Here is a 230,686-nt window from a genome sequence, read left to right as displayed (position 1 = left end):
TACACCAAGGTATTTGGAGAAAGTGCTGGCGCGTTTTGAACCACCTACGTCCGGTGTAGCAATCACCAGGTCTTCCAGTTTCAATGACTGGATATAGGGGAGGAATACGGCTGATGCATACAGGTGATCTACGGGGATATTGAAGAATCCCTGAATCTGGTCTGCATGCAAATCCATGGTAATCAGTCGGTCGATACCTGCTACTGAAAGCAGGTCGGCTACCAATTTAGCTCCGATAGATACACGAGGTTTGTCTTTTCTGTCCTGACGTGCCCATCCGAAATAGGGGATAACAGCTACGACGCTCTTTGCAGATGCACGTTTGGCGGCGTCGATCATCAGGAGAAGTTCCATTAAGTTGTCTGAGTTAGGGAAAGTAGACTGCACAAGGAATACATGTGCGCCACGAATTGATTCTTCGTAAGAAACGGCAAACTCACCATCTGCAAAGTGGGTGATGTTCATGTTTCCCAGAGGACAATTGAGACTTGCGCAGATTTTCTCTGCAAGATATCTCGAGTTAGTTCCCGAGAATACCATAAAGGGTGCTTTTTCGCTCATTTTGTAATAGATGTTACCTATTTGTTAATTTGCCTGCAAAGGTAGGAATTTCTCTTATTATTTAGAAAGACTTATTGTAGAAAAAATAATTTTCTCTCCAACTTATCGGAAATATTTGTAGATTTGCAAGTAAGAACGAAGAACTGAGAATGAAGAATGAAGAATTATGGACGAAAAACAGAAAATGAAGAGCGAAGAATGAAAGATAGTTATCGCCTGTCTTTTTATTCTCCATTTTCCATTTTCCATTCTCCATTATATATAATAGGAGTATTGTTGCTTTCCTCCCTTTTTTCGTGTACCGACATGGTGCCCACAAAAGAAGTGAGGCTTATCGACTCGCTGAATGGAAAAGCGTATGCTTATCGTTACCGTAATCTGGACTCTTCCTACAAATACGCCTATAAAGCATATCGGCAAGTAAACCTGTATAAGTCGGGGAAAGCGGAAGCTTCCAATAATCTGGGGTTCTGTGCTTTCATGAATATGGATTTCGACCGTGCCGAGGCGTATCATAAAGAGGTATACAAGCTGACTAAAAATGAGCTTGAACTGTTGATAGCAGACATCGGACTGATGAAAATCTGCCAGCGGACAGCGCTCAACAAAGAATTTTATGATTACCGGAACAGTGCCCTCCGACGGATGAAGCGTATCCGTGAAGAGAGCGACCTCTTTGCCGACCGTCACGAAGCGCTTCGGCTGGATTACGCATTTACCGAATTTTTTCTCGTTTCCTCCATTTACTATTACTATCTCCAGCAACGGCAGGAAGCGATAACCTCTATCGATAATATTCAGGAAGACGAAGCGTTGAGCGATACCAATCAGCTTCTTTATTATCATTATCTCAAAGGATCGGCTTCTTTGGTCGCAGCGAATACTCCGGAAGAACGGAAACTCCGCGAGTTTGACGAACTTTATTTCACTTGGCGGACAGCCGTGAAGAGCAAGCATCCGTATTTTGAGGGGAATGGAATGCAGGGACTTGCCAATCTGATGGCATCCCCGTCTAATTTTGAGTTTTTCAAGACAAGGCGTACACATGCGTTGGATCAGTTTGATTTTCCGGTAGATTCTTTGTTCCCTTTGCGTTTGGCCCAACTGGCACTGGAGAAATTTCGCGAATATAATGACTTGTATCAGATTGCCGGAGCTTATGTATCTATCGGCAAATACCTGAATGCGCATGGACGTTATCAGGAAGCTTTGGATACATTATCAAAAGCATTGAACTGCGTAAACCATCATCACATGCTTTATTATCATAATGAAGTGGATACGCTTGATAAATTATATACGTTTGCCGAGGGAGATACTACTTATACCGGAGTTCCATGGATTGGACAGGAGAAGGTGAAGACCGTTCCCGAATGGATCTCACGGATAAGGGAGCAGTTAAGCGTTTCATATGCCGGGCTGGGGATGAAGGATGCTTCTGATTATAACCGGAATATCTATCTGGATATTTTGAACTTTACCCGTCAGGATAAGGAGTTGGAAAGCCGTTATTTGTCTTTGGAAGCAGGTTCGCGACAGATGACGGTCGTTCTTTTTTTGGTTATTGTCGGCTTGGTACTGGTGATTATCCTTTGGTGGTTCTTCAACAAACGTTCCAAAATTAGGAATCAGGTGGATGTGGAACGTCTGCAACGGATTCTCTCTCTTTGTCGGGATATCACTTCTTCCATACCGATGAACGTACCTCTGATTCAGCAAGGCATTGACCAGTTGTTCGGGAAAGGACGTCTGACGCTGGAAATTCCGGAAGAAGGAAAAGCTGCACTGGTACCTACTTCCCATCGACTGAACCGGGACGAGAAGGCATTGGTGCATGTAGTGGAACCTTATATCGTATGGGCTGCTGAAAATGAACAAATGGTGGCTACCTTGAGTGACGAGCGAAATCAGCTGGAGAAACAGCGGTATATCTACGAGCAGCATATTGCAGGAAACAAACGTCAGAATCTGATAAAGAAGGCTTGTATGGCCATCGTGAACGGGATTAATCCTTATATCGACCGGATTCTGAACGAAGTACATAAGCTGACGGAAAAAGGTTATATTGATGACGCCAGGATAAAGAAAGAGAAGTACCAGTACATTGATGAACTGGTGACTACCATCAACGAATACAATGATATTCTGGCACTTTGGATCAAGATGAAGCAAGGTACGCTTAGTCTGAACATCGAGACATTCAGTCTGAATGAACTGTTTGATTTGCTGGGAAAAGGACGGCGTGCTTTTGAAATGAAAAAGCAAAAGCTGGAAATCGGACCGACTACCCTGATGGTAAAGGCCGATCGCGCATTGACCTTGTTTATGATTAATACACTGGCTGAAAATGCCCGTAAGTATACGCCCGAGGGAGGAACGGTAAAAGTATATGCACATGCTACCGACGCATATGTGGAAATCTCCGTAGAAGATAATGGGAGAGGGCTTTCAGCAGAAGATATCGCGCATATCATTGGTGAAAAGGTATATGATTCGCGTGCTATCGGCATGAAAGACGCGGCAGATCCGGAAGAACTGAAAGAGAATAAAGGAAGCGGTTTTGGCTTGATGAACTGCAAGGGAATCATAGAGAAATATAAGAAAACGAATGAACTGTTCCGAGTATGCGTATTCGATATAGAAAGCGAACCGGGAAAGGGAAGCCGTTTTTATTTCCGCTTGCCTTCAGGAGTACGTAAAGTGATTGGCGTGTTGCTCTGCCTGTTGCTTCCGTTGGGAATGGCTTCTTGTCTGCATGAACCCCTTCCGTCGATATTGCAGGATAGTGACTCCATTGCGATTACTACAGACTCTACTTATGAAGATCTGCTTGATGCAGCCTCTGATTATGCCAATGCCGCTTATTTTGCCAATGTGGATGAGAACTACGAAATAGCCTTGCAGTATATAGATTCGGCAATGATGTCGCTGAATGAGCATTATAAGAAATATACGCGTACCCCGAAGCCGCATCGATACATGAAACTGGTGGGAAAAGGAACCCCTGCCGAACTGTTTTGGTGGAATGAACTTTTTGATTCAGACTATCATGTGATTTTGGATATCAGAAATGAAGCGGCGGTAGCATTCCTTGCTTTGAAACAAATTGATGCCTACAGTTATAATAATTCTGCTTTTACAGATTTATATAAAGTACAGGGAGAAGACCAGACTTTGGAAGGGTATTGCAGGCAGTTGGAACGATCCAACACGAATAAGACAGTGGGAATCATCCTCTGTTTCGTCTTGCTGATCGTTTCTCTGATCGGCTATTATCTCTTGTATATGAGGAAGATGTTGCAGAACCGTCTGAACCTGGAACAGGTGCTTGAGATAAATCAGAAAGTTTTTGCCGCCTCTTTGGTCAGACCTCAGACTCAGGAGAACGAGGAAGCGCTTCAGAGGGAGGAAAATACACTTAAAGAGATTCCGCAGCGCATCGTGAATGAGGCTTTTGGCTCAGTAAATGAGTTGCTGACAATCAGCCTGATGGGCATTGCAGTTTATAACGAAACTACGCATCGGCTGGAATATGCTTCCTGTCCCGGACAGGAAATGCCGGAGATGGTGCAGCAATGTTTTGAAACGGGGGAATATCTCTCAGAACAGAATTTGCAGGCGATTCCGTTGATGGTGGAAGCCGGAGGTGAGCATCAATGTGTAGGTGTGCTTTATCTGGAACGGAGGGAAGGGACGCAACAGGAAACGGATCATCTTCTTTTTGAACTGGTAGCACGTTATGTATCGATTGTGGTATTTAATGCAGTGGTAAAACTTGCCACGCAATACCGGGATATCGAGTCGGCACACGAGGAAACACGCCGTGCTTCGTGGGAAGACAGTATGCTCCATGTGCAGAATATGGTGCTCGATAACTGCCTTTCGACGATTAAGCATGAGACAATTTATTATCCGAACAAGATCAAACAGATTATCGGTCGGTTGAATACGCAGAACCTTCCGGAAAAGGATGAACGGGAAGCTGTGGAGACGATTACGGAACTGATAGAATATTATAAAGGGATCTTTACGATTCTGAGTTCATGCGCTGCCCGACAGCTGGAGGAGGTTACTTTCCGCCGGAATACGATTCCGGTACAGGAGCTTTTTGATGCTGCCGGAAAATACTTCAGGAAGGTCATGAAAAACCGGACGGAAAAGGTAGAACTAATCATAGAACCGATGGAAGCCAAAGTGATCGGCGACGTGAATCAGTTGCGTTTCCTGTTTGAGAATCTGATTGATGAAGCATTGGCGGTTCGTGAAGAAGGAGTGATACGCTTGCAGGCTCGTAAGGACAACGAATATATCCGTTTCCTCTTTACGGATACCAGGCGCGAGAAGAGTGTGACGGAGCTGAACCAGTTGTTCTATCCGAACTTGGCTCGTATGACTTCCGGCGAAAAAGGGGAGTTGAGGGGAACGGAATATCTGATATGCAAGCAGATTATTCGTGACCATGATGAATTTGCGGGGCGCAGAGGATGCCGTATCAATGCCGAACCGGCAGAAGGGGGAGGATTTACGGTTTACTTCACCATCCCGCGCAGATAAGAAAGAAGACACATAAAAGTTATTAGATAAATAAAATGGAAGAACAGAAGTTTAAAGTTATTATTGTAGAGGACGTAAAACTGGAATTGAAAGGCACAGAAGAAATTTTCCGTCATGAGATACCCAACGCAGAAGTGATCGGCACGGCAATGACAGAAAGCGAGTTCTGGCCGTTGATGGAAGCACAGCTTCCCGATCTGGTTTTGCTGGATTTGGGACTGGGAGGTTCTACGACGATTGGCGTTGATATCTGCCGGAATATTTTCAAACGTTATAAGGGGGTTCGTGTATTGATCTTTACGGGGGAAATACTTAATGAAAAACTATGGGTGGATGTGCTGAATGCAGGAGCGGACGGCATTATTCTGAAAACAGGAGAATTGCTGACCAAGACAGACGTACAAGCTGTGATGGACGGCAAGAAGCTGGTATTCAACTATCCGATTCTGGAGAAGATCGTAGATCGTTTCAAGAAGTCGGTAGCGAATGACGCCAAGCGTCAGGAAGCGGTAATCAACTATGATATTGATGAATATGACGAGCGTTTTCTTCGCCATCTGGCATTAGGCTACACCAAAGATATGATTGCCAACCTGAAAGGAATGCCATTCGGCGTGAAATCATTGGAGAAACGACAGAATGACCTGATCGGACGTCTCTTCCCGAATGGAGAACGGGTGGGAGTGAACGCGACCCGTCTGGCTGTCCGTGCATTGGAATTACGCATTATCGATCTGGATAATCTGGAAGCTGATGAAGAGTAAATGGCGTATGCCGCATCCCGCTACGATGTTCCTGCTGCTGACAATGGCGGTGGTCTTTCTTTCGTGGATATGTGATATCTACGGACTGAAAGTAACGCTGCCGCAATCAGGGGAGGATATTCGGGTGCAAAGCCTGCTGAGTCCTGAGGGAATCCGTTGGTGGTTGCGGAATGCTATCAAGAACTTTACCGGTTTTGCTCCGCTGGGTATGGTGATTATCGCCATGTTCGGACTGGGGGTGGCCCAACATTCCGGATTTATCGATGCGTGCATCCGTCTGGGAGTGGGAAACCGGAAAGAGAAAAGAAAAGTTATCCTGTGGGTGATTGTTCTCGGATTGCTGTCGAACGTCATTGGTGACGGCGGTTATATTATTCTGCTTCCCATTGCCGCCATGCTGTTTCAGTGGGTGGGACTTCATCCGATAGCGGGGATTGTGACGGCTTACGTTTCCGTGGCCTGCGGATATAGTGCCAATATCGTATTGAGTACGATGGACCCGCTCTTGGCGCATACCACTCAGGAAGCCGCGCTCACACTGATGGGATATCAGGGAAACACGGAGCCGCTATGCAACTACTTCTTTATGAGCGCTTCGACAGTGGTAATTACAGGGATCGTTTATTGGGTGACTCAGAAATGGCTTCTCCCGAACTTAGGAAAATATGAGGGAAGTGTGAAAGTCGAAGCCTACCGCCCTTTGTCACGGAAAGAACGTCGTGCGCTGATGGTGGCTGTCACAGTGGCAGGGATATACGTTGCCCTTATTTTGTGGCTTACTTTCTCTTCCTATGGTATCCTGCGTGGCGTTAACGGAGGTTTGATGCACTCGCCCTTCATAGCTGGTATCCTGTTTCTGCTATCTCTGGGCGCAGGCTTTACGGGGATGGCCTATGGATTCAGCTCCGGTCGTTATCGCAGCGATAATGATGTGATCGAAGGACTTACCCAGCCGATCAAACTGCTGGGGGTATATTTCGTTATTGCTTTCTTCGCTGCCCAGATGTTTGCCTGTTTCGAGTATTCTCATCTGGACAAGTGTCTTGCGATTATGGGAGCGGACCTGCTTTCTTCTTTTGAGCCGGCTCCTTTGTCCGCACTCATCTTGTTTATCCTGTTTACGGCGTTTATCAATCTGATTATGGTATCCGCCACTTCCAAATGGGCATTTATGTCTTTCATCTTCATTCCGATGTTTGCGCAGATGGGGATTTCGCCGGACGTCACGCAGTGTGCTTTCCGTATCGGAGACAGTTCGACAAATGCCATTACTCCTTTCTTATTCTATATGCCGCTGGTGTTGACGTATATGCGGCAATATGACAAACAGATCACATATGGATCGTTGCTGAAATATACATGGAGGTACTCCTTGTGCATTCTGGCAGCATGGACATTGCTGTTTATCGTATGGTATCTGTTGAAGATACCGATGGGGTTATAATTCACGATTCAAAGTTCCGGTTTTAATAACCGGAATTTTGAGTTTCTGAATTAATCGCTATATTTGCACCCGTCCCTTAAAGAAAAAGAACGAATGAATTTACCAGAAGTCTCTGAAAAACTAATCGAACAACTGAATCACGGTAGCACCAAAGCATTTGATAAAATTTATCATACGTACTATTTATACCTGTGTGCGATAGCTGTTTACTATGTACATGACAAGAGAGTCGCCGGTGAAATAGTCAATGATGTCTTCGTCTCTTTCTGGCAGAATCGCCACCATATCACTTATCCTGCCCTTCCGTATCTTCGTCGGGCTATACAGAATGCAAGTATCAGTTATTTGCGGTCTTCCGCTTTTAATGAGCGCATAATGACCGAACAGATGGAGGAAATATGGGCTTTTCTAGAAAATCATATTCTTTCTTCCGACAATCCATTGCAGGCATTGGAAAGCAGTGAAATGAACGAGATCATTCTGCGGAAAGTAGAGGAACTCCCTGCCAAATGCCGTGCTGTTTTTAAGGCGAGCCTGTATGAAGGCAAATCGTACAGCGAAATTGCGGAAGAGCAGAATATTAATGTCGCCACCGTCAGGGTGCAGATGAAAATTGCGCTGACTAAATTGCGCGAATCCCTTGGTACTCCCTATATGATAGCTATTTTGATGTTTCTTTAAAAAAAATCGGTTTTCTTTTAAACGTTTCTTTTTTTATTGCGTATCTAGTTATATACACCATAGAAAAAGAACGGTTTATGATAGAATATTACGATAAAGAAGAACTGGAATTACAGATTAGTAATTATTTGTCGGGCAATAGTACCGATGAAGAAAAAGAAACGTTGCTTGCCTTTCTGGCTTCCAATGAAGCAGCTGCCCGGACTTTCCGGGAAATGTCTGCCGTATGGGCACTTTCTTCCGTACCGTCGTTTGCAGAAATAGAAAACTCCAATTTAGTGCGGATAAAGGAGAGAATGACTGCTCCTGCCTCTTCGAAGCCTGTCCGGAAACTGATACCTGTCTGGCTGAAAGTGGCTGCCGCCGTTATTCTGCTGATCGGCTGCAACTATTTCTGGTATACGTATACGGAAAATCTGACGGAAGTATATACCAACGCCGATTCTCCTTACGAAATCAAGGTTCCTGCCGGATCAAGAACGAATATCGTTCTTCCTGACGGGACGGAGGTTTCTCTGAATGCAGGTTCTGTATTGCGCTATCACCGTGGGTTTGGTATCCGCGAACGTAATGTGACGTTGGATGGCGAAGGATACTTTAAAGTTGCGAAAAATGCAGAGGTTCCCTTCTTCGTGAAGACGAACGATGTGCAGGTGCAGGTAGTCGGCACGGTATTCAATGTCCGTGCTTATGATGACGATAATTATGTGATGGTGTCTCTGCTGGAAGGCAGGGTGAATTTATCGGCGTCTGCTAATTCTGTGATGAAATTATTCCCGAATGAGCAGGCACTGTATAACAAGAACACCGGACGAATGGAAAAGCTGAAGACCAATGCAAGTAAAGCCTGCGATTGGCTGGATGGCGGGTTGACCTTCGAGAATGCTTCATTCGCTGATATTGCCCATCGTCTGGAACGTAAATTCCAGGTGAAGATCAGCATAGAAAGCGAACGCCTGAAGGCCGAACACTTCTCCGGTTCTTTTGACAGCAATCAGAATATTTATGATATATTACACGAAATCAACGTTGAGAAACAATACACGTGGAAAGTCAGTGGTGACACCATCTTTATTACCGATAAAAGAAAGGGGGTAAGATAAAAGGAAGGAGAAAGAAAATGGACACAGCCGATAGATATATCGGCAGTCCGCAGCTACGATAAATAACTATATGTTAACCTTTAATAGTGATAAAAATGAGATTGATAATAAGAAAAACATTATTGATGTTTCTGCTTTTGTCCCTAAGTAATGTCCTGACAGGTTTTCAACTTTCAGCGCAGGAACAAAACAAGAAGTTCAGTGTCAAAGCAGATAACGTTACTTTGAAAGAAGCCATTGAAGTAGTCAGGAAGCAGGGAAATTATTCTTTTCTGATTCGCAATAACGACATTGACCTGAATAAGAAAGTCTCTGTGAACGTGGACAAGGGTACAATTAATGACGTGATGGCCCAACTGCTGACTGGTACGGGGATCAGTTATGAAGTGAATGGAAACCGAGTGGTCATATTCCATGCCGCAGTGCCTGAAAAGGAACAGGGAAAAGCGTTTGTCCTGAAAGGCAAAGTGACCGATCCTTCGGGTGAAGGAGTGATTGGTGCCAATGTGAAAGTGCTGAATTCTACGGAAGGCACGATTACGGATATGGATGGAAACTTTTCTCTGTCGGTGACTCCGAATGCACGATTATCCGTGTCTTATATCGGATATGCTACGCAGGAAGTCGTTGTCAAAAATCAGACTCCTTTGCACATTGCTCTGAAAGAAGACAGCCGTCTGATTGACGAAGTGGTGGTAGTAGGCTACGGTGTACAGAAGAAAGCGAATCTGACCGGTGCGGTAAGCAGTGTGAAGATGGATGAAGTATTGGGAGACCGTCCGGTAGTGTCGGTCAGCGATGCCTTGAAAGGTGCGATGCCCGGTTTGCAGATTACGGGTAACTCCGGTAGACCAGGAGAGGAAATGAGTTTCAATATCCGTGGTGTCAACAGTCTGGATAAGAATGGCAAACCGTTGGTTCTGGTGGATAACGTAGAAATGGATATCAATATGCTCGATCCGAATGATATTGAATCAGTAACGGTCTTGAAAGATGCTGCTTCTTCGGCTATCTACGGGGCACGTGCCGCATTTGGCGTCATTCTGATTACGACAAAGAAAGGATCGGATTCAACCAGGCTTTCTATTAATTATTCTAACAATTTCTCATTTAGCAGACCTGCCAATATGCCTCGTAAGGCAACACCGCTTCAGACGGTGCAGGCTTATAAAGACATGGGAACCATCAACTATCAGAGTGGACAGAATGTGGATACGTGGCTGGATTTATTGAAAGAATACAATGCCAATCCTTCGGCTTATCCCGATGGGTATGCAATGGTGGACGGATTGCGCTATAGTCTGGCAGAAACCAATCTGTTTGATGATATGATGGAGACCGGTTTCCAGCAGACGCACAATCTTTCTGTAGGTGGCGGCACGAAAGATATATCTTATCGTTTCTCTTTCGGTATGGTCGATGAGAATGGAGTGCTGGCCTCGGACAAGGATGCGTATAAACGTTACAATGTGTCTTCTTATATCCGTTCGGACGTATTCTCATGGATTACTCCGGAACTGGATATCAAATACACGAACTCGAAATCAGAATTGCCGGAGACTTCGGGAGGATATGGAATCTGGGGAGCAGCCGTTGCCTTCCCGTCTTATTTCCCTACCGGAACAATGAATATCGACGGAGAAGAACTACCGATTAATACTCCCCGGAATCTGATTAATCTTGCTTATCCGACGACTATCCAGAAAAACAATATCCGTATCTTCGGAAAGGTGACGATTACTCCTTTGAAGAACGTCAAACTGGTGGGTGAATATACATACAACCATCTGAGTAATGAAAAGACCAAGTTTGAAAAGAAGTTCTATTATGCCCACGGAGGTAACTTTGTGAAAGAGACTTCGACGGCAAACTCTAAGTATGAAAACTCCAACGGCATTACCGATTATAATGCCTTGAACTTCTACGGAAACTACAATAACACATGGGGCAAGCATGAAGTCACCGTGATGGGAGGTTTCAATCAGGAGAGCAGTGACTATCGCTATGCGGAAATGTCGCGTATGAACATGATTAACGAGGACCTTCCTTCTATATCGCAGGCTACGGGAGATTATTTCGCTAAAGATAAATTCGAACGCTATACGGTAAGAGGATTATTCTATCGTATCAACTACTCCTTTGCCGGCAAATATCTGATTGAAACGAACGGACGCTATGACGGCTCTTCCAAATTTCCGAAAGACAGTCGCTTCGGTTTCTTTCCTTCTGTCTCTGCCGGATGGCGTGTGAGCGAAGAAGCGTTTATGAAACCGTTGACATCCGTATTGTCTAACTTAAAATTGCGTGCTTCGTGGGGTAATATCGGCAATCAGAGTATCACTCCTTACGCTTATATTCCGGGCATGGATGCCGAGCAGGCTTACTGGACCGTTTCGGGTATCAAGGTAACTACCCTTAAACCAGCTGCATTGGTCAGTAACAGTTTTACCTGGGAGAAAGTGACGACTGTCGATGTCGGTTTTGATCTGGGTTTATTGAACAACAGGCTGAATCTTGTATTCGACTGGTATCGTCGTGATACGAAAGGTATGCTCGCTCCGGGAGCGGAATTACCGGCTGTACTGGGTGCAAGTGCTCCTTTGCAGAATACTGCCGATCTTCGTTCCAAAGGATGGGAGATCACTGTAGACTGGAATGATCAGATCGGAAAAGTGAAATACAATCTGGGCTTCAACCTTTATGATGCTAAAACCAAGATTACCAAGTATAATAACGAGACAGGTCTCTTCGGCAAGGATAAGAACGATAAAGATACTTACCGTGTAGGTATGGAACTGGGTGAAATCTGGGGGTATGTTACCGACCGCCTGTATACTGTTGATGATTTTGATGCCGATGGCAAGCTGAAAGCAGGCATTCCAAAAGTGGAAGGCTACAATCCGAATCCGGGTGATATCCTGTATAAAGATCTGGATGACAACGATATTATCAACGGAGGTACAAGTACGACGAAAGATCCGGGCGACCGTAAGATCATCGGTAATAGTACCCGTCGTTATCAGTATGGCATCCACGGTGGTGCAAACTGGAAGGGGGTCTCTTTATCTTTCCTGTTGCAGGGAGTAGGCAAACGTGATTTGTGGATTATGAATGACTTGTTCTATCCGCACTATGACGCATGGACGACGGTATATGACACACAACTGAATTACTGGACGCCGGAACGCACAGACAGCTATTTCCCCCGTCTGTATGAGAAAGCTGCCGGAAATACAGCTGCCAATACACGTATTCAGACCCGTTATCTGCAGGATGGTTCCTACCTGAGTATCCGGAACATCACCTTATCTTATAATTTCCCGTCCAAGTGGATGACTAAGATCGGTGTCAATAATCTGGCTGTCTTCTTTAGCGGTGAGAATCTTTATACATTCGATCATTTGCCGAAAGGACTCGATCCGGAACGTTCGGTAACGGATGACTTGGGACAACGCGGTTTTACCTATCCGTATATGCGGCAGTATTCGTTTGGTATCAACCTTTCATTCTGATTGTTTCACTATTTAAAAGAGTAATTGTTATGAAGAAATATATACTGGGTACGGGCATTAGTCTCTGTTTGCTGATGTCGTCTTGTTTGAATGACTCTTTTCTGGAAGTTTATCCGAAAGGACAACAGACGGAAGCGACAGTCTTTACTACCTATGATAACTTCAAAACGTATGCATGGGGATTATATAATGTATTCTTCGGATATACGTATGATACGGGGCAGACGGACGAAATATTCCGCGGAGATTTTGAGTCGGACAATATGATCAAAGGTTTGTCCGGATATGAAGGGCAGTGGGCATACCAGAAGGCGAAGGCAACAGATGAAGTCAAGGAATGGGATTACGACTATATCCGCCGGGTAAATCTGATGCTGGACAATATCGATGGTTCGCAGATGAATGATACGGAGAAGGAGCACTGGCGCAGTGTCGGCTATTTCTTCCGTTCATATAAATACTTTCAGATGCTTTCCCGCTTTGGAGATATCCCTTGGGTGGAGAATGCGTTGAAAGAAGACAGTCCGGAACTGTACGGCAAACGGGATAGTCGCGATCTGGTGGCTTCGAATATCCTGTCCAACCTGAAATATGCGGAGACACATATCGGTGCGGACGATGGCAAAAACACCATTGGTATATCTGTGGTGCAGGCACTTATTTCCCGTTTTGCCTTGTTCGAGGGTACTTGGCGGAAATATCATGGATTGTCTGATGCCGAGACTTACTTGAAAGAATGTGTACGTGCGTCGGAAGAAGTCTTGAAGGTTTATCCGAATGTGCATCCACAGTATGACGAGCTTTTCAATTCGGAATCTTTGGATGGGGTAACGGGCATTATCTTGTATAAAGCCTATGAAACCGGTCAGTTGATGCATGGCCTGACACGCATGGTGCGTACCGGTGAATCTTATATTGAGGCGACAAAGGATGCGGTAGACAGTTATCTGTGTACGGATGGTCGTCCGGTAAGTACTACCACCAGTCGGTATGGCGGTGATAAGGAGATTTATGGACAGTTCCGCAACCGTGATTACCGGTTGTATCTGACGATATGTCCTCCCTATATGGTAAAGAAAGAAAATGGTCCGAGCACGGCCGACTGGAAATATACGGATGATGCGCAGGACAGAGAGTTTATAGATCTTCTTGCTACAATCTCCGGTGAGACTTATCATCGTTTGCCGTCTTCCAACTTCAAAGGATTCACGGTGCAGGGGCAGCCGCACTTCAAGAATCAGAACTGGGGACAGGGCTGGAATGCTTCTCAAATGGGATTCTGGGTATGGAAGTACTATAATACGCATACCGTAGCTACCAATGCCAATGGAGTGAATACGACAGATGCGCCTTTGTTCCGTGTAGGAGAGGTGATGGTGAATTATGCCGAAGCCATGTGCGAATTAGGTAAGTTTGATCAGACGGCTGCCGATAAATCCATTAATAAACTTCGTGCACGCGGACATGTAGCGAAAATGACGGTCGAAGACATTACAGATGATTTTGATACGGCCCGTGATCCTTCCGTTCCTGCTCTTCTGTGGGAGGTACGCAGGGAGAGACGTGTGGAACTGATGGGGGAAGGATTCCGTCTGGATGACCTTCGCAGATGGAAAAAAGGAGACTATGTCAATAAACGCCCGTTGGGAGTATATGTGACGGGAGCTTCGGCTAAAAATCTGAAAGTAACCGGCGGACCGAGTAATGACGAAGGGTATGTTTACTTCTTTGACGCTCCGCTCGGATGGCAGGAACATTATTACCTGTATCCGCTGCCTCTGAAGCAACTGGCACTGAATACGAATCTGGAACAGAATCCGGTATGGACTAAATAATTTTTTGAGTAAAAACAGAGGCAAGACCTGTAATATTTTGTATATTGCAGGTCTTGAAAATTTAAACTATAAAATGAAGAACGCTATTTCGGTAAAATATACCCTTCTTTGCGGGACAGCTTGCTGTATGGCCTCTGCTGTGCAGGCGCAGCACAATGTCTCCGATGTTTCCAGAATGAATGTTCTTTTTCTGATGGCTGACGATATGCGTCCCGAACTGGGTTGTTACGGAGTGGAGGCGGTTAAGACTCCGAATATGGATCGTCTGGCATCGAGCGGAGTCTTGTTTCAGAACGCTTATTGCAATGTTCCGGTGAGTGGCGCTTCCCGTGCCAGCCTTCTGACAGGCGTATATCCTCACTATCCCGATCGTTTTGTGAATTTCTCGGCTTATGCCAGCAAGGATTGTCCGGAGGCTATACCTCTTTCCGGATGGTTCACAAAGAATGGTTATCATACAGTTTCGGATGGCAAAGTTTTTCACCACATGAGCGATCATGCCGCATCGTGGAGCGAACCTCCCTACCGGAATCATCCGGATGGATACGATGTCTATTGGGCGGAATATAATAAATGGGAACTTTGGATGAACTCAGAATCGGGCAAGACGATCAATCCCAAGACTATGCGCGGACCGTTTTGCGAGTCAGCGGATGTTCCGGATACGGCATACGATGACGGAAAATTGGCGGAACGTGCCATTCGTGACCTGCGGCGTATAAAAGAAATGAACAAGCCGTTTTTCCTGGCTTGCGGATTTTGGAAACCTCATTTGCCGTTTAATGCTCCGAAGAAATATTGGGATTTGTATAAGCGGGAAGAGATACCTTTGGCTTCCAACCGTTTCAGACCGGAAGGCTTACCGGAACAAGTCCGTAATTCGAGTGAGATATATGCTTATGCACGGGTGGCTGATACGGGGGATACCGATTTTCAGCGGGAAGTGAAGCATGGATATTATGCTTGCCTGAGCTACGTGGATGCACAAATCGGAAAAGTGCTGGATGCTCTGGATGAGTTAGGCCTGGCGGAGAATACGATTGTGGTACTGTTGGGAGATCATGGCTGGAATCTGGGCGAACATGATTTTGTGGGTAAACATAATCTGATGGACCGTTCTACTCATGTGCCGTTGATTATCCGTGTGCCCGGAATGAAAAAAGGAAAGACCCGGTCGATGGTTGAGTTTGTAGATTTGTATCCTACTTTGTGCGAGTTATGCCAGATACCACAACCAGCAGAACAGTTGGATGGACAGAGCTTTGCAAAAGTTTTCAGCAATCTGAAGGCTAAGACGAAGGATGAAGTCTATATTCAGTGGGAAGGGGGAGACAATGCGGTTGATCAACGTTTTAGTTATGCCGAATGGATGAAAGGTGACGTGAAGAAAGCAAGTATGCTGTTCGATCATCGGATAGATAAAGAAGAAAACAAAAATAGAGTCAATGAGAAAAAATATAAGAGTAAAGTTGAATCACTCTCTTCTTTTATCAAAGTGAAGAAATCATCATTAAAAAAATAATATGAGAACACCAATTATGTCATGCTGCCGTTTGATGGCAGTTGCTTTATTTCTGTTTTGCAGTATGCCGCTATTTGCTCAGCGGCAGGATATTTTATTAAACGACAACTGGAAGTTCCGATTCTCGCATCAGGTGCAGAAAGGGTCGGAAATAAGAGTAGATCTGCCCCATACCTGGAATACACAGGATGCTTTGTCCGGAAAGATCGACTATAAACGGGGAATCGGTAATTATGAAAAGAAACTGTTCATTCGTCCCGAATGGCAAGGCAAGCGTCTTTTCCTTCGTTTCGAAGGGGCGAACAGTATAGCAGATGTATTTATCAATCGCCGTCATATCGGTGAACATCGTGGAGGATACGGAGCTTTTGTCTTTGAAATAACCGGAGAGGTGAATTATGGAAAAGAGAACTCTATATTAGTGCGGGTGAATAATGGAGAACAACTGGACGTGATGCCTTTGGTGGGTGACTTTAATTTTTATGGCGGTATTTACAGGGATGTGCATCTGCTGATCACTGATGAGGCATGTATTTCTCCTTTGAATTATGCATCTCCGGGAGTTCGTCTGATACAGGATAGTGTCAGTCATCAATATGCGAAAATAAGGGCGGTCGTTGATTTGGCAAATGGTAATAATGCCGGTCAGGAAGTAGAACTGGGTGTCCGTTTGCTGGATGGTCAGAAAGTGGTGGCGCAACAGAAACAGACACTTACTCTTGCCGGGAATGCAGCTTTGCAGCAGGAACTTACATTTGAGATAAATAATCCTCATCTGTGGAATGGCCGTCAGGACCCGTTCCTTTATCAGGCGGAGGTTTCTCTGTCGAGAGGAGGGCAGCTGGTAGATTGTGTGACGCAGCCTTTAGGACTTCGTTATTATCGGATTGATCCGGATAAGGGATTCTTTTTGAATGGCAAGCATCTGCCTCTTCACGGTGTTTGCCGGCATCAGGACAGGAGTGAGGTGGGTAATGCTTTACGTCCTCAGCATCATGAAGAAGATGCAGCCCTGATGCTGGAAATGGGAGTGAATGCGGTTCGGCTGGCACATTATCCGCAAGCTACCTATTTCTATGATCTGATGGATAAGAATGGGATTATTGTCTGGGCAGAAATACCTTTTATCGGTCCCGGAGGATATGATGATAAAGGATTTGTTAATCTGCCTTCTTTCCGTGCCAATGGGAAAGAACAGCTGAAGGAGCTGATCCGCCAACATTTTAATCATCCTTCCATCTGTGTATGGGGGCTGTTCAATGAACTGCTTGAATCCGGTGATAATCCGGTGGAATATATCAAGGAATTAAATGAGCTGGCGCATCAGGAAGATACTACGCGTCCTACCACTTCGGCAAGTAATCAAATGGGTGACTTGAATTTCATAACGGATGCCATCGCATGGAATCGGTACGACGGATGGTATGGAGGCACCCCGGCCGATTTAGGACGCTGGCTGGACGGTATGCATAGAGATTATCCGGAAATTCGTATTGCCATCAGTGAGTATGGTGCCGGTGCCAGCATTTATCATCAGCAGGATTCGTTGGTAAAATCCGTGCCAAACAGTTGGTGGCATCCGGAGAATTGGCAGACCTATTATCATATCGAGAACTGGAAAGCGATTTCTTCCCGTCCTTATATATGGGGTAGCTTTGTATGGAATATGTTTGATTTCGGTGCGGCTCACCGTACGGAAGGCGATCGTCCGGGAATTAATGATAAGGGGCTGGTTACCTTTGACCGGAAAGTACGTAAGGACGCGTTCTACTTTTATAAGGCTAACTGGAACAAGGAAGAACCTGTGCTTTATCTGGCCGGAAAACGTAACACCGTACGTTCCCGATGTCTGCAAACGATTACTGCATTCACTAATCAGCCCGGGGCGGAACTGTTTGTCAATGGAAAAAGCTATGGTAAGGCAATGCCGGATCAGTATGCTATTTTGGAATGGAAAAATGTGGAGTTGCAGCCGGGAGAGAATGAAATAAAAGTAGTTTCTATCAATAAAAAAGTAAAATTGATGGATAGTTTTCGCTGCAAACTATAGCATAATGCAATAGAAAGCATTACCTTTGCGGTCTATGTGTAAAGCTAAGAAGGAGTCCGTGAAGTAAATAACCTTTGGCAGTCTGTCAAGGTTATCCCTTAATTCATACTCTGGCATATTCTTGCCAGAGTTATTTTCATATTCTATATAATAAGTATAATCGCATGTCTATAAGACGGATAATAACTATCTGCAAGATATACATGCTCAAAAAAACAATGAAATGATAAATTCAATTAATATACAAATTAGAGAGACCAATACAGATGATTTCGACAGCATAATGACTGTTGAAAAACAAGCGTTTGGCTATGACAAAGAAGCACAGTTGGTAGCCGACCTGCTGGCTGACAAAACCGCAGAACCAATGGTTTCGTTGCTCGCTTTCTACAAAGGTGAGGCTGTCGGACACATTCTCTTCACCAGAGCCTATTTTGATGGTCAGGGAGCACTACAGATGATGCACATTCTTGCACCTTTAGCTGTCAAGCCGGAATATCAACGGCAGGGTATAGGCGGAATGCTGATACGGGCAGGCATAGAGAGGTTACAGGAAAAAGGTTCGTGCCTTGTGTTTGTATTGGGGCATAAAGAATATTATCCAGAATATGGTTTTATACCGGATGCAGCCAGGCTGGGTTATCCTGCTCCTTACCCGATACTGGAACAGTTCTCGGATTATTGGATGGTTCAGGCAATCAGTCCGAAGGGATTTGATGTGGATAAAGGAAAGATCAGGTGTTCGGATGAGTTGAACAAACCTGAACATTGGAGAGATGATGAATCGGACAGATAGTTCTCTGGTAGTAGTTTATTAAAATAGAGGAAATATATAAAGATTTAGGTAGCTTTATTAGTGCAGCCTAAATATAAGACTTATTTTTATGTGGGGCTGTCCAAAATCGGACAGCCCCTTTTTTAGATGTATTAGTATTTTCTATTATCTTTCATCGCCTTCCTCCACCTCTTAAAAGCCCTCATCAGGCTATCTTCCTTCACTGTACCTTCCATATTATAATGTTCCACAAAAAGCTCTATTGAGCGTTTGAACATGATTCCGTTTTTGAATTTATTCTCCAGCAGAAATTCATAGAGTTCCGCTCTCATTTCCACTTCGATTTCCTTTTCTATGGTTAATGCGGCGGATATAGGTGGATGAAGAGATATGCAATAAGCATTGATTGATGAACTATATTAAAATCGAAAGTTATATATGGAGATGAGAAAAAAGATCGTAGTCCGGAGGAACGATTCAGCTATATTATTCGTTGTGCCAATGAGCAGTCTGGTTGCGGAGTAGTGGTATTGGTGGATGAATACGATAAACCTCTGTTGCAGGCTTTGGGTAATTTTATTTATAGAATATCGGGTGGATGCCAACAATCCGCTTCCATTGATTTATCAGAGAGGTTAGCTGATTATCAAGGACTATGACAAAGAATTTCAACTTTATCGTTTGGCTTTCCCTAATGAAGAGGTTCGTTATGGTTTCCTTAATTTTTGGGTTCCTTATTACACACCGGTCAATGAAGATGAGAATTTCTATATAGGCAAATTCGTTCAGGAATAGCGTGTCGGAAAGGTACCTGAGCCCGATAAAAAGAAGTTTGGTTGATTGCGTCAACAATTCTTCTATCGGTCTCAGGTTGTTTTATTTAAAACTGCTTTTCAATATAAATACTTCAAACGTTTTTAATAGTATCAACTGGTGTCTTTCCGAAATACTTCTTATATTTTTCGCGGAAGTTATCCATATCTTTCATTCCGATTTTCTCTGGGACTTCGTTTACGCGATATTTTCCACTCTTTAACATTTCATGCGCTTTTTCCATGCGGATTTTGAGAATGAATTTGTTAAGTGCTTCGCCTGTTAATTGCGTCCACTTGTTGTAAAGACTTGTCCGGCTAATTCCAAGCTCTTTGGCAATGGAGTCTATGGTTAGTTTTTCATTATTCAGATTCTCCAGAATGATTTTAGTAACTTTACTTATCAAAGGGTGTTTACCATCCTGCAATATTTCTGACGCTTTTGTCTCCAAAAACTCTTCTCCAAATAATCGTTGTAAGAATGATTTTCGAAGAAAACGAGTGTTTTTGATAAGGATTGACATTTCAAGCTTTAAATCTGTTACACTAAAGGGCTGTTGCAAGAATGTATCGGCTAAAGAAGTCTTTCTTCTATTGTGCTGGTTAATATCTATATGCGAACTATAAAGTATGATAGGTATGATTGATGTTTCGCAAGATGTTTTCAATCTTGATGAGAGTTCGACACCATCCATGTTTTGAAGTTCTGTATCACAAATCACTAAATCAGGATATTCATTTTTTATGTAAGCCATCGCTTCGATGCCATCTCTAAAACTTTTAATAGTAAACTCTTCCGTTAAACAACTTGTCAGATAGGATCGGAAATCATCATTACTGTCGGCAAGTACGACTGTCGGCTTGTGAGAACTTCTTTTACAGGGAGCCTTTGAAAGCAAACGATCTATCTTTTCAATCTCAGTATGATTGGTGATACTCAATGCCGAATGATTTAATTGGTTTTTACAAGAGCATTTTACTGGAAACTTTAATGTGACAGTATGATATGTACTGTTTACTATGATTTTTCCATTACACAAATTCGTTAGTTTCTTATATAATATGCTTTTTGCAAAATCGCATTCAAATTCTGTTGTCTGTCTCATCAACCGATGTTTATTTTGATTATAAAGCTTTGTCAGTTTACCATCTCCTGAATCGGGTACACTTATTTCCCAATGTTCCTGACTGATAGAAATCAGTAATGTAATGTTTGTTTTTGGTTTGGAACAGTCGATTGCATTAGTTATGAATTTATCGATAATTGGTGAGACTTTGCTTTTGTCAAACCATACACTGGCATAGGTGAAGTTTGTATTGATGATTAGTTTTATGTGTTTATTCGTTGCATAGCCTTGTAGGGATTGAATTCTGCTTCTTACATAGCTTCCTAATTCATGTTCGGTAATGTCCATGGCTTCGGGATGATTATGCAAATATTTCAATCCGGACAATCTGTCCAGATTCTCATTTAAGCATTCTATATTCCGAATAGCTAGTAATAAATCATTCTTCATATTCTCGGGACAGGTGTCACTACAGATCGTTCGTAAAGGAACATGGACTAAGGTAATTGGATTTCGAATACTTTGGAAAGAATCTATAAAATACTGGTTCTCTTCTTTGAGGAAATTTCTTTCTTTTTGTATGGAAAGATAATGAAATAAATGCCAGTAGAGATAGAAACTTATTACAATCAACAATAAAACTAAGTATGATTGATTCTCAAATATTGTTGCTATTAAGAAAGATGCAGCAATAGATATTGTCTTTAAATACATCATGTTGTTATATTTTAAATGACGTCACTCCTAAAGAGTTTGCTTTTTCTTTCTAATTCAAAAGACATAGTAGATTATATGCCAACTATGATTTCATAATTGTGCACATCTATAAACTCAAATAATATGATCTCAAATTTGTTTGTTTTTTGGGAGGTCAATATTGATCATGAGTTATGTTTATTGAAAATTCAATTTCTAAATGTCTTGAACTATCAATAAAAAAGCAAAGTCCCCCAAGTAACAATAATTATTTTCATTTATTTGTATTAGGCATAATAAACTAGCCTCAGGTGAATAATCAGGGGAGGAGGCGATCTTATATTATGTATGCTATCGGACCATGATGTCTCAATAGCTGTTTGTTTGTGCTCAATCATGAATTAATATCAAATAAAATACATTTGTTCCCTTCTGATAAAGCAGGAAATTGTATTTACGAAGTAAATGTAACTTGTAATAACATGAAAACAATCATTTTGTTTGCTTTATTTGGTAGATTGTTGTAAAATTATTTATTTTGTTTATTAATTAACTGAAAGTTGTATAATTGCCTTAGGTTAACACAAAGTATATTGTAAATGAAATTTTGGAATTTATAGATGTAAGATAGAATGATGAATTTGTGTTTTAAAATAAAAATATAAATATGTGATATAATAATGTACTTATATGTATTAAAAGGTGATGAATATACACTAATAGTATGCAAGTTGGTTATTTTAGTTTTCTACTTTTTTTTCTTGTCCCTTTTTTGTTTTAAGCAGATGTCTTTGTTTAAAAAACTTTATTCCAATTCATCTGCGCACGATTTTATCTTATCCTTTCATTCCCTAAGAAGATGGAGTAGTTGTGATCTGTGGCGGATATAGGTGGATGAGAAGATTTAAAGTATAAACCGACCTATGAATTTCATCTTCCATCTTTTTTTTAGTAATTTTGCCCAATCAACTCAATAACAAATAAATAATGGATGAATTAAACAATGGGGAACAAGGGCAATATGTCGAACCCGGGAAAAATGAGAAGAAAAATAATACACGAAAAATTGTAAAAAGAACTTTGATTACGGCAGGACTAGCTTTGGCTGTATACATGGTATACTCCATCGTTTATCTGTTTATTTCGCCCGACCGTAATATTCAGCAGATCTATCTGGTGCCAGAGGATGCAGCGTTTATCATTCAGTCATCTGCTCCGATAGAAGACTGGGAAAAGTTTAGTGGAAGCGAAACCTGGCAATGTCTGAGAAAAGCGAAATCATTTGAAGAAGTTGCGAAGAGCGTGGAAAAGCTTGACTCGGTTGTCAAAAGCAATAAAGTACTGTTATCACTGGTCGGTCAGCGGGATCTGCTTATCTCACTTCATAAGACCCGCGCTACCGATTGGGATTTTCTGCTTATAGTAGATATGCAGAAAGCTTCTAAAATGGATTTATTGAAGGATCAGGTCGAAACAGTGCTGGCAATGTCCGGCTTTACTGTCACTAATCGAATGCATAATGGAATTAACATTCTTGAAATGCGTGATCCGGATACCCGTGATGTCTTTTATACTGCTTTTGTGGATAATCACCTGGTAGGCTCTTATACTTCCGGCCTTGTTGAATCTGCCATCAACTCCCGTAATAAGCCTAAGATCGGACTTGACCAGTCTTTTATTGAAACGGAAAAATTAGTTTCCGGTAAAGGGCTTGTCAGGGTATTTATCAACTATGCCCGTATTCCTCAGTTTATGTCCATTTATCTGGGAGCGAGAAATGAATATGTCGATCTGTTCAGTAATTCTATGAATTTTGCGGGCCTTTACCTGAATATGGATAAGGACCGGATGGAAGTGAAAGGTTATACGTTGAAGAAAGATTCGGTGGATCCTTATATCACTGCCTTGCTGAATTCGGGAAAGCATAAAATGAAAGCTCACGAGATTTTGTCCGGGCGAACGGCTCTTTATACAAATATCGGCTTCGATAGTCCGGTAACTTTCGTGAAGGAACTAGAGAACGCTCTGTCTGTTCATGATAAACTGTTGTATGACTCTTATCAGAGTTCGCGGAAAAAGATAGAAAGCCTGTTTGGTATTTCTCTGGAAGAGAACTTCCTGAGCTGGATGTCCGGAGAGTTTGCCATAACGCAATCCGAACCGGGCTTATTAGGACATGATCCTGAAGTGATTCTGGCTATTCGGGCAAAAAGCATCAAAGACGCCCGTAAGAATATGGAGTTTATTGAAAAGAAGATCAAACGCCGGTCTCCGGTTAAGATAAAGTCTGTTAATTATAAGGACTTTGAAATCAATTATGTTGAAATGAAAGGTTTCTTCCGTCTGTTCTTCGGAAAGCTGTTTGATAAATTTGAGAAGCCATATTATACTTATGTGGATGATTATGTCGTTTTCAGCAATAAACCGGCTTCCTTGCTTTCCTTTGTAGAAGATTACGAACAGAAGAATTTACTGAAGAATAATGCAGGATTTAAGGATGCTTATTCGTATATGAAATCAAGTTCCACAATCTTCTTGTATACAGATATGCACAAGTTCTACTCACAATTGAAACCTATGATGAATCCCGCTACATGGAATGAAATACAATCGAATAAAGATATCTTGTATTCATTTCCTTACTGGACGATGCAGGTAATCGGAGATAACAACCAAGCTTCTCTGCAGTATGTGATGGATTACCGTCCGTACGAGCCGGAAGAGGTGGTGGCCGTTGTCAGCGATGAGGAAGATCAGGATATGGATGAAGAAGCTGTGACCGAAAAGGAGCAGATGAGTGAGTTAAAGCGTTTCTATATTGAGAAGTTTGAAGGAAATGTTCTGCGTGAGTTCTATCCGGAAGGAGCATTGAAAAGCGAAGCGGAAGTGAAAGAGGGAAAACGTCACGGACGTTACCGTGAATATCACGAAAATGGAAAGCTCAAGCTTCGTGGGAAATATTCAAATAATCAGCCTAAAGGCACATGGAAGTATTACACCGAAGAAGGTGAATTTGAACGGAAGGAGAAGTTTTAAATGAACTTCTCCTGATTGGATATATATCTTATTTAATATTTTCTTCTGTGCTGGGACAAGAAGTTATCTATAAAGCGGACGATATAAACGACAGCAACTCCGGCTATGACCAATACGATAATACGACTCAACATAGTTTTTGATTTTATATTTGACAGGCACAAAGATAAATAAGATATATGATATATGGGATATCGGGATAAGAAAAAATAATTCTATGGGAGATATAAAGTCATATATTCAGTTATTGCGGAAATTTAGCCAATTGCCGCATGAGAAAAATGAAATTACTTTTATGGAGATTTGTAAGTATCCATATAGTAGGTTTGAAGAAATCTGTAGTCGTGTTTTACAATTTTATTTTAATCCGGTTGCAGAGCACAAATTGCATGATTTACTGTTACATTCGCTTTTGGAACTAGTACAGCAGGCTAATTCTTTATATGATAAGCAACAGATTCGTATCCGAACGGAAGAAGATGCGGACGGAAAACGTATGGATTTACTTATTGAAACTCCAGATTTTATAGTCTGTATTGAAAATAAAATAATGGCTGCTGTATATAATCCTTTGAATATCTATAAAAAGAACTGTATGTACAGATATGGTAATAAGAAATGTATTTTTATAGTCCTCTCTGCACGACGTATCACTGATATTAATGAATTGAAATACATTCATCAAAATGGCTTCAGAGTCATAACTTATGCGGATTTCTTTAGAGTAGTGAAGCTTAATATGGGAAGCTATTTGACTACTTGTAATCAGAAATATCTAACTTATTTATTAGACTTTATTAAAACGATTGAGAATATGACACATCGTATAGAACAGAATCCAGAGAATGAGTTTTTCTTTGAAAATCAGGAAGAAATTAAAGAACTGATTATTCGTTATCAGAACTATCAGAATAATATACTTTCTATTCAAAAGGAACAAATCAGTATGTTGAAAACTAAAATAATAGAGTCTACAAAAGCTGAATGGTGGGTTTGGGAAGGTTGGGATTTAGGTATCTCCTTCAATGATAAAGGACCTAGAATTGGAATTGAATCAAGCTATCATGCAACCAAGGATAATCCAATTGGAGAGTTTAAGATTTATATTACAACTTGGAGAAAAAAAGATTGGTATCCTTATAAACAGCAATTACTTGAGAAATATCCAAAACGGTATTTAGATGAGGATGCGGACGGACGCGTATATTTTCATGTAGATGTTATAAAAGACAATAATGTGGATTTAATTCTGAATAGGCTTACAGAGTATTATCAGGTGGTAAATAATTTAGCAGCAGAAATAAAATAATCTTTAATAGAATAACATTTATAATACATATTTTATAAATGGCTGATTTCTAGTAATAAAGAAAAATGTGAATAAAAAAGTATCGAAAAGTTTTTGAGTTCTCGTAAAAAACACTACCTTTGCATCCGCAAATAAGGATGGTTCCGTAGCTCAGCTGGATAGAGCAACGCCCTTCTAAGGCGTGGGTCAAGCGTTCGAATCGCTTCGGAATCACTGGTGAAGACTGATTATAAAATATATAATCAGTCTTTTATCTTTTATAATAAAAGCCTGAGTGCTATAAAAAAGATACAATTTCCCATTTGCAGGTCACTAACAGTGGAAAAACAGTCTCTTAAACTTATGGCCTATGTCTTTCTAATTTTCTAAGAGATGTTGATCACGATCTTTTTTTCAAATTCACAGATATCCTATTCTGTAATCCTATAGGTAGGTTTAACGATTGAGCCCACATCTCTAATGTTGCATTATCTAACTGAGAATAACTTAAATGCTCTTTTTTCGCATTTGCTTCACCCATATTAAGACTCACAATGCCTCCCTTATAATCTCTTACTTCATGAATATAGCTATCCGAACATACGTCAGTGTAGAAAGGCTTGAGGAGAGCTTATGACTGCAACACTGCAATTGGCACATTAAAACCGTTTCAACATTTTGGAAATGATAAAGAATAGATTTACTCTTCATTTAATGAAGCCATAGAACCGGCATACAAACTCATCGTTAGTAATCGAGTGACGAGCGCTTTGAATTCATTTAAAGCCTCATCACTAATTGTAAATACCTGCTTCTGATTCTTAGTAAATAGCTTTAGCGCATCTATAGAAAAATCACCTCCCAGTCCTATAGCAAATTTGTTGGATTTTTTAAAAAAGTGATTGTTCCAAAGTTTTGCCATATGTGGAAGGTATTCATCAGTTGGTTCTCCATCAGTTATCAAGAAAAGTACTGGAGGTATGATACCAGCAGGACAATTATCTAAAGAAAATAATATTTTTTTAGACATTACGTTGTCTAACTCGTGACACGCGTATCCTAAATCAGTTAATCCCCTCGCATCAATTAATTTCCATCTAAAAAACTCTATATTAATTGGCTCTGCATACATCCATTGACAACCTGAACTAAATTGAAGTATATTTATTTTTATATCAATATCAGGATTAATTATGCTGAAATTCTCAAATACAGATGCTAAAGATGCATTTAAAGCTTCCATTCGTTCTCCGTACATACTCCCTGAACTATCTATCAGAAACATTAGGTAAAGTACCTTTTTTTGTCCTGATTCATCTAAAAATAGTGAAGGAAATGACTTTTCTAAATTTTGGTTAGAACTCCAAGATTTTATATTACTATAAAACTTTTCTAGTTGTTCGTGAACATTTACATCTATAACATCCACTTCTCCAAAATTAAATAAGAACCATCCTTTTGGTGTACATCTATCAATGTTAAGAGGAATGAGTTTCTTTCCTACCTTATCTGCGTATGTGATTTCTTTTTGAGCATATTTAGATGCCATAGAATTATCTGAAAGGAGAAAGATAACGTATTTAGAGTTATCGATGGCTGAAACTATAACATCAACGAATTGTTCTCCACTTTCAATTCCTTCCATATCCATCCAGCATTTCTTTCCCGTAATGCTCTCAATGTTGTTTTTAATCTGCTTTGCTACGCCAAGATCTTTACGACTATAGCTAATAAACGCAAAATATTTATTCTCCTCCATGGTTTCTATCAGTTAAACTTGCAAATGATAATCAATCCTTCACAAAGATAGAACTTTTCTTTCATATCACATCTTGCAAGCTCTAATCAAATTGAAATACTATTTAGAATTTCCAGAAGGATTTAAAATTTGGGAAAGAGAAAACTATAAATTTCTTTTTCAGGAATATAAAAAATATCGAGGATCTATTTTGATGCGGAAAAACAATTTGGACTCTTTTATTGCTTTTACATTTTTGGGCGACTTTTGTGGCGATGAAGCTATTATGGATAGTCGTAAAATTAATGATAAATGGATCATTGAAAAGTATATATTGCTGGGAGTATTGTAAGAGTCTGTTTGCGGTTGGCTCTTTTATTATCTATTGATGATGCAGGTAATTTCTGTTATTCCGAATATTAGTTTATCCCCTATAAAACAGTAAATGTCCCCCTATATACCCCTTGCTATATACTATATTCATTTGATAAACAGGCAAATATTTAGTTTTGTCAAGAATCTATTTATACCCCCATTTTATAAAGGAACTCCCATTATTATTCCTACATTTGCATTCAGAGATTCGTCTCTTTAGTTGGGAAACATAAACCTTTTGTTCATGAAGCATTTACGACAAACTTTACTTTTTATATTGTTAGGATTCTTATTGACTGCTTGTCATCATACAGCCGACCGATTGTTATCTATCGAACAATTGATCAAGCTGAAACCGGACAGCGCTCTTTCTTTACTTCGCCAAATTCAGTATCCGGAGAAACTGTCGGATTCAAATAGGGCTTTGTATGCATTGCTAATGACTCAGGTGATCAATCAGTCATCTGATGAGGAACATAAAAGTGATTCACTTATATCTGTTGCAATCGATTATTATAAAGGAACCACGGACTCTGTTCATGCGGCACTGGCTTATTATAATGCCGGTCTGGTAGCAATGGATAATGAAGATTCGGAAGCTTCCCTGCATAATTTCCTAAAGACAATCGATTGGTTGGGAGAGAATGATAACGATGAACTTCAATTCATGGTCAGGTATAAAATGAGTCGTCTTTTCAACTTGCGACTGATTCCTGATGAGGAACTACGGTTGGGGAAGGCAGCGTTACCTTATGCCGAACGGACAGGCAGCCCTTTGTATATCTGTGCACTGTTGCCGTATATCACTCACGGATTTATGCAGACAAATCAACTGGATAGCGCCTATAAATATTCTGTGCAAGCGATACAACTGGCTGAGAAAGAGAACTTGGTCCGAACATTATCACATATTTATTCACAGCATGCCCATCTTTGCATGGCGATGAAGGACTATAAACAGGCGTTGATGTATCGCGATAAAGATTTGGCTATTCTATTTGAACTTTTCGGAGAGGAAAATGAATATATCTATGATCATTATATAAATAAGGCAAACACACTGACTGAACTGCATCAGTATGATTCTGCTTTCTACTACATTAATAAAGCGGTGGAAGATACAACAGATATACAATATACAACTCGAAGGTCTTTGGCTAAGGCTGAGATTTATGCCGCTACCGGGCAGATGGATTCGGCATATTATTATATGAACCGACATGCTGACTTGCGGGATAGGCTCATAGAGGAGAGAGATAAGGAAGGCTTACTGACTTTGCACCGGAATTATCACAATGATGAATTGAAAAAAGCCAATACCTGTCTCTGGCAACAGGCGGTAGAAAGGAAGCTGCAACTGTACGTTGTGACTATTGTTTGTTGCCTGGCGATTTTGTTAGGGGGGGGAATCTACTTCTTTTTATATAAAAGGAAACAACAGGAAGTATTGCGTCAGAAAGGACAGATTGCCCATCAGCAGGAGTTGCTGAAGTACCGTGAAATAGAAAAACTACAGGCAGAAAAAGACTTGTCGGAAGCTAAGGAAAGGGAAGCGCAGATTCGGGAGAAAGAGGCTTTACTAAAGGTTGAGTTCTTTAAGCGCCTGAATGAAACTTGTATTCCTGTGATTGAAAATCCGAAGACCCAGCAGAATATAATGCTCAAGAATGAGGACTGGAAAGTAATATTCAAGAATGCCAATAGTATCTTCCTGAATTTTACAGAACGTCTGAAGAATCAGTATCCTGCACTGAATGAGGAGGATTTGCGGTATTGCTGTATGGTGAAAATGCAGTTTTCGCAGACTGATATTGCTAAGATCATGCATCTGGAGAAAGATTCGGTGAAGAAAAGACTGAAAAGAATTCGTACCGAAAAGATGGGGATAGCGCAGGAAACGACATTGGAGGCTGTGCTTCGGGACTTTTAAATGATTAAGAATGAGAATGAAATAATTTGTTAAACCAAACATTAGAATTATGAAACAAACACTGAGTTTTCATAGTCCGATCATTGCTTCTACACAGAGCAAGGTGGATGTAGAAGCTTTTGAGAAGAGTACAGATGCTTTTGAAAAGGGAGAGCACTTACAGTCTTTTTATCTGTTGCTGGATTATATTGATCCGGAGTTACGCAGCAAATTTGGTAATGCGGAAGGAACGGAGTTTGCTGTGCCTCATGGTTCCATTATGGTCTATCTGAAGCTGGAGGGTGACCAACTGAATATTACAGCTCCGTTTCTGTTGCTGCCGGAAAAGGGAAGGATACCTTTACTGCGGCAGGTGGCAGCTTTGAATCTGACAGAACTGACATTAGCATGTATCTCTTTGCAGAATGATAAGTTGTTCTTTGACTTTCATTGTCCGGTGGCTTTATGCAATCCTTACAAGATGTACTATGTGCTTGAGGAAATTTGCCGGATAGGAGATAAATATGATGATGAATTTGTGACTAAGTTCAAGGCCGAGCGTATTTATGAACCCAAAATTACTCCATACGACGATGAAACGGTAGATAAGGTATACGAAGCTCTTCAGCAGACCTGCAAGGAATGTATGGACGCTGTAAAATACTTTGAGACAGAACGAAAGTATGGTTATGCCTGGAATATATTATCCAGTACGCTTCTTAAAATATGCTATTTTGTCTGTCCGCAGGGGCAACTGCTGAATGATCTTGATAAGGCGATTACAGATCACGGACGCGAGGATATGCCATTGCCGGAGATCGTATCCCGTACCAAATCTGTTGTCACACGCCTTCAGGAAATGACGAAGGAGCAACTGGCTACCGATCTTTACTTTGTTGAAACTTTCATTTCGGACAGACGCCGTTCCGTACTGAAAAACATTCAGGATAACTTTGAAGATACATACGAGAAAGCCGGCTCGGCATTGGAATCAGGTGACTTCATCGTTTGCTGCTTGCTTATTATTAATAAGTTCTATGAATTGTACTATTATAATAATGTGCAGAATGATGTGAATGCGGTAGTTGCGAAAGCTATGAAGGCTACCTCTGCCATGTCATGGGAAGAAGCTGCTCCGATATTATATGAAGCGATGGACAATATCATGGAAGGAGAACTGGATGTAGATGATGACGAAGAAGGTGGTGACGAAGACGGAGAAACAATGAGCTTCGACATGTCACAACTACAACAGATGCAACAGGAAATGATGCAGCAGGCGATGCAGAATATCGATATGGAGCAAATACAGAAGATGCAGCAACTTGCTATGGAGAATATGCAAAAGATGATGGCCGGTATGTATGGCAACAATAACAATACGGGAGAGGACACTAACAAATAAAGAACAAGACTATGGAACAGAATATATACAATGCCATTTATAAAGTGAATCATGCCGGTGGCTGCGGCAGTTGTTTTTATCTGAAACAATATGATCTGTTTGTTACCAATTATCATGTAGTAGAGGGATTCCGTCAGGTAGCGATCCAGGATAATGATAAGAATTCGTTTCTGGCCAGGGTCGTTATGGTAAATTCCGTATTGGATATTGCTTTGCTGTCTGTGGAAGGGGATTTTTCTGCTCTTCCGGATATCCGGTTATCGGAGTTGAAAGAAGTCGCGATCGGACAGAAGATAAATGTGGCCGGCTATCCGTTTGGTATGCCGTTCACCGTGACTGAAGGTACGGTTTCTTCTCCCAGACAGCTGATTAACAACAGTTATTATATTCAGACAGATGCTGCGGTCAATCCGGGAAATAGCGGAGGTCCCATGTTCAATGAACGTGGGGAACTGATCGCCATTACCGCCAGTAAGATCACCGATGCGGATAATATGGGATTTGGTATTCCTGTGGATACACTGAAAAAGGTACTGGAGAATATAGAAAGTCTGGATCGCTCTGTTTTCAATGTGCAGTGTAACAGTTGCGATGAATTCATTTCCGAAGAAGATGAATATTGCCCTTGTTGCGGTGACAAACTGCCGGAAGAAATCTTTAAGGAGAGGGGACTGACTGATCTGGCTGTATTCTGCGAAGAAGCCATTGAAGCGATGGGAATCAATCCGGTATTGGCACGTGTGGGATACGAAGGCTGGAAATTCTATAAGGGAAGTTCGGAGATACGTATGTTTGTATACGACCGTTCTTATCTGTTTACCACCTCCCCGCTGAATATTTTGCCAAAGAAGAACCTGGAACCTGTGCTGACCTATTTACTTCAGACAGAGATTGCTCCTTATCGTTTCGGACTGGATGGAAATCAGATTTATCTTTCTTATCGTGTGCATATTTCTGATATATTCTCGGATTATTCGGAAGATGTTAAGACGAATCTGACCCATCTTGCTTTCAAGGCAGACGATCTGGATAATTATCTGGTAGATACTTTTGGCTGTGAGTTTTCCGAATATGCTAATAAAAACGCTATCTGACCAATAACTAAACTATTTGAATATCACTCCTTTCGCTGAATTATTGAGGCGGAAGGAGTGTCTTTTTTCCTCCCTGCCGGATACTCGCAAATCTATTTTTACGAAGAATAACGAACGTTATATAGGTTTCAAAAAGCTCAAAAAAGGTAAAATGATGTTGCGATTCTCTGTTATTACTTATACTTTTGGACGATTAACAACTAAAAAACACAATAAAGTTATGAAGAAATTGATTTTTTTATTTGCATTTTGCCTTACTGTGACTAACATTTTCGCTCAAACTGACCCTAGCCAATTGAAAAAAGAAGGAAGCGACGCTTTTAATGCCAAGAACTATCCCGTAGCTTATGCTAAATTCAGCGAGTATCTGAAACAAACGAATAACCAGGATTCTGCAATCGCTTATTACTGTGGTATGGCTGCAGATGAAGTGAAAAAGTATGCAGAAGCTGTGACTTTCTTTGATATTGCTATTCAAAAGAAATTCAATATAGGTAATGCTTATGCCCGTAAAGCGCTGGCACTGGATGCTATGAAGAAGACTGACGAGTATGTTGCTACCTTGGAAGAAGGTCTGAAAGTAGACCCGGACAATAAAACAATGATTAAGAACTATGGTCTCCACTACCTGAAAGCAGGTATTGCTGCGCAGAAAGCCGGAAAAGCTGAAGAAGCAGAAGAATGCTTTAAGAAAGTGATTCCTTTGGATCATAAAACATATAAAACCAATGCTTTGTATAGCCTGGGCGTTTTATGCTATAACGACGGTGCGAATATCCTGAAAAAGGCTGCTCCTCTGGCAAACTCTGATGCAGACAAATATGCTGCAGAAAAGGAAAAGGCGGATGGCAGATTTAAAGAAGCTATAGGTTACTTGGAAGAAGCTACCAAAGTTTCTCCGGAAGATACAAAGTCTAAAACTATGCTTTCTCAAGTGCAAGCAGCTATGAAGTAAACTACCAATTCCAGATAGAAAGGGTTGCCGGGGAACATTTTGGCAACCCTTTTTTATTGCTTCTTTTTTTGAATGATCTACTTTTTGCGTACTTTTGCTCTCCCAAAAAGAAAGACTTTATGCAATTATATACAAGAGAAGAAACGATTCGGAGAATGAACCATTTAGGGCAATCCTGCCGGCCTTTTATTTTTATCATTAATTATTTGCAGGATGCCTCTTATGTAGAAGAAGTTGCTTCTGTTGACCCTTCTGAAGTAGTATATAACCTAAATGGATTTACCAACCAATCTTCATTGAATGATGTGCTTTCTTGTTCTGAAGAGCCTGTCCGCTGGAATTCTTATCCCGAATCTTTCGATAGTTACCGTCGGTCATTTGATATTGTCCAACGGAATATATTTGCCGGAAACAGCTTTCTGACCAATCTGACATGCCGCACGCCGATAGAGACGAACCTTAGTCTGAAAGATATTTTCTTCCGTTCAAAAGCAATGTATAAATTGTGGGTCAGGGATCAGTTCACTGTTTTCTCTCCCGAGATATTTGTCAGAATCCAACAGGGAAAAATCAGTTCTTATCCGATGAAAGGTACTCTTGATGCATCATTGCCTTCGGCTGTCCGGCAGCTGATGGATGATCCGAAAGAGGCAGCCGAACATGCTACTATCGTAGATTTGATCCGCAATGATTTAAGTATAGTGGCCGATCGGGTATCTGTGTCCCGATACAGGTATATCGATAAGTTGCAGACGAATCGCGGAACTATTCTTCAGACGAGTTCTGAAATACAGGGAACCTTGCCGGATAATTATCGGGAAAGTCTGGGACACATTCTTTTCAAACTCTTGCCTGCCGGTTCTATCACCGGTGCTCCCAAGAAAAAGACGATGCAGATTATCAGTGAAGCCGAGACGTATGAGAGAGGATTCTATACGGGTGTGATGGGGTATTTCGACGGAAGTAGCCTTGATAGTGCCGTTATGATACGTTTTGTGGAGCAGGAAGGCGACAGAATGTATTTTAAGAGCGGAGGCGGAATAACCTGCCGTAGTGAAGTGGAAAGTGAATATCATGAAATGAAACAAAAAGTATATGTGCCAATTTATTGAAACGATTCGCATAGAAGACGGACAGGTTTATAATCTGTCGTATCACACAGCGCGCATGAACCGGACTCGTGCCGCCTTTTGGAAAGAAGCGGCTCCCATTGATTTGTCCGGCTTTATATCTCCTCCGTCTCTGTCCGGTATCTGGAAGTGCCGGATTGTGTACGATAAGGAAATCGAAGAGGTCGGATACACTCCTTATCAAATGAGAATGGTTTCTTCCTTGCGTCCGGTTGCTTCGGACACTATTGATTATAGTTACAAGAGTACCAATCGGGAAGAATTGAATGATCTGTTTGCCCGGAGAGGGAAGGCAGACGATATTCTGATAGTGAAAGACGGATATCTGACTGATACCTCCATTGCCAACATAGCGCTGTATGACGGACATACATGGTATACTCCGGCTCATCCCTTGCTTCAGGGGACGAAGCGTGCGGAACTGTTGGATAATCGGTTCATAGTGGAGAAAGATATCCGGCAGGCGCAATTGGGCGATTACTCCCATATCATGTTGTTCAATGCGATGATAGACTGGAAACGGCTCATCATACCTGTCAATGAAAAATATTTATTCTATAACTAAAATTAACGGAAATATATACAGAACCGTTGAACAAAGCCTCTTTTTAATCTGTTATATTTATGTGTTTTTCATAGTATTAGATAAAGATTAATTAAAAGAGATTGTACTTCACTTGTGAAAGCTTAGAGTACATCAGAAGCAGAAGAGTCTGTTTTTTTGATAAATGTGTTAGAGCATCGGTTTTACCAGGCCGATGCTTTTTTTATGTCCTTTTGTTGCGTTTTGTAGTTTATATGAAATAAAATTTGTACGTTTGTAGGGTAATAATAGAAAATGATGAAGATGAACATACCCGTTATCTTTCAGTTTTTAAAAGATCTTTCTGCGAATAATAATCGTGAGTGGTTCAATGAGCACCGGTCAGAATATGAAGTAGCCCGTGCCGAGTTTGATAACTTTCTGGCAACAGTAATCGCCCGCATTTCTTTGTTCGATGAAACAATCCGGGGAATCCAGCCCAAAGATTGTACCTATCGTATTTATCGGGATACCCGCTTCTCTGCGGATAAGACACCCTATAAGATACATTTTGGCGGTTATATCAATGCCAAAGGCAAGAAGTCCGATCATTGCGGATACTATGTGCATCTGCAGCCTGACGGAAGTATGCTTGCCGGAGGAAGCTTGTGTTTGCCTCCCAATGTACTGAAAGCTGTCCGCCAAGCCATTTATGACAATGTGGAAGAGTATATCTCCATTGTAGAAGACCCCGAATTCAAAAAATATTTTCCTGTAGTGGGAGAGGACTTCATGAAAACAGCTCCCAAGGGATTCCCGAAAGATTTTAAATATATTGATTATCTGAAGTGCAGACAGTTTGTCTGTTCTTATCTTGTTCCCGATGATTTTTTCACTCGGGCAGACACGATGGAGCAGATAGAGAAAGCATTCCGACAGTTCAAGAGATTTGCCGATTTCATCAATTACACAATTGATGATTTTGAATAAAATAATACCTAAAAATAATACCTAAAAATATAAACTTAAAAATTAAACTCATATGGTAGTAGATACTTTAGAAAATCTGGAAAAATACGCGTCTTTGAATCCTTTGTTTGCACAAGCTATTGAGTTCTTGAAATCTCATGACCTCCAAGCCATGGAAATAGGCAAGACTGAACTGAAAGGAAAAGATCTGCTAGTGAATATCGCACAGACAAAGCCTAAGACTAAGGAAGAGGCGAAATTGGAAACGCATAATGAATTTATTGATATTCAGATCCCATTGTCGGGAACAGAAGTGATGGGGTATACTGCTGCCAAAGATTGTGTGCCTGCCGACGCTCCTTATAATGTCGAAAAAGATATTACTTTCTTCGAAGGACTGGCAGAGACATATGTAGCTGTGAAACCGGGAATGTTTGCCATCTTCTTCCCGCAAGACGGACATGCTCCCGGCATTACTCCTGATGGAGTGAAGAAAGTGATCGTAAAAGTAAAAGCATAAACCTAATTCAATTCTGATATGAAAGAGACACTCAACATTATCAAAAACGATCCCTGGCTGGAACCTTTCGCAGATGCCATTACCGGTCGTCACCAGTATGCACTGAACAAGGAAGCCGAGTTGACCAATAAAGGAAAACAAACTCTTTCGGACTTTGCATCAGGCTATCTTTATTTTGGTCTGCACCGTACTCCCAAAGGATGGACGTTCCGCGAATGGGCACCGAATGCTACTCATATTTATATGGTAGGTACATTCAACAACTGGGAAGAGAAAGCTGCTTATAAGCTGAAAAAACTGAAAAACGGTAATTGGGAAATCAATCTTCCGGCAGATGCCATTCAGCACGGAGACTTATATAAGTTGAATGTGTATTGGGATGGCGGACAAGGTGAACGCATTCCTGCATGGGCTACACGTGTGGTGCAGGACGAGCAGACCAAGATATTCAGCGCACAAGTCTGGGCACCGGAAAAGCCATATAAATTCAAGAAAAAGACATTTAAGCCTACTACGAATCCTTTGTTGATCTATGAATGTCATATTGGAATGGCACAACAGGAGGAAAAAGTAGGCACATACAATGAATTCCGCGAAAAAACACTTCCACGCATAGCACAGGAAGGCTATAACTGTATTCAGATTATGGCCATTCAGGAGCATCCTTATTATGGTAGTTTTGGCTATCATGTATCCAGTTTCTTTGCTGCTTCCTCCCGCTTTGGTACGCCTGACGAACTGAAAGCGCTGATTGATGCTGCTCATGAGATGGGGATTGCCGTTATTATGGATATTGTCCATTCTCATGCGGTGAAAAACGAAGTGGAAGGTTTGGGCAACTTTGCCGGTGATCCGAACCAGTATTTCTATCCGGCTCCTCGTCGTGAGCATCCGGCATGGGATTCACTATGCTTTGATTATGGTAAAAATGAAGTGATCCATTTCTTATTGTCCAACTGTAAATACTGGCTGGAAGAATATAAGTTTGACGGATTCCGTTTTGACGGTGTGACCTCTATGTTGTATTATAGCCACGGGTTGGGAGAAGCATTCTGTAATTATGGAGATTACTTCAATGGTCATCAGGACGGCAATGCCATTTGCTACCTGACATTGGCGAATGAGTTGATTCATCAGGTCAATCCGAAGGCTATCTCTATTGCTGAAGAAGTTTCCGGTATGCCGGGACTTGCGGCCAAAGTAGAAGATGGCGGTTACGGATTTGATTACCGTATGGCTATGAACATCCCTGATTACTGGATCAAGACTATCAAGGAAAAGATTGACGAGGACTGGAAGCCTTCCAGTATGTTCTGGGAAGTAACCAACCGTCGACAGGATGAAAAGACGATCTCTTATGCGGAAAGTCATGATCAGGCATTGGTAGGAGACAAGACTATTATTTTCCGTCTGATTGATGCAGATATGTATTGGCATATGCAGAAAGGCGATGAGAATTATGTAGTCAATCGCGGAATCGCTTTACATAAGATGATCCGCTTGCTGACATCTTCGACGATCAATGGCGGTTATCTGAACTTTATGGGTAATGAGTTCGGGCATCCCGAATGGATCGATTTTCCGCGTGAAGGTAATGGATGGTCTTGTAAATATGCCCGTCGTCAGTGGGATCTGGTAGATAACAAGAATCTGGCTTATCACTATATGGGGGACTTTGATGCTGAGATGCTGAAAGTGATCAAGAGTGTGAAAGATTTCCAGGCGACTCCGGTTCAGGAGATCTGGCATAATGATGGTGATCAGGTATTGGCTTATGGACGTAAGGATCTGATATTTGTATTTAACTTCAATCCGAAACAGTCTTTTGTAGATTATGGTTTCCTCGTTAGTCCGGGAGCTTATGAAGTAATCTTGAATACGGATAATGTTGCATTTGGCGGAAATGGTCTTGCAGATGATTCAGTAGTTCATTTCACGATTGCCGATCCGTTGTATAAGAAGGAAAAGAAAGAGTGGCTGAAACTCTATATTCCTGCACGTACAGCTGTTGTTTTGAGAAAGAAGAAATAACTCAGGGAATAAAAAATAAGAAAGCCCTTGCCGAGCATTTAATGTTTGGCAAGGGCTTTTTTTATAAGAATGTTCCCGGACCGAGAATGTCGTACATATAACTGACATTGCGGGTTTTTAACAACATTCCTTGCGGGGAATAAAAGAGCTGGTATTTGATATCTACATTATCTTGTCCTACCTTAATGACGATGATTGCCTGCCATTTAGGAAACTCCACCATGGTTACATCATTTACTACCCAACTGGCATAAGGACCGGATACAAAGGCATTGTATACGGTAGGTGTCACCCGGTCGAGACTGACAAGGTCCGTCTGTGTCATTTGCCATTGAGCCTGCGTATTGAACCAGACGTTTTTAGTGAATCCATTCATGACAAAGTTAGCGCAATAATAGCCATCATCCTGCGACCATGCTATACCGTTGGCTTTGGGGTACATCTTTTTGAAGGCAGCCTGTATATTGCCGGGAGGTAAGATTGCGAAGGCAGATACAGACAATAATAATATGACTGCCAAAAAACTAATTTTCTTCATAAGGTTCTGGTTTAGGAAATTATTTATCTAACTAAACAGCCTTTGAGAATTTTTGTTTTCAGTTGGGGGGAATAAATCAGTAGTATCTCCATTGGGGCTGCCTAAAAAGTCAATAGTATCATCAATTCCCCTCTCTTCGGGAAGGAGGGGTGCCCATAGGGCGGGGTGGTAGGTAAAATAAGGTTGGCTCTAATTTGTTGTGAATAAAATAATTGCGTGTTTACCTACCACCTCCCCCTACGGGTACTCCTCCTTCCCGAAGGAGGAGATTTTGAGATACTACCGATTTTTTGGTTACTTCTATTCAAGATACTATTGATTTATCATTTGCCTTCATTCGGAGCAGGCATCAGAATGTAATCTTCAGAATCTTCCCGTTATAGGCCCCTACGGAAACCTCAGTGGCTTTATAAGGCAATAAACAGATTTCCTCTTTGGCACCGGTCAATAAGTCTGTAGCCTGATATTTTTCCATTTGTGGTATCTGTAAGAAATCAAACGCGTGAGAAGGTACGTTGATTGCTACATCAACCAGTTGGCTATCGAAATTGACGATGATGAACAGCAATTCATTCTTATACTTTCGCATAAAAGTATATTGCTTATGTTCGTCGAAACGCCATCCGTTTTTATTGGCGTACATCAGGTCGAAGAATACTCCTTTGGCGATGGATGTCTCTTCATTACATAGCGTAAGTACTCTTTGGTAAATGCTGTACAGGCGTTTATGCTCTTCGGTCAGCATTTTGCCGTCAAACTTACCGCCATTGCGCCAGCGACGAATAGTATCCACGCTCCAGTAATCGAATATCGTAGTCCGTCCGTCTCTTCCGCTGAAACCTTCGCTGTCCATTCCCAGTTCTCCAAACTCCTGACCAAAATAAATCATCATAGGATTGGTGTTCATACAAGCAGAAACGATCAGAGCAGGGATTCCTTTACGTGGATCTCCTGCAAAGAAATCGGAAGCGATGCGCTGTTCGTCATGGTTTTCCAGGAAGTTCAGCATTTGTTTTTCTATTCCGTTCAGACTTTGCCAACAGTGGGTGATGGATGCCGCGGATTCATAGCCGCAAGCTACATTGCGGAGTGTATCGTATAAACCGACCTTATCATATAGATAGTCAAATTTCCCACGGAAGAGGTAATTGCGGTATTCGTTGGGATTATAGACCTCGGCAATGAAAAGGATTTCCGGATGTGCTTCCTTTACTTGTGGAATAGCCCATTCCCAAAATTCTACAGGAACCATTTCCGCCATATCGCAGCGGAAACCGTCGATACCTTTTGAGGCCCAGAATAAAAGAATGTCCAGCATCTTTATCCAGGTATCCGGAGTCGGGGAGAAATGGCAAGTGCCGCCATTCAGATAATCTACTCCATAGTTCAGCTTGATGGTTTCGTACCAGTCGTTGATGTTCGGTGTAGCGTCAAAACGGTTGTTACCTGTCGCTTTGGCCGGATATTCATGGTAAGGCTCTGCTGCACCTTCTTTCATATCGAACTGGGCACGCAACTCGGATTGCGGTATATAGTAGAAATTGTTGTACGGGCTGAAAGCGTAGTTCGGGTCATCGTTTGCTCCCAGTTCGGTAGTGCCGTCCGGTTGTGCATCCGAGTGATACTGGCGTGCTACATGGTTGGGGACAAAATCTATAATAACTTTCAGTCCGGAACGGTGAGTGCGATGTACCAGATTCTCGAACTCCTTCATTCGTTCCGGCACATCGGTTGCCAAGTCCGGATCTACATCATAATAATCCTTGATGGCGTAGGGAGAGCCCGCTTTGCCTTTCACGATGGCGGGGTGGTCGGGACGTATGTTGAAGCGACGGTAATCCGTCTCAGTTGCATGCTCGATAATGCCTGTATACCAGATATGGGTAGCACCCAGTTTCCTGATTTCTCCAAGTGCCTTGAGGGTGAAGTCGGCCATTTTACCACATCCGTTGGCGGTAATGTCTCCATTATAGACACAATGGTTGTTATTGTTTCCGAACAGGCGTGTAAACACCTGATAGATAATCATTTTATTTTCGTTGTTCATATAGAGTAGATTTTATTTCATATTATAAATATTTTCGGGAAAAGTAAGGAGTTACTTCCATATTTTCCCTTTTTCCGCCAGTGTCTGGTCAAGTAAGTCATTGGCTATCTTATAACCTTGCTCGAAGATTTCTTCTGCTTTTTCCAGTTCGGTGTTGCTGTATCCATAGAGGTTGTATGGCTCGATCAGCAAGTCACATTTTTCTCTTTCGGGGAAAGTATTGGCACGGAACATAAAGTGGAAGGAGCGCATGGCAATGCTTACGATATTCATTTTATAGTCTTGCGCCATGATGGGACTTACGTTGACGGCTACCACCTTGTCGCATATTCTGCGAAGGGTGGAGACCGGAAGGTTCATCATTAATCCGCCATCTACGTAATTGGTTCCGTCGATATTGACCGGAGCAAACATGACAGGCATACAGCAGGAAGCAGCCACACGTTCGGCTATGGAACCACGGTGGAAATGAACCATACGTCCGTGGTCCAGATCGGTAGCCGTGATGATTAAGGGGATTTGCAACTCTTCCAGATTCTTGGCTTTCAGATTGGTATGGAGAAAGTCAATAAATTCACAGAGGTCAAATAGTCCTTTCTTGGGGATGACTAACTTTGTCAGGTCCTGAAACTTATGGCCGGAGAAGTATTCAATCACTTGGTGAGGTTCATTTCCGTCGGCATAAAAAACTCCGGCAAGCGCACCGGCACTTACTCCGGAGATAATGTCCGGTTTGATATCATGCTCCAGCAGAGCCTGCATCACCCCCAAATGCGCAAATCCTTTAATAAATCCTCCGCTTAAAGCATAGCCTATCTGATATTTACGGCTATTCCAGTTATTTGTGAATACCTCCATGAGTTACTTTCTTTTTTTAGTTCGCCACGAATTTAGTGAATTTATTGAAAGTAGGAGGAATATAATGGATAGTTTTTTTGAATTGTATACAATCCTCTGAAAGCTATCCATATTTGGGGCTGATGCTGCTAGAATCCGAAATCGTCTATCTCAACTTTATGTTCTTCTGATTCTTTGAAAGGTTTCGCTTCTTTCTGCACAGGGTTTCCTTCGATATATACGGCACGGAACGGGCGGGCAGGGCAGACGTATTCGCAGCCGCCACATCCGACGCAGATCTCTGTATTGACGTGGGGAAGAGTCAGTCCGTCTTTGTAGGGTACCATAGCAATGGCTTGCGTAGGACAATGCTCTGAACAGGCTCCGCAACTGGTTCCGTCAGTGAGGACAATGCAATTTTCTTCTATAAAGACGACATAGCCCATCTGAGTGAGATGTTTCTGTTCTACCGTCAACGGAGGGATGGCACCGTTGGGACAGACATCGCTGCATACGGTACAGTCGAAATTACAGAATCCTTTTTCGAAACTGACCGTTGGCTGCATCACACCTCCCAGACCGTATTCCATGAAAGCGGGTTTCAGTACATGCGACGGGCATTTGCTGACACAAAGATGGCATGATGTACAATGTTGCTGGAAACGCTTCTGGCTGACAGATCCCGGAGGAGTAATCGGATTTTCTTTTTTGTATGCCTTTTTGCCTTCCATCGTCGCAATGGATTCTTGCGCCTTTGTAAGAAGCGTGGGAGCTGCTCCGGCAGTAGCCAGTCCGGCAAGCAGAAAACGACGTTTGGAAGAATCTGCAGCAACGGAAGATGATTCTGTTGCCACCGGTTGTTTTTCTGTAGCGGAAGAACGTTGTTGTCCCTTTGAAGCAGGGGCGTAAACCAGCGCTTTCTGTTTGCAGGCACCGAGACAGTCGAAACAGTCTACACAGCGGCTATAGTCAATAGCGTGTTCTTTGCTGTGGATGCAGGCAGCTTTGCATTTGGTAGCGCAAAGTCCGCAACCATTACATTTTGCGGTATCGATACGGACTTTGAACAAAGAGTAACGGCTCAAAAATCCTAATACCGTACCTACCGGACAAATGGTATTACACCACGTGCGTCCATGTTTCCATGCTAATATAAGAATGGCGGCAAAGGTCAGTATCGCTATAAGAAGGGAAGAAAGGCTTAATACCGAGGTGTCTACCTGATAAAACGTGTAGTTGTCGAATCTGGAAAATACGGATTCCAGCAGGTTGTTTCCCAGCATATACACCGGTTTGAAGATATGTACTACAATGCGTCCGTATGCGCTATACGGGTCCAGCAATCCCAATACCACTGAGAAGCCGCATACGGAGGCAATTACAGTCACTCCGAGCACGGTCCATCTCAGCATATTCTTTGCAGGACTGTACCGATATCTTTTTTTCTTCTTTCCCACAGACTTTGAAATGCGTGCTATAACATCCTGCCATATTCCCATCGGACAGATGGTAGAGCAATAGATACGTCCGAACAACAGGGTTAACGCAATCAGCACAATCAGTATGCCTATGCTGAGAGATAGCACGGCAGGGACAAACTGTATATGTGCCAATCGATGAAAACTGTTCGGCAGAATATTAGCAAAATCGAGAAAATAAAAAGTAATCAGTGCAAAAAGGACGACTGATATTCCGATACGTATCTTTCTTAACATGGTGGTTTACATCTTAATTCGCTTGACATTCAGTTTGTCGATGTCCATCGTTCCTACTTTCAGTGCTTCTCCTTTGGCAAGGTGACCTACGGTGTCCAGCGGCATTTCGCGTATCTGATTGAAGAATTTGGCTGCGGCTGTATCTACGGCTACAATATCCGGTGAAATAAAGAGACCTTTTGCCAGCACCACGTCCGAAGCGGAACGACCTCGCGGTCCGTTGGTCTTCATGATACGGTAGGCGTCTACGACGTTAAGCACTGCTTTCTTTTCCAGTGTGCAGATGTCCGCAATGCATTGCTGCAAGTCATTCTGGTGGAAAAAGCCGCGGTCCCAGACGATACCCATATGGTTTTTCATGGAGATAGTCAGGTTGGCGCCTCCGTGATTCTTCAGGATAGGGACGTTAATCCATACATCACAATTCAGGATGGCTTCATGTATTTTCGCCTTCTTCATCTTTTGTCCCTTTGGCAGATCAACGGGTTTGTAGTAAGATTCCAGGTGGGCCGGCATAACTTTGGCTCCGGCTTCTTTCGCGGCCGCTTCGATACCGCTGTTTTTGTAGCACTTCTGCCAATCGTCGCAGGTATGGTCGAATACGGTGACCTCTTTGGCTCCGGCGGCAAAACATTGTTTGATGATTTCCGTGATCAGTTTCGGATTCGTGTTTCCTGCCAGTTCGGGTACTTTATCCCATCCGATATTGGGCTTTACCACTACTTTCTGTCCGGGTTTGATGAATTGCTTCATACCGCCCAGCTCGCTGATAGCACGACGGAACATGGCTTCCGGTTCACCGCCCATGACGGCCACCAGGTCCGGTTTGTCACCATTTGCTTTATTGATTGTCTGAGTCAGTATTTCCATCGCCTCTGAACGCTGTATAGTCATGGCGGCACCAGTAATAGCTACTGTCTTAAAAAAATCCCTTCTGTCCATCTTTCTTTTTTAGTTTAGAGTTTTGCAATTGCCTTTAGCAGGGCGTATCCGCCAAACCATTGAATGAGCATACCCGGAATGCCGATACGGAAGTCTTGTACTGCGATATAGAAATCTCCCTCGATCATCCATTCAAAAGCGGTTCCTATGAGTTGATAGGAGAGAATTACTCCAAGGACGGCTAACAAAGAAACGGTTTTCACGGTACGCGCAGCAAGGGCGGAAGCACCGGCAAGCAAGGTTGATTTTATCAGTATAATCGGGAGAACGGCTTCGGATGGCATGGCAAACAAGACATGATTGATGACAGGAGAAAGAACAGCTGTCAGCAATCCTACCCGAAAGCCGTATTTATAAGCGGCAATTAAGGTAAAAAAGTAAATTGGTAATAAAGTCGGTCCACCGTAAGGAACGAGGTGGCACAGTTGTGGAAGTGCGATGTTGCCTGCTACGAATAACAGGGCGAACAGGTAAGTTTTCACATTGCTGTAATTCAGCGAATAGAGTTTGGCGGATGTTTCCATTTTCATTGATGACTTTAATGTTTAGATTGATGATATCTTAAAGATTAGACTATTCTCGTTTGAAAAAGTTTAATCGGTCTCATAATTTCTTGGCCGGTCAAATCATGATTGGGCTTTGATGTTTACAAAAGTAGTACAAATTTTCAATGAAACGTATTATTTTATCGCTTTTTGTTTATTCATTGAAGTGCGTGAACCGGAACAGTGGATTTCTCCTTCCGGTGACAATGAAAAAAATGTATGATTTATGAATCATCGGTGTTTGTGTTTATAATAAACTTTGTGATAGTTTTAGTAAAACGGTATCTGAGTTTATTATAAACGATGTAATCCCGTTTATGGCTTTCTGTGCTGAAATTTGGCAACAAAAAAGGCTGCGATTTCCATTGGAAGTCGCAGCCTTCAGCTTGTATACTGATGACTCATATCTTATTTGTTATAGGGAAATAGATATGTCTTGTTGTAATATTGTACTTTCCTTACGGACTGATCAATCTTGACTGTATGTTACCGTTCATGTGATACATTACAGCAGGTATGTTGAAAGACAGACTTCTTTTCATTGGTTACGGTTTTATAGGTTTATTATTGTTCTGCTTACAAATATACAACATTAAAAGGGCTTTGTCAAGTCCTGACAGAAATAACCCGTTAAACTCTGAGAAAGTATCCTGTTTAGAAATTAATATCGGATACGTTTTTCTTGCATTCTTCAAGTCTTTCCAGCGCCTCCTTGGATAACTGTGGATAATGTAAGTCCAGTTTTTCCATGCGTTCACAGATAATTTGCCCGACGGCATATCGCATGAACCATTTGTTGTCTGCCGGAATCACATACCACGGGGCAATCTCTGTTGAAGTTTCTGTCAGTACATCCGAGTAGGCTTTCATGTAGTCGTCCCAGTATTGCCGTTCCTTGACGTCGGCAGAAGAGAATTTCCAGTTCTTTGATTCATCGTTCAGCCTCTCCATGAATCGTTTCTTTTGTTCGGCTTTTGAAACGTTCAGGAAGAATTTGATGATGACCGTCCCGTTTTCAGTCAGATAACGTTCGAAATCATTAATCTGCCGGTAGCGGCGTTTCCAAAATTCGTTGTCTATATCTTTCGCTTTTAGTATTCCGGGTAGCTTGTTGGATAACAGGATTTCGGGATGCACTTTGGCTATCAGTACATCTTCATATTGGGAACGGTTGAAGATTCCGATTCGTCCCCGTTCGGGGAGCGAACGATTAATTCTCCATAAGTAGTCATGATCCAGTTCTTCGGCAGAAGGTTGCTTAAAGGAGTACACCTGACACCCTTGCGGATTGATGCCGGACATTACATGCTTGATCGTTCCGTCTTTTCCGGCAGCATCCATTGCCTGAAAAATAACCAGAACCGAGTAGCGGTCTTGTGCATAAAGCATACTTTGCAGTTCTGACAGCTTTTCGATATTTTGGGCTAACTGTTCTTTGGCATCCTGTTTGGACATATCAGCAGTAAATGAGGGATTGAAATCGGATACATGATGTTCCTTCCCCGGTTTGGCTGTAAGCTCTTTTAAGACTTCTTTTTTCATTGTTGTATAATTAGGTTGTTATAGGTATATAACAGTTGAATAAAGAAATCAGTTCTTGCCAAATTAAGAGCGTTGAATAGTAATTCCCCAATTATGTATCAACAGATTCTACATAATTCCACACTAATTCCACAATTATATTTATATTGTCTGCTGTTTATATGTTTGATTATCAGTTATATATGGCGGAGTGAAACGTTTGGCATCTGCTTTGCTATATATTAAGTACAAGAAACAATAAAAACAATAGTTCTATTATTTACACTTAAAAAATTACGATTATGAAAAAGTTATTAGTAGCAGTAGCATTGGTATTGGGATTAGGTAGTTCTGTAGCATTCGCACAGGAAGTAAGTAACACTCCGGCAGTGGAAACTCAGACACAAGCTCCACAGGATGAGTATACAAAGATTGAAGTGAAAGATTTGCCGGAAGCAGTGACACAGGCAATAGCGAAAAGCTATGAAGATGCTACCATCAAGGAAGCGTATGTTGCCGAAAAAGAAACCGGTAAGGTTTATAAAGTAATTCTTACTACAAAAGACGCTCAGGAAGTAACCGTACTTCTGAATGAAAAAGGAGAAGAAGTTAAAGAGATAAAGTAAAACTTCGAAAGTAATAACTCATAGAGAGGTTCCGGTTCGTGATGAATCGGGACCTTTCGTTCGATGTATTAGGTTCTGTATAAATATAGTCGGTAGTAATATATATGGTAACAAAGCAAGGAGGCTTACGACTTATTTTTAAGTAATTCATAATAATGTGCATCAATGAACTGGCCATTCTTGAAGCAAGCTTTATGATGTATTCCTGTTTTCTGAAATCCTGCTTTCTCCAGCACACGCATTGATGCGGCATTGTGTTCATAGACCGTAGCATATAGGCGTATTACGTCTGTACGCTGAAAATAATGTTCTATGGCTCTTTTCAAAGCAGCTGTTGCAAGGCCCTTGTTCCAGTATGTTTCCGAAATCCAGTAACCGACTTCTGCATTGAAGCGTTCGACATCCGTTCCGCGGACGAATCCGATATTGCCGATTGCCTCATGATTCGCCTCGATGCAATATTCATTCTGTTCCACTTGTTCCGAAGCGTATTTAATGAAGGTATCAGCATCTGTTTCTGTATATGGAAAAGGCAGCCCATCACGGCAGTTATCCCATATCTTCTTATTATTCAGATGCCTTGCTAAGGTTTTGGTATCCGATTCTTTCCATGGACGAAGTATAAAATCCATATTCTTATTCTTTGTAGCTATTATGGTTTCTTTCCCGAATCTTTCCCCATGCGTGTGTGTCAAACAGGCAACTGCTGCGCATAGTCTCATACATCACCTTAAATCTCGACATCGGAATGGTATAACTCAGTATATCAGCCTCAAAATAAGGGCGTACAGAAGGATCAAAGAATCCGATGAATGTTCTGTATCCGCCTTTACGATTCTCCAGAATCGTCTGTGTGACCACAGAACTGCATCCCGACCCGAAAGTGGAAATCACTGTATCCTCCTTATTATTATCGAAGAAAGCCCAGGTAGTCAATCCGGACAATATATCGGGATTGACCAGAAAAAGGATTCCTTCCAAATGATCGAACGTTTCCACTTTATCTATACGGGCAAAATGCAGATATTCCTTTTCTGCCCTTGGTACTCCCAGTTGCTCAATAAAGCTTTTTACCATCTCCGGCGTCTGCTTATATCGTTCCTTTAGAGATACGAACGTCGGCACGTGCTCGGGCATATCGGTGAATCCGGTATAAAACTTACCGCCGCCGCAACCAATTGTTTCCGCATTCAGGCTGATGGTATTACCTTCTCTGACTTTACTCATGCTTTTAAAGAAGCATCCGTTCACTTTCGCCGTTTCATTTTCAAGAATGTCCGAGTACCAGAATACGATAGGCAATTCAGCATATTCGCCAAAAGCTTCCCGATAGTTTTCGATGAATTTTTTTATTTCCATAATTGGTTATTTTATCTACGTACAAAGTTAAACTAAAAAAGCAAGGAGCAAAGAATAAAGTCCGAAAATATACGTTTGGTATACGGAGCAATGGAGTTGGTCTATTATTTCTTATTCTCATGGTATAAAGGCATAATTTTGCGTCATTCAAATTAAAAAATAAGAAAGAATGAAGTATGTTATAGTGTCTATGTTTGTTTTGCTCGTGTGGGTGCCAAAGATTGTGAGGGCACAAGTGATAGTCAAAACCGGATATATCTCATCTTCCTCCTACAAAGGTGAGAACGGACGGCAGACAGGAGGGAAGGGGGATCTGAAATTTGTAGAAGGAAGCGTGAATATTCCCGTGTCACAGAAACTGAATGAACGAAAATAGCCTACTATTTGGGTAGTCTCGGCAGGGGGAGGCTATACTTCCATGAATAATCAGAACCTGCAGTCTTGTATAGACACAGATTTTATCCGGCAGTTCAAACCGAACCTGTCTCTTGGAGCTGGACTGGCAATAAATAAAAGTAGTCACTTTATCGCCTTATGTCAGTGAAACGAACATTATATTCAGCATTAAAAGTCATAGGGGTATTTCTGATCATATCCTTGATATTCAGGTGCCCGGTATCATCGGGATAGAGTTTGCGCAAAGCATTCAATATGGTTTCTGACTTTATTACAGACTTTTGCAGGAACGCTCATACGTTAAGTTTTGGTCTTATTTCATAAAAAAGGGTATTTTGCAAAAGAAAAAGGAGGGAAGATAGTGTATTATTCCCGCAAAATGCCGTTATTTGCATCATTAAACAATAAAAGGTTTATTTCGATTTGATTATTTCACATGAATCTTCTCATTTATTGAGCATATCCATCTCTGATTAAGAACTTCCAAAGAACTTTGTTATTGAAATTATTAATTTTTTATATTTGTATTTTATGAATTTGTACATTGGAAATCTTAACTATAACGTTAAGGAATCAGACTTGAGAAACGTAATGGAAGAGTATGGAGCAGTTGCTTCAGTTAAATTAATCACAGATCGTGAAACAAGAAGATCAAAAGGCTTTGCTTTTATTGAAATGCCGGATGATACAGAAGCAGCTAACGCTATCAAAGAATTGAACGGTGCTGAATATGTAGGCCGTCCGATGGTAGTTAAAGAGGCTTTGCCGAAGAACTAATTGACTGAATAACAATCAGTATATAAAAAGAAGGTGTGTTGGTGATCCCAACACACCTTCTTTCGTTTCTGAAAATCCTGCCGGACTATTTCTTAAAGCCCGAAGAATTTATCTCTCTTTTTATTGTCTGCGGTTATTTTTTTCTTACCTTTGGTTCACTAACAACAAACCGATAGAAGATGAATCAAGAACTTTTAATGAATCCTAACTGTCTGGTGGCTGCTTTGGAAAAGCCTGCCGCCGAGTTTACTAAGGCAGATATTATTTCTTTTATTCAGAAGAATAATATCCGTATGGTCAATTTCATGTATCCTGCTGCTGACGGGCGACTGAAAACATTGAATTTTGTAATTAATAATGCGGCTTATCTGGATGCGATCCTTACTTGTGGAGAGCGGGTGGACGGTTCCAGCCTGTTTCCTTTTATAGAGGCGGGGAGTAGCGACTTGTATGTAGTGCCTCGTTTCCGTACCGCTTTTGTCGATCCGTTTGCAGAAATACCGACACTTTCGATGCTTTGTTCTTTCTTCAATAAAGACGGAGAGCCATTGGAAAGTTCTCCGGAACATACTTTGCATAAAGCGTGTAAAGCATTTACTGATGTCACAGGTATGGAGTTTCAGGCGATGGGTGAGCTGGAATACTATGTTATTTCGCCGGATACAGGAATGTTTCAGGCTACAGATCAACGTGGTTATCATGAATCTGCTCCGTATGCTAAGTTTAACGATTTCCGTACACAGTGTATGTCGTATATAGCTCAGACGGGTGGACAGATAAAATATGGTCATTCCGAGGTTGGGAATTTTACATTGGATGGCATGATTTATGAACAGAATGAAATAGAGTTCCTGCCTGTTCGTGCCGAAGATGCGGCAGATCAATTGATGATTGCCAAATGGGTGATTCGTAACTTGGGATACAGATATGGGTATAATGTGACATTCGCGCCTAAGATTACGGCTGGAAAAGCCGGGTCAGGTCTACATGTTCACATGCGTATTGTAAAGGACGGACAAAATCAGATGCTGAAAGACGGTGTATTGTCGGAAACAGCCTGTAAGGCAATCGCCGGAATGATGGAACTTGCTCCTTCTATTACAGCCTTCGGAAATACCAATCCTACTTCTTACTTCCGTTTGGTTCCTCATCAGGAAGCACCGACCAATGTTTGCTGGGGAGATCGCAACCGTTCTGTATTAGTGCGTGTGCCGTTGGGCTGGGCTGCCAAGACCGATATGTGTACTTTGGCAAATCCATTGGAAAGCGAAAGTCATTTTGATACCAGCCAGAAACAAACGGTAGAAATGCGTTCTCCGGATGGTTCGGCAGATTTGTATCAGCTGCTTGCGGGACTGGCTGTTGCCTGCCGTCATGGTTTTGAGATAGAACAGGCATTGGACATTGCAAAGAGAACGTATGTAAATGTAAACATCCATCAGAAAGAGAATGAGGATAAGCTGAAAGCATTGGCTCAATTGCCGGATAGTTGTGCGGCATCTGCCGAATGTTTGCAAAAACAACGTGCTGTCTTCGAGCAATATAATGTATTTAGTCCGGCTATGATTGACGGTATTATACGCAAGCTCCGTAGTTATGAGGACAAAACATTACGTGCCGACCTGGAAGGCAAACCGGAAGAAATGCTGGAACTGGTACATAAGTATTTTCACTGTGGATAAGCAATAAAAGCATTCTGCTTATAAAAATACTACAAATAAAAGAGGGTGCACTCACACGGTGGCACCCTCTTTTATTTAATCTTCATTGTTATCTTCTTCATCATCTACCAGGTTATTGAGTTCAAGTTCCAAGTCTACCAAGTCTTGTTCCCATAACTTTATGATATCTTTCGGTGTATCTTTGGCTGCCTTCTTGATTCTTTCCTGAGCAACAGATACTTCATGCTCTAATTGACTACGTCTGCTCATACAATTCAATATTTAATTAATAAAATTGTAAACAAACAGCCAGGAGAATAGTTCAATAGGATAAATTTAAAAATGGACGGGATGAACTATTTATAAATAAGGGCTGTTGTAGTCTAAAATCTTTTTAAATATACAATTATGCTCAATTTATTAGCCGTGTTTTTAGTCTGTTCAGGTATCGGAATTGCAGTTCACATAGCAATCGATCTGACACATCGTCCACAATCAATGAAGATAATGAATGCAGTATGGATATTAACTGCATTGTGGGGAAGTTACTTAGCTTTATGGGCTTATAATAAGTTCGGACAAGGTGCTCCCATGAAGATGGGAGGTGGTGAAATGAAAATGGATATGTCCGGTATGAAAGACATGAATATGGATATGTCGATGGGAGATATGTCTATGAAACGTCCTCATTGGCAGTCTGTGGCTTTATCGGCTTTACATTGTGGAGCAGGCTGCACATTGGCCGATATAATAGGAGAGTGGTTCACTAATTATATCCCGGTAACCGTTGCAGGAAGTCAGCTTATAGGAAACTGGGTACTTGATTTTATTTTGGCGTTGATCATCGGAGTTTATTTTCAATTCTATGCTATACGGGAGATGGAAAGGATATCGGCGGGAAAGGCACTGTCCCGTGCTTTTAAAGCAGATTTCTTTTCTCTGTTGTCTTGGCAAATCGGAATGTATGGCTGGATGGCAATCGTTTATTTTGTTTTATTTGTCAATGAGCCTTTGCCTAAAGACACATGGATATTCTGGTTTATGATGCAGCTGGCTATGCTTTTTGGATTTTTCTATGCTTATCCGATGAATGCTTTGTTAATAAAGTTAGGCGTGAAAAAGGGAATGTAAATTTCAGATATTACTTTATCATCGCGGGGATATGTTGGTACATAAAATAGAACCACACGGAGAAATAGAGTTTTAGGCTTTTATTTCTCCGTGTGGTTCTGTTTATCTTTTCAGTAACTTAGGAATATCCGAAGGTTCTTGTGCAACTCGTATACCGGCAGCTTCTAAAGCCTCTATTTTGTCTTTTGCCGAGCCGGAACCTCCCGAAACAATGGCTCCTGCGTGGCCCATCTGTTTTCCCGGAGGAGCAGACTGTCCGGCAATAAATGCTACTACAGGCTTATTTACATGACTGCGAATATATTCTGCGGCCTGTTCTTCCGCGTTTCCTCCGATTTCTCCGATTAACACAATTGCTTTCGTTTCAGGATCATTCTGGAACATTTCCAGTAGCTTAAGGAAATGCAGACCTACCACAGGATCTCCTCCGATGCCGATTGCAGTAGACTGTCCCATACCATTGGCCGTTAAGTGATACACTATTTCATAAGTGAGTGTTCCGCTACGGCTGATGACACCGACATTTCCTTTCTGAAAGACTTGTCCCGGAAGGATTCCTACCATACTTTCTCCGGGAGAAATAAGTCCCGGACAGTTGGGGCCAACCAACATTGCTCCTCTTTGTTCGGCAAACCGATATGCTTTGATGACATCCAGAGTCGGAATACCTTCTGCGATACAGACTATTAGCCGGATGCCTGCATCCGCAGCCTCCATAATGGCATCTGCTGCAAAACGGGCCGGCACAAAGATGATGGAAGTATTAGCCTGTGTCTGTTCTACAGCTTCATACATCGTATTGAAAACCGGAATGCCGTCTACTTCCGTACCTCCTTTGCCCGGAGAAGTGCCGCCAACGACATTCGTTCCATATTCATTCATCTTCTTGGCATGAAAAAGCCCGTCTCTACCGGTGATACCTTGTACAATCAAACGGGTGGATTTATCTATTAATATACTCATCGTTCCTTCAATTTTTATGTGATTTCATCTTAAGATTTGATAGCCATTAAAGCGGCTTCCTGCATAGTTGTAGCTATTTGAAAACGGCTATGGTTGCGTAAAAGATCACGTCCGATATGCTCATTGGTTCCTGTGAGCCGGACAATGACAGGTATATCGCTCTTAATTTGATCGAATGCCTGAATAAGACCGATGGCTACATCATCACAACGGGTGATTCCTCCGAAAATGTTTATCAGGACGACCTTTACTTTCTCGTCCTGTAATAGAAGTTTCATAGCTTCAACCACCTTGACAGGGTTCGAACTACCGCCAATATCAAGGAAGTTGGCAGGGTTTCCCCCATGAAGTTTTATCATATCCATTGTTGCCATAGCGAGTCCGGCGCCATTTACCATACAGCCTATATTTCCATCCATGTGAACGTAGCTGAATCCTTTGTTTTTAGCATCCGCTTCTACTTTTTCTTCTTCTGTAGGATCAAACAAACTCAGTACATCCGGATGGCGGTAAAGAGCATTATCGTCAAAAACAATTTTGGCGTCAATAGCCATCAATATGCCTTTGGCGGTAAGAGCCAATGGGTTTACTTCAACCAGTGATGCGTCATTCTCCATGAAAATATTGTAGAGTGCTTGCAGAATAGCGGCCATTCTGCCGGCTTGTTCCATGTGAGGGAAGAGCGAGAATGCGAAACGGCGTGCCAGATAATCCGGCAAACCGATGAATGGGTCAATAGCATAGCGAATGATTTTTTCCGGTGATTGCCGGGCCACTTCTTCGATATCCATACCACCGGACGCACTCATCATAAGGATGACCGAGCGTGTGTTTCTGTCAATGGTAAAGCTGACATAGTACTCTGCGGCAATATCAACCGCCTCGCTGACCAGTAGCTGATTGACAGGAAGCCCTTTAATACTCATACCCAGAATGTTTCTAGCTTCCTGATAGGTATCTTCTGTATTATCTACCAGTTTAACACCTCCGGCTTTTCCCCGTCCGCCGGTCAGCACTTGTGCTTTAATAACCACTTTGTCCGAGCCCATTCTCCTGTATGCGGCAACTGCACCGGCAGCCGTTCGACATAGGGTATGCCTTTCAACAGGGATCCCATACTTGGAGAAAATTTCTTTTGCTTGATATTCATGTATTTTCATGGTCCGCGAATTTGAATAAATGATTCCTATAATGAAAACAAATGATAGATTCAGAATGTTTGCTCGTAGAGAATACTAATGGTGTGTTTTACAGCATATTAATTGTCTCATGTTTTACTAATAAGCATAAAAAAACGTGTCGGCAAATTAGCCGACACGCTCTATCGTTGAGAAATGGTAAAGTATATCTACGGATGCTTATGCAATGCTGTGAGCGTTTACTGTACCATCTATTTTCTTGATCAAACCCTGCAATACTGCACCTGGTCCACATTCTGTAAAATCAGTAGCACCATCGGCAACCATATTCTTAACAGACTGAGTCCAACGTACGGAAGCAGTCAGCTGGGCAACCAGATTCTTTTTGATTTCTGCGGGATCAGTATGAGGAAGTGCATCCACATTCTGATATATCGGACATTTGGGAGTATGAATTTCTGTTGCGTTGATAGCAGCTTCCAGTTCAACTTTAGCCGGGTCCATCAACGGAGAGTGGAAAGCACCACCTACTTTTAATGGGAGAGCACGTTTTGCGCCGGCAGCTTTCATCAGTTCACAGGCTTTTTCGATGCCTGGTACAGAACCGGAGATTACGATTTGTCCCGGGCAGTTATAGTTGGCAGGTACGCAAACTTCACCTTCTGCATTAACAGATGCACAGATTTCTTCTACTTTTTCATCCGGTAATGCAATGATAGCGGCCATCGTAGAAGGAGTTGCTTCGCAAGCTTTCTGCATAGCCATCGCACGGGCATAAACCAGTTTCAATCCGTCTTCAAAGCTCAGGGCACCGGCAGCCACCAATGCAGAGAACTCACCAAGTGAGTGTCCGGCTGTCATTTCCGGTTTGAAATCATCGCCCATACAAAGAGCAGAGATAACAGAGTGAAGGAATACGGCAGGTTGAGTAACCTTTGTCTGACGAAGATCTTCGTCTGTACCATTGAACATGATATCTGTAATGCGATATCCGAGGATATCATTTGCTTTTTCAAACAATTCTTTTGCTAAAGCTGAGTTTTCATACAGGTCTTTACCCATTCCTACGAACTGAGCACCTTGACCGGGAAATACAAATGCTTTCATATCTTTATTATTTAATTGATTTTTAAATGCGGGTGCAAAGTTACAGATTTTTATGATACGACCGCACAAAATGTACACATTTGTGCAATGGAGTCGGGAAAATGCCACAGAGGTCCGTTGCCATGACCTATATTCAGGTTTTTGCCTGCAATGATGGCATGAGTAATGTATTCTTTAGCGTGACAGATGGAGTCTTTCATCGAGTATCCCTTTGCCAGATAGCTTGCAATAGCGGAGGAGAGGGTACACCCGGTCCCATGCAGGTTTTTACTTTCTATCTTTTTCTCTTCATATATATAATAGGTGTGATCCGGAGAATATAAGAGGTCGCACATTTGATCGCCTTCCAGATGTCCGCCTTTGATCAGGATATGGGTCTGATAACTGTCGGAGAGTTGTTTGGCAGCTTCCAGCATATCCTGTGTATTTTGGATGCTCTTGCCTGTCAGCACCTTTGCTTCATCGATATTGGGGGTGACTAATGTGACAAGCGGCAAAAGTTTTTTCTTAATCTCTTCGATGGCTTCATCTGTCATCAGCTTCCGGCCGCTGGTAGATACCATCACCGGGTCGTAAATGATATGCTCTGGTGAATATTTCCGTATACAGTCGGCGATGACATGAACGATCTGAATATCGTTAACCATACCTATTTTTACAGCGACAGGTTGCAAGTCCTCCATGACCGCTTCGATTTGTCCGCAAACAATTTCGGGTGGTATTGCATGGACGGCGCGTACCCCTAGAGTGTTTTGCACAGTGACAGCGGTGATAGCAGATGCAGCATAGCCTCCTAATGCCGAGATTGTTTTGATATCTGCCTGAATGCCCGCTCCTCCCGAACAATCGGAACCGGCAATGGATAAAATGACGGGATGACGTTCCATTTTAGATTTTTTAATATTTATCCGGCAAAGATAGAATAAAAATGGCAAGATACAAAATGGGATATCGTTTGAAATACAATAAGTCCGTTGCCGGAGAAGACAAAGAGTGAATATGAAAAGTGCTGATAATAAAGAGTCATTCCGCTTTTTGTACTTTATACAATTACTCGTTGCCGGAACGGGTAAAATACATATTGTAATTCAGAAGATAACACTAAGTATTCATATTGTAGATTGTATGATATGTATATATATGAAAAACAATGTTTTATAGCATGTTGTTTGTTCTTGTTTGAATCATAAAGCGCCTCTATATTTGCACCGTATTAAAGAAAAGGATATGCAAAGTATACAGAAAAAAGCACCCTTGGCAAACAATCACATATCAGTAGACTGTGTAGTGATTGGTTTTGACGGAGAACAACTCAAAGTGTTACTTGTAAAACGTGCGGGCGAAGATAATGGTGAAGTGTATCACGATATGAAACTTCCCGGTAGCCTTATCTATATGGATGAAGATTTGGATGAAGCAGCACAACGTGTACTGTATGAATTGACGGGGCTCAGAAATGTAAACCTGATGCAATTCAAGGCATTCGGCTCTAAAAACAGAACCAGTAATCCAAAGGATGTACGTTGGCTGGAACGGGCTATGCAGTCAAAAGTTGAACGTATCGTGACAATTGCTTATCTGTCGATGGTGAAAATAGATCGGGCACTGGACAAGAATCTGGATGATCATCAGGCCTGTTGGATTGCCTTGAAAGATGTGATGACGTTGGCTTTCGACCATAATCTGATTATTAAAGAGGCAATGACCTATATCCGTCAGTTTGTGGAGTTCAATCCTTCCATGCTGTTTGAGTTGCTTCCACGTAAATTTACCGCTGCTCAGTTGAGGACTCTTTTTGAGTTGGTATATGACAAGCCTGTGGATGTACGCAATTTCCATAAGAAAATAGCGATGATGGAATATGTAGTTCCTTTGGAAGAAAAACAGCAGGGGGTAGCTCATCGTGCAGCACGTTATTATAAATTTGATAAGAAGATATATAATAAGGTGAGACGGTAGTAGGTAATAAGTAATAAGTGAACAGGCTGTCTGTTCAAATATATAATTCAAAATTTTAAAAATCATCATGTTTCTATTAGGTTATGATATAGGTAGCTCGTCCGTTAAAGCAAGTCTGGTCAATGCTGAAACAGGTAAATGTGTATCGTCAGCGTTTTTTCCGAAAACAGAAGCGAAAATAATCGCAGTTAATCCCGGATGGGCAGAACAAGATCCTGAGAGTTGGTGGGAAAATCTGAAGTTGTCCACGCAAGTTATTATGGCGGAGTCAGGAGTGAGTGCTGCTGAGATTAAAGCTATCGGTATTTCCTATCAAATGCACGGACTGGTATGTGTAGATAAGAATCAGCAAGTATTACGTCCTGCTATTATCTGGTGTGATTCTCGTGCGGTACCTTTTGGGCAGCAAGCATTTGAAACAATCGGAGAGGAGAGATGCCTTTCTCATTTGCTGAACTCGCCCGGTAACTTTACAGCGTCTAAACTGGCTTGGATCAAACAAAATGAACCGGCTGCCTATGAGCAGATATATAAGATCATGCTTCCAGGGGATTATATTGCCATGAAGTTAAGCGGAGATATCTGCACAACTGTTTCCGGTCTTTCGGAAGGAATGTTCTGGGACTTCAAAAATAATCGTATAGCCGATTTCCTGATGGATTACTATGGTTTCGACTCTTCACTTATTGCGGATATCAAACCGACTTTTGCAGAACAAGGGCATGTGAATGCAGTTGCTGCGAAAGAACTGGGATTGAAGGAAGGAACACCGATTACTTACCGTGCCGGTGACCAGCCAAACAATGCGCTTTCTTTGAATGTGTTTAATCCGGGGGAGATCGCTTCTACGGCAGGAACATCGGGAGTTGTCTATGGTGTGAATGGTGAAGTGAATTATGATCCTCAATCCCGTGTCAACACCTTTGCGCACGTGAATCATACGGCGGAACAGACGCGTCTGGGAGTGTTACTTTGCATCAACGGAACAGGGATTCTCAATTCATGGGTAAAAAGAAATATAGCTCCCGAAGGTATCTCGTACAATGAAATGAATGTGTTGGCTTCCAAGGCGCCGATCGGGAGCGCAGGTATCAGCATCCTGCCTTTTGGTAATGGTGCGGAACGTATGCTGAATAATAAGGAGATAGGTTGCAGCATTCGGGGGATAGACTTCAATGTACATGGCAAACATCATATTATTCGTGCTGCACAGGAAGGAATTGTATTTTCTTTTAAATACGGTATCGACATCATGGAACAAATGGGAATTCCGGTCAAAAAGATTCATGCCGGACATGCAAATATGTTCCTTAGCTCCATCTTCCGTGATACATTGGCAGGAGTGACCGGAGCTACTATCGAACTTTATGATACGGACGGTTCTGTAGGAGCAGCGAAGGGCGCGGGTATCGGTGCAGGCATTTATAAAGATCATAATGAGGCATTTGCAACTCTTGATAAACTGGATGTTATCGAACCGAATATAGCTAAACGTCAGGAATACGCTGACGCATACGCCAGATGGAAATATAATATAAATAACGATATAATAACTTTTTAAATAACAAGAATTATGGCAACAAAAGAATTTTTTCCGGGAATTGAAAAGATTAAATTTGAAGGTAAAGATAGTAAGAACCCGATGGCATTCCGTTATTACGATGCAGAGAAGGTGATTAATGGTAAAAAGATGAAGGATTGGCTGAGATTCGCAATGGCATGGTGGCACACATTGTGCGCTGAAGGTGGTGACCAGTTCGGTGGCGGAACAAAGCAATTCCCATGGAATAGTAATGCAGATGCTATACAGGCGGCAAAAGATAAGATGGATGCAGGATTTGAATTCATGCAGAAGATGGGTATCGAATACTATTGCTTCCATGATGTAGACTTGGTTTCGGAAGGTGCCAGCGTAGAAGAGTACGAAGCTAACCTGAAAGAAATCGTAGCTTATGCAAAACAGAAACAGGCAGAAACCGGTATCAAACTACTGTGGGGTACTGCTAATGTATTCGGTCATGCCCGTTATATGAATGGTGCAGCTACCAATCCTGACTTCGATGTAGTAGCTCGTGCTGCTGTTCAGATTAAGAATGCGATTGATGCAACGATTGAGCTTGGCGGAGAGAATTATGTATTCTGGGGTGGTCGTGAAGGCTATATGTCTCTTCTGAACACAGATCAGAAACGTGAAAAAGAACACCTTGCACAGATGTTGACGATTGCTCGTGACTATGCCCGTGCCCGTGGTTTCAAAGGTACTTTCCTGATCGAACCGAAACCGATGGAACCGACTAAACATCAATATGACGTAGATACGGAAACTGTAATCGGCTTCCTCAAAGCTCATGGTCTGGATAAGGATTTCAAAGTAAATATCGAAGTGAATCATGCAACTTTGGCGGGTCACACTTTCGAACACGAATTGGCTGTTGCTGTGGACAATGGTATGTTGGGCTCAATTGACGCCAATCGTGGTGACTATCAGAATGGCTGGGATACAGACCAATTCCCGATCGACAATTATGAACTGACTCAGGCTATGATGCAGATTATCCGTAATGGTGGTCTCGGTACCGGTGGTACGAACTTTGATGCTAAAACCCGTCGTAATTCTACTGATCTGGAAGATATCTTTATCGCTCACATTGCAGGTATGGACGCTATGGCCCGTGCACTCGAAAGTGCAGCGGCTCTGCTTAACGAATCTCCCTATAAGAAGATGCTGGCTGACCGTTATGCTTCATTCGATGGCGGCAAAGGTAAAGAATTTGAAGACGGCAAGCTGACTCTGGAGGATGTGGTTGCTTATGCAAAAACAAAAGGCGAACCGAAACAGACTAGCGGCAAGCAAGAACTTTATGAGGCAATTCTGAATATGTATTGCTAATTAATATTTAAAACAGGCGGTAAAGCAGCGGTAGTGCTGCTGCTTTATCGCCTGACTTTTTCTAATCCAACTACTACACTACTTTATCCACTTTTTAAAACTATGAATAATACAACGAACGAAGGAAGTAAACTCTACTTGTATTCGATTACTTCTGTTGCTATTTTGGGCGGTTTGCTCTTCGGTTATGATACGGCGGTTATATCCGGCGCGGAAAAAGGGCTCGAAGCCTTCTTTCTGTCCGCTTCCGATTTTCAGTATAATAAAGTAATGCATGGCATTACTTCTTCCAGTGCATTAATTGGCTGTGTACTTGGCGGTGCTCTGTCCGGTATCTTTGCTTCGCGTTTGGGACGTCGTAACTCATTGCGGCTTGCTGCTGTGTTATTTTTCCTCTCGGCACTCGGCTCTTATTATCCGGAAGTTCTTTTCTTCGAATACGGAAAACCGAATATGGATTTGTTGATAGCATTCAATCTGTATCGTGTTCTGGGAGGTATCGGAGTAGGACTGGCTTCAGCGGTATGTCCGATGTATATTGCTGAAATTGCTCCTTCCAATATTCGTGGAACCCTTGTTTCGTGCAACCAGTTTGCCATTATCTTTGGTATGTTGGTTGTGTACTTTGTGAATTATCTGATTATGGGTGACCATCAGAATCCGATTATTCTGAAAGATGCTGCTGGTGTACTGTCAGTAAGTGCTGAGTCCGATATGTGGACAGTTCAGGAAGGGTGGCGTTATATGTTTGGTTCGGAAGCTTTCCCGGCTGCTTTGTTTGGTATGCTTTTGTTCTTTGTACCTAAGACTCCCCGTTATCTGGTTCTTGTACAGCAGGAAGAAAAGGCTTACTCTATTTTAGAGAAAATCAATGGTAAGAATAAAGCTAAGGAAATTCTTAATGATATTAAGGCTACTGCACAGGAAAAAACAGAAAAACTCTTTACTTATGGAGTAACAGTGATTGTGATCGGTATTCTACTGTCCGTATTCCAGCAGGCGATCGGTATTAATGCAGTACTTTACTATGCTCCGCGTATTTTCGAAAATGCAGGTGCCGAAGGTGGTGGTATGATGCAGACAGTGATTATGGGTATTGTAAACATTATCTTTACGCTGGTTGCTATCTTTACGGTAGACCGCTTTGGTCGTAAACCATTGCTGATTATCGGATCTATTGGTATGGCTGTAGGAGCATTTGCAGTGGCAATGTGTGATAGTATGGCAATCAAAGGTGTTCTTCCGGTACTTTCCATCATCGTATACGCTGCTTTCTTCATGATGTCATGGGGACCGATTTGCTGGGTATTGATTTCAGAAATCTTCCCGAATACTATTCGTGGTAAAGCAGTTGCTATTGCAGTGGCTTTCCAATGGATATTCAACTACATCGTATCTTCTACTTTCCCGGCATTGTATGACTTCAGTCCGATGTTTGCGTATAGCTTATACGGAATAATCTGTGTCGCTGCCGCTATCTTTGTCTGGCGTTGGGTACCCGAGACTAAAGGGAAGACGCTGGAGGACATGAGTAAGCTCTGGAAGAAAAACAAATAAGATATATTAGGTTAGTGATTGTTTGATTAAGGAAGGTGGCCCTTTGAGATCAGTTTCTCAGAAAGGTCACCTTTTTTATGTGGAAAAAATAGTGTCACTATCCTATGCATATAGTGTCACTATGTGTATGATATAGTGACACCATCCTCACTGGATAGTGACACTATTTTAAAAGTGCCTTTTTCTTGCGATGAAAGTACAATGTACGAGGATTAGCTGTACCTTTGCACTGTCTTTTTATAAAACATGTATTGTTATGGAACAACATCCAATTAAAATTAATAAAGTACAGATACGTAATCTTCAAATTGAAGACTATGCACAGTTATCCCAATCGTTTACCCGTGTTTATTCTGATGGTAGCGATGTATTTTGGACTCATGCCCAGATAAAGAAATTAATAAGTATTTTTCCGGAGGGGCAGATTGTTACAGTTGTTGACGACAAGATCGTAGGTTGTGCTCTTTCTATTATCGTTGACTATGACAAGGTAAAGAACGACCATACGTATGCACAAGTTACGGGTAAGGAAACATTCAATACTCATAATCCGGAAGGAAACATCCTGTACGGTATTGAGGTGTTTATTCATCCGGGATACCGTGGTTTACGTTTGGCTCGTCGTATGTATGAATATCGCAAGGAGCTCTGCGAAACATTGAATTTGAAAGCTATCATGTTCGGTGGTCGTATTCCGAATTATCATAAATATGCCGACAAGATGCGCCCGAAAGAATATATCGCACGGGTACGCCAGCGTGAAATTTATGATCCGGTTCTTACCTTCCAATTATCGAATGATTTCCATGTTCGCAAGGTAATGACCAATTATTTGCCGAATGATGAGGAATCCAAGCATTATGCCTGTTTGTTGCAGTGGGATAATATTTATTATCAGCCGCCTACACAGGAATATATCAACCCAAAGACGACTGTCCGTGTGGGACTGGTACAGTGGCAGATGCGTAGTTACAAGACATTGGACGACCTCTTCGAACAAGTGGAGTTTTTTGTAGATGCTGTATCAGATTATAAAAGTGATTTTGTTCTTTTTCCGGAATATTTCAACGCTCCTTTGATGTCGAAGTTTAATGATAAAGGAGAATCACAGGCTATTCGTGGATTGGCAAAGTATACCGATGAGATCAGAGACCGTTTTATAAATCTGGCAATCAGTTATAATATCAATATTATCACAGGAAGTATGCCGTATGTAAAGGAAGATGGTTTACTGTATAATGTAGGCTTCCTTTGCAGACGTGACGGAACTTATGAGATGTATGAAAAAATGCACGTTACTCCGGATGAAATCAAGAGTTGGGGATTGAGTGGTGGCAAACTGTTGCAAACTTTCGATACAGATTGTGCGAAGGTCGGAGTGCTGATTTGTTATGATGTGGAATTTCCGGAACTTTCCCGTTTGATGGCGGATCAGGGAATGCAAATCTTATTTGTACCTTTCCTGACTGATACACAGAATGCTTACTCCCGTGTTCGTGTCTGTGCCCAGGCACGTGCGATTGAAAATGAATGCTTTGTAGTCATAGCAGGCTGTGTAGGAAATCTTCCCCGTGTTCATAATATGGATATTCAATATGCACAGTCGGGAGTATTCACTCCATGTGATTTTGCTTTTCCGACTGATGGAAAACGGGCGGAAGCCACTCCGAATACGGAAATGATTCTGGTTTCGGATGTCGATCTGGATTTATTGAATGCACTCCATACTTACGGTAGTGTGCGCAATCTGAAGGATCGTAGAAATGATGTATATGAAGTGCGGCTGAAGAAGTAAAAGGAGACTGTTTAGTTGGTTTCAAATCAAGACCCCGTTGGTTTAAAACCAACGAGGCTTTCCTTTTAAACCAAGAGGGCTTTGGTTTAAAACCAATAAAAGGAATGTTTTTTAACCCTTTCCGGAAGTACCGCTTTCGAGGATGCTGACGATAGAAAACAGTGTGAAGCAAATAGCTCCCAATCCTACTAAAACCCGTGCCGGAATAAAATAATCAGTGTTTATGGTAGCAAGCTCGAATACAAAGGCAGCCAGAAATAGACATGTTAATGCTGTCAGTACCGGAATCATAGGGATTCGGTTGGCCAGCTTGAACTCTCGTCTCCATATCTTAGCGAGCAGAATCACCTTGCTGGAAATACTGTAACATACCAGACCAAGGCCAAGCATGATGTATCCGGTAGTGCCGTTTGCACTTCCCGAGTCGGCAAGGATGACGAATATGCCCCATACAAAAGAGATCGATCCCATGAGTAAAACCAGTTTCGGCCATTTGTTACGTTCTCTTTCCGAATAGTCGTTCCGGACCTGACGGGCTATGGTTGCTACTAATGCAATCAGACTGGTACAAATACATGCGAGCCCTACCATCACATGCCCTGCTACAAAATAAGCAGGATGGGAATGACTGTTACTTAACAGGATGAACGCCCATATCCATGCGATACAGGAAATGACGATTGCGAGAAAGATCATTGCCCGTCTTTGGCCAATAGAGAACGCTCCCTCCGGCACTTCATTTCCGGTAGCTTTGGCATTGGCCGGAATCAAAGAAAATCGGGTGGAAGAGGTAGCGGCGGTAGCTACACAAGCTGTGATAAATCCTACACCGGTTATGACATGCCCTGCGACGAAGGCTGAAGTAGTGGTAGCACTATTGAAAATGCATATACCTCCGATAATTGTTATGATAGCTGCCAGATAGCCCACAACAGGTAAAACGTATTTTGTCGCTTCATTATAGGTATGTATGATTTGCCGGATTATTGTGGCTGCCGTACAGAACAGCGCAATGCATATCATACCTAGTGAAAATACAACAGGACCTGCCACCAGACGGTTTCCCGCATCACCATAACCGTAAATGAATGCTCCGTATCCGAAGCAAAAGACCGCCATCGCCAAAGGGATTGCTCTGAATAAAATACTAATACCGTAATTCATAACTTAAGTGCTTTTTATTTTCCCACTAAAACAAGGAGATATCGGTTTTGTTTAATGCAACATCCATTTATAAACGATAACTTCACATGATTCCAATTAAAAGTCCTTGCTTTTTGCTCAACTAAACAAATGTTTTTGTAAATTTGCACCCTTAAAAATGGGGATACCCCTCAAATTGTAAATTGTAAATTGTAAATAGTAAAATCGTAGATATAGCTATGGGTAAGAGATTTACTGAATATTCGCAGTTTGACCTTTCACAGGTGAACAAAGATGTGTTGAAGAAGTGGGACGAAAACCAGGTTTTCGCCAAGAGTATGACAGAACGTGATGGCTGCCCTTCGTTTGTGTTTTTCGAAGGACCTCCCTCGGCTAATGGTATGCCGGGCATTCACCATGTAATGGCTCGTACCATTAAGGACATTTTCTGTCGTTACAAAACAATGAAAGGTTACCAGGTAAAGCGTAAAGCCGGATGGGATACCCACGGACTGCCTGTGGAACTAAGTGTAGAAAAAGCATTAGGTATCACAAAAGAGGATATTGGTAAGAAAATCTCTGTAGCAGATTATAACGCTGCTTGCCGTAAGGACGTGATGAAATATACCAAGGAATGGGAAGACCTGACTCATCAGATGGGATATTGGGTGGATATGAAGCATCCTTATATCACGTATGACAATCGTTATATCGAAACATTGTGGTGGCTGCTGAAGCAACTGCATAAGAAAGGTTTGCTGTATAAAGGATACACAATCCAGCCATATTCTCCGGCTGCCGGAACAGGACTGAGTTCTCATGAACTGAACCAGCCGGGCTGTTATCGTGACGTAAAGGATACGACAGCTGTTGCCCAGTTTAAGATGAAGAATCCGAAACCGGAAATGGCGGAGTGGGGAACTCCTTACTTCCTTGCTTGGACAACAACTCCCTGGACATTGCCTTCAAACACAGCGCTTTGTGTAGGACCAAAGATTGATTATGTTGCAGTTCAGACATATAATGCTTATACAGGAGAACCTATTACAGTTGTTCTGGCTAAAGCTTTATTAAATACACATTTCAATCCGAAAGCTGCTGATCTGAAACTGGAAGATTATAAGGCAGGAGATAAGCTCGTACCATTCAAAGTAATCGCCGAATACAAAGGTGCTGACCTTATTGGTATGGAATATGAGCAACTGATTCCCTGGGTGAAACCGGTTGAAGTATCGGAAGACGGTAGCTGGAAAGTAAGTGATAAAGGCTTCCGTGTTATCCCGGGTGATTATGTAACGACAGAAGACGGTACAGGTATCGTTCATATTGCACCGACATTTGGTGCGGATGATGCGAACGTGGCTCGTGTGGCAGGTATACCATCACTTTTCATGATTAACAAGAAGGGCGAAACCCGTCCGATGGTAGACCTTACCGGTAAGTTCTATATACTGGACGAACTGGATGAAAACTTCGTGAAAGAATGTGTGGAGGTAGACAAATACAAAGAATATCAGGGTGCATGGGTAAAGAATGCCTATGATCCGCAGTTTATGGTAGACGGCAAATATGATGAGAAAGCAGCACAGGCTGCCGAATCTTTGGACGTCGCTCTTTGTATGATGATGAAAGCAAACAATCAGGCTTTCAAAATCGAAAAGCATGTACACAACTACCCTCATTGCTGGCGTACAGACAAGCCGGTGCTTTATTATCCATTGGATAGCTGGTTTATCCGCTCTACAGCCTGCAAGGAACGTATGATGGAGCTGAACAAGACGATCAACTGGAAACCGGAGTCTACCGGAACGGGTCGTTTCGGCAAATGGCTGGAAAATCTGAATGACTGGAACTTAAGCCGTTCCCGTTATTGGGGTACTCCACTGCCTATCTGGCGTACAGAAGATGGAACGAGCGAAATATGTATCGAATCTGTAGAAGAACTTTATAATGAAATCGAGAAATCGGTAGCTGCCGGATTTATGAAATCCAATCCGTACAAGGATAAAGGTTTTGTACCTGGTGAATATACCGAAGAAAATTATGATAAGATAGACCTTCATCGTCCGTATGTAGACGATGTCATTCTGGTATCGGAAGACGGCCAGCCGATGAAGCGTGAATCTGACCTGATTGATGTCTGGTTTGATTCCGGCGCTATGCCTTATGCGCAGATTCATTATCCGTTCGAGAATAAAGACATTCTGGATAACCGTGAAGTATATCCGGCTGACTTTATCGCGGAAGGTGTGGATCAGACACGCGGATGGTTCTTTACACTGCATGCTATCGCTACTATGGTATTTGATAGTGTGTCGTATAAAGCCGTGATCTCTAATGGACTGGTACTTGACAAGAACGGTAATAAGATGTCCAAGCGTCTTAACAATGCTGTCGATCCGTTTACTACGATTGAGAAGTATGGTTCTGATCCGTTGCGTTGGTACATGATTACTAACTCATCTCCATGGGATAATTTGAAATTCGACGTTGAAGGAATCGAAGAAGTTCGCCGTAAGTTCTTCGGTACCTTATATAATACATATTCGTTCTTTGCGCTGTATGCCAATGTAGACGGATTCGAATATAAAGAAGCAGATGTTCCGATGGCAGAGCGTCCGGAAATTGACCGTTGGATTTTGTCAGTATTGAACACCTTAATCAAGGAAGTAGATACTTGCTATAATGAATATGAACCGACTAAGGCAGGACGTTTGATCTCCGACTTTGTCAATGACAATCTGTCTAACTGGTATGTTCGTCTGAACCGTAAACGTTTCTGGGGCGGTGAATTTACTCAGGATAAACTGTCTGCTTATCAGACATTGTATACTTGCCTTGAAACAGTTGCGAAGCTGATGGCGCCTATTTCTCCGTTCTATGCCGATCGTCTGTATACGGATTTGATCACTGCTACAGGACGTGATAATGTGGTTTCCATTCATTTGGCTGAATTCCCGAAGTATCAGGAAGAAATGATAGACAAGGAACTGGAAGCCCGTATGCAAATGGCACAGGACGTAACTTCTATGGTATTGGCATTGCGTCGTAAAGTGAACATCAAAGTTCGCCAGCCGCTTCAGTGTATCATGATTCCTGTAGTGGATGAAGAACAGAAAGCTCACATCGAAGCAGTGAAAGCATTGATCATGAACGAGGTGAATGTAAAAGATATCAAGTTTGTGGATGGTGATGCCGGTGTATTGGTGAAGAAGGTGAAATGTGACTTTAAGAAGTTAGGCCCGAAATTCGGCAAACAGATGAAGGCAGTGGCTGCTGCTGTAGCGGAAATGTCTCAGGAAGCGATAGCTGAACTCGAAAAGAACGGAAAGTATACATTGAATCTGGATGGCGCGGAAGCTGTGATCGAAGCTGCGGATGTCGAAATCTTCAGCGAAGACATTCCGGGATGGCTGGTTGCCAATGAAGGTAAACTGACTGTTGCTCTTGAAGTTACTGTTACCGAAGAACTGCGTCGTGAGGGTATAGCCCGCGAATTGGTGAATCGTATTCAAAATATACGTAAGTCCAGCGGTTTCGAGATTACGGACAAAATAAAGATCACAATCTCCAAAAATACGCAAACAGATGATGCGGTGAACGAATATAATACTTATATTTGTAACCAGGTTTTAGGAACATCCCTTGATTTGGCAGATGAAGTGAAAGACGGCACAGAACTTAATTTTGACGATTTCTCATTGTTTGTCAATGTGATAAAAGACTAATACTAATATTGATTAACCTTTTAAACTAGTAAAGTTATGGCAGAAAAGACTAGATATTCGGATGCGGAACTCGAGGAATTCCGTGCCATTATTATGGAGAAGTTGGAGTTGGCTCAACGTGATTACGATCAGTTGAAGATGAGCTTGATGGGATTGGATGGTAATGATACCGACGATACATCTCCTACTTATAAAGTGTTGGAAGAAGGAGCTAATACGCTTTCAAAGGAAGAAACGACACGTCTGGCACAGCGCCAGCTGAAGTTTATCCAAGGATTGCAGGCAGCTTTGGTACGTATTGAGAATAAAACGTATGGCATTTGCCGTGAGACTGGAAAGTTGATTCCGGCAGAACGCTTGCGTGCTGTTCCTCATGCTACACTCAGCATCGAGGCTAAGAACAGTGGTAAAAAATAATAGATAGCTACAAGCTACGGATGACGAGCTACAAGTAGCTGCGCAATGTTTACGCACGGCAACTTGTAGCTCGTTATGTTTAATTTATGATGAACAAATGAAGAAACTATTCACGAAGGGTAGAATTGCCCTGCTTGTTATCTTTTCCGTACTGATTATTGACCAGATCATTAAAATCTGGATTAAGACTCACATGTATTGGCATGAAAGCATACGTGTGACGGACTGGTTTTATATCTATTTCACCGAAAACAACGGTATGGCTTTCGGTATGGAAATATTTGGAAAGTTGTTTCTGACCACTTTCCGTATTGTAGCAGTAGGGCTGATAGGCTACTATCTTTATAAGATTATAAAAAAAGGCTTCAAGACCGGATATATCGTCTGTGTGGCCCTCATCCTGACCGGAGCTTTGGGGAATATTATAGACAGTGTATTCTATGGCGTCTTTTTCAATGAAAGTACTCATTCACAGATTGCCAGTTTTATGCCCGAAGGCGGTGGATATTCTACCTGGTTCTATGGCAAAGTAGTGGATATGTTCTATTTCCCGATTATCGACACAAACTGGCCCACATGGATGCCTTTCGTAGGTGGAGAACATTTTATATTCTTCAGTCCGATCTTTAACTTTGCAGATGCTGCCATCAGTTGTGGTATCATTGCTTTGCTACTTTTCTATAGCAAGTATCTGAATGAATCTTACCATTCACTGGATAAAAATAAAAAGGAAAGTTTAGGTCATGAAGAGTAGGTTTCGGTTTCATCTGTGTTGTGTTTGCATGTTGGCGCTTGCGATAGTAGGCTGTAAAGTCAAAAGACCTGACGATGTAATCTCAGAATCGAAGATGGAGAATTTGCTGTATGATTATCATCTGGCAAAGTCTATGGGAGATAATCTGCCTTATAGTGAGAATTATAAGAAGGCTTTGTATCTCGATGCCGTTTTCAAGAAATATGGTACGACAGAAGCCGTATTCGATTCGTCTTTGGTGTGGTACACACGCAACACGGAGGTATTATCGAAAATTTATGAAAAGGTGAGCAAACGCCTGAAAGCTCAGCAGAATGAAATTAATCATCTGATAGCTTTGCGTGACAATAAACCGAAGATGTCGGAATCGGGTGATAGTATTGATGTCTGGCCCTGGAAACGTCTGATACGTCTGACGGGTGAGATGATGAATGACCAGTATGCCTTTGTATTACCTGCCGATACTAATTATAAAGATCGTGATACATTAGTTTGGGAAGTACGTTATCATTTCCTCGAACCGATGCTTGCCGATTCTTTGAGAGCTGTTACGATGGCCATGCAGGTTATTTATGAAAAGGATACATTAAATCGCCTGGAAACAATCACTGATCCGGGTGTTCACCAGTTACGTTTGTATGCAGATACATTGGGTGTGATGAAGGAAATAAAAGGTTTTATCTATTACCCGGGAGTACAGGGAGAGAAAGCCGGTGCATTACTGGCTGATCGTTTTTCTTTAACCCGTTATCATTGCTCAGACTCGCTTTCTGTAGCCGAACGTGATTCGATTAATCAGCTGGAAGCTCTGAAGACAGATTCTTTAAAGAAAGTATCTGATCAAAAAGATACTAAGATTTCGAAAGACTCTTTGCGAAAAGTCGATGATCTGAAGGATAATCAACGTATATCACCGGAAGAAATGAATCGCCGTCGTACGGTGACTCCTGAAAAGAAGCCGGAACAGATTGAAGTAGAGCAACATATCCAGCAGGAGAAGATTGAGCAAAGAAGGGAACGGCAATTGAATCAGCGTAGAAATCAGCAAAGACGTCAGTCACCTTCCCGTTAATATTATGAAACGCTTTGCCGCTCATTATTTGCTTCTGCCTGATGTAGGCTTTATCAGACAACAAGTAGTAGAGATTGCTGATGAAGGATATGTACGGGATGTTTTTCCGTTGACAGAAGAAATAGAGTCTGTTGAATGGATGCCCGGGCTGATAGCATTACTCCCCGTGAATGAAATAAAAAACACTGAGATGTTCAGCAAAAACATCTCAGTGTTTCAGTTTAATTTTCCTATAGTTTCGGATCAAACTTCCCAATGTTTTAAAGAGGCTCTTGCGGCGTCTGAAAAGAGGGGAGAAGTACTGTTTCCTTATTTATTTTATCCTTTTGATTTTACTTCCATGCAGCCTGTCGCCGGAACTCGGCACAGATTACTGCGGTAGCGATAGCCACGTTGAGAGATTCCGAGGTTTCCTTTCCTTGTGGATAATTGGGGATATAAAGTTTTCGATTGATGAGTGCTTCCACTTCTTTTCCTATTCCGTTGCCTTCATTCCCCATTACAATCAGTCCGTTGGTGGATAATGGTTGTTCGTACATGTTTTCTCCATCCAAAAATGTTCCGAATACGGGAGTATCACCAAGTGAATGAATAAATTCGGGAAGAGAGGTATAATGAACCTTAACACGGGCAATTCCTCCCATAGTGGCTTGTATGGTCTTGGGATTGTATACGTCTACCGTATTCTGAGAGCAGATAATATGTTCGATACCGAACCAGTCCGCCAGTCGGATAATCGTACCCAGGTTCCCCGGGTCCTGAATATCATCCAGTGCCAGGCAAAGAGACTGGCGTGCGAACTCCGGACTTAACGTATATTGCGGTTGCTCGAAAACAGCAAGTACTTGCTGTGGCGTTTTCAGTAGACTGGCACGTGATAGTTCTTCTTGAGAGACTTCTGCAATTTCATTTGCTTGAATGTCGGGATGCGCTTGTAGCCAGGAAGAAGTCGCAGCCAGAAAACGGCAAGGGAAACGTCCTAGTAAATCGCCTGTTAATTTAGGCCCTTCGGCTAGGAATACTTGTTCTTCTTTACGTGTTTTCTTTAGTTCCAGCGAATGGATATACTTTATTTTATTTTTGCTTAGCATTATTCTTTTACTTCTTTATTTACCGCAAAGCTATAAATATATTTTTAATAAATCGGCTGTTGAACAAGTTTTTTGAAAATAATTCTTTCTCATATTAACAATATTTGTATGAATAAAAATTGATTATCTACTTAATTTTAGTAGATTTGCTTAAAATTAGTAGTTTGATATTCAGTATAAAAGATGACGATATGGAAAGATTGACACAACAAGAGGAAGAAGTGATGATTTACTTTTGGAAAATGGGACCGAGTTTTATCCGGGAGATTGTGAATGAAATGCCGGAACCAAAACCGCCATATACAAGTGTTGCCTCTGTAGTCCGTAATCTGGAGAAAAAGAAATTCTTGTCTCCTTTCAAGTTAGGGAATTCTATTCAGTATCATGTGCTGGTGAAAGAAAGCGACTATAAGCGTAGCTTTATGAATGGAGTAGTAAGTAACTATTTTACAGGTTCGTACAAAGAAATGGTTTCCTTTTTTGTCCGCGATCGTAAAATCAGCAAGAAAGAACTCGAGGATTTAATCAATATTATTGAGGATGAAGAATCATAAATCAAGATAGGCATGGAATCTTTTGCAATCTATTTGATTAAAGTAAATGTAGCTTTGATTGTATTATATGCATTCTATAAGCTCTCTTTCAGCAAGGATACATTTTTCAGGCTGAGACGGATCATGTTGCTGCTGATATGTGTGACTTCGCTGATTTATCCATTGATTGATTTTTCAGGCTGGACGGACGAGTATGCAATAGGAGAAACGATTACTACCGTTTACAATAAACTGTTACCGGAAGTGCTGGTTACTACAGCTGTACCCGTTGCTACAACTGAAGTTGAAGGGACAACCTGGCAGGCCGGTACTTGGTTATGGATTATTTATGGATTGGGAATAGGTATGTTGTTACTGCGTAATCTTTTAGAAGTTAGTAAAATACATCACTCTTTAGCCTGCTCTCAGCGCTATTCTCTGAAAGGTGTACCTGTTTATCAGTCGGAAGACGTAGGGGAGCCCTGTTCCTTCTTTCACTGGATATTCATAAATCCGATGCAATATTCGGATAAGGAAATTAATGAGATATTGATACATGAACAAACTCATGTCCGTGAGTTGCATTCATTGGATATAATACTGGTTCAACTGGTTATATTATTATGTTGGTTTAATCCGTTCTCCTGGTTGATACGCAGTGAAATACGTATGAATCATGAGTATCTGGCGGACAAGCAAGTAGTGACGTCCGGCTATGACAAGAAATCGTATCAATATCATTTGTTGGGAATTAAACATACTTCATTGGCTGCAGCAAACTTCTATAACAACTTTAGTGTATTACCCTTAAAAAAACGAATTAAAATGCTAAACAGAAAAAGAACTCATAACATCATGGTAGGTAAGTATCTGATGTTTATACCAGTGGCCGCATTATTGCTGTTATTCAGTAATTGTGCTAATAAGAAAGCGGATAAAGTCCAGTCTGATACCGAAAAAGCAGATACCATAGAGTTGACTGCTGAACCGGAGAAAACAGCAGAACCTCAAGTTGATATAACGATCACGGAGACGAAGGGTGATTCTATTTATTCAGTAGTGGAAACGATGCCGGATTTCCCTGGGGGACAGAAAGAACTACTGAGCTTTTTGAGTCGCAATATCAAGTATCCGACAAAGGCGATAGAAAGTAAAATTCAGGGTCGTGTTATTGTACAGTTTGTAGTTAACAAAGATGGCAGTATTTCTAATGCGAAAGTAGTACGTAGTGTTGATCCGGATTTGGATAAAGAAGCTCTTCGAGTCATAAATTCGATGCCCCAATGGAAGCCGGGAATGCAAAAAGGGGAGCCTGTATCTGTGAAGTATACAGTTCCTATTGTATTTAGAAATCAACAAAATTAGGAATCTTATTCGCCACGATTTATAGAAATAATTGCAAGGATACATAGTCAGTAATATATAGGTATTAGCAAAGCATACTTTGCAAATTTCTATAATTCGTGGTGAAAAGAACTTTTGTCGCATTAATTATTGTTTTGATAATTTCCCCGAACGAAAAATATGCTCTATCTTTGTCCCTATATATTTGCTTCCGCTTTTATAGAGATACTGTATGAGGAAAGGATTTCTTTACTTATTTACTTTTGCCATTATCATTCTGTCGCTCGCTTCGTGCACTGCCACTAAGTATGTGCCGGATGGCTCTTATCTGCTGGATGAAGTCAAGATTCATACAGATCAGAAAAATGTCCGTCCTTCTTCCTTACGAATGTATGTGCGACAGAACCCTAATGCCAAATGGTTCAGTTTAATCAAAACACAGCTTTATGTTTACAACCTTTCAGGACGAGACTCTACTAAATGGGGAAATAAGTTCCTGAGAAGAATCGGGGATGCTCCTGTAATCTATAGTGAGACTGAAGCGCAGCGCTCGCAAGATGAAATTACAAAGGCAATGCGCAATATGGGCTATATGGCGGCCACAGTGAAGCGTTCGACTAAAATAAAGAAGAAAAAGATCAAGCTGTATTATGAGGTGACAGCCGGCGATCCTTATATTGTCAATTCATTAAAATATGATATTCGTGATCCTAAGATTGCTGATTTTCTGAAGCAGGATTCCGCCAAAAGTCTGCTGAAAGAAGGAATGATATTTGATGTGAACGTGCTGGATGCCGAGCGTCAGCGAATTACTGACAAGTTGCTTCGGAATGGTTATTATAAGTTCAATAAGGATTATGTCGGTTATACGGCAGATACGGTTCGGGGTACTTATCAGGTAGACTTGACCTTGCATTTGCACGCCTACAGAGCGCATGTGAGCGATTCGGTGAAAGCACACCAACAATATTGGATAAATAAGATTAACTTTATTACGGATTATGATGTCCTGCAATCTTCTGCGCTGAACAGTATGGATATCAATGATTCTCTTCATTTTAAAGGGTACCCTATTTATTATAAAGATAAACTCTATTTACGCCCGAAGATGCTTACTGATAATCTTCGCTTTGCTCCGGGGGATTTGTTCGATGAACAGGATGTGCAGCAGACTTATTCCAATTTCGGACGTCTGTCCGCCTTGAAATATACCAATATCCGTTTTCTTGAAAATCAGGTAGGGGATACGGCGAAGCTTGACTGCTATGTGATGTTGACCAAGAGTAAACACAAGTCGGTAGCTTTTGAATTGGAAGGAACCAATTCAGCCGGTGATTTGGGAGCAGCAGCTTCCGTCTCTTTTCAAAACAGGAATCTCTTTCGCGGTTCGGAGACTTTTATGATCAAGTTTCGTGGTGCTTATGAAGTGATTTCCGGACTTCAGGCAGGCTATTCTAACAATAATTATACGGAATACGGGGTGGAGACAAGTATCAACTTTCCTAATTTCCTGTTTCCTTTTCTCTCTTCGGACTATAAACGGAAGATTAGGGCCACTACAGAGTTCGGATTACAGTATAATTATCAGATGCGTCCCGAATTTCTACGTACCATGGCATCGGCTTCATGGAGCTATAAGTGGACTCAACGCCAGAAAATACAACATTGTATCGATTTGATTAATATCGGTTTCCTTTATTTGCCGAGAATTTCGGAGAGGTTTAAGGATGATTTTATTAACAAAGGGCAGAGCCATATTCTTCAGTATAATTATCAGGACCGTTTGATTATTAATATGGGATATAGCTATCATTACAATAGTATTGGTGGTGCCATCATTAATAATACAATTGCTTCCAATTCATATTCCATCCGTTTTAATTTCGAATCAGCGGGAAATATCATGTATGCTTTATCCAAAGCAACGAATATCCGTAAGAATAATGATGGGGAATATGCTATTCTGGGCATTCCATATGCACAATATGTGAAAGGAGAATTTGACTTTTCTAAGAATATAAGGATAGATCATCGTAACTCGTTTGCGTTTCATATAGGTATGGGCATTGCTGTTCCTTACGGGAATGCGAAGACTATCCCGTTTGAGAAACAATACTTTTCCGGTGGTGCCAACAGTGTTCGCGGGTGGACGGTACGTGACTTGGGGCCGGGCTCTTTTGTGAGGGATGAAAATACCAATTTACTGGATCAGTCCGGTGATATCAAGCTGGATGCCAGCATTGAATATCGAAGCAAATTATTCTGGAAGTTTCAGGGAGCCATCTTTGTGGACGCCGGTAATATATGGACCATTCGTGATTATGACAATCAGCCGGGAGGAGTCTTTAAATTCGATAAATTCTATAAGCAAATAGCGGTAGCGTACGGATTAGGGCTTCGTCTGGATCTGGATTTCTTCATTCTTCGTTTTGACGGAGGTATGAAGGCGCTTAATCCTGTTTATGAAAAGGGGAAAGATCGTTATCCGATTATCCATCCTAAGTTCAGTCGTGATTTTGCTTTCCATTTTGCGGTAGGATATCCTTTCTGATCAATCATTGCTAATAAAAAAGGAGATGAAACTGGTTGTACGGTTTCATCTCCTTTTTGTTTATGGTATATGCTTTTAACGAGCGGCAAACATCAGGTTGCTCATAGTAGCCTGACGGGCAGCCATCATACCTTGAGCGTCCAATGTAACGTTCATTTTTTCGCCGTTTGGTAAGAACAGATCAGCAGTACCGTCGTTATTCATCTTTAGCAACTCAGAGCTTTCGCCGTTTGCAACTACATTCCAGGTATTAGCTTCTTTGTTGTAGATCAAATCCATAGAAGCTGTTTCGCCTTCCTTCGTAATTGAATAGCCATTTTCAAGTGTTTTAACCATATAGTTACCGTTTTCTCCTTTTACCTTCTTCACGTCGCCCACATTAGCCATCGGGTTGGAACCACTCCAGAATTCGATAGAGTTGATTACTAAGGCATCAGCAAGGTATGCTACGCCATAAACCGGAACAATGTTGAAAGCTAAAAATACAAGCTCATTTACAAATTTGTTTCCGACTCCTTGATTCCAGGAACTTAAACGGTTGAATAAGCCAAATGATCCAACACAGGAGCTGAATAATAAGCTACCACTAAGTACAACCGCTACTAATGTCAGTTTGCTTTTTTTCATGTTTACTTTACTTTTTGATTAATAAAATGTTGATAAATTCTCTTTTTAATAGATGCAAATATAACATTTTTAAATTAATCAAGGTTATTATTTCTTGTTTTTATATCATTTACGTTTGTTGTGTGCCAACTTGTTTCCAATGAAATGATCTATGGAAAATTTACCGGGTCCGGCAATGTACATTAATACAAATACTACTAAGTAGATGAATGCCAATTCTTTTACTGCAAATACGTCATTAGCATGGATGACAAAAAAGGCAACTATCATCGTAAAAATCATCGGGATCATTGCCAAGCGGTACAGAAAGCCGAAGATGAAGCCCATTGAACATACCAACTCACCAAAGATCGCCAAACCGAGGGATATGGAACTGCCCAGCCCGATCGGATCAGGAAAAGCCGTGGATAACTCCTGGAAATTGCTCCATTTCTGTATACCGTGGTTCATTAATAATATTCCGAAAATGATGCGGACTGCCAATAAAAACAAGGATACTTTAGTTGTATTTGGCTTTGTGGGGAATAAAAAATTATAAATCATAAGTCGTTCTTTTTATAAGTTTGCTTTTTATTTATATAAACATAAAAAATATTGAAATTGTTCTCTGAAAACGATAAAACATAGAAACAAAAAAAGATACCGGAAATAAAATGACTGATCAGCCGCTTTGTTTCCGGTATCTTTTGATAAGGACAGGATTTTCTTGTCTATTCTTTGTTTAGAATATAATGTTCGGCAAGTGCTCCCGTTATTTCTTGTTTGTCATCGTTTAACAGACGAACTTTGTTTTCTTCTACTTTATAATAAGATATCTCTCCACCTTCTTCTTTTAAAGTCAGGATATTACCTTCCAGTGTATAAGTTCCTTTTTCATCAAATGAACTGTCCCGGTCGATGTATACAGAGTGAAGAGTAAACGTCTTGTCAGGATTTAATGTCAGAGTTGTTTCAATGCCCGGACAGTCGGCAGCAGGAAAGACACCTTTATAGGTCCCTTCATAATCAAGCGATGTTTCGGCATTATGTATATCAGCCACTTGGGTTGCTGTACTGTCCGCACTTGTACTATTGTTTGTTTTCGCACTGTTTCCGCATGCTGCCAGAAGAAAGCAGGAACATGCCAGAATGATAACTTTTTTCATGATCGTTACTTTTAATAGTTTATCTAATTAAGTTTATAGTTCGTAAAGGTATAAATAATAAGTTGAATCCGGGCAATAAAAAGAACCGAACAACTTAATTTATGAATTTATAAACGGTCAATACTATCAGAGTACTTAGATAAACTTTATAATTGTATGTTAACATATAACTTACCATTTCTTTGAGAAGAGTTCAAGCAACTGACTTTTCTTCAATGGTTTGGCAAGAAATTCATTGCATCCTGCGTCAAGAGCGCTGATTCTGTCAGCATCAAAAGCATTGGCTGTAAGTGCAATAATAGGTATCCTATTATTAAACTCACGGATTTTGCGGGTTGCTTCCAGTCCTCCCATGACAGGCATTTTCATATCCATGAGAACAAGATCGAACTCTTCCTCACGTACTTTATTTACTGCTTCCGCTCCATTTTGAACATGGGTTAGATGGTAGCTTTTGAGAATATGTTGCACCAACGAATAGTTACTTTCATTATCTTCGGCAATTAATATCTTCAGTTCCTTCTTGTCGATTTCGTTCAAAGAAAGCTGGTGTTGCAATGGCAGTGAAATAGTTGGGTTATGTTCCTTCTGAGTGCTGATTTCACAAGGAATCCATGCCCAGAAAGTCGATCCAATACCGGGAGTGGAAGTAAATCCGACTTCTCCTCCGGCTCCTTCAATGATAGCTCTTGAGATAGCCAGTCCGAGTCCGGTACCCTGGGCAAACTCATTGAGCTTCTGGAAACGTCCAAACACTCGTTCCTGTAATTCTTCCGGGATACCGACTCCGGAATCTTCCACATAGATCCGGATTCCTTCTCTTTCGATGCTGTATCCCATTTTTATATATCCGGATTTGGTGCATTTGACAGCGTTTGTAAGATAGTTCATCCATACTTGCTTGAGCCGGCTTCTATCCAGGAAAATCCAACAGTCCGGACCGGAATTGTCCATTTGAAACTCAACATCCGGATTGGTTATCTTTGGCTGGATCATGGTATAAAGCTCGTTGCATACTTTGGCTAAATTGAATGTTTCTCTTTTGCGTTCAAGAATTCCCGATTCAATCTTGGAAAGGTCGAGGATATCATTAATCAATCGCAATAACAACTCATTATTGGATTGGATGATGCTCATGTATTCTTCTTTTTCTGCCGGATCTTCAGAATATACCATCAGTTCGGAGAAGCCGACGATGGCGTTCAGAGGCGTACGTATTTCGTGACTCATATTGGCAAGGAAAGCCGATTTCAGACGGTCGGAAAGTTCGGCTTTGTCTTTCAGTTCCTTTAGTTGCTGTGCCATTTTCTCCCATTTCGTATTGTTGACTTTAATACCGGTGTAGCGAATTACATTGCCTTTCTTGTCTCTTTCCACTGGTATGCCGGTAACAATGAGAGTCTGCCATTCTTTGTCCCATTTAGTTTTGGATCGGAATTTGAAGTTGAGATCCTTAGTTGTTCCTCCAATCATATAATTAATATGGTTGCGGACCAGCTCGATGTCTTCCGGATGGGTGACATGCAGATAGTCTTCAGGTGTGATTACATTTTCAGAATGGAAGTCATTCACGGGGTCATTAAATGCTTTGAATTGTTTGCTTTTTACTTCAAAATCCCAGTAAGACATGCCTACAGTTTTGAAGGTGAGCTGCATTTTGTAGTTTCTTTCTTCAAGTTCTTCATTCAGCTGATGAAGCTTGGAGATATTTTGCCTGAAACCGGTATATCGTACGTTGTTGCCATATTCGTCTTTCTCGAATGGAACGCCTATGATATTACAATATTGCCAGGATTCATCATACTTCGTTTGCATACGGCAAGTGAAGTTAATGGTGAGTTCCTTGCCTGATAGCATAGACTGTATGGCATCATAGGATGAAGAACGGTCTTCAGGATGAATAACATCCATGTATCGTTGGATGCTCACCAGTTTATCACTGGCATAATCATTGATCGGGTCATTATAGGCTTCGAACTCTTGAGTCCGTACATCGAAATCCCAATGAATGATATTGCTGACTTTCATGGCCAGTTCACGCTTGGCGATTAATTCCTGCGTCTTCTTTACCATTTGCATCCTTTCCGTTATATCCAGTTGGGTTCCTATAATCAGCAATTTCCCAAAATGTTCGAAAGATAACCGCATCATGCTTTCATAATAGCGGTATTGCTTTTCTTCTTCATTATAGAAACGTAAGGTGATGTTTCCTTGCAGAATTTCTTTGTTGGTCAGTTGTGATAAAAGTTGTATTAAAGGTTCATGATCTTGTGGATGCAGTATATTTAGAATCTGATCTAATGTCGTGTTTTTTTTAGCTATAGGATCTCCATGTAATGGATTGAATGTTTTTTTATACACGTCATATACCCAAGACGACATAGAGGCCGCTTCCATTGCCATTTCCAGATTCTTTTTGCTTTCATCCGTACGGAATTCAGCTTCTTTTATGGCAGTCACATCGTTGGAAAGCAATATATGCCCGATGATTTCTCCCTCCTTGCTTCGCAGGGGAACGACCTTTGCTTCATAAATGATCGTGTTCTTATTTTGGGTAGAGAAGTATGCGTTGTCTTTTATCCGGTCAAAGTCGTATTCGAATTCCAGAACAATATCTTCGCCTCTCTGAATGCGATTTTTGAGAGTTTCGTCCACATAAGGACTATTAAAAAGATTGACGATATTAACTACAGTCGTTTTATCAGTGACTCCATACATCTGCAATGCATGTTCATTGATACTGCGCAAGATACCATTTGTATCATAGATCTCAATACTCATTGGCAGACAAGCGTAGATACTTTCTGCAAATAGAAGTTGATCTTTTATTAAAGGGAATGTTTCTGGTGCTGAAGATGACATTACATTTTGGGTAGGTTCTGTTTCACTTGGGTTCATTTGTCCTTTGTTTTTGTCTATGTATGATGCTCTGATTTGTTTGCTATTGATTAATTTATACAACTTCTTGATTGCTGCAAGAAGCTATATGCTCACAAACATACAATAAAAATATGGAATAAAGAAATTAACACTAATAAAAGTGAATGACAACTTTGCTTTTGATTAATGCCAGGAAAGCATGAAAGGCATCTTTTCACTCTCGGGAAATCTATATTATATAAGGTGAAATACTAAAAGTGCTTGTCCGGGTCTGCATATTCTCGTTTTTATCTTTATCTTTGTAGGAAAATATAAAAATATGGCACAACATACTTATGATGAAGAATCGGTCCAGGAGCTGTTGGGCTGGGCGAAAAAGATGCTTGAAACAAAGAATTACCCGACAGAAAAGTATCAGGTTAATGCGTGTACTTCAATCATTGATGGTAAACTTTATCTGGAGTCTTTAATTTCGATGATTTCCAAAAACTGGGAAAATCCGACTTTTCATCCTACCATTGAGCAACTGTGGGAATATAGAGAAAAGTGGGAAGGTCAAAAGGAGTAATGTAAGTTTCAGATCTCCTCAGAAAATGCATAATGCACTCTGAAGCGATGTGCCCGGAGTGCATTATGCATTTTTATTAATGGATGTAAGTCTGATCTTTCGCGTCGGAGATTAAAACGGCAACCATTTTCTTTTTTTCTTCTGACTGGTATTTTCTTCTCTTTGCTGGCTGTATATATCGGCAAATGTCTTTTTCTCTTTTATCATTTCATAGATAATTCCCCAGTCGGGAATACCGCCGACATTCCGGTCGTCTATAAACAGATCGGCTTTCAGTTTTCGGGAAAAGCCCTGATGATCTCTTTCTTCTTCCGGATAGTCTTTATTGGCTGCATAAAACTCCAGTCCTCTGGCTCTGCACCATTCTATGGCTTCGTCCAGAAGTTCTCCCTCGCGTACACTCCACAAGATTAAACGGTGCTTTTCTTGTTGTAACAATTTCAGCGTTTCAACTGCAAATGGAATTTCTTCACCAATACGTGGATAACGATGCTCTACAATCGTTCCGTCAAAATCAACAGCTATAGTCATTATGATATATTTAGAATACGTAATTTAGGACAAAGATACGGACTGTAAGCTAAAAAAACGTATATTTGCGCTGAATTAACATTTTAATAAAAAAACAGAGATTACATGAACAATTCCCCTCAGCGTGCCGCCAAAGGTTTTACAAGAGCCTTTTGGGTGAGTAACACAGTCGAACTGTTTGAACGTATGGCATATTATGCTGTTTTTATCGTTCTCACTATTTATTTATCCAGTATTTTAGGTTTTAATGATTTCGAAGCAAGTATGATTTCCGGCCTTTTCTCCGGAGGATTATATCTGCTTCCTATATTTTCGGGTGCTTATGCAGATAAGATAGGTTTCCGGAAGTCGATGATTATTGCCTTTTCTTTATTATCTATCGGTTATTTGGGGCTGGGCGTATTCCCTACATTGCTCGAAGCGGCAGGGTTGGTGAGTTACGGTGCGACTACCCGGTTTAATGGTTTGCCGGACAGTTCTTCCCGGTGGATTATCGTTCCTATCCTGTTTATCCTTATGATAGGAGGTTCTTTTATCAAGTCTATTATTTCCGCATCTGTGGCTAAGGAGACAACGGAAGCGACCCGCGCCCGTGGTTATTCTATTTTTTATATGATGGTCAATGTCGGTGCTTTTACGGGTAAGACAATTATCGACCCTTTGAGAAATGTGATCGGCGAACAAGCTTATATTTACATTAACTATTTCTCCGGGGCGATGACGGTGATTGCCTTGCTGGCAGTGATCCTGCTATATAAATCGACTCATACGGCAGGTGAAGGAAAAAGTCTGCGTGAGATAGGGCAGGGCTTTATGCGGATTATGACTAACTGGCGTTTATTGATTCTCATTTTAATCGTAACAGGCTTCTGGATGGTACAACAGCAACTTTATGCCACTATGCCTAAGTACGTCATCCGTCTCGCAGGCGAAACAGCTAAACCGGGATGGATCGCGAACGTTAATCCTTTTGTGGTGGTATGTTGTGTCAGCTTTATCACTCGTTTGATGGCAAAGCGCAGTGCGATTACTTCGATGAATGTGGGTATGTTCCTAATTCCTGTTTCTGCATTGCTGATGGCTTGTGGAAACATATTGGGAAATGATATTATCTCAGGAATGAGCAATATTACTCTGATGATGGTGGCTGGTATTGTTGTACAGGCGCTTGCCGAATGTTTCATTTCGCCGCGGTATCTGGAGTATTTCTCTCTGCAGGCTCCTAAGGGAGAGGAAGGTATGTATTTAGGATTCAGTCATCTGCACTCATTCCTTTCTTCTATATTCGGTTTCGGGCTGGCTGGTATTCTGTTGACAAAATATTGTCCGGACCCTGCCTTGTTTGAAACTCGTGCGGCATGGGAGGCCGCCAGTGCGAATGCGCATTATATCTGGTATTATTTCGCTGCTATCGGGCTGATTGCCGCTATAGCTTTGCTATTATTCGCAAAAATCACCGAATCCATCGACAAAAAGAAGAAATCTTCTCGGTAATTATCTTCTTTTTTATGTATATTTGCCGTCACTTTGCTGTAAAAGTTGACGGCATTTTGCATTTTAATAAAGAAAGATAAAACATGAAAGTAAGATTTATAAGCCTGGCGAGTGGCAGCAGTGGGAACTGCTATTATCTGGGTACTGATACCTATGGAATACTGATAGATGCCGGTATCGGCATCCGTACCATCAAGAAAACACTGAAAGATTTCAATATTCTGATGGAAAGTATACGTGCCGTATTTGTAACGCACGATCATGCGGATCACATCAAGGCTGTAGGGCATTTGGGGGAAAAGATGAATATACCTGTTTACACCACGGCTCGTATTCATGAGGGGATTAATCGTAGTTATTGTATGACGGAAAAGCTCAGCACATCGGTTCGTTATCTTGAAAAGCAAGTGCCTATGATGCTCGAAGATTTCCGTATCGAATCTTTTGAAGTTCCTCATGACGGGACGGATAATGTAGGATATTGTATAGAAATAGACGGCAAAGTCTTTTCTTTCTTAACCGACTTAGGGGAAATCACTCCGACGGCGGCAGATTATATCAGCAAGGCAAACTATCTGATTCTGGAAGCGAACTATGACGAAGAAATGCTTAAAATGGGACCTTATCCCCAATATCTGAAGGAACGGATCATGAGCAGGACCGGACACATGAGCAATTCTGCTACTGCTGAATTCCTGGCAGAAAATATCACCGAGCACCTGCGTTATATCTGGTTGTGTCATCTGAGCAAAGACAATAATCATCCGGAGCTGGCATATAAAACGGTAGAATGGAAATTAAAGAACAAAGGTGTAATTGTAGGTAAAGATGTGCAACTACTTGCTTTAAAGCGAAATACGCCTTCTGAGCTTTATGTGTTCGAATAATAACGAAAAAAAGATAGTAAAAAAGCTGCATTATTGTTTGGTCAAATGAAATAAAAGACCTACTTTTGCAACCGCAAACGAGGAAATAAGCACTCTTAGCTCAGTTGGTAGAGCAACTGACTCTTAATCAGTGGGTCCAGGGTTCGAATCCCTGAGGGTGTACAAATCCAAAGTTGCAATATAAAAAAATGTTGCACTCTTAGCTCAGTTGGTAGAGCAACTGACTCTTAATCAGTGGGTCCAGGGTTCGAATCCCTGAGGGTGTACAAAGAATGAAGAAGTAACTTAGTTACTTCTTTTTTTGTTTATATGAACTGCCTTGTAAGGGATCAGTTGTAAATCTTGTGAGGACTACTCTTCAACTCAATTTGAGCCTACTCTTCGGGACTTGTTGCTCCTTAGCCCGAAAGATGCTTGCCGATTTAATCAGACCTGCCTGGTTTAATAGTCTATGCTTCGTTGATTAATCCCTTTTGTATGCTAAGTTAATGTCTTTTGAAAGCAATAAGAACAAGTTTCAGGTACGTGATCCCATCGGTTCATGTACGTGGGCTGATGGGATCACGTGCGTAGTCTGAATGTTTCACGTACGTAAAACGAGAGCATATATCCTGCAAAATGTATTAATCAAGGCTTGTTGATGTATTAAGTATACTGGCTTTAACTATTATACATGCCATCTAAAATGTCTTAGGAGGCCAAAGAAGCATCGTTTAATGCTTTAGCAAATAAAATTTTGTTGTGACTGGGGGGAGAAATAATTGATTAATAGGAATTATAGAAGGCAAAAAGGGGGTAAAATACAATTTTCGGGTCGAAAATCCAGTTCTCTGTGATAAAAAGAAAAAGAAGTTAGTTCCTGTTTAAATGTTGGTAATCAGTGTAGTAGGAGATATGGGTGATAATAGAAAGTGATAAATGAATTCATATAAATTCTATTATCACCTTATTATCACCGCTTATTGTCACCACAATCTTATTGATTACTAACTCTTTAACTATAAAAGGTGACAAGTGACAATAGAATCGTATATGAAACTGCAGGGAGAGGAGCGTTAGTTTTAAAAAAAATACCGCTGTGGAGCATCGGGCCCCGACAGCGGTATTACTATTTAGTAATTCTTGTTTTAGAATTTGAAGAAGTTCTTGGCGTTGTTGTAGCTGATGTCTTCGATCATCTGATTTACGCGATCCATTTCAGATACCGGAATTTCTCCGTTCTCCACATCACGTCCTACCAAATTACATAATGTACGGCGGAAGTATTCATGGCGTGGATAGGAAAGGAATGAACGGGAGTCTGTCAGCATACCTACGAAACGGCTCAAAAGTCCAAGTACTGACAACGCGTTCATTTGTTTTTCCATACCATCTTTCTGGTCGAGGAACCACCATCCGGAACCGAACTGAATCTTGCCGGCTATCGAGCCATCCTGGAAGTTGCCCAGCATAGTGGCAATCACTTCATTGGCGCAAGGATTCAGGTTATAAAGGATTGTCTTGGTCAACTTGCCGTTAACGTTCAGGCGGTCGAGGAATTTAGACATTGCCTTGGCTGTTGTAAATTCGCCGATAGAGTCGAAGCCTGTATCGGGACCTAGCAATTTGAACATCTTCGTATTGTTGTTACGGATAGCACCGTAGTGGAACTGCTGAGTCCATCCTTTTTCCCAGTCCATTTCGCCGAAGATTACCAGCATAGCAGACTTGAATTTCAGGATTTCTTCTTTAGTCAATTCTGCTCCGCCGTATACCTTATTAAATATAGCTTTGATTTCTGCATCGGTGTAATCTTCTGCATAGAATTCTTCGATACCGTGGTCGGACAGGCGGCAACCCTGTTCTGCGAAGAAGTCATGACGTTTGCGGAGAGCCGCAATCATATCGTCGAAATTGGAGATTGTCACACCGCTTACTGCAGACAGTTTTTCTACATAAGCGCGGAAGTCGGCAGGAACTTCTACTGCCATTGCCTTGTCCGGGCGCCAGGTAGGCAACATTTTGATTTCAAAACCGCTTTCGCGTGTCTGGATATGATATTCCAGAGAATCAATCGGATCATCCGTAGTACATACTACTTCTACGTGGTAGCGACGCATCATTCCGCGAGCTGAGTATTCCGGCTGAGCCAGCTTCTCGTTACACTCGTCGTAAATCTCGCGTGCAGTCTTGGGGCTTAAAATCTTGTCGATGCCGAAAGCAGTCTTCAATTCCAGGTGTGTCCAATGATACAACGGGTTGCGGAAGGTATAAGGAACGGTTTCAGCCCATTTTTCGAACTTTTCCCAGTCTGTGGTATCTTTTCCTGTACAATAACGTTCGTCTACGCCATTTGTACGCATTGCACGCCATTTGTAGTGGTCGCCACCCAACCAGATTTCAGTCAGTGATTTAAACTTGTAGTCGTCAGCTACCATTTGGGGGATTAAATGACAGTGGTAGTCAATAATCGGCATTTTAGCCGCATGCTCGTGATACAACTTTTGTGCAGTTTCTGTCTGCAGCAAAAAGTTTTCATCCATGAAGTTCTTCATTGTTACTGTGTTTTTAGTATATAAAATTATTACTTTCTGCATTTATACCTATATAGTATTGATTTTAAAGCTAATAGGTGTAAATCTTCGTTTTAGTTTTATTAACCGTTATCGAACACAAAAGTAGAAAATTTACTTGGAGTAACAAAATAATTCGTATATTTGCAGCGATTATTTATAATATTTAAGTTTTAGCACTATGGAGGACCAGAACTATACCATCAAAGACATTGCCCGTATGGCGGGTGTTTCCGCCGGAACGGTTGACAGAGTGCTGCACAATCGCGGCGACGTATCTCCTCAAAGCAAGGCTAAAGTACAAAAGGTATTGGATGAAATTCACTACCAGCCTAATGTATTTGCTATCGGACTGGCTGCCAAGAAGAAATATTCTTTCGTTTGTCTGATACCTTATTTTATAGAGCACGACTACTGGCATTCGGTAGTGGGAGGCATTGAGCGGGCACGTCAGGAATTGCGTCCTTTCAATGTGAGCGTGGATTATCTTTGTTACCAGCAAGGGGACAAGGAAAGTTATCTGGAAGTGTGTCGCAGGGTTGAAGAAAGTAATGTCGATGCTGTACTGATCGCTCCGAACTTCAGAAATGAGACATTGGCTTTGACAGACTATCTGCAAGCTAAAAAAGTAGCCTATGCATTCATTGACTTCAATATGGAGGAAGCGAATGCACTGACCTATATCGGACAGGACTCTTATAAAAGCGGATACATTGCCGCCAAAATATTAATGCGCAACTATCAGGCCGGCGAGGGGCAGGAGCTGGTTTTGTTCTTGAGCAATAATAAGAACAGTCCGGCAGAAATACAGATGCAACGGCGTTTGGCAGGATTTATGAGCTTTATCACCGAAGAGTATGAAGAGTTGGTGATTCATGAAGTGGTACTGAACAAGTCTAATCAGGAAAATAATCAAAAGACATTGGATGAATTTTTCCGGCTGCATCCGAAAGCTACGTTGGGTGTCGTATTCAATTCCAGAGTTTATCAGCTGGGCGAATATCTCCGTAGTGCGGGACGTAGCATGAAGGGGCTGATAGGATATGACCTTCTGAAAGCAAACGTGGAATTGCTGAAATCCGGTGATGTGCATTATCTGATCGGACAACGCCCGGGGCTGCAGGGATATTGTGGCGTAAAAGCTCTTTGCGACCACGTCGTTTTCAAGAAATCCGTTGAACCGGTAAAGTACATGCCTATCGACATTATGATAAAGGAAAATATTGATTTTTATTTCGAATTTGTATAATATCAACTTTATAAATTACAACTAACATGAAAGCATTAAACAAAGAAACAGCTCCTAAAGTACAACGTCTGGAGCGCATTATCCAATTTGGCGAAGGTAACTTTTTACGTGCATTTGTAGATTGGATTATTTACAACATGAACCAGAAGACTGACTTCAACAGCAGTGTGGTAGTGGTTCAACCGATTGATAAAGGTATGGTCGATATGCTGAATGCACAAGATGATTTGTATCATGTTAACCTTCAAGGATTGGATAAAGGAGAAGTGGTTAACAGCTTGACAATGATTGATGTAATCAGTCGCGCATTGAATCCTTATACGCAGAATGACGAGTTTATGAAGCTGGCTGAACAACCGGAAATGCGCTTTGTTATCTCGAACACTACAGAAGCCGGAATCGCCTTTGATCCGACTTGCAAACTGGAAGATGCTCCCGCTTCATCTTATCCGGGCAAGCTGACTCAATTGCTGTATCATCGTTTTAAAACATTCAACGGTGACAAGACGAAAGGTCTGATCATTTTCCCTTGCGAACTGATCTTCCTGAATGGCCACAAGCTGAAAGAAACGATTTATCAGTATATCGACCTGTGGAATCTTGGCAATGAATTCAAGACTTGGTTTGAGGAAGCTTGCGGAGTATATGCGACATTGGTAGACCGTATCGTTCCGGGATTCCCTCGCAAGGATATTGCTGCTATCAAGGAAAAGATACAGTACGATGATAACCTTGTTGTGCAGGCTGAAATCTTCCACCTGTGGGTAATTGAAGCTCCGCAGGAAGTGGCAAAAGAATTCCCGGCTGATAAGGCAGGGCTGAATGTGTTGTTTGTTCCGTCGGAAGCTCCTTATCACGAACGCAAAGTAACTTTGCTCAATGGTCCTCACACGGTTCTTTCTCCGGTAGCATACTTGTCGGGTGTGAATATCGTGCGTGATGCTTGCCAACATGAGGTAATCGGTAAGTATATTCATAAAGTGATGTTTGATGAATTGATGGAGACATTGAATCTTCCGAAAGAGGAACTGAAGAAGTTTGCAGAGGATGTATTGGAACGTTTCAACAATCCATTCGTCGATCATGCGGTAACAAGCATTATGCTTAACTCATTCCCGAAATATGAAACTCGTGATCTTCCGGGATTGAAGACTTATCTGGAACGTAAAGGGGAACTGCCGAAAGGACTGGTACTCGGATTGGCTGCTATTATCACTTATTATAAAGGTGGTGTACGTGCAGACGGGGCTGAAATTGTACCGAACGATGCTCCTGAAATCATGAACTTGCTGAAAGAGCTTTGGGCTACCGGTTGCACGAAGAAGGTTACCGAAGGTGTACTGGCAGCAGAGTTTATCTGGGGCGAAGATTTGAATAAGATTCCGGGACTGGCAGCAGCTGTAAAGGCTGATCTGGATTCTATTCAGGAGAAAGGTATGCTTGAAACGGTAAAGGGTATCCTTTAAGTAAGTAATATCATATAAAAACAGCGTCACTGTTCGTTGTGAATGGTGACGCTGTTTTTATGTGTATATATGATATCAAAGATAGTTCTGATAGAAAGGAGAAAAACAGTTTTCTTTCTATTCAGCTTCAGCTGTATGAAGAATGAATGTGGTAGCTCCGATAGTTACGATTGCTCCGTCTTCCATGCGGACGCGGTCTTTATCTCCCAGAATCTCATTCATGAGAAAGGTACCTGTGAGGCTGGGGGCGTCCCGTAATGTGTAGACAAGCTTTCCCTGTTTGTTACGCTTCACATTAATGATGCAGTGGCGTCTGTCCATACTCATGTCACCGCTTTCGATCGGAGTATTGATAACGGTACCCACGCAACGACGGCCTATCACATTATCACCTTCTTGCAACGGAAGTACTTGTTTGAAACCAAACACGTTTTCAATAACCGTAATATAACCGAATTCTTCTTTATGAACCTCCGCTTCTTCTTCCAGGTTCTCTTCCTTTCTAAGGGCTTTTACTTTACTTTTTCCGAGACGGATGCTGAATTGTTTGCCACAATGTTCGCATTCGAATACAAGCGATTGACCTTCGCTGTATTTGGTTTCATCAAAAAAAAGGTAATTCTCACATTTAGGACAAAGAACTCGTTTCATGTTTCAAAAGGGGATTTATTTTGCCAGTAACCAGGCATTCTTATAAGTTTCGTTTTTTCTAAGCTCCAGTAGTTGTTTGGTAGCTTCTTCGCGATTTCCGAATGAACGGATGCTGACACGTACTTTGCCATCGCTGTTCAAGGCTTTCGCTTCGGCAAATCCTTTTGCCTTTAATTGTTCTGCCATTGCTTCAGCATCTTTCAGACCGATTCCTCCTGCTACGATAATGTGAAAGGGATGATTGGCCTGTGGCTGAACTGCGGGTGCAACCGGAGTTGTCACTGCGGTTGTAGTCGGTATTGTTGCTGTCGGTGCGGCCGGTGTTGTTTCCTGCTTGGCAACCTTGACTTCTTTGACAGCGATAGGTCTTGAAGTTCTGGCTTTATCAGCGGTAACTTTCTTCGTCTGACCAGTCGCATTCTTTTGATTATGCTTTGTTTCTACAGAAACAGGAGTGACTGCAACCGATTGTTTTTCTATTTGCTCAAAAAGCTCGGCAGGCAGCAACTGGGCATAATTGTTCTTCTCGACATACGTATTTTCTACAGGAGTAGAGAATGCGAAGAACATAACGATAACGGCAATCATTGCCGCAGCATTACGAAGAAGGGTACGGCTGATGCTGATTTCATACGTTTTCTTTTCTTTCGTTAGACTGGCAGGTACCAGTATTCTTTCTTTTCGCTGCAACGCAGAGAGCTCACGCATCTCAAAAGAATCCAATCCATATAATGAAGGAGTCGTTATCTTATGATCATAAGGAGTGAATTCGTAGTTCCCGTAAATGTTATAACGGATTTCACCCACGTTTTCCAAATCGGCTTTACCTTCTTCATGAAGAATCTCGACGAAGGCGTTCACTTCTTTCTCCACCATACGGGTAGCATCGGCAAAACTGGTGTCATGCGCAGACATATAGGACTGTACCAACACGCCGTCATTCAGTTTAAGCTGAGAATTGAAACCGATGATACGGGTAGGAGGTAAAAAAAGATTTTCTTCTTTTACATAGGTTGCGGGAGCGTAGTGTGCTACGAATCCGCCAAAATTAGGAACGATTACGCAATCGTTCTCTAACAACAGAGCCTCTATGTGTTGTGCTAATTCAATCATAGTGCAAAATTAAGAGATTAATTGAATATATCCCAGAAAACTTCGAAAAAATCACTACTTTTGCATCGTTTTACTTATTACTACTAACGATGAACTATATACAGACAGAAATAGATGGGGTGTGGCTGATAGAACCCAATGTTTATTCTGATGAACGGGGCTACTTTATGGAAGCCTTTAAGAAAGAGGAGTTTGAAGCGAAAATCGGTCCGGTAGACTTTGTGCAGGATAATGAATCGAAATCGTCCTTTGGCGTATTGCGGGGACTGCACTATCAGAAGGGTGAATACAGCCAGGCAAAGTTAGTTCGCGTTCTGAAAGGAAAGGTGCTGGATGTTGCTGTCGATTTGCGCCGGTCGTCACCGACTTTTGGAAAACATGTCAGCGCATTGCTCAGTGAAGAAAATAAAAGGCAGTTTTTTATTCCCCGTGGTTTTGCTCATGGCTTTGTGGTGTTGAGCGAAGAAGTTGTGTTCATGTATAAGGTAGACAATAAATATGCTCCGCAAGCGGAAGCGTCTATAGTATATAATGATGAAACGTTAGGCATCGACTGGATGCTTGGGGAGTCGCAGATGCTTTTGTCGCCCAAGGATAAAGAGGGCATGGCTTTCAGAGATGCTGTATATTTTGAATAAACTCTAACAAACGATAGATATGAAAATAGCGATTGTCGGAACCGGTTATGTTGGTTTGGTAACTGGAACATGTTTTGCTGAAATTGGCGTAAATGTAACTTGTGTAGATACGAATAGCGAGAAAATAGAATCTTTGCAGAAAGGAGTGATTCCGATCTATGAGAATGGATTGGAAGAAATGGTACTTCGCAATGTCAAGGCAAAAAGACTGAAATTCACGACTTCGCTTGAGAGTTGCCTGGACGATGTTGAGGTTATATTTAGTGCTGTCGGTACGCCTCCGGACGAAGATGGCAGTGCTGATTTGAGTTATGTGCTGGAAGTTGCCCGCACCATCGGTCGTAATATGAATCAATATAAATTGGTAGTGACGAAGAGCACGGTTCCTGTAGGTACTGCGCGCAGAGTTCGTGCCGCTATACAGGAAGAACTGGATAAAAGAGGAGTGAACATTGAGTTTGATGTGGCTTCCAATCCGGAATTTCTGAAAGAGGGCAATGCTATCAGCGACTTTATGAGTCCGGACCGTGTAGTGGTAGGAGTGGAGTCTGTTCGTGCGGAGAAACTGATGTCGAAACTCTATAAGCCGTTTTTATTGAATAACTTCCGTGTTATTTTCATGGATATCCCATCGGCTGAAATGACGAAATATGCGGCTAACTCTATGTTGGCAACCCGTATCAGCTTTATGAATGACATCGCGAACTTGTGTGAACTGGTAGGTGCCGACGTAAATATGGTACGTAGCGGTATCGGTTCTGATACTCGTATCGGACGCAAGTTCCTATACCCAGGTATCGGATATGGTGGCTCTTGTTTTCCTAAAGATGTGAAAGCATTGATCAAGACTGCCGAGCAAAACGGGTATACTATGCGTGTACTTCGTGCGGTGGAAGATGTGAATGAGGCGCAGAAAGGAGTCTTGTTTGAAAAACTGATGAAGCAGTTTAATGGTGATTTGAGAGGTAAGACCATCGCCTTGTGGGGATTGGCTTTTAAACCGGAAACGGATGATATGCGTGAGGCTCCGGGATTGGTATTGATCGATAAACTTCTGAAAGCAGGTTGTCAGATACGCGCATATGATCCGGCTGCAATGAATGAGTGTAAACGTCGTATCGGTGATGTTATTTATTACGCCCGCGATATGTATGATGCGGTACTTGATGCTGATGTCCTGATGTTAATTACCGAATGGAAAGAATTCCGTCTGCCTTCATGGGCTGTCATCAAAAAGACTATGAATCAGCAAATTGTGTTGGATGGACGCAATATCTATGATAAAAAAGAAATGGAAGAGCTCGGATTTATTTATTCATGCATTGGTAAATAAGATAATTAGAGTATCTTTATACACAAAATTTAGACAAATGACGAAATATGTAGCGATATCGTTAGTAGCGATCTTGCTCGCAGCATGTAACAGCAGTAAGAATCCGCACTCTTCCTCCGGACAAGAGGAGGATTTGAGTGCGAAAGAACTGCTGCAAGGAATCTGGCTGGATGATGAGACTGAGAGCCCGTTGATGCGTATAGAAGGGGATACCATCTATTATGCAGATTCGCAGAGCGCTCCTATTACATTCAAAATTATACGGGATACTCTTTATACTTATGGCAATGATACTACCTATTATAAGATAGATAAGCAGGGGGAGCATATTTTCTGGTTTCATTCGATTGCAGATAATATGATCAGATTGCATAAATCTGAAGATCCTAATGATTCGTTATCTTTTGTCGGTCAGGAAATGATTATTCCCACCTATACGGAAGTAACGAAGCGCGATAGTATTGTGAACTATAATGGTAGCCGCTATCGTGCTTATGTGTATATCAATCCATCCAAAATGAGGGTGATCAAGACGATATATACTGAAGACGGTATTAGTATGGATAATGTGTACTACGATAATGTGATGCACATTTGTGTGTATGAAGGCAAGAAGAGCCTGTTTGCCAGTGATATTACCAAGCAGATGTTTGAAAGTGTGGTTCCTGCGGATTTCCTGGTGCAGGCAATTTTATCTGATACTAAATTTGTAAAGGTAGACCGGAATGGTTTCCATTATCAGGCTGTTTTATCCATTCCGGAAAGTTCTATTTACAGTATAGCAAATTTGACTGTCAGTTTTAGCGGCAAGTTGACTATTACTCCGACGAAATAGCCAAATGTTTTTTAGTTTCTTGCAGGAGAAGAGGGGCGGTTATTGCCTTTTTTTCCATTGTTGTTATTCCTTTTTCCTCCGAAGCTTCTTCTTTTAGAACTGTCACCTCTCTTATTGTTGTAAGAGCGGGGCTTGTATTCCGGTGCTTCTCCTAATTCGGCGGGAACGGGAATTTTATATATTTCTTTTTCAAGAAAGTTCTCGATGGATTTGAAGTTGCTCTGTTCTTTCTCGCTGATAAAGGTGAGTGCTACTCCGTCATTGTTGGCACGTGCTGTACGTCCGATACGGTGCACATAATCCTCGCTGTCATGGGGGACATCAAAGTTGATAACCAATCGGATGTCGTCAATATCGATACCACGAGCAACGATATCCGTAGCAACCAGAATATTGATTCTTCCGGCTTTAAATTCGTGCATGACCACTTCACGTTGTGCCTGTTCAAGATCCGAATGCATTTCTCCTACATTCAGTTTCATCATTTTCAGAGCCTTTGTTACTTCTTTAACCTTGATTTTGGAGGAAGCGAAAATAATCACACGTTCGGGTACTTCGTCAGTAAAAAGGCTGCGTATGATACCTAGCTTCTGATTCTCGTAACATACATAAGCTGCCTGAATGATTTTATCTGCCGGTCTTGAAACGGCAAGTTTGATTTCCGCCGGATTATTCAGAATTGTTTTTGCCAGTTGCTGTATTTTGGCAGGCATAGTTGCCGAGAACATGATTGTCTGTCGTTCTTTCGGCAAATATTTCACGATTTGCATGATATCTTCGTAGAATCCCATATCAAGCATACGGTCTGCTTCGTCCAGTATAAAATAAGAAACCTTGGAAAGATCTACGTATCCAAGGCTTAAATGGGCTATCAGCCGTCCGGGAGTAGCTATTACTACATCTGCACCTAACGTAAGTCCCTTCTTCTGTTGTTCGAAAAGGATTCCGTCATTTCCACCGTATACGGCAACACTCGATGCGGGCATAAAATAGGAGAAGCCTTCCATTTGCTGGTCGATTTGCTGCGCCAATTCCCGGGTAGGGGACATAATGACACAGTTAATGGCATCTTCGGGATGTCCTCCTTCGGATAACTTATTCAGGATAGGCAGCAGGAATGCTGCTGTTTTACCAGTGCCCGTTTGTGCAACTGCTATCAAATCTTTACCTTCTAGTATGATTGGAATTGCTTGTTCCTGTATAGGCGTGCACTCGTCAAATCGCATGGCGTCAAGCGCATCAAGCACATTTGCATTTAGTTTTAGTTCGGAAAACTTCATTACTTCTTTTTATTTGCCGACAAAGATAAAATAATTTTTGGTCTCAATTACATATTCAAATAAGAATCTTTGAATCCCAGGAAATAGAGCACTCCGTCAAGCCCGATGGTATTGATGGATTGTTTGGCATTTGCCACTACTTTGGGCTTTGCGTGGAAGGCGATTCCCAGTCCGGCGATTCCCAGCATAGGAAGGTCGTTGGCACCATCTCCAACGGCTATCGTCTGAGCAATATCTACTTTCTCTACCTGAGCGATCAGACGGAGGAGTTCGGCTTTTCGTTTGCCGTCTACTACGTCTCCCAGATAGCGTCCGGTTAATTTGCCATCTACAATTTCCAGTTCGTTCGCATATACGTAATCTATGCCGTATTTCTTTTGCAGATACTGACCGAAATAGGTGAATCCTCCGGAAAGAATAGCAATTTTGTATCCATACTTTTTCAGTACATACATCAGGCGGTCTACTCCTTCCGTAATAGGAAGGCTTTCTGCTATTTCCTGCATGACTGATTCATCCAGTCCTTTTAACAGGGCCACACGACGTGTGAAGCTTTCTGTAAAGTCTATTTCTCCACGCATGGCGCTTTCTGTAATGGCCTTTACTTCATCACCTACACCTGCACGGATAGCCAGCTCGTCGATTACCTCAGTTTCGATCAAGGTAGAATCCATATCGAAACAGATCAGACGGCGCATACGGCGGTACATATTATCTTGCTGGAAAGAAAAGTCCATCTCCTGTTCGCTAGCCAGCTGCATCAGTCGCTCCTGCATGGCGATACGGTCTTTCGGGGTACCGCGTACGGAGAACTCGATACAGGCACGGGTACGGGTATCCGTTTTGTCCTCATCCAAAGGAATACGCCCCGTCAGACGTTTGATGGCATCAATGTTTAAGTCTTGTTCTGCTAGTACGCGGGTAGCGGCAGAGATCTGTCGGGCGGACAGTTTGCGGCCCAATACCGTCAGTATATAGCGGTTTTTCCCCTGCATACCTACCCAGTTCTCATACTGGTCGGTTCCTATCGGTTCGAAACGAATGGTTACTCCCAATGAAGATGCCTTAAACAGCAGCTCCTTCATTATGAATCCGGAATGCCTTTCTTCGCTTCTGAAAAGAATGCCTAACGACAACGTATTATGGATGTCCGCCTGTCCGATATCAAGGATAGTAGCGTCATACTTGGCAAGTATTTCAGTTACGGAAGCGGTAAGTCCCGGACGATCTTCGCCGGTAACTCGAATCAGAATCAATTCAGTATTTGATGGTTGCATAAGAAAATAGACTTTAACGCTGCAAAAGTAGGGAAAAAAGTTCGTTTTTATGCTAAATAACATAAAAAGTTATACCCGAAAAGTAAGAAAATGGCTTGTTTTTTTGGAAGTTAATTTAATAATTACTTACCTTTGCACCCGGTTTCAAAATTAAAGGCACTGATAATCAGCGGATTCCTCTTCGCCTGATGCCTGAAAAGACAACGTTTCGGGAAGAAACCACTGTTTAAGGACAGTCCCCGGATAGTATTAACTAAAACCGAATTACATGAATTCTTATGTAAAATGGATTTTTGTTGTATTACTGATTTGTTCCTTGACCGCTTTCGTTGAGAAAGACAAACCTACCGGAGGTTTGAGTGAGGGTGACGTAGCCCCTGATTTTAAAATCGAATCTGCGTCGAATGGGCAACCGGCTTTTAAGTTGGGTAATTTGAAAGGTAAATATGTGTTGCTTAGTTTTTGGGCAAGTTATGACGCGCAATCCCGGATGCAAAACGTAAGTTTGAGCAATGTGCTTCGTTCTTCCCGTAATGTGGAAATGGTTTCTGTTTCGTTTGACGAATACCAGTCAATCTTTAAGGAAACCGTTCGTAAGGACCAAATAGTTACGCCCACTTGTTTCGTGGAAACAGAAGGCGAGGACTCCGGATTATTTAAAAAGTACCGTTTGAATCGGGGGTTCACAAACTATTTATTGGATGGAAATGGTGTGATTATAGCCAAAAACATCTCTGCTGCAGATCTTTCTGCTTATGTAAGTGAGGTTGGTTGACAATCTCGAAAAGAGTAAGGAGAAAGAGGGATTTTCCGAATCACCCATTTGGTGATTAAAATGGAGAATAGACAAAAGAGGAAATGGATACAACAAAAAAGTTCCGCCTGTACTTGCTTTCGGCAAGAATAGGCGGAACTTCTATTTTAGATCTCCTTGATCTAAGTTTTATGTTTCCTTATTTAGGTGCTTTCTGATACAGATAGAATGCAATGCCTGCATAGAGGATATTGGGAATCCAGACTGCAATTGCAGGAGGCACGTTACCGTTTATGGCAAAGGTAGAAGTGATTGTCTGGAACAGGATATAAGAGAAACTCAGTCCTAATCCGATACCCAGATGAAGTCCCATACCCCCCTTCGTTTTTCGTGATGAAAGAGAAACTCCGATGATTGTCAGAATAAACGAAGCAAATGACATTGCAATTCGTTTGTGGTACTCAATTTCAAACTCCTTGATATTGGCAAATCCACGTCGTTTCTGCTTTTCGATATATTCGCTCAGTTCCGGACTGGTCAGCATCTCCTGTTGATTCTTCATGATCAGGAAGTCTGACGGGTCCATATTTATGATAGAGTCGATCCGGTCTCCTTTGGTGATCTTTTCTTTTAGTCCGTCCAGTTCACGTACCATATAGTCGTGAATGGTCCATTTGTTGACCGTTGTTGTATCGTAGGTGATACGGCGTGCCGTTAAGTGGGAAACAAGTTTCTTGTCGACAAACTTATCCAATGAAAAGCGGTTGCCGGTTTTCATTCCGTCATTGTAATTATCGATATAGGCTATGACACCACTGTCCACTTCCAGCTGCACGTTCCGGACCGAGTTGACTTTCTTGGGTTTGATGTATTTATCTTCAAAGTTCAGACGGGTAACACTGCCTTTGGGAATGATGAACGAACTCATCATGAATGTTGCCGCAGCAATGATGGCGGCAGAGATCATATAGGGGCGCATCATTCTTTTGAAACTCATACCAGTGGAGAACATGGCAATGATCTCAGAGTTCTCCGCCAGTTTGGAGGTAAAGAAGATAACGGCGATGAATACGAACAGCGGACTGAACAGATTGGAGAAGTAGGGGATGAAATTCATGTAGTATTCAAAGATGATCTTGTCCCAAGGGGCTTCATGCTCCATCAGCTTGTCCATCTTCTCGTTGAAGTCGAATACCACCGCAATTGAGATAATCAATGCAATGGCAAATACGTATGTCCCCAAGAATTTCTTGATGATATACCAATCCAGCCGTTTTATTAATCGATTGCTTTTCATTCTTTATAATCTTGTTGACACTCTTTTTACCATCATCGGCTTCCAGGTAGAGAAATCTCCGGCAATGATATGTTTCCGGGCTTCACCTACCAGCCACAGGTAAAATGCCAGATTGTGTATAGAAGCAATTTGCATTGCCAGTAGTTCTTGTGCGTGGAAAAGGTGACGCAAGTATGCTTTGCTGTATAGCGTGTCTACAGCAGAAGCTCCGTCCGCCTCGATGGGAGAGAAGTCTGTTTCCCATTTCTTGTTTCGCATATTGATGATGCCGTCTTTGGTAAACAACATGCCATTTCGTCCGTTTCGGGTAGGCATAACACAGTCGAACATATCGACTCCGCGTTCAATGCCTTCAAGGATATTTACGGGGGTACCGACTCCCATCAGATAGCGGGGCTTGTCTTTGGGAAGAATCTCGTTGACAACCTCTATCATCTCGTACATCTTATCTACCGGTTCGCCTACGGCCAGTCCGCCGATTGCATTGCCATCCGCTCCTTTGGAGGCGACGAATTCAGCGGATTGCTTACGCAAATCCTGATAAACACATCCTTGCACGATGGGGAAAAGAGACTGATTGTAACCGTATTTCGGTTCAGTTTCATTGAAACGCTGAATGCAACGATCGAGCCATCTGTGTGTCAGTCCTAATGACTTTTTGGCATACGCATAATCCGAATCTCCCGGAGGACATTCATCAAAAGCCATCATGATGTCAGCACCGATGGTACGTTCTATATCCATCACCTTTTCCGGAGTAAAGATATGTTTGCTGCCATCGATATGCGAGCGGAATTCGGCCCCTTCTTCCCGAAGTTTTCGTATTCCTGCTAATGAGAATACCTGAAAGCCACCGCTATCGGTCAGCATAGGACGATCAAAACCATTGAAGCGATGCAGTCCGCCTGCCTTTTCAATAACGTCCAGTCCCGGGCGTAAGTATAAATGATAGGTGTTGCCCAGAATAATCTGTGCCTGGATATCTTCTTTCAGTTCTGTTATATGCACTCCTTTAACCGTACCCAGTGTTCCCACAGGCATGAAGATAGGTGTTTGTATCTGCCCGTGGTCTGTTGTTATCAGACCGGCACGGGCATTACTTTTAGTGTCTGTATATTGTAACTCAAATGTCATTCCTGGCTGGGTTTCTTTACAGATAAATCAATGGCATCCGCAACTTTTTCGTCTGTCAGCGCAATTGCGAATACTTCTTTTATGTCGTTTACATAGTGGAATTGCAGTCCTTTCAAATATATGTCCTGAATTTCATCTATGTTTTTTTTGTTTTCGGCACTCATGATAATTTCCTTGATTCCGGCACGTTTGGCGGCAAGAATCTTCTCCTTGATGCCACCGACAGGAAGCACTTTGCCACGGAGGGTGATTTCTCCTGTCATGGCAAGATTGGCTTTCACTTTCCGTTGAGTCAGGGCAGAAGCTAAAGAAGTGGCCATGGTAATACCAGCTGACGGTCCGTCTTTCGGAATAGCACCTTCGGGCACATGGATGTGTATGTTCCAGTTGTCAAAGATGTCTTCATTCAGATTGAGGATTGAAGCGTGTGCTTTGATGTATTCAAGTGCCAGCATAGCTGATTCTTTCATTACATCTCCCAGATTACCTGTTAGTGTAAGACGTGCACCTTTACCACGGCTCAGACTCGTTTCTACAAAGAGTATTTCACCGCCGACGGCAGTCCATGCCAATCCGGTGACTACGCCTGCATAGTCATTTCCCTGATACTTGTCACGTGTATACTCCGGCGCTCCCAAGAATTCATACAAATCAGTCGGTTTAATCTCTGATTTGGCGAAATAACCGTCTGTTGCATATTGACGGGCAGATTTGCGGAGAATCTTGCCGATTTTCTTTTCTAGTTCACGGACGCCGCTTTCACGGGTATATGATTCGATAATCGCTTCCAAAGTATCTTTCGGAATCTTGATATCCGTCTTTTTGAGTCCGTTTGCTTCCAGTTCTTTCGGCAACAGGTGCTTACGGGCTATTTCAACTTTTTCTTCTGTGATGTATCCGCTGACTTCAATCAACTCCATACGGTCGAGCAACGGGCCAGGGATCGTATTCAGATTATTGGCAGTTGCAATGAACAGTACTTTGGAAAGGTCATAATCTACATCCAGGAAGTTATCATGGAAAGAGGTATTCTGTTCCGGATCAAGTACTTCCAGCAAAGCTGATGACGGATCGCCCTGACGGTCGGCACTGACTTTGTCGATCTCATCCAGTATAAATACAGGGTTAGAGGCTCCTGCCTTAATCAGGCTCTTGATGATTCGTCCGGGCATAGCGCCAATATAAGTTTTGCGGTGACCACGAATTTCTGCTTCATCGTGCACACCACCCAAAGACATACGGACATATTTTCGTTTCAGTGCTGATGCGATGGATTTTCCGAGGGATGTTTTCCCAACTCCCGGAGGGCCGTACAAGCAGATAATAGGTGATTTCATATCGCCTTTCAGTTTTAATACGGCAAGGTGTTCCAGAATACGTTCTTTTACTTTTTCCAGTCCGTAGTGGTCTTTATTCAACGTCTTTTCTGCATTTTTCAAATTCAGATTATCTGTTGTATAAACACCCCAAGGCAGGTTGAGCATTGTTTGCAGGTAGTTGAGCTGTACGCTGAAGTCCGGTGATTGCGGATGTGTACGTTCCAGTTTCGCCAGTTCCTTCAGGAAAGTATCTCTTACTTCCGCATTCCAGTGCATTTTAACTGCTTTCAGGCGCATTTCTTCAATTTCCTGCTCCTGACCGCTACCGCCCAGTTCATCCTGGATCGTTTTGATCTGTTGCTGGAGGAAGTATTCACGCTGTTGCTGATCGATATCCTCACGGGCACGCATTTGGATGGATGCCTTGATTTCTGCCAGCTGTACTTCGCGATTCAAGACTTCCAATAGATGATAAGTACGCTCTCTTAGTGAGTTGATACTTAATAAATCCATCTTCTCATCTTTCTTGAATGGCAGGTTGGCACAAATGAAATTAATGAGGAACATCGGATTACTGATGTTTTTTATAGCAAATGACGAGTCCTGATGCATTTCTGATGATTTGATATAACGCATCGTCAAGTCCTTGCATGTTTCCACCAGAGCCTGAAACTCTTTATCGTCTTTGTTTGGGACATCTTCTTCCAAAAGTTCGACCTCGCCCTTCAGATAAGGGTGTGTATCTACAATATCTTTCAGACGCAGACGTTTCATTCCCTGAAGGATGACTGTTGTTGTCTGGTCAGGCATTTCCAGTACCCGTACAATTCGTCCGACAGTGCCGACATTGTGCAAATCTTCCAGTTTGGGGGCTTCCGTGTGTGCCGATCTCTGGCAAATCACTGCAATATCTTTGTGTTTCTTTTCAGCTTCGCGAACCAGCTTTAATGAAGCCTTTCTGCCTACTGTAATAGGTAAAAATACTCCGGGAAACAACACCATATTACGAAGGGGGAGAACCGGAAGAATATCACCGGATTTTATATTCACATCAAACACATGTTCGTCATTGCCATCATAGTCGGTAATCAGTGAGAAGCCGTTCTCACCAACTTCTTCTTCCAATAAGTATCTTTCTTTCATCTTTTCGTTTTAATTTAGTTTATGTCATACATAATATGCATAAATCGTTTGCAAAGTTAATTGATTCTCTTTAATAATAAAGCACAGTATGGAATAAAAACACAAAAACAATGCCAAAATATCGGGCGGTAATGGATTTATTCCATAATAATTATTTATTTTTGACGGTTTTCAGCAAAGATCAGTAAAAAACAGGTTTAGATGGCTAATAAGATGGCGAATCCTTTCTTTCAGTTTAAGCAGTTTACAGTATGGCATGACAAATGTGCCATGAAGGTAGGTACGGATGGGGTACTTTTAGGGGCGTGGGCTTCTGTTCAAGGAGCACATCGAATTTTAGATATTGGAACCGGGACGGGGTTGGTTGCTTTGATGCTGGCTCAACGTAGTCTGCCGGATGCAAATATTGTGGCGCTGGAAATAGACGAAGCCGCTGCCGGGCAGGCTAAGGAAAATGTAGCCCGTTCTCCCTGGAAAGATAGGATAGAAGTGGTGAAGCAAGACTTTCTCTCCTATCAGTCTCCGGATAAATTTGATGTGATCGTTTCCAATCCTCCTTACTTTGTGGATTCACTTAGTTGTCCGGACCAACAGAGAAGCATGGCGCGACATAACGATTCTCTGACTTATGAAAAGTTGCTGAAGGGTGTGGCTGATTTATTGAAGAAGGAAGGTACTTTTACAATCGTAATACCGACAGACGTGGCTGACAGGGTGAAGACTGCAGCTTCCGAATATCATTTATATGCAACTCGCCAGCTAAATGTAATAACCAAGCCGGGAGGAACTCCAAAACGGACCTTAATTACTTTTTCTTTTGACAATGGAGGATGTACTGTTGAGGAGCTGTTGACTGAAGTAGCCCGTCATCAATATAGTGAAGAGTATAAAGCATTGACCCGTGAATACTATTTGCATTTGAAATAATATTTTTGCACAAATAAAAAAGGAGTTACTTAATGTAACTCCTTTTTCGTCGGGGTAGCGGGATTCGAACCCACGACCCCCTGCTCCCAAAGCAGGTGCGCTAACCGGACTGCGCTACACCCCGAAAACTTTTAACCGAACTCCCTTTTTCTTTGTAGTCGGGGTAGCGGGATTCGAACCCACGACCCCCTGCTCCCAAAGCAGGTGCGCTAACCGGACTGCGCTACACCCCGCTACTTTTAAAGGGTTGTTCTTTTCAAAAGCGGTGCAAAGATAGGGAGTATTTTTTAATTATCAATAACTAAATGAATGTTTTTTATTGATTAAATTACAATCGACTGAAATTCATCTGTTTGCAAATCAACTTTTTTTCTTGGCAGAAATAAGAAGCATCATTGGACGCCGAAGTTCGTCTTGCATTTCCGGAATAGCATCCAGCATCATTTCACTCGGTTGGGGCTCTATCAATTCACAAATTTCAAATCCGGTCTGAAGAAGACTATTAATATATGTAGTTAAAGTCTTATGATACTTCACGACTTCTTTTCCTAAAAAAACAGCAGTACGTTTGCCTTCACTGAAATAGCGGTCTACAGGCCAGTGAGCACGTTTTCCATCTTGGTCGTAATACCAATCCTGATTACCATAGGCTGTGAATATCGGATGCTCTACTGAAAAAACAAAAGAACCTCCTGCTGTGAGGCAGCTGTTGACTTTACGGCATATATTAATAAAAGATTCCAGATAATGAAAGGTCAAGGAACTGATTACGATATCATAAGTATCCGGTTGAAAGTCGAAATCCTCGATTGCCATACATTTATATTCGATGAGTGGTGAAGAATTTCTTTTTTGAGCTTCTTCCAGCATCTTCCCGGAAATATCAATTCCTGTAACATACTTTGCACCATGTTCGATGGCATAGATACAGTGCCAGCCAAATCCGCAGCCTAAGTCCAGTACTCTCTTGTCTGTAAAGTCTGGTAGCATTTTCTGTAATATATGCCATTCTCCGGCACCTTGCAATCCTTTTACAGAGCGTGACATTTGAGCATATTGGCTGAAGAAGCGGTCATCGTCATATTTATTTTCTTTCATAACTTCAATGAGGTTCATATTAGATGGGCAAATATATGCATTTATGCGATTATTGGGACGAATTAACTGAAAATAAAATCAGATAAAATGAACCATCTTTTGCTGTTTTCTGTTTTCAAAGTAGAAAACTAAAAATGAAAAAGCCATATGAAAACGGAAAAACAAAAAGAAACGAATGAAAAGGAAGTTCATTTGTTAGAACAAAAAGGATATGAAAGAATGGTCAATGAGATTGTTCCGGTACAACAAGCGGAAACTTACCGTAAACCGACCCAGAAAGCGGTAAAAGATGCTGTAAAGGAGTTGAATCCTGATACAAATAGTTTGGGTAGCAGAGGATGATTGAGTCCTCTGCTATTTTAAGTAGACGATCAGCAGGCTTAATGAATATTCGGGCTATACCGGACTCAGATTAGTCTATTCGTTTAGTGAAAAAACGATCATTCTGAAAAAAAGAATATTTAAACAGGCAGGAAGGGCTATAATTACATCTGTCATAAGCTAAGAATCAATAAACGCCTGCATTTTTAAATAGGGAAGTACATAATTTTATTAATTGTCTGATATACAGATCGACTTGAACTGCTCTTTCCCTTGTTGCTAATCATTAAGCTGGATGAATGGCTTAATGATAATCATTATGCTACTTCTTACCTTGCTTATAATTCTAATAAATCAGATGAAAATAAGCACCGAATCGCCTTTTTATCTCTTTCCCATGAATGAAAAATAGGTTCCTCGGTGAGCAAGGTAGCGTTGGTTTAAAACCAACGAGGTGTTCCTTAAGAATAGCACATCAAGATGCAAATATCAAAGGCTCTTATTTAGGAAAAGTAAGGATAAAACTGCTTCCTTTACCTACTTCCGACTTAACATTAATACTTCCTTCGTGCAAAGTCATGATTTGCTTGCATAAACTTAATCCGATACCTGAACCGGATGTTTTGGTGGTAAAGAAAGGAACAAATATTTTATCTAATACATCGGGCAGAATACCTTCTCCATTATCAGATATTGTTAATGTAGTATTTCCGGCAGAAAGTCTTTTTACTTTTACCTGAATCTTCTTATCTGATTTCCGACTGCATGCTTCACGGGCATTTTTCAGTAAGTTGATAAGAATCTGTTCTATTTGTGTTCGGTCCACATTTAATTTTAGTTCGGGCGAGGGAATCTCAAACTGAAACTCTTCTTCCGGAAATAATTTCTTTAAATCCGTGAATAATTCCGCAATAGAAATTTGTGTACGAATAGGAGCAGGGATTCGTGTGAGCCGGCGATAGTTCTCTACAAATTCCAGTAATCCTTTGCTTCTTCTGTGAATGGTCTGCATGGCTTGCAGCATAACAGAATATTCTTTTTCTCCCAGTTGACTGGGGATTCCTCTCTCGCTTAATGTTTCCGAAAGAGAAATGATTGGTGTGATAGAGTTCATGATTTCATGAGTCAGCACGCGTATCAGCTTTTGCCAGGCTTCCATTTCATTGCGTTCCAATACAGAATGAATGTTTTTTAAACTGATTAACTGCTGTTCTCTACCTTGAGTGGCAAATGTAGTGCGTGATATGGCCATTTCCAGCACAGTGCTATTTTGTTCGATACGGATGACGGGGGTGTCATGGGCAACAGAAGCCTTTAGCAATGTTTCCGGCAATTGTGATATTTGTCCTAAGTGCATAATGGCCGCTTGATTCATCCATTCTATATGTCCGGCTTTATCGGCAACAAGCACTGCCGTATCAACTTTGTTCAATAAGTTCTCGTAGTATTGGTGCTTGATCTCTTCTGCTAGCAATCTTCCCCGAAAATCTTTTAAAGTATCCGAAAGTTCTTCCGCCCATTCATTCATTATTTTGTTTTTGAAAGGTGGATGGAAAGTTTGCATCATGTCATTATAGCGAAGGCCGTCTGTCAGTCGTCGCAATAGGGCAATTTGTTTGAACTGCATACGGTAAAGGTGTATCGCCGTGGTTATCAGTAATATAAGGCTGATGGTAGTGCTGAACCATAACTGCTTTTGAAATAACAGGTAGCTACCGATAGAAAACAGTACTATCAGTAAAATATGTAAAATTACTCTGAATGCAAATCGTCTCATAAGCCTAGTTTTTCAAGTTTGCGATATAAGGCAAAGCGGGTAATGCCTAAATAGTCGGCAGCACGTGAGATATTCCCTTCACTAAGTTTCATTGCTTTTTCAATGGTTTGCCGTTCCAGTTGTTCAAGGTTCAAAACAATTTCTTCTTCCTTTTTTTGCTTGGGGGTGACGTGGAACTGGAAGTTTTCGGGTTTTAACAAAGAACCGTCTCCCAGTATTACGACACGTTCCATTGTATGTTGCAACTCCCGTACATTGCCCGGCCACGTATATTTCAGCAACTTATTTTTGGCTTCCCGTGTCAAGCCACGCATTTCCTTTTTATATTTGCGTGCATAACGGTCCAGAAAATATTCGGCAAGCAGAATGATATCATTCCCACGTTCGCGGAGCGGGGGGATATGTATTTCAATTGTATTAATACGATATAGTAAGTCCTGACGGAAACTTCCTTCATCCACCATACAGCGAATATCCGCATTCGTTGCGCAAATCAGACGAACATCAATAGGCACGGCCTGTGTGCTTCCTAAGCGGCTGATCTGCCGTTTTTCGATCGCAGTAAGCAGCTTCGATTGCATGGGAAGCGAAAGATTGCCGATTTCATCAAGGAATAAAGTACCATTGGTGGCAACTTCCATCCGTCCGGCTTTTGACTTTTTAGCATCGGTGAAAGCTCCTTTTTCAAATCCGAACAGTTCACTTTCGAAAAGTTGTTCGGGGATACTTCCCAGGTCGATGGTGACAAAAGGTTTGCCGTATCGGGGAGAGCAGCGGTATAACAGTCGGGCAATCACGTCTTTTCCCGTTCCGTTTTCTCCCAAAATCAGAATGTTGGCATCTGTACTGCTAAGTTTGTTTATGGTTGCGAATACTTCCTGCATGACCGGAGATTCTCCGATAATATCCCCTTCCGGAGAACTTTGTCCGCTGAGTGCTTCTACTTGCTCTTTTAAGATGTTTACCTCCCGTTGAGATTGGCGCAGACGCATACCGGAGGTGAGAGTAGCCAGCAATTTCTCCTTCTCCCAAGGTTTGGGGATAAAATCTGTTGCACCGGCTTTAATGGCCCGTACAGCTTTATCTGTATCCGCATATGCAGTCATGAAGATGACAATAGCTTGCGGATCAATCTGCAAAATCTGCTTCAGACTTTCAAAACCTTCCTGACCGCTAATTGCGTCACGGCTGAAGTTCATATCTAATAAGATAAGATCGGGCTGAAAGGTAGTCATAAAATGTTCAATCCGGTCGGGAGTGGTAGCTACCTTTATCTTTTCTGTATAAGGTTCGAGTAGTAGATTGAGGGCAAAGAGCACATCTTCGTTATCATCTACAATGAGTATCTTTCCTAGTTTGTTGACTTCATCCATAGGGTATGGGGTATAATATGATTCGTTACTTATCCTAAAGTTTTAATGCAAGGGCAAAGATATGGATAATAATCATGTGTTGTATGTGCGATTGCGCACTAAATTTGTGCGTATTTGCACGCTGCTTGTAACAGTGTAGTAAATGTAAATAGCTGAAATAGAATGAAATATAAGAATGGCACAAGTTTTGAATAGTAAATAACAAATAAATCTAAGAATGAATCTGAAAATACTCTATATAACACTCGGAATCCTGTCGACTGAACTGCTGGCTGCTCAAAATCAAACAATGGAGATGTCGTTGGAGCAGGTGGTGAAAATAGCCCGTCTGGAATCACCCGATGCACAAACTGCACGACATAGCTTTCGTTCCGCTTACTGGAACTACAAATATTATCGGGCTAACTATTTGCCATCTTTGAGTTTGTCATCCGATCCTAATCTGAATCGTGCCATCAATAAGATTACAATGGGGGACGGTTCCGTTAAGTTTGTCGAGCAAAATCTGTTGAATACCGATCTGACTTTGAACCTGTCGCAGAATATTCCCTGGACCGGAGGTTCTCTTTTTCTCGAAACATCTGCGCAACGTATGGACTTGTTCAGCGAACATAAATACTCATGGCAAACTTCTCCTGTCATGATAGGATATCGCCAGTCGCTTTTTGGTTATAATAGTCTGAAGTGGGATAAACGTATAGAACCGGTACGCTATCAGGAAGCCAAGAAAAGTTATGTGGAAACACTGGAACTGGTTTCCGCCAATGCAATTAATAAATTCTTCGCTTTGGCTACCGCTCAAAGTAATTACGATATTGCTTCTTTCAATTATGCAAATGCCGACACGCTCTATCGTTACGCTCAGGGGCGCTACAATATAGGCACGATCACAGAGAATGAAATGCTGCAGTTAGAATTGAATCGTCTGACCGAAGAAACAAATCGTATGAATGCCCGTATAGAAATGGATAATTGCATGCAGGAACTTCGTTCTTATCTGGGCATTCAGGAAGATCGGGAACTTCGTGTGCGTATCAACTCACAAGTACCGGATTTTAGTGTCAATCTGGATGAAGCATTGGCATTGGCATACGAAAACAGTCCAGACATACAGACGATGAAACGAAGAAAACTGGAAAGTGAGAGTGCTGTGGCAAGAGCCCGTGCCAATGCGGGGCTGAAAGCAGATATTTATCTCCGTTTCGGACTGACGCAGACTGCCGAAAAGTTGCCGGATGCTTATCGGAATCTGTTAGACCAGCAATATGTAAGTCTGAGTATCGCTCTTCCTATTTTAGATTGGGGAAGAGGGAAAGGACAAGTGCGGGTAGCCCGTTCCAATCGTGATCTGGTATATACGCAAGTGGAGCAAAACCGGACGGATTTTGAATTGAATGTCCGCAAACTGGTGAAACAATTTAATCTGCAAACACAACGGGTACGTATCGCTGCCCGTACAGATGAAACGGCTCAACGAAGAAATGAAGTTGCCCGCAAACTTTATATACTGGGAAAATCCACTATCCTCGATCTGAATGCTTCCATTGCCGAGAAAGATAGTGCCCGCCGTAATTACGTGTCGGCTTTGTACAATTACTGGAGTTTATATTACACACTTCGAAGTATGACACTCTACGATTTTGAACGAAACATGCTGTTGACCGAAGATTACAATCTTCTGATAGAATAGCAACTTACTCATTCAGCTGTAATAAATAAAAATATAAAATACCTGATAAAGTCATGGATATAAAATTAGAAAAGAAACCTTGGTATATTCGGTACAGATACTATCTGATAGGCGGACTTTTGTTTGCTGCCTTTCTGATTTATGTAATTGTTCTGTCATTAGGCCCCCGAAAATTACGTATTGATGCCGAGAATATTCAGATAGCGGAAGTGAAAGAGGATAATTTTATGGAATATGTAGATGTGGAGGGACTGATTCAGCCTATACTGACTATCAAAATCAATACCCGCGAAGCGGGAAGCGTTGAAAGCATCATTGGTGAGGAAGGAAGTCTGCTCCAGCAGGGGGATACCATCATCGTCCTTTCCAATCCGGATCTGCTCCGCAGTATCGAAGACCAGCGTGACGAATGGGAAAAACAAATGATTACTTATCAGGAACAGGAGATTGAGATGGAACAGAAAAGTCTTAATCTGAAGCAGCAGGCTCTGACGAATAATTACGAACTGGAACGACTGAAAAAGAGCATTGCCCTTGATCGGGAAGAGTTTCAGATGGGAGTAAAGAGTAAGGCTCAACTACAAGTAGCCGAAGATGAATATAACTACAAACTAAAAAACGCGGCATTGCAACAAGAAAGCTTGCGACATGACTCTGCCGTTACGATGATTCGTAAAGAACTGATTCGCAATGACCGTGAACGGGAGCGCAAGAAATATGAACGTACTCACGAGCGATTGAATAACCTGGTGGTGACGGCTCCTATAAAAGGGCAACTAAGCTTTGTCAGGGTTACTCCGGGGCAGCAGGTTTCTTCTGGCGAAAGCATTGCCGAAATAAAGGTACTCGATCAATATAAGATACATACTTCGCTAAGTGAATATTACATTGACCGGATCACTACCGGACTGCCTGCTACCGTCAATTATCAGGGAAAGAAATATCCGTTGAAAATAACGAAAGTCGTCCCCGAAGTAAAAGACCGTATGTTTGATGTCGATCTTGTCTTTACCGGTGATATGCCCGATAATGTGAGAGTCGGCAAAAGCTTCCGTGTACAGATTGAATTAGGTCAGCCGGAACGGGCGCTTATTGTTCCACGGGGTAATTTCTATCAGTCTACAGGAGGACAATGGATTTACAAAGTGAATGCTTCGAAGACAAAAGCAATCCGTGTGCCATTAAGTATTGGGCATCAGAATCCGCAGCAGTACGAAATTACAGAAGGTTTACAGACGGGAGATTGGGTAATTACAACAGGATATGATACCTTTGGCGATGCAGAGGAGTTGATATTGAAATAAGGAATATATAATATTATGAAGATAATACGGTTGGTAATTTATTAAGGAATCGATTTATTTCTCATAAAAACGAATAAACACAATAACTTTTAAATATCATAATTATGATCAAGACAATTAATTTGCAGAAGATTTTCAAGACCGAAGAAGTAGAAACTTGGGCGTTGAATAATGTAAGTATCGAGGTGAAGCAAGGAGAGTTCGTTTCCATTATGGGGCCTTCCGGTTGTGGAAAGTCAACATTGCTCAACATTCTTGGTTTATTGGACAATCCGACAGGAGGGGAGTATTACCTCAATGGAACAGAAGTTTCCAAGTACACAGAGTCACAGCGTACCAGCCTTCGTAAAGGAGTGATCGGTTTCGTCTTTCAGAGTTTCAATCTGATAGATGAATTGAATGTCTATGAAAACATTGAATTGCCTCTGCTCTACATGGGTATCTCGGCTTCCGAACGCAAAAAAAGGGTGGAGACTGCTATGGAACGAATGGCTATCACACATCGCAGCAAACACTTCCCGCAACAACTTTCCGGAGGTCAGCAGCAGCGTGTTGCTATTGCCCGTGCAGTAGTTGCCAATCCTAAGCTGATCCTGGCCGATGAGCCTACCGGTAATCTGGATTCAAAGAACGGCAAAGAAGTGATGGGGCTATTGAGTGAACTAAATAAGGAAGGAACCACTATTGTGATGGTAACACACTCACAGCACGATGCCGGTTATGCCGACCGTATCATTAATTTGTTCGACGGACAGGTAGTAACGGAAGTCAGTATGTAATATATTCATAAAGTACCATGATTAAACACTATTTGAAAGTAGCCTTTCGCAATTTGGTAAAGTACAAGACACAGAGCCTTGTCAGTATCATTGGCCTAGCTGTTGGTTTCACTTGTTTTGCGCTGTCTGTCTTATGGATTCGTTATGAAATGACTTATGATACTTTCCATAACGGGGCCGACCGTATCTATATGGTACGTGCGCATTATACTGATTCCCCCAGTAGTACATCCAATGTTACTCCTTACCCTTTGGCGAACTATTTGCAGGAGAAAATGCCGGAGATAGAAGCTACTGCTTCCACTTCCATATATCGGGATATGAAATTCCGTCTGGGAGATAATGAACAGGAAGTAGTAATGGCTACAGCAGATTCTGTTTTCATGAACTTTTTCAATATACGGCTGCTGAAAGGAACAGTCAACTTCCTGAAAGAAAATGATCCGGAAATCGCCATTACGGAAGAGTTTGCCCGAAAGCTTTTCGGCAGTGAAGAGGACGCTTTTGGGAAAGAAGTAGAACTGAGCGGGCGTCCCCGTAAGATAGGCGCCATTGTGAGCGGATGGTCCCGTCATTCCAATATACCGTATAGTGTATTGAGTTCGGCAAGGCGCTATCCACGTTGGAGTAGTAAGGGAGAACAACTGTTTATCCGTGTTCGCGCAGGAGTGGATAGGGATACTTTTCAAAAGAAGATGGAAGACATTGATATCTTGGATATTCCCAAAGAGAGCGAACTTGTGAAGCTTCTGATCACGCCCATTTCGGCTTTGCGTTATTCGGATTATGTTTCTAAAGTAGATGTAGTCATCTCCTTCAGTTATATTTTCTATTTCTCTTTAGCAGGCGGATTGGTCATTATTTGTTCCTTATTCAATTACCTGACGCTTTATATCAGCCGGCTTTGTATGCGTAGTCGTGAAATGGCGCTTCGTAAAGTAAATGGTGCAAGTAATACATCTTTGTCGGTTCAGTTTGCCATTGAACTGTTGTTGATTCTATGTATCGCCCTGCTATGCGGATTGTTGATGATAGAGGTGAGTATGTTCGGCTTCCTGAACTTCACACAGATAGAGACAGGTTCATATTATGGAGAGATCATTGCATATCTTTTGATTGTAATCATTCTGTCTTTCCTGTTGGCACAGATGCCGTTATCTTATTTTCGTCGTCGGACATTGCAGGAAGCGATAAAAGGAAAAGTGGTAGCTACCAGACCTTATTTGTTTCGTAAGATAGGAATTATCATGCAGTTAGTTGTCAGTCTTGCTTTTATCTTCTGTGCGGCTGTTATGATGAAGCAACTCTATTTTCTGAAAAATACGGACTTAGGAATGGAACGTCATAATGTCGGTAATGTAGCCTTGTGGAATGGAGATATAAAGCAATGGGCGGGGAAGATAGCTGCTTTGCCCATGGTGACAGAGACTTTGCCCCTTCGTATTTCCCGATTATTCCTACAGGACCGATGATGTATGCCGAAATAAACAACTGGGATGATTCGCCGAAAGCGGTTGAAGAACCTTTAACTGTTGGTATGATGCCTGCTAAAGAAGAATTCTTTGAATTCTATAAATTGAATTTATTGGAAGGCGAGTTTATATCGGACAAGAATCAAGAAAATGAAGTAGTGATAGATGAAAATACATGCCGTAAATTTGGATGGAAACGGGCTTTGGGCAAAAGTTTCTATCATGAATATAATGGTCAGCGTAGCTTATATAAGGTTGTCGGAGTAGTCAGGAACTTTAGCTATCGTTCTCCTACGAGTGAACCGGGACTGATTGCTTTTCAGCATCCTAAAGCGCAAGATTATCTGTTGAATCGTGCCAGCATTCTGTTTAAATTTAGAGAGGGCACTTGGAATGAATGTCGTGCGACTATAGAGAAACTATACAGAGAGGAATTTCCAAATGCTTATATGCGATTGTTCAATGAAGAAGAAGAATATAACAAGTACCTCCGTTCCGAAGATGCACTGATGAAATTATTGAGTTTTGTATCATTGGTTTGCGTCATTATTTCTGTATTCGGAGTCTTCTCATTGGTAACGCTGTCTTGTGAACAGCGTCAGAAAGAGATTGCTATACGTAAGGTGAACGGAGCGCAAATCCATCATATCCTGCAGATGTTCTTCCGGGAATATTTATTGTTATTGATCATAGCTGCTGTTATTGCATTCCCTGCAGGATATGTTGTAATGAGGAGATGGATCGACAGCTACGTGAGACAAACATCGATAGATAGCTGGGTATATATAAGCATCTTTGTTGTGATAGCTATTATTCTTTTGCTTAGCATCATTTGGAGAGTATGGAAAGCTGCCCGGCAGAATCCGGCAGAAATTATCAAGAGTGAATAACATAAACACAATGTCATGATATATCATTATTTAAAAATAGCTTTTCGCAATCTGATCAAGTATAAGACGCAGAGTATTGTAAGTATAGTCGGCTTGGCAATTGGTTTCACCTGTTTTGCATTGTCTGCCTTATGGATACGTTATGAAATGACATACGATACGTTTCATGAAGGGGCGGAACGCATCTACTTGGCCGGTAACAAGTTTGAATTGCAGGGGGATGGATTCTCTTATTTTTCTCCTAATTTATTGGCTGATTATATAAAAACAAATTGTCCGGAAGTAGAGAAGGTATGCCATATCCGTTATGATTCGAGCAGAAAACCGATGAAATGTAAAGATACAGAATACAAGATGTTACAGATGGAAATTGATTCCAGTTTTATTTCGATGTTCAATATTAGTGTGTTAGATGGAAAAAGTCGTTTAATATTAGATAAAAATGAAATAGCCATTACAGAGGAGATAGCAAAACAGATTTTTGGAAAAGAAAATCCGATAGGTAAACAATTACTCTTTCCGCAAAGTAATAATTCAGAAAAAACTATTGTGGCGATTGTAAAGTCATGGAAAGGGCATTCTTTACTTCCTTTTGATATTTTATTGTCCTATGAACCTGATGATCTCAATTGGAATAGATCAGAATGCCAAACTTTTTTACGTGTCTATCCTGATAGTGATATAAAAGTACTGGAACAGAGACTGACAAACTACGAGATAGAACAAGATTCACATAAATGGTTAAGATCAACGCCAATTGCTTTATTGTCAACATTGAGAAGTACTCACCCAAGGGAGGATGTAAATGTCAAGTTGAATCATGTTCGTCTTTTTGCCTGTATGGGTGCTTTGGTTATTATTTGTGGATTGTGCAACTATTTAACGATGCTTGTTACTCGTATCCGAATGCGTAAACGTGAATTGGCATTACGAAAAGTAAATGGAGCTTCTAATGCGAATTTGCTATCGTTACTACTTTCGGAACTGGCCTTGATACTTGTTCTTTCTGCAGGGATAGGTGCTATGTTAATGGAGTTGATTCTGCCTGTTTTTAAATATTTATCTCAAATAAATGAGAATACTTCGTTTTTTTATAGCGAAGTACTGATTTATATCTTGTCTTTGATTGTAATCACTGTAGGCATTGCTGCTGTGCTTATACACTATATCAATAAGCAGACTTTACTTGAAAATATCAGGCAAAAGTCAAATCTTCATCTTTCCGGTTGGCTTTATAAAAGCAGTATTCTGTTGCAACTCTTTGTTAGTATTGGCTTTATTTTCTGTACTTTTGTTATGATGAAGCAATTAAACTTTCTACAGAATTCAAGAGAACTGGGCCTTGAACGTCATAATGTAGGAGTGATTGCCCATGCTTTAGGCTGTGAGAGTGCCGCGGTAAAACAGATAGTAGATCAGATACCTGATATCACAGAACATTTGGAGGGATTCTATACCCCGATTCCAAAAATGTTATATTCTACTTTTAAAGTGTGTGATTGGGAAGGGAAGTCAGATGAGGAGCAAAGTTTCAATATAGAAGATGAAACTATAAATCAGGATTTTGTCGATTTTTTCCATATCGAGGTTTTAGAAGGTAGCATACCGGATGAGAAAGATGAAAAAGGAACAGTTGTCATTAATGAGGCTGCTGTAAAGGCTTTTGGATGGAACGAACCGATAGGAAAAGAGTTTAACGAGGAATATAAAGTAAAAGGTGTTATCAAAGATATGTATTATAATGCTCCCATACATCCGGTGGCTCCCGCTATGTTTTCTTTGCAAAAAGGTCGTGAAAATGGACATATTATTTTTAAAGTAAAGGAAGGCACATGGAATAAAGTATCACAGAAATTGTATGAGGAGGTGAATAAGGTTAATCCTAATGCGATAGTAGATTTGGTAAATATGGGAGATACCTACAATGAATACATGAAGTCAGAAAACACATTAAGCAAGTTATTGAGTGTTGTTTCTCTTATCTGTATAGTGATTGCCGTATTTGGTATATTCTCCTTAGTGACTTTATCATGCGAACATCGTCGAAAGGAGATTGCCATTCGGAAAGTAAACGGTGCAAGTGTTAAAGTTATTTTGAACTTATTCTTTAAAGAGTATTTGATTTTACTTGTCATAGCGTCATTCATGGCCTTTCCATTAAGTTACCTTATCATGAAACACTGGCTCGAAGGATATGTAAAGCAGACGCCGATAAATCTTTGGATATATGGAAGCATATTTGCAGGTATGTTACTTATAATATTCCTTAGCATCATCTGGAGAGTATGGAAAGCTGCCCGACAGAATCCGGCGGAAGTAATCAAAAGTGAATAACATCCTTATTATAAAAGCAATATGAAGAACCAATTATCTGCTATCAGGACTTTATCCCGTTTCAGAACATACACGATGATCAATATTATCGGGCTTGCAGTCAGTGTGGCTGCAACGCTGATAATTGTACGCTATATCCATCAGGAGATAACAGTTGACCATTTCTGTAAGGACCTGGACCGATTGTACTTGCTGACTATTCAAAAGAGTAATGGCAGCATTTCGATCGCAGATAATACAGACAGGAATAATGATCCTAATTTTATAGACCCTTTAAAGAATCCGGAAGTAGAAGCATATTCTTATAGTGTTTCTTTTGACGATGATTATATTGTAGTCGATAATCACCGTTACCGGGCCAATGTTTTGGTAACTGATAGCTTGCTTTTGCAGTTGATGGACTATCCGATAGTTTCGGGAATTAAAGCTATTCAGAAACCGGATGATGCAATTATTACCCGGAAATATGCCCGGCATATTTTTGGTGACGAAGATCCGATAGGGAAACAATTAACTTCATCATCAGGTTCTGTACTTACCATTCGTGGCATTATGGATGAACCGAGTACCAAGGCATCTTTGCAATTCGACCTGATAGCTCCGGTGAATCAGGGGAAATATGCAGACTGGAGTCGGGTGGGATTCTGCATGGTCCGGCTGGCAAACGGAACAGATCTGAAAAAGTATAATGAAAAGATTTCCAAGCCACAGTCATTAATATGTTACAGTCATTCCCCTATACAGTATGGGCTTACTCCCTTGAAAGGATTGTATTTCAATAAGATTGTCGAACCTTCGGGAACTTCTTTTTTGCGAGGGAATATCAACCATGTGATGATTTTGACTGTAGTGGCTTGTATGTTGTTGTTGGTGGGAGTCTTTAATTTTATCAATATCTACACAGTTATCGTTCTAAAGCGGGCACGTGAGTTTGGTGTAAAAAAAGTATATGGTGCGAGCGGCTTTCAGATATTTACCCAGATTTATGTAGAGAATATATATATGGTGGCAGCCGCCTTGCTTATCATCTGGATGCTGATCGAAACTTCAGCCGGGATATTCGCCTCGGTATATGCAATTCCTGTAAAACCGGATATCGCTTTTGATCTGTCGCTGTCTCTCATTTTATTATTCGTGTTGCCGTTGGTGACGTCTGTCTTTCCTTTCTTACGTTACAACTATTCTTCTCCGATCACCTCTTTACGTTCTGTAAATGCCGGAGGAAATTCAATTGTTTCCCGTGTAGTATTCTTATTTATTCAATATGTCATTACGTTCATTCTGATAGTAGTCGCACTATTTTTTGTTCGCCAGTTGTACACAATGTTGAATGCGGATTTAGGATATCAGGCAAAGAATATCATTTCATGCCAGTTCCTGTCATTCGAGACACAAAACAGAAGATATGCAAATGATGAAGAATGGCAGAAAGAACGTGACTTGGAGCGGCATAAGGTACAGGTTATTAAACAAAAGATGGATGCATGCCCTTTATTCATTTCATGGGGATATGGTGAAGCACCTATCAATCTGGAACCATACGTCAATGTGGAGAGTAACGGAGAGAAACATAAAATGGCTATCATGTATGTTAATAATAATTACATGGATATGTTTGGCCTGAAGCTGAAAGAAGGAAGAACGTGGAATGATAAGGACCAGTTTGCCCAATATAAAATGATGATAAATGAAACAGCCAGAAAGCTCTTCCAGATAAAAGATATTAATGAAGCTTCACTGCAAACTGAGTCCCGTCTATGGTGGAGTGTGGGGACAGATGAAAGTAAAAATCCTGCTTATCAGGTAGTAGGTGTGATAGAAGACTTCCGGACCGGACACTTATCCATGGGGGATGCACCACTGGCTATTCTGTATGATGAAGGAGAAAACCCTACCGAACCTTTAATGGCTAAAATAGCCGAAGGTAAACGCAAGGAAGCCGTTCAATTCTTGAAGGAACTACACAACGAAGTAATGGGTGAGGGGGAGTTCAATTATTCCTTTGTCGAAGATGAAGTTGAAAAGCTGTACGATGATGACAAGAGAACGACCCGCATCTACGTCACCTTTGCCGGATTGGCTATCTGCGTTTCCTGTCTCGGACTGTTCGGATTGTCATTGTATGACATTCGTCAGCGCTATAGAGAAATTGCATTGCGTAAAGTGAACGGAGCTACAGGCAAACAGATCACTTTGTTATTGGTCAGGAAGTATCTATCTATTTTGGGAGCCGCCTTTGTTGTCGCTATTCCTTTGGTTTATTATATTATTAATGACTATACCAAAGACTTTGCGGTGAAAGCTCCGATAGGAGCAGGGATTTTTGTGACAGGCTTCATCCTTAGCTTGCTTATCTCACTGGGTACATTACTCTGGCAGGTACGCAAAGCTGTCCGCATCAATCCGGCATTGATCATGAAGAACGAATAAGATTAAAAACGACTAAGATTACAACGAATGGAACGAACTGCTATGGAAAACCTCGTACTATTAAAACTTATATTCAGAAACTGGTGGCGCAATAAACTTTTTGCGGTCATCTCTTTGGTTAGTCTTGTGGTCGGTATTTCCTGTACCAATCTTCTGATTTCGTTTGTCATCCATGAATATACGATAGAAGGGGAAAATCCAAAGAAAGACCGTATCCTGCGTCTGACCCAGCAACTACCATCCATGCAGAGCACCGGACAAGTATCATTTGTCTACGGAGGATCGGTTGCCGGAACGATAGCTCCGTTTCCGGAGATTGAATCTTATCTCCGGCTGACCGAGAAGGAGGCAACTCATATCGAAATTGAGAACCAGCGCTTCCCTCAACAGGTCATTGTTGAGGCCGACAGTTCTTTCTGCCGTTTTTTTCCGTACCAGATATTGTCCGGTAATATGAAAGAAGCCTTGACCAAGCCGGACTGTATTGCTTTGAGTGAAGAAAAAGCCATGCAATACTTCGGGAAGATCGATTGTATCGGGCGGGAACTGTCTTTGGTATATGGAGATAAAGTTGAAATGAAAAGGGTATCTGCTGTATATCAGTTTTATGCGCAGTCAGCCCTACGTATTGATTTGCTCGGTAATTCTCAGAACCTGCAGGAAGAAGGAACTTCCTGTATGATTCTTCTCAAAGAACGGACTGACGTGTCAGCCTTTCGCGAACGTTTTGAGTCAACAGAACTGCCTACAGTGACAGGTCCCGGAAATTATAAACTTCAGACATTGCAAGAATCCTACTTCGACACAAAACTGGCTGATTCCGTGAAAACATTCAGTCACCGGCAGATCGCTTTATTGAGTATCGGTTTATTATCAGCCTTTCTGGTCTTATTCATCGCTTGCTTCAATTACCTAAACCTAAGCTTTTCGCGCCTGCTGAAACAAGTAAACATGATTCATGTAGAGACATTAATGGGAGCTTCTCATTCATATATTTGCCGGCAACTTTTTATCGATACATTCCTTACTGTATTTATCGCTTTCATCCTTTCCATTCTTGTAATGGGGGACATACTTTCTCTTTTCAATTACTTTTTTGATGCCCGTCTGACTTTCGGTTTCATTCTTTCATGGAAAGTCTTTCCATTTATCCTTCTGTTTGTTTTTCTTTTGGCCATTATACCGGCCACCTATATGGCGAAGAAACTGAACCGCATTTCTATCAGCGGATATCGGCAATTCTTTCAAGGGAGAAAAAGAAGAAGACTGGTAGCGATCCTTGTAGGCGTGCAAATGGTTATCTCCATCGGATTGATGACTGCCTTTATGATGATACGCTCTCAGCTTTCAACCATAGAAGGGCAGGGTGAACGCTTTAAAGAAGTAATAATCTTAGGTAATGAGGGGACTGCCCTGACTATCCCTTTATATAATGACATTAAAAAACTGTCCGGCATCCAAACTGCCCTGTTATCCAAAGGGCGGATAACGAGTCCTTTTAATATCATCGTTCCACTAAACAGGAACGGGCAGGAAGTAATGGTAAATAAAGTTTTATTGACCGAGAACTATGAACTGCTGGACTTATTCAACATAGAACTTCTCGAACCGGAACGAACGAAGGATTTATTTTCCAAGGTACCCCATCCGGTAGTTGTTAATGAAGCCTTTGTACAGTTCTTTGTACCGGCAGGAGAAGATCCGGTGGGGCGGACCTTAAGCAAATATGCGCAGGACAACGCCGGTGAAGGAACTATTATCGGTGTGTGTAGAGATTTCAGACTGACTTCTTTCAACTCTGCCATTACTCCGATGCAGATTATTCTTCAAGAGATTCCGGTCGATCAGGCAACCTACCTGTCTTGTCGTATAGATGAGAGCAGACGCAATGAGATAGTAAAAAATCTCCGGTTGCTGTGGGAGAAACACGAGCCGAGACATTCTTTTGTTTACATAGACGCCTATCAGCAATATATATCCAACAATACAGATATGGTGAATTTCTCCCGATTATTACTGGCTTATGCTATAATCAGTTTATTCCTGACACTTTTTGGTATCTTTGGAATTACATGGTATGCGGTAGAACAACGAAAAAGAGAAATTGCGATTCGTAAAGTACACGGTGCCTCTTCCCGACAAATTCTATTGTTGTTGAATCGTCCGTTCTTCTATTATATTCTGATAGCCGACATGATCGCTATTCCTATCGTATATGTCTTGATGAAACGGTGGAGGGAACAGTTTGTGTATCCTGCGGATTGGGGAATAGAAGTATTTATAGTACCTGTCGTCTTATTGATGCTTGTAACGTTTGTCACAGTTGTCCTTAACGGATATCATACGGCATTAAGTAATCCGACTGAGACTATTAAAACGGAATGATCATTATGAATATGTAGTTCTTCAGTATCCAGTTTCTAAGAAGATAAAACGTTCTTCTTTTGCCATTGACTTTGAAGTTAATCAACCGTTGGAAAAACAGGAAAGGTGGCATCGGACAAAATAAAAAGCTACTCTCTTTGGGGGGAAGAGAGTAGCTTAACTTTAAGATGCACTATAGAGTGCACTTGCTATAAAATACCTATCGAATGCTCATGTGTCAGTTAATAATGGTGCTCTTGACATCTAGTTCTCTGATAGCAGCGACAGTACTGTTTCCTCCGTCATCGGGAATCGTGAGTCTGATGTAGCGTGCTTTGATCGATTTTACATAATATTCCAGGGCAGTATCCTGATTCGTGAATCCGAATCTGCCGATAGGAGTCCAGTTCACGTTATCTTCACTAGCCGCAAACTCGACCACTTTGATAGGATTGTTTGAACCTCTGCCGCGCGGAAGCAATTCCACCTGTGCTATTTGTATGTTTTGCTTCATATCTATTACAATATCATACGGTAGCGGGTCGCTTCCACCTTGCCATTTGGCATGCCAGAATGTTTCGGTGTCTCCGTCTATCAGACATTTGGCTAATCCATTGCCGGCTCCTTCTCCCGAAGCTTCCTGTGTCGTAAAGGACAGAACTTCCCAGTTGCTTTTTGATATTTTCGTTCCTTCTTTTATGATGCAGAATCCTGTGTAGGTGTCTTTATCCGCACGGATAGTGGCATCGGAAGTAACTTCGCCTATTTGCACAGGAAGCATATAATTTCCCGGAAGAATGTTATCTTTCAGCTTGTAACTGACTGTGGTCTGATCAACCCCCTGAGACAATGACGGGGATTCGGGTTTGGTATAACACTCTGCCGGCAGAAGACTGAAATAAGTCTGATTGGCACTGTTGTACGTATCTACTACCGACTGGTTGTTGACTAATGTACAGTTGATGTTCCATTTATTGCTAAAAGGTACTCCAATGGTAATCGGCAACTCTTTTACATTGTCGACGTTGATCTCCTGTATACCATCGTTTATGATAGTTACAATGGGTTCGGAAACTTTAAATCCCAGCAGAAGGGTGGAACGGTCGGGATTCAACTTCTCTCCTGTAGTGCTTGCCTTGAGTGGGAGAATGTATCGAACATTGTCATAGCCGCACAACGCATGAATCTTTGTCGGGTCGTATACGATAGTGCCTTTTGCCAGTCTGTCATCGGCAGATACGTTAACCGTTGTGTTAGTCATTTGATAACAATCTTCCGGAAGTATCTGGTAACTGGTTCCGTCGGCAGTATTGAGTGAGTCGAGCAAGCCTTTGTCTACGGTGAAGGTGACGGTACTGTTGTTCAGTTCCAGCCCCCCGTGTTGTATCCATAAGTCAGCATTGTATTTTTCTCCTACATTATACGATTGCAGAATAGTCAGTCCGTTTTCAGACAATGACAGAATCCCTTCGGATGTATTGCTCGTATCAAAGGTTTCATCACAACCGATAATAGAGAGAGTGATGCAACCTGATATTAGTATATAACTTATTTTTCTCATAATGTTCATTGATTTATTGTGCTTATACAATTACCAGCCCGGATTCTGGACGAGGTTTTGTGTCTTTCTCATTTCATGATCCGGTATTGGCTGTAAGTACATCTTTCTATTGAATACAATTTTTTCAGTTTCCACTACACGGTTGAACTCTTCAGTATCATTAATAGTTCCCCGTACATTCATACCGTGTGCATATCCGTTCTGGCGTCCTTCACCGTCTTTGTCGGCAATCATCCATCGGCGTACATCGAAATAACGTTGACCTTCCGTTGCCAGTTCAATCTGGCGTTCGCGCTGAATGGCTGCTCTTTGCAATTCTTTATTACCGACGATACCGGGATTCAGTACTTCTATTTTCGGTAAACCTGCCCGTTCGCGTACGAGGTTCAGATAAGTCAGTACGCGTGAGTCGCTCGGATTTACTTCGTTGGCAACTTCTGCATATATCAGATAGAAATCCGCCAGACGGAAGATTATGGAAGGGCGGTTCTGACTGGTTACCCCCGGGCTGGTTTTGCTGATTGACCGGTTGAAGCGCTTGAAAAGCATATATCCGGTTGTAGTGGCGTGTCCTTCCTGAACGCCTGCATTACCTCCATTGTAGAATTGGACTTGTTTGCAGGTGACAGGCCATTGGCGTCCGTTAAAGAATACAGTATTGTAAAAACGTGCTTCACGATTCAGATAGCGGTTGCTGACTGTAACGTTGGTGTAGTTCTTAGAGTATTTTCCGTCATTCTTATCCTTGTAAGTTCCATAACCATCTTCTTTATAAAGTGTTGATTTCGGCAGATAGTCGGTTTCCTTGATGGGAAGTCCGTCGTTCATATAGAATGCATCTACCAGCTCTTGCGTTACTCCGGTCGAACCTAAACCGTTCTTTTCGCAACGAGGGACGATTCTTCGGTCGAATGCATCGCCATCCAGACCTCCCCAGTCGTTGTTGGCGGTACCCCAGATGATTTCTTTGTTGTATTTTTGGAAGAGATTGTAAACTGAGGCATCTACGTCTAGAAGCTGCTCACCGGTGCTGCTTGTTGTATATTCTTTATACAGTTCGTAGCGGTTTCCGGTTTCTGCATAATCAATAAAGTCTTTGCAAGCGCTTAATGCTGTATTCCATTTGTTGTCATCACGATCGGGGAAGAGTCTTGTACCGTCCGGGTTGGTCAGAGACAGCGCTTCTCTGTATCCACCGTTGAGAAGAGGACTGGCTGCATATAGCCACAATTTGGCACGTACTGCTAATGCGACACCTTTGGTGGGCCATACACGGTAAGATTCATTCTCGTGCATCGGTTCCTGTGGTAGTTCATTGGCTACTTCACGTAGTTCTTGATCGATATACTCTATTACTTCATCTACAGTATTTCTTGGAACGTCCTGAGTCTCTGTTGCCTCGTACACTTTATCTTTTACGAGGATGATGGGACCGTATTGTTCAAACAGAAGATAATTGTAAAACGCACGCATGAAGCGTACGTTGGCACGCATCTCGTTCAGTTCATCTTCTTCCAGTCTGTCGCCTTGCGTACCGCTGGTTGTAATCACATGAGCTTTCTCCAGAAAAATGTTAGCCTGCCGGATGTATTTATAGCAGTCGCCATAGCGGTGAAAACCAGCGGTTGCCGCATTCTTGTCCGAGTTGTTGCCCTTTGCGGCATTTCCATAACCTACTACCAGTTCATCGCAGATTGCAGCCCACGGATTTTTAAAAGCACCTACATTCAGGCTGTTTATTCCCGAATAGTCGGGGATTCCTGCAAAGACATTGGCATACCATCGTTTGGTATAGGATACGTTTTCAAATATCTGATCTGTATTTTGCAAGCCTCCTGACATTTGGTCCGAAACAGCCAGATAATCGCATGAACTGACGGAGAAGAATAATCCCATCAGCATCATATATATGTGACTTTTACTTTTCATATTTTTATCTTTTATGGTTTTTAGAATGTAAAATCAAGTCCGATTGTGTAGGTTCGCGGCAGCGGATAGTTAAGTCCGGCATTCGCATTTCCGGCTTCCGGATCGAAATATTTGATATGATCCCATACTGCCAGATTATATCCCATCAAATAGATACGGGCAGCCTCGAAGCCGATTTTGCTTAAGAATTTCTTAGGTATCTGATAGCCGATTTCAATATTTTTCAATCGGAGGAAAGAGCCGTCGCGCAGCCACCACGTGCTGGCAACCCGGTTATTGGCATTGTTAGCATTGTTCTTATGCAGGCGGGGAATGATTACATCCTGACTTGGATTATTCTCTGTCCAGCGGTTTAATGCAAAGGTACGATAGTTGGACTGGTCTACACCCCATGAGAACGGGTACCATCCTTCGGAAGTCTTTCCACCCAATAATACAGAAGTGTTTCCTGCTCCTTGAAAGAAGATGCTGGCATATATTCCTTTATATTCGGCATTTAAACCGAATCCGTAGATGATTTCCGGAGTTTCCGGATGGCCGATTCCTCGTACACGGTCATAAGAGTCGATGATTCCGTCTCCATTAACATCCGTATATTTGATATCGCCGGGGCCAAGGAGTCCGCTTAAGGTTGGTTGTGGAATTTCCGAGCGGAGTTTATAAGTCTTCAGACCGTTAGCATTGGTGCTTACGGTAAAGTCGTCTTCGGTATAAAGTCGTTCTGCGATATAATAGAGGTTATCTTTATCACTGACACGTTTGCCTGTAATAGCCTGGTAATCATACTTTGGAGGAAGTTCATCAAATTCCAGAATTTTGTTGCGGGTAAATGTAAACGTACCCCTTGCACTAAGTTTTACCTTGCCTATATTTTGGTGAGCGTTCACAGACATGTCAACACCTCTGTTGCGAACCTTACCGAAGTTTTGCCACGGATCGTCTCTCAGACCGCCAAGTTGGGGAACAGTCTGACGTTGCAGCAGAATCTGGCTTCTGGTAGAATCGAAGTAATCAAAGATGATTTCAAGACGGTTGTCAAACAAGCCGATATCGAAACCGTAGTTTTGTTTGTCTTCTACTTCCCATCCTAAGTAAGGAGCTGCAAAACGTCCTTCTATGATACCGTTGCCGATACCGTTCAGACCGCCTCCGGTATCATTGTAACCTTGCGTAAAACCTCCGGCATCCATTTTGTAGGTTGGACGGTACAAGAAACGGGTTCCTCCTGTGTTGTCGTTACCGGCACGTCCTACAGAGGCTCTTAATTTGAGTTTGGGGACATACTTTTTGATCACTTCCGGGTAGAAAGACTCATTGGAAATGTAGTAGGCAAGACCTACTGCCGGGAAGAAACCAAAACGGTTGCCCGAAGCAAATGCTTCCGAACCGGTGTATCCGAAGTTGCCTTCAATGAAATAGCGTCCGCCGTAACCGTAAGTTAAACGTCCTACCAGACCTTGCTTACGATAGGGAAGTGCTACATTGTGATATTGGGTTTCCTTTTGCATGTACAATAGCATGGCACCTACTTCGTGCTGGTCGAACGTACGTTTATAGTTGATGGCAGCATCTATGTAAATCTTCTTGGTTGCGCTTGTCGCACTATTCTTAGGGTCCTGCAATTCAGGGTTTCCGGACACGACTGTGGCAAATAATAGATTGCCGTTTTCGTCGCGTCCCGTAGCATGATATCTTGTCGGATTATATTCACGGCGAACGATCATTTCACTATCATAGTCATAACTTGCGTTCAGGCGTACAGACAAACCTTTGGTGATAAAATCCAGTTTCTGGTCTACATAAACTTTGGATTGAATGGCAGTACGGTATTCTTTGGCGTATCCGGAGTTCATCAATAAGTTGTACGGGTTGCGCATGTTAGCGTCACGTTCCTGTGAGTAGGTTGAAACAGTACCATCACTGTATACAGCCGGAAATGTATATGGAGGAGTAATCAGCATGGAACGGAATATATTGGCAGTTCCTGTTCCCGGATAATTATTAACCAGATACTGAAGTGCGAGGTCAACTCCTACAGTTGTAGTGCTTGATACGTTCATATCAATATTTGAACGAAGATTGATACGGTCGATGCCGATGTTTGTATTATATTGTTTGGTAGGACTTCCTTTGAAAATACCACTTTCGTTGTAATATGCTGCCGAAACAAAGTATTTTGCTTTTTCTGTACCTCCACGTACATTCAAGGTATATCTGTGTGTGAATGTGTTTTTACGTAACATTTTGTCGATCCAGTTGGTATTTGGATATAGGTCCGGATCGTCATTGTTCCGGTAATGTGCAATTAAGTCATCCGAAAACTGCGGTAATTCCCCATCATTATGGAGTGCTTCGTTGAACAGGTCCAGGTAGTCGGCCGAACCAACGAATTCGGGAAGACGGGTAGGGGAAGAAATGGTGTGTTCTGTCTTGAATGAAATCTTAGCCTTTTCTACACGTCCGCGTTTGGTAGTGACAAGTACTACACCATTGGCTCCCTCGGCACCATAAATGGCTGTTGCAGCGGCATCCTTCAAAACCGAAAACGTTTCGATTTCGTCGGGTTCAATGTCACTCATGCTTCTGGGTACACCGTCCACAAGTACCAGCGGAGATGTACCACCCGCAAAGGTACTTACGCCTCGAATCCAAAACTCTGCGTTATCATATCCGGGTTCACCCGAACGTTGTACCGCAATCAAACCGGCGACTTGTCCGGCAAGACTGTTATTCAGGCTTCGCGAAGGGACAACGATATCCTTTGGTTTGATGGAACTCATAGAAACGACTACGCTTTCCTTTTTCTGCTGTCCGTAGCCGACTACTACAACTTCATCCAGCGCTTTGGAGTCTTCGTTCAACATCACATTGATGTTGCGGCGTCCTTTTACTTTTATTTCTTCGGTTACGTATCCAAGGTATGATACTTGCAAAATAGCATTGTCGGAAGGAACCATAATCTGATAACGTCCTTCTACATCGGTTATTGCTCCGACGTTTGATTGTCCTTTTACTACAACATTGGCTCCGATGATAGATTCTCCTTTGCTGTCTGTTACTACTCCTGTTATTTTAATCTTATTTTGTTGCGTTGTTTCTGAACTCTCTATGCCATTCATCGGCTTTTCCGCATTGCCGGCATTTATGAGTGGAGAAAAACATAAAGAAAAGAACAGAACACCGATTCGCGCGGTTGTGTGTACTTTGTTTGAAGTAAATAAAATGTTTTTCATAATTTTGATTTTAAAATAATAACTAGTTTACCGGTTTTGTTTGTAAACGATAGGGATGGTAAATCATAATACTGTAATATTTCCATAGGCATTGATTGTGTGTTGATTTTTGATTAAAAACTAGGTTATGAAATATAGAATTGAGTAAACTCTAAGGCGGTATAAGTTCATGGAGAACTTGGTGGGATTAGTATTATGAGTACATATTAATTTCAAATACCCCCGGAAATATTACTTTATCAGAATTATAAAAGGAAAAGATAGGGTAAACGAAGAAATAACTTTTAAAAAAAGCATCAATTTATAGCGTACTTCTTAAAAATATAACTATTTTTGTCGCCAACAAAGCAAAGAAAGTCATTCAATATTTGTAAACCTTAAATTTTCAAAAGATGAAAGCTTATTTTTCTAAAATCTGCTACCAAGTTCTCCATGAACTTATCTGAATACATTCTTGGTCTGCTTATTATTTATTTGATTATTAACGTGTTAGCTGTTTAGTTGAAGTGAGCATAAAATAGTATTTAACATATTTCTGTTTTGTCTGTCTTATCTTTATTTTACATTTTGTATAATTATATATGTATTATTATTTTGTAATGAGCGTATGCCAGTATAGAAAAACTGTTAATGCCTTATTTCAATTAATTTTAAGCAGGTTCATGGGAAAAACAATTTTAAAAATTACCTTTGCAATATTCTAAGTTTTATCTCAAATAAAAAGCATATGAACAAAATGAGAGTTTTTTTATTGTTTGCTGTTTTGGTTGGTGTGACAAGTGCTTGTCAATCAAAGAGCGGACAGACTGCGGGACAAGAGCAGGATGCTATGGATGATAGTCTGGCTGTCGCTCCTACAGAAGATGAGAAAACAATCTTCGGGGTAGTAGAAGATGCTTCAATGAATAATTTTATGTTGGTTACTTCGAAAGGAGATACGGTGTTCGTCAGTACGATGGATCAGGAACCGAGTGAAGTCGGTGGCTTCGAACTGGGAGACACCGTACAGGTGAATTACATAGAAGAAGAGGAAGAGCCGGGATCGAATACGATACCAACTGCAAAGAAAGTGATTGTAGTAGGGAAGAAGGCGAACCGGACAAATGACTAATTAATAATCTAATCAGAACTACAGAATGAAAAAGAAAATGTTGGCAGCAACTCTGCTAATGGGTTTATTGGCTGCATGTGGAGGTAACTCAGCCTCAATTGTTGGCTCATGGGTAGAACCCGTGCCAGGTATGGAAGGACAAGTACAAGGTATTAAGATGGAAGAAGGAGGCGTTGCTTCTTCTGTCAATATGGCTACCTTGGTTTATGAAAGCTGGAAACAGGAAGGAACTAAACTGATTCTGACAGGAAAAAGTATCGGAAATGGCCAGACGATTGAATTTGTGGATACGATGGATATCAAGAGACTGACGGCTGATTCTTTGGTTCTGGATAACCAAGGAATGGAAATTCGGTACGCAAAGCAGAAGTAATTTGTGTTGCTGTAGAATTAAAAAGCTACTTTCCAGATGATTTGTCTTTCGGAAAGTAGCTTTTTTTATAGCTTTTCAGAGATGCTGCTTACAAAAGGTCTAAAGCCTTGAAAGCTTTCACTAACTTTTCTACAGCACTGTCTATTTGTTCTTTGGTGTGAGTAGCCATTAATGCCACGCGTACCAATGTGTCTTGTGGAGCACATGCCGGCGGAATGACCGGATTGATGAATACGCCTTCGTCGAAAGCTAACTTAGTAACCATGAAAGTCTTCTCCGTATCGCGTACATAAAGAGGAATGATAGGAGATTCGGTAGCACCGATCTCGAAGCCTGCTTCACGGAAACGTTTCAGAGCATAGTTGGTTGCTTCCCACAGAGCGTTCAGTCTTTCCGGTTCGTTCTGGATAATATGAAGCGCTTCCAAAGCAGCTGCTGTTGCAGCCGGAGTGTTGGATGCACTAAAAATATAAGTACGTGCATTGTGTCGCAGCCAGTTAATGATAGAAGAATCAGCAGCGATAAAACCGCCGATAGAGGCCAGTGACTTACTGAAAGTACCCATGATCAGGTCTACTTCGTGTGTCAGACCGAAATGGTCGCATACACCACGTCCCTGTTTTCCGAATACACCCAGACCGTGAGCTTCGTCTACCATGATAGTAGCATTATATTTATGTTTCAGGCGAACGATTTCGGGTAGGTTTGCCAAGTCACCTTCCATAGAGAATACACCATCTACTATGATCAGTTTCACTGAATCCGGATTGCACTTCTGAAGTTGCTTTTCCAGATCCGCCATATCGTTGTGTTTATATTTTAATTGCTGTGAGAAGGAGAGACGACGACCATCTACGATAGAGGCATGGTCACGGTCATCACATATTATATAATCATTTCGGTCGGTCAGGCATGAGATAACTCCGGAATTAACCGTAAAACCGGTAGAGAAGCAAAGTGCTTCATCCTTGCCAACAAAGGCAGCCAGTTCTTTTTCAAGTTGAACATGAAGATCGAGCGTACCATTCAGAAAACGTGAACCGGCACAACCGGAACCGTATTTGCGCATGGCTTTGATACCTGCTTCAATCACTCTTTCATCTCCCGTAAGGCCAGTGTATGCATTGGACCCGAACATTAACACATGTTGTCCGCCCATTTCTACTTCTGTACCCTGCTTTCCCTCAATCTCACGGAAATATGGGTAAACGCCCTGTGCCATAAATTTCTGTGGCAGGTCGTACTTAGCTAACTTCTCTTGTAATAATCCCATGAATTATAATTTATTATACTCATACTCAGATCATTCGCTGATGATCTAATTTCCTTTTATCTTAACAAGTGTTTAAAACAGGGGGCAAAGATAACAAAATTTGCTTTTATCTGTTCTTTTTAAAAGAAAAAAGTTGCTCCCATGAGATTAGAAACCTCTAATAGATCAAAATTTAATATATTTGTATTACTTTTGTCGTCTACAATTGACAAAGATTAGCATGAACGAAAGAATGAAAAGAATAATATTCGTCGTCAATCCTATTTCGGGAACACAAAGTAAAGAATTGATTCTTAACTTGCTGGATGAAAAAATTGATAAGGCGAGATACACTTGGGAAGTAGTGTATACGGAAAGAGCCGGTCATGCAGTAGAGATAGCTGCCAAAGCTGCGGAAGAGAAAGCCGACATCGTTGTGGCTATCGGGGGGGACGGAACAATTAATGAAATAGCTCGTTCGTTGGTACATACTGATACCGCATTGGGAATTATTCCCTGCGGATCGGGGAATGGACTGGCGCGGCATCTGCATATACCTATGGAACCTAAGAAGGCACTGGAAGTGCTCAATGAGGGATGCCTGGATACCATAGATTATGGTAAGATTAATGGTACGGACTTTTTCTGTACTTGTGGAGTAGGGTTTGATGCATTTGTCAGTTTGAAATTTGCTCATGCCGGAAAGCGCGGACTATTGACTTATCTCGAAAAGACGCTGCAGGAAAGTCTTAAATATCAGCCCGAAACATATGAACTGGAAACGGAAAACGGAGTCAGCAAGTATAAAGCTTTTCTAATTGCCTGCGGAAATGCGTCGCAATATGGAAACAATGCATATATAGCTCCGCAAGCCACATTGACGGATGGTTTGCTAGATGTGACCATTCTCGAGCCTTTTACCGTTTTGGATGTACCCTCTCTTGCTTTCCAGTTATTTAATAAAACTATTGATCAGAACAGCCGGATCAAGACATTCCGTTGTAAGAAGTTGTGTATTCGACGGGCTGTGCCAGGAGTCGTGCATTTTGACGGTGACCCGATGGAGACGGAGGCGGATGTAAATATCGAACTTATTAAAAGCGGATTGCGCGTAGTTGTGCCGAAGACAGAAGAAAAAGATGCGGCCAACGTTCTTCAAAGAGCACAGGAATATGTGAATGGAATAAAACTGATTAATGAGGCGATTGTGGACAATATAACAGATAAAAACAAGAAAATATTGAAAAAGCTGACAAAGAAAGTCTGAAATAAATGCCGATTTCTGATTTATTGTGTACTTTTGCAAGCTACTTAACGAAAAATATCATAAATATTAGAAAATATGTTCAGAACGCACACATGTGGAGAACTGAGAATCTCCGATGTAAATAAACAAATCACGCTGTCTGGATGGGTACAGCGCAGCCGTAAAATGGGAGGTATGACTTTCATTGACCTTCGCGACCGTTACGGTATTACCCAGTTAGTTTTTAATGAAGAAATTAATGCTGAACTTTGCGACCGTGCCAATAAACTGGGTCGTGAATTCGTGATTCAGATCACAGGAACAGTGAATGAACGTTTCAGCAAGAATGCAAACATCCCTACCGGAGATATTGAAATTATCGTTTCCGAACTGAACGTTCTGAACACCGCCATGACTCCTCCGTTTACAATTGAGGATAATACGGACGGTGGTGATGATATCCGTATGAAATACCGTTATCTGGATTTGCGTCGTAATGCCGTACGCTCTAATCTGGAATTACGTCATAAGATGACAATCGAAGTACGCAAGTATCTTGATAGCCTGGGCTTTATAGAGGTAGAAACTCCTGTGCTGATCGGTTCTACTCCGGAAGGTGCACGTGACTTCGTGGTACCTTCACGCATGAATCCGGGACAATTCTATGCACTTCCGCAATCTCCGCAGACACTGAAACAGTTACTGATGGTTTCCGGTTTCGACCGTTATTTCCAGATTGCAAAATGTTTCCGTGACGAAGACTTGCGTGCCGATCGTCAACCGGAATTTACACAGATTGACTGTGAAATGAGTTTCGTAGAACAGGAAGACATCATTTCTACTTTCGAAGGAATGGCCAAACATCTGTTCAAGACTCTTCGGGGTGTTGAACTGACTGAACCGTTCCAGCGTATGCCTTGGGCTGATGCCATGAAATATTATGGCAGCGACAAACCGGATTTGCGTTTCGGCATGAAGTTCGTCGAACTGATGGACATCATGAAAGGTCACGGTTTCTCTGTATTCGATAATGCCGCATACGTTGGCGGTATCTGTGCGGAAGGGGCTGCTACCTATACCCGTAAACAACTCGATGCCTTGACCGAATTCGTCAAGAAACCGCAGATTGGTGCGAAAGGTATGGTGTATGCTCGTGTAGAAGCAGACGGTACGGTGAAATCAAGTGTAGACAAATTCTATACACAGGAAGTGCTGCAACAGATGAAGGAAGCATTTGGCGCTAAACCGGGTGATTTGATTCTGATTCTTTCTGGCGACGACGTGATGAAAACACGTAAGCAACTTTGTGAACTCCGTCTGGAAATGGGTTCTCAACTGGGATTGCGTGATAAGAATAAGTTTGTTTGCCTTTGGGTGATTGACTTCCCAATGTTTGAATGGAGTGAGGAAGAAGGTCGTCTGATGGCTATGCACCATCCGTTTACGCATCCGAAAGAAGAAGATATTCCATTGCTGGATACTGACCCGGCTGCTGTGCGTGCCGATGCTTATGATATGGTTGTCAACGGCGTGGAAGTCGGTGGAGGATCTATCCGTATTCACGATGCCCAGTTGCAAGCCAGAATGTTCGAAATCCTTGGCTTCACACCGGAGAAGGCACAGGCTCAGTTTGGCTTCCTGATGAATGCCTTCAAGTATGGTGCACCTCCTCACGGTGGTTTGGCATACGGTCTTGACCGTTGGGTGTCTCTTTTCGCCGGTCTGGATTCTATCCGTGACTGTATCGCATTCCCCAAAAATAACTCAGGACGCGATGTAATGTTGGATGCACCGTCTGAAATTGATCAGACTCAACTTGACGAACTCAACCTGATCGTTGATATCAAAGAAAATAAGTAAACGATGAACAAATATCGTTCTCTTTATAATACCACCCTGTCACTCATAATTAATTTATTATTAGTGATGGGGTGCTTTATTCTCTGTCGTGTCATTTTTCTGATAGAAAATCTGAAGGCTTTTTCCGATCTTTCAGCCGGACGAATCTGGAGAATGTTCGAGGGGGGATTCCTTTTTGATACTTCTGCCATTCTTTATACGAATCTTCTGTATATTTTCCTGATGCTGATTCCGCTTCATTATAAGGAAAATGTAATATATCAGAAGATTACAAAGGGGATTTTTGTGACAACCAACCTGATTGTCATTATTATGAACCTGATGGATACGGTTTATTTCCAATATACCCATCGAAGAACGACTGCGTCCGTATTCAGCGAATTTAAGAATGAAGGGAATCTGGGAGGTATTATAGGGACAGAATTATTGAATCACTGGTATCTGACGTTGTTTGCCATTGCCTTTGGTTATGCTTTATTTAAGTTGTATCGTAAGCCGAAGCCGGTAAAGGTAGAGCGTATGCCAGTTTATTATACGGTTCATTTGCTTACTTTGGGGCTTGGAGTGTACTTGTGTATCGGCGGAATGCGTGGCGGATTTACCGGCATGGTGCGTCCAATCACAATCAGCAACGCCAATAAGTATGTAGACCGGCCGATGGAGACGGGAATCGTACTGAATACCCCTTTTTCTGTCTTCCGCACGTTTGGAAAGACCTCATTTGCCATACCTCAGTATTTCGATAAAGAGAAGATGGAAGCTTTGTACACGCCGGTGCATATGCCTGCGGATAGTGTGCAATTCAGGCCGTTGAATGTGGTTGTTTTTATTCTGGAGAGCTTTAGCAAAGAGAATAGCGGCTTTCTGAATGAAGAATTGGACAATGGAACCTATAAGGGATATATGCCTTTCCTTGATTCGTTGATGGCTGAAGGTCTGACTTTTAAATATTCATTCTCTAATGGTATGAAGAGTATCGACGGAATGCCTTCCGTATTGTCAGGTATCCCGATGTTTATAGAACCGTTCTTTCTGACACCATCTTCTTTGAACACGGTATCCAGTATAGGCGGGGAGTTGGGCAAAAAAGGATATTACACCGCTTTCTTCCACGGGGCGGACAATGGCTCTATGGGATTTGAAGCTTTTGCACGTACGGCAGGGTACACCAATTACTTTGGTCGTACGGAATATAATGAGGCTAATCCGGGTAACAAGGATTTTGACGGGCATTGGGGAATTTGGGATGAGAAATTCTTCCAGTTCTTTGGCAATACTTTATCCGGCTTTCAGCAGCCTTTTGCAGCTGCGTTGTTCAGCCTTTCTTCCCATCATCCGTTTGCAGTTCCGGCAGAATACGAAGGCGTTTTCCCGAAAGGGAATAAAGCTATTCGTCAGTGCATCGGATACACGGATCATGCTTTGAAGTTGTTCTTTGAAAAGGTTTCGAAAGAACCGTGGTATAAAAATACGCTGTTCGTATTTACAGCAGATCATACCAACTCGCCGGAACGTCCGGAGTATGAGACGGAAAGCGGGTTATTCTCTGTTCCTGTAGTGTTTTATCAGCCGGGAAGTAATTTGAAAGGTTTCCGTAAAGATGTGATAGCACAACAAATTGATATTATGCCTACTGTATTGGGGTATTTAGGGTATGACAAACCATTTGTTTCCTTTGGGTGTGACTTATTGAATACGCCTGCTGAGGATACGTATGCCGTAAATTATATAAATGGAATATATCAATTCTTTAAAGGTGACTATTTATTGCAGTTTGATGGCCGGAACGCCGTAGCCATGTATGCGTTTAAAACGGATAAGTTGCTGGAACATAATCTTCTGGGTCAGATTGATGTGCAACAGTCGATGGAAGATGAGCTGAAAGCAATCATCCAGCAGTACATGATACGAATGAATAACGACGAACTTGTTGTGAAATGAAAGAATCAGTGCGCATATTTCGCTTTATAGTAATCGGAACGATGAATGCTTTGATCATGGCCCTTGTTGTGTGGCTGATGATGAGAGAAATGTCATTCGAAGGTGACTATATGGTGGCTAATATAACTGCGTATATTATAGCCCAGATTCATAACTTTATCTGGTGCAAGTATTGGATATTCCCTGTAGAAAAAAGAAAGAACAATGTCTGGAAACAGATACTGTTTTTCTGTTCTGCTTTCGGGGTTGCTTACACTGCGCAGTTTTTATTCCTTATTTTGTTGGTAGAAGGTCTGGATGTCAATGAATATCTGGCCCAGTTCCTTGGATTGTTTATTTACGGAGCTGCCAACTTTATTGCTAATAAGAAGATTACTTTCCAATAAAAAAGGATATAATACGGAGGTCCACAAGAGTTGCTATTCAGGCTTTTACTCTTGTGGACCTCTTGTATTATTTCTATCGGTGATCAATTGTGATTCTGCTCGTTAATCCAAAAAACGTTTGGTGAGTCCATCATATTCATCAATTCGACGGTCACGGAGGAAGGGCCACCAGCGGCGGACGTTCTCCGAACGTTCCATGTCTATTTCAACTACCATGTTTTCAGGATGATCGTTGCTTGCCTGTGCCAGAAACTCTCCTTGCGGTCCGGCTACGAAGCTGTTTCCCCAAAACTGTATGCCATTCGTTTGACCGGAAGGGTCGGGCTCGTGTCCTACACGGTTGACAGAGATAACCGGAAGACCGTTTGCCACTGCATGAGCACGTTGGGAGATTATCCACGCATTGAGTTGACGGGCTTTTTCGTCGTCCGTATCGCTACTTTCCCAGCCGATGGCGGTAGGATAAATTAGAAGTTCAGCCCCTTTTAGAGCCATCAGACGGGCAGCTTCCGGATACCATTGATCCCAGCATACCAGTACTCCCAGTTTGCCTAAGGATGTCTGAATCGGTTCGAAACCTATATCTCCGGGGGTGAAATAAAACTTTTCGTAATAGGCAGGATCATCGGGAATGTGCATTTTCCGATATTTTCCGGCAATACTTCCGTCACGGTCGAAAACGACAGCTGTGTTATGATATAGCCCTGGTGCGCGTTTTTCAAAGAGTGAGGCAACAAGCACTACTTTATTAGCTGCTGCCAGTTCGGAGTAGAAACCTGTAGATGGTCCGGGGATAGGCTCGGCAAGGTCAAACAGATTCGTATTTTCTGTCTGGCAGAAATAAAGTGAATTGTGCAACTCCTGCAGCACGATCAGTTGTGCTCCGTGAGCAGCACAGGCTTCAATGCTTTTAGCGAGGTTCATCAGGTTGACCCGAATATCTGCGGTATTGGATTGTTGGATTAATCCTACTTTTATCTTTCTCATGATGAATAATTATTTAATATACTACTGAAATGTCCGTTATTGGATAACACCTGACGGATACTGCATGGTGACGCAATGCAGAGAACCGTGTTGCTTGATCAATGCCCGACAATCAATCCCGATGACCTGATGTTTAGGGAATGCTTGTTGTAATACTTCTCCCGCCTTCCGGTCATTATCCGGCTGTTGATAGGTGGGGTAAAGAATTGCATCATTCATAATCAGAAAGTTGGCATAGGTAGCAGGCAGTCGTTCACCGTCTTCTTCTATCTTGTCTGCCATTGGCAAAGCCAGCAGGCGATAGGGCTCTCCTGCCAATGTGCGGAATGTTTTTAATTGTTCCTCCATGGCATGCAGTGCTTCATAATGTTCGTCTTCGGTATTGTCGCATTTCACGTAGGCAATGGTGTCGGTGGAACAGAAGCGTGCCAAGGTGTCGATATGACTGTCGGTATCATCGCCGGCCAGATAACCGTGATCCAGCCAGAGGACTTTCTGCAGGTGGAAAGTTGATTTGAGATATTCTTCTATCTCTACTTGATTCAGTTTACCGTTCCGGTGGGGAGAGAGCAGGCATTCGGTGGTGGTAAGCAGTGTTCCCATACCGTCGCTTTCGATGGAACCTCCTTCGAGAACGAAGTCAAGACAGTCTATATACTGGCCTTTCAGCGCTCCGGCTTTTACAGCCTGTCCGGTAATCAGATTATCCAGTTCGGAGGCGAACTTCAATCCCCAGCCGTTGAATGTGAAGTCGAGCAGGGAAGGGTTGCCGGTATCTATCATGGTGATAGCTCCGTGGTCGCGTGCCCATGTGTCGTTTGTCTCACATTTCAGAAAGCGGACATTGTCCATGTTTACGGTAGCCACTATCTGTTTCTTTACTTCTTCGGGCTCGGGAGTCACGATTAATAATAACTCACGTTTGGCTATTTCTTTGGCTATGTTGACAAAACATTCTTGTACTTCTTTCAGCATATATGCCCAATCTGTACCGGCATGCGGCCATGTCAACTGTATGCCGCTTTGCAGATGCCATTCGGCAGGCAGGTGAGGAGCTCTCATTTCTACCTGTACAGTCATATTCTTTCCAAAGTTTAATTGCAAATCTTTTTCCGAGCCACTAGGGCTGGGAAGTCCAACCATGATTCCCATCAGACTATATTATATTTAGTTATAAAATCAGTTTATAAAATGAGCAGGTACCAGTCTTTTGACACATACCTTATGCTTTGGCTTCCTGTTTCGGCTTCCGGTCAAAGAATGGATTCTTTGAAGAGGCGCTCACCGGAATAGCCATAACCATCTTGCAGTCTTTCAGCCAATTGAGGTGTTGTGCTGCCAATCCGGCAGAGAACATGACACGGGTATCTACACGCATATCGGCTGCTGTGGCACAAGCGGAACCGATGGCGATGCCTACGTCAATACTGTTCAATGCACAGGGGACGTCTTCCGTGCGTCCGGCACATGTCGCAAATCCGCAATGTCCGCAATTCAAGCCTTGTGTCTGTTCGCGTGTTCCTATCAATACAACACATTCGGCGCTTAAGATGTTGTCGGCATCCCGAAGGAAAAACTTCATTCCGTGTTCTTCCACCATAGCTATCATTTTGTCCGACAACAGTTTAATATCTTCATCGGTAATCAAAGCCACTTCAATGATATCAATCCCTTTTCCTTTCGGAGCAGTGCGTGCGGCAGTCATCATTTGGCGTGCTACCTGTAATATATGCTCATGACGGGCATCTCTTTCATTCAGTATCATAACTTTTCTCGAATTAATTAGTGAGGCAAAGATAACGTTTTTCAAGAAAATACTACCTTTGCCGGAAAGAAAGAATTGAAAACGCCATGTTACATATCAACAATGCTTGTATCGCTTTTGGGACAGAAGTACTTTTCTCCGGATTAAATCTGAATCTGGAGAGGGGAGAAACTGCCTGTATTGTAGGACAGTCCGGCTGTGGAAAGACTTCATTGCTGAATGCGGTGATGGGTTTTGTACCGTTGAAGGAGGGGACCATAAAAGTAGGAGATACCTTGTTGGATAAATCAACTATAGACATAATCCGGCGGCAAATTGCATGGATTCCACAAGAACTGGCCTTACCTTTTGAATGGGTAAAGGAAATGGTGGTTCTTCCGTTTGATCTGAAAATAAATCGTTCCGTCCCTTTTTCGGAAGAAAGGCTCTATGAATATTTTGATGAGTTGGGGCTGGAACATGATTTGTATACTAAAAGGGTGAATGAAGTCTCAGGCGGACAACGTCAGCGTATCATGCTGGCAGTGGCTGCGATGCTCAACAAACCTTTGATCATTATTGATGAACCGACATCAGCGTTGGATGCCGGGTCAACAGACAAAGTGCTGGCTTTCTTCCGGAGGCAGGCAGAGAAAGGGGCGGCTGTGTTAGCTGTATCACATGATAAAGACTTTGCTTCGGGCTGTCATTATTTAATAGAACTATAAACGATATTTAATACTAGCATAAAGGGAATTTATTTTGGGAAACATCGATATTTCATATTATAATTTATTTATCGGCTTGCTATTGCTTGCCATTCCGTTCTTTTATCTTTGGAAGTTCAAGACGGGTTTGTTGAAGCCTGCCATGATAGGTACGCTTCGAATGATTATTCAGCTGTTTTTTATCGGTGTATATCTGAAATATCTTTTCTTGTGGAATAATCCTTGGATTAATTTCCTTTGGGTGATTATCATGATATTTGTTGCCGGACAAACGGCGTTGGTACGTACTCAACTGAAACGGGGCATCTTGCTGATACCGATTTCTATAGGTTTTTTGTGCAGTGTAGTAGTGGTTGGATTGTACTTTATCGGTGTTGTCCTCCAGTTAGATAACATTTTCAGTGCTCAGTATTTTATTCCAATATTCGGAATTTTAATGGGAAATATGCTTTCAAGTAATGTGATCGCATTGAATACTTATTATAGCGGGCTGAAGCGGGAACAACAATTATACCGTTATTTATTAGGAAATGGAGCTACACGCCAGGAAGCTCAGGCACCATTTATAAAACAGGCTATCATCAAGTCATTCAGTCCTTTGATTGCGAATATTGCAGTGATGGGATTAGTGGCACTGCCGGGCACAATGATCGGACAAATTTTGGGAGGAAGCAGTCCGAATGTGGCAATCAAATATCAGATGATGATTATGGTTATCACCTTCACGGCTTCCATGCTATCACTGATGATTACTATTTCACTGGCTTCCCGAAGGTCATTTGATGCATATGGGAAGTTATTGGAAGTAACGAAAGAAACGAAGAAATGACTGTTACCGACCGGATATTTCAAAATGTGGCGGAACTGTCTGTTCCGCATTTTTTCATTACTGTAGAGTTCTCGGTAGTGGGAAATGAAATGCCGGAACATATCGAATCCTTCATTTGGGAAAAATATCAGGCTATTCTTCATGGCGCAAACGGACGCAAATTTGTCTATACAGAAGGAGAGTGGCGTCTTGTTTTCACTTTCTTTCCTACAGACAAAGTGGTAGATGAACGGTATGCACTAAAGAATAAGGTGCAGATGAAGTTTCACAAATAAAAAAAGATTCCTCGTTTCTGATTGGGAATCAAATAAGTTATTTACCTTTTAGTTTTTCCCACATGCAACGAAGCTGAACGAATTGTTCTCCCGGTTGTATATATCCGCTTTCCAACATCCGTTCAGAAACTTGGAATTTAGCAAGATGATGGCGTATATACTTCTCTAAATCTGTTGACTGTTTTTTGACGAAAGACTGAAAATCGACTTTTCCGTCTTCATGGACAAATACTTTAGCTTTAACAGTACGGAATCCATATTCTTTGCAATGCTTGACTTCTGATTTGTCTATCCAGAAGATAGCGGTGGCTTTTACGGTATCTACCATACAAGTTTCTGTACTATTAACACTCATGTTTTCATCGATTGAATCATCGGAATTCTGATTCTGTTTCATTTGGCAGGAAACAGCCAGAATAATTGCTAAACAGCAAGATAGAATTGTTTTCATCGTGTTCTAATTTTAAGGATATGCGACAAATTTACTAAAAAAACGATAAGATGGGAGTTTATTCCTATTTTATTTGTTATATTTGCAACCAAATTTTCTCTAAATAATGAAAATTAAGGAAATAGTAAGCGCCCTTGAACGATTCGCGCCTCTGCCATTGCAAGACGGTTTTGATAATGCCGGCCTGCAAATCGGATTGACAGATGCGGAAGCAACAGGGGCTTTGTTGTGTCTTGACGTTACTGAAGCTATCCTGGATGAAGCTATCGCATTGGGGTACAACCTCGTCATATCGCACCATCCTTTGATATTTAAAGGTTATAAATCCATTACCGGCAAAGATTATGTGGAACGCTGTATGCTGAAAGCAATAAAAAATGATATTGTGATCTATTCAGCACACACTAATCTTGATAATGCACAGGGAGGGGTAAATTATAAGATAGCCGAAAAAATCGGATTGAAACATCTGAAAGTGCTTGAACCAAAAGAAAATAGCCTGATGAAACTGGTGACTTTTGTCCCCGTCGCTCAAGCGGATATTGTAAGGAACGCACTTTTTGCTGCCGGTTGCGGTAATATCGGTAACTATGACTCATGTAGCTATAATCTGGAAGGGGAAGGAACATTCCGTGCCAAAGAAGGAACACATCCTTTCTGTGGAGCAATTGGAGAACTCCATCGGGAAGGAGAGGTGAGAATTGAAACAATTCTTCCTGCATTCAAAAAGTCGGAAGTAGTCAGGGCACTATTGTCTGTTCATCCTTATGAAGAACCTGCATTCGACTTGTATCCGCTGCAAAATGAGTGGGCACAGGCAGGGTCGGGAATCGTTGGCGAACTGGAAGAGCCGGAAACGGAGATGGAATTCTTGAAACGTATAAAGAAAACGTTTGAAGTAGAGTGTCTGCGTCATAATAAGCTGACCGGGAGAGAAATACAGAAAGTGGCATTGTGTGGAGGTGCCGGAGCATTTTTGCTTCCGCAGGCAATCCGGTCGGGAGCCGATGTTTTTATTACAGGTGAGATTAAGTATCATGATTATTTTGGTCACGAAGGAGATATCCTGATGGCAGAAATCGGTCATTACGAAAGCGAACAATATACAAAAGAAATTTTTTATTCCATAATCCGGGATTTATTTCCTAATTTTGCGCTCCAATTGAGTAAAATAAATACGAATCCCATAAAATATTTGTAAGTAAAATGGCTAGAGAAGCAAAAAAAGATCCGAATGAGTTGACGGTGGAACAGAAGTTGAAAACACTGTTCCAGCTGCAAACTATGTTGTCTAAGATTGATGAAATCAAGACATTGAGAGGTGAACTTCCATTGGAAGTGCAGGACCTTGAAGATGAAATCGCTGGTTTGAGTACCCGTATCGACAAGATCAAAGCTGAAGTGGATGAACTGAAATCTGCTATTGCAGGTAAGAGAGTAGAAATTGAAACGGCAAAAGCTTCAGTAGAAAAATATAAGTCACAACAAGACAATGTCCGCAACAACCGTGAATATGATTTCTTGACGAAGGAAATTGAATTCCAGAGCCTGGAAATCGAACTTTGCGAAAAAAGAATCAAAGAATTCAGTGCGGACAGAGAAGAAAAAGAAGCTGAAGTAGTAAAGAACGAACAAATACTCAGCGAAAGACAGAAAGACCTTGAACAGAAGAAGAGCGAATTGGATGAAATTATCTCTGAAACTAAACAGGAAGAAGAGAAGCTAAGAGACAAAGCCAAAGATCTGGAAACTAAGATTGAACCGCGTTTGTTGCAGTCATTCAAACGTATCCGTAAGAACTCCCGCAATGGATTGGGCGTTGTATATGTACAACGTGACGCGTGCGGTGGTTGCTTTAACAAGATTCCGCCTCAGAGACAGTTGGACATCCGTTCTCGTAAGAAAGTGATCGTTTGCGAATATTGCGGACGTATCATGATCGACCCGGAATTGGCTGGTGTACAAATTGAGCATAAAGTAGAGGAAGCTCCGGCTACTACTACCAAAAGAGCAATCAGAAGAAAAACTGCTGAATAAGATACCATATTTGAATATGTATTCGAAAGCCTCGCATTATTGCGGGGCTTTTTTATTTCTTCTAACTTTACTACCCCTTTAAACAAACCTAACCTTGAATTGTTATCTTTTCATTTCATAAAAACCTGAACCGAATATGAATGTACGAGCGTGGAGCGTATCGCTCCTTTTGTTTCTTTCAACTGTAACTGCGGTTGGACAGACAGTGAACCGCTATTTGAATACCCCTCTTCCTAAAGAATGGGAAGAGAGTGGAGAAGTGTTTCAACAGACTCTTCCGGTGGACGACCATTGGTGGAAGTCTTTTCAGGACACCAAACTGGACTCTTTGATTGCTTTGGCAGTAGATCGCAATTATTCCGTAGCGATGGCAATTAATCGTATAGCTGCTGCACGTGCCAATCTTTGGGCAGAACGTGGAAATTTCTTTCCATCTATCGGACTGAATGCCGGATGGACCCGACAGGAAACCAGTGGAAATACCAGTACCTTACCTCAGTCTACAGATCATTATTATGATGCTGCACTCAGTATGAGTTGGGAAATCGATGTATTCGGCAGTATTCGCAAACGGGTAAAGGCGCAGAAAGAAAACTTTGCCGCCAGCAAAGAAGAATATGCGGCGGTTATGGTTTCTCTGGCATCAGAGGTAGCCTCAGCTTATATTAACCTGCGGGAATTGCAGCAGGAACTTGAAGTGGTAAATAAGAATGTAGCTTCTCAGGAAGAAGTCTTGAAAATCACGGAAGTACGGTATAATACCGGACTTGTTGCCAAGCTGGATGTAGCACAGGCCAAATCCGTTTTATACAGTACTAAAGCCTCCATACCACAATTAGAGGCAGGTATCAATCAATATATTACGACACTGGCTGTTTTGCTGGGTATGTATCCGCAAGAAATACGTCCTGTATTGGAAACTACCGGAACATTACCTGATTATATGGAACCGATCGGAGTAGGTATGCCGGTTGATTTATTACTGAGAAGACCGGATGTGCGAAGTGCGGAGAGAAGTGTGAATGCCCAAGCTGCATTACTCGGCGCTTCCAAGTCCGATTGGCTGCCGAAGATCTTTCTGAAAGGCTCGTTTGGCTATGCAGCCCGTGATCTGAATGATCTGGTGAAAAGTAAAAGTATGACCTATGAGATTGCTCCGTCTTTGAGTTGGACTATTTTTAGCGGAGGACAATTGGTGAATGCAACAAGACTGGCTAAGGCACAGTTGGATGAATCTATCAATCAATTTAATCAGACAGTTCTGACTGCGGTACAGGAAACGGATAACGCCATGAACTCCTATCGGAACTCAATCAAGCAGATTGTAGCTTTGAGGGAAGTGCGTAATCAAGGTGTTGAAACTCTGAAACTTTCACTGGAACTTTATAAACAAGGGCTTTCTCCTTTTCAGAATGTGCTCGATGCACAACGGTCTTTGTTATCTTATGAGAATCAACTGGTACAGGCGCAGGGTAGCTCGTTACTGCAACTGATAAGTCTTTATAAAGCGCTGGGAGGCGGTTGGAGAGAATAAAAGAATCTATAAATAAAATATAACCTAACGGATATGAAAAAACTAATGTATATTTTTCTTGTGTTGTCGGTATTGACTGGTTGCAAGGAGAAAAAAGACGCCGGAGCAATGAAGGGAATGCCGACTCTGGCAATTAGCGTAGCGAAACCTATAGTGAAGGACATCACTCTGACGAAAGATTATCCGGGCTATCTGACAACGGAGAAAACTGTAAATCTTGTGGCCAGAGTGAACGGAACATTACGGTCTGTCTCTTACGTACCGGGTGGACGGGTAAAAAAAGGGCAGTTGCTGTTTGTAATAGAACCTACCTTATATAATGATAAGGTGGCACAAGCGGAAGCTGAACTGAAAACTGCTCAGGCACAATTGGAATATGCCCGTAATAATTATAGCCGTATGAAGGAGGCTGTGAAAAGTGATGCTGTGAGTCAGATACAGGTGTTGCAGTCGGAATCGTCTGTGACAGAAGGAGTAGCAGCTGTCAGCAATGCGGAAGCTGCTTTGAGTACAGCGCGTACAAATTTAGGATATTGTTATGTTCGTGCCCCTTTTGACGGGACAATCAGCAAGTCGACAGTGGATGTCGGCAGTTATGTCGGCGGTTCTTTGCAGCCGGTTACGCTGGCTACCATTTATAAGGACGATCAGATGTATGCGTATTTTAATGTTGCTGATAATCAATGGCTGGAGATGTCGATGAACAATCAGCAGCCAACGAAGGAGCTTCCGAAAAAGATCATGGTTCAGCTTGGGAAAGAAGGTACCGAATCCTATCCGGCAACACTGGATTATCTGTCACCGAACGTAGACCTGAATACAGGAACTCTGATGGTACGTGCCAATTTTGATAATCCGCAGGGAGTACTGAAGAGTGGATTGTACGTCAGCATTACCTTACCTTATGGAGAGGCCGATCATGCAATTCTTGTGAAAGAGGCTTCCATCGGAACCGATCAGCTCGGTAAATTCCTGTATGCCGTCAATGATTCGGACATAGTACACTATCGGCATATTGAAATAGGACAACTGATTAATGATACCTTACGGCAGGTGTTGGGAGGACTTTCACCACAGCAACGATACGTTACCGAAGCTCTGATGAAGGTCAGAGATGGAATGAAGATAAAGCCGATACCCTGATGCGGTCGGCTTGTTGGTTATCTTCAGACGATGCAGGAAACTGTTTGTCCTTATATAAATATTAATCGTAAACTTATATATTATGTTTTCTAAGTTTTTCATTAACCGACCAATTTTTGCTACCGTACTTGCCCTGCTCATTGTGGTAGCCGGTTTGGTCGCACTCAATATATTGCCCGTGGCGCAATTTCCGGAGATTACACCTCCGACGGTTCAGGTATCGGCTGTCTATCCCGGTGCGAATGCCGAAACTGTAGCCCAAACGGTAGGACTCCCCATCGAGCAGCAGGTAAATGGGGTGGACGGTATGCTCTATATGTCTTCAAATTCTTCCTCTTCGGGAGCATATTCGCTGACAATTACATTTGCCGTCGGTACAGATATCGATATGGCTACCGTACAAGTACAGAACAGGGTAAGTGTTGCGCAATCATCCTTGCCGGAACCGGTAGTGGTGCAGGGGGTAACTGTGCAGAAACAGTCTTCGAACATTGTCATGTTCCTGACAATGACTTCGAAAGACTCCGTCTACAACAGTCTCTATCTGACTAACTATGCCAAATTGAATTTGGTCGATCAGTTATCACGTGTGCCTGGCGTAGGAGCTGTTAATGTTATGGGAGCAGGTGATTATTCCATGCGTATCTGGCTGGATCCTGAAGCCATGCGCATCCGGAATATTTCTCCGGCGCAAGTATATCAGTCCATTCAGTCTCAGAATATGGAAGTGTCCGCCGGCTATATCGGTCAACCGATCGGACAGGACAATAAAAATGCCTTTCAATATACACTTAATGTACAGGGGCGACTTACTTCTCCGGAGCAATTCGGGAATATTATCATTCGTCGGGAACAGGATGGGGCAATGCTTCGCCTGAAAGATATTGCGCGAATAGATTTGGGGTCTGCTTCTTATAGTGTAGTATCACGATTGAAGGGGATGCCTACCGCAGCGATTGCTATCTATCAGCAGCCGGGCTCCAATTCGCTGGACGTTTCAAAAGGAGTGAAGGCTAAGATGGAGGAACTGGCGACCAGTTTTCCTACAGGAGTAGCCTATAACGTAACTTTGGATACAACGGATGTAATTCATGCTTCTATTGATGAAGTAATGGTGACATTTTTTGAGACAACGCTGCTGGTAGTACTGGTTATTTTCCTGTTTTTGCAGAACTGGAGAGCGGTTATTATTCCTTGTATCACAATTCCTGTATCGCTGATCGGTACATTGGCAGTTATGGCGGCATTTGGTTTTTCGATCAATACGCTGACTCTGTTCGGATTGATTCTGGCAGTTGCCATTGTAGTGGATGATGCTATTGTGGTGGTTGAGAATGCTTCAAGATTGCTGGAGACCGGACAATATTCAACTCGTGAAGCAGTCACAAAAGCTATGGGGGAAATTACGGGGCCGATTGTCGGAGTGGTGCTTGTTTTGCTTGCCGTGTTTATTCCGACGATGATGATCAGCGGTATTTCGGGGCAGTTGTATAAGCAGTTTGCACTGACAATTGCTGCTTCTACCGTATTAAGCGGTTTTAACTCACTGACACTGACGCCTGCTCTTTGTGCTCTATTCCTCGAAAAGAGCAAACCGTCTAACTTCTTTATATACAAAGGATTTAATAAAGCGTATGATAAGACACAGGGAGTCTACGATAGTACGGTGAAATGGTTGCTTCAACGTCCGCTTATCTCTTTTGTATCTTTTGCTATTCTGACAGTGATTGCCATAATACTCTTTATGCGTTGGCCGTCGACATTTATTCCGGATGAAGATGATGGTTATTTTATTGCTGTTGTTCAGCTTCCTCCGGCAGCCAGCTTGGAACGTACACAAGCTGTCGGGGATAAAATCAATGCTATTTTGGATTCTTATCCGGAAGTGGAGAATTACATTGGAATCACTGGTTTCTCCGTGATGGGCGGAGGTGAGCAAAGTAACTCCGCGACCTATTTTGTTGTCCTGAAAAACTGGGACGAAAGGAAAGGGAAGGAGCATACGGCTGCTGCCGTTGTCGACCGTTTTAATGGCGAAGCGTATATGGAGATACAGGCAGGACAAGCATTTGCTATGGTTCCTCCGGCTATTCCAGGATTGGGTGCTTCCGGTGGCTTGCAACTTCAATTGGAAGACCGGAGGAATCTGGGACCGACAGAAATGCAGCAGGCTATTGACGCATTGCTTGCTTCTTCTCATTCCAAACCGGCCTTAGCTTCTGTATCCAGTCAGTATCAGGCAAATGTCCCTCAATATTTTCTGAATATCGATCGTGATAAGGTGCAATTTATGGGCATTGCTCTGAATGATGTATTTTCTACATTAAGCTATTATATGGGGGCGGCATACGTTAATGATTTCGTTGAATTCGGTCATATTTATCAGGTGAAGATCGAAGCGCGTGATCAGGCACAACGCGTCATTGATGATGTCTTAAAACTCAGTGTGGCTAATTCGGCAGGAGAGATGGTCCCCCTTTCTTCTTTTACCAAAGTGGAAGAGCAGTTGGGACAGGATCAGATCAATCGTTACAATATGTATTCAACAGCTGCCTTGACTTGTAATGTAGCGCCCGGAAGCAGTTCCGGACAGGCTATTCAAGAAATGGAAACTTTGTTTAAAGAACAGCTGGGAGATGAATTTGGCTATGAATGGACGTCAGTTGCCTATCAGGAAACACAGGCGGGAAATACGACCACCATTGTTCTGGTCATGGCCTTGATTGTAGCATTCCTTGTTTTGGCTGCGCAATATGAAAGCTGGACCAGTCCGGTGGCTGCCGTGATAGGTTTGCCGGTGGCCTTGTTGGGAGCAATGATAGGATGTATGATAATGGGAACTCCGGTCAGCGTATATACACAAATTGGTATTATCCTGCTTGTTGCACTTTCGGCAAAGAATGGTATTCTGATTGTAGAGTTTGCCCGTGATTTCCGTGCTGAAGGAAACTCAATTCGTGAGGCTGCATACGAAGCAGGACATGTCCGCTTACGTCCGATCTTGATGACTTCTTTTGCTTTTGTATTGGGAGTAATGCCTTTGCTGTTTGCTACTGGGGCTGGTGCGCAGAGCCGTATAGCGTTGGGTACTGCGGTTGTTTTCGGTATGGCGATGAATACTTTATTAGCGACAGTCTATATTCCTAATTTCTATGAATTGATGCAGAAACTGCAAGAGAAGTTTAGCAGGAAGAAAAATGATGATGTGAAAAAAAATACGGATATGTAAAAATAGAATATCGATTGAAAAGCTTTCGGAGACAAGAAAAAGATGGTGTCACTATGTGCTTGGGATACTTACACTATGTGTGTGGTATAGTGTAAGTATCCTGACCTTATAGTGACACTATCTTTATAGCGCGTTATAATCGGGAATATCCTGAAGAAAGGTATAGCTCTGATGGGCGTAATCCATCCGGCAACAATAATGCTGCATTCCATTACTTACTATCAGATAGTCAACTTTCAATACCATATTATAGCGGGTTATCTGATCGAATACCGCTTGTGTGATCTCGATGTGCGGAGCTTTGTATTCTACGATCATTCGTGCTGAAAGGTCTCTCCGGTAAAGTACTGTATCACATCTTTTAGTTGTGCCGTTCAGCTTAACCATTACTTCGTTAGCAAGGAGTGCGTTCGGATATCCTTTGTGCGCAATAAGAAAGTGAACAAAGTGTTGCCGTACCCATTCTTCCGGGGTAAGTGCGACATATCGTTTGCGAATCACGTCGAAAATTACATTTTTTCCGTTTCGTACGTTTATTTTAGTGTCGAATACTGGTAGGTTTAACGATAACATTTATTATTTTTGTAAGTTAAATAACGGTTTCCATTATTGGAACCACAAATTTAATAGATAATTATGAAAACGAAAGAAGAAATCGTAGCTAATTGGCTGCCCCGTTACACAAAACGTAACCTGGAAGATTTTGGAGAGTATATTCTGTTGACTAACTTCAACAAGTACGTAGAGATTTTCGCAAATCAGTTTGATGTTCCTATTTTGGGTAGAGATGCCAATATGATTTCCGCTACAGCCGAAGGCATTACAATGATCAATTTCGGTATGGGAAGCCCTAATGCCGCTATTATCATGGATTTATTAGGAGCTATTCATCCGAAAGCCTGCTTATTTTTAGGTAAATGTGGTGGTATCGACAAGAAAAATCAAATTGGCGATTTAATCCTTCCTATTGCCGCTATTCGTGGTGAAGGAACATCCAATGATTATTTTCCACCTGAAGTTCCCGCTTTGCCTGCATTTATGTTGCAGCGTGCTGTTTCTTCGTCCATTCGTGACTATGGCCGTGATTATTGGACGGGTACTGTCTATACCACCAATCGCCGTATTTGGGAGCATGACGAAGCATTCAAGGAGTATCTGAAAAAGACACGTGCGATGGCGGTTGATATGGAAACGGCCACTTTGTTCAGCTGTGGCTTTGCCAATCATATTCCGACAGGAGCATTGTTATTGGTATCTGACCAGCCTATGACTCCGGATGGAGTGAAAACTGATAAAAGCGATAATCTGGTTACCAAGAACTATGTAGAAGAGCATGTTGAGATTGGTATCGCTTCTCTGCGTATGATTATTGATGCAAAGAAAACTGTAAAACACTTGAAATTCGACTGGTAACTGCCGGTCTTTCTAAAAAATATATATGGCAAAACAAGAGCTGACCTGTGATGACATCCTCAAAGAACTGAGGGCAAAGCAGTATCGTCCCATCTACTATTTGATGGGAGAAGAATCGTATTATATCGATTTGATTGCCGATTACATTACTGATAATGTCTTGAACGAAACGGAAAAAGAGTTCAACCTGACTGTAGTGTACGGTGCTGATGTGGATGTAGCGACAATCATAAATGCTGCCAAACGCTATCCTATGATGTCCGAACACCAAGTGGTGGTAGTCAAAGAAGCGCAAGCGGTCCGGAACATCGAAGAATTATCGTACTATCTTCAGAAACCGCTTCATTCCACTATTTTGGTGATATGCCATAAGCATGGAACATTGGATCGTAGGAAAAAGTTGGCAGCTGAAGTAGAAAAGACTGGTGTTTTGTTCGAGTCTAAGAAGATAAAAGATGCCCAGCTTCCGGCCTTTATTGCTTCCTACATGAAGAGAAAAGGAATAGATATGGAACCTAAGGCAACAGCTATGCTGGCTGATTTTGTCGGCTCGGATTTAAGTCGTTTGACAGGTGAATTAGAAAAGCTGATTATCACTTTGCCTACGGGACAGAAACGTGTAACTCCCGAACAAATTGAGAAGAACATAGGCATAAGCAAAGATTATAATAACTTTGAATTGCGGAGTGCTCTGGTTGAAAAAGATATTCTGAAAGCAAATAAAATAATAAAATACTTTGAGGAAAATCCCAAAACGAATCCAATTCAAATGACATTGTCTTTGTTATTCAGCTTTTATTCAAACTTGATGTTAGCATATTATGCGCCTGATAAATCGGAGCAGGGTATTGCTAATATGCTAGGGCTAAGAACTACTTGGCAAGCTCGGGATTACTCAATTGCGATGCGCAAATATAGTGGAGTAAAGACAATGCAGATTGTTGGTGAAATACGATATGCCGATGCAAAATCAAAAGGAGTGAAAAATAGTTCAATGTCTGACGGAGATATTCTTCGTGAATTAGTGTTTAAAATTTTGCATTAGGAAAACTGAATACTCTAAATAAACAAAAGGCATATACTTTTACTGTAAAACAGATTAAGTATATGCCTTCTTTATATACTGCAAATTAGTTGTGTCAGACTCATAACCAAATCTTCTTTTATAGACGAATATTTTACAATGGATCTGTTGTTCTCTTTTTCCTGACTTTTATGAATGGAAAGGAATTTGAAGATCTTTTGCTTCTCTTCTTTAAGTTCAATTTTGGTAATTTCTCTCTTTTCTAGTTTTTGAGGTTATGTTATATTCATTTTCAAAATTGAAAAAATCTGATTTAATTCAGACTATAAATATAGAATGGCAAATCGTATTAGCATAAATGGTTTTGCATAAATTGGAAGGATCATCTTTCTTTTCCTGAATTGATAAAATGTCATTTTGATAATTTGTGGGATAATTGGGATATTTTGCTGTCATTTTTCTAGTTGATCTTAATTTGGGTATTGATAAAATAGGTGTAATTTATTATAATACAGGTGTTTAATTCAATTTTAGAGCTTCTAGAATTGAAAAAAAACAATTGATCGACTGAATGTGCGGAAATATGGCAAGGATTTACGATTTGCGAGGTACTTCAGAAGAAAATGTAAAAGAAGATTTGAAGAGTTCTCAATATACATAAGTAAATAATGCATTTTATTCCTTGATTTATTGTTTTTGCAACTATTGATATTTACGTTTGTGTAATCATGCCTGTTTGTTTGTGAAGTTTATATCTGTGAACAGATTACAAATGTGATCAATCCAGCTGAATCACAAAAGTATACTGATTGTTTTACAGTAGTAATATGCAGTTTATAAATGTAATAGGAGAGTGGTTAACAATTTGTTTTTTATATGTTATATCATTGTATACCATATAAATATACTCTAATATTGAATTATAGCTCTAAAATTACTGTTTGAGTGAAGCATATTTTTGTGAATATTGTATTTACTTATTTCTTATCCGTATATATAATGTTGTAAATCAATATAATATATTGTTTTGTTAAATCTAAAATATCATTGTAATTTATGTTTTATTTTGTGTTTTACAAACGTATTAGTCTAATTGTGATAATGATCACACATTTGTAATATTGTTATTTTTATACTTGTAATTTGCATTTGTGATTTGTAATGTTTACCTTTGTATATCCGTAGTGGTTGTTAGTATTTTTGTGAAACCAACGTTTAATACATACAATTGTAACAAGAAAGAAGCTGTATGGAGATAAAAGACAGAATTAGAATGATAATGGAGAGAGAAAAAGTTCCTCCAAGAGTTTTTGCTGAGACAATTGGAGTCCAGCAATCTACTCTCTCGCATATTTTGAATGATCGGAATAAACCAAGCTTGGAGGTTGTAATGAAGGTACATCAGACCTATAATTATGTAAATCTTGAATGGTTGCTTTATGGTAAAGGCGAAATGATAGCATCTGCAGAAGATGCTTCTGCAGTTTCTTCCAATGGAGATTATCAGCCTTCTTTGTTTGATGAGAATCCTGTAAATCCGTCCAAAGAGACGATTAATCCGGAAAATCGCAAGGAAATGGCATTAAGAACAGCCGAAAATGCACCTAAAGAGATTGTAAAACAGGAAATTAGGTACATAGAAAAGCCTGCCAGAAAAATCACTGAAATAAGAATATTCTTTGATGATAATACTTATGAAACCTTTCGACCTGAAAAATGAGAGGTAAAATCGGTGGTTTGAGCAAATTCCTGTATCTTTGCACCGGAATACGAATTTATACTTTTATATCCATACATGAAGAAATTTATTTTAGATCTGACAGTTACTGAGAATATCAGATTGAATGCAAACTATGTATTGCTGAAATTGACTTCTCAGTCATTACTGCCCGAGATGTTGCCGGGGCAGTTTGCCGAACTTCGGGTGGACGGTTCATCTACTACATTTTTACGCCGTCCTATTTCTATTAATTTTGTAGACAAGCGACAAAACGAAGTGTGGTTCCTTATTCAGTTGATCGGAGACGGAACAAGACGTTTAGCAGAAGTAAATTCGGGCGATGTGATCAACGTAGTACTTCCTTTGGGGAATGGCTATACAATGCCTCAAAAGCCTTCTGATAAGCTTTTGCTTGTGGGCGGAGGTGTCGGAACAGCCCCTATGTTATATTTAGGTGAACAATTGGCGAAAAATGGTCATAAACCTACCTTCCTTTTAGGGGCTCGTAGCAATAAAGACTTGTTGCAGCTGGAAGAATTTGCTAAATATGGAGAGGTATATACTACTACAGAAGACGGAAGTCACGGAGAAAAAGGATACGTCACCCAGCATTCTATATTAAATCAGGTACATTTTGAGCAGATTTATACTTGTGGTCCTAAACCGATGATGATGGCTGTGGCAAAATATGCCAAAAGTAATCAGATAGAATGTGAAGTTTCTTTGGAAAATACAATGGCTTGTGGAATTGGAGCATGTCTCTGTTGTGTGGAAAATACGACAGAAGGACATTTGTGTGTATGTAAAGAAGGTCCTGTTTTTAATATAAATAAACTACTATGGCAGATTTAAGTGTAAACATTGGTGAATTGCAGATGAAGAACCCGGTGATGACTGCATCTGGTACATTTGGATATGGTGAAGAGTTTTCGGATTTCATTGATATAGCGCGAATAGGCGGTATTATTGTAAAAGGTACTACTCTTCACAAACGTGAAGGTAACCCATATCCTCGTATGGCAGAGACTCCTTCCGGTATGCTAAATGCTGTAGGACTGCAAAATAAGGGGGTTGACTACTTTGTGGAACAGATATATCCTCGTATAAAAGACATTCAAACGAATATGATTGTAAACGTGTCGGGGTCTGCTATTGAGGATTATGTGAAAACTGCAGAGATCATTAATGAACTTGACAAAATTCCTGCTATAGAACTAAATATCTCGTGCCCCAATGTAAAGCAAGGAGGTATGGCTTTTGGTGTGTCAGCAAAAGGTGCTTCTGAAGTAGTAAAAGCGGTACGTGCAGCTTACAAAAAGACACTTATCGTTAAACTCTCTCCGAACGTTACTGATATCACAGAAATTGCCCGTGCAGCAGAAGAAAGTGGTGCGGATAGTGTATCATTAATCAATACATTGCTAGGAATGGCTATTGATGCGGAACGTAAACGTCCCATTCTGTCAACAGTGACAGGAGGAATGTCCGGTGCTGCTGTGAAACCGATTGCCTTGCGTATGGTTTGGCAAGTTGCAAAGGTGGTAAATATTCCTGTCATAGGATTGGGAGGTATTATGAACTGGAAAGATGCTGTTGAGTTTATGCTTGCCGGTGCTTCTGCGATCCAGATTGGTACGGCAAATTTTATAGATCCGGCTGTTACAATCAAAGTTGAAGATGGTATAAATAATTACTTGGAAAGACACGGATGTAAGTCAGTAAAAGAAATTATTGGTGCGCTTGAGGTATAATTGAAAACATACAATAACTCTTCGCATATAATATGAAAGAAAAATGCTATTTTACTTTTTAAGTATACTGAGTAAAATCAATGCCGGAATGATAGATGAAAAGAGGATTCCCAGTGCGAAGAGTAAAATAACAGATTTGTCTTTCTTGTAGAATATAAATAAAAACGACGGTGGAAATTCTCATATTTCTCACCGTTGTTTTTATTTACATATATCTTTTAGTCTTCCAGTAAGTCAGGGCGAAGTTTTTTGGTTCGTTCTAAAGATTGCTGTAGCTCCCATTCTTTTATTTTTGCTTCATGGCCGGATAACAAAATATCGGGTACTTTCCAGCCTTTATAGTCAGCAGGACGAGTATATACAGGTGCCGCCAACAGATTATCCTGAAAAGAATCAGAAAGTGCCGATTGTTCGTCTGAAATCACTCCGGGGATGATACGGACAATTGCGTCCGCCATGACTGCTGCTGCCAGTTCGCCTCCTGTCAGCACATAATCTCCGATACTGATTTCTTTGGTGATCAGGTGTTCACGGATACGATAATCAATACCTTTGAAATGTCCGCAAAGGATAATCAGGTTTTGGGCCAAAGAAAGGCTGTTGGCCATTGGCTGATTGAACTGTTCTCCGTCGGGGGTCGTAAAAATCACTTCATCATAGTCGCGTTCAGCCTTCAGAGCGTTAATGCAGCGTTCGATAGGCTCTATCTTCATGACCATGCCGGCGAATCCGCCAAAAGGATAATCATCGACACGACGATATTTGTCTTCGGTATAATCGCGCAGATTGTGGATATGTATTTCTGCAAGTCCCTTATCCTGAGCTCGTTTCATGATGGAGCAATTGAAGAAGCCTTCAATCATCTCGGGTAAAACTGTTATAATATCAATACGCATAATCTTTATAATTTTTCGCAAAAGTACAAATATTCAAAGATAAACCTGTATTTTTGCCTTAAACAATCGAAGAAATATGGATATAAAGGAAAAAATAGAGGAATTGCGTGCTGAACTTCATCGGCACAACTATAATTATTACGTTTTGAATGCTCCCGAAATTTCAGATAAGGAGTTTGATGATAAGATGCGTGAACTCCAGGATCTGGAGCTGGCACATCCGGAATATAAAGATGAAAATTCGCCCACTATGCGTGTCGGCAGTGACATTAACAAGAATTTCACGCAGGTTGCACATAAATACCCCATGTTGTCTTTGGCAAATACGTACTCTGAAGGCGAAGTTACAGATTTTTATGAGCGTGTACGAAAAGCGTTGAATGAGGATTTTGAGATTTGCTGTGAGATGAAATATGATGGTACTTCCATTTCTTTGACCTACGAAGATGGAAAACTGGTTCGTGCCGTTACACGCGGAGATGGAGAAAAGGGCGATGATGTGACAGATAACGTAAAGACAATCCGTTCTATTCCACTTGTGCTCCGTGGTGACAATTATCCTTCTTCTTTTGAGATTCGTGGGGAAATCCTTATGCCCTGGGAAGTATTTGAGGAGTTGAACCGCGAAAAAGAAGCACGTGAGGAGCCGCTTTTCGCTAATCCGAGAAATGCGGCCTCAGGAACATTGAAGCTTCAGAATTCTTCTATTGTAGCTTCTCGCAAGCTGGATGCGTATTTATATTATCTTTTGGGAGATAATCTGCCTTGTGACGGACATTATGAAAATCTTCAGGAAGCTGCAAAATGGGGATTTAAAATCTCTGATTTGACGCGTAAATGCCAGACGTTGGAGGAGGTTTTTGAATTTATCAATTATTGGGATGTAGAACGAAAGAATCTGCCTGTAGCTACTGATGGAATCGTCTTGAAGGTAAATAGTCTGAGACAACAAAAGAATCTCGGTTTTACGGCGAAATCTCCCAGATGGGCGATTGCCTATAAATTTCAGGCAGAACGTGCATTGACACGGTTGAATATGGTAACTTATCAGGTAGGCAGAACAGGTGCTGTCACTCCTGTTGCCAACTTAGATGCTGTTCAGCTATCCGGAACGATTGTCAAACGTGCTTCATTGCATAATGCGGACATTATCGAAGGGCTTGATCTGCATATCGGAGATATGGTTTATGTAGAAAAAGGTGGTGAGATCATTCCTAAAATTACAGGAGTGGATAAAGATGCCCGTAGTTTTATGCTTGGTGAAAAGGTCAGGTTTATTACCAATTGCCCCGAATGTGGCAGCAAATTAATTAGATATGAAGGCGAAGCTGCCCATTATTGTCCTAATGAAACTGCATGTCCCCCTCAGATTAAAGGTAAAATAGAGCATTTTATTAGTCGGAAAGCCATGAATATTGATGGATTGGGTCCTGAAACGGTGGATATGTTCTATCGTTTGGGATTGATTCATAATACGGCGGATCTGTATGAATTGAAAGCCGATGATATCAAAGGGTTGGATCGTATGGGAGAAAAATCTGCAGAGAATATTATTACGGGGATTGAGCAGAGTAAGACAGTTCCTTTTGAACGTGTCATCTTTGCTTTGGGAATTCGGTTTGTTGGCGAGACGGTAGCAAAGAAAATAGCCAAGTCGTTCGGGGACATTGACGAGCTGCGACAGGCTGACCTTGAAAAGCTGATAAGTATCGATGAAATCGGGGAAAAAATAGCGCGAAGCATTCTTCTGTATTTCTCAAATGAGTCTAACCGAGAGTTAGTTGGCAGGTTAAAAGAGGCTGGGTTACAGCTCTATCGTACAGAAGAAGATATGAGTGGATATACGGATAAATTAGCTGGTCAGTCTATTGTGATCAGCGGTGTATTTACGCATCATTCACGGGACGAATATAAAGACCTTATTGAGAAAAATGGCGGTAAGAATGTGGGAAGTATCTCTGCTAAGACCAGTTTTATCCTTGCCGGTGACAATATGGGGCCAGCCAAACTGGAAAAAGCAAAAAAACTTGGAGTAACCATACTAAGCGAGGACGAATTTCTGAAACTTATATCGTAAGATATGAAAAATATTCGTACTTTTGCGCCTAATAAAATTAGAGATTATAATTAAAACTCATGATACAGACTAAATTGAAAGGAATGGGGGTAGCACTGATTACTCCTTTCAAAGAGGATGAAAGCGTTGATTATGATGCGTTGATGCGTTTGGTAGACTATCTATTGCAGAATAATGCGGATTTCTTGTGTGTGCTGGGGACTACAGCCGAAACACCGACTCTTACCGAAGAAGAGAAGAAAACCATCAAAAAGATGGTGATTGACCGCGTTAACGGAAGAATTCCTATTTTGCTGGGTGTAGGCGGTAACAATACACGCGCAATAGTAGAAACATTGAAAAATGACGATTTTACAGGAGTTGACGCTATATTGTCTGTAGTGCCATATTATAATAAGCCATCGCAAGAGGGAATTTATCAGCATTATAAAGCCATATCGGAAGCTACGGAACTTCCTATCGTGTTGTATAATGTGCCGGGGCGTACAGGAGTAAATATGACTGCTGAGACGACCTTGCGCATTGCTCGTAATTTTAGTAATGTAATCGCTATTAAAGAAGCTTCCGGTAATATTACTCAAATGGATGACATTATCAAGAATAAACCGGATAATTTCAATGTTATTTCCGGTGATGACGGTATTACTTTTCCGTTAATAACCTTGGGAGCTGTTGGAGTGATCTCTGTAATCGGCAATGCTTTCCCGCGTGAATTCAGCCGTATGACACGTTTGGCGCTTCAAGGTGATTTTGCTAATGCACTCACTATTCATCATCGATTTACTGAGCTATTTGATCTTTTGTTTGTGGATGGAAATCCGGCAGGAGTAAAATCCATGCTGAATGCAATGGGGATGATTGAAAATAAACTTCGATTGCCGTTGGTTCCGACTCGAATTACGACATTTGAGGCAATACGTAAAGTCTTAAACGAACTGAATATTAAATGTTGATCTGATACTGAGAAGTATCGATTCTCCATACATTTTATAAATAGGTATTCCCCCTTCACCTTTTTGTCATGCCTCCCATGAACAGGCAGATACAAGGTGAAGGGGGATTTTTTTTAGTTCTTTCTATTTTTTGCTATTAGCATAATTTGATTAGCTAATAGCAAAATCCGATAAGCTAATAGCATATTTGATAAACTAATGTAGTATAAAAGTGAAATGCTTTCCCTTCATCCTGTATCCGCTTGTTTATAGTGGTTTCGAGCAAAAGGTGAAGATGAAAGTGCATTGTTTGAACATACGTTGCATGCACTTTTTAAACTTTCCAATGTTTGAAAGTAAACTTCTTGATGTTTGAAAATAACTATTAAAGTGTTTTTGTAAAACATCCTATTGATTGTACATAATCATACGGTCGTTTGATGTGAAATGATCGCTCGATTTAGATAAAATAACCGCTTAATTTTTTTTTCTCGTGATGCCGGATTTCTTCGATGGAATGGGGTAAAAAACAAAATCCTCCACAAAAAATGCAGAGGACTTTGGTGATCGCGACAGGATTCAAACCTGTAACCGGCTGATCCGTAGTCAGCTACTCTATTCAGTTGAGCTACGCGACCTTGTTAAATGTTGGTAGAAGTGACCGCGACAGGATTCAAACCTGTAACCGGCTGATCCGTAGTCAGCTACTCTATTCAGTTGAGCTACGCGGCCATTCTGTTTTTCCGAAAAAGTGATCGCGACAGGATTCAAACCTGTAACCGGCTGATCCGTAGTCAGCTACTCTATTCAGTTGAGCTACGCGACCATTGTTTCGTTTTAACGGGTGCAAAGATACGTACTTTTCCCGAATTAGCAAGCATTCGGCGACTTTTTTTTGTAGAAAATTATTCGATGAAACGGTAATTAAACAGTTGGAAACCGATACTTAACCCGACATTCCACTCCCTTCTCGGTGAGCTATAATGATTTACATAAGCAGAGATGTCTCCGAACGGTAATTGACACACAACAGAAATTTCTCCCAAATATTCGAATTTAGAGAAGGCTTTTCCATAATATGCCTTATTTAATGAGTTTCTTTCAATCGGATATATAGGCATAAAACCATAAAATTCACCTCGCAGATGGAACATTTGATTGAGACGATAGATGGGACGAATGCCGGCTCCCACAAATTGATTGGCGCGGAAAGCTTCATTATAGGTGAGTTTACTATGTAGAGTAGGTGAAAACTCACCTGCTTGCATCATAGTCGCCGTATAATTCTCGGAAAAGTTCTTGGAAGCGTACAAAGCTTTTAAATACCATCCCAAAACCCAGTGTTCGCTCATCGTATGGTATTTTTCTTTCATATATGATAATTGCAGCCAGGAATGGTGTTCTTTATTTATTTGAACTCCTTTGGTCTCTTCACCTGGATAGAATCTTTCCCGTCCCATGAATATCTGTGCAACAAGAGCTTCTTTGTAGCCTTGTGTCGGGTATTGCCGTGAATTAAGTGTGCTTCCATTGAAGCTGATAGAGCCGCCGAATAAATCATAACGGCTTCTGTCGAATCTGTCTTTCTCAAAATCGATGATATTTCTCTGGAAATATTTGTCTTCTATTCTGGCGATTCCTATTCCAAATTCAGCTCGTTTACTTAAAAGGAACGGTAGCCCTACCTGAAGTTTAAGGAAGCGTTCGTCTTTCTGATTAAATGCTGGCTTGTCATTTCTGGAAAATAACTTGTCTTTCTTAAAATAGTCGAAAGTAGTAATAGATGCGATAAAGCGGTAAGAGGTCGGGATCGCAGTAGAAAAGTCGATCTTAGCCATGAATTGTGCATTATTATAGACTTTCCCGAGTTGACCGTCAAAAAGAAATTCTTTCGCATAGTAATTTAAATCCTGATAGCTGAGCCCGAGATAAATTTGATTCGAGTTGGACGTGGAAATATTCCCACCTAATCGTACGGCAAAATTATTTTCCAGTTTGACTTTTAAATGCAGGTCATACGTTTCATCCTCCGGATTATATACGGCGTGCGGGATGATTTCGGAAATCATGTTGTCTGAAAGCAGCCGGAAATAGCCTTCTTTCAAGTCTTCGTAAGTGAATTCCTTATTGTCAGAGCTATGAAATTCTTTTTTAATATATGCCTGTTGTTGGGGATTGGCTCCGTCAATAATGATGTTTTTGAAGCGTAATTCCGGATAGTTGCTTCGGTATACCATTCTTCTCAAACGTATATTATCCAAATTAACCCTCCTTTGTATACGGCTTTTTATAGAATCCATCATGCTTATGGTTCGGTTATATCCGATATCATGCAATTCATCTATTCGCTGAAAATCCATCAAGCTGACATTGTCATATTTGAATGTCATCAGAATACCCATTGAATCCGGAATAGAATAGTCGGTTTTTTGCATGACCATGTTTTCTATCTGGCTCATGAGGTCATTTTCCTTGGGTTTGGTGGGGTTTGTAGATACCACACTTCCAATTATAATATCCGGATGAAAATCGTCTCTCATAACGTCTGTTGGGAAATTATTGTAGATCCCTCCGTCATATGCCAGCACATTGTCAATCTCTATAGGCTTAAACATAAAGGGAAAGCTCATGGAAGCTCGGACGGCATCTCCCAAATCTCCGTTTCTCATTACGAGTTGCTTTTTATTGTAGACATCAGAAGCTATGCATCGGAAAGGAACGAACAACTTGTCGAAATCGCCTTTACACGAAGCTGTAGCGCGTGCATACAAATCTACAAAAACCAGATTCATCTGTATGGGATTTACTACGCTTGTGGGCAGAAATTGTGGTTTGAAGTTTTTTAATGAGTCTTTGAATGAGAAACGGATATTAAAAAACTCCGGTGTCGGGACATTTTTCTTGAAGTGGTATACGTATTTCTCTTCTATTTGTCCAGAATACCATCTTTTAAAGTCTTCTGACTTCAATAATTCTTCCATATCATCAGGAGAATACCCCATCGCATAAAGAGAGCCGATAATGGCTCCCATGGAAGTTCCTGTAATATAATCGATAGGAATGTTATTTTCTTCTAAGGCGCGAATGATGCCGATGTGTGTCAATCCTTTGGCACCGCCACCACTTAAGACAAGACCTACTTTTTGGGCACAGACAGTCGGCATGAATAACCATATAGCAATTAACACTAAAAGTATTTTTCTCATAACCCAAATCAAACAATTGAAGTATTTATCATTTAGTGTTCAAATATATACAATACTTTCCAATTTATCGATATTTTAGCGTTCGTTTTATGATGAAAAAAGAGCATTGCAACACGTTTTAGTGTTGAATGCTCTTTCATTGATTTATGTTATAAATAAAGGGGCGGTATTAAATCAGCTCAATACTGCGCTTCACGAAGTTGTTCAGAGCTTCACCTTTTAGCATATTGTTTTGCAATAAAGCCAGGTCGATGAGTTGACGGATTACCTTGTTGTTGCTGGCATATCCTGCAAAGATGCCTTCTTTTTTATTTTTCAGTTCATCCCATTTTTTATCCAGCTCATTCAATTCATCTTTCTCTGCAGTAGGAATATCTTCTTCCTTCTTGTCTTTTTGGCTGTCTTTTAGTTCATTGCGACGCTTGCTGACACTATTCATCTCTGTTTGTATAGGAGCTACTTCAGGGTGACAAGCTGCTTCTTCTTCGTCAAGCACTTGCTTGATAAGCTTATGGTCGGAGTTCAGAACCAGATTGAACATATCCGGCATCTCTCCATAGAAGCTCATTCCGGCCTGAATATTTGCCATTTCCTTCATACGACGCATATATTCGCTTTGAGTAATCATCACCGGAGCTGAATTGTCTCCCAATGCCTGTGTCATTACATTGAACTCAACTTTATCCATTTTGGGCAATTGGCTCTTGAAAGCAGTTGTGATAGCTTCTTGCTTTTCTCCTTCCAATGTCTCGTTTTTCTTGTCTTCTTTGATGATAAGGTTGTCGATAACATCGCTGTCTACACGGGTGAAGCGAGATTTCTCAAACTTCTGTTCCAACATACTTACCATAGCTACATCTAATTGACCATCCATAAGCAGAACATTGTACCCCTTGTTGGTGGCAGCCTCGATATAACTGAATTGTTCATCCTTATTATTAGCATACAAATAGATCAGATTTCCATCTTTGTCTGTCTGATTATCTTTAATAAGGGTCTGATACTCTTCAAATGTATAATGTTTGTTATCTGTATCGGTGAAAAGGGCGAATTTTTGCGCTTTCTCATAGAAATCCTCTTGAGTAAGCATGCCGTAATTGATAAATATTTTCAAATCATTCCACTTCTCTTCAAACTGTTTGCGGTCGTTCTTGAAAATCGATTGCAGGCGGTCGGAAACTTTCTTCGTGATATAGGTAGAAATCTTCTTCACATTCGAGTCGCTTTGCAAATAAGAACGGGATACATTCAATGGAATATCCGGAGAATCAATAACTCCATGTAATAAAGTCAGGAAGTCCGGTACAATTCCTTCTACAGAATCCGTTACATATACTTGGTTGCAATATAATTGAATCTTATTTTTATTCAGCTCAATATTGCTCTTTACTTTCGGGAAATAGAGGATACCGGTCAGATGGAACGGATAATCTACATTCAGATGAATCCAAAATAATGGCTCGTCTGACATCGGGTACAACTTGGTATAGAACGACTTATAATCCTCGTCCGACAGTTCGCTCGGCTTACGAGTCCACAATGGAGTGGTATCGTTAATAATATTGTCTTCAGCGGTTTCTATCTGTTTGCCATCTTTCCATTCTTTCTTTTTTCCGAATGCAATGGGGACAGGAAGGAAGCTGCAATATTTCTTCAGAAGCTCAGAAACACGTGTTTCTTCGAGGAATTCTTTGCAATCGTCATCGATATATAAGATGATATCTGAACCACGATCTGCCTTATCTACTTCTTCAATAGTGAATTCAGGGCTACCATCACAAGTCCATTTTATAGCTTGTGCTTCGTCTCTGTAGGATTTGGTGATAATTTCAACCTTTTTTGCAACCATAAAGGCAGAATAGAAGCCTAAACCGAAATGTCCGATGATTGCATTTGCATCATCTTTGTATTTTTCCAGAAAATCATTTGCTCCTGAAAATGCAATCTGATTAATGTACTTTTCTATTTCTTCTGCAGTCAGACCAATACCACGGTCGGAGATAGTAATAGTGTCTTTACCTAATTCAACGTGAATTGTCAGATCGCCCAGTTCACCTTTAAACTCTCCAATGGAAGCAAGGGTATTCAGTTTCTGAGTGGCATCTACTGCGTTAGACACTAATTCGCGAAGAAAAATTTCATGGTCACTGTACAAGAACTTTTTGATGATAGGGAAAATGTTCTCTGTTGTAACCCCAATATTACCTTTTTGCATAATAACGTATATTTTTTTGGTTTATTTATTAGAATGTTTTTAATTGATATTTGTTCAGATAGAGACAAAAAAAATGCCAGACCCTAAGGTCTGACATTCTGGCATATTTTATAACTTATCTTATTTAAGCAATCTTCTTTCAAGATGCAATAACTTTCATCTCCAATTCACCTTTCTCTTTATTCAGAGAGACTTGAATGACATCTTTTTCTTTCAGAGAAGAAGTTATAATGAGTTCTGACAGTCCATCCTCTAGATGAGTTTGAATAGCTCGTTTTAAAGGGCGGGCTCCGAATTGCACGTCGTATCCTTTTTCGGCCACAAATCTTTTTGCTTCATCATCAATAACTAGCTTATATCCAATAGATTCAATACGATCATATAGTCCTTTTAGCTCAATATCAATGATTTTCGTGATAGCTTCCAAAGAGAGTTGGTCAAATGTTATGATTTCATCGACACGATTGATAAATTCTGGCGCGAATGATTTATTTAATGCTTTTTGTATAACACTTCGCGAGAACTCTTTATCATCCAGACGGCTTTGTGTAGCAAATCCTACACCACGTCCAAACTCCTTTAACTGGCGGGTGCCAATATTGGAAGTCATGATAATAACTGTATTTTTAAAATCAACCATTCTGCCATAACTGTCAGTTAGACGGCCTTCGTCCATCACTTGAAGAAGGAGATTGAACACATCCGGATGTGCTTTTTCGATCTCATCAAGCAAGACGATAGAATAAGGTTTGCGACGTACTTTTTCAGTTAATTGTCCGCCTTCTTCATATCCTACATATCCCGGAGGAGCTCCGACCAGACGTGAGACAGTGAATTTTTCCATAAATTCGCTCATGTCTATACGAATCAGTGCATCGGAAGAGCCGAACATATATTTTGCCAATTCTTTGGCTAAATGGGTTTTACCTACACCAGTCGGGCCTAAGAACATAAAGGTTCCAATGGGCTTATTAGGATCCTTCAATCCCACACGGCTTCTTAAAATAGCTTTGACCAGTTTCTCTATAGCCGGATCTTGTGCGATTACTTTCGATTGCAGATCCTCCTTCATGCCAGCCAGCTTGATTCCTTCGGCTTGTGCCATACGCTGTACCGGAATGCCGGACATCATTGAAATAACATTGGCAATTTCCTCTGCATCAACAGTCTGTCTGTTCTCTTTCAGGCTGTTTTCCCATTCCCGTTTCATTTCGTCCAACTGAAGCGTAAGCTCTTTCTCCTTATCTCGGAAACTGGCAGCGAGTTCAAAATTCTGGGATTTCACAGCTTCATTTTTCTTGCTTTTAGCTTCTTCGATGAGTTTTTCCTGCTCTTCGATTTCCTTGGGCACATTGACGTTGGTCAGATGTACACGTGATCCTGCTTCATCCAAAGCGTCAATAGCTTTATCAGGGAAGTTACGGTCCGTAATATAACGGTCTGTCAACTTGACACAAGCTTCCAATGCTTCATCTGTATAGTTCACGTTATGATGATCTTCATATTTATCCTTGATGTTACGCAGAATCTGAAGAGTTTCGGCAGCAGTAGTGGGTTCCACCATAACTTTTTGGAAACGACGTTCCAAAGCACCGTCTTTTTCTATATTCTTACGGTATTCATCAAGGGTAGTAGCACCAATACATTGTATTTCGCCGCGTGCCAATGCAGGTTTCAGCATATTGGCTGCATCCATTGAACCGGCTGCAGAACCTGCACCTACAATTGTATGGATCTCATCAATGAACAGGATCACATTCGGATTCCTTTGTAACTCGTTGAGAATGGAACGAATACGCTCTTCAAACTGACCACGGTATTTTGTTCCTGCCACAACTGCGGTCATGTCAAGAGCTACTACTCGCTTATCAAACAAGATGCGTGAGACTTTCTTTTGAATAATTCTCAAAGCTAGTCCTTCAACGATTGCTGATTTTCCTACACCAGGCTCACCGATCAGAATCGGATTGTTCTTTTTGCGGCGACTCAGAATTTGAGCCAAGCGTTCAATTTCCTTTTCTCTGCCTACCACAGGGTCCAAACGTCCTTCTTCTGCCGCTTTTGTCATATCTGTACCGAAATTGTCAAGTACAGGCGTGTCATTGGCCGGTTTTTTTGAAGCTGTTTGCGCCTGTTGCTGGCGTTCTTCAGAACCGCTTCCACCAGATCGGGGAGAAGACATTTCTTCATCATCATCGTCTTCCGGAAATCCCATACCGGAATTTACATCCGGTTGCAATGTGGCTTGTTCCAACACTTTCACGTAATTAACGTCATTAGCTTCGAGCACGGAAGCAGCCATATTGTTTCTTTCTCTTAGGATCGCTAACAAAACATGCTCTGTATCAGCTATATTACTTTTCATTCCACGTGCTTCTAAAATACACATTTTTAATATTTTTGCCGCGTCATTAGACAACGGTATCTCTGCATCAGGCAATAGCATATCATCAGCTTCTGTCTTCAGCCGAGCTTCAATCTGCTGCTTTACTGCAGCTAAATTGGTGTTGAGTTTTGACAATATCTCGATAGCTTTTCCTTCACCGTCACGAAGCATTCCCAGAAGTAGGTGCTCAGGTCCGATATGCCTACTCCTCAACCGGTTAGCTTCTTCCTTGCTATAGACGATAATGTCGGAAACTCTTTGTGAGAATTGATTATTCATACTTTTTCCTTTTCTTCTAAGGGGTTATTTACTGGCAAATATACGTATTTAATCAAGTTTGTATTGCATATTTGCTTTATTTCTTATATCTACAAATGGCGTGCCATAAAAACAATGCTTTGTATTATATATATAAGGTATAACAAATACCACTCCCTGTTTTTCACAAATATAGTCTCCTTAATGGTAGTATTTATTCTTTTTCTCATTTCTTTTTCTAATATTAATGGTTAGAAGTCAATTCGCTCCTTGAAATTTTTAATTTTAATAACTAAATATAGACAAACAGACTGTCCTTCAAGCAGAAAAAAACTTTCTTCGGAAAAACTTTCGTATATCGTGGAAAAGTAGTACTTTAGCGTGGTTTTTCACAGACCATACAATGTATAATTAATAATCATTTTAAATGCTTGAACAAGACAGAATTATAAAGATTAACATCGAGGAGGAAATGAAGTCATCGTACATTGACTACTCCATGTCGGTCATTGTTTCACGTGCCCTTCCGGATGTTAGAGATGGATTTAAGCCCGTTCACCGTAGAATTTTATACGGAATGATGGAATTGGGTAATACTTCAGACAAACCTTATAAAAAATCTGCAAGAATCGTGGGTGAAGTATTGGGTAAGTACCATCCGCATGGAGACTCTTCAGTTTATTATGCTATGGTGCGTATGGCTCAGGAATGGGCAATGCGTTATCCTTTAGTAGATGGCCAAGGTAACTTTGGTTCTGTAGATGGTGATAGCCCCGCTGCCATGCGTTATACGGAGGCTCGTCTAAACAAGTTGGGTGAAGCGATGATGGATGACCTGTATAAGGAAACTGTAGACTTCGAACCTAACTTTGATAATACGTTGACAGAGCCGAAGGTGATGCCGACCCGTATTCCTAATCTTTTGGTTAATGGTGCTTCCGGTATTGCGGTAGGTATGGCAACTAATATGCCTCCTCATAATCTTTCGGAAGTAATTGATGCTTGTGAAGCATATATTGATAATCAGGAAATCACAGTAGAGGAACTGATGACTTATGTCAAAGCTCCGGATTTCCCTACAGGTGGTTATATATATGGTATCAGCGAAGTACGTGAAGGATATCTGACAGGTCGTGGACGTGTAGTAATGCGTGCAAAAGCGGAAATTGAAACCGGACAGACACATGATAAAATCGTAGTGACTGAGATCCCTTATAATGTTAATAAGGCTGAACTGATCAAATATATTGCTGATCTTGTTAATGATAAGAGAATAGAAGGTATCTCGAATGCAAACGACGAGTCTGACCGTGACGGTATGCGTATCGTTATTGATGTAAAACGTGATGCTAATGCAAGCGTAGTGCTGAATAAGCTGTATAAGATGACAGCCTTGCAGACTTCCTTCGGTGTGAATAATGTTGCATTGGTTCACGGACGTCCTAAGACATTGAATCTGAGAGATATGATTAAATACTTCGTAGAGCACAGGCACGAAGTAGTTATCCGCCGTACTCAGTTCGATCTACGTAAAGCAAAGGAACGTGCACATATCCTTGAAGGTTTAATCATAGCTTCTGATAATATTGATGAAGTTATTCGTATTATTCGTGCAGCTAAGACTCCAAATGATGCTATTGCAGGTTTGATAGAACGTTTTAATCTGACAGAAATACAGTCACGTGCAATTGTAGAGATGCGTTTGCGTCAGTTGACTGGTCTGATGCAGGATCAGCTTCATGCTGAATACGAAGAAATCATGAAACAGATTGCTTATTTGGAAAGTATTTTGGCTGATGATGAGGTATGTCGTAAGGTGATGAAAGATGAATTATTGGAAGTTAAAGCGAAATATGGTGACGAACGTCGTTCTGAAATCGTTTATTCTTCCGAAGAGTTTAATCCGGAGGACTTCTATGCTGATGATCAGATGATTATCACAATTTCTCATATGGGATATATCAAACGCACGCCATTAACAGAATTCCGTGCGCAGAATCGTGGTGGAGTAGGCTCTAAGGGAACAGAAACTCGTGATGCGGACTTTGTAGAGCATATATATCCGGCTACTATGCACAATACCATGATGTTCTTTACACAAAAAGGTAAATGTTATTGGCTGAAAGTTTATGAGATACCGGAAGGAACGAAGAATTCCAAAGGACGTGCTATACAAAACCTGTTAAATATAGACTCTGATGACAGTGTAACTGCATATTTGCGTGTTAAGAGCCTGGATGACACTGAATATATTAATAGTCATTACGTATTATTCTGTACGAAGAAGGGTGTTATCAAGAAGACATTGCTTGAACAATATTCACGCCCGCGTCAGAATGGTGTAAATGCTATTACAATTCGTGAGGATGACAGTGTAATTGAAGTTCGAATGACGAATGGTAATAATGAAATCATTATTGCTAATCGTAATGGTCGGGCTATTCGTTTTCATGAAGCTGCAGTTCGTGTAATGGGACGTACGGCTACAGGTGTACGTGGTATTACATTGGATAATGATGGTCAAGATGAAGTAATAGGAATGATATGTATCAAAGATTTGGAAACAGAGTCTGTAATGGTTGTTTCTGAACAGGGATATGGTAAGCGCTCTGAAATTGAAGATTATCGTAAGACTAATCGCGGAGGGAAGGGTGTAAAGACCATGAATATTACTGAAAAAACAGGTAAGTTGGTAACAATTAAGTCAGTGACCGATGAGAACGACTTAATGATTATCAATAAATCCGGAATAACTATCCGTCTGAAAGTTGCTGATGTCCGTATTATGGGACGTGCTACTCAAGGTGTTCGTCTGATTAATCTTGAAAAACGTAACGATCAGATTGGTTCTGTATGTAAAGTAATGACAGAAAGTCTTGAGGATGAAGTTCCTGCAGAAGAAGCAGAAGGTACTATTGTCAGTGATCTGACTACTGATCAGGATATTGACAATGCAGATACTGCTATAGATGTTAATGAAAATAACAACGAAATTGAGGAATAGACATAATATTAATAATTAATCAAACAACAATCATGAAAAGAGTATTATTTTCAATGGTTTTATTGATGGCCGTAAGCTTATCATTCGCTCAAATGAAGAATGTAAAAGAAGCCAAAAGCATTGCCAGTGATGTAAAACCGAATTTTAGTCAAGCTGAAAAGCTGATTAATGAAGCCATTAAGAACCCTGAGACCAAGGATCTTCCTGACACATGGGACGTTGCTGGATTTATTCAGAAACGTTTTATCGAAGAAGAACGTGATAAGAAAGGTGTTCTGAAACAGCCGTTTGACACATTGAAGGCATACAACAGCATTTTAAAAATGTTTGAGTATTATACTAAATGTGATGATCTAGCTCAAGTACCTAATGAAAAAGGTAAAATTAAAAACAAATATAGAAAAGCAAATGCTTCAACTATATTGGTTGAACGTCCTAATTTGATCAACGGTGGTATTCAATTCTTTAACCTTGATAAGAATAAGGAAGCTTTGCAATTCTTTGCAACATATGTAGAATCAGCTTCTTATCCTATGTTGGCAGAGCAAAATTTGGCTAAAACAGATACTCTTTTGGCACAAATTGCATATTACGCAACATTAGCTGCTGACAGAGTAGGAGATAAAGATGCAATTATTAAATATGCTCCTGCTGCTTTGGATGACAAAGATGGCGGTAAGTTTGCAATGCAATTGATGGCAGATGCATATAAAGCTAAAGGTGATACTGCGGCATGGGTTAAATCATTGGAAGAAGGTATTTTAAAATTCCCTGGAAATGATTATTTCTTTGCGAATTTGGTAGATTACTATACTAGCTCTAACCAAGCTTCTAAAGCAATGGAATTTGCTGATAGAATGTTGTCTACTGATGCTAATAACAAGTTGTATCTTTATGTAAAAGCATATCTTTATCATAATATGAAAGAATATGATAATGCTATTGAGTTCTACAAGAAAGCTATTGCTGCAGATCCAGAATACGCAGAGGCATATTCTAATGTAGGATTAGTGTATTTGATGAAGGCTCAGGATTATGCTGATAAAGCTACAACAGATATCAATGATCCGAAATATGCAGAGGCACAAGCTACAGTGAAGAAATTCTATGAAGAAGCTAAGCCATTCTACGAAAAAGCCAGAGCTTTGAAACCTGATCAGAAAGATTTGTGGTTACAGGGGCTCTACCGTGTTTACTATAATCTGAACATGGGGCCTGAATTTGAAGAAATCGATAAGATGATGAAATAATTATATTAAGTCAGTTATTATAAAAGACTATCCCAAAATTTAAATTGGGATAGTCTTTTTTGTTTTTACAAATAAAGAAGCTTGAATGATGATTCTGATTTTTATCAAACTATATAATGATGAATTTCTTTTTGTGAGAAAATAAAAAAGAGGCTATACCAATTCGTTTGGAATGCCTCTTTTGGTTTTAGAGAGAGAAGAGAGAGAAATTAGTTATAAGTATTATCTGTTTTTTCTATTAAACATAATCATCATTATTCCCTAAACGTAAACAGCTTATTTTCGTTCTTTCTCATCATCCGTTAATAACAAGCAATGGCGTATCAGAATGGAAAATCATTTTACGAGCAATGCTCGGGTTAAATAATCGTGCAAATATATTCCTCTTATAGGAAGTTAATGTTATTATATCTATCTGATTATCTTTGATATACTTGTCAAGTCCTTTTAATAGATTATCATTCATTACCACATCATAATGAATTTCAAGCCCGGGATATTGTTTTTGGAAATAGTCTTTGATACCTGCAAGTTTAATTTCATTCCAAGTATCTTTGGATTCAGCCAGATGTATTAATGAGACTGAAAAATGGAAAGATTTCCATGTGTTGAAAAATGCTTCAAAAGCAATCAAGTCTCTCTGATCAAAATTGGTTAAGAAAGCAATACGTTTTACTTCATTGAATTCTTTGAACGGAGTATTTTCCGGAATAGCTAATACTGCTGTGCGGCTTCGATCAATAATTTCAGCTGTTACACTGCCAATTAAGTCAATGTCTTTCTGGCTTTTTCCACGCGTTCCCATAATGATAACCTTAGGACGTTGCTCCTTGGCATATCTTAAAATTTCTTCCTCCGGAATTCCTTCTCGTAAAATACAACTATATTTGATATCCGGAAATTCTCCAGATGCAACTTTTTCCTTAATCTTATCAGATAGTGCGTTGAGATCTGAATGGACCTGCTGGATGATTGTTTTAACAGATTCTTCATCTCCGATCTGATAATTGAATACATCGCCATATGGTAATGACGAAGCGTATATCGGTGTAAAGTAAACATGTAATAGAATCACTTCAGAATTCTCAGTTTTGGCCAAATTAAAGCCAAATTCACACGCTTTCATCGAATAATTGGAGAAGTCGACAGGTATTAAAATTTTGTTCGATTTACTATCTACCTTAGGTGTCTTCTCTCCCACTATACTTTCAGATAACCAGGTAGAACTTTCCGTTATTTTTAATGCACGTGGTAGATCACTTTCTTTAATTCGCAGACGTACTCCTGAAGATACAACAGGTTGTATTTGATTTACGTTATGAATGTATGTTTCTATTCCTTCATTTTCGAGGACATTCTTTAGAATCTGAGCTTTTGTATAAGTCAGAATAGCTAAGGTTACTAATTTATCTTCCATAATAATCTGTTTTTGAAGGTAAACAAATAAGAAATCCCAATTGTTTGGGCAATTGGGATTCTTGTTTTATATTTTAAATTTGCATAGGTTCGGTAGCTTGTTCTTTTTGCATACTCATGTTTATTTCATCTAAAATTTTTAGAGCCCGGTCGAGAACAGTTGTGTCATCCAGCATTACAAGCCCGCCATCCGGACCGGGCTCAAGATGTATTCCGACACTTTTTCCTTCCTTGAAATTGTGGCCTCCGAAGAAGTTGCGCACTGTATCTACGTGCAAACCAAGTTCGTCTGCTATTCTATGCATGCTACCGCTAGGCAATGAATCTTTAATCTTGCGAAGTTCATTAAATGTTATTGTTCTCATGTCTCATAAATTTAATGGTTAATACTATATTGTATTTAATTTTTTATCACGCTATAAACTTAAGCAAAAAAAAAGATAAAACAAATTATTTGCTTATCTTTTTTCCTAAATTCCTAAATTCTGTTTACGAATTTTATATCACTTCAATAGCGGAAGCCGGTACCCATCCTACTTTGCCGTCTTCCAAGCGAATTTCTTTCCATTCTTTCATTGAGTTATCTTTGATACTGACCTTACGTCCCTCATGAAGGATGAACAAACTTGTTCCACTTTCACTCGGAGTGCTGCGAACTGTTACACTAGGATTCATGACGATCGCTTCGCTTCTATTTACTAAACGTTCTTTTTGCTTTGAAGCAAAAAGATTAGAGCATATCACAACGATTAAGAAAACGATACCTGATATAAATCCTGTTTTTTTTAGTATAATCTGCTTGGAGAAAATAAAGAAGTAAAAAGCGATGATAAATAGAATAAAGGAGACAATTCCCCATGTAGCCCATGCGTCTACACTCATACTGTTTATCAAGGCTTTGGTCCATGATACAAAGAAAACTTCCGGAACAGGTTCTACTTTATCTATTGTTTTAGCGCGTGCCACTTCCAGATTGGCACGGATGTCGCTGTTTCCTGGTTTCATAAGCAAAGCACGTTCGTAGTTGAGTACGGCTTTTGCAATTTCTCCAGCTTTGTAGTAACTGTTTCCTAAATTATAGTACACATCCGCAGATTCCCCATTTTTTAATAAGGATTCATATATTTGGATAGCAGTTGCATAATCATCTTTTATATATGCGGAATCTCCTTCGGCTTTTGTTACATCTTCCAATTTCCTATCAGAAAATGTATGTGAACCCGCATGGATAGAATCAGCTTCAGTTATTTGTATAGAATCAATGCTTTGAGTTCCTTGTCCGAAACAAGTGACTGACATTGATAATAATATAAAAAACAATATTTTTTTCATGACACAATCTCTTCTGGGTTAATGTTTTATTGAATTTTCCATTCTGCTTATCACTTCTATTGAAGAAGAATAGACTTTATCCATTGCCTGATTTTCATCACCTGGAGCGAAACGAGCAAATTCACAATCATTCAATGCATTCAGGAATTCTTTAATTAGTTCTTCACTTACTCCATGGTTTCTCAGCTTCTCTTCAATATTGTCTTTCGACAAACGGGAAACCGGAATACTGAGTTTGTCGCTGATATATCCCCACAATGCTTTCAGTACTTCATCATAGAAGGCATCTTTCTTGTTTTCAGAGAGCAACTTACCGGCTAGTTTCATGCGCTTGGTTGCTACCTTATTAGCTTTCTTTGTTTTCATCTTAGCAACATTGGCATTTGCAGCGGCTTGTTTGCGGTAGATGATAAAGAAGATGATGAAGGCTAAAGCAGGAATGATATAGAATAGCCAATAGGTCATTGAGCCATAGAAGAAACTACCCTTAGGTTGGAGAGTAACTTCATTTTGCTTAATGTAACGGATATCTTCACCCAATACTTTCAAGTCTTCTTTATTGGTGAAATTGGCAATCACCTGATCAGCATTTCCTGCACCTTTCTCAACATTGATTACGTAGTCTTCCGTTTTCAACGTTTTGTAAGATTTTGAACGGATATCGAAATAGCTGAAAGATACCCCCGGGATTTTATAATTGCCTGCATGTCTTGGAATAGCCAGATATTCAATGACTTTGTTTCCTGTAAGACCTTCCTGAGTTAATCTGACTTGGTTGTCCACCTTCGGATCATATACTTCAAAGTCATCCGGGAACTTAATTTCCGGATTAGAAATCAGCTTTAGGTTTCCGGTGCCGGAGATTACCAACTTAATGGTGATAGCATCATTAGTTTTCAGCTCCTTGCTATTAATGGAAGAAGAAATGTTGAACTCTCCCACTCCACCTGAAAAGTTTGCAGGTTTACCAGCAGGAAGCGGATTGACATTAATTGCTATTTTAGGAGTAACGATAGATTTCGGTACTTTAACTACATTGCTTCCACCATTGAAAAATGCATCAAAAGGATCGTCAGATTGTACAGCTTTACCTACCGTCATCTGGAACTGTGCCGGTTCTATAAATAACTTACCTGGTTGCTGGGGAAATAATACGAATTGGCGATAGATTGTCGTATTATAGTTACGTCCTTTATAATGCTCCTGTGTCCATCTTGCATTTGCATTCATTTCAATTTCTTGAGAATGAAATCCTTTAAAGTCAGGCAGTTTGGCATTATTCAATTGCAAGTCATGTTCTCTGGTGTATATTTTATAGGTTAAGACAAATGCTTCCTGCTCGTATACATTCGTTTTACTGGCAGTTGCTGTGATAAACAAATCCTGGTTAGATACACTTGTACCGGATGAAGAGCGTGCAGATGAGCTACCGTCATTTTGTCCTCCATTACTAGCTTGGTCTTGTGGCAAAACCTTCACCTTTACGGAGTTTGAAACCATCTGGTTGCCATCAGCTACAATAGAAGCTCCGGGGATTGTATATTCACCGGCAGTATTTGCCATCAATATATAAGTGAATGTAATACTACTTGTAGAGGTGACATTACCATTCATTATCTGTGTACTACTTTGCTGAGAACGGCTTGGCCCCATCAGGACGTCGAATCCTTTGATAGCCGGTGCCTGAAAGTCTTTAACTTTTTGTGTGGTTACTGTATAAGATAGCCTGAATTGATCCCCTACCACCACTACATCGGGAGCGGAAGCAGTGAATGACACCTTATCGGCAAGCGCTTGGGTGCTATATGCTATCAATGCCATCAATATAACAATCAGTTTTTTCATTGCTTATGAAATTTATATCATCAACTTTTTATTATTACCAATCTTTTTCCAGACGACCGCCCTGAATAACTTTCTGTTGTTTCTTCACTTTATCCTGTACGTCTTTCTCATCCTGCATCACAGAATTAAGTAACTGCTCAGCATTTTCCTTTGACATCTGATTATCTTGTTTTTCAGGCTTCGGCGGTTGTTGCTGATCCTTTTGGTCGTCTTTCTTCTGATCGTTCTGTTTATCTTTGTTTTGATCCTGTTTCTGGTCTTGCTTCTGCTGCTGATCTTTATTCTGGTCTTGATTTTGATCTTGATCCTGCTGATTCTGTTGGTCTTTCAACATCTTTTGAGCGAGTGCCAGGTTATACCGTGTTTCATGATCTGCAGGATTGTTGCGCAGCGACATTTTGTAGGCATCCACTGCTTTTGCATAATCTTTACCAGCTTGAAAAAGCACCCCCATATTATGGTAGATGTGTGCCAATTTCATTTTATCCTTTTCTATTTTGCTGGCAGAATCATATTGCTCCATGGCTTCCTGAAACTTTTGTTGTTGTGAGAGCGTATTTCCCAAATTGTACATGGATACAGCAGATTTAGGATTAACTTCCAAAGCCTTGCGATAATTAACTTCTGCATCTACGAATACACTATCATTGAACAGACGATTTCCTTTGCGGATATAGTCACGCTCTGCTTTCTGTGCCGAAACGCCGGCAGCCGATAACAGAAAAGCAGCGAACAGGATATATTTCATTTTTAACATACGCATAGCTTACTTCTTATTAGAGAAAAGATGAACGTTTTTGAATAATGGATTCTTACGATCCAAAATTAACATCTCAGCTAGTAACAATAGTAAAATGATCCATGCAATAGCCTGAAACTGTTCGTTGAAATCTGTATATATTTTCGATTCCACATCAGACTTAGCCATCTTACTTATTTCCTGACTGATAGCCTTTTGGGCAGAATTAGAATTATCTACCCGTACATAGATACCCTTTCCGTCTTTGGCTATTTCTTGACACATGCCCTCATTCAGACGGGTTACAATTACATTACCTTCGCGGTCACGACGATAATCATTAGTGCCTTCTACCGGAATAGGAGCACCTTCGGGCATACCCACTCCCAGCACACTAACCTGAATCCCTTTTTCGGCAGCAGCTTTAGCAGCTTCTACAGCGCCACCTTCATGATTTTCACCATCCGTGATGACAATGATAGCACGTCCCACTCCTTCTTGCGGAGTAAAACTGCGGGTTGCCAGGTTAATTGCCTCTCCGATTGCTGTACCCTGCTTGGAAATCAGCGATGGGCTGATAGATTCCAAAAACATTTTGGCGGAAATATAATCGCTCGTGATCGGTAGCTGGGTAAAAGCATCTCCGGCAAATACGATCATACCGACTTTGTCGTTATCTAATTCATCTACCAATCTGGATATTAATCTCTTGGCTTTTTCCAAACGGCTGGGCTGCACATCCTGTGCCAGCATAGAATTGGATATATCCAGAGCTATAATCACTTCCACTCCTTTACGTTTCACCGTTTCCTGCTTGGAACCGAATTGCGGGCGAGCCAGCAATACTGAGAATAAGCCGATAGCGGCAAAGATGAGCCAGAATTTCACATCCGGTCGATATTTAGATACATCCGGCATTAATTGCGCTAACAATTCCGGATCTCCAAAACGCCGGATATTTCTCCGTCTCCTGTAATTGGAATACAAGTAGAAAGCTGCTAAAAACGGTAGTAGCAGCAATAAATATAAATATGCAGGTTCTTCAAATCGAAACATCTTCTTCCTATTTTACGTTACAAATCACGATTGACGAAACATTCCTACGGAATTTTCTTGAGTATTGAATTACGCAATAAAACTTCCAGTAGTACGCAAAGGAAAGCAGCCAGTGCAAACCAGCGATAGTCTTCTTCCCGTTTGCTATACTCTTTTACATTCAATTTTGTTTTCTCCAACTTGTCAATTTCTTCATATACCTCTTTCAGTTTCGAGTTGCTCGTAGCTCTGAAATAGTTACCATCGGTAGTACCGGCAATCTGAGTCAGTGTTTTCTCATCGATTTCCACCGGCATATTGATATACTGTACTGTATTACCGACCGGATAAGGATATGGAGCCATACCATTCGTGCCCACTCCGATAGTATACACACGGATACCGAAACTTTTGGCAATCTCAGCGGCTGTCAATGGCGAAATATCTCCTTTATTATTGGTACCATCCGTCAATAAGATGATAACTTTTGATTTCGCTTTACTGTCTTTCAGGCGAGTTACAGCATTTGCAACTCCCATACCAACAGCTGTACCATCTTCAATAAGACCACATTTGATATTATGAATCATATCCAGCAATACGGCATGGTCCACAGTCAGCGGGCATTGAGTGAATGTTTCTCCGGCAAACAGAGTGATACCAATATTATCATTCGGGCGTCCGTTAATAAATTCGGCAGCTACATCTTTGGCTGCTTCCAGTCTGTTTGGCTTCAAGTCTTCCGCCAGCATACTGGTAGACACGTCGATAGCCAGCATAATATCAATTCCCTCTATTTCGCTGTTTTGCCACTTATTAGTGCTTTGCGGACGCGCTAATACCACAATAATCAAAGCCAATGCAATGACGCGCAGTATAAATGGAGCATGTAGCAAATAATTCTTATAACTTTTAGGAGTATGTGCGTATACCCGTGCATCCGAAATCTGAAGGGTAGCTTCAGTTTTCTTTCGCTTCAAGATATACCATACAATATAAGGTATAAGCAATAATAGCAAAAACAGATATTCAATATTGGCAAAAACCATTTTATTTTCGATTTAACAGTTTACTATTTAGTATTCACACCACATTATGCAAAGAGATCATAAAGCTGCATACCTATATATACAAAAGTACCTATTAATGCTGCTGACAAGAATACAATACCGCAGATTAATAATATTTTGGTACGCAGAGAACGTTTCTCGATAATTGTGATTTCCGTTGGTTGCGGTTTCTGATTCTCCTCTTCCGGTTGCTTTGTTTCGTTGATAAAGTCGATTGCATTAATCAAATTCGCATCATTTTCATTCATTTGCGGATCATGCTTGGCAAATTTTACTAAATCAGCTGTCTGGAAGAGTTCCTTCAAATCTGATATTGCCTCTTTATCATTCATTTCCAATAACTTATCGATAATTTCAGAAGAAGTCATCTCTAGTGCATTGAATCCGAAACGATCTTTAATATAAGTACGAAGGGTATCTGTCAATTCCGTATAATATGCCTTCGGCTGTCCTTTCTGCCATACTTTCTCATTCTTGATACGTTCGATCTCCTTCATAGCAGCCTGATGTGGCGGCAACTTAGGTTCTACTTTTATCTTGCGGATAATCGGTTTGTTATCACGTATACGAATGATCAGATAGATCAATAAGCCGAGTAAAGGCAATGCAAGGAATGAGCAACCGATCAGCCCATACCAGTCTTCCCATGCGAAAGGTGCTTTCATCACCGTTTTCTGTCCGAAGAACTGGTCCGGATGCAATGTGTCAACTGGCATCGAATATACTTTCAATGCCAAAGCTTTCGATCTATATTCTTTGCCATCCACTGTGACGGGCATTGGCGGAAGATAATAGAGAGCTGAGTCAAACGAGGTAACGATGTATTCCTGAGTAATCAGCATTCGTTGGTGATCATTCAGAAATTGTGTATCCGGTTTGACGGTTTCTATAATTTCTACCCCACGCACCAGCGTATCGGTATAAGCAGGAAAGACAGCACGTTGTTTGGCGTCCATCGCTACTTGTAATTGTACTTTCGCCTGTTCGCCAATTAATATCTGCAACGAATCTATCTTGGCTTCCACCGTAACAGACTGTGCCACAGCTCTACCCATAGAAAGCAGACATAACAATGCTATCAGAATAATATTTCTATTCATCTTTGATTCCATTAATTTCGTTTGGCAAATAAATTCAACAATGCCTTTACGTAATCCTGGTCGGTTCTCACAGATACGGAGTCAACATTACTTTTGGTAAATGTGTCGTTCAGTTCGGTCTGTTTGTTTATCCACCAGTCACGGTGTGCCCGGCGTACAGCTTTGGAAGAAGTATCGATCCATTGTTCATGGCCGGTTTCCGCATCTTTTATTCGCATCAGTCCCACCGGAGGAAGATCACTCACTCTCCTATCGTAAACCTGCAATGCCACTACGTCATGCTTTCGGTTGGCAATAGTCAGAGCGTTCTTAAAGTTATCCTGATCGATGAAGTCAGATAGAATAAACGCTGTACAACGTCTTTTCATTACATTGGTCAGATACTCCAATGCGAGACGAATATTGGTACGACGGCTTTCCGGCTGGAAGTCAATCAGTTCGCGGATAATATATAGAATGTGTTTACGTCCCTTCTTAGGAGGAATAAACTTTTCTATCCGGTCTGAAAAGAAGATCACACCAATTTTATCGTTGTTTTGTATAGCAGAAAATGCAAGAGTAGCTGCAATTTCCGTTACCATATCCTTCTTCAGTTGTTTAACCGTACCAAATTCCAAACTTCCGGAAACATCGACCATCAACATCACTGTCAGTTCGCGCTCTTCTTCAAACACCTTCACATAAGGTTTGTTGAATCGTGCCGTCACATTCCAGTCAATGTCGCGTATATCGTCGCCGAACTGATACTCACGGACTTCAGAGAACGACATACCTCTACCTTTGAAAGCCGAATGGTATTGGCCTGCAAAGATATTGTTAGACAGTCCTCGTGTCTTGATTTCAATCTGACGAACTTTTTTTAATATTTCACTTGTTTCCATTTATACAGTAGTTAAAGTAGTAAGTAGTCAGGTAGTTAAGTAAAATACACTTGACTACCTTTTACCGCATTGTAATATTACGGCAGATTAGGGCACTTCAACCTTGTTCAGAATCTTGCTGATGATTTCGTCCGAAGTCATGTTGTTGGCTTCCGCCTCGTATGTCAGTCCGATACGGTGACGAAGAACATCATGCGCAACAGCACGTACATCTTCCGGGATTACATAGCCGCGGCGTTTGATGAAAGCGTATGTGCGGGCAGCCAGTGCCAGATTGATAGAAGCACGAGGTGAACCACCAAATCCGATCATGTCTTTCAGTTCTTTGAGATCGTATTTCTCGGGGAAACGAGTAGCAAATACAATATCTACAATATAACGTTCTATTTTCTCATCCAGATAAACCTGGCGAACCACCTTGCGGGCTTCGATAATTTCTTCCGCTTTCAGGATAGGTTTCACATTGAACTTCTCGCCGTTGATATTCTGACGGATAATCAGTTTTTCTTCTTCCAGCTTCGGATAGTCAATCACTACTTTTAGCATGAAACGGTCTACCTGTGCTTCAGGAAGCGGGTAAGTACCTTCTTGTTCAATCGGGTTCTGAGTAGCCAATACTAAGAAAGGTTCCGGCAGCATGAATGTTTCCTTACCGATAGTAACCTGACGTTCCTGCATGGCTTCCAGCAAGGCACTCTGTACTTTGGCCGGAGCACGGTTTATTTCATCCGCCAATACGAAGTTGGCAAAGATAGGTCCTCTTTGTACTTTGAAAGATTCATCTTTCTGACTGTAAACCATGGTACCAATAACATCGGCCGGCAATAAGTCGGGAGTGAACTGAATACGGCTATATTTCGCATCGATCAGGGAAGCGAGTGTTTTGATAGCCAAAGTTTTTGCCAGACCGGGTACACCTTCTAAAAGAACATGTCCGTCGGAAAGCAATCCGATAAGCAGTGATTCAACCAAATGTTTCTGACCAACAATGATTTGGTCCATACCTGTCGTAAGATTGGTAACGAAAGCACTTTGTCTTTCAATCCGCTCATTCAGTTCGCGGATATCAATTGATTCAGCCATAAATACTTAATATTTTATTATTTAATTCTCATTAATAAGGTGTAAGACTTACCAGTGTGTAAGGCTTCTAAATTTGCTCCCAAAAGTACGCCATATAATTAACGATTGCAACTAATTTTTATTAAAAAACAATGCGAAATCTTTAGATTAAGGTACTTTCATACGCTTTTGTACTTACGTAACATTTCACCCGGCTATACATTGCTGTATGAGCCGGGTGAATGGGTGTTTTTTGTTTTTATTCTTTTGTAAGTTCCGGTATCTCGATTGTCGTACCGTATGGCACGTTATCGGGGTTCTTGATTACTTTCGGGTTATGTTTTACGATGTATGGCCACATGGCTTTTGTACCGTAAAAGCGTAATGAAACTTTCGTTAAAGTCTCTCCTTCTTTAATTGTGTATTTTGTTTTGGTACCGGTTATCTTGTAGGATGCGGAATCCGAATATGCCGAAGCGGCTGGTTGTTGTTGGGCAGGTTTACTTTCTGCTTTGACGGGTTCCGCTGCCGGTTCCTTCTTGACAACAGGTTGCGGTTGGACTACTTCCACCACAGTATCCTTGTGTGCAATTGTATCTGAAAGTTGCGCTTCCGGCTGCACAGGTTGAGTAACTTCCGGCATATCAACCACATTCTTATCAGACGAAGATGAGAACAAATCCGGATAATAAATAAACAGGATAGCTCCTCCGCACAGTAGTAAGACTATAATAATAGTCGCTATTAAATAAGGGATAGCTGATTTTTCCTTTTTATCACTGTCTTTATCAGTATAGGTGGCTTTCGGTTGTTCTATTTCCGGTTGCATTTTGGGAGTTACAGGCTCCATATTTGCTTTATGAAGCTCCTGGGCTATAATTTGCTCTGCGGTAACTTCCGCTTTTTCTGCAATAACCGTTTCCTTTTCTTCTGCCTCCGCTGTTTCAGTCTCCGGTTTCTGCTCTTCTATAATTGTTTCTTCCGATTGCTCCTCAATAGGTTCCTCTGTCGCCGGACTGAAGTCAGGTTCCAAAACAGCTTCCGATTCCTCTACAGACTCTTCTTCTGGGGCTTCCTCAGATACAGATTCCGGTTCAGTTTCCACTTCCGGCAATTCTTCGGCTTCAGGTTCTTCTGTTGCAACTGGTTCCGTCTCCGTTTCAGTTTGACTGGTTTCATTCGCGTCAGTCTCAGGAACTTCAGCCACAGCTACTTCTTCAGCAGTCGGCTGCTCTTCGATTACAGGTTCTTCCGGTTGTATTTCTTTCTGAATATCTCCATCGACATTTTCATTTCCTGCTATTTCGGAGTCGATCATTTCGGTCTCAGTATCAGAAACCGCACCTTCCTCCTCATCGGATTCTTCCATCGGGGTATCTTCCAATACCGTACCTTCATTTAATACTACCGTTTCAAAATGTGCAAAAGGCTTATTTATCGTATCTCTCAGATTGGTGTCCGGAGTAAACGATACTTTGGTATGGCCTTTTATCTGAAAACGTTCCCCTGTGTTGACATTAACACTTTCCCGGCTATCCACATCCACAAGTTTGAAAGTCCCCAATCCTTTGATTTTCACATTCTTCTCATTCTCCAGGGCTTGTTCTATCAAGAGAAAAAACTCTTTGACGAATGCTTCGGCATCCTTCTTGGTCATGCTATGTTTAGCCGCCAATAAGTCGATAAGGTCTTGAATTGTCAGTCTTTCATTCATAATGGGAAATATATATTATTTAAACTTGTCTTTCAGTGTATTGCTGGGTCTGTACGTCAATACCAATTTAGGAGGAACCAGCATACGTTGCTTCGTGGACGGATTGATCGAAATGCGCTCCGCTTTTTTCTTCACTTCAAAAGAACCAAAGCCCTGTATTGCAATCGCATTCCCGTCTTCCAGTTCCTGTGTCATGTCAGACAATAAAGAACTTATCAGTTCAGAAGTGTCTTTGATAGTATACCCCAGTCTGTCTGCCAGTTCCGATGTAAATTCCTTATTATTCATACTTGTTTAATATCTTTGCATATAAATCAAAATCGTCCGCATCGGTTACTTCTACCTGATAGAATTGTCCGACTTCAAGTTCTTCTCTGGAAACACTGATCAATACTTCTGGGTCTACCTCCGGTGAATCAAATTCCGTACGTCCGATATAATAATCTCCCTCGATCCGGTCGATGATGACTTTCATCTGCTGACCAATTTTTGCAGCGCTCAATTCTGCTGAAATACCTTGCTGGATATCCATTAGCTCGTCCAGTCGGGCTTGTTTAACCTCCTGTGGTATAGAGTCTTCATATTGCTGGGCAGCATAAGTACCCTCTTCTTCAGAATAAGCGAAAGCCCCCATCCTGTCGAAACGCGCCTTGCGTACAAATTCTTTCAGCTCTTCAAAGTCTTCTTCCGTTTCTCCGGGATGTCCTACCATCAGCGTAGTGCGCAGATGGATACCCGGTACTTCTTTACGGAACTGTTCGATCAGCTTGTACGTATCTTCTTTGCTTACTTGCCGACGCATCAGTTTCAACATGTTGTCACTGATATGCTGCAAGGCTATATCCATATATTTGCAGACATTATCGCGTTCCCGCATCACCCGAAATAAATCCGTTGGAAAATGTGCCGGATACGCATAATGCAGACGAATCCACTCTACACCCGGAATTTCCGAGATACGTTCGATCAATTCGGGCAGCATTTGCTTTTTATACAGATCGACTCCGTAATACGTCAATTCCTGAGCGATCACCTGAAACTCCTTTACCCCTTGCGATACCAGATACCGGACTTCATCCAGTATTTCTTCCATCGACTTGGATATATGGCGTCCTGTAATAATGGGAATAGCACAATAAGAGCACTTGCGGTCACATCCTTCTGAAATCTTCAGATAAGCATAATGCTTGGGAGTGGTCAAAGTACGCTCAATATACAATTCCTCATGGTACGTTTTTCCCAAGTCCTGCAAGAGTTCTTTCCAGTTGAATTTGCCGTAGAACTTGTCTACCTGTGGTATTTCAATGGCCAGTTCTTGTAAATAACGCTCGGAAAGACAGCCCATTACAAACAGTTTCTTCAAGTCGCCTTCTTCTTTTCTTTCTGCAAATTCCAGAATCATATTGATAGACTCTTCTTTCGCGTCACCGATGAAACCGCAGGTGTTGATTACCGCTATCTCCCCTTCCGGATTTTCTGTATCATGAGTTACGCTGTATCCTGCTTCTTCCAGCTGACGCATCAACTGCTCCGAGTCTACTAAATTTTTAGAACAACCTAAAGTAATAATATCTATTCTCTTTCTTTTCATGCATTCTCTCCAAACAGGGAATCAACAAATTCATTTTTGCGGAAGACTTGCAAATCTTCCATGCCTTCACCCAATCCAATGTATTTTACAGGAATCTTGAACTGGTCGGAGATGCCGATCACTACTCCGCCTTTGGCGGTTCCGTCCAACTTGGTGATAGCCATTGCAGTCACCTCCGTAGCCAATGTAAATTGCTTGGCTTGCTCGAAAGCATTCTGTCCGGTAGAACCATCCAATACCAGCAGGACTTCATCCGGTGCATTGGGTACTACCTTCTTCATGACGTTCTTTATCTTGGTAAGCTCATTCATCAAGCCTACTTTATTGTGTAAGCGGCCGGCCGTATCGATAATCACTACATCCGCATTGTTGGCAACAGCAGAACTCAGTGTATCGAAAGCGACAGATGCAGGGTCCGCACCCATTTTCTGTTTTACAACAGGCACACCTACGCGTTCACCCCAGATCATCAACTGCTCTACGGCAGCTGCACGGAATGTATCGGCGGCACCCAAATAAACAGATTTGCCCGCTTTCTTGAATTGATAAGCTAATTTCCCGATTGTTGTTGTTTTACCTACCCCGTTTACTCCCACTACCATCATTACATAAGGCTTTTTCTTGATAGGTACATCAAAGTCTGCTACGTCATCCGAATTATTCTCGGTCAAAAGGGCAGCAATTTCATCACGCAGTATGTGATTCAACTCTTGAGTATTCACATATTTGTCTGCAGCGGCCCGTTTTTCGATACGTTTGATAATATTCAAAGTTGTCTCTACCCCCACGTCAGATGTGATCAAAACTTCTTCCAGATTATCCAATACTTCGTCGTCTACTTTCGACTTACCAGCCACGGCACGAGCGATTTTACTGAATACGCTCTCTTTGGTTTTAGATAATCCTTTATCTAAAGTTTCCTTCTTTTCCTTTGAAAAAAAACTAAAAAATCCCATATCAACAGTTATTTGTATAATACATTATGCTACAAAGATATAACAAAGGATTGGAAAAGTAAAAAAAAGAAGCAATAAAAAATCCCCTCACTGTTTGCCAATGAGGGGATTTTGTGTTTATAGCGTTTTATGCTATTCTGATTATTTTTTGAAAAAGTCTTGTACTTTTTCGTTTGCAACCATTTGTTCATCAAAAACGTAAGCTCCAGTTTTCGGAGATTTCACCATTTTGATAACCTTGGTGTAAGCACGACCTTCTTTAGAACCTTCGTGCAAACTTGCTACTGTTTTCTTTGCCATGGGTTATACTATTATTATTTAATTTCCTTATGTACTGTTACTCTCTTCAGAATCGGGTTGTATTTCTTCAACTCAAGTCTTTCAGTTGTATTCTTTCTGTTCTTAGTTGTGATATAGCGAGATGTTCCCGGCATTCCACTCTCTTTGTGTTCTGTACATTCCAGAATCACCTGTACTCTGTTACCTTTTGCTTTCTTTGCCATTGTAAGTTTTCTCCTCTACGTTTAGCCGATTACTTTAATGCTTTTCCAATCACAGAAACCTTTAGCTACTGCATCGTTCAGTGCAGCGTCCAGTCCTTTTTTGTTGATGATACGCAGACCGTTAGCGCAAAGGCTAAGGCTGATCCAACAGTCTTGTTCTACATAATAGAACTTTTTGTTAAACAAGTTCAAATCAAAGGTTCTTTTTGTTCTTCTCTTTGAGTGTGAAACATTGTTGCCAATCATGGCTTTCTTTCCGGTAATTTGACAAATCTTCGACATTTCTATCTTATTTTTATAGTTTTATATCTATACTTATTTCAAACAGGACGCAAAGTAAGCACTTTTATCCGTATAAAACAAGGATTTCTTAAAATAATTCACTTCCAGACACCAATTTTTCCTTATTTGAGCAAATCACGAAGAATTAATAGCGCATTATTGCCCGCTCTTTCAATATTCATGGCTCTTCCGCGGTTCGTTTCCTGCCTGTAAGTACGAATTTCATTTTTATAACCAGCAGCGATCCAGACAGTGCCTACCGGCTTCTCCGGTGTTCCACCTCCGGGACCGGCAATTCCTGAAGTTGCGACAGCGCAGTCGGTTTTCAGCGCTTTCATCGCTCCTTTTACCATTTCGATCACAGTCTGCTCACTGACAGCGCCATACACTTCCAGTGTTTCCGGTGAAACATGGAGCAGATTCATCTTCACTTCGTTAGAATATGCCACTATTCCTCCATTAAAGTATTCCGAACTTCCGGCAATGGACGTCAGACGTGCCGCAATACTTCCTCCGGTGCAACTTTCTGCGGTGGAAACGGTTAAATTCTTCTTTTTCAGCAGTTCGCCTACGATTACCTCCAGTGGGATATCTTCTTCGCTGAAAATATCATCGCCCAGTATCGCTTCCAGCTTAGCCTGCTCGTCGTTCAGTGCGCTTTCCACTTCTATCTTGTTCTGTCCCCGTCCGGTTAGCCGCAGGCGGATGATTCCAAGTTTGGGCAGATATGCCAATTTGATGCTTTCCGGCAAGGCTGTCTCCCACGGTTCCAGCTTCTCAGCGAGTATGGATTCGGGGTAATGTTGTACTAGAAAGGTCCGGTGCATGATTACATCCGTTTGAAACTTCTCACGTAGCTTGGGCAATACGGACTCAGTCATAACGGCAGTCATTTCCTGCGGAACACCCGGCATGGATACGAGCACTTTATTGTCTTTCTCAAACCAGCTGACAGAAGCGCTTCCTACCGGATTGTTGATGACCGTGCAATCTTTGGGAACCATTGCCTGACTCTTATTCAGCGCATTCATCGGTATTTTCCCGGCAAGCACCCGCTTTACGTTCTCAAATACTTCTTCGCTGAATATCAGTTCGGTATGGAAGTATTTACAGAGAGTTTGTTTGGTGATATCGTCTTTTGTGGGACCGAGTCCTCCGGTTACCAGAACGATATTCACCCTTTTCATCGCATTATTTACTGCTTCCATGATCTCTTCTTCCCGATCACGGATCGAAACAATGCGTAGAACTTCGATACCTATCTTATTTAATTCCTGCCCCATCCAGGCAGAATTTGTATCGACTACCTGCCCTATCAGCAGCTCGTCACCAATGGTAATAATTTCAGCAAACATCTTTTTCCTGCGTTAGTTAATAGAATATGCTACTTATATTAATAAGGTATATACGCTGTGTTAAGTCATTAGGTTTACTTCATTTTTTCGTTCCATATACGTGATCCATTCGGTTCATGTGCGTGAGCCGAATGGATCACGTATGTGAACTGGATGGCTTACGCACGTGGAACGAAGGAATGCTATAAACAAAGATTCTTAATGAAGGCTTCTTATATCATTAATCCTCCTTTGTCTCCCTATTATATATAGGTGCATTTTGTTTTCAGCAAGGCTTCTTTATGCCACCGCCTATTGGGTCGGTGACATTTTTTCGGCGTTTGCCGTCACTATTGTTATTGCCGTCACTTTAATCGTCACTACTTAAATTATTCTATGACAATAGTTTATTATATAAAGTGACGATGACGGTAAAAAACTGTTTTATAATGTGACACGGGAATAAGCCGGAAGATCAATGGAGCAGAAGTCTTTATCCAGATACTTGAAGTATCCGGTAATGGCAATCATGGCTGCATTGTCGGTCGTATAGCTGAATTTAGGAATAAAAATATTCCAGCCATACTTTTCAGCGTGTTCTCGGAAAGAGTTACGCAATCCGTTATTGGCAGAGACTCCTCCGGCTACGGCTACTTCTTTTATTTTATATTCTTTGGCAGCTTTCCGCAGTTTGTCCATCAGAATGTCTACAACAGTTGCTTCCAGAGAGGCGGCCAAATCCACTTTATGATGCTCGATGAAATCGGGATCGTCTTTCATCCAGTCACGCAAGGAGTATAGGAAAGAAGTTTTCAGTCCGCTGAAACTGTAGTCCAGCCCCGGAATATGCGGTTTGCTGAAAGTATACGCTTTCGGATTGCCTTGACGTGCCAGTTTGTCAATGATCGGTCCGCCCGGATATCCGAGACCCATCACTTTAGAACATTTATCGATTGCTTCTCCGGCAGCGTCATCAATCGTCTGACCGAGAATTTCCATATCATTATAGGCTTTTACCAATATAATCTGTGAGTTTCCTCCGGATACCAACAGGCAAAGGAACGGGAATTTCGGTTGGATATTTTCTTCTCCTTCTGCTTTAATAAAATGAGCTAAGACATGCCCTGTCAGATGATTAACATCTATCAAAGGAATACCGAGTGAACGTGCGAATCCTTTGGCGAAAGAGACGCCTACAAGTAAAGATCCCATCAATCCCGGTCCACGTGTGAAAGCTACCGCGCTCAGTTCTTCTTTGGTAACCCCTGCCCGTTTCAGTGCTTCGTGTACCACAGGAACGATATTTTGTTGATGTGCCCGTGAAGCTAATTCGGGTACTACTCCGCCGTATGCTTCATGTACGGCTTGACTTGATACCACATTTGACAGCAGATAACCATCCTTGATTACGGCTGCCGACGTATCATCACAGGAGGATTCAATTCCTAATATTATTGCACTCATATGTTTTTAAACTATTAAACGGTGCAAAAGTAATGATAAAACTACGATTCATAACGAACTATTTTATATTTTTGTTCGCTAAATAAAAGTTATCGCTTATCAGAACGCTGAAAAAGACTGTACGCTGGGTAGTTGGTATTGTACTGGGAGTATATATCGGAACTATTGTTTTGCTGAATATTCCAAATGTTCAGCGAGCAATGAGTGTGTTTATCGCCAAGGAATTGTCCGAGGTGCTGAATACACGCCTGACTATCGGCAAAATAAATATCGGTCTATTAAACCGTATTATCATTGATGATGTGCTGCTTGACGACCAGAGCGGCAAGGAAATGCTCAAAGTAACCCGCTTATCGGCTAAGTTTGATATCCTTCCTTTCTTTAAGGGAAAGATTTCCATTAGCAGTGTCCAGTTATTCGGCTTTACCATCAATCTGAATAAAGAGACTCCCGACTCTCCTCCGAATTTTAAGTTCGTATTGGATGCTTTTGCTTCCAAGGACACTGTAAAAAAGGAAAGTTCGCTGGATTTGCGTATCAATTCCGTTTTGATTCGTCGGGGAAGGATGGCTTATCATGTATTGTCAGAGGAAAAGACTCCCGGAAAGTTTAATGCCAAGCATGTCCAGCTTCAGAATATTATAGCCAATATTTCATTGAAGGCGATGAACAGGGATTCTTTGAATCTTGGTATCAAGCGTCTGAGCTTCGATGAAAAGGCTTCCGGATTCTCTTTAAAGAAGATGAGTCTGAAATTGGTTGCCAATGATAAACGGACTAATATAGAGAATTTTGCCATTGAGCTGCCCGAAACTTCACTGAAGATGGATACTATTCATTTGGTGTATGACAGTCTGAAGGCTTTTGATCAGTTCTCGGAGAAGGTTCACTTTTCTTTCCGCACATTGCCCTCACAGATTACTCTGAAAGATATTTCCCCTTTTGTACCTGTATTGGCGCATTTCAAAGAACCGATAACGCTGGATATGCAGGTGAAGGGAACGGTCGACCAGCTTACCTGCTCTCATCTGGAGATTACGGCCGACGACCGCCAGTTCCGGCTATCGGGGGATGTATCGCTTCAAGAGCTTTCGAGTCCGCAGGATGCGTATGTGTACGGGAAGCTTTCCGAACTTTCCGCTAACAGTCGCGGCGTCGGTTTTCTGGTACGTAATCTGAGCAGCAATTACAATGGTGTACCTCCTCTTCTGGAACGTTTGGGGGATATTGATTTCCGTGGAGAGATTTCCGGATACTTCACCGATCTGGTTACTTATGGACAGTTGCGTACCGGGCTTGGTAATGTAAAGACCGACTTAAAGTTAAGTTCTGATAAGGCTAAGGGGCTGTTTGCTTATTCCGGAGCTGTCAAAACAGAAGAGTTTGAACTGGGCAAGTTATTGAATAATGAGAAGTTGGGAGAAATCACCTTTAACCTGGATGTACATGGACGGCATATCGAAAAACAGCTTCCTGCTGTAGAGTTGAAGGGATTGATCGCTTCTGTGGAATATAGCAGATATAAATATGAGAATATTACGCTGGACGGCGAATACAAGCAAGGCGGATTTAACGGAAAGATAGCGCTGGATGATCCGAATGGGTCTATCTATCTGAACGGAGATGTGAATGTGGCATCCAAGGTCCCTACTTTCAATTTCCTTGCTGTTGTCGACAAGTTCCGTCCTAATGATCTAAATCTTACACCTGACTACCAGGATGCGGAGTTCTCTCTGAAGGTAAAAGCCAACTTTACCGGAGGTTCCATTGACGAGATGATTGGAGAGATCAATGTGGACAGCCTGGAGTTCAGGGCACCGGACAAGGAATATTTCATGAAGAACATGAATGTACGGGCTACCCGGCAGGATAATGAAAATCAGCTTAAACTGACTTCTGAGTTTCTGACAGCAAGCATAGCGGGAAAATTCCAGTACCACACCTTACCGGCAAGTATATTCAATATCATGCGTCGGTATGTTCCGTCTTTGATATTGCCTCCGAAGAAACCGATAGAGACGAACAATAATTTTGCGTTTGATGTACATATATATAATACGGACATTTTATCTACGATATTTGATGTTCCGTTGACTGTATATACACATTCTACGTTAAAAGGGTATTTTAATGATGCCTTGCAGCGGCTACGTGTGGAAGGCTACTTCCCCCGCCTGCAATATAAAAACAACTTTATCGAGTCGGGTATGATCCTGTGCGAGAATCCTTCGGACCATATCAGTGCGAAGGTGCGGCTGACCAGTCTGAAAAAGAATGGAGCCGTGAATCTTTCTCTGGAAGCACAGGCCAAAGAAGATAAAGTCAGCACGACTCTAAATTGGGGAAATAATGCCATAGCGACTTATAGTGGAAAGTTGGCGGCTGTTGCACAATTCCTGCGTACAGCAGGCGAAAAGCCTTTGCTGAAAGCGATGGTGGATGTGAAACAGACAGACGTTATCTTAAATGATACGCTTTGGCAGATACATCCTTCGCAGGTAGTGGTAGACTCGGGCAAGGTGGATGTGAATAATTTCTATTTCAGTCACCATGACCGTTATGTGCGTATTAACGGGCGACTTTCCGACAATCCGGCGGATACCGTAAAGGTGGACTTGAAAGACATCAATATGGGATACGTATTTGATATCGCAAACATATCCGATGATGTAAACTTTGAAGGAGATGCCACGGGAACGGCTTATGCCAGTGGCGTGTTCAAGAAACCTGTGATGAATACCCGCCTCTTCGTCAAGAATTTCTCGCTCAATCAGGGCCGTTTAGGTGATTTGAACGTATATGGTGCCTGGGATAATGAGAAAAGAGGAATCTATCTGGATGCGTCCATTCAGGATATATCGCCGTCACCATCGCGAGTCACCGGTATGATCTACCCGTTGAAACCGGAAAGCGGACTTGATCTGAATATCGATGCCCATGAACTGAATTTGAAATTCCTCGAATTTTATATGAAATCGATAGCACAGGATATAAAAGGACGGGGAACGGGAAAAGTACATTTTTACGGAAAGTTCAAGGGATTGAATCTGGATGGGGCTGTTATGACGGATGCTTCCATGAAGTTCGATATCCTGAATACCCACTTTGCCGTTAGAGATACGATTCATCTGGCTCCTACCGGCTTACAGTTCAATAATATGCATATTGCCGATATGGAAGGGCATTCGGGAACCTTGAACGGGTATCTGCGTTTCCAGCATTTCAAGAATATAAATTACCGTTTTGAGATACAGGCTAATAATATGCTCTTGATGAATACGAAGGAATCGACGGATATGCCATTCTTTGGAACGGTATATGCTACGGGAAATGCGTTGCTTGCAGGGAATGCGATACAGGGACTGGACGTAAATCTCGCTATGACAACCAACCGGAATACGGTATTCACCTATATCAACGGAAATGTGGCGTCGGCTGCCAGCACCCAGTTCATAAAGTTTGTAGATAAAACGCCCCGTCGAAACATTCAGGATTCCATTCGGGTAAATTCCTATTTTGAGCAGATGCAGCAGAAGCGTCAGGCGGACGAAGAAGAGCATCAGACAGATATTCGTTTGAATATTCTGGTAGATGCTACACCCGATGCCACCATGAAAATTATTATGGACCCTATAGCCGGAGACTACATCAGTGCGAAGGGAACGGGAAACATACGCACGGAGTTTTATAATAAAGGGGATGTGAAGATGTTTGGTAATTACCGGATCAGTCAGGGAATATATAAGTTCAGTTTGCAGGAAGTGATTCGCAAGGATTTTATCATCAAAGATGGAAGTACGATTACTTTCAACGGCGCTCCTTTGGATGCGAATATGGATATTCAGGCTTCATACACGGTAAACTCCGCTTCACTGAACGACTTGAATCCGGATGTTTCCTCCATTGCCCAGCAGACTAATGTACGGGTAAACTGTATCATGAATCTGAGCGGGATTTTACTGCGGCCGACCATTAAGCTGGGTATCGAGCTTCCGAATGAAAGAGATGAAATTCAGACGTTGGTGCGCAATTATATCAGTACGGAAGAGCAGATGAATATGCAGATTCTTTATCTGCTGGGTATCGGTAAGTTCTATACGGAAGATGCTGCACGGAACAATCAGAACTCGAACGTGATGTCATCGGTACTCTCTTCTACCCTGTCCGGTCAGTTGAATAATGCCTTATCTCAGGTTTTTGAGACTAATAACTGGAATATCGGTACCAATCTGAGCACGGGTGATAAAGGATGGACGGATATGGAAGTAGAAGGTATCCTGTCCGGTCAGTTGCTGAACAACCGCCTGTTGGTTAATGGTAATTTCGGCTATCGGGACAATCCGATGGCGAATACCAACTTTATAGGCGACTTCGAAGCTGAATGGCTGATCAACCGCTCGGGAGATATTCGTCTGAAGGCTTATAATGAAACAAATGACCGTTATTACACAAAGACAAACCTTACTACGCAGGGAGTCGGTATCATGTATAAGAAGGATTTCAATAAATGGAGTGACCTTTTCTTCTGGAATAAATGGAAACTGCGCAGCAAGCGGAAACGTGAAGAAGCCGAAAAGGTGCAACAGCAGCAGACAGACAGCATTGCCGATGATAAAGCTAAGTCGGAGCTAAAGAGAAAGCGGGCACAGGAATAAAAATAAATAGTGACACTATACCATAACCGATAGTGTCACTATTTTATTTTATTTGAGAATCGTCCCGTCTGCGGTTACTTTAATATCTATATCCGGAGAATTATTTCCTTCCAGTTCAATCTGATAATAGGATGTTTCCGTTGCCATCTCAAAGTATTCGGCATCATCCATCTGATATCCTGCATACTCGGTGCTGATGGCATTGGTCACTGCGGCGGGCAGTTCGTTTCTCCGTACCTCCCATGAGGTAGAATACCACTCTCCGCCTTTATCAAACAGGACTTCTTTTGAAACGTTGCGGTTCAGGCCACTGTCGAAATGGATGATATCTACTTCCGTAAATCCGAAGTCCAAGTCGTTTTTGTCATCTTCCACGTCTACTTCCACGATTCTTGCTCCTGCATATTTCCCATCAATGAAAGTCTTCATGACGGCGGGCAGTTGAGTGGTCGGAAGGTGCTCGTTTTCATGATCGTCTGTGTCTGCAATGCTTTTAATCAGCACTCCATCGGCAGAATAATACAGATCGACTTCCTGATTTTGGTTTTCCACCTCAATGACGTAGACTGTTTCGATGCCTTGCCGCTCGAGTTTATCCACATCGTCTCTTTTCCATGTCTTATAGTTACTTGCTTCGAATGCACTCTTTACCGGATCGGGCAATGCGGTGTACGGGATATCCGTTTCAGTCATATGCCAGTTGCCATCCGTCGTAAACCATGCGGATGCCTCATATCCATCATAGAAGTCCGCTACATAATATCCTGCCTTTGTTTCCCACTTTACGTTCTTGACGTTAGGATACCTGGTCGAGAATGCTTCTTGCAATGCGGTAGGAACAGCAATTGATTCATCGTCATCGTTGTCGCAGCTGTGCAGGCTCCATGCTGCACAGAATGCTATCAGTAGTGTATAAATTCTGAGTTTCATTGTTGTCGTAGATTTTAAGAAAGTTAATTATCAATATCAATCAGATTAAACTTCAGGTCAAATTTCAGTTCTGTACGGTTGGACAGCTTTACTTCGTAATCTTTCTTATCACGTTCTATCTTCAGCACTTTTGCATCCGGATAATTAGTTGTTACATATTTCTGAATGGCGGCAGGAATAATGGCAACAGGTACGGAGGTGTGCTTGCAATCTACTTCCTCCCAGTTTCCCTTCTTGTCAAATTCCACTTTATTACCATTCGTGAAAATCACTTCATAGCTTTTGTAAAGGAAGTCACTTTCCATTTTTGCCAGTGCCACTTTGCTGTCAGAGAAATGCTGTTTGATGAACTGTTGTGCTAATTGTGGCATTTGAGTCACCTGGATAGGTTTATCGTCATCTGCACGTGCTACTGTCTGTAAAGTGAACAAGCATACTAATAAGAATACTAACTTTTTCATAATCATTGTTTTTTTAATTGGTTTTACTGTTATCATTTAATTTATAATGCAAAGATGAGAGGAGAATCTGAAAAGATTTGGGAATTTTGGGCAAAATCCGAAAAAAACAAAGGAAATCTTTCTTATTGTATTCTTTTGTTTCTTTTAACAGCAACTAATAAATTCATCGCTTATTTTTGCAGGCACAAATTTGACAATATTCATATTAAATCAACCATAAGAACTTTCGTATGACTATGAGAACAAATTGTTTTTTATTATTAACTGTTTTGCTGGGAATACTTCCCATGAGTAACACACACGCTAACGACTCTATACCTAAAAGCGTGATCTTGTACACACCTTACACAAAAATCTCCGTTTCACCGGGGGCGTCTATTGACTACAGCATCGACCTGATTAACAACACAGACAAGTTGGTGAATGCCAATCTTTCCGTCAGTGGCCTATCAAGCAGCTGGAAACATGAAATGAAATCCGGTGGTTGGAATCTCAGTCAGTTGGCCGTACTCCCTAAAGAAAAGAAGACTTTTAATCTAAAGGTAGATGTTCCTTTAAAAGTAAGCAGAGGCAGCTATCATTTTGTAGTGTCTGCCGGAGAAGCGCAACTCCCTCTGAATGTCGTTGTGGCACAACAAGGTACTTATCAGACGGAGTTTACCACCGACCAGCCCAATATGCAGGGAAATTCCAAATCAACTTTCACCTTTAATGCCACACTGAAGAATCAGACTGCCGATCAGCAACTGTATGCGTTGATGGCTAAAGCACCCAGAGGCTGGAATGTTATTTTCAAACCTAATTATAAGCAGGCAACTTCCGCACAAGTAGAAGCCAACAGCAGCCAGAATGTAAGTATAGACATCACTCCTCCTGCCAATGTGGAAGCTGGCAGTTATAAAATTCCCGTACGTGCCGCTACAGGCAATACTTCGGCTGAACTGGAACTGGAAGTAGTTGTCACCGGTTCTTATCAGATGGAACTGACCACCCCGAGAGGATTATTAAGTTCTGACGTGACTGCCGGTGATACCAAACGAATCGAACTGGAAATTAAAAATACAGGTTCTTCTTTATTGAAAGATATCCAACTGTCTGCCAACAAGCCGGTTGACTGGGATGTAGCTTTCGAACCGTCAAAGATAGAAATGCTGAAAGCCGGAGAAACGGCTACTGTTGTAGCCATCTTGAAAGCATCTAAGAAAGCGCTTCCGGGTGATTATGTAACTACGATGATGGCCAAAACTCCGGAAGTGAATGCAGATGCGCAATTCAGAATTGCCGTAAAGACTCCGATGATTTGGGGATGGGTAGGTGTTCTGATTATTCTGGCTACTATCGGTGTTGTCTACTATCTGTTCCGTAAATATGGAAGGAGGTAAATTATGGGCGAACAAGTGATCGTACTTACCGAATTAACCAAACAATACGGTAAATTTACTGCTGTAGATCATATTCGCCTGAGTATCCGGAAAGGAGAAATCTTCGGTTTGCTGGGTCCGAACGGTGCCGGAAAGTCAACTACTATTTTGATGATGATGGGATTAACGGAGCCCACATCGGGAATTGTCGAGATTTGTGGAATTAATTCTACCACTCATCCTATTGAAGTGAAAAGGAAAATCGGCTATCTGCCCGAAGATGTGGGATTCTATGATGACATGACAGGTCTGGAAAATCTGATGTATACGGCACGGCTGAACGGTATCCCTGACAAGGAGGCGAAAGTAAAAGCACTGGAGCTGATGAAGCGCGTAGGGCTTGAAGATCAGCTGAAAAAGAAAACCGGAAAGTATTCCCGCGGTATGAGACAACGTCTTGGTCTGGCCGATGTGCTTATTAAGAATCCCGAAATCATTATTCTAGATGAGCCGACTTCGGGAATTGACCCTGCGGGTGTTCAGGAGTTTATTGAACTGATTCGCTGGCTGAGCAAAGAGGAAGGGCTGACGGTTTTGTTTTCTTCCCACCATCTGGACCAGGCACAGAAAGTATGTGACAGAGTAGGATTGTTCAGTAACGGCAAAATACTTGCTCTGATTGATATGGCAGAGCTGAAAGAAAAGAAACAGGAATTGTCTGATATTTATAACCATTATTTTGAGGAAGGAGGCGAAGGGCATGAGTAAAGTCAATCATCCTTTTTGGGTTATCGTACATAAGGAAATATCCGATCATGTCAAAAGCTGGCGTTTTCTTATTCTGATCGGTATCATAGCACTTACTTGTATGGGATCGCTATACACGGCGCTTACTAATATCGGTGCGGCTATCAAACCGGATGATCCGGACAGTTCGTTCCTCTTCTTGAAGTTATTTACAGCTTCGGACGGGACTCTCCCCTCTTTTGTGCTGTTTATTAACTTTTTAGGTCCTTTGTTGGGAATTGCTTTAGGATTCGATGCTGTCAATTCGGAGCAGAATAAGGGGACATTGAGCCGTATGCTGTCTCAGCCCATTCATCGTGATTGTATCATTAATGCGAAGTTTGTGGCTGCTTTGATCGTGATAGGTATTATGCTGTTTGTACTGGGCTTTTTGGTGATGGGATTCGGATTGATTGCCATTGGCATTCCTCCTACGGCTGAAGAATTCTGGAGAATCGTTTTCTTTCTTATAACGAGTATCTTTTATGTAGCCTTTTGGTTGAACCTGGCCATCTTATTCTCACTCCGTTTCCGTCAGGCTGCTACTTCTGCGCTGGCTTCCGTAGCCGTTTGGCTGTTTTTCAGCGTATTCTATACGATGATTGTCAATTTAGTGGCAAAGGGATTAAGTCCGTCGCAGATGGCGTCTCCTTATCAGATTATCAGTTATCAGAAATTTATTCTTGGATTAATGCGTCTGGCACCCAGTGAATTGTTTAATGAAGCTACTACAACGCTGCTGATGCCTTCCGTCAGAAGTATCGGACCGCTTACGATGGAACAGGTACAAGGGGCTATTCCGAGTCCGCTGCCGTTGGGACAGAGTCTGCTTGTTGTTTGGCCACAGCTCACGGGGCTGATTGCAGCGACTGTTATCTGTTTTGCAATCTCATATATTATGTTTATGAGAAGGGAAATCCGATCCCGATAATCATATATGCGGAGTCCAAATCAGGTATTGTCATAAGGTGTAATCTTAGGTAGTACCATATTAATTCTGCCATCCAGCACATTGTCTTGCTCTGGATGGCAGATGTTTTATTAATTGTTTTACTTCTAGTTCTTGTTGGAGATTTCGAAACAATGTTCTCCTTGTTCGAAGTAATATCGCAAGTTCAACTGTTGCAGACGGCAGATGGAATCGGTTATTGCCAGTCCTAATCCAGTAGATCCTTCTTTTTTGTGTCCTTGATAGAAACGTTCAAAGATGTGAGTCTCATCCAGTGGTTGCTTCTCTCCGGAATTTCGGAAGGTGATGCTATGTTTGGTTATGATAATCCGGATATGTCCTTCGTCTACGTTATGTACAAACGCGTTCTTTAACAGGTTTGTTAGTAAAGCAATAGCCAGAGATTCGTTCATGGTTATATGGAAATTAGCCTGTTCTGTTATACTTACTTCTATGTTCTTGTAGCTGTAGACTTCTTTATAGTCTTCCAGATATTGCCTGAGGAGTACGTTTAAGTCTACCTCTTTGGTGTCAGTGAACTGACCGTTATCTATTTTTGATAGTAGCAACAGGGATTTGTTTAGTTTGGTGATATATTTCAGTGTCTGATGGGTTTTCATCAACTCTTCAAGCTGTTTCTCGGACAAAGAATCGTCTTCCATCAGCATTTCCAACCGATTGCGGCAGATGGCAAGCGGTGTCTGAATTTCATGTGAGGCGTTTCCAATGAACTGCTTCTGCTGTTCGAACATTTGTTCTGTCCGCTCTACGTAACGGGTGGCCGCATCATTCAGTTTGCGGAATTCCGTGATCCGTGTATCGTTTTTCAGAGGTTTGTTTTTCTTTCCGGTCTGATAGCTGTCCAACCAATGAAGTAGTATATACAGCGGTCGCATATTACGATAAAATACCCATACGGATATGATGATGATACAAAGTAACAGAGCTACATACAGGAAAATAATCCAGACTTGAATCGCACTTTTCAAATCATCTTTTTCGATGCTGGGAGTGGATACGGTCAATTCGTAATAACGGTCTTCGTCATCTTTAAAGATAGTGGTCAGAATACGTGCCGGTTCTGTTTCCTCTTTTTCTACAATGTATACCATGGAGTCTTTATATTGGATATCTTCCCGGCTCTTTGCATATTCTTTGGTTATTTCTTTCAGATAATATTGATTATTGGAACCATTATTTTTGGAGGGAAGCTCCTCTCCTGCCAATGCGCGGATAATGATTGTTTCCGAATAGTCTTCCAGTGAATCATCCACTTCATCGTTGACTTCGTCAATCATCGTAACATAGAAAAAGACTGCCCAGACAGTCAGGATAAGAGTCAGGGCGAGGGTGATGCGAAAAATGATATAATATATAAGTTTCATGGATGATCCTTTCTGGTTTCGATTATTCTACAATCAGTTTATAGCCGAATCCATAAACGGCCTTGATTTCAATATTTGCTTTTGCATCCTTCATTTTTTTGCGAAGATTTTTGATTTGTGCATAAATGAAGTCAAAGTTATCCACTTGATCGATGTGGTCTCCCCATACCGATTCTGCCAGTGTGTTTTTATTGACCAGACGGCCGGGACGATTTATGAAATAAAGCAGGATATCATATTCTTTTCTGTTCAGTTCCAGCTCCTGTTCGTTGACAAACACCCGGTATTTATCGGGTTCTATCTTTACATTTCCCTGACGGATATAGATTTCTCCATCATGTTGATTCCGACGGATCACACTTTTGATCCGTGCATTTAATTCTGCCAGATGAAATGGTTTCGGCAAATAATCGTCAGCTCCTAATTCCAGTCCCAGTACTTTGTCTTCCAGCGAATCTTTGGCAGAGATAATAATCACATTTTCCCGTTTGTGGAGAGCTTTCAAACGTTCGAGAAGGTCAAGACCGCTCCCGTCCGGCAGCATAATATCCAGTAAGACACAATCATAGTCGTAATCTTCTATTTTGTATAATGCACTGTTGAAGTCTCCGGCCGTTTCTACGACATAACGTTCTTTTTCCAGCGAACGTTGGATCAATTCTCTTAAAGAGGGTTCATCTTCTACAATTAATATCTTCATAAAATCTTCTCCTTTCTTTATTACTGTCTACAAAGAAAAGAGATATTTCTGAAATAAAACTGAAATGGATAAAAAAAGAGTCAGATTCTCAATTTTAAAAATCTGACTCTTTTACTATTGAAATAGATATTTTTAATAAGAACGTGCAAAAACGACGCGGCAGGCAGAAGGTTTGCCCGTTACCATACATTTTCCCGGTTCTTTATCACCTTCAACGTACGAATCGAATGGGATACAACGAATCGTTGCTTTTGTATCCTCTTTAATCTTTTCTTCAGTCTCGGTTGTTCCGTCCCAATGAGCCAGGATAAAGCCGCCTTCTTCGATTTTCTCTTTAAATTCTTCGTAAGTATCTACTGTCGTGATTTTAGAATTGCGGTAATCCAATGCTTTTTTGTAGATATTTGCCTGAATTTCTTCGAGCAGTTTTTGAACGTATGTTTCGATGCCATCGCAAGTCACAGTTTCTTTTTCCAGTGTATCACGGCGCATTACTTCCATTGTATTGTTTTCGAGGTCACGTCCTCCCATCACCAGACGAACAGGGACACCTTTCAATTCATAATCTGCGAATTTGAAGCCCGGACGTTTGTTGTCCGCATTGTCATATTTCACAGAAATGCCCAATGCTTTCAGTTTGGCAACAATGCCTTCCACTTTCGCATCGATTTGTTTCAGTTGTTCGTCGTTCTTATAGATAGGAACGATTACTACCTGAATCGGAGCCAGATGTGGAGGTAATACCAAGCCGTTATCATCGGAGTGAGTCATAATCAGAGCACCCATCAAACGGGTAGAAACACCCCATGAAGTTGCCCATACATATTCCATCTTATTTTCCTTATTTACAAACTGAACATCAAATGCCTTGGCAAAGTTCTGTCCAAGGAAATGAGATGTACCGCTTTGCAATGCTTTTCCATCCTGCATCATAGCTTCGATGGTATAGGTATCAAGTGCACCGGCAAAACGTTCGTTAGCGGATTTTACACCTTTCACTACCGGAACAGCCATGTATTTCTCAGCAAATTCGCTGTATACATTCAGCATTCTGATCGCTTCTTCCTCTGCCTCTTCGCGTGTAGCATGAGCGGTATGTCCTTCCTGCCACAGGAATTCGGCAGTACGCAGAAAAAGACGGGTACGCATTTCCCAACGGAAAACGTTTGCCCACTGATTACAAAGAATAGGCAGGTCACGATAAGACTGAATCCAGTTTTTATATGTATTCCAGATGATTGTTTCTGATGTAGGGCGAATAATCAGTTCCTCTTCCAATTTGGCAGCAGGGTCTACTACTACGCCAGAGCCGTCTTCTGCATTTTTCAAACGGTAATGAGTCACTACGGCACATTCTTTAGCGAAACCTTCTACGTGTTCTGCTTCGCGGCTCAGGAATGATTTTGGAATTAATAACGGGAAATAAGCATTCACGTGCCCTGTTTCCTTGAACATATCGTCCAGTTGACGTTGCATCTTTTCCCAAATTGCGTATCCGTAAGGCTTAATCACCATACATCCGCGTACGGCAGACTGTTCTGCCAAATCAGCTTTTACCACCAAATCGTTATACCACTGTGAGTAGTTTTCGCTACGTTTGGTAAGGTCTTTCAGTTCTTTTGCCATTATATTTTTCTATTTAAGTTTTCTTGGATGTTAAAACAGGGTGCAAAAATACGAAAAAGGAACGAACTGCCCTATTCTTCTTGCATTATTTTCTTTATACCGCCTTATGTGACTGATTTACCTATTTATAGTTACTATTATAGTCACTTTTCTAGGACTTTATCGTATTTATCTGATACATAAAATATCAAGAAAATGAGTTAAAAGAACTCTTGTAAAAATATAAAAACAGATAGTCATTGTCTGACTACCTGTTTTATAATGGAGCGGTAAGCGAGACTCGAACTCGTGACCCTTAGCTTGGGAAGCTAATGCTCTACCAACTGAGCTACTACCGCAACTTGTATCTTTCATAAAAGCCTTATGAAATGTTGATGCAAAGGTAAACATAATTTTTATATCTCAAATAAATTTCTTCAAATTTTAGCAGAGGAAAATCTATAATATAATTTCTATTCCAGATGAAAAAAAGAATCGGATATGAAAAATCGTATATTCGATTGCTGTACAATTTAAAATATACAGATAGAAATAAAATGATTCGATAAAATCTTCTGGATTTCTAATCAGATATTTTCAAAACTTAATATTATTGGATTTAATTCTTATCAATATGCGTGATTTTATCTGCCTATACTAACAATAAGTTAATAGAATGGCTACTAACTGATTCGATCTGAAAGATTAAAATGATTGAGATATTAGTCGTATCCAAAACAAATGACCTGTTTTACTTGTGTTTTATTCGTTCCTTTTAAAGGAGCAGAACGTTCCTCACCGACCAACGTCCTGTTGGTTTAAAACCAAGTAATCGTTCCTTTAAAAAGGAAATAGCTCAAATAACGTTCTTTTTCTGTATAATCCGATAATATATATGCAAAAACATATTGAAATTCTGTATATTATTACGCGTTTTTATGCATAATTTCTGCTGTTTGATGAAATATGTATGGGGCTATTCTTTGTGTAATCTTAAATATAGAACATTTTTTTAAGATTCTTTCTCCGTTTGCCAAAGTGAACAAACCCGTCCTCTCATCTGTTAGAAAGTCTCAATTTTAGATTTAACCTAACCAGCATGAAAAAAAATAAGATACTTTTTGTACTATGGGCTTTGTGTTTTTTCGTCATTCAGACAAATGCACAGACACCGCTAAGTTTCGAAGAATCGTTGCACCTGCTTAATCAGGGAAATCAGAGCTTGAAGATAGCTGATAAGGGGATAGAGATTGCCAAGGCAGAACGTGATAAGCTCAATGCTTTTTGGTATCCTACCTTGCAGTCTACAGGTGCATTTGTGCATATGTCCGAGAAGATAGAAGTGAAGCAGCCATTGTCTCAGTTTACTGATCCGGCAAAAGACTTTGTACATTCAATTATTCCGGATGACCAGATAATCTCAGCTGTTCTGGATAAAATAGGAGCCAATACTCTTGTCTTTCCACTAACTCCGAGAAACTTGACGACTGTTGATCTGTCGGCAGAATGGGTGCTCTTTTCCGGAGGAAAAAGATTTCGTGCAACAAATATTGGTCGGACAATGGTGGATCTGGCGCGAGAGAATCGTGCACAGACTGCTGCAAGCCAGCAAAACCTGTTGGCAGAAAGTTATTATGGTCTGCGGTTGGCACAACAGGTCATAGCGGTACGTGAAGAAACATATAAAGGTCTGCAGAAGCATTATGAAAATGCTTTGAAACTGGAAGCTGCCGGAATGATAGACAAAGCAGGACGACTGTTTGCACAAGTGAATATGGATGAAGCAAAACGGGCATTGGAAGCTGCACGAAAGGAAGAAACAGTGGTGCAGAGTGCCTTGAAAGTTTTGTTGAATAAAAAAGATACGGATGAGAATATCGTTCCTACTTCTCCTCTTTTCATGAATGATTCGTTACCACCCAAAATGCTTTTTGATATGTCGGTCAACAGCGGAAACTATATGCTTAATCAACTGCAGCTGCAAGAACATATCGCTAAACAGGAAGTACGGATTGCCCAAAGCGGATACTTGCCGAATATAGCCCTTTTTGGAAAACAGACCCTCTATTCGCATGGCATTCAAAGCAATTTACTGCCGCGTACCATGGTGGGAATTGGCTTTACATGGAATCTCTTTGACGGATTGGATCGGGAAAAGAAGATCCGGCAATCAAAACTAACCCAGCAAACGCTGGCTTTAGGGAAAATGAAAGCACGCGATGATCTTGCTGTCGGAGTGGATAAACTCTATACACAATTGGAGAAAGCTCAGGATAACGTAAAAGCACTGAATGCGACCATCGAACTAAGTGAAGAACTGGTACGTATCCGAAAGAAATCCTTTACTGAAGGGATGGCAACTTCTACCGAAGTGATTGATACTGAAACCATGCTTGCCAACGTAAAAGTGGCTCGTCTGGCAGCATATTATGAATATGATGTGGCATTGATGAATCTTCTTTCACTCTGCGGCACACCGGAACAATTTGTAAACTATCAACCTAAACCGTAACAAACAATGAAACCAACTAGTAGAACCCTTTCATGGGCATTCGTCATTATTATGCTGGCAGTCGGTATTTTTACTGCTCTGGGAATAATCTTGATGCACAAACAACCGCTCGTCTTGCAAGGGCAGGCAGAAGCGACAGAAATCCGTATTAGCGGGAAACTTCCCGGACGTATCGATACCTTTTTGGTTCAGGAAGGTGACTGGGTACGCCAAGGAGATACTCTCGTTGTAATCAACAGCCCCGAAATACATGCCAAGTATCAGCAGGTGAATGCATTGGAGCAAGTAGCCGTACAGCAGAATAAGAAAATAGATGCCGGTACCCGTCGACAGATTGTTGCTACCGCGTTGCAACTATGGAACAAAACAAAAAGTGATCTTACACTGGCTAAAACAACTTATAACCGTATTCTTACCTTATATAAAGACAGTGTTGTCACTTCCCAGCGGAAAGATGAAGTGGAAGCTATGTATAAAGCTGCTGTTGCAGCCGAACGGGCAGCCTATGAACAATATCAGATGGCGGTAGACGGTGCACAGAAAGAAGATAAAGAATCTGCCGCCAGTATGGTGAATGCTGCCAGAAGTACGGTGGAAGAAGTTTCGGCACTATTGGTCGATGCTCGGCTGACAGCACCCGAAAACGGTCAGATAGCTACCATCTTTCCTAAACGTGGGGAATTGGTTGCGCCGGGAACTCCTATTATGAACCTGGTTGTCATGGACGATATTCATGTAGTTCTCAATGTGCGTGAGGACTTGATGCCACAATTTAAGATGGAGGGCACCTTTGTTGCGGATGTGCCTGCCATCGATAAAAAAGGTATTGAGTTTAAAATCTATTATATCAGTCCGTTAGGAAGTTTTGCTACTTGGAAATCAACGAAGCAGACCGGAAGTTATGACTTACGAACCTTCGAGATCCATGCCCGTCCCACTCAGAAAGTGGATGACCTGCGCCCCGGTATGTCCGTATTACTGACATTAAATGAATGATAGAATGAGTTTATCACAAACATATTCTCCTTTTCGTTCCGTGCTGCTCAGGGAGTGGCGACGGATGACTTCACGACGCCTTTATCTGGGTGTGTGTATCATCCTGCCGCTATTTACCCTTTTCTTCATGGCAACAATCTTCGGCAACGGGCAGATGGAAAACATTCCCATCGGTATTGTCGATCAGGACAATACTGCCTTTTCACGAGCAATCGCCCGAAATATATCTGCTGTGCCAACATTTAAAGTGACAAGGCATTTTGTGAATGAGGAAGCTGCCCGAAAGGCCGTACAGAAGAAAGAAATTTATGGCTATCTCTCCATTCCTCCCAAATTTGAGCAAGATGCTATTTCGGGAAAGAATGCGACTCTCTCCTATTATTATCATTATGCGTTGCTTTCGGTAGGTGGCGAATTGATGGCTGCTTTCGAAACGTCGCTGGCTCCTGTGTCGCTCTCTCCCATTGTGATGCAAGCTGTCGCTCTCGGAGTGGAACAAGACAGGATCACTACATTCCTGTTGCCCGTACAAGCCAGCAATCACCCTATATACAATCCGAGTTTGGATTATTCGGTTTATCTGAGCCAACCGTTTTTCTTCGTCTTGTTTCAGGTATTGATTTTACTCATTACTGTATATGCAGTCGGAATTGAGATTAAATTTCGCACTGCCGATGAATGGCTGTTTGTTGCCAAAGGAAATATGGTAACGGCTGTTTTAGGAAAACTACTCCCCTACACCATTATCTTTATTTTGATAGGATGTCTGGCAAATTATGTGATGTTCGGCATTCTGCATATTCCTTTTCAAGGAAGCTGGTTATTGATGAATATGCTGACAGCGCTTTTTGTCGTGGCAACACAGGCATTGGGATTATTCCTGTTTTCGCTATTTCCGGCTATCTCTCTGATCATAAGTATTGTTTCCATGGTCGGCTCTTTGGGAGCTACTTTATCCGGTGTCACTTTTCCGGTGACCAATATGTATCCTTTGGTACGAGATGCCTCCTATCTTTTTCCTGTCCGTCATTTTACGGAAATGATGCAAAATATGCTCTACGAGGGGAGTGGTTTTATCCACCTTTGGCCATCGGTTGTGATACTATGTATCTTTCCGTTGCTGGCTTTAGTGTTGCTTCCTCATCTGAAACGTGCCATAGAAAGTCATAAATATGAAAAAATTAAATAAGTTACAACAGTTATCGTTCATCATCCGACGTGAATATCTGGCTATCAGTACCAGCTATGCTGTATTACTAGTATTGATGGGTGGAATCTTCGTATACGGATTGCTCTATAATTATATGTATGCCCCCAATATTGTGACGGATGTCCCGGTTGCCGTAGTCGATAACTCACATAGCGAGTTGAGCCGTAACTTCATCCGATGGCTGGATGCTACGCCTCAAGCGGAAATTTATGATCAGGCTATGGATTATCACGAAGCTAAGGAATGGATGAAAGCTGGAAAAGTACAAGGTATTTTATATCTCCCTCATGATTTTGAGGAACGGGTATTTCGTGGAGATGAAGCCGTGTTTTCTCTGTATGCCACTACCGATGCTTTTCTCTATTTTGAAGCCTTACAAGGAGCTTCTTCACGTGTGATGCTGGCTATCAATGACAAATATCGTCCGGATGGAGCAGTCTTTCTGCCTCCCCAGGGATTATTGGCGGTAGCTATGGCACAGCCTGTAAATATAGCGGGAACCGCACTCTATAACTATACGGAAGGATATGGATCTTATCTGATTCCGGCCGTTATGGTCATTATCATTTTTCAGACATTACTGATGGTCATTGGTATGGTGACCGGAGAAGAGCATATGACAAAAGGCATCCTTGCTTATACTCCCTTCGGAAAAAGCTGGGCAGTCGCTATACGTATTGTATCAGGGAAAACGTTTGTCTACTGTAGTTTGTATGCTGTTTTTTCATTCTTTCTATTAGGGTTGCTTCCTCATTTCTTTAGTATTCCCAATATTGGAAACGGATTGTATATTGTATTGATGATGATCCCCTACTTGCTGGCGACATCTTTTCTGGGGCTGGCAGCCTCCCGATATTTCACTGATTCGGAAGCACCATTGCTTATGATTGCCTTTTTCTCGGTAGGACTGATTTTTCTTTCCGGTGTTTCCTATCCGATGGAGCTGATGCCTTGGTATTGGAAAGCTGCTCATTATATTTTTCCGGCAGCACCTGCTACACTCGCCTTTGTGAAGTTGAACTCAATGGGAGCAAGTATGGCTGATATCCGACCCGAATATATTACTTTATGGATTCAGGCAGTTATCTATTTTATATTAAGTGCATGGGTATATAAAAAGAAACTCAGCTGAAAGTAGTATTTTAGTTGCATATTTTAAACTGATATCGCTCAAAAGTATAATATTTCAACCAACGAATAATTAACTATGGAAATAAAAAAGTTTTGTTGAACATTTTACTTGATTATCTCGTCCTTTTTTATTTATTTTGTTAACTATTATTTGGAGATAGACCATAGTACTACTTTAAATACAACTATTTATATGAGGAATATTATACTATTTTTATTATTACTGCCGTTAATGGCATATGGACAAACATACAAACATATTGGAGTAGAGGATGGTTTGAGCAATCGGAGAATATACAATATTCAGAAGGATCACCAAGGATATATGTGGTTTCTTACTAATGAGGGTATGGACCGATATAACGGTAAGGATATAAAGCACTATAAACTTATCGAAGAAAACAAACAATTGAGTTCCGAAATACATCTCGGATGGCTATATGCTGATAAAGAAGGCGGGATATGGGTCATTGGAAAAAAAGGACGTATTTTCCAGTATGAAGAAAAGTATGATCGTTTTACAATGGTCTATAAGTCACCGAAAGTCACTGATGTCATCAGTTACGGTTATTTGGACCGTAACAACAATTTATGGTTATGCGGCAAAGATTCTATTTTGTTGTATAATACTAAGACTACTCAGGTTATGCGGCTTCCTAATTTGTTGGAAGATAATATTACGGTAGTAGAACAGGCTGATGACACTCATTTCTTTATAGCAACAGAAATGGGGGTCCGGTATACTCAGTTTGAAAACGAAGCTTTGAAAGTCATTCCTTTAGATATGCTTGATCATGTCTATACGCAAATTAACGGTCTCTATTTCCATCCTCAGCTTCACAGACTTTTTGTAGGAACTTTTAGTGATGGTACTTTTGCCTATGATATGTCTGCTCATCAAATTATCAAATCAGATACGAAGTTGGGTGATGTGAGTATTACTCATATCAGACCGTTGAATCAAAAGGAACTACTGGTTGCTACGGAAGGAATGGGAGTACACAAAATTGATGTAAATACTTGTAATACCTCTCCGTTCATTGTGGCAAACTACGAAAGCTATAATGAAATGAATGGAAATAATATTACCGATATTTATATTGATGAAGAAAAAAGAATCTGGCTTGCCAATTACCCGGCAGGAATCACAGTAGTCGATTTCCGTTATAAGAATTATCGTTGGATAAAGCATTCTATCGGTAATAAGCAGTCTATCGTCAATGATCAGGTACATGCGGTTATTGAAGATAGTGAAGGAGATTTATGGTTTGGAACCAGCAATGGGATAAGTTTCCAGGATTCAAAAACCGGTCAATGGCATTCTTTTCTGAGTTCTTATGATAAGCAGCTGAAAGATAAGAACCATATTTTCATTACTTTATGCGAAGTTTCTCCGGGTGTTATCTGGGCAGGAGGATATACGTCGGGTATTTATAAGATTAACAAGAAAACATTGTCTGTAGAGTACTTTTCGCCTTTTCTTCTTAGCTCTGTCAACATACGTCCGGATAAGTATATCAGGGATATGATTAAAGATTCAAAAGGATATATATGGTCGGGAGGGTATTACAATCTAAAATGTATTGATCCTAGAAAAAATACTGTCCGGTTGTATCCCGGAGTCAATACTGTTACGGCGATTGAGGAAAAAGATACTAATTTCATGTGGGTGGGGACAGCTACTGGACTTTTTCTGCTTAACCGGAATTCCGGTGAATATCAGTATATATTAATGCCTGTGGAATCAATATACATCAATACTCTTTATCAGGCCAATGACGGATTACTGTATATCGGTACAAACGGCTCGGGAGTACTTATATATGATCCTGGAAACATGAGTTTTGAACACTATTACGCTGATAATTCGGCACTTGTATCTAACAGTATTTATACGATTCTTCCGGAAATGAACGGACAGATAATGATGAGTACGGAAAATGGAATTACCAGCTTTTCTATAGAAAAGAGATCATTTCATAACTGGAGTCGCGAACAGGGAATGATGTCTGCTTGTTTTAATGCAACTTCCGGTGCGTTACGTAAAAATAATAATTTTGTTTTTGGAAGTGTTGATGGGGCAGTTGAATTTCCGGCAGGTATAAAGTTGCCGGATTATGAATATTCGAAAATGATATTCAGCGATTTTCATATTTCCTATCAACCGATTTATCCGGGAGAAAAAGATTCTCCTTTAGAGAAAGACATTGATAAGACTGATGTGTTGAGACTTAAATATGGTGAGAATACTTTTTCGTTTCGTGTTTCTTCCATCAACTATGATTTTCCTTCTCATTCAGTTTATTATTGGAGGTTGGAAGGCTCTTCTTATAATGAATGGGTACAACTGAGTGGCAATAGTTTAATTCGTTTTACCAATTTAAGTCCCGGCAAATATAAACTTTATGTACGTGCCATATCGAAGGAAGAACCTAGTATCGTTTTCGAAGAACGGCAAGTTGGAATTATCATATCGCAACCTGTATGGCTAAATGGCTGGGCTATATTCATATATATGCTTCTGATTGTCTTTGTTTTCAGCATTGCTTTCCGGATAATGATTCTGAAAAAGCAGAAAAAGATATCGGATGAGAAAACACATTTCTTTATTAATACAGCTCATGACATCCGCACTCCGCTTACGCTGATAAAGGCTCCTTTGGAAGAGTTTGTTGAGGAAGAAACACTGACAGAGATCGGTTCGCAGCGTATTAATACGGCATTGAGAAATGTGAATACCCTTTTACGGTTGAGCACTAATTTAATCAACTTTGAACGGGCTGATGTTTATTCTTCCGAATTACGTATCTCAGAATATGAACTGAACACGTATATGAATGAGATATGTAATAGTTTTCGTTCGTATGCCAATATCAAGCATATTGATTTTACTTATAAGAGTGACTTTAATTATCTGAATGTATGGTTTGATAAAGATAAGATGGATTCTATCTTAAAAAATCTGATTTCCAATGCGTTAAAATATACTCCAGAAAATGGGATAGTCAGCGTATCTATTTCTGAGACTAAAGACTCATGGAAGCTGGAAGTCAAAGATACGGGAATAGGCATTCCGGCAAACGAACAGAATAAACTGCTTAAGATGCACTTCCGGGGTACAAATGCTATTAATGCAAAAATAACCGGTAGTGGAATCGGATTAAAGCTGGTTGATAAATTGGTGCACCTCCATAGTGGTAAGATAAATATAGAGAGTGTTGAACAACAAGGCACTACTATCACTGTTGTTTTCCCGAAGGGTAATAAGCATTTCCGTCACTCGAACCTGATAGATCCGGAAAAAACTGGCAGACAGGAAGCTGTACTGGATGCTCCGGTTATATCCGAAGCGGCGGAAAAGACAAACGATGAGAATCTGCAACGTATTCTTATTGTCGAGGATAATGATGAACTACGTGCTTATCTGGTCAATTCATTATCACCGATGTATAATGTACAGGCTTGCGGTAATGGTAAGGAAGCATTGATCATTGTAAAAGAATTCTGGCCGGAGCTTATTCTATCCGATATTATGATGCCGGAAATGCGGGGTGACGAACTGTGTTCCACTATTAAGAATGATATTGAAACATCACATATTCCTGTCTTGTTACTTACTGCTTTGGGTGAAGAACAGAATATTCTCGATGGTTTGGATATTGGTGCTGATGAATATATTGTAAAACCGTTCAGCATAAGAATCCTGAAAGCCAGTATTGCCAATTTATTGGCGAATCGGGCATTATTGCGCAGCAAATATGCGAATTTGGAAATAGATATAGAGGTTAAGACTCCTTTAGCGAAATGTACTAATAGCCTTGACTGGCAATTTTTATCGGCTGTGAAAAAAACGATAGAAGACAACATCAATAATCCTGCCTTTTCTGTTGAGGTTCTCAACGATTTGCATAATATGAGCCGTACACGTTTCTATTATAAACTGAAAGCAATAACAGGACTATCTCCTCAGGAATTGATAAAAACAACCCGGCTGAAACGTGCTACGCAACTATTAAAAGAAGGTGAGTATAATATTACTGAAATCTCGGAGATGTGTGGATTTTCAGAATCCAAATATTTCCGGGAAGTATTCAAGAAAGAATATAAGATGAGTCCGAGTCAATATGCTAAGAAATATAGTATTTCTTCTTCCGGTATTATAGAAGATGATTCAGATGAATAAAATAATAAGCAGCTTTTTCTTTGCAGAAAAAGCTGCTTATTATTTTTTAATTAGAGACATTATTTACATATCAAGTATTTAATAAACAAATAACCTCCTAATACTTGCAGGCACATTCCGGGAATACCGATGCGGAAGTCCTGGACGGCATTGTAGAAATTTCCTATATACATCCACTCTCCCAATGTTCCGATGATCTGATAAAACAAGACTACTCCTGCTAATACAGGGATAGAAATGCGTCCGAAGCGTTGCGCAGCCCATCCGGCGGCGATAGCTAATAATACGGATTTCAATAGAATGGCAGGCAATACTGCAGACACTGGCATACCAAAGAGCAGAGAGTTTATGACTGGAGACAAGATAGCAGTTAGCAAACCGACCTTCCAGCCATATTTGTAAGCACCGATCAGAGTGAAGAAATAAATAGGCAGCCAGGTTAATCCACCTAGTGGAATGAGATGAAAGAGCCTGGGAAAAAGGATATTGCCAACGATGAATAACGAGGCTGCCAAATAGGTCTTCACATTACTGTAATTCAGTGAATAGAGTTTTACTGTTGTTTCCATATCTTTATTCTTTTAGAAATTCAAATTAATACCACCCATGAATGTTGCCTTGGGCATGGGATACCCTGCATTTATTTCATAACGTTGTGCCAACAGGTTTTCACCTTTCACAAAGATGTTGGCAAAATTACAAACACGATAACTTCCTCGCAGATTCCATAAAACAAAACTATCCTGTTGCTCGGTGCCTTTATTATTAACGATTACAGAAGTGTAAAGTCCCTTAATATATTGCATTCCTGTCGATACAGTCCAGCGACCTGCGGTATAGTCTGCTCCGACATACAATTTGTGTTCAGGAGCGGCGAGAACCGGATTCTCCATGTGCAACCAGCTATAGTTGGCATTCACATTCCAATGAGAATTAAACCGATAACCGATATTCGCTTCAATTCCCCAGTTTTCTATTTCTCCGGAATTGACGTTCAGCGGAGGCGTCAAACCGTTGCTCATAATTACATTGTCACCATTAATATAATACAGGTTCAGTCCGTAATATAAGGCATCTTCCAATAACCGTTGGGAATAGGAAAGTTCATAACTGACCAGTTTTTCCGGATTCAGTTCCGGATTGGCAGGAGCAAACATATACATTTCCCGAATAGTAGGGTTACGATATCCTTTGCTCACCATCGCTTTAAGTTCTGCACTTTTGGGAAGATGAAAAGCCAGTCCTCCCTGTGGAATCCATTCAGTACCTACATGAGAGTGATGATCTACACGAACACCCGCATCCAATGACAACCAGCTATTTATATCCTGACGGAAATCGACATATCCTGCAAATTCATCCATTTGCTTGTCTACTCCCGGTTTCCGCTCTCCGGTAGCCAAGACTTTGTTCCATGATTCGCCTCCGAAGTGCTGATAGTCAAATCCTACCGTCAGACGATTGCCTGTAAAGAACGTAGCACTCTGATACCAGGAAATGCCGAGCATCTTGTCTTTAGAATTAAAGTGTGATGTTTGTGGTTGTTCTCCTGTTTTATATCCGTCATTGATTTTATGCCGTCCCCAATTATAGAAAAGGCTCAAAGCTCCTGATGTCTTCTCATAATGGTTTTCCAAGGCAAGCGAGGTCATACCACGTGTAATACGCGAATCATTGTCGATAAGTGGAACTTGTATCGTTCCCGGATTGGAAGCATTGAAATGGGTTACATTTACATCTCCCCAGAGTTTCCAGGAAGAGCTGAAATCATATCCTAACTTCGCGTATCCTCCATATTGTTCGAACTCCATATCGGGACGATGTCCGTCCGTACGATTGTAAGAACCGGTAACGATACTGCTGAAACGTCCTTTCTTTACACGGTTGGAAAATTCCGTCTGCAAAGTGTTGTATGAGCCATACCCTACCTGCATATTCGTTCTTACTCCCTCATCCTGCTGTTTGCGGGTGACTATATTGATTACTCCGCCCATTGCATTCGAGCCATAGAGTACAGAGGCAGGGCCGCGCAAGACTTCCACTTTCTCTGTCAACATAGACTGATATGCATCCGCAATCGGATGTCCCATCAATCCCATATATTGCGGATGTCCATCGATCAAAACCAATAAACCTGCCGTCGGACTGCCTCCGATACCACGCAGACTCATGCCACCTGCCGCACCTGTGGACACACCATATCCCATAATACCACGGCTGGTAGTAAAGAATCCGGGAACCTGTTCCGTCAATAGCGGCAAAAGTGAAGGTTCATATCTTTTCTCTATTTGTTGCCTTCCTACTACTGAAATAGTCATGGGAAGGTGACGAATATCCGTCTCGTTCCGTGTTCCGGTAACTACGACTTCGTCGATAGTATAGTTTCTTTTGACTTGTGTGCTGTCTTTTCCGGGTTGTGCCATTCCTGAAATGGAAAGCAGGCTGCCGAACAAAAACAAACAAACTGTATTTGTTTTCATATTCTGTTTCGCGCTTTTATTTCTCCTGCAACTTTTTACCACTTCTTATTTTTTCGAGGAAATCACGAATCAGCGGCAATATGGCTTCTGCCGATTCTTCTTCGCTACACATCGTTTCTACCGGACACCAGCCTGTGTGATCACGATTCCATATAAAAGGTACTTCTTGTACGAAATGGACTTTTATATCCGAGCTTCGTAATAAATCCAACGCTTTCGAACTGATGATGTCTGTATGAAGTTCCCGGATACCTCCCAAAATCATGAGGGCGGCAGCCCCCTTCCCTACTACTTTGTCGGCTATCGAAGCTCCTTTCAGGAAATCCGGTTCCTGTGTCAGCAAATCATATAAATCCGCTACGCCACGTTGGGTAAAGGTACGTATGTTGTCTCCATTGGCAATCACACAGGAATATCCTCCCGAGTGTAATAAGTTGATTAATTCTTCCATTATAAGGTTCCTTGTTTCAGTTGTTCTACAAATTGGTCAATCCGGTGCAGTTCTTTGGGTATATCTATGTTTTGAGGACAGTGAGGTACGCATTGATTACATCCGATGCAATGACTAGCCTGACGGAGTTTAGGTACACTGCGGTCATATCCTACAAGAAATGCCCGGCGGGCTTTGAGATAATTCTCATCCTGTCCGTTTTTAGGAACATTGCCTTCATTGACACAACGGTTATAATGTAATAAGACAGCCGGAATATCCAGACCATACGGACATGGCATACAATATTTGCAGTCATTGCAAGGGATGGTAGGATACTTCAGCATTAACTGTGCCGTGTCTTCCAGAAAATCCATCTCTTCGTCAGTCAGCGGTTCCAATGGAGAATAAGTACGCAGGTTATCCTGCAAATGTTCCATATATGTCATACCGCTTAATACAGTCAATATATCGGGGAACGTTCCGGCAAAGCGGAAAGCCCATGAAGCTACGCTGCTTTCCGGACGGCGTTGTTTGAGGCGTGCCACCAGATTGTCATTCAGTTTAGACAAGCGACCTCCCAAAAGCGGTTCCATGATAATGGATGGAATCCCCCTTTTATGTAGCTCACCATACAGATATTCGGCATCGGTATTCCGGGCATTTGTCTCTTTCGCATGCTTCCAGTCCACATAGTTAAGCTGTATTTGTACGAAATCCCACTTTATCTCATCGTGTCGGGAAAGCAGATAATCATATACTTCGATGTCGCCATGATAGGAGAATCCGAGATTGCGGATGCGACCTGCTTCACGTTCTTTTATCAAAAAGTCAAGCATTCCATTATCCAGATATCGTCCTTTAAGGGCGTCCATTCCACCCATACCGATGCCATGAAGCAGCATATAATCGATATAGTCCACCTGAAGGTCTGCAAAAGATTTATGATACATTTTGAGGGAAGCTTCGCGTGACCATGTATCCGGAGAGAAGTTGGATAGTTTGGTAGCAATGAAGTATTTATCACGTGGATAACGGCTTAGCGCAATTCCTGTGGATTTCTCAGAAAAACCTTGCACGTAGGCCGGAGATGTATCGAAATAGTTTACTCCATGAGCGATGGCGTAATCGATTAATCCGTTCACTGCATCCTGATCGATCACTTCACCCTTACCGTCGGGAGCCGGTTTGAGAGGCCAGCGCATACAGCCGTATCCTAAAAGTGACACGCGGTCGCCTGTTGTTGGAGACGTGCGGTAAGTCATTTTATCGGTAGGAATTTCCCCTTCTGCCGATGCACTGCTTGATGAAGAAGTGCCTTTTGACGAGCATCCGTATAGTATCGCTGTCGATGTAGCCGCACTGATACCTACGATTTTGATAAAATCTCTTCTGTTTATGTCTTTCTTATTTTTTTCTTCCATAATCTTGTTCTGATTTAAATCATACAATTCTGTGCATCTGATGTCCGGTCACGTAAATGGCACTGAAAGGACGGGATGGACAAAGATTCTCGCAAGCACCACAACCAATACACCGTTCGACATTGATTGCCGGAATCTTCGGTGAGTCCGCTATTTCGGGATCGGAAGCTACCATCTGAATAGCGGCTGCCGGACAATGGCGGGCACAGTTGCCGCATTCCATTCCATCAGTCAGCGGTACGCAGTTCTCCTTGATCCATACAGCATGCCCGATTTGGATAGCGGATTTCTCTGCCAGGCTGGTCAGATGAATGGCATCTGTAGGGCATACTTCCGCACATTTGGCACACTCCGGACGACAATAACCACGCTCATAGGACATTTCCGGCTGCATGAGAGTTGCCAGATTACCGGATGGGCGTAATACCTGAGTAGGACAAACAGAGACACATAGCTGACAGGCAGTACAATGTTGGGCAAAGTTGCGTGCATTTAATGATCCGGGAGGATAAATCGGATTCTCCCGGTTGGGAATCTTCTTGTCTTCAATGGCTGCCAATCCTCCGTCTACCTTTTTCTCCTGTGCTTTCAGCATGGTAGAAGTAGCGAAAATAGTCGATGCCGAAAGAAAACTACGACGGGCATTGTCAATCTGTTCCGAGGTCACGGATTTTATTTTAACCGTTTCCGTATCAACCCCTTCTTTCTTTTGAACACGTCTGGTATATTTAATAGCTCCTTGCTTACATTTTCCCAGGCAATCCATACAAGCGACACAACGGCTATAATCAATTTCATGGGCTTTGGCATTAATACAGGATGCTTTACAATTACGTGCGCACAATCCGCAGCTATTACATTTGGAAGTATCGATCACAGGCTTGAAGATGGAGTATCGTGATATGAATCCCAATACGGTGCCAACAGGACAAATGGTATTGCAATAAGTACGTCCGTTACGCCATGCCAAAACAAAAAGCACAATAAGGGTAATCACAGCAATGATCAGTGTTGAAAGACTTTTCATCCAGACATCCACTTCATAGAAAGCATAGCTTTCTGCCCGTTCGGCAAAATATGCCAAGAGATTATTTCCCCATTGCCATACCGGAGCCAGCAGACTGGAAACCATCCGGCCGTATGCACTGTAAGGTGCCAGTAGAACGACAAAAGCATTCAGTCCGGCAACCAAGGCAAGGATGAATACAGCCAATACACCATATCTCAGCCATTTTAAAGCCGGAGAATAACGGAAGCGGTTCTTTTTCTGTTTGCCGGAGAACCATGAAACAGCATCCTGAAATACTCCTAACGGGCAAATGACCGAACAATAAATACGCCCGAATAGTAATGTGAGCACAATAAGGAATAGCACGACACCTATGTTCAAGGCTAATACTGCCGGCAGAAACTGAATTTTCGCCAGCCATCCGAACCATGTGTGCAATGTCCCTGTGAAATCAAGGAACAGCAGAGTAATAAGTGTGAAACACACGATTGCGGCTGTAAGTCTGATAGTACGCAACATAAATTTATTAGATTTTCAATTTATAGTAGTTATATCTTAATTATTTTCAATTTCATTAGAATCGAATCTTATGCTTTTTAACCGATGCAAATTTAAGCAGAGTGATTGATTTTTGCAGTATATAAATTACAGAAAGTTATACCAATATTACTGATTAGGATTTTTTTTAATTCTGGATTGTTATATCATAATTACCGAAAGTCATTGTACATAAGAGTTTCTGTCATTCAGAACATTTCCCTTGGTAACGGGAGGTCTGAATGACAGAGCATAATGATTACTTTAAGACATTTAGGATTTTAGTTTGTCTAGAAATAAATCTTATAACTTATATTGGGAATTAACCCTGTTCCTTCTTTTTCTTCAATTTCAAAGGTCTTTTCATTGTATTGGTAAAAGTGCATTCCGGTGCGCATACCTACATTCAGAATCTTCAATGAGAACTCATGAGATACTCTTTTCTTATTTATCCGGAAGCTGACAGAAACATCACCGTTTATGGAAGGATTGAATCTTTTGCTGTATGCTTTCGTTTCATCAAAAACGATGTCATGCTCTGCCTGACTTCTTTCTTCGTTTACAGGTGTATAGCGTTCCCCTCCCTGAAAGAATAAACGTCCGTTGAGACTCAGTACGTTTTGTTTAAGTTTGCCGACCATCCACTCTTTTCCGGCAAGCAAGTTCAGCAGATAGTTTTTATCCAGTCTTGTATTACGCCAAACGTTATCTCCTCCCCTATATTTCGATTTAAACAAAGAACCTGTAATCATATAGTAGAAGCCATTTTTCATATATTGTTCCAGCGTGATGTCTATTCCATAATTTCTGCCTTGACCAGTGTTGGTCAAGATTCTGTCCAAATAAAATTCCTCATGGTTAATGACCGAGAAGGAGGAGTTCTTTTCAACCGGTATGCGAAGTAAATATTGGAAATAAGGCTCTATCTTTAAATGCAGGTTTTGATTGATATTCCAGTCGTATGTCATCCCGACATGATGTGCCCGGGAAAAATCCAGATATCGGTTTGACTGGTTCTTGCCGTTGACGACCTTTTCTACAAAATAATAATCCAGCTTTTCCCTGCGACTATGCAACCCATAGGCTAACGCCAAAGAATGTTTCGGATTTATTTTCCATTTTAGGGCAACCCGCGGTTCGATGGATAAGTTATTGTTCAAAGTAAAATATTGGGCTGTTACTCCTAAGCTGGTGACCCAGTTATTATTCAGATTGATAACCGAACTGCTATAGGCCGAAAAGACTGTGCTTTCGCCATTGCCTTTTGAAATCTGTTCCATAGGTCTGTTTAATCCGAAATAACGGCTGACCTGATAATCAAGATCATAGTGAAGGTTTGTAATCGTAACTCCCGTTCTGTTAGTATGTCTCGGACTGAACTTCGTATTCAGATAAGAATTAAAAACGAAGTCCCACCTGCTGTTCCGGATATCTCCTACTCTGATTAGTTTGTCATCTGCTAGTTGATCTACCACTGTATGATCTTTGGAATAAGTGGTAGACAGAGAAGAACGGACATACGTGTTTTCATTTATCACATACTTGTGTGCCAGCCCTCCTGCCATTTTTTCGAGCCTGTTTTCTCCCGATTGCCGGTCTCCCAGAGTTTCCCATTTGGAACGCTCCTCTATTGGAGCTTTGTTTCTGTCAATCAATCCTAATCCCCAAATAGAAAAGGTGCCGGCTTTGGAGGTCGGAAAGTTTAGCTTGAATGCTAAATCCTGATATTTAAGATTCAGGTCATTGCCGGTAGCCAGTGATGTAGTCGAAAAACGATAGTTAACGAGATAAGAACTTCCTCGTTTTTTACTGATTGGTCCCTCTGATGACAGATCGATACCCATTAGTCCGACTTGAAAAGCGTGTTCGTACTTTTGATTATTTCCATTGCGCAGGTGCATATCGAAAACACCCGATAATACATTGTTATATTCTGCGGGAAAAGCTCCGTTGTAAAAATCCGAATTTCCGATCACCTGTGTACTCAGAGCTGACAGGAAACCTCCGCCCAATCCCGACAAATCGGCAAAATGAGTCGGATTGGGTATCTCAATTCCTTCCAGCCTCCATTGCGTGAATTGCGGGGAGTTTCCGCGAATGGCTACGGCATTGGTGCCGATGTCTCCCGCTACTCCTGCGAAAGCGGCACTTAATCGTGCAGGGTCATCGAAGCCGTTGGCAAATCTGCCGGCTTCTTCCATGCTGATCATACGGCCGCCTGTGATAGCCATAGGATTGATCGTCCGGTTTTTCTTTATTTCCGGCTTCACGAGGACTTCTGCCAGATATTGGATATTCTCGTCCATCGGAATTTCTACATATACTTCTTTGGATGAAGTTACGGATACCTCACTGATTATGCTTATGTGATATCCCGTAAAAGACGCTTGAATATTGTAGCGTCCAATAGGAACATTGCTGATTCTGAAGTTTCCCAGACTATCTGTAGAGCTATTCAAGGAAGGTTCCTCTAAGACATAGACAGAGGCATACTCTATTGGAGCATTAGTTTTGGAATCGACTACGATTCCTCTTATGGTTTGCGTTAGTTTTTGTGTCTTTTCGTCGATTGTTTCTGTTTTTGGTGTCGGCAGAGAGATAATAATATGATATCCCTTTATTTTGTATATGTATCCGGTACCTTTCAATATTTGTGTTAGTGCCTTCTCAATGCTTGCGGACTTTAGCGATAATGCTTGCCTCTTTTTCAGGTTCAGATTTGACTGTTCGTAAGCTATGCTATAGTCTGTTTGTAGTTCTATTTGCTCAAAGGCTTCTTTTAAAGAGATATTTTTATTTTGAATTGTAATTTTCTTTTCTGCATTTTGGGAAATTGCCGTCAATGACAGAATAGAAAAAAACAAAAGAATGATCATCTTATCTGGCTTTTTATTCGCATTAATTCGATTCATTATTTTATATTTGTACGTTGATACTTCGTTTTTACTTCGCGGTTTAAATGAGGATAGACATTTCAGAACTGGGAAGAGGGTCTCAAGCTGCTTCCCGGTTCTTTTTGTTCATAGGCTATTTTTTTTATTTGGTTATTATTATTTTGTTTCCACTCTGCCGATAGCTAAAGCCGATTATATCTCCTAATATATTCAGCATTTCATCCAGATTCTCATCTTTTAGGAATTTGACAGTGTACCGTCTAGAGGCAGAAAAATCGGTAGAATGATCGATAACAGTATCATAACGTCGTTCCAGCGTTCTGAATATTTCTTCGGCAGTAGCATTGGTGAAGATTATTTTCCCTTTTACCCAACTGTTCGTGTCAACAGTGTCTACTGTCGATATCTCAATATCTGATGTCGATTTATCATAGGTGAGTTGTTCGTTGGGCTTGAGAGTTTGAGGAGGACGGGATTGCGTACTCACTTCCACTTTTCCACTAGTCAACGTTGTGGTAATATTCGCATCATTAGCATATGCCTTTACATTAAACTTCGTTCCAAGTACCTTGACGGATAGTTGCGATGTTTCTACTATGAAAGGTTTTGCATCATCTTTTCTGACTGAGAAATAGGCTTCACCATCAAGGGTTACGACACGATTCTCTTTGGTAAAAGTTTTCGGATAGGTAATTGTACTTCCAGCGTTCAGCCATACTTCGGAACTATCCGGCAGAACCAAGCGCTTTTGTTCGCCATAGGCTGTGGATATTTCTATCTGCTCGTTTTCGGAAGGGATATAATAAAGCAATCCTCCTGCCAATAAGCATATGGGAATAACGACGGCTACAATGCGGACAAACTTATGATATAAAACAATATTTTCAAGATGTTCTTTGTTGTATCCGGTTCTTAAATTGACCCGCTCTAAAGCACTATATGTTTTTGAATCGGCTTCCGTATCCAGTTCGTTCCAATACTCTAATGAGGCTTTTTCTTTCTCCTCCGCGTTTTCTTCCTTCATAATCCATCGCTGTACCTTTTCCTCCGTTTCAACAGAAAAACGTCCGGAAAGGAACTTTTTGATGATTCTGGTGATAATATTACTCTTTTCCATTTTTGCTGTATTTACTATATATACAGTCTGATGGCAAAAAGCTCAATGAAAAAGTGGATGTTTTTATAAAAAAGATAATAAAAAGCACGAGATAGCTTTCCGTATCTCCTTTAATGCGAGGCTTAACTGACTTTCGACATTTCTTTTAGTGGTGTTGAGCTGTATTGCTATCTCAGCATTGCTCAACCCTTCCTGACGGCTTAATGTATAGATCATTTTTCGCTGTTCCGGCATTTTTCCGACAATGTCATCTATTAATAAGCCTAACTCTTTAGCAATAAGATCTTCTTCGGAGGTAGAACTATATTCGATCTCCTGACTACTATTTAGATAAGTGTCATGTACATACTTATGTTTCAAGAAATTTATGGCCGAATTACGGGCAATTGTATGCAGATAAGAACTAAAAGACTTGGATGCATCAATTGAATCATGATTGATCCAAAGGTTGACAAAAAGGTCTTCTGTCAATTCTTCGGCATCCGATTCCGATTTTATATATCCGTCGATGAAAGTCTTTGTTTTATTGTAATAGGCTATAAAAACTGTTTCAAAAGCCTTGTGATTTCCATCCTGGAAGGCTTCAAGCGTTTTTATGTCAATGTTATTACTCATGTTGTCCGACTTTCATTTTTATTAGTGAGGACAAAAGAAGTAATTATTTGGCTTAAAAACGCATTCTTTTGAAAATATTTAAGATGTATCCCTGCTAATTATTCTTTTTTGTAATATAAATAATGCCAACCACATTCAGCAAATAACCGAGTAAACAAATAATGGGTGCAAAACATATACGAAGTCTGCTGAAGATATCAGGATTATATGCGGCAGGGGTACTCCCCTCGCCGCTCATTAATACATATCCTGTGATAATCAATATCGAACCAATCGATAGAATAATATAATTTATTTTACTCAATGCATTTCTCATACTTCTGATAGTTTTATTGTTTTCAAGTTTATATTTCTGGATTTTAGTTTCTAAGTCCCACGATTTGAGAGAATAAAGCATATTTCTCCTCAAAGCGCTGATTACTTAGCCTGTATTCCTCTTCATCAATCTCTTTTACAAGTTCATTATACTGATTCCATTGCCAGAACTTATACAGGCAATCTCTCTGAACCATATTGATCCTGTTGTCTCCTAATGAGAATGCCCAGTTGATATAATCTTCCGATTCGGCTGTCAGGTACTTTAACAGAGGCATTGCTTTCGTCTTTTCTCCTAGGGCAGCATAGGCTTTGGCTATGTCGAATGACCCGCTTTCATAGGTCTCGGGGACATTGTACGCCGGAACAGCTTGTTCTGCATAGGCAAGTACTTTCCTTGCTCGGGTATTGTCGCCCTGCCTGATCAGTTCCTTTGCCAGTTGGGCGAAAAGCCTCCGGTGATAATAGCAGGTTCGCAGGGTGGTTTCATCCAGATAGAGTCCGGGAGTGTCCAGTCCGCCATACTTATATCTGTTCATTACATTTTCATACAATCTCTCTACATCTATCGCATAGTTATTATCTCCTTTGACATTTCCCCATTTTTTATAATCAAAAGGCGTGAAACGGAAAGCTAATCCTTCCTGAACGAAATAATGATCAAACTTCAGCTTGCTGACCTCACCGACGGATATTGCCATGTACAATGGGCGTTCCCAATTGCAGTTGGCAAGCATTTCCAGCATCAGCATATCTACCTTGGTTAGAATACGCATATCTTTCAGAGAAATATAGATCTTATCCGGTATCGCATTTTTCAGATCTTCACCTTTCAGATGACGGATGGAGTCGGGAAGCATAATGCCTGATCGGAGTACTGCATCTTTATCAATGCTGATACTGATCGTATCGGTAGGGATTACGTGGAAGTCCTGTTTCTCCGATAATGCCCAGTACTTCAAGATGTTTTTTACCTCAAACGGATCATTGCCGAAACTATCACGGGCTTCTTCCGGATGTTTCTGATAAAGCTCTTCTATCTGTTTTTTCAGTTCCGGTCGGATGGCTACATATTCGTTTTTTCCTTCCTGATATTGGTCTTTACTCCAGGTAATGGGTAATCCGGGTGCATCATACAACGGGCATTGCTGCTGATAAATATACCAATCTGTTTGCGCATAACTCAAATTGCAGATGCGGGCATCCCTGCGTACTCCTTCCGTGTCTTGATTATACCACAAGGGAAAAGTATCATTATCTCCATTACTGAAAATGATAGGATTTCCTTTGTCGGGGAGTGTCATCAGATAATTGGCTCCAAAATCACGGCAGGTGAAACGGTTACTCCGGTCATGATCATCCCATGTCTGACTAGCCATCTGAACCGGAATCAGCAGGCAGAGAAACATTAACAGGCCGACATGAAGTACTGATGACTTCTTTTTTCGAAGTGCGTCACACAATCCGGCAGCTCCCATTCCTATCCAAATAGCAAAAGCATAGAATGAACCTGCGTATGCATAATCCCGTTCACGGGGCTGACCGGGAGTCTGGTTCAAATATAGCACAATAGCCAGACCTGTCATGAAGAAAAGGAAAAACACGACGCTAAACTGCTGCATTCCCTTCTTTCCCCGCATCCACTGCCAGTAAATCCCGACTAATCCCAATAATAGCGGCAAAGCGTAAAATACGTTATGCCCTTTATTCTGACGCAAAGATTCGGGCAAAAGTTGCTGGTCACCAAGTCTTAGATTATCTAACAGAGGAATCCCCGTGATCCAGTTTCCATGCTCCGGTTCGCCATGTCCCTGGATATCATTTTGACACCCGACAAAATTCCAGAGAAAATAGCGCCAATACATATAGTTGAGCTGATAAGTGAAGAAATAGGTAAGATTCTCTTTTTGAGTGGGAGCTCCGTCCGTTCCTCCCGACCAGCTTTTGTAGGAGGAAGCCATGCGATCATTCCACATTCGTGAAAACAGCATATTTTGAGTATAACATACTTCCTCTTTATTTCGAATCACTTTATATTTCCCTTCTTCCCTATTCGGTCTGTAGACAGCACCACCCGTTTTCATTTTTACCTTGTAATAATCTCCTTCGGGCACATACTCCGGTTCGGAGGCATACGTTTTGCCGTAAAGTAAAGGGGCGCTTTCGTATTGCTCCCGGTTCAAATAGCTTTTGAGTGCGAAAATATTATCCGGAGCATTTTCATTGAGCGGTGTATTGGCATTGGCACGAATCAATATCACTGCATAGGTGGTATAACCTACGGTAAGCATAAGTATGCACCATAAAGCTGTATTGATTAATCGTTTTTTGAAACGATAGATACCAGCTATGAGCAGGAAAAATGTGATAGCCAGAAAGACAATCAGTCCTGTTTGGAAAGGAAATCCCAAGGCGTTGACAAAGAGTAGTTCGAACCATCCTCCAATATCCGCCATTCCGGGAATGTAGACAAAAAGTATCAATACAATAAGCAGACCGGATAAAGCAATCGCCGCAATTGCTCCTTTAAGCGAAATCGTTCGATATTTCTGATAATAGAAAACCAGTACAATCGCTGGAATGCAAAGCAGATTGAGCAGATGTACTCCGATGGAGAGTCCGATTATATAGGCAATCAGAATAATCCATCGGTCACCATAAACGGTGTCCGACTCATCCTGCCAGCGCAGAATCATCCAAAAAACCAAGGCAGTAAGAAAAGAAGAGAAAGCATATACTTCTCCCTCTACTGCGCTGAACCAGAAAGTATCACTAAAAGTATATGCCAAAGCTCCTACCAACCCGGAACCGAGGATGATAATCACGTCGGTTACTGATAGATTCTCTTTTTCTTCCTTCAGAAGATATCTGACCAGACGAGTGATACTCCAAAAAAGAAAAAGGATGCATCCTGCACTCAGCAGTGCATTCAGAAAGTTGACTGTACGTGAAACCTGAGAGGGATCGGAAGCAAACTGTGTAAACAGATTACCTACCAGCATATAAAAAGGTGCACCGGGCGGATGTCCGACCTGTAACTTCTCGGCGCATGAAATAAACTCGGGACAATCCCAAAAACTGGCAGTAGGTTCGATTGTCATTCCATATACGAAAGCTGCTATCAGGAAGACAAGCCAACCACTGAAATCATTCCATCTTTTAAATAATAAGTAGTTCATAGTTCTGTAACTTTTTTGTTTGCAAAGTTATAGAACAGTGATATAAAACAGGCATTTTTAGCCGGACGGATACGGACATCCCATTTCTATAAGATGTTGAAAAACAAAGCTTTTTGTCAGGTGATTCCGGACAAATGCGGACTACAATGATTTGATGTAGTCTTCCAGTGATTCTTTGGAACTTACAAGCATAAGTTTCTCCGTTTTTATTCTGGAGATTCTTCGGGTAAGTGTTTCTACTGTCAGTTTCATTAGATCTGCAAAGCAGGCAGGCTGGATACCTTCGCGCAGGAAAGCACATACTCTCAAATCTTCTTCTGTAAGTTTAGGACTTATCTCTTTCAATTTGGAAACAAGTCCATATACTCCTTCCTGTAGTCTTAATAATTCACTCCAGTCTTTCTCTGAAAAAGAAACAACCTTGGAAGGGGAAACAGACCGTTCTTTTATTTGGCGGACTTTTGATACTACCGGAGAACTTTCATAAATATGCTGTTGAAGTGACTGATATTTTTCTTCCAGATAATTACATTGCAACAATAATTTATCTGACTCTGCCTCTTTTTGCAGCATTTCATCTTTAAAAGTATTCAGCTGAGAATATACAAACTTATTTTTCTTCCAAAGAAGACCAAGCAACAGGGACATCACACCAAATACTCCTAACGCAGAAGAAAGTATGATTTTCGAATCGCCTGCCTGATCGTTCTGCATTAACTGGCTGGCATAGGCTTTTCTTTCCATTTCCAGTGCTTCGTCAAAATGACCATATTTCTGATAATAAAGGCTGCAACGTCTACACACCTTGGCTACATAATCGTATTTCTCTGTAAGAGCAGCAAGCTTTATTGCTTCTTTGAAGTGGGTCTCCGCTTCCTTTTTCTGGTCAAGATCACTCTCTACGCATGCCAGATAAAAATAAGCCTTTGATTTCTGAAGTTCATCGCCGTGTTGGTCAAAGTATGAAACCGCCTGACGGATTTGCTTATCAGACGTATGGGCGATATTTTTATCTTCATTCAGCTGGGTACACAACAGATTATATTCTGCCAGCTGTGCTTCGTTCATCTGGTTGATCTGGATATTTTCGAGAATAATAGATGCCGTATCCGGGTCCTGTCCCATTAGCTGCGCGGCTTTGTCTAATCCCTGCTTTACATTAGTCCCTTCCGGATGGCATGCAGCCAGTGAAAGGACAACCACGTATAATAAGATTCGAAGATTATTCATAACTCTGCTTTTATCTTTGTATACAAACGATTGGATTTGCAAATATAAAAAATAATATGATACATACACCTCTATAAACCATACAAAAAATGGTGTCACTATCCTCTTCTCATAGTGACACTATGCTCCTCCCATAGTGACACTATACTGTGATCATAGTTACACCATCACGGTAGGATAGTGTCACTATATTATTTATCCTCCTATTATTATGCATATCGCAGATTGCCCTCATGTTTTTTTTGACAAAGATCAAGCGATGACGGGCTGTTTATTAAGAAGATTAGCCGTATCTTTGTAACAAATAAAAATTGTATATATCATGATTAAGAACATTGTATTTGATTTTGGCGGAGTGATTGTAGACATTGATCGCGATAAAGCTGTTCAGGCGTTTATCAAACTGGGATTGGCGGATGCCGATACTCGTTTGGACAAATACCATCAGACCGGAATCTTCCAAGAACTGGAAGAAGGAAAGTTGAGTGCCGATGAATTTCGGAAGCAATTAGGAGATCTGTGCGGTCGCGAACTGACGATGGAAGAAACCAAACAGGCGTGGTTAGGCTTTTTCAATGAAGTGGACTTGCGAAAGCTCGATTATATATTGGGACTTCGTAAATCATATCATGTGTATCTCTTGAGTAATACCAATCCTTTTGTTATGTCATGGGCATGCAGTCCGGAGTTTTCATCCGAAGGGAAACCGCTGAACGATTATTGCGACAAACTATATTTATCTTACCAGTTGGGACATACCAAACCGGCTCCCGAAATATTCGACTTTATGATAAAAGACAGTCATGTCATACCTTCCGAAACGCTCTTCGTTGACGATGGAAGTTCGAATATCCACATAGGCAAAGAACTTGGTTTCGAAACCTTCCAACCGGAAAACGGTGCTGATTGGCGGCAAGAGTTGACCGTTATACTAAATAGTTGAGAAGAGGTATCTTTATGCTCCTCCCACCTACAGGAGGGGACCCCGGAAGGAAAAGTGCCAGGTAAGCAATTTCTAAAACCTTTTCAGCTCTTTCTTTTCAAATGTCCACTCCGGTGTATACAATCTGCCACTGTCTGTATCTGTCAGTTCATACCAAGGTGACAGATTTCGGTTGGCAGGATTGACGAGGATATGTATTTGCTGGGCGGGCATATAACTTTGCGCCAATAAAAAAACTTTCTTTTTTGTTTTCGGGTGAATTGCCACATCTACTACTATCACGGCATGGCCCGGTGAACCTCCTTTGATAAACACATCTCCTGCTTGCAGTGAAGTATAAGGAACCGTACGAAGCTCTTTTGAAAGAGAAGCAGTGCCGGCATACATAAATACCATATTCAAGTATTTACGAAAAGTCTTATATGAATAGTCTTTGCCTCCTGCAGCATACCATTCTACCTTATTTCCGGTTACTTTGATACGGTTTCCTTCCGCCCATTTTTTATATTCTGCCGGAAAGCCATTGGTAAAGTTAAATTTGATTTCTCCGTATCTTTTCTGTGCCCATAGGTATTCTGCCCACAAGCGCATGACTGCATCCGCACATTGCTGTAAATCGCGATTGCCTATTTCCATATCTACTACGGCGAATGCGGCTGCCTGATTCCTTTTCTCCTGTCCGTTGTAAAGTAAAACCTTACTCCCTTTGGGCAATAATGGGAGTTGACGCAGATAGGCGGCAAATGAATGTTCATCGCATACTTCACGAGTGTAGCCCGTAGGAGGAAGAATGGTGCTTTCCACTGACTGTCCCAGCGACACTATAATTGAAGTCAGACATACTATGCTGAATATAAGTATTCTTTTCATATCGTTATTTTTCCCGAAGATAGGATATCTTTTGCAGAAAACCAAGTTTTGCAGGAGGAAGCTTCTGAAACCGTCTAATCAGAATACTATTCGGCAAAAACAGAATTTTCGGATATTCTCTTTATCTTTGCTGCAAATAAAAGAATATGCAACCACAAATCATACTCATTACCGGAGCTTCTTCCGGATTTGGAAAGATCACTGCGCAAATGTTATCAGAACAAGGTCATATCGTTTACGGTACGAGCCGGAAACCTTCAGAGAATATAGGTAAGGTCCGAATGCTTGTCGTTGATGTAACGAATAGTATTTCTGTTCGTCAGGCTGTAGAACAAATAATATCCGAGCAGGGACGGATGGATGTATTGATTAATAATGCCGGTATGGGAATTGGCGGAGCATTGGAGCTGGCTACCGAAGAAGAAGTGAGCATGCAGATGAATACAAATTTCTTTGGCGTGGTCAATATGTGCAAAGCAGTGCTCCCTTATATGCGCAAGGCACGTCGGGGAAAGATTATCAATATCAGCTCTATTGGTGGAGTGATGGGTATCCCCTATCAGGGATTTTATTCTGCATCCAAGTTTGCAGTAGAAGGATATAGCGAGGCCTTGGCGCTGGAAGTTCATCCGTTTCATATCAAAGTCTGTCTGGTGCAGCCAGGGGATTTTAATACCGGATTTACCGACAACCGGAACATCTCTGAACTGACCGGACAAAATGAAGATTATGCAGACAGTTTTCTGAGATCATTAAAGATCATTGAAAAAGAAGAGCGTAACGGATGCGATCCCCGCAAGCTGGGTGCTGTAATCTGTAAAATAGTAGCGCGTAAAAATCCTCCTTTCCGGACTAAAGTAGGTCCGTTGGTGCAAGTTCTGTTTGCTAAAAGCAAGAGCTGGCTGCCGGATAGTGTGATGCAATATGCTCTCTGTCTTACCCTGGATTTGGTTGACTACTATAAGTATCAACTAAAATGAATAAAAGATGAAAAAGAGTGACATGACCTTTAGTCCTTATCAGCTTGAACTTCTTGGCGATTTCTATCGTTCGAA

General features: G+C 41.3%; 175 protein-coding genes, 9 tRNA genes and 4 pseudogenes (1 of these 188 cut by a window edge). 97 read left to right on the top strand and 91 right to left on the bottom strand.

All coding sequences use genetic code 11. The annotated features are described in order from the left end of the window. Nucleotides 1-561, bottom strand: the 5' portion of a protein-coding gene (locus NBH01_RS04020; RefSeq protein ID WP_225679888.1) for a ribose-phosphate pyrophosphokinase. 378 nt of this gene lie to the left of the window's left edge; only the first 561 of its 939 coding nucleotides appear in the window; its start codon is at nt 559-561; its stop codon lies beyond the left edge, outside the window. Between the two features lie 306 nt (nt 562-867). On the opposite strand from NBH01_RS04020, the gene NBH01_RS04015 reads away from it, so the two are divergent. From NBH01_RS04015 to NBH01_RS03970, 10 genes are all read left to right on the top strand, one after another. Beyond that, a complete protein-coding gene (locus tag NBH01_RS04015) occupies nt 868-5,115 on the top strand; it encodes a DUF5113 domain-containing protein (protein WP_061473190.1) in 4,248 nt (1,415 codons plus the stop codon). 35 nt (nt 5,116-5,150) lie between these two features. Then, on the top strand, nt 5,151-5,879 hold the full coding sequence (locus tag NBH01_RS04010) for a DUF5932 domain-containing protein (RefSeq protein WP_008761423.1): 729 nt from the start codon (nt 5,151-5,153) through the stop codon (nt 5,877-5,879). Beyond that, entirely contained in the window at nt 5,869-7,323 is a 1,455-nt protein-coding gene (locus NBH01_RS04005; protein WP_008765615.1) for an AbgT family transporter, read from the top strand. Before NBH01_RS04010 ends, NBH01_RS04005 begins: the two co-directional genes overlap by 11 nt. A gap of 93 nt (nt 7,324-7,416) precedes the next feature. Further along, nucleotides 7,417-8,004, top strand: a complete 588-nt coding sequence (locus tag NBH01_RS04000) for an RNA polymerase sigma-70 factor (RefSeq protein ID WP_008761425.1) — start codon at nt 7,417-7,419, stop codon at nt 8,002-8,004. A gap of 77 nt (nt 8,005-8,081) precedes the next feature. Then, nucleotides 8,082-9,107 (top strand): FecR domain-containing protein, encoded by a 1,026-nt coding sequence (locus NBH01_RS03995; RefSeq protein ID WP_008761426.1) that lies wholly within the window; start codon nt 8,082-8,084, stop codon nt 9,105-9,107. Between the two features lie 125 nt (nt 9,108-9,232). Beyond that, entirely contained in the window at nt 9,233-12,619 is a 3,387-nt protein-coding gene (locus NBH01_RS03990; RefSeq protein ID WP_055229710.1) for a TonB-dependent receptor, read from the top strand. Between the two features lie 29 nt (nt 12,620-12,648). Beyond that, on the top strand, nt 12,649-14,454 hold the full coding sequence (locus NBH01_RS03985) for a RagB/SusD family nutrient uptake outer membrane protein (RefSeq protein WP_225679885.1): 1,806 nt from the start codon (nt 12,649-12,651) through the stop codon (nt 14,452-14,454). Between the two features lie 73 nt (nt 14,455-14,527). After that, nucleotides 14,528-15,976 (top strand): sulfatase, encoded by a 1,449-nt coding sequence (locus tag NBH01_RS03980; RefSeq protein WP_225679883.1) that lies wholly within the window; start codon nt 14,528-14,530, stop codon nt 15,974-15,976. Between the two features lies 1 nt (nt 15,977). Continuing rightward, nucleotides 15,978-18,026 carry a beta-glucuronidase LacZ4 gene (gene lacZ4 / locus NBH01_RS03975; RefSeq protein WP_055298369.1) on the top strand — a complete coding sequence of 683 codons (2,049 nt, stop codon included), beginning with the start codon at nt 15,978-15,980 and terminating at the stop codon, nt 18,024-18,026. 223 nt (nt 18,027-18,249) lie between these two features. Continuing rightward, the gene (locus NBH01_RS03970; RefSeq protein WP_008765622.1) at nt 18,250-18,822 is read left to right on the top strand and encodes a GNAT family N-acetyltransferase; all 573 of its coding nucleotides are present in this window, start codon (nt 18,250-18,252) and stop codon (nt 18,820-18,822) included. A gap of 131 nt (nt 18,823-18,953) precedes the next feature. On the opposite strand, the pseudogene NBH01_RS03965 reads toward NBH01_RS03970, so the two are convergent. Further along, nucleotides 18,954-19,169, bottom strand: a pseudogene (locus NBH01_RS03965) (hypothetical protein); the annotation flags it as partial. A 48-nt stretch (nt 19,170-19,217) separates the two neighbouring features. Between NBH01_RS03965 and NBH01_RS26625 the strand changes: the two are divergent. Further along, nucleotides 19,218-19,316: pseudogene (locus NBH01_RS26625) on the top strand (AAA family ATPase); the annotation flags it as partial. 64 nt (nt 19,317-19,380) lie between these two features. Continuing rightward, a pseudogene (locus NBH01_RS03960) lies at nt 19,381-19,593 on the top strand (AAA family ATPase); the annotation flags it as partial. Nucleotides 19,594-19,708: 115 nt separating this feature from the next. Here NBH01_RS03960 and NBH01_RS03955 read toward each other — a convergent pair. Beyond that, nucleotides 19,709-21,394: a hybrid sensor histidine kinase/response regulator transcription factor gene (locus NBH01_RS03955; protein ID WP_008765624.1), complete on the bottom strand. Its 1,686-nt coding sequence runs from the start codon at nt 21,392-21,394 to the stop codon at nt 19,709-19,711. 969 nt (nt 21,395-22,363) lie between these two features. Between NBH01_RS03955 and NBH01_RS03950 the strand changes: the two genes are divergently transcribed. From NBH01_RS03950 to NBH01_RS03940, 3 genes are all read left to right on the top strand, one after another. Beyond that, on the top strand, nt 22,364-24,412 hold the full coding sequence (locus NBH01_RS03950) for a DUF3352 domain-containing protein (protein ID WP_008765626.1): 2,049 nt from the start codon (nt 22,364-22,366) through the stop codon (nt 24,410-24,412). A gap of 217 nt (nt 24,413-24,629) precedes the next feature. Then, a complete protein-coding gene (locus NBH01_RS03945) occupies nt 24,630-25,721 on the top strand; it encodes a PD-(D/E)XK nuclease family protein (RefSeq protein WP_055218050.1) in 1,092 nt (363 codons plus the stop codon). A 139-nt stretch (nt 25,722-25,860) separates the two neighbouring features. Beyond that, nucleotides 25,861-25,934: transfer RNA gene (locus NBH01_RS03940), tRNA-Arg, on the top strand. Nucleotides 25,935-26,400: 466 nt separating this feature from the next. Here the strand turns inward: NBH01_RS03940 and NBH01_RS03935 are convergent. Then, the gene (locus NBH01_RS03935) at nt 26,401-27,459 is read right to left on the bottom strand and encodes a TIR domain-containing protein (RefSeq protein ID WP_055218011.1); all 1,059 of its coding nucleotides are present in this window, start codon (nt 27,457-27,459) and stop codon (nt 26,401-26,403) included. A gap of 91 nt (nt 27,460-27,550) precedes the next feature. On the opposite strand from NBH01_RS03935, the gene NBH01_RS03930 reads away from it, so the two are divergent. The 10 genes from NBH01_RS03930 (at nt 27,551) to NBH01_RS03885 (ending at nt 38,349) form a co-directional block, all read left to right on the top strand. Beyond that, nucleotides 27,551-27,790 (top strand): hypothetical protein, encoded by a 240-nt coding sequence (locus NBH01_RS03930; RefSeq protein WP_225693631.1) that lies wholly within the window; start codon nt 27,551-27,553, stop codon nt 27,788-27,790. A 267-nt stretch (nt 27,791-28,057) separates the two neighbouring features. Next, nucleotides 28,058-29,743 carry a transcriptional regulator gene (locus tag NBH01_RS03925; RefSeq protein ID WP_225693630.1) on the top strand — a complete coding sequence of 562 codons (1,686 nt, stop codon included), beginning with the start codon at nt 28,058-28,060 and terminating at the stop codon, nt 29,741-29,743. Nucleotides 29,744-29,792: 49 nt separating this feature from the next. Next, entirely contained in the window at nt 29,793-31,127 is a 1,335-nt protein-coding gene (locus NBH01_RS03920) for a type III secretion system chaperone family protein (RefSeq protein WP_055218006.1), read from the top strand. Nucleotides 31,128-31,138: 11 nt separating this feature from the next. Then, on the top strand, nt 31,139-32,221 hold the full coding sequence (locus tag NBH01_RS03915; RefSeq protein ID WP_250700001.1) for a trypsin-like peptidase domain-containing protein: 1,083 nt from the start codon (nt 31,139-31,141) through the stop codon (nt 32,219-32,221). Between the two features lie 220 nt (nt 32,222-32,441). Then, nucleotides 32,442-33,176 carry a tetratricopeptide repeat protein gene (locus NBH01_RS03910; protein ID WP_008761468.1) on the top strand — a complete coding sequence of 245 codons (735 nt, stop codon included), beginning with the start codon at nt 32,442-32,444 and terminating at the stop codon, nt 33,174-33,176. A gap of 119 nt (nt 33,177-33,295) precedes the next feature. Continuing rightward, nucleotides 33,296-34,288, top strand: coding sequence for an aminodeoxychorismate synthase component I (locus tag NBH01_RS03905; RefSeq protein WP_225693629.1), 993 nt, complete (start codon nt 33,296-33,298; stop codon nt 34,286-34,288). After that, a complete protein-coding gene (locus tag NBH01_RS03900) occupies nt 34,272-34,871 on the top strand; it encodes an aminotransferase class IV family protein (protein ID WP_055298408.1) in 600 nt (199 codons plus the stop codon). Before NBH01_RS03905 ends, NBH01_RS03900 begins: the two co-directional genes overlap by 17 nt. A 273-nt stretch (nt 34,872-35,144) precedes the next feature. Next, on the top strand, nt 35,145-35,819 hold the full coding sequence (locus tag NBH01_RS03895) for a DUF2461 domain-containing protein (protein ID WP_172681571.1): 675 nt from the start codon (nt 35,145-35,147) through the stop codon (nt 35,817-35,819). A gap of 52 nt (nt 35,820-35,871) precedes the next feature. Further along, nucleotides 35,872-36,318 carry a NanQ anomerase/TabA/YiaL family protein gene (locus NBH01_RS03890; protein WP_008761472.1) on the top strand — a complete coding sequence of 149 codons (447 nt, stop codon included), beginning with the start codon at nt 35,872-35,874 and terminating at the stop codon, nt 36,316-36,318. An 18-nt stretch (nt 36,319-36,336) separates the two neighbouring features. After that, a complete protein-coding gene (locus NBH01_RS03885; protein ID WP_008765635.1) occupies nt 36,337-38,349 on the top strand; it encodes an alpha amylase C-terminal domain-containing protein in 2,013 nt (670 codons plus the stop codon). A gap of 61 nt (nt 38,350-38,410) precedes the next feature. Here the strand turns inward: NBH01_RS03885 and NBH01_RS03880 are convergent, their stop codons facing one another. The 7 genes from NBH01_RS03880 to NBH01_RS03850 all read right to left on the bottom strand — a co-directional run bounded on the left by NBH01_RS03880 (nt 38,411) and on the right by NBH01_RS03850 (nt 46,515). Next, nucleotides 38,411-38,887 carry a PepSY-like domain-containing protein gene (locus tag NBH01_RS03880; RefSeq protein WP_008761473.1) on the bottom strand — a complete coding sequence of 159 codons (477 nt, stop codon included), beginning with the start codon at nt 38,885-38,887 and terminating at the stop codon, nt 38,411-38,413. Nucleotides 38,888-39,236: 349 nt separating this feature from the next. Further along, nucleotides 39,237-40,934 (bottom strand): alpha-amylase family protein, encoded by a 1,698-nt coding sequence (locus tag NBH01_RS03875; RefSeq protein ID WP_008765636.1) that lies wholly within the window; start codon nt 40,932-40,934, stop codon nt 39,237-39,239. A 51-nt stretch (nt 40,935-40,985) separates the two neighbouring features. Beyond that, a complete protein-coding gene (locus tag NBH01_RS03870; RefSeq protein ID WP_008761475.1) occupies nt 40,986-41,792 on the bottom strand; it encodes a patatin-like phospholipase family protein in 807 nt (268 codons plus the stop codon). Between the two features lie 128 nt (nt 41,793-41,920). After that, the gene (locus tag NBH01_RS03865) at nt 41,921-43,486 is read right to left on the bottom strand and encodes a 4Fe-4S binding protein (RefSeq protein WP_008765637.1); all 1,566 of its coding nucleotides are present in this window, start codon (nt 43,484-43,486) and stop codon (nt 41,921-41,923) included. Nucleotides 43,487-43,492: 6 nt separating this feature from the next. Then, on the bottom strand, nt 43,493-44,428 hold the full coding sequence (locus tag NBH01_RS03860) for a DUF362 domain-containing protein (protein ID WP_008765638.1): 936 nt from the start codon (nt 44,426-44,428) through the stop codon (nt 43,493-43,495). Between the two features lie 14 nt (nt 44,429-44,442). Then, a complete protein-coding gene (locus NBH01_RS03855; protein WP_008761477.1) occupies nt 44,443-44,952 on the bottom strand; it encodes a hypothetical protein in 510 nt (169 codons plus the stop codon). Nucleotides 44,953-45,627: 675 nt separating this feature from the next. Further along, on the bottom strand, nt 45,628-46,515 hold the full coding sequence (locus tag NBH01_RS03850; protein WP_008765640.1) for a polyphosphate kinase 2 family protein: 888 nt from the start codon (nt 46,513-46,515) through the stop codon (nt 45,628-45,630). A gap of 281 nt (nt 46,516-46,796) precedes the next feature. On the opposite strand from NBH01_RS03850, the gene NBH01_RS03845 reads away from it, so the two are divergent. Beyond that, the gene (locus NBH01_RS03845) at nt 46,797-47,120 is read left to right on the top strand and encodes a hypothetical protein (RefSeq protein ID WP_008761479.1); all 324 of its coding nucleotides are present in this window, start codon (nt 46,797-46,799) and stop codon (nt 47,118-47,120) included. A gap of 125 nt (nt 47,121-47,245) precedes the next feature. Here the strand turns inward: NBH01_RS03845 and NBH01_RS03840 are convergent, their stop codons facing one another. Together NBH01_RS03840 and NBH01_RS03835 are read right to left on the bottom strand one after the other, a co-directional pair. Beyond that, nucleotides 47,246-47,752, bottom strand: a complete 507-nt coding sequence (locus tag NBH01_RS03840) for a GNAT family N-acetyltransferase (RefSeq protein ID WP_119213046.1) — start codon at nt 47,750-47,752, stop codon at nt 47,246-47,248. A gap of 4 nt (nt 47,753-47,756) precedes the next feature. Then, nucleotides 47,757-48,479, bottom strand: a complete 723-nt coding sequence (locus NBH01_RS03835; protein ID WP_054959127.1) for a DUF169 domain-containing protein — start codon at nt 48,477-48,479, stop codon at nt 47,757-47,759. A 169-nt stretch (nt 48,480-48,648) separates the two neighbouring features. Between NBH01_RS03835 and NBH01_RS03830 the strand changes: the two genes are divergently transcribed. The 3 genes from NBH01_RS03830 (at nt 48,649) to NBH01_RS03820 (ending at nt 51,334) form a co-directional block, all read left to right on the top strand. After that, nucleotides 48,649-48,855 carry a DUF6268 family outer membrane beta-barrel protein gene (locus NBH01_RS03830; RefSeq protein WP_048696437.1) on the top strand — a complete coding sequence of 69 codons (207 nt, stop codon included), beginning with the start codon at nt 48,649-48,651 and terminating at the stop codon, nt 48,853-48,855. 551 nt (nt 48,856-49,406) lie between these two features. Next, nucleotides 49,407-49,652, top strand: a complete 246-nt coding sequence (rbpA, locus tag NBH01_RS03825; protein WP_008765643.1) for an RNA-binding protein RbpA — start codon at nt 49,407-49,409, stop codon at nt 49,650-49,652. Nucleotides 49,653-49,831: 179 nt separating this feature from the next. After that, on the top strand, nt 49,832-51,334 hold the full coding sequence (locus tag NBH01_RS03820) for a glutamine synthetase family protein (protein WP_250700000.1): 1,503 nt from the start codon (nt 49,832-49,834) through the stop codon (nt 51,332-51,334). Between the two features lie 75 nt (nt 51,335-51,409). On the opposite strand, the gene NBH01_RS03815 is transcribed toward NBH01_RS03820, so the two are convergent. Next, nucleotides 51,410-51,583 (bottom strand): hypothetical protein, encoded by a 174-nt coding sequence (locus tag NBH01_RS03815; RefSeq protein ID WP_008761485.1) that lies wholly within the window; start codon nt 51,581-51,583, stop codon nt 51,410-51,412. Between the two features lie 138 nt (nt 51,584-51,721). Between NBH01_RS03815 and NBH01_RS03810 the strand changes: the two genes are divergently transcribed. After that, complete coding sequence (locus tag NBH01_RS03810) at nt 51,722-52,444, top strand: DUF4396 domain-containing protein (RefSeq protein WP_225680168.1); 723 nt, start codon at nt 51,722-51,724, stop codon at nt 52,442-52,444. Nucleotides 52,445-52,546: 102 nt separating this feature from the next. On the opposite strand, the gene sucD is transcribed toward NBH01_RS03810, so the two are convergent. The 4 genes from sucD to thiD form a co-directional block, all read right to left on the bottom strand. Further along, a complete protein-coding gene (gene sucD / locus NBH01_RS03805; RefSeq protein WP_008761487.1) occupies nt 52,547-53,407 on the bottom strand; it encodes a succinate--CoA ligase subunit alpha in 861 nt (286 codons plus the stop codon). Nucleotides 53,408-53,436: 29 nt separating this feature from the next. Beyond that, nucleotides 53,437-54,567, bottom strand: a complete 1,131-nt coding sequence (gene sucC / locus NBH01_RS03800) for an ADP-forming succinate--CoA ligase subunit beta (RefSeq protein WP_072067418.1) — start codon at nt 54,565-54,567, stop codon at nt 53,437-53,439. A 198-nt stretch (nt 54,568-54,765) separates the two neighbouring features. Beyond that, the gene (gene fabD / locus NBH01_RS03795) at nt 54,766-55,653 is read right to left on the bottom strand and encodes an ACP S-malonyltransferase (protein WP_072067417.1); all 888 of its coding nucleotides are present in this window, start codon (nt 55,651-55,653) and stop codon (nt 54,766-54,768) included. 50 nt (nt 55,654-55,703) lie between these two features. Then, a complete protein-coding gene (gene thiD, locus NBH01_RS03790; protein WP_055298420.1) occupies nt 55,704-56,540 on the bottom strand; it encodes a bifunctional hydroxymethylpyrimidine kinase/phosphomethylpyrimidine kinase in 837 nt (278 codons plus the stop codon). A 340-nt stretch (nt 56,541-56,880) separates the two neighbouring features. Between thiD and NBH01_RS03785 the strand changes: the two genes are divergently transcribed. The 5 genes from NBH01_RS03785 (at nt 56,881) to NBH01_RS03765 (ending at nt 63,854) form a co-directional block, all read left to right on the top strand. Then, the gene (locus NBH01_RS03785; protein WP_011107446.1) at nt 56,881-57,612 is read left to right on the top strand and encodes an NUDIX hydrolase; all 732 of its coding nucleotides are present in this window, start codon (nt 56,881-56,883) and stop codon (nt 57,610-57,612) included. A 67-nt stretch (nt 57,613-57,679) separates the two neighbouring features. Further along, nucleotides 57,680-59,173 (top strand): xylulokinase, encoded by a 1,494-nt coding sequence (locus NBH01_RS03780; protein ID WP_143919687.1) that lies wholly within the window; start codon nt 57,680-57,682, stop codon nt 59,171-59,173. A 12-nt stretch (nt 59,174-59,185) separates the two neighbouring features. Further along, nucleotides 59,186-60,502 (top strand): xylose isomerase, encoded by a 1,317-nt coding sequence (gene xylA / locus NBH01_RS03775; RefSeq protein ID WP_054959679.1) that lies wholly within the window; start codon nt 59,186-59,188, stop codon nt 60,500-60,502. A gap of 102 nt (nt 60,503-60,604) precedes the next feature. Next, on the top strand, nt 60,605-62,059 hold the full coding sequence (gene xylE / locus NBH01_RS03770) for a D-xylose transporter XylE (protein ID WP_008761492.1): 1,455 nt from the start codon (nt 60,605-60,607) through the stop codon (nt 62,057-62,059). A gap of 256 nt (nt 62,060-62,315) precedes the next feature. Next, entirely contained in the window at nt 62,316-63,854 is a 1,539-nt protein-coding gene (locus NBH01_RS03765) for a carbon-nitrogen hydrolase family protein (protein WP_008761493.1), read from the top strand. A 111-nt stretch (nt 63,855-63,965) separates the two neighbouring features. Here the strand turns inward: NBH01_RS03765 and NBH01_RS03760 are convergent, their stop codons facing one another. Beyond that, the gene (locus tag NBH01_RS03760) at nt 63,966-65,018 is read right to left on the bottom strand and encodes a DUF2776 domain-containing protein (protein WP_234140970.1); all 1,053 of its coding nucleotides are present in this window, start codon (nt 65,016-65,018) and stop codon (nt 63,966-63,968) included. 218 nt (nt 65,019-65,236) lie between these two features. Here NBH01_RS03760 and ileS point away from each other — a divergent pair, with 218 nt between their 5' ends. From ileS to NBH01_RS03735, 5 genes are all read left to right on the top strand, one after another. Beyond that, nucleotides 65,237-68,725 carry an isoleucine--tRNA ligase gene (gene ileS / locus NBH01_RS03755; protein ID WP_074855613.1) on the top strand — a complete coding sequence of 1,163 codons (3,489 nt, stop codon included), beginning with the start codon at nt 65,237-65,239 and terminating at the stop codon, nt 68,723-68,725. 36 nt (nt 68,726-68,761) lie between these two features. Continuing rightward, nucleotides 68,762-69,142 carry a TraR/DksA family transcriptional regulator gene (locus NBH01_RS03750; protein WP_005931903.1) on the top strand — a complete coding sequence of 127 codons (381 nt, stop codon included), beginning with the start codon at nt 68,762-68,764 and terminating at the stop codon, nt 69,140-69,142. 97 nt (nt 69,143-69,239) lie between these two features. Next, on the top strand, nt 69,240-69,896 hold the full coding sequence (locus NBH01_RS03745; protein ID WP_008761496.1) for a lipoprotein signal peptidase: 657 nt from the start codon (nt 69,240-69,242) through the stop codon (nt 69,894-69,896). Continuing rightward, nucleotides 69,886-70,968, top strand: a complete 1,083-nt coding sequence (locus NBH01_RS03740; RefSeq protein WP_048696414.1) for a DUF4296 domain-containing protein — start codon at nt 69,886-69,888, stop codon at nt 70,966-70,968. Before NBH01_RS03745 ends, NBH01_RS03740 begins: the two co-directional genes overlap by 11 nt. Before the next feature lie 4 nt (nt 70,969-70,972). Continuing rightward, entirely contained in the window at nt 70,973-71,350 is a 378-nt protein-coding gene (locus tag NBH01_RS03735; RefSeq protein ID WP_048696412.1) for a hypothetical protein, read from the top strand. On the opposite strand, the gene NBH01_RS03730 is transcribed toward NBH01_RS03735, so the two are convergent. Next, nucleotides 71,301-72,059 carry a TrmH family RNA methyltransferase gene (locus tag NBH01_RS03730; protein WP_048696410.1) on the bottom strand — a complete coding sequence of 253 codons (759 nt, stop codon included), beginning with the start codon at nt 72,057-72,059 and terminating at the stop codon, nt 71,301-71,303. The two genes, NBH01_RS03735 and NBH01_RS03730, sit on opposite strands and share 50 nt — an antisense overlap. Nucleotides 72,060-72,250: 191 nt before the next feature. Between NBH01_RS03730 and NBH01_RS03725 the strand changes: the two genes are divergently transcribed. The 3 genes from NBH01_RS03725 (at nt 72,251) to tamL (ending at nt 76,487) form a co-directional block, all read left to right on the top strand. Continuing rightward, on the top strand, nt 72,251-72,613 hold the full coding sequence (locus NBH01_RS03725) for a BlaI/MecI/CopY family transcriptional regulator (protein ID WP_008761500.1): 363 nt from the start codon (nt 72,251-72,253) through the stop codon (nt 72,611-72,613). Between the two features lie 12 nt (nt 72,614-72,625). Continuing rightward, nucleotides 72,626-73,957, top strand: a complete 1,332-nt coding sequence (locus tag NBH01_RS03720; RefSeq protein WP_048693412.1) for a M56 family metallopeptidase — start codon at nt 72,626-72,628, stop codon at nt 73,955-73,957. Between the two features lie 211 nt (nt 73,958-74,168). After that, nucleotides 74,169-76,487 (top strand): translocation and assembly module lipoprotein TamL, encoded by a 2,319-nt coding sequence (tamL, locus tag NBH01_RS03715; protein ID WP_225665464.1) that lies wholly within the window; start codon nt 74,169-74,171, stop codon nt 76,485-76,487. 75 nt (nt 76,488-76,562) lie between these two features. On the opposite strand, the gene NBH01_RS03710 is transcribed toward tamL, so the two are convergent. The 4 genes from NBH01_RS03710 to NBH01_RS03695 form a co-directional block, all read right to left on the bottom strand. Further along, the gene (locus NBH01_RS03710) at nt 76,563-77,114 is read right to left on the bottom strand and encodes a DUF3332 domain-containing protein (RefSeq protein ID WP_008765673.1); all 552 of its coding nucleotides are present in this window, start codon (nt 77,112-77,114) and stop codon (nt 76,563-76,565) included. Between the two features lie 105 nt (nt 77,115-77,219). Next, complete coding sequence (locus tag NBH01_RS03705) at nt 77,220-77,657, bottom strand: DoxX family protein (RefSeq protein WP_011107464.1); 438 nt, start codon at nt 77,655-77,657, stop codon at nt 77,220-77,222. A 167-nt stretch (nt 77,658-77,824) separates the two neighbouring features. Then, the gene (locus NBH01_RS03700; RefSeq protein ID WP_011107465.1) at nt 77,825-78,259 is read right to left on the bottom strand and encodes a copper resistance protein NlpE; all 435 of its coding nucleotides are present in this window, start codon (nt 78,257-78,259) and stop codon (nt 77,825-77,827) included. 171 nt (nt 78,260-78,430) lie between these two features. Then, nucleotides 78,431-81,157, bottom strand: a complete 2,727-nt coding sequence (locus NBH01_RS03695; protein ID WP_250699999.1) for a hybrid sensor histidine kinase/response regulator — start codon at nt 81,155-81,157, stop codon at nt 78,431-78,433. A 301-nt stretch (nt 81,158-81,458) separates the two neighbouring features. On the opposite strand from NBH01_RS03695, the gene NBH01_RS03690 reads away from it, so the two are divergent. Then, nucleotides 81,459-81,707: a DUF6965 family protein gene (locus NBH01_RS03690; protein WP_011107467.1), complete on the top strand. Its 249-nt coding sequence runs from the start codon at nt 81,459-81,461 to the stop codon at nt 81,705-81,707. 111 nt (nt 81,708-81,818) lie between these two features. Here NBH01_RS03690 and NBH01_RS03685 read toward each other — a convergent pair whose 3' ends face one another. Next, on the bottom strand, nt 81,819-82,238 hold the full coding sequence (locus NBH01_RS03685; protein ID WP_008761508.1) for a BT0820 family HAD-type phosphatase: 420 nt from the start codon (nt 82,236-82,238) through the stop codon (nt 81,819-81,821). 105 nt (nt 82,239-82,343) lie between these two features. Between NBH01_RS03685 and NBH01_RS03680 the strand changes: the two genes are divergently transcribed. The 4 genes from NBH01_RS03680 (at nt 82,344) to NBH01_RS03665 (ending at nt 84,885) form a co-directional block, all read left to right on the top strand. Next, nucleotides 82,344-83,732, top strand: a complete 1,389-nt coding sequence (locus tag NBH01_RS03680; protein ID WP_011107468.1) for a peptide MFS transporter — start codon at nt 82,344-82,346, stop codon at nt 83,730-83,732. A gap of 83 nt (nt 83,733-83,815) precedes the next feature. Next, nucleotides 83,816-84,619: an MBL fold metallo-hydrolase gene (locus NBH01_RS03675; RefSeq protein ID WP_008761509.1), complete on the top strand. Its 804-nt coding sequence runs from the start codon at nt 83,816-83,818 to the stop codon at nt 84,617-84,619. Between the two features lie 89 nt (nt 84,620-84,708). Further along, a tRNA-Lys gene (locus NBH01_RS03670) sits at nt 84,709-84,781 on the top strand. A 31-nt stretch (nt 84,782-84,812) separates the two neighbouring features. Further along, nucleotides 84,813-84,885: transfer RNA gene (locus NBH01_RS03665), tRNA-Lys, on the top strand. Nucleotides 84,886-85,746: 861 nt separating this feature from the next. Here NBH01_RS03665 and uxaC read toward each other — a convergent pair. After that, on the bottom strand, nt 85,747-87,153 hold the full coding sequence (gene uxaC / locus NBH01_RS03660; RefSeq protein ID WP_008765680.1) for a glucuronate isomerase: 1,407 nt from the start codon (nt 87,151-87,153) through the stop codon (nt 85,747-85,749). A gap of 199 nt (nt 87,154-87,352) precedes the next feature. Between uxaC and NBH01_RS03655 the strand changes: the two genes are divergently transcribed. Together NBH01_RS03655 and NBH01_RS03650 are read left to right on the top strand one after the other, a co-directional pair. Then, the gene (locus NBH01_RS03655) at nt 87,353-88,420 is read left to right on the top strand and encodes a LacI family DNA-binding transcriptional regulator (RefSeq protein WP_250699998.1); all 1,068 of its coding nucleotides are present in this window, start codon (nt 87,353-87,355) and stop codon (nt 88,418-88,420) included. A gap of 26 nt (nt 88,421-88,446) precedes the next feature. After that, nucleotides 88,447-89,886, top strand: a complete 1,440-nt coding sequence (locus NBH01_RS03650; RefSeq protein ID WP_061473266.1) for a tagaturonate reductase — start codon at nt 88,447-88,449, stop codon at nt 89,884-89,886. A 117-nt stretch (nt 89,887-90,003) separates the two neighbouring features. Here the strand turns inward: NBH01_RS03650 and NBH01_RS03645 are convergent, their stop codons facing one another. Beyond that, entirely contained in the window at nt 90,004-90,537 is a 534-nt protein-coding gene (locus NBH01_RS03645) for an FHA domain-containing protein (RefSeq protein WP_011107470.1), read from the bottom strand. A 15-nt stretch (nt 90,538-90,552) separates the two neighbouring features. Next, on the bottom strand, nt 90,553-91,650 hold the full coding sequence (locus tag NBH01_RS03640) for an HU domain-containing protein (protein ID WP_011107471.1): 1,098 nt from the start codon (nt 91,648-91,650) through the stop codon (nt 90,553-90,555). An 89-nt stretch (nt 91,651-91,739) separates the two neighbouring features. Between NBH01_RS03640 and rfbC the strand changes: the two genes are divergently transcribed. Genes rfbC through NBH01_RS03625 form a run of 3 tightly spaced genes read left to right on the top strand, consistent with a single transcriptional unit; the run spans nt 91,740 to nt 94,456 of the window. Beyond that, on the top strand, nt 91,740-92,288 hold the full coding sequence (rfbC, locus tag NBH01_RS03635) for a dTDP-4-dehydrorhamnose 3,5-epimerase (RefSeq protein WP_103877754.1): 549 nt from the start codon (nt 91,740-91,742) through the stop codon (nt 92,286-92,288). Between the two features lie 19 nt (nt 92,289-92,307). Further along, a complete protein-coding gene (locus tag NBH01_RS03630; RefSeq protein WP_022472009.1) occupies nt 92,308-93,621 on the top strand; it encodes a UDP-glucose dehydrogenase family protein in 1,314 nt (437 codons plus the stop codon). A gap of 37 nt (nt 93,622-93,658) precedes the next feature. Then, the gene (locus tag NBH01_RS03625; protein WP_011107473.1) at nt 93,659-94,456 is read left to right on the top strand and encodes a DUF4738 domain-containing protein; all 798 of its coding nucleotides are present in this window, start codon (nt 93,659-93,661) and stop codon (nt 94,454-94,456) included. Between the two features lie 11 nt (nt 94,457-94,467). Here NBH01_RS03625 and NBH01_RS03620 read toward each other — a convergent pair whose 3' ends face one another. Next, nucleotides 94,468-95,736: a DEAD/DEAH box helicase gene (locus NBH01_RS03620; RefSeq protein WP_008765688.1), complete on the bottom strand. Its 1,269-nt coding sequence runs from the start codon at nt 95,734-95,736 to the stop codon at nt 94,468-94,470. Nucleotides 95,737-95,783: 47 nt separating this feature from the next. Then, entirely contained in the window at nt 95,784-97,013 is a 1,230-nt protein-coding gene (serB, locus tag NBH01_RS03615) for a phosphoserine phosphatase SerB (protein ID WP_008765689.1), read from the bottom strand. Nucleotides 97,014-97,281: 268 nt separating this feature from the next. On the opposite strand from serB, the gene NBH01_RS03610 reads away from it, so the two are divergent. Continuing rightward, nucleotides 97,282-97,788, top strand: coding sequence for a thioredoxin family protein (locus tag NBH01_RS03610; RefSeq protein ID WP_016267542.1), 507 nt, complete (start codon nt 97,282-97,284; stop codon nt 97,786-97,788). A 178-nt stretch (nt 97,789-97,966) separates the two neighbouring features. On the opposite strand, the gene NBH01_RS03605 is transcribed toward NBH01_RS03610, so the two are convergent. The 3 genes from NBH01_RS03605 to lon are packed head-to-tail and all read right to left on the bottom strand — an operon-like array spanning nt 97,967 to nt 102,660. Continuing rightward, a complete protein-coding gene (locus NBH01_RS03605; RefSeq protein WP_008761518.1) occupies nt 97,967-99,064 on the bottom strand; it encodes an LptF/LptG family permease in 1,098 nt (365 codons plus the stop codon). 3 nt (nt 99,065-99,067) lie between these two features. Next, nucleotides 99,068-100,198, bottom strand: coding sequence for a tRNA guanosine(34) transglycosylase Tgt (tgt, locus tag NBH01_RS03600; RefSeq protein WP_118336918.1), 1,131 nt, complete (start codon nt 100,196-100,198; stop codon nt 99,068-99,070). Beyond that, a complete protein-coding gene (gene lon, locus NBH01_RS03595) occupies nt 100,195-102,660 on the bottom strand; it encodes an endopeptidase La (protein ID WP_250699997.1) in 2,466 nt (821 codons plus the stop codon). Before lon ends, tgt begins: the two co-directional genes overlap by 4 nt. Nucleotides 102,661-102,873: 213 nt before the next feature. Between lon and NBH01_RS03590 the strand changes: the two genes are divergently transcribed. After that, entirely contained in the window at nt 102,874-103,587 is a 714-nt protein-coding gene (locus NBH01_RS03590; protein ID WP_250700010.1) for a tRNA1(Val) (adenine(37)-N6)-methyltransferase, read from the top strand. 49 nt (nt 103,588-103,636) lie between these two features. On the opposite strand, the gene NBH01_RS03585 is transcribed toward NBH01_RS03590, so the two are convergent. The 3 genes from NBH01_RS03585 to NBH01_RS03575 all read right to left on the bottom strand — a co-directional run bounded on the left by NBH01_RS03585 (nt 103,637) and on the right by NBH01_RS03575 (nt 104,685). After that, a tRNA-Pro gene (locus tag NBH01_RS03585) sits at nt 103,637-103,711 on the bottom strand. 34 nt (nt 103,712-103,745) lie between these two features. Next, nucleotides 103,746-103,820 (bottom strand) — tRNA-Pro (locus NBH01_RS03580). A 127-nt stretch (nt 103,821-103,947) separates the two neighbouring features. After that, nucleotides 103,948-104,685 carry a class I SAM-dependent methyltransferase gene (locus NBH01_RS03575; protein ID WP_250699996.1) on the bottom strand — a complete coding sequence of 246 codons (738 nt, stop codon included), beginning with the start codon at nt 104,683-104,685 and terminating at the stop codon, nt 103,948-103,950. 147 nt (nt 104,686-104,832) lie between these two features. Here NBH01_RS03575 and NBH01_RS03570 point away from each other — a divergent pair, with 147 nt between their 5' ends. Next, entirely contained in the window at nt 104,833-105,027 is a 195-nt protein-coding gene (locus NBH01_RS03570) for a hypothetical protein (protein WP_008761523.1), read from the top strand. A gap of 478 nt (nt 105,028-105,505) precedes the next feature. On the opposite strand, the gene NBH01_RS03565 is transcribed toward NBH01_RS03570, so the two are convergent. Beyond that, on the bottom strand, nt 105,506-106,783 hold the full coding sequence (locus NBH01_RS03565) for a sensor histidine kinase (protein WP_250699995.1): 1,278 nt from the start codon (nt 106,781-106,783) through the stop codon (nt 105,506-105,508). Continuing rightward, nucleotides 106,780-108,156, bottom strand: coding sequence for a sigma-54-dependent transcriptional regulator (locus NBH01_RS03560; protein WP_234117874.1), 1,377 nt, complete (start codon nt 108,154-108,156; stop codon nt 106,780-106,782). The genes NBH01_RS03565 and NBH01_RS03560 overlap by 4 nt, the downstream gene beginning before the upstream one ends. A gap of 217 nt (nt 108,157-108,373) precedes the next feature. Between NBH01_RS03560 and NBH01_RS03555 the strand changes: the two genes are divergently transcribed. The 7 genes and pseudogenes from NBH01_RS03555 to NBH01_RS03525 all read left to right on the top strand — a co-directional run bounded on the left by NBH01_RS03555 (nt 108,374) and on the right by NBH01_RS03525 (nt 121,440). Next, nucleotides 108,374-109,846 carry a TolC family protein gene (locus NBH01_RS03555; protein WP_250699994.1) on the top strand — a complete coding sequence of 491 codons (1,473 nt, stop codon included), beginning with the start codon at nt 108,374-108,376 and terminating at the stop codon, nt 109,844-109,846. A 53-nt stretch (nt 109,847-109,899) separates the two neighbouring features. Beyond that, entirely contained in the window at nt 109,900-111,150 is a 1,251-nt protein-coding gene (locus NBH01_RS03550; RefSeq protein ID WP_250699993.1) for an efflux RND transporter periplasmic adaptor subunit, read from the top strand. Between the two features lie 104 nt (nt 111,151-111,254). Continuing rightward, nucleotides 111,255-111,929: an ABC transporter ATP-binding protein gene (locus NBH01_RS03545; RefSeq protein ID WP_225680048.1), complete on the top strand. Its 675-nt coding sequence runs from the start codon at nt 111,255-111,257 to the stop codon at nt 111,927-111,929. Between the two features lie 17 nt (nt 111,930-111,946). Continuing rightward, nucleotides 111,947-114,291: pseudogene (locus NBH01_RS03540) on the top strand (ABC transporter permease). A gap of 15 nt (nt 114,292-114,306) precedes the next feature. Continuing rightward, a complete protein-coding gene (locus NBH01_RS03535; RefSeq protein WP_250699992.1) occupies nt 114,307-116,625 on the top strand; it encodes an ABC transporter permease in 2,319 nt (772 codons plus the stop codon). 21 nt (nt 116,626-116,646) lie between these two features. After that, entirely contained in the window at nt 116,647-119,055 is a 2,409-nt protein-coding gene (locus NBH01_RS03530) for an ABC transporter permease (RefSeq protein ID WP_250699991.1), read from the top strand. Nucleotides 119,056-119,082: 27 nt separating this feature from the next. Continuing rightward, a complete protein-coding gene (locus NBH01_RS03525) occupies nt 119,083-121,440 on the top strand; it encodes an ABC transporter permease (protein ID WP_250699990.1) in 2,358 nt (785 codons plus the stop codon). A gap of 217 nt (nt 121,441-121,657) precedes the next feature. Here NBH01_RS03525 and NBH01_RS03520 read toward each other — a convergent pair whose 3' ends face one another. Genes NBH01_RS03520 through NBH01_RS03510 form a run of 3 tightly spaced genes read right to left on the bottom strand, consistent with a single transcriptional unit; the run spans nt 121,658 to nt 128,142 of the window. Beyond that, nucleotides 121,658-122,980, bottom strand: a complete 1,323-nt coding sequence (locus NBH01_RS03520) for a BT_3987 domain-containing protein (protein WP_250699989.1) — start codon at nt 122,978-122,980, stop codon at nt 121,658-121,660. Between the two features lie 30 nt (nt 122,981-123,010). After that, entirely contained in the window at nt 123,011-124,909 is a 1,899-nt protein-coding gene (locus NBH01_RS03515) for a RagB/SusD family nutrient uptake outer membrane protein (RefSeq protein WP_062695091.1), read from the bottom strand. Between the two features lie 20 nt (nt 124,910-124,929). Next, nucleotides 124,930-128,142: a SusC/RagA family TonB-linked outer membrane protein gene (locus tag NBH01_RS03510; protein WP_055217923.1), complete on the bottom strand. Its 3,213-nt coding sequence runs from the start codon at nt 128,140-128,142 to the stop codon at nt 124,930-124,932. Nucleotides 128,143-128,869: 727 nt separating this feature from the next. Between NBH01_RS03510 and NBH01_RS03505 the strand changes: the two genes are divergently transcribed. Both NBH01_RS03505 and NBH01_RS03500 read left to right on the top strand, forming a co-directional pair. Next, the gene (locus NBH01_RS03505) at nt 128,870-129,253 is read left to right on the top strand and encodes a hypothetical protein (RefSeq protein WP_234117860.1); all 384 of its coding nucleotides are present in this window, start codon (nt 128,870-128,872) and stop codon (nt 129,251-129,253) included. A 25-nt stretch (nt 129,254-129,278) separates the two neighbouring features. Further along, nucleotides 129,279-129,626 (top strand): lipocalin-like domain-containing protein, encoded by a 348-nt coding sequence (locus NBH01_RS03500; RefSeq protein ID WP_008765707.1) that lies wholly within the window; start codon nt 129,279-129,281, stop codon nt 129,624-129,626. 88 nt (nt 129,627-129,714) lie between these two features. Here the strand turns inward: NBH01_RS03500 and spt are convergent, their stop codons facing one another. Then, nucleotides 129,715-130,899, bottom strand: a complete 1,185-nt coding sequence (gene spt, locus NBH01_RS03495; protein WP_008765708.1) for a serine palmitoyltransferase — start codon at nt 130,897-130,899, stop codon at nt 129,715-129,717. 220 nt (nt 130,900-131,119) lie between these two features. Here spt and NBH01_RS03490 point away from each other — a divergent pair, with 220 nt between their 5' ends. From NBH01_RS03490 to NBH01_RS03475, 4 genes are all read left to right on the top strand, one after another. Further along, nucleotides 131,120-132,145 carry a diacylglycerol/lipid kinase family protein gene (locus NBH01_RS03490; protein WP_008765709.1) on the top strand — a complete coding sequence of 342 codons (1,026 nt, stop codon included), beginning with the start codon at nt 131,120-131,122 and terminating at the stop codon, nt 132,143-132,145. 75 nt (nt 132,146-132,220) lie between these two features. Continuing rightward, on the top strand, nt 132,221-133,984 hold the full coding sequence (gene aspS, locus NBH01_RS03485; protein ID WP_008765710.1) for an aspartate--tRNA ligase: 1,764 nt from the start codon (nt 132,221-132,223) through the stop codon (nt 133,982-133,984). Nucleotides 133,985-133,987: 3 nt separating this feature from the next. Next, on the top strand, nt 133,988-135,925 hold the full coding sequence (locus tag NBH01_RS03480; RefSeq protein ID WP_250699988.1) for an LTA synthase family protein: 1,938 nt from the start codon (nt 133,988-133,990) through the stop codon (nt 135,923-135,925). Continuing rightward, nucleotides 135,922-136,311, top strand: a complete 390-nt coding sequence (locus NBH01_RS03475) for a GtrA family protein (RefSeq protein ID WP_250699987.1) — start codon at nt 135,922-135,924, stop codon at nt 136,309-136,311. The genes NBH01_RS03480 and NBH01_RS03475 overlap by 4 nt, the downstream gene beginning before the upstream one ends. Before the next feature lie 102 nt (nt 136,312-136,413). Here NBH01_RS03475 and NBH01_RS03470 read toward each other — a convergent pair whose 3' ends face one another. The 3 genes from NBH01_RS03470 to NBH01_RS03460 all read right to left on the bottom strand — a co-directional run bounded on the left by NBH01_RS03470 (nt 136,414) and on the right by NBH01_RS03460 (nt 139,063). Further along, nucleotides 136,414-137,298 carry a carbon-nitrogen hydrolase gene (locus tag NBH01_RS03470; protein ID WP_022472024.1) on the bottom strand — a complete coding sequence of 295 codons (885 nt, stop codon included), beginning with the start codon at nt 137,296-137,298 and terminating at the stop codon, nt 136,414-136,416. Nucleotides 137,299-137,334: 36 nt separating this feature from the next. Continuing rightward, nucleotides 137,335-138,450, bottom strand: coding sequence for an agmatine deiminase family protein (locus NBH01_RS03465; RefSeq protein ID WP_055217915.1), 1,116 nt, complete (start codon nt 138,448-138,450; stop codon nt 137,335-137,337). Between the two features lie 70 nt (nt 138,451-138,520). After that, nucleotides 138,521-139,063 (bottom strand): ferredoxin domain-containing protein, encoded by a 543-nt coding sequence (locus tag NBH01_RS03460; protein ID WP_055217913.1) that lies wholly within the window; start codon nt 139,061-139,063, stop codon nt 138,521-138,523. An 86-nt stretch (nt 139,064-139,149) separates the two neighbouring features. Between NBH01_RS03460 and NBH01_RS03455 the strand changes: the two genes are divergently transcribed. Genes NBH01_RS03455 through NBH01_RS03445 form a run of 3 tightly spaced genes read left to right on the top strand, consistent with a single transcriptional unit; the run spans nt 139,150 to nt 140,874 of the window. Beyond that, nucleotides 139,150-139,770, top strand: coding sequence for an ABC transporter ATP-binding protein (locus NBH01_RS03455; RefSeq protein WP_250699986.1), 621 nt, complete (start codon nt 139,150-139,152; stop codon nt 139,768-139,770). A gap of 34 nt (nt 139,771-139,804) precedes the next feature. Then, on the top strand, nt 139,805-140,599 hold the full coding sequence (locus tag NBH01_RS03450; RefSeq protein WP_250699985.1) for an ABC transporter permease: 795 nt from the start codon (nt 139,805-139,807) through the stop codon (nt 140,597-140,599). After that, nucleotides 140,596-140,874 carry a hypothetical protein gene (locus NBH01_RS03445; RefSeq protein WP_055217907.1) on the top strand — a complete coding sequence of 93 codons (279 nt, stop codon included), beginning with the start codon at nt 140,596-140,598 and terminating at the stop codon, nt 140,872-140,874. Before NBH01_RS03450 ends, NBH01_RS03445 begins: the two co-directional genes overlap by 4 nt. Before the next feature lie 37 nt (nt 140,875-140,911). Here the strand turns inward: NBH01_RS03445 and NBH01_RS03440 are convergent, their stop codons facing one another. Next, complete coding sequence (locus tag NBH01_RS03440; RefSeq protein ID WP_055217904.1) at nt 140,912-141,325, bottom strand: DUF4891 domain-containing protein; 414 nt, start codon at nt 141,323-141,325, stop codon at nt 140,912-140,914. Nucleotides 141,326-141,431: 106 nt separating this feature from the next. Here NBH01_RS03440 and NBH01_RS03435 point away from each other — a divergent pair, with 106 nt between their 5' ends. The 5 genes from NBH01_RS03435 (at nt 141,432) to NBH01_RS03415 (ending at nt 149,268) form a co-directional block, all read left to right on the top strand. After that, nucleotides 141,432-142,526 (top strand): Nif3-like dinuclear metal center hexameric protein, encoded by a 1,095-nt coding sequence (locus NBH01_RS03435; RefSeq protein WP_055217902.1) that lies wholly within the window; start codon nt 141,432-141,434, stop codon nt 142,524-142,526. A gap of 5 nt (nt 142,527-142,531) precedes the next feature. Continuing rightward, nucleotides 142,532-143,362, top strand: a complete 831-nt coding sequence (locus tag NBH01_RS03430) for a zinc ribbon domain-containing protein (RefSeq protein WP_055217899.1) — start codon at nt 142,532-142,534, stop codon at nt 143,360-143,362. Nucleotides 143,363-143,498: 136 nt separating this feature from the next. Then, nucleotides 143,499-144,896, top strand: a complete 1,398-nt coding sequence (locus NBH01_RS03425; protein ID WP_008761551.1) for an efflux transporter outer membrane subunit — start codon at nt 143,499-143,501, stop codon at nt 144,894-144,896. 33 nt (nt 144,897-144,929) lie between these two features. Beyond that, complete coding sequence (locus tag NBH01_RS03420) at nt 144,930-146,039, top strand: efflux RND transporter periplasmic adaptor subunit (protein ID WP_225680490.1); 1,110 nt, start codon at nt 144,930-144,932, stop codon at nt 146,037-146,039. Nucleotides 146,040-146,121: 82 nt separating this feature from the next. Beyond that, on the top strand, nt 146,122-149,268 hold the full coding sequence (locus NBH01_RS03415) for an efflux RND transporter permease subunit (protein WP_061474265.1): 3,147 nt from the start codon (nt 146,122-146,124) through the stop codon (nt 149,266-149,268). Between the two features lie 123 nt (nt 149,269-149,391). On the opposite strand, the gene NBH01_RS03410 is transcribed toward NBH01_RS03415, so the two are convergent. After that, nucleotides 149,392-149,841, bottom strand: a complete 450-nt coding sequence (locus tag NBH01_RS03410) for a type I restriction enzyme HsdR N-terminal domain-containing protein (protein ID WP_008761554.1) — start codon at nt 149,839-149,841, stop codon at nt 149,392-149,394. A 63-nt stretch (nt 149,842-149,904) separates the two neighbouring features. On the opposite strand from NBH01_RS03410, the gene NBH01_RS03405 reads away from it, so the two are divergent. From NBH01_RS03405 to NBH01_RS03385, 5 genes are all read left to right on the top strand, one after another. Next, the gene (locus NBH01_RS03405; RefSeq protein ID WP_008761555.1) at nt 149,905-150,681 is read left to right on the top strand and encodes an AMP nucleosidase; all 777 of its coding nucleotides are present in this window, start codon (nt 149,905-149,907) and stop codon (nt 150,679-150,681) included. A gap of 25 nt (nt 150,682-150,706) precedes the next feature. Next, nucleotides 150,707-151,726, top strand: a complete 1,020-nt coding sequence (holA, locus tag NBH01_RS03400) for a DNA polymerase III subunit delta (RefSeq protein ID WP_016267563.1) — start codon at nt 150,707-150,709, stop codon at nt 151,724-151,726. 1,228 nt (nt 151,727-152,954) lie between these two features. Further along, nucleotides 152,955-153,425: a helix-turn-helix domain-containing protein gene (locus NBH01_RS03395; protein WP_032813412.1), complete on the top strand. Its 471-nt coding sequence runs from the start codon at nt 152,955-152,957 to the stop codon at nt 153,423-153,425. 75 nt (nt 153,426-153,500) lie between these two features. Beyond that, nucleotides 153,501-154,277, top strand: coding sequence for a dihydroorotate dehydrogenase electron transfer subunit (locus tag NBH01_RS03390; protein WP_008765719.1), 777 nt, complete (start codon nt 153,501-153,503; stop codon nt 154,275-154,277). Continuing rightward, complete coding sequence (locus NBH01_RS03385) at nt 154,265-155,176, top strand: dihydroorotate dehydrogenase (RefSeq protein ID WP_016267566.1); 912 nt, start codon at nt 154,265-154,267, stop codon at nt 155,174-155,176. The genes NBH01_RS03390 and NBH01_RS03385 overlap by 13 nt, the downstream gene beginning before the upstream one ends. A 218-nt stretch (nt 155,177-155,394) precedes the next feature. On the opposite strand, the gene trmD is transcribed toward NBH01_RS03385, so the two are convergent. Beyond that, a complete protein-coding gene (trmD, locus tag NBH01_RS03380) occupies nt 155,395-156,072 on the bottom strand; it encodes a tRNA (guanosine(37)-N1)-methyltransferase TrmD (protein WP_008761559.1) in 678 nt (225 codons plus the stop codon). Between the two features lie 76 nt (nt 156,073-156,148). Between trmD and ligA the strand changes: the two genes are divergently transcribed. Together ligA and dapA are read left to right on the top strand one after the other, a co-directional pair. Further along, nucleotides 156,149-158,149 (top strand): NAD-dependent DNA ligase LigA, encoded by a 2,001-nt coding sequence (ligA, locus tag NBH01_RS03375; protein WP_250699984.1) that lies wholly within the window; start codon nt 156,149-156,151, stop codon nt 158,147-158,149. A gap of 59 nt (nt 158,150-158,208) precedes the next feature. Next, nucleotides 158,209-159,102: a 4-hydroxy-tetrahydrodipicolinate synthase gene (dapA, locus tag NBH01_RS03370; RefSeq protein ID WP_008761561.1), complete on the top strand. Its 894-nt coding sequence runs from the start codon at nt 158,209-158,211 to the stop codon at nt 159,100-159,102. Nucleotides 159,103-159,642: 540 nt separating this feature from the next. Here dapA and NBH01_RS03365 read toward each other — a convergent pair. The 6 genes from NBH01_RS03365 to NBH01_RS03340 all read right to left on the bottom strand — a co-directional run bounded on the left by NBH01_RS03365 (nt 159,643) and on the right by NBH01_RS03340 (nt 167,167). Next, nucleotides 159,643-159,719, bottom strand: a tRNA-Arg gene (locus NBH01_RS03365). 20 nt (nt 159,720-159,739) lie between these two features. Next, nucleotides 159,740-159,813: transfer RNA gene (locus NBH01_RS03360), tRNA-Arg, on the bottom strand. 20 nt (nt 159,814-159,833) lie between these two features. Next, a tRNA-Arg gene (locus NBH01_RS03355) sits at nt 159,834-159,907 on the bottom strand. Nucleotides 159,908-159,986: 79 nt separating this feature from the next. After that, nucleotides 159,987-162,287 carry a patatin-like phospholipase family protein gene (locus tag NBH01_RS03350; protein ID WP_234117840.1) on the bottom strand — a complete coding sequence of 767 codons (2,301 nt, stop codon included), beginning with the start codon at nt 162,285-162,287 and terminating at the stop codon, nt 159,987-159,989. Nucleotides 162,288-162,456: 169 nt separating this feature from the next. After that, nucleotides 162,457-164,502: a molecular chaperone HtpG gene (gene htpG / locus NBH01_RS03345; RefSeq protein WP_250699983.1), complete on the bottom strand. Its 2,046-nt coding sequence runs from the start codon at nt 164,500-164,502 to the stop codon at nt 162,457-162,459. Between the two features lie 139 nt (nt 164,503-164,641). Beyond that, nucleotides 164,642-167,167, bottom strand: a complete 2,526-nt coding sequence (locus NBH01_RS03340) for an ATP-dependent Clp protease ATP-binding subunit (RefSeq protein WP_008765726.1) — start codon at nt 167,165-167,167, stop codon at nt 164,642-164,644. A 406-nt stretch (nt 167,168-167,573) separates the two neighbouring features. Here NBH01_RS03340 and gyrA point away from each other — a divergent pair, with 406 nt between their 5' ends. Both gyrA and NBH01_RS03330 read left to right on the top strand, forming a co-directional pair. Then, entirely contained in the window at nt 167,574-170,150 is a 2,577-nt protein-coding gene (gene gyrA, locus NBH01_RS03335) for a DNA gyrase subunit A (RefSeq protein WP_250699982.1), read from the top strand. 32 nt (nt 170,151-170,182) lie between these two features. Next, nucleotides 170,183-171,400, top strand: a complete 1,218-nt coding sequence (locus tag NBH01_RS03330; RefSeq protein WP_195740242.1) for a tetratricopeptide repeat protein — start codon at nt 170,183-170,185, stop codon at nt 171,398-171,400. Between the two features lie 295 nt (nt 171,401-171,695). Here the strand turns inward: NBH01_RS03330 and NBH01_RS03325 are convergent, their stop codons facing one another. The 19 genes from NBH01_RS03325 to tsaD all read right to left on the bottom strand — a co-directional run bounded on the left by NBH01_RS03325 (nt 171,696) and on the right by tsaD (nt 189,724). Further along, the gene (locus tag NBH01_RS03325; RefSeq protein ID WP_008765729.1) at nt 171,696-172,817 is read right to left on the bottom strand and encodes a universal stress protein; all 1,122 of its coding nucleotides are present in this window, start codon (nt 172,815-172,817) and stop codon (nt 171,696-171,698) included. 73 nt (nt 172,818-172,890) lie between these two features. Beyond that, nucleotides 172,891-173,181 (bottom strand): hypothetical protein, encoded by a 291-nt coding sequence (locus NBH01_RS03320; RefSeq protein ID WP_008761566.1) that lies wholly within the window; start codon nt 173,179-173,181, stop codon nt 172,891-172,893. Between the two features lie 133 nt (nt 173,182-173,314). Next, entirely contained in the window at nt 173,315-174,148 is an 834-nt protein-coding gene (locus tag NBH01_RS03315) for a tetratricopeptide repeat protein (protein WP_250699981.1), read from the bottom strand. Between the two features lie 18 nt (nt 174,149-174,166). After that, on the bottom strand, nt 174,167-175,993 hold the full coding sequence (locus tag NBH01_RS03310) for a BatD family protein (RefSeq protein ID WP_250699980.1): 1,827 nt from the start codon (nt 175,991-175,993) through the stop codon (nt 174,167-174,169). 34 nt (nt 175,994-176,027) lie between these two features. Next, entirely contained in the window at nt 176,028-176,750 is a 723-nt protein-coding gene (locus NBH01_RS03305) for a tetratricopeptide repeat protein (protein ID WP_172685117.1), read from the bottom strand. Between the two features lie 9 nt (nt 176,751-176,759). Beyond that, nucleotides 176,760-177,788 carry a VWA domain-containing protein gene (locus tag NBH01_RS03300; RefSeq protein WP_008761569.1) on the bottom strand — a complete coding sequence of 343 codons (1,029 nt, stop codon included), beginning with the start codon at nt 177,786-177,788 and terminating at the stop codon, nt 176,760-176,762. A gap of 44 nt (nt 177,789-177,832) precedes the next feature. Continuing rightward, nucleotides 177,833-178,816, bottom strand: a complete 984-nt coding sequence (locus tag NBH01_RS03295) for a vWA domain-containing protein (protein WP_008761570.1) — start codon at nt 178,814-178,816, stop codon at nt 177,833-177,835. Between the two features lie 44 nt (nt 178,817-178,860). Next, entirely contained in the window at nt 178,861-179,949 is a 1,089-nt protein-coding gene (locus tag NBH01_RS03290) for a BatD family protein (RefSeq protein ID WP_234140979.1), read from the bottom strand. Beyond that, the gene (locus NBH01_RS03285; RefSeq protein ID WP_008761572.1) at nt 179,949-180,818 is read right to left on the bottom strand and encodes a DUF58 domain-containing protein; all 870 of its coding nucleotides are present in this window, start codon (nt 180,816-180,818) and stop codon (nt 179,949-179,951) included. The genes NBH01_RS03290 and NBH01_RS03285 overlap by 1 nt, the downstream gene beginning before the upstream one ends. Before the next feature lie 87 nt (nt 180,819-180,905). Further along, the gene (locus NBH01_RS03280) at nt 180,906-181,901 is read right to left on the bottom strand and encodes an AAA family ATPase (protein WP_008761573.1); all 996 of its coding nucleotides are present in this window, start codon (nt 181,899-181,901) and stop codon (nt 180,906-180,908) included. Nucleotides 181,902-182,139: 238 nt separating this feature from the next. Beyond that, nucleotides 182,140-183,594: an HU family DNA-binding protein gene (locus NBH01_RS03275; protein ID WP_234140980.1), complete on the bottom strand. Its 1,455-nt coding sequence runs from the start codon at nt 183,592-183,594 to the stop codon at nt 182,140-182,142. Between the two features lie 15 nt (nt 183,595-183,609). Then, nucleotides 183,610-183,882 (bottom strand): HU family DNA-binding protein, encoded by a 273-nt coding sequence (locus NBH01_RS03270; protein WP_008761575.1) that lies wholly within the window; start codon nt 183,880-183,882, stop codon nt 183,610-183,612. Next, a complete protein-coding gene (gene rimO, locus NBH01_RS03265; protein WP_008765734.1) occupies nt 183,875-185,185 on the bottom strand; it encodes a 30S ribosomal protein S12 methylthiotransferase RimO in 1,311 nt (436 codons plus the stop codon). Before rimO ends, NBH01_RS03270 begins: the two co-directional genes overlap by 8 nt. Continuing rightward, a complete protein-coding gene (gene ftsY / locus NBH01_RS03260; protein WP_011107516.1) occupies nt 185,182-186,141 on the bottom strand; it encodes a signal recognition particle-docking protein FtsY in 960 nt (319 codons plus the stop codon). The genes rimO and ftsY overlap by 4 nt, the downstream gene beginning before the upstream one ends. Before the next feature lie 141 nt (nt 186,142-186,282). Beyond that, on the bottom strand, nt 186,283-186,441 hold the full coding sequence (locus NBH01_RS03255) for a DUF4295 domain-containing protein (RefSeq protein WP_008761578.1): 159 nt from the start codon (nt 186,439-186,441) through the stop codon (nt 186,283-186,285). A gap of 14 nt (nt 186,442-186,455) precedes the next feature. Beyond that, nucleotides 186,456-186,644: a 50S ribosomal protein L33 gene (gene rpmG / locus NBH01_RS03250; RefSeq protein ID WP_008761579.1), complete on the bottom strand. Its 189-nt coding sequence runs from the start codon at nt 186,642-186,644 to the stop codon at nt 186,456-186,458. A 21-nt stretch (nt 186,645-186,665) separates the two neighbouring features. Next, entirely contained in the window at nt 186,666-186,926 is a 261-nt protein-coding gene (gene rpmB, locus NBH01_RS03245; RefSeq protein ID WP_008765736.1) for a 50S ribosomal protein L28, read from the bottom strand. A gap of 122 nt (nt 186,927-187,048) precedes the next feature. Beyond that, nucleotides 187,049-188,281: a competence/damage-inducible protein A gene (locus NBH01_RS03240; RefSeq protein ID WP_055298462.1), complete on the bottom strand. Its 1,233-nt coding sequence runs from the start codon at nt 188,279-188,281 to the stop codon at nt 187,049-187,051. A gap of 423 nt (nt 188,282-188,704) precedes the next feature. Continuing rightward, nucleotides 188,705-189,724 (bottom strand): tRNA (adenosine(37)-N6)-threonylcarbamoyltransferase complex transferase subunit TsaD, encoded by a 1,020-nt coding sequence (tsaD, locus tag NBH01_RS03235; protein ID WP_011107518.1) that lies wholly within the window; start codon nt 189,722-189,724, stop codon nt 188,705-188,707. Nucleotides 189,725-189,924: 200 nt separating this feature from the next. Between tsaD and NBH01_RS03230 the strand changes: the two genes are divergently transcribed. Beyond that, entirely contained in the window at nt 189,925-194,379 is a 4,455-nt protein-coding gene (locus NBH01_RS03230; protein ID WP_225694155.1) for a translocation/assembly module TamB domain-containing protein, read from the top strand. 48 nt (nt 194,380-194,427) lie between these two features. On the opposite strand, the gene NBH01_RS03225 is transcribed toward NBH01_RS03230, so the two are convergent. Then, nucleotides 194,428-195,309 (bottom strand): PepSY-like domain-containing protein, encoded by an 882-nt coding sequence (locus tag NBH01_RS03225; protein ID WP_250699979.1) that lies wholly within the window; start codon nt 195,307-195,309, stop codon nt 194,428-194,430. Between the two features lie 23 nt (nt 195,310-195,332). Further along, nucleotides 195,333-195,770: a PepSY-like domain-containing protein gene (locus tag NBH01_RS03220; RefSeq protein WP_008765741.1), complete on the bottom strand. Its 438-nt coding sequence runs from the start codon at nt 195,768-195,770 to the stop codon at nt 195,333-195,335. Between the two features lie 230 nt (nt 195,771-196,000). Between NBH01_RS03220 and NBH01_RS03215 the strand changes: the two genes are divergently transcribed. Genes NBH01_RS03215 through NBH01_RS03205 form a run of 3 tightly spaced genes read left to right on the top strand, consistent with a single transcriptional unit; the run spans nt 196,001 to nt 198,848 of the window. Beyond that, on the top strand, nt 196,001-197,152 hold the full coding sequence (locus NBH01_RS03215) for a COG1470 family protein (protein ID WP_011107521.1): 1,152 nt from the start codon (nt 196,001-196,003) through the stop codon (nt 197,150-197,152). Between the two features lie 3 nt (nt 197,153-197,155). Next, nucleotides 197,156-197,899, top strand: a complete 744-nt coding sequence (locus NBH01_RS03210; protein WP_011107522.1) for an ABC transporter ATP-binding protein — start codon at nt 197,156-197,158, stop codon at nt 197,897-197,899. After that, entirely contained in the window at nt 197,892-198,848 is a 957-nt protein-coding gene (locus tag NBH01_RS03205; RefSeq protein WP_008761587.1) for an ABC transporter permease, read from the top strand. Before NBH01_RS03210 ends, NBH01_RS03205 begins: the two co-directional genes overlap by 8 nt. A 125-nt stretch (nt 198,849-198,973) precedes the next feature. Here the strand turns inward: NBH01_RS03205 and NBH01_RS03200 are convergent, their stop codons facing one another. The 4 genes from NBH01_RS03200 to NBH01_RS03185 all read right to left on the bottom strand — a co-directional run bounded on the left by NBH01_RS03200 (nt 198,974) and on the right by NBH01_RS03185 (nt 202,915). Next, a complete protein-coding gene (locus NBH01_RS03200; protein ID WP_011107523.1) occupies nt 198,974-200,251 on the bottom strand; it encodes a sensor histidine kinase in 1,278 nt (425 codons plus the stop codon). Between the two features lie 22 nt (nt 200,252-200,273). Continuing rightward, nucleotides 200,274-200,951: a response regulator transcription factor gene (locus NBH01_RS03195; protein WP_225693997.1), complete on the bottom strand. Its 678-nt coding sequence runs from the start codon at nt 200,949-200,951 to the stop codon at nt 200,274-200,276. Between the two features lie 132 nt (nt 200,952-201,083). After that, a complete protein-coding gene (proS, locus tag NBH01_RS03190; RefSeq protein WP_008761590.1) occupies nt 201,084-202,577 on the bottom strand; it encodes a proline--tRNA ligase in 1,494 nt (497 codons plus the stop codon). Nucleotides 202,578-202,839: 262 nt separating this feature from the next. Further along, nucleotides 202,840-202,915, bottom strand: a tRNA-Gly gene (locus tag NBH01_RS03185). A 740-nt stretch (nt 202,916-203,655) separates the two neighbouring features. Between NBH01_RS03185 and NBH01_RS03180 the strand changes: the two genes are divergently transcribed. The 5 genes from NBH01_RS03180 to NBH01_RS03160 all read left to right on the top strand — a co-directional run bounded on the left by NBH01_RS03180 (nt 203,656) and on the right by NBH01_RS03160 (nt 212,588). Then, on the top strand, nt 203,656-205,068 hold the full coding sequence (locus NBH01_RS03180) for a TolC family protein (protein ID WP_225679472.1): 1,413 nt from the start codon (nt 203,656-203,658) through the stop codon (nt 205,066-205,068). Nucleotides 205,069-205,074: 6 nt separating this feature from the next. Further along, the gene (locus tag NBH01_RS03175; RefSeq protein ID WP_011107544.1) at nt 205,075-206,064 is read left to right on the top strand and encodes an HlyD family secretion protein; all 990 of its coding nucleotides are present in this window, start codon (nt 205,075-205,077) and stop codon (nt 206,062-206,064) included. A 4-nt stretch (nt 206,065-206,068) separates the two neighbouring features. Next, the gene (locus NBH01_RS03170; protein WP_225679474.1) at nt 206,069-207,253 is read left to right on the top strand and encodes an ABC transporter permease; all 1,185 of its coding nucleotides are present in this window, start codon (nt 206,069-206,071) and stop codon (nt 207,251-207,253) included. After that, nucleotides 207,237-208,406: an ABC transporter permease gene (locus NBH01_RS03165; RefSeq protein WP_011107546.1), complete on the top strand. Its 1,170-nt coding sequence runs from the start codon at nt 207,237-207,239 to the stop codon at nt 208,404-208,406. Before NBH01_RS03170 ends, NBH01_RS03165 begins: the two co-directional genes overlap by 17 nt. Nucleotides 208,407-208,598: 192 nt before the next feature. Next, nucleotides 208,599-212,588, top strand: a complete 3,990-nt coding sequence (locus NBH01_RS03160) for a hybrid sensor histidine kinase/response regulator transcription factor (RefSeq protein WP_250699978.1) — start codon at nt 208,599-208,601, stop codon at nt 212,586-212,588. A gap of 59 nt (nt 212,589-212,647) precedes the next feature. Here the strand turns inward: NBH01_RS03160 and NBH01_RS03155 are convergent, their stop codons facing one another. The 11 genes from NBH01_RS03155 to NBH01_RS03105 all read right to left on the bottom strand — a co-directional run bounded on the left by NBH01_RS03155 (nt 212,648) and on the right by NBH01_RS03105 (nt 227,818). Next, the gene (locus NBH01_RS03155; protein ID WP_151209355.1) at nt 212,648-213,157 is read right to left on the bottom strand and encodes an ECF transporter S component; all 510 of its coding nucleotides are present in this window, start codon (nt 213,155-213,157) and stop codon (nt 212,648-212,650) included. Nucleotides 213,158-213,169: 12 nt separating this feature from the next. Beyond that, entirely contained in the window at nt 213,170-215,068 is a 1,899-nt protein-coding gene (locus tag NBH01_RS03150; protein ID WP_225679478.1) for a TonB-dependent receptor plug domain-containing protein, read from the bottom strand. Nucleotides 215,069-215,084: 16 nt separating this feature from the next. Beyond that, nucleotides 215,085-215,519: a DUF1893 domain-containing protein gene (locus NBH01_RS03145; RefSeq protein WP_008761597.1), complete on the bottom strand. Its 435-nt coding sequence runs from the start codon at nt 215,517-215,519 to the stop codon at nt 215,085-215,087. Beyond that, nucleotides 215,519-216,922 carry an aldo/keto reductase gene (locus NBH01_RS03140; protein WP_008765753.1) on the bottom strand — a complete coding sequence of 468 codons (1,404 nt, stop codon included), beginning with the start codon at nt 216,920-216,922 and terminating at the stop codon, nt 215,519-215,521. Before NBH01_RS03140 ends, NBH01_RS03145 begins: the two co-directional genes overlap by 1 nt. A gap of 19 nt (nt 216,923-216,941) precedes the next feature. After that, nucleotides 216,942-218,450, bottom strand: coding sequence for a 4Fe-4S binding protein (locus NBH01_RS03135; RefSeq protein ID WP_225693994.1), 1,509 nt, complete (start codon nt 218,448-218,450; stop codon nt 216,942-216,944). A gap of 308 nt (nt 218,451-218,758) precedes the next feature. Next, nucleotides 218,759-221,380, bottom strand: a complete 2,622-nt coding sequence (locus tag NBH01_RS03130; RefSeq protein WP_225679482.1) for a carboxypeptidase regulatory-like domain-containing protein — start codon at nt 221,378-221,380, stop codon at nt 218,759-218,761. A 124-nt stretch (nt 221,381-221,504) separates the two neighbouring features. Next, on the bottom strand, nt 221,505-222,479 hold the full coding sequence (locus tag NBH01_RS03125) for a FecR family protein (RefSeq protein ID WP_008765756.1): 975 nt from the start codon (nt 222,477-222,479) through the stop codon (nt 221,505-221,507). Nucleotides 222,480-222,542: 63 nt separating this feature from the next. Then, the gene (locus NBH01_RS03120) at nt 222,543-223,094 is read right to left on the bottom strand and encodes an RNA polymerase sigma-70 factor (RefSeq protein ID WP_048693705.1); all 552 of its coding nucleotides are present in this window, start codon (nt 223,092-223,094) and stop codon (nt 222,543-222,545) included. A gap of 94 nt (nt 223,095-223,188) precedes the next feature. Then, complete coding sequence (locus tag NBH01_RS03115; RefSeq protein ID WP_008765758.1) at nt 223,189-223,410, bottom strand: DUF3098 domain-containing protein; 222 nt, start codon at nt 223,408-223,410, stop codon at nt 223,189-223,191. Nucleotides 223,411-223,453: 43 nt separating this feature from the next. Further along, nucleotides 223,454-226,588, bottom strand: coding sequence for a glycosyltransferase family 117 protein (locus NBH01_RS03110; protein WP_225679484.1), 3,135 nt, complete (start codon nt 226,586-226,588; stop codon nt 223,454-223,456). Between the two features lie 141 nt (nt 226,589-226,729). Further along, nucleotides 226,730-227,818: a hypothetical protein gene (locus NBH01_RS03105; protein WP_022471136.1), complete on the bottom strand. Its 1,089-nt coding sequence runs from the start codon at nt 227,816-227,818 to the stop codon at nt 226,730-226,732. A gap of 322 nt (nt 227,819-228,140) precedes the next feature. On the opposite strand from NBH01_RS03105, the gene NBH01_RS03100 reads away from it, so the two are divergent. Then, entirely contained in the window at nt 228,141-228,761 is a 621-nt protein-coding gene (locus NBH01_RS03100) for an HAD family hydrolase (protein WP_008761607.1), read from the top strand. A gap of 72 nt (nt 228,762-228,833) precedes the next feature. On the opposite strand, the gene NBH01_RS03095 is transcribed toward NBH01_RS03100, so the two are convergent. Next, on the bottom strand, nt 228,834-229,631 hold the full coding sequence (locus NBH01_RS03095) for a DUF4846 domain-containing protein (protein ID WP_143920052.1): 798 nt from the start codon (nt 229,629-229,631) through the stop codon (nt 228,834-228,836). Between the two features lie 146 nt (nt 229,632-229,777). On the opposite strand from NBH01_RS03095, the gene kdsR reads away from it, so the two are divergent. Then, nucleotides 229,778-230,611, top strand: a complete 834-nt coding sequence (gene kdsR, locus NBH01_RS03090; RefSeq protein WP_250699977.1) for a 3-ketodihydrosphingosine reductase — start codon at nt 229,778-229,780, stop codon at nt 230,609-230,611. Nucleotides 230,612-230,686: the final 75 nt, after the last annotated feature.

Source organism: Bacteroides sp. B1-V-101 (genome assembly GCF_023656585.1).
Lineage (GTDB): Bacteria > Bacteroidota > Bacteroidia > Bacteroidales > Bacteroidaceae > Bacteroides > Bacteroides thetaiotaomicron.
This window is presented reverse-complemented; position numbering and strand designations above follow the sequence as displayed.

Bases quoted from the DNA above. Each gene is read 5' to 3' on its own strand.
- NBH01_RS03995 (WP_008761426.1), top strand. From the start codon at position 8,082: ATGATAGAATATTACGATAAAGAAGAACTGGAATTACAGATTAGTAAT.
- NBH01_RS03625 (WP_011107473.1), top strand. From the start codon at position 93,659: ATGACGAAATATGTAGCGATATCGTTAGTAGCGATCTTGCTCGCAGCA.
- xylA (WP_054959679.1), top strand. From the start codon at position 59,186: ATGGCAACAAAAGAATTTTTTCCGGGAATTGAAAAGATTAAATTTGAA.
- NBH01_RS03645 (WP_011107470.1), bottom strand. From the start codon at position 90,537: ATGAAACGAGTTCTTTGTCCTAAATGTGAGAATTACCTTTTTTTTGAT.
- NBH01_RS03520 (WP_250699989.1), bottom strand. From the start codon at position 122,980: ATGAGAAAAATAAGTTATATACTAATATCAGGTTGCATCACTCTCTCT.
- NBH01_RS03535 (WP_250699992.1), top strand. From the start codon at position 114,307: ATGATATATCATTATTTAAAAATAGCTTTTCGCAATCTGATCAAGTAT.
- NBH01_RS03905 (WP_225693629.1), top strand. From the start codon at position 33,296: ATGCAATTATATACAAGAGAAGAAACGATTCGGAGAATGAACCATTTA.
- NBH01_RS03730 (WP_048696410.1), bottom strand. From the start codon at position 72,059: ATGCTAAGCAAAAATAAAATAAAGTATATCCATTCGCTGGAACTAAAG.
- NBH01_RS03900 (WP_055298408.1), top strand. From the start codon at position 34,272: ATGTGCCAATTTATTGAAACGATTCGCATAGAAGACGGACAGGTTTAT.
- NBH01_RS03950 (WP_008765626.1), top strand. From the start codon at position 22,364: ATGGATGAATTAAACAATGGGGAACAAGGGCAATATGTCGAACCCGGG.
- aspS (WP_008765710.1), top strand. From the start codon at position 132,221: ATGTTCAGAACGCACACATGTGGAGAACTGAGAATCTCCGATGTAAAT.
- NBH01_RS03305 (WP_172685117.1), bottom strand. From the start codon at position 176,750: ATGTTAAAAATGAAATATATCCTGTTCGCTGCTTTTCTGTTATCGGCT.
- NBH01_RS04005 (WP_008765615.1), top strand. From the start codon at position 5,869: ATGAAGAGTAAATGGCGTATGCCGCATCCCGCTACGATGTTCCTGCTG.
- NBH01_RS03095 (WP_143920052.1), bottom strand. From the start codon at position 229,631: ATGAAAAGAATACTTATATTCAGCATAGTATGTCTGACTTCAATTATA.
- NBH01_RS03725 (WP_008761500.1), top strand. From the start codon at position 72,251: ATGGAAAGATTGACACAACAAGAGGAAGAAGTGATGATTTACTTTTGG.
- uxaC (WP_008765680.1), bottom strand. From the start codon at position 87,153: ATGAAGAACTTCATGGATGAAAACTTTTTGCTGCAGACAGAAACTGCA.
- NBH01_RS03155 (WP_151209355.1), bottom strand. From the start codon at position 213,157: ATGGAAACAACAGTAAAACTCTATTCACTGAATTACAGTAATGTGAAG.
- NBH01_RS04015 (WP_061473190.1), top strand. From the start codon at position 868: ATGGTGCCCACAAAAGAAGTGAGGCTTATCGACTCGCTGAATGGAAAA.
- rbpA (WP_008765643.1), top strand. From the start codon at position 49,407: ATGAATTTGTACATTGGAAATCTTAACTATAACGTTAAGGAATCAGAC.
- NBH01_RS03985 (WP_225679885.1), top strand. From the start codon at position 12,649: ATGAAGAAATATATACTGGGTACGGGCATTAGTCTCTGTTTGCTGATG.
- NBH01_RS03700 (WP_011107465.1), bottom strand. From the start codon at position 78,259: ATGAAAAAAGTTATCATTCTGGCATGTTCCTGCTTTCTTCTGGCAGCA.
- NBH01_RS03230 (WP_225694155.1), top strand. From the start codon at position 189,925: ATGAGTGTGTTTATCGCCAAGGAATTGTCCGAGGTGCTGAATACACGC.
- NBH01_RS03525 (WP_250699990.1), top strand. From the start codon at position 119,083: ATGGAACGAACTGCTATGGAAAACCTCGTACTATTAAAACTTATATTC.
- NBH01_RS03180 (WP_225679472.1), top strand. From the start codon at position 203,656: ATGAAAAAAAATAAGATACTTTTTGTACTATGGGCTTTGTGTTTTTTC.
- NBH01_RS03475 (WP_250699987.1), top strand. From the start codon at position 135,922: ATGAAAGAATCAGTGCGCATATTTCGCTTTATAGTAATCGGAACGATG.
- NBH01_RS03490 (WP_008765709.1), top strand. From the start codon at position 131,120: ATGAACGAAAGAATGAAAAGAATAATATTCGTCGTCAATCCTATTTCG.
- holA (WP_016267563.1), top strand. From the start codon at position 150,707: ATGGCAAAACAAGAGCTGACCTGTGATGACATCCTCAAAGAACTGAGG.
- NBH01_RS03710 (WP_008765673.1), bottom strand. From the start codon at position 77,114: ATGAAAAAAAGCAAACTGACATTAGTAGCGGTTGTACTTAGTGGTAGC.
- NBH01_RS03350 (WP_234117840.1), bottom strand. From the start codon at position 162,287: ATGAGAAAAATACTTTTAGTGTTAATTGCTATATGGTTATTCATGCCG.
- NBH01_RS03340 (WP_008765726.1), bottom strand. From the start codon at position 167,167: ATGAATAATCAATTCTCACAAAGAGTTTCCGACATTATCGTCTATAGC.
- NBH01_RS03840 (WP_119213046.1), bottom strand. From the start codon at position 47,752: ATGGATTTTATACTTCGTCCATGGAAAGAATCGGATACCAAAACCTTA.
- NBH01_RS03430 (WP_055217899.1), top strand. From the start codon at position 142,532: ATGGCTAGAGAAGCAAAAAAAGATCCGAATGAGTTGACGGTGGAACAG.
- NBH01_RS03570 (WP_008761523.1), top strand. From the start codon at position 104,833: ATGAAAACGGAAAAACAAAAAGAAACGAATGAAAAGGAAGTTCATTTG.
- NBH01_RS03780 (WP_143919687.1), top strand. From the start codon at position 57,680: ATGTTTCTATTAGGTTATGATATAGGTAGCTCGTCCGTTAAAGCAAGT.
- NBH01_RS03605 (WP_008761518.1), bottom strand. From the start codon at position 99,064: ATGAAAAGCAATCGATTAATAAAACGGCTGGATTGGTATATCATCAAG.
- NBH01_RS03120 (WP_048693705.1), bottom strand. From the start codon at position 223,094: ATGAGTAATAACATTGACATAAAAACGCTTGAAGCCTTCCAGGATGGA.
- rpmB (WP_008765736.1), bottom strand. From the start codon at position 186,926: ATGTCGAAGATTTGTCAAATTACCGGAAAGAAAGCCATGATTGGCAAC.
- NBH01_RS03630 (WP_022472009.1), top strand. From the start codon at position 92,308: ATGAAAATAGCGATTGTCGGAACCGGTTATGTTGGTTTGGTAACTGGA.
- NBH01_RS03160 (WP_250699978.1), top strand. From the start codon at position 208,599: ATGAGGAATATTATACTATTTTTATTATTACTGCCGTTAATGGCATAT.
- NBH01_RS03740 (WP_048696414.1), top strand. From the start codon at position 69,886: ATGAAGAGTAGGTTTCGGTTTCATCTGTGTTGTGTTTGCATGTTGGCG.
- NBH01_RS03100 (WP_008761607.1), top strand. From the start codon at position 228,141: ATGATTAAGAACATTGTATTTGATTTTGGCGGAGTGATTGTAGACATT.
- NBH01_RS03830 (WP_048696437.1), top strand. From the start codon at position 48,649: ATGAAGTATGTTATAGTGTCTATGTTTGTTTTGCTCGTGTGGGTGCCA.
- ileS (WP_074855613.1), top strand. From the start codon at position 65,237: ATGGGTAAGAGATTTACTGAATATTCGCAGTTTGACCTTTCACAGGTG.
- proS (WP_008761590.1), bottom strand. From the start codon at position 202,577: ATGGCAAAAGAACTGAAAGACCTTACCAAACGTAGCGAAAACTACTCA.
- NBH01_RS03225 (WP_250699979.1), bottom strand. From the start codon at position 195,309: ATGAAACTCAGAATTTATACACTACTGATAGCATTCTGTGCAGCATGG.
- NBH01_RS03735 (WP_048696412.1), top strand. From the start codon at position 70,973: ATGAAACGCTTTGCCGCTCATTATTTGCTTCTGCCTGATGTAGGCTTT.
- NBH01_RS04000 (WP_008761425.1), top strand. From the start codon at position 7,417: ATGAATTTACCAGAAGTCTCTGAAAAACTAATCGAACAACTGAATCAC.
- NBH01_RS03750 (WP_005931903.1), top strand. From the start codon at position 68,762: ATGGCAGAAAAGACTAGATATTCGGATGCGGAACTCGAGGAATTCCGT.
- NBH01_RS03215 (WP_011107521.1), top strand. From the start codon at position 196,001: ATGACTATGAGAACAAATTGTTTTTTATTATTAACTGTTTTGCTGGGA.
- tsaD (WP_011107518.1), bottom strand. From the start codon at position 189,724: ATGAGTGCAATAATATTAGGAATTGAATCCTCCTGTGATGATACGTCG.
- NBH01_RS03445 (WP_055217907.1), top strand. From the start codon at position 140,596: ATGACTGTTACCGACCGGATATTTCAAAATGTGGCGGAACTGTCTGTT.
- NBH01_RS03315 (WP_250699981.1), bottom strand. From the start codon at position 174,148: ATGAAAAAAATATTGTTTTTTATATTATTATCAATGTCAGTCACTTGT.
- NBH01_RS03510 (WP_055217923.1), bottom strand. From the start codon at position 128,142: ATGAAAAACATTTTATTTACTTCAAACAAAGTACACACAACCGCGCGA.
- NBH01_RS03910 (WP_008761468.1), top strand. From the start codon at position 32,442: ATGAAGAAATTGATTTTTTTATTTGCATTTTGCCTTACTGTGACTAAC.
- NBH01_RS03565 (WP_250699995.1), bottom strand. From the start codon at position 106,783: ATGAGACGATTTGCATTCAGAGTAATTTTACATATTTTACTGATAGTA.
- NBH01_RS03195 (WP_225693997.1), bottom strand. From the start codon at position 200,951: ATGAAGATATTAATTGTAGAAGATGAACCCTCTTTAAGAGAATTGATC.
- NBH01_RS03655 (WP_250699998.1), top strand. From the start codon at position 87,353: ATGGAGGACCAGAACTATACCATCAAAGACATTGCCCGTATGGCGGGT.
- NBH01_RS03990 (WP_055229710.1), top strand. From the start codon at position 9,233: ATGTTTCTGCTTTTGTCCCTAAGTAATGTCCTGACAGGTTTTCAACTT.
- rpmG (WP_008761579.1), bottom strand. From the start codon at position 186,644: ATGGCAAAGAAAGCAAAAGGTAACAGAGTACAGGTGATTCTGGAATGT.
- NBH01_RS03300 (WP_008761569.1), bottom strand. From the start codon at position 177,788: ATGTTTCGATTTGAAGAACCTGCATATTTATATTTATTGCTGCTACTA.
- NBH01_RS03465 (WP_055217915.1), bottom strand. From the start codon at position 138,450: ATGGGAATCATGGTTGGACTTCCCAGCCCTAGTGGCTCGGAAAAAGAT.
- NBH01_RS03820 (WP_250700000.1), top strand. From the start codon at position 49,832: ATGAATCAAGAACTTTTAATGAATCCTAACTGTCTGGTGGCTGCTTTG.
- NBH01_RS03320 (WP_008761566.1), bottom strand. From the start codon at position 173,181: ATGAGAACAATAACATTTAATGAACTTCGCAAGATTAAAGATTCATTG.
- ligA (WP_250699984.1), top strand. From the start codon at position 156,149: ATGGATATAAAGGAAAAAATAGAGGAATTGCGTGCTGAACTTCATCGG.
- NBH01_RS03275 (WP_234140980.1), bottom strand. From the start codon at position 183,594: ATGAATGAAAGACTGACAATTCAAGACCTTATCGACTTATTGGCGGCT.
- serB (WP_008765689.1), bottom strand. From the start codon at position 97,013: ATGCAACCATCAAATACTGAATTGATTCTGATTCGAGTTACCGGCGAA.
- NBH01_RS03675 (WP_008761509.1), top strand. From the start codon at position 83,816: ATGAAAGTAAGATTTATAAGCCTGGCGAGTGGCAGCAGTGGGAACTGC.
- NBH01_RS03270 (WP_008761575.1), bottom strand. From the start codon at position 183,882: ATGAATAATAAGGAATTTACATCGGAACTGGCAGACAGACTGGGGTAT.
- NBH01_RS03130 (WP_225679482.1), bottom strand. From the start codon at position 221,380: ATGAATCGAATTAATGCGAATAAAAAGCCAGATAAGATGATCATTCTT.
- NBH01_RS03165 (WP_011107546.1), top strand. From the start codon at position 207,237: ATGAAAAAATTAAATAAGTTACAACAGTTATCGTTCATCATCCGACGT.
- NBH01_RS03970 (WP_008765622.1), top strand. From the start codon at position 18,250: ATGATAAATTCAATTAATATACAAATTAGAGAGACCAATACAGATGAT.
- NBH01_RS03550 (WP_250699993.1), top strand. From the start codon at position 109,900: ATGGATATAAAATTAGAAAAGAAACCTTGGTATATTCGGTACAGATAC.
- NBH01_RS03290 (WP_234140979.1), bottom strand. From the start codon at position 179,949: ATGGAATCAAAGATGAATAGAAATATTATTCTGATAGCATTGTTATGT.
- NBH01_RS03515 (WP_062695091.1), bottom strand. From the start codon at position 124,909: ATGAAAAGTAAAAGTCACATATATATGATGCTGATGGGATTATTCTTC.
- NBH01_RS03405 (WP_008761555.1), top strand. From the start codon at position 149,905: ATGAAAACGAAAGAAGAAATCGTAGCTAATTGGCTGCCCCGTTACACA.
- NBH01_RS03885 (WP_008765635.1), top strand. From the start codon at position 36,337: ATGAAAGAGACACTCAACATTATCAAAAACGATCCCTGGCTGGAACCT.
- rfbC (WP_103877754.1), top strand. From the start codon at position 91,740: ATGAACTATATACAGACAGAAATAGATGGGGTGTGGCTGATAGAACCC.
- NBH01_RS03390 (WP_008765719.1), top strand. From the start codon at position 153,501: ATGAAGAAATTTATTTTAGATCTGACAGTTACTGAGAATATCAGATTG.
- NBH01_RS03920 (WP_055218006.1), top strand. From the start codon at position 29,793: ATGAAACAAACACTGAGTTTTCATAGTCCGATCATTGCTTCTACACAG.
- NBH01_RS03855 (WP_008761477.1), bottom strand. From the start codon at position 44,952: ATGGAAACATCCGCCAAACTCTATTCGCTGAATTACAGCAATGTGAAA.
- NBH01_RS03200 (WP_011107523.1), bottom strand. From the start codon at position 200,251: ATGAAACTTATATATTATATCATTTTTCGCATCACCCTCGCCCTGACT.
- NBH01_RS03470 (WP_022472024.1), bottom strand. From the start codon at position 137,298: ATGAGAAAGATAAAAGTAGGATTAATCCAACAATCCAATACCGCAGAT.
- NBH01_RS04010 (WP_008761423.1), top strand. From the start codon at position 5,151: ATGGAAGAACAGAAGTTTAAAGTTATTATTGTAGAGGACGTAAAACTG.
- trmD (WP_008761559.1), bottom strand. From the start codon at position 156,072: ATGCGTATTGATATTATAACAGTTTTACCCGAGATGATTGAAGGCTTC.
- NBH01_RS03205 (WP_008761587.1), top strand. From the start codon at position 197,892: ATGAGTAAAGTCAATCATCCTTTTTGGGTTATCGTACATAAGGAAATA.
- NBH01_RS03640 (WP_011107471.1), bottom strand. From the start codon at position 91,650: ATGATTGAATTAGCACAACACATAGAGGCTCTGTTGTTAGAGAACGAT.
- NBH01_RS03560 (WP_234117874.1), bottom strand. From the start codon at position 108,156: ATGGATGAAGTCAACAAACTAGGAAAGATACTCATTGTAGATGATAAC.
- NBH01_RS03745 (WP_008761496.1), top strand. From the start codon at position 69,240: ATGAAGAAACTATTCACGAAGGGTAGAATTGCCCTGCTTGTTATCTTT.
- NBH01_RS03815 (WP_008761485.1), bottom strand. From the start codon at position 51,583: ATGAGCAGACGTAGTCAATTAGAGCATGAAGTATCTGTTGCTCAGGAA.
- xylE (WP_008761492.1), top strand. From the start codon at position 60,605: ATGAATAATACAACGAACGAAGGAAGTAAACTCTACTTGTATTCGATT.
- NBH01_RS03575 (WP_250699996.1), bottom strand. From the start codon at position 104,685: ATGAAAGAAAATAAATATGACGATGACCGCTTCTTCAGCCAATATGCT.
- NBH01_RS03890 (WP_008761472.1), top strand. From the start codon at position 35,872: ATGGTAGTAGATACTTTAGAAAATCTGGAAAAATACGCGTCTTTGAAT.
- NBH01_RS03410 (WP_008761554.1), bottom strand. From the start codon at position 149,841: ATGTTATCGTTAAACCTACCAGTATTCGACACTAAAATAAACGTACGA.
- NBH01_RS03980 (WP_225679883.1), top strand. From the start codon at position 14,528: ATGAAGAACGCTATTTCGGTAAAATATACCCTTCTTTGCGGGACAGCT.
- NBH01_RS03530 (WP_250699991.1), top strand. From the start codon at position 116,647: ATGAAGAACCAATTATCTGCTATCAGGACTTTATCCCGTTTCAGAACA.
- NBH01_RS03220 (WP_008765741.1), bottom strand. From the start codon at position 195,770: ATGAAAAAGTTAGTATTCTTATTAGTATGCTTGTTCACTTTACAGACA.
- NBH01_RS03285 (WP_008761572.1), bottom strand. From the start codon at position 180,818: ATGGAAACAAGTGAAATATTAAAAAAAGTTCGTCAGATTGAAATCAAG.
- NBH01_RS03125 (WP_008765756.1), bottom strand. From the start codon at position 222,479: ATGGAAAAGAGTAATATTATCACCAGAATCATCAAAAAGTTCCTTTCC.
- NBH01_RS03835 (WP_054959127.1), bottom strand. From the start codon at position 48,479: ATGGAAATAAAAAAATTCATCGAAAACTATCGGGAAGCTTTTGGCGAA.
- NBH01_RS03175 (WP_011107544.1), top strand. From the start codon at position 205,075: ATGAAACCAACTAGTAGAACCCTTTCATGGGCATTCGTCATTATTATG.
- NBH01_RS03460 (WP_055217913.1), bottom strand. From the start codon at position 139,063: ATGATACTGAATGAAAGAGATGCCCGTCATGAGCATATATTACAGGTA.
- NBH01_RS03310 (WP_250699980.1), bottom strand. From the start codon at position 175,993: ATGAAAAAACTGATTGTTATATTGATGGCATTGATAGCATATAGCACC.
- sucC (WP_072067418.1), bottom strand. From the start codon at position 54,567: ATGAAAATACATGAATATCAAGCAAAAGAAATTTTCTCCAAGTATGGG.
- NBH01_RS03395 (WP_032813412.1), top strand. From the start codon at position 152,955: ATGGAGATAAAAGACAGAATTAGAATGATAATGGAGAGAGAAAAAGTT.
- NBH01_RS03925 (WP_225693630.1), top strand. From the start codon at position 28,058: ATGAAGCATTTACGACAAACTTTACTTTTTATATTGTTAGGATTCTTA.
- gyrA (WP_250699982.1), top strand. From the start codon at position 167,574: ATGCTTGAACAAGACAGAATTATAAAGATTAACATCGAGGAGGAAATG.
- NBH01_RS03695 (WP_250699999.1), bottom strand. From the start codon at position 81,157: ATGAACCCAAGTGAAACAGAACCTACCCAAAATGTAATGTCATCTTCA.
- NBH01_RS03325 (WP_008765729.1), bottom strand. From the start codon at position 172,817: ATGGAAGATAAATTAGTAACCTTAGCTATTCTGACTTATACAAAAGCT.
- htpG (WP_250699983.1), bottom strand. From the start codon at position 164,502: ATGCAAAAAGGTAATATTGGGGTTACAACAGAGAACATTTTCCCTATC.
- NBH01_RS03545 (WP_225680048.1), top strand. From the start codon at position 111,255: ATGATCAAGACAATTAATTTGCAGAAGATTTTCAAGACCGAAGAAGTA.
- NBH01_RS03295 (WP_008761570.1), bottom strand. From the start codon at position 178,816: ATGGTTTTTGCCAATATTGAATATCTGTTTTTGCTATTATTGCTTATA.
- NBH01_RS03500 (WP_008765707.1), top strand. From the start codon at position 129,279: ATGAAAAAGAAAATGTTGGCAGCAACTCTGCTAATGGGTTTATTGGCT.
- NBH01_RS03255 (WP_008761578.1), bottom strand. From the start codon at position 186,441: ATGGCAAAGAAAACAGTAGCAAGTTTGCACGAAGGTTCTAAAGAAGGT.
- NBH01_RS03650 (WP_061473266.1), top strand. From the start codon at position 88,447: ATGAAAGCATTAAACAAAGAAACAGCTCCTAAAGTACAACGTCTGGAG.
- NBH01_RS03870 (WP_008761475.1), bottom strand. From the start codon at position 41,792: ATGGAGGTATTCACAAATAACTGGAATAGCCGTAAATATCAGATAGGC.
- NBH01_RS03425 (WP_008761551.1), top strand. From the start codon at position 143,499: ATGAATGTACGAGCGTGGAGCGTATCGCTCCTTTTGTTTCTTTCAACT.
- NBH01_RS03115 (WP_008765758.1), bottom strand. From the start codon at position 223,410: ATGAGAAATGCATTGAGTAAAATAAATTATATTATTCTATCGATTGGT.
- thiD (WP_055298420.1), bottom strand. From the start codon at position 56,540: ATGGAACGTCATCCCGTCATTTTATCCATTGCCGGTTCCGATTGTTCG.
- NBH01_RS03810 (WP_225680168.1), top strand. From the start codon at position 51,722: ATGCTCAATTTATTAGCCGTGTTTTTAGTCTGTTCAGGTATCGGAATT.
- kdsR (WP_250699977.1), top strand. From the start codon at position 229,778: ATGCAACCACAAATCATACTCATTACCGGAGCTTCTTCCGGATTTGGA.
- ftsY (WP_011107516.1), bottom strand. From the start codon at position 186,141: ATGGGATTTTTTAGTTTTTTTTCAAAGGAAAAGAAGGAAACTTTAGAT.
- NBH01_RS03150 (WP_225679478.1), bottom strand. From the start codon at position 215,068: ATGAAAACAAATACAGTTTGTTTGTTTTTGTTCGGCAGCCTGCTTTCC.
- NBH01_RS03415 (WP_061474265.1), top strand. From the start codon at position 146,122: ATGTTTTCTAAGTTTTTCATTAACCGACCAATTTTTGCTACCGTACTT.
- NBH01_RS03110 (WP_225679484.1), bottom strand. From the start codon at position 226,588: ATGAACTACTTATTATTTAAAAGATGGAATGATTTCAGTGGTTGGCTT.
- NBH01_RS03330 (WP_195740242.1), top strand. From the start codon at position 170,183: ATGAAAAGAGTATTATTTTCAATGGTTTTATTGATGGCCGTAAGCTTA.
- NBH01_RS03845 (WP_008761479.1), top strand. From the start codon at position 46,797: ATGAAAAAGTTATTAGTAGCAGTAGCATTGGTATTGGGATTAGGTAGT.
- NBH01_RS03210 (WP_011107522.1), top strand. From the start codon at position 197,156: ATGGGCGAACAAGTGATCGTACTTACCGAATTAACCAAACAATACGGT.
- NBH01_RS03935 (WP_055218011.1), bottom strand. From the start codon at position 27,459: ATGGAGGAGAATAAATATTTTGCGTTTATTAGCTATAGTCGTAAAGAT.
- tgt (WP_118336918.1), bottom strand. From the start codon at position 100,198: ATGACATTTGAGTTACAATATACAGACACTAAAAGTAATGCCCGTGCC.
- NBH01_RS03680 (WP_011107468.1), top strand. From the start codon at position 82,344: ATGAACAATTCCCCTCAGCGTGCCGCCAAAGGTTTTACAAGAGCCTTT.
- lacZ4 (WP_055298369.1), top strand. From the start codon at position 15,978: ATGAGAACACCAATTATGTCATGCTGCCGTTTGATGGCAGTTGCTTTA.
- NBH01_RS03620 (WP_008765688.1), bottom strand. From the start codon at position 95,736: ATGAAGTTTTCCGAACTAAAACTAAATGCAAATGTGCTTGATGCGCTT.
- spt (WP_008765708.1), bottom strand. From the start codon at position 130,899: ATGGGATTATTACAAGAGAAGTTAGCTAAGTACGACCTGCCACAGAAA.
- dapA (WP_008761561.1), top strand. From the start codon at position 158,209: ATGATACAGACTAAATTGAAAGGAATGGGGGTAGCACTGATTACTCCT.
- fabD (WP_072067417.1), bottom strand. From the start codon at position 55,653: ATGAAAGCATTTGTATTTCCCGGTCAAGGTGCTCAGTTCGTAGGAATG.
- NBH01_RS03385 (WP_016267566.1), top strand. From the start codon at position 154,265: ATGGCAGATTTAAGTGTAAACATTGGTGAATTGCAGATGAAGAACCCG.
- NBH01_RS03135 (WP_225693994.1), bottom strand. From the start codon at position 218,450: ATGTTGCGTACTATCAGACTTACAGCCGCAATCGTGTGTTTCACACTT.
- NBH01_RS03240 (WP_055298462.1), bottom strand. From the start codon at position 188,281: ATGTTTGCTGAAATTATTACCATTGGTGACGAGCTGCTGATAGGGCAG.
- rimO (WP_008765734.1), bottom strand. From the start codon at position 185,185: ATGAAAAGAAAGAGAATAGATATTATTACTTTAGGTTGTTCTAAAAAT.
- lon (WP_250699997.1), bottom strand. From the start codon at position 102,660: ATGAAAGAAAGATACTTATTGGAAGAAGAAGTTGGTGAGAACGGCTTC.
- NBH01_RS03435 (WP_055217902.1), top strand. From the start codon at position 141,432: ATGAAAATTAAGGAAATAGTAAGCGCCCTTGAACGATTCGCGCCTCTG.
- NBH01_RS03170 (WP_225679474.1), top strand. From the start codon at position 206,069: ATGAGTTTATCACAAACATATTCTCCTTTTCGTTCCGTGCTGCTCAGG.
- sucD (WP_008761487.1), bottom strand. From the start codon at position 53,407: ATGAGTATATTAATAGATAAATCCACCCGTTTGATTGTACAAGGTATC.
- NBH01_RS03875 (WP_008765636.1), bottom strand. From the start codon at position 40,934: ATGAACAACGAAAATAAAATGATTATCTATCAGGTGTTTACACGCCTG.
- NBH01_RS03280 (WP_008761573.1), bottom strand. From the start codon at position 181,901: ATGGCTGAATCAATTGATATCCGCGAACTGAATGAGCGGATTGAAAGA.
- NBH01_RS03555 (WP_250699994.1), top strand. From the start codon at position 108,374: ATGAATCTGAAAATACTCTATATAACACTCGGAATCCTGTCGACTGAA.
- NBH01_RS03850 (WP_008765640.1), bottom strand. From the start codon at position 46,515: ATGAAAAAAGAAGTCTTAAAAGAGCTTACAGCCAAACCGGGGAAGGAA.
- NBH01_RS03765 (WP_008761493.1), top strand. From the start codon at position 62,316: ATGGAACAACATCCAATTAAAATTAATAAAGTACAGATACGTAATCTT.
- tamL (WP_225665464.1), top strand. From the start codon at position 74,169: ATGAGGAAAGGATTTCTTTACTTATTTACTTTTGCCATTATCATTCTG.
- NBH01_RS03880 (WP_008761473.1), bottom strand. From the start codon at position 38,887: ATGAAGAAAATTAGTTTTTTGGCAGTCATATTATTATTGTCTGTATCT.
- NBH01_RS03455 (WP_250699986.1), top strand. From the start codon at position 139,150: ATGTTACATATCAACAATGCTTGTATCGCTTTTGGGACAGAAGTACTT.
- NBH01_RS03865 (WP_008765637.1), bottom strand. From the start codon at position 43,486: ATGTTAAGAAAGATACGTATCGGAATATCAGTCGTCCTTTTTGCACTG.
- NBH01_RS03860 (WP_008765638.1), bottom strand. From the start codon at position 44,428: ATGGACAGAAGGGATTTTTTTAAGACAGTAGCTATTACTGGTGCCGCC.
- NBH01_RS03420 (WP_225680490.1), top strand. From the start codon at position 144,930: ATGAAAAAACTAATGTATATTTTTCTTGTGTTGTCGGTATTGACTGGT.
- NBH01_RS03785 (WP_011107446.1), top strand. From the start codon at position 56,881: ATGCAAAGTATACAGAAAAAAGCACCCTTGGCAAACAATCACATATCA.
- NBH01_RS03440 (WP_055217904.1), bottom strand. From the start codon at position 141,325: ATGAAAACAATTCTATCTTGCTGTTTAGCAATTATTCTGGCTGTTTCC.
- NBH01_RS03690 (WP_011107467.1), top strand. From the start codon at position 81,459: ATGGCACAACATACTTATGATGAAGAATCGGTCCAGGAGCTGTTGGGC.
- NBH01_RS03720 (WP_048693412.1), top strand. From the start codon at position 72,626: ATGGAATCTTTTGCAATCTATTTGATTAAAGTAAATGTAGCTTTGATT.
- NBH01_RS03760 (WP_234140970.1), bottom strand. From the start codon at position 65,018: ATGAATTACGGTATTAGTATTTTATTCAGAGCAATCCCTTTGGCGATG.
- NBH01_RS03895 (WP_172681571.1), top strand. From the start codon at position 35,145: ATGATGAAGATGAACATACCCGTTATCTTTCAGTTTTTAAAAGATCTT.
- NBH01_RS03140 (WP_008765753.1), bottom strand. From the start codon at position 216,922: ATGGAAGAAAAAAATAAGAAAGACATAAACAGAAGAGATTTTATCAAA.
- NBH01_RS03915 (WP_250700001.1), top strand. From the start codon at position 31,139: ATGGAACAGAATATATACAATGCCATTTATAAAGTGAATCATGCCGGT.
- NBH01_RS03105 (WP_022471136.1), bottom strand. From the start codon at position 227,818: ATGAATAATCTTCGAATCTTATTATACGTGGTTGTCCTTTCACTGGCT.
- NBH01_RS03705 (WP_011107464.1), bottom strand. From the start codon at position 77,657: ATGATTTATAATTTTTTATTCCCCACAAAGCCAAATACAACTAAAGTA.
- NBH01_RS03685 (WP_008761508.1), bottom strand. From the start codon at position 82,238: ATGACTATAGCTGTTGATTTTGACGGAACGATTGTAGAGCATCGTTAT.
- NBH01_RS03480 (WP_250699988.1), top strand. From the start codon at position 133,988: ATGAACAAATATCGTTCTCTTTATAATACCACCCTGTCACTCATAATT.
- NBH01_RS03945 (WP_055218050.1), top strand. From the start codon at position 24,630: ATGGGAGATATAAAGTCATATATTCAGTTATTGCGGAAATTTAGCCAA.
- NBH01_RS03145 (WP_008761597.1), bottom strand. From the start codon at position 215,519: ATGGAAGAATTAATCAACTTATTACACTCGGGAGGATATTCCTGTGTG.
- NBH01_RS03590 (WP_250700010.1), top strand. From the start codon at position 102,874: ATGGCGAATCCTTTCTTTCAGTTTAAGCAGTTTACAGTATGGCATGAC.
- NBH01_RS03505 (WP_234117860.1), top strand. From the start codon at position 128,870: ATGAACAAAATGAGAGTTTTTTTATTGTTTGCTGTTTTGGTTGGTGTG.
- NBH01_RS03955 (WP_008765624.1), bottom strand. From the start codon at position 21,394: ATGTATTTAAAGACAATATCTATTGCTGCATCTTTCTTAATAGCAACA.
- NBH01_RS03610 (WP_016267542.1), top strand. From the start codon at position 97,282: ATGAATTCTTATGTAAAATGGATTTTTGTTGTATTACTGATTTGTTCC.